A 228,077-nucleotide genomic window follows, 5' to 3' on the forward strand; every position below is an offset into this window, starting at 1 on the left:
CGCGATCGATCCGTGCTTCTCGAACCAGTGGACCGACCGGACCACGTCGTCGCCGGTCACCAGCGGCATCCGATCGGCGATCCGGCGCAGGCGATCCGCGCCCAGCCAGCGGCCGAGGAGATACAGGATGAAGGCGCCGGCGACCGATCCGAAGGTGGTCCACAGGATCGCCTCCGCGAGCGTGAACGACCCCCGCGACGCCGCCAGCCCGGCCATCGGGAGCACGACCTCGCTGGGGATCGGCGGGAAGAGGTTGTCCATCCCGACGGCGATCGCAGCGCCGGCCGGCCCGATCGTGTCCATCAGCGACACGGTCCAGTCGGCGAGCGTGGTCAGCCACGACCCGCCCTCATCGGCGGTGGCAGCCGACGCGTGCGCGGAGGCGGTGCGGGTCATGACGGTCATCGGGTGCCTTCGCGCTCGGTGATCGGATGCCCGGCCGGGCCCCGCGGACAGCCTAGGGCCGCGACGTCGGAGATTGCTGGACGCGTAGACTCTCCCCTCGTGAGTGAACGCGTTCTCGTCCAGCAGCTGCAGGCCCGCCCCGACGGCCCCGTTTCGGTGTCCGGATGGGTCGAGACCGTCCGCGATCAGAAGAAGGTGCAGTTCGTCATCCTCCGCGATGAGACCGGTGCCGTGCAGCTGGTCAACCCCGCCACCCGACCGGCGGAAGACGGCAGCGAGCAGGATGCCGCGGCCCTCGCCCTCACCGACCTGATCTCGAACCTCTCGACCGGCACCTTCCTCACGGTCACGGGCGCGCTCAAGCACGACGAGCGCGTCAAGCTCGGCGGCGTCGAGATCAAGATCGGCGCCCTCGACATCGCTGCCGCGGCCCTCCCCGAGACGCCCATCGCCGCCGACTCCGGTCTCGACAAGCGCATGGACTGGCGATTCCTCGACCTGCGCCAGCGCCGCAACAACCTGATCTTCCGCGTGCAGACGACGCTCGAGCACGCCATGCGCACGTACTGGATCGAGCGCGACTACATCGAGATCCACTCCCCCAAGCTCATGGCCTCGGCATCCGAGTCGGCCGCAGAGCTGTTCGAGGTGCCCTACTTCGAGGACAAGACCGCGTATCTCGCTCAGAGCCCGCAGTTCTTCAAGCAGATGGCGCAGTCCGCGGGCTTCGGGAAGATCTTCGAGATCGGCGACGTCTTCCGCGCCGACCCGTCCTTCACCTCGCGGCACGCGACCGAGTTCACCTCGATCGACGCCGAGATCAGCTGGATCGACTCGCACGAGGACGTCGCCGCGATGCAGGAGGAGCTCCTGCAGTTCGCGTTCCAGGCCGTCAAGGACAAGCACGGCGACGAGATCGCCGAGCTGTTCGGCGTCGAGGTCCAGGTTCCCCAGACCCCGTTCCCGCGGATCCCCCTCGCCGAGGCCCGCGAGATCGTCGCGGCACGCGGATACGACATCCCGCGCACCGATGGCGACCTCGACCCCGAGGGCGAGCGCCAGATCTCGGCGCACGTGCTCGAGACGTACGGACACCAGTTCGTCTTCATCACCGACTATCACCCCGAGATCCGCGCCTTCTACCACATGCGCGACGAGGAGACCGGGCTGACGAAGTCGTACGACCTGCTCTTCAACGGCGTCGAGATCACCACCGGGGCGCAGCGCGAGCACCGCGTCGACGTCCTGATCGAGCAGGCCAAGGAGAAGGGGCTCGATCCCGAGCACCTCGACTTCTACCTCGACTTCTTCCGGTACGGCGCCCCGCCGCACGGCGGATTCGGGATGGGCCTCGCGCGCGTGCTGATGCTGCTGCTCGGCGAGTCGTCCATCCGCGAGGTCACCTACCTCTTCCGCGGCCCCACGCGTCTGGCCCCGTAACACACCACCCCGCACACCCGGCAAGCCTTCAGGCGCCGCCGGCCGACGCCCGTATCGTGGCTTCTCCGCTGACGAGAGGAGCAAGACGTATGTGGGACGGCTGGATGGAGTTCGGCATCGCCGTGCTGGTGGGACTCGCGGTCGCGGCGGTGATCGCGGTGGTCGCTCACGTCGCGCTGCGCATCGCCGCACGACGGCAGCGCTGGCCCGAGGTGCTCGGCCGCCGCTCGCGCACGCCGTTCCGTTCGCTGCTCGTCGCCATCGTGCTGTGGGCGGCCGTGCAGACCGCGTTCCCCGATGAGCTGTGGCGGTCGGTGCTCGGGCAGATCCTGACGATCGCCATCATCGCCGCGAGCGCCTGGCTGCTCGCATCCCTCGTGCTCGTCGTCACCGACGTCGCGCTCGGCCGCTACCGCATCGACGTGCCCGACAATCGCGTCGCCCGCCGCATCCGTACGCAGATGCTGATCGTGCGCCGCCTCGCTGTCGCGATCATCATCGTGATCGGCATCGGGGCGGTGCTGCTCACGTTCGACTCCGTGCGCGCGGTCGGGGCGAGCGTCCTGGCCTCAGCCGGTATCGCGTCGGTGGTCGCGGGCCTTGCCGCGCAGTCCGTGCTCGCGAACGTCTTCGCGGGCCTTCAGATCGTCTTCAGCGATGCTCTGCGGGTCGACGACGTCGTGGTGGCCGACGGCGAGTGGGGCCGCGTCGGCGAGATCACCCTCAGCTACGTCGTCCTCGACCTCTGGGACGACCGTCGTCTCGTCCTCCCGTGCACCTACTTCACGACGACGCCGTTCGAGAACTGGACCCGGCGCGGCTCAGAGCTGCTGGGCGCCGTCGAGATGGACCTCGACTGGAACGTCTCCCCCGCCGCGATGCGCACCCACCTGCACGACGTGCTCGAGAAGACCGACCTCTGGGATCGCCGGACCTCGGTGCTGCAGGTGACCGATGCCGTCGCCGGTTACGTGCGGGTGCGCATCCTCGTCACCGCGAAGGACGCCCCGACCCTCTTCGACCTGCGCTGCCTCGTGCGCGAGGCGATGGTCACGTGGGTGCAGCGCACGATGCCGCAGGCCGTTCCGGTGCAGCGGATCGTGATGTCGGATGCCGCGACCCCGGGCCACGGCAGCGACCACCACATCACGCACGACCCCACACCGACCAACGACGGGCTCTTCACCGGCAGCGCCGAGGCCGAGCGCCGGGCGAGCACGTTCACCAATGCGATCCCGGTGGTCGTGACGGACGACCTCGCCGAGCGCGATCGGCGCGACTGACGCGTGCGCCACCGCGCGCGGCCGAGGCTCGGCTCAGACCTCGAAGTCGACCGAGATGCGGCTCGCGACGACGCCGCGGACGAACGCCGCGACCTCCTGGTGAGCCGGGTGCACCTGGTACTCCTCGAGACCGGCGACATCGTCGAAGTCGGCGACGAGGGCGACGTCGCCGTTCACATCGGCGTAAGCGCTGTTCGGGCCGATGCTCAGGGAGCGGATCGAGGGGACGACACCGACGAGCCCTCGGATGCGGCGTGCCACCTCGGCGGCGTGCTCGGCTCGGGTCTCGGCGTCTTCGGCGGCGAGCTTCCAGGCGACGACGTGGCGGATGGTCATGCGGACTCCTCGGTCGGGGTCGGGGTTTCGTCGGTCAGCGCGGCGCGCAGCCGGTCGGCGGAAACACGCCAGTGCGCGTGGAGGCGGTCGTCGATCAACACGACGGGGATCTTCTCCCACCACTGCTCGAAGAGCGCCGGGTCGTCGAAGATCGACCTCTCGACGACCTCGACCTCAGCGTCGCCGGGCAGGTCGGCCACGACCGTGTCGACGATCTCGCGGGCGACGTCGCAGAGGTGGCAGCCGGGCTTGGAGATGAGCGTCAGCGTGGACATCGGTGGCGCGGCGCTCTCAGCGCTCGAGCTCGAAACCGCGCGACGCCCATTCGCCGGTGCCTCCGGTGACGTTCGTCGCATCGTAGCCGCGCGCCTCGAGGGCGGCGACGACCTGCGCCGATCGTCCGCCGGCCTGGCAGATGACGTCGAAGGCGCCGTCGGGCAGCTCGCCGATGCGGTCGCCGAGCTGCGACATCGGGATGCTGATCGCGCCGGGAACACGTCCCGCGGCGAACTCGTGATCCTCGCGCACGTCGATGAGGGGGATGTCGCGGCCCGCGCGGAGCTCGTCGATGGTGATGGATTTCATGCTCGTTCCTCCACGTTCAGCCTAGGCCGCGGCGCGGCGGGGCGGCCGCATCCGGAAAGCACGAAGCGCCCCTCGGCCGGAGCCGAACGGGGCGCTCAGTGACGTCGCCGCGACTTACTTCTTGTTGCGGCGCTGGTGGCGAGTCTTGCGAAGCAGCTTGCGGTGCTTCTTCTTCGCCATGCGCTTGCGGCGCTTCTTGATGACAGAACCCACGGAAAACCTCACTATGTCAGGGTCTGGACGCATCTCGTCTGCGTCCGGGAACAGGCACCTCGCGAAAAATGCCTCGGATCAGTCTAGCCGACGTCGGCGATCGGCCGTTGCACGACGTCGCGCACCGCCGACTCGGGGACGCGATAGCTGCGGCCGAAGCGCACGGCGGGCAGCTCGCCGGAATGCACGAGGCGATACACCGTCATCTTCGACACCCGCATGATCTCGGCCACCTCCGCGACAGTGAGGAAGCGCACATCGGGCAGCTCGGCCATCGTCATCCCTTTCCCCGGATGCGAACACTCTAGGGGTCGGGCGCGACGCGTGTAAACCGGAGTGACGCCTGTTGCTCCGCCGAAGCGAGGGCTCTGGGCTCAGCGTCCGGACCGCTTGCCGAACACGCTCGTGACGGCGTGCTTCGCGGATGCCGCAGCCCGGCCGACCAGCTCGGCCGCAGCGACCGCCTGCTCGGGCAGCGCGGCGACGGGCTCGGCGTCGTAGGCCTCGGACGAGAGGAAGGGGACGAGCCAGTCGTCGACGACATCGAGCGGCTCGGGAGACAGGCTGTAGTAGCGGTGCTGCCCCTCCTCCCGCACGGTGACGAGCTCGGCCCCGCGCAGCACCTTCAGGTGCTTCGAGATCGTCGGCTGGCTCACGCCGAGCTCGCTCACGATCTGCGAGACGCTCGTCCCGGACGAGCGCGGATCGGAGTCCCGATCGAGCAAGAGCCTCAGGATGTCCCGACGGGTACCGTCGGCGATCACGTCGAAGATGTCCGCCATGCCATCAGGTTAGTCGGCGCGCACGCCCGAGTACCATGACATCGGCACCGACCTACCGCGGCGCCGGGAGCAACAGCTGCGATCGTGGGGAGGAACACGCATGGCGGACAGGTCCGTCGGCGCGGTCATCCTCAGCCGCCTCCGCGGCTTCGGGCGCAGCGCGTGGGATGCCGGTCGTGATCTCGCGACCGCCTCCCCGTCACGGTTCGCGGTTCTGATCTTCTCGACGCTGATCCTCGTCTTCACGACGCTGTTCTCCCTGCCGGCGGCATCCGCATCGGGCCGGGCCACGCCGTTCGCCGACGCGCTGTTCACCGCGGTGTCGACGATCTGCGTCGCGGGGCTCGCGACCGTCGACATGGCCACGCACTGGTCGCCGTTCGGCCACGTCCTCATCTACATCGGCGTCAACGTCGGCGCGCTCGGCGTGCTGACCCTCGCGTCGATCCTGGGACTCGTGATCTCCAAGCGCCTCGGCCTGCGCGCGAAGCTCATCGCCGCCGGCGACAGCAATCCGATGCGCGCACACGGCGGTCCCGTCAACGAAGGTCAAGCCGTCCGCCTCGGCGAGGTCGGCTTGCTGCTGCGCACCGTCGCGCTGTCGACGCTCGTCATCGAGGCGGGCCTGGCGATCCTGCTGTACCCCTCGCTGCTTTTCGGCGGCGTCGACCCGCTCACCGCACTGTGGGAGGCGCCGTACTACGCGGCGATGGCCTTCACCAACACCGGCTTCTCGCCGAACGCGGAGGGTCTGCAGCCGTTCGCGCAGGACTACGTCATGCTCACGGTGCTCATGGCCGGGGTGTTCCTGGGCTCCATCGGCTTCCCCGTGATCTTCACGCTCTGGCGCCACCAGTGGCACGTGCGCGCGTGGTCGCTGCACGCCAAGCTCACAATCATCACGACGATCATCCTGTTCTTCACGGGCGCCGGAGTCTTCCTGCTCCTCGAGTACGACAACCCGGCGACCTTCGGGTCGATGGAGGCGTGGGACACCACGTTCCAGGCCTTCTTCATCTCGGCGATGACCCGGTCGGGGGGCTTCTCCATCATCGACATCGGCGAGATGCACGGCTCGTCGCTCATCGTCGGATCGATGCTCATGTTCGTCGGCGGCGGCTCGGCCTCGACCGCCGGCGGCATCAAGGTCACGACCCTCGCCGTGCTCGCCCTCGCCGTGTGGTCCGAGGCGAAGGGACGCCCGTCGGTGCAGGTGTTCCGCCGCCGCATCCCCAGCGACGTCCAGCGCGTCGCCCTCTCGGTCGTCGCGTGGAGCGCCACGATCGTCGCGATCGGCACCGTCACGATCGCCCAGATCACGAAAGCTCCCGTCGACGAAGTGCTGTTCGACGTGATCTCCGGCTTCGCGACCGTCGGGCTGTCGACAGGCTTGACGGCCGAACTGCCCGACCCGGCGGTGTACGTCATGGCCCTCGTCATGTTCATGGGACGCGTTGGTACAGTGACTCTCGCTGCAGCGGTGGCCGCGGCATCCCGTTCGCAGTTGTACGCCCTGCCCGTCGAAAGGCCGATCGTTGGTTGAGCAGATACGAAGCGACGCTCCCGTCCTGGTCATCGGGCTGGGCCGTTTCGGCGCCGCCTGCGCGGGCGAGCTCGACCGCCTCGACCGCGAGGTGCTCGCGATCGACGACAACCTCGAGCTCGTCCAGAAGTGGTCGGAGCGCGTCACGCACGCCGTGCAGACCGACGCCCGCAACCTCGACGCGCTCAAGCAGATCGGGGCGCAGGACTTCCAGGTCGCCGTCGTGGCGGTCGGCTCGTCGATCGAGGCGTCCGTGCTCATCACCGCGAACCTCGTCGATCTGAAGGTGCCGCAGATCTGGGCGAAGGCCGTGTCGCAGTCGCACGGCAAGATCCTCGCCCGCGTCGGCGCCAACCACGTCGTGTATCCCGAGCGCGAGGCCGGCGAGCGCGTCGCGCACCTCGTCAGCGGGCGCATGCTCGACTTCATCCGCTTCGACGACGACTTCGTGCTGGCGAAGATGTACCCGCCGAAGTTCATCCGCGGCGTCGGCCTCAACGAGTCCGGCGTGCGAACGAAGTACCGCGTCACGGTCGTCGGCGTGAAGAGCCCCGGCAAGCCGTTCCGCTACGCCGAGGCGAACACGGTCGTCACCAATCACGACCTCATCATCGTCTCGGGCACGAACTCCGACATCGAGCGCTTCGCCTCGCTCGACCGCTGACCCGGCACCCCCGCGTCGAGGTCCCCATTCGGCCGGTTATGCGGGCCGCATACCCGGCCCAAGTGAGACCTCGGATGGCGCTCCGGGGGGCCGGGGGTCGGGGTCAGGCTCCGGCGGCGAGCTCGCGGGCGCGTGCGAGCGCGGCGTCGGTCGCGCGAGCGAAGACGTCGTCGAGGCGGGCCTCCTGCAGCACGGCGATCGCCCGCTCGGTGGTGCCCTTCGGGCTCGTGACGCGCCGCCGCAGCTCGGCCGGGTCCTCCCCCGAGGCGTCGAGCAGGGCGGCCGCACCGATGAACGTCTGCTCGGCCATCACCCGCGCCTCCGCCTCGGCGAAGCCCTTGCCCACCGCAGCCCGCGTGAGTTCCTCGATCAGCAGGAAGACGTAGGCGGGGCCCGAGCCTGAGATCGTCGACAGGGCGTCGATCTGCTCCTCCGGCACCTCGACGACGACGCCGCACGTCTCGAAGAGCGCGCGCACGGTCGCCCGGTGCGCATCGGATGCCGCGGGGCCGGCGGCCAGTCCCGTGACGGCCTTCCCGACGACGGCGGGGGTGTTGGGCATCGATCGGATGACCGCGACGTCCGACCCCAGGATGCCGGCGAACGTGTCGATCGTGACGCCCGCGGCGAGGCTCACCACCACCGCCCCCGGGCGCAGCACCGGCGCGATCTCGCGCAGCAGGTCGGGCACCATCGCGGGCTTGACGCCGATCAGGACCACATCGGCCGCGGCCGCGGCATCCGTGTTGCCCGTGGGTGTGTTTGCGAGCGCGACGCTCGTCACTCCCGGCAGGTCGGCGAGGGCGGCAGCCTTCTCGGCGGTGCGGTTGGTGACGGTCACTCCTCCGGCGGCGGCGCCGGAGGCCACCAGGCCCGAGAGCACCGCACCCCCCATCGAACCGGCTCCGAGGATGGCGATCGGGGGCAGGGCGACGACGTCGGGCATGCGGCCATCTTAAGTCCGGCCGTTTCCCAGCGGAGGGAACGGGCGCGAGGTAGAGTCGAAGCGTCCGCGGGCGCGGAGGCGCTCGCCGCGCAGAGCAGAGCGAAGGATCCCGCCATGCCCCTCTTCGACGGCATCACGCCACGCACCATCGAGACGTCGCGCCTGGCGGTGAACATCCTCGAACGCGCCGCAGACGACCCCGAGACCCCGGCCGACCGCACGCTCGTGCTGCTTCACACGGCTCCCGGGTCGAGCCTGTTCTGGCAGGAGATCATCGAAGACCTGCCGAGCGACGTTCGCCCGATCGCCATCGACCTCCGCGGCTTCGGTGACACCGAACGGCTCCCGGTCGACGCGACGCGCGGCGTCCGCGACTTCTCCGACGATGTGCGGGCGACGCTCGAGGCTCTGGGCCTCGACGCCGTGCACCTCGTGGGCTGGGGCCTGGGAGCCGCGGTCGCGATGCAGTACGCCCTCGATCACCGGGTGCTCTCGCTCAGCCTGCTCTCACCCGTCTCGCCCTACGGCTTCGGCGGCACGCGGCTCGACGGCACGCGCCTGACCGACGACGACGCCGGGTGCGGTGCAGGCACGATCAGCCCGACACTCGTCGACCGTCTCACCGCTCGCGACGCCGGCGACGACGAGGGCACCGCCCGTTCGTTCTTCCGCACGTCGTTCGTCTCGCCCGACTACGAGTCCGACAACGAAGACACGTGGGTCGAGGCGATGCTCACGACGTCGACGGCCGAGGGGAACTACCCCGGCGACAGCGTCCCGAGCCAGAACTGGCCGGGCTTCGCCGCAGGTGGGCTCGGCACGCAGAACGCCCTCGCACCGGGGCACTTCGACGTCTCGGCGATCGTCGACCTCGCGGCGGGCTACGACGCGCCTCCGATCCTGTGGGTGCGCGGCGGTGCGGACGTCATCGTCGCGGACGGCTCGTTCGCCGACAGCGGTCACCTCGGTGAGATCGGCGCGATCCCGGGTTGGCCGGGTGTGGAAGCCGCGCCGGCTCAGCAGATGGTCGCGCAGACGCGCGCCGTCTTCGAGCGGTACCGCGAGGCGGGCGGTCAGGTGACCGAGGTCGTCATCGAAGGCGTCGGGCACGCCGTGCACCTCGAACGCCCGGGCAAGGTCCGCACCGCGATCCTCTCGACGATGGGCTACCTCGGCACGCCCATCTCACCGGCTCCCCCGACCGAGGCGATCATCCTCAGCTCCTGGGACTGACCGGCCCTGGCGCCGTCGCAGTCGCAGCCGACCTCACCGCTGCTGCGCGAAGAACGTGCGCAGCAGCGCCGACGAGTCCGCGGACCGCACCCCGGCGACGACCTCCGCGCGCACGGGAAGCCGGCGGTCGCGCACGAGGTCGTACTGCGAACCGGCGGCTCCGGCTTTGTCGTCCCACGCGCCGAAGACGAGTCGCGAGACGTGCGCCTGCAGCATCGCGCCCGCACACATGACGCAGGGCTCGAGCGTCACGGTGAGGGTGCAGCCGGCCAGGTTCCACGACCCGGTCGCGGCCGCCGCGGCGCGCAGCGCGACCACCTCGGCGTGAGCCGTCGGGTCGCCGGTCGCCTCGCGGAGGTTCCGTCCCTCGCCGATCACCGCGCCCGCGGCATCGGTCACGACCGCACCCACGGGGATGTCGCCGGCTGCGGCAGCCGCTTCCGCGAGCTGGAGGGCCAGCGTCATGCTGCGGATGTCGTCAGCGGATGCCGTCAGGGTCACGGCACCAGCGTAGAGCCGAGGAGATGCGGACCGTCCGCGTAGGATCATCACATGCGTGTTCACGTCGCCGACCACCCCCTCATCACCCACAAGCTCTCGGTCCTGCGCGACAAGAACACCACCTCGCCGGTGTTCCGCCAGCTCACCGAAGAGCTCGTCACCCTGCTCGCGTACGAGGCCACCCGGAACGTCCGCACCGAGCAGGTCGAGATCGAGACCCCGGTCACCCGGACGACGGGCCTCGCGATCGCCAAGCCGCGTCCCCTCGTCGTGCCGATCCTGCGCGCCGGGCTGGGCATGCTCGAGGGCATGACCAAGCTCCTCCCGACCGCCGAGGTGGGCTTCCTCGGGATGGCGCGCAACGAGGTGACGTTCGAGCCCACCACGTACGCCGAGCGCCTGCCCGACGACCTCAGCGACCGCCAGTGCTTCGTGCTCGACCCGATGCTCGCCACGGGCGGGTCGCTCGGCGCCGCGATCGACTTCATCTTCAAGCGCGGTGCGCAGGACGTCACCGCGATCTGCATCCTCGGCGCTCCCGAGGGGCTCGCCGCCATCGAGAAGCAGGTCGGCGACCGCGACGTGACCCTCGTCCTGGGCTCGCTCGACGAGCGTCTCGACGAGCGCGGCTACATCGTGCCCGGGCTCGGCGACGCCGGCGACCGCCTCTACGGCACCGTCGACTGACCCGCGAGCCGCGCGCTTCAGACCGCCCCGACGAGGCGAGCGAACGCGCTCATCCGCGCGACCCCCTCGGGCGTGCGCGGCAGATCGTCGAGGATGCCGGTGCCGTAGACGATGTACGCCGTGTGCTGCGCTCGTGAGACGGCGACGTTGAGGCGATTCTGCAGCAGCAGGAACTCCAGCCCTCGCGGTGCGTCGCGTCCCGAGGATGCCGCGAGCGACACGATCGCCACGGCGGCCTCCTGGCCCTGGAAGCGGTCGACCGTTCCCACCGGTACCTCGGTGTAGCCCGCTGCGGCGAGCGCTTCTTCTACGAGCACCTGCTGGGCGTTGTAGGGGGTGACCACAATGATGTCGCGCTGGTCGAGCGGACGCGGCGCGGCCGTCGGATCGGGCAGCCACGTGCGGCCGAGGAGATCGGCGACCAGGCGCACGACGGCCTCCGCCTCCTCGGGCGAGGCGGTCGCATTGCGCCGATGCGCGACCGGTACGGGCACGACGCCCGGGGCTACGCCCTCGAGCACCCGGTCCGCGGTCGAGACGTGCGCGGCGAGACGTCCGTCATAGGCCAGCACCGAGACCGGCTCGGCGACCTCCGGCCGCATGCGCCGGGTCTCGGCCAGGAAGAACCCGCGGTCGGCGGGAATGACGTGAGCGCCGTCCATGATCCAGCCGAGAGCGGATGTGTCGACCGGCTCGGGGTGTGTGCCCTGGCTGACCTGCGGCAGCTGCTGCGGGTCGCCCAGCAGGAGGAGCCGTGATGCCGCGACGGACACCGCGATCGTCGAGGCGAGCGAGAACTGACCGGCCTCGTCGATCACGAGCAGGTCGAGGCTGCCGCGCGGGATGCGGCCCGCGTGAGTGAGATCCCACGCGGTGCCGCCGATGACGTAGCCGTCGGGACGGGTCGCGGTGAATTCGGCGACCCCGTTCTTCGGGATGACGGTGAAGGCCTCGTCACCGCTCGGCTCGCCCTTCACCGCCTTGGCGATCTTCTCGCGGGGCACGCCCGCCGCCGCGATGCGATCGAGCATGTTCTCGACGACGGCGTGCGACTGCGCGACGACACCGACGCGGAATCCGCGCTCGCTGACCAGACGCGCCACGACGTGCGACCCCACATAGGTCTTGCCCGTTCCGGGAGGGCCCTGGACGGCGAGATAGCTGCGGTCGAGGTCGAGGATGGCGCGCGAGATGTCCGCGACGGGGTCGGACCCGTCGCCCGGTAAACCGCCGGAGAACGTTCGCGGCGGGCGGCGCAGCAGCAGGTCGGTTGCGGGATCGGCGGGAAGCTCGGGCGCGGTATGGATCACCCCGTCTGCCCACGCGTCGATCGCCGCCTGCTGGCTGCCCGCGGGCGGCGGCGCCGCGGGGGTCAGCGCGATCGGCAGCTCGGACCACATGTAGGCCCCCGCGGCGAGCTCCTCGACGATCGCGCCGTCATCGAGCACCTCGACGACCCGAACGCGCCGGTCGGCGTGGATGAAGCGCGGCCGCGGTTCGGTCGGGAACGGCGCGGGCGACTCGTAGATCGCGAAGGGCGACGAATCGACGCTCAGCCGCGTGCCCGGCGCGACCTCGCCGCGAAGCTCGAGGATGCGCCGGTCGGTCCGGGCACCCTCGGGGCGATGCCAGTCCTCGAGCACCCGGCTGCGCTCCGACGCGACGGCGACGACGTCACGGGTGTCTTCCCACATCGAGAGCGGTTCGCGCAGACGGAGGAAGTGCGTGGCCCAGAACGACTTCGCCTCGCGCGGGTAGTAGTCGATCGCCGCTGCCCCGAGCCGGAGCGCAACGACTGCCGGAGCCTCCGCACCGGCGGGGTCGTCGGTGGCAGCGGCATCCGCGAGCCGTGAGAGCGCCGTCGCCCGCGGCGACGGCTCGTAAGCGCGCTCTTCGGGCTCGACGTCGGCCGACGGGCGGAGCTGCGCCTCGCGCGCCCGGTCGACGAGCCAGTCGCGCAGCCGCCGCGTCGACACGCAGTCGTAGCGGTTGTAGTCGGCGAGGTCGGCGAGGATCGCGGCGGCGCCGTCTGCGTCACCCGCCTCGGCGAGCGCACGCGCCTCGACGTACCGGACGATCGAGTCGTCGCCCTTCTGGACGTCGCTCGTGCGGACCTCGGCGCCCATGTAGAGCGGCTCGAGCTTCTTGATCGAGTACGAGCGCGAGCCCACCCGAAGCGCCCGGCGGACGATCGGGTACAGGTCGACGAAGACACCGTCGCGCAGGAGTCGGTCGACCTCCGCTTCGCCGACGCCGTAGCGCGCGGCCATCGCGAGGAGATGCGTCGGCTCGTACGGCGCGTAGTGATAGATGTGCATCGCGGGGTGGGCGGCCCGCTGCACGGCGACGAACTCGAGGAAGGTCTGGAACGCCGCCTTCTCCTCGTCGAACGTGTGGGCCCACAGCGCGGAGTACTGCTCGCGCAGGTCGACCCACCCGAACAGGTAGTCGATGCCCCAGTGGCGACCCGCGCCCTCGGTGTAGAGCGGGTCTCCCTCGAAATCGAAGAACAGGTCGCCGAGGTCTGGCCGGGGAAGCGCGCCGAGTGCCCGCGGGAAGACGACCTCATAGGTCGGCAGGGGCGCAGCGCTCGGGCCGTCCTCGGTATCACCCTGGAGCGTGGCCGTGACGCCGCCCGCGGGACTCTCGAGCTGCAGCCGCGCCTGGGTGCGGAGCCCCGTGAACGTGTCCCACGACATCCGGCCCGGCGCCTCGCGCGCTGCCGCGAGCTCGTCGATCGTGGTGACGCCGGAGGCCCGCAGCCGCTCGCGCTGGATCGGCCGCATCCCGGCGACGAGCAGCAGGTCGCGCGCAGCGACGACCTCGAGGTCGCACGTCGCGCAGCGTCCGCAGGCCGCGATCCGCAGATCTCCGCGGTCGTCGCCCCACGCGATGGCCTCCCCCGCCGCACCTGCGGCGACATCACGATCGGCGATGAGGGAGCGCAGGCGCTCGCGGCGCAGGGCGAACACGGGCGCGATGTCGGCCCGGGCATGCCGCGACACCGTGCCGTCGCCGAGCAGCAGCTCGACGTGATCGGCCACGCGCGCACCCTCGCGATCGAGCTGGACGGCATACGCTTCGAGCTGCATCAGCGCGGTGACCCGGGCGTGACGGGCGAGCTTGGTGTCCTGCACGACCCACCGGTCGTCCTCGTCGCGCAGCAAAAAGTCGGCGAACCCGACGAAGTCGGTATCGGCGAACGCGGCCTGGTAGATCACCCGCGCATCCGATGCGAGAGCCTCGCGCGTGAGCGCGACCGCCCGCGCCAGGCCCGCGGCATCCGATGACCGCGTCTCGGGGATCTCGGTGACACGATCACCGAACTCGGCGCGGTACGCCGCGAGCTGACGTTCTTCGTGCCGGTCGCCCAGACGGCCGGCCCGTTCGAGCGTCGGGTCGTCGGGCTCGTCGACGGCGGCGACGCGTCCGAGCTTGGCGTCGATCGCGCGCAGCCACGCGAACTCGCACTCGGCCGCGGCCTTGAGGTCGCTCGCGCTCCAGACGATCCGGCCTTCGTCCTCGATGTATCGCATGATCCCCTTCCGTTCAATGACCCTAACCGCGGGGTGCGACACCGCCGACGCCGGTGCCAGACTGAGGAGGGTGAACGAGTCGCTCCCCTTCGCCAGCGCGTACGCCCACGGCTTCGCGCGGATCGCCGCCTGCACCATTCCGGTGTCCATCGCCGATCCCGCCGCCAACGCCGAAGCCGTCATCGCCGAGGCGCACGCGTGCGACGCCGACTCCGTCGCGGTCGCGGTGTTCCCCGAGCTGTGTCTCACCGGCTACGCGATCGACGACCTCGTCCTGCAGGACGCGGTCCTGGATGCCGTCGACGCGGCGATCGAGCGCATCGTCGCGGCATCCGTCGATCTCATGCCGGTGCTGGTGGTCGGTGCCCCGCTCCGCCACCGCAGCCGCCTGTACAACTGCGCCGTCGTCATCCATCGCGGCGAGATCCTCGGTGTCGCCCCCAAGGCCCACCTGCCCACCTACCGCGAGTTCTACGAGCGCCGCTGGTACGCCGCCGGCGAGGAGTGGGACGGCGAGGGCATCCGCATCGGCTCGCACGAGACCGTGTTCGGAACGAACCTCCTCTTCGACGTCCGCGACGTCCCCGGCCTCGTCCTGCACGCCGAGGTGTGCGAGGACATGTGGGTTCCGGTGCCGCCCTCGTCGCGCGCGGCTCTCGCAGGGGCGACGGTGCTCGTCAACCTGTCGGGCTCCCCCATCACGATCGGCCGGGCCGACGACCGCCGCACGCTCGTGCAGTCGCAGTCGCTGCGATGCCTCGCCGTCTACGCCTACGCGGCGGCAGGTCTCGGCGAATCGACCAACGACGTCTCGTGGGACGGGCAGACCATGATCTACGAGGGCGGCTCGCTCCTCGCCGAGACCGAGCGCTTCCCCGACGGGCCGCGCCGCAGCGTGGCCGACGTCGACCTCGACCGGGTGCGCCAGGACCGGTACCGCCAGGGCACGTTCGACGACAACCGCCGCACGACGGCGACCGACTTCCTCACCGTCGAGACGTTCCTGCACCCGCCCGCCGAGGACATCGGGCTGCGGCGCACGCTCGACCGCTTCCCGTTCGTGCCGGACGACCCGGCGCGCCTCGACCAGGACTGCTACGAGGCGTTCAACATCCAGGTCTCCGGCCTCGAGCAGCGGATGCGGGCCATCGGCGGGCCCCGCCCCGTGATCGGCGTGTCCGGCGGGCTCGACTCCACTCATGCCCTGCTCGTCGTCGCCCGCGCGATGGACCGCATGGGCCGGCCGCGCAGCGACATCCTCGCCTACACGATGCCCGGCTTCGCGACGAGCGACCACACGAAGTCCAATGCCGTCGCGCTCGCCGAGGCGATCGGCGCGACGATCGAGACGATCGACATCCGCCCCGCCGCGAACGAGCTCCTGCGCGGTATCGGACACCCCTACGCCTCCGGCGAGCCCGTGTACGACGTGACGTTCGAGAACGTCCAGGCCGGTGTGCGGACCGACTTCCTGTTCCGGCTCGCCAACCGCCTGAACGGCATCGTCATCGGCACCTCCGACCTCTCCGAGCTCGCGCTCGGCTGGGCCACCTACGGCGTCGGCGACCACATGAGCCACTACGCCGTGAACGTCGGTGTGCCCAAGACGCTCATGCAGCACCTCATCCGCTGGGTTATCGCGCACCGGGAGGGGACGGGAACCGACCTGACCGACGAGGCCGTGGCGGTACTGCAGTCGGTTCTCGACACCGAGATCAGCCCCGAGCTCGTGCCCGCGGGCGAAGACGGCAAGGTGCAGTCCACGGAGTCGACGATCGGCCCCTACGCCCTCCACGACTTCGCGCTGCACCATGTCCTGCGCTACGGGTTCCGCCCGTCGAAGATCGCCTTCCTCGCCCAGCACGCCTGGTCGGATGCCGACGCCGGCGACTGGCCGGTCGGCTTCCCGCGCGACAGCCGCTACGCGTACGACCTCGCCGAGATCACGCACTGGCTGCAGGTGTTCATCAAGCGGTTCTTCGGCTTCGCGCAGTTCAAGCGCAGCGCGATCCCCAACGGCCCCAAGGTGGCCGCGGCGGGGTCGCTGTCGCCCCGGGGCGATTGGCGTGCACCGTCGGACGGCAACCCCGAGGCGTGGCTCGCGGAGCTCCGGCGGGCGCTGCCCGACCTCGTCGACTGACGCGTCGGCGACCGGGACGGCCCGGTCAGGCGGTCGGCAGAGTGCCGTAGGCCAGGGTGATGAGCCACCCGTCGCGCGAGATGTCGACGAGGGTGTACTTCATGTTGCGGTCGGGAATCCAGCCGCGGTGGCGGCCCGGGTCGAGCCGGACCTGTTCCGGTGCGACACGGACACCGCGGCCGTCGGCCTCCAGCACCGCCTGCACGTGAACCCAGTGGTCGACGAGGTCGAGGGTGTCGGCCCCGGCGAAGAGCCGGGAGTGCTTGCGCATCCGGGCGAGGTCGGCGGGTTCGGGATGCGCGTCGCGGATGTCGATGCCGACCGGCAGCCCCGGATCGCTGACCGCGACGACCGTCGCCGCACGGAAGCTCGCCGTCGTGATCGCCAGCGGCACCTCGACGCCGTCGCGCGATGCGATGAGGCGCGTGTGATAGCCGAAGCCGCGAGGAGCCTCACGTTCGATGCGGACATCCTTCTCGTCGCAGCCGAGAGCCTGAGCGACGAGCTCACGCGCGATCATCCGCCGCCGGTGGTGCACCGTGATGGCGGGATCCCACCCGAGCCGTGCGGTGATCCCCGCGGGCGTATCGAGAAGTACCGTCTTCATTCCGTCGCTCCCGCCTCTGGATGGTCTGACCTCAGGTCGAGTCTAGCGACCGCACGTGCTCGCACCAGGGCGGGCGACCGGGTCAATCCGGTTCCCGGGCCGCCCGCGCGATCCGCCGACGCGACCTCGCTTAGGCTGGCGGGATGAGCCTCGACAACGGCGACGACAAGCGGCCGTCCTCCGCCCGCATCGCGATCTGGGTCGTGGTGGGCGGCATCGGCGCCTACCTGCTGATCTCCGGCATCCTCGGCATCCTCGCCCGGGGCGGTGCGTGACCGTGCGACGGCTCTTGGTCGTCGCGCACCGCGATGAGCTGATCGGCTTCCCCGCCGACATCCCGGGGTTCGACATCCTGCTCACGGGCCCCGGCAAGCTGCTCGCCGCACATGAGCTGACCCGCGCGCTCGACCGCACCACGTACGACGAGATCGTGGTCGTCGGGACCGCGGGAGCGGTGGCCGGCGCTCTCGGCCCCGGCATCTACGAGGTCGGCGACGCCGTCCAGCACGACGTGTTCGACCTGGCGGGGGTTCGTGGCCGGCATCTGTCGATGCCCGAGCGCGTCGAAGCCGGCGGTGCCGGGGTGCGCATCGCGACGGGCGACGTCTTCGTCGACGACGCCGAGGCGGTCGCCCTGATCCAGTCGCTGGGCGCGCAACTGGTCGACATGGAGACCTACGTCTACATCTGGGTCGCCCAGCGCTTCGGCATCCCCATCCGGGTGCTCAAAGCGGTGTCGGACGACGCCCAGGACGGCGCGACAACCGGGTGGGACGACGCCGTCGCGGCGTGCAGTCGCGCCCTGTACGAGCGGATCCGGGCCGACTACGGCGTCTGATCACTGCTGCGCGCGAACAGCCGACGCAGCAGCAGGAACACGACGAGGGCGACGACCGCGACGAGCCCGAGCTTGACCGCGAACACGGCCAGGCGCAGCACGATGTCGACGATCACCCACGCCACGAAGATCGCGGCGATCACTCCGACGACGGTCCAGAAAGTCCTCACGGCGCCAGCCTAGTCGCGCTCACTGAGCGCCTCCTGTCGAATGATGCTCGGGCCCTCACGCGTCGCCTCGACGACGATCTGCGCGGCGAGCTGCTCCTTCATGCCCTCGACGTGACTGATGACGCCGACGGTGCGGCCGCCCGCGCGCAGCTCGTCGAGGGTGCGCATCGCGAGCTCGAGGGTCTCGGGATCGAGCGACCCGAATCCCTCGTCGACGAAGAGCGTGTCGAGGCGGATGCCGCCGGCACGACCCGTGACGACCTCGGCGAGACCGAGCGCGAGGGCGAGGGAGGCGAGGAAGGTCTCTCCTCCCGACAGCGACTGCGGCGAGCGGAGGCGGCCGGTGTGCGCGTCGAGCACCTCGAGCCCGAGGCCGGAGGCTGCACCACGAGCCTGCAGCGCATCGCTGTGGTGGAGGGTGTACCGGCCCGACGACATGTCGCGCAGCCGCAGGTTGGCGGCGGCGACGATCTCTTCGAGTTCGGCGGCGAGCACGAAGGTCTCGAGATCCATCTTGCGGGTGTTGGGCGCACGGCCGGCGACGGTGTCGGCGAGCCGGGTCACGGTCGCCGTCCGCTCGGCGAGACCGGACACCGCGACGAACGCGTCGTCGATGCGCCGGAGGAGATCGCTCATCGTCTCGGCGGCGTTGATGGCGTCGCGGTGCGCGGCGATCGCCTCGCTGCGGGCGCGGTCTCCGGCGGCGACCGCTTCGGCCGCAGCGTCGAGATCGGGCCGCTCGTCGGGCAGCCCCGCGGCGGCGAGCTCGAGCTCGAGCAGGCGGGCGCGCGTGGCCGCGACGTCGGCGGCGTGCTCGGCGACGCGCCGCGTGAGGGAGGTCCGCTCGGATTCGGGGAGCAGCGCCTCGCGCACCTCGCCGACGTCGGCGAACACCGATGCCTCGATGCGCTGCGCGCGGTCGTTCGCGGCACCGGCCGCGGTCGCCTCGCTGTGGGCGAGCGCCCGCCGGCCCTCGATCACCGCTCGCGCGAGGTCGCGCCGCTCGGTCGCCGCCGCGATGCGCTCGGCGACCGTCGCGAACGGCCCCCGCGCGTCGGCCACGTCGCGCTCCAGGCGGGCGAGGGTCGTGGTGGCCACAGCCGAGCGCTCGCGCGCATCGGCCAGCACGGCCGACAGGCGCGAGCGCTCCTCGGCCGCCTCGGCGTCGAGACGGTCGAGCACGTCGCGCTTCTCGGTGAGGTCGGCGACACGCTCTGCGGCGCGTTCGGCGGATGTCAGCTCGTCCCGGGCCCGAGCGAGCATGCCTGCGAGCTCATCGCTCCCGCGACCGCCCGCACGTGCCGTCGCAGCGGCGTGGTCCGCGCGCAGCAGCGCGGCGCGCTCTCCCGCGCCGCGCGCCTCGGCCGCGGCGGCATCGCGCGCCGACTCCGCGTCGGCCAGATCGTCGTCCGTCACACCGTCGGGCGCCGGGGGCGCGGGATGCGGGTGCTCGAGCGCCCCGCAGACCGGGCAGGCCGCGCCGTCGGACAGCTCGGCGGCGAGTTCTCCCGCCCGACCGGCCACTCGTCGCCGCAGCAGGTCGGTGACGGCGGCAGCCGCCGCCTCCGCGACATCACTCGTGCGCAGATAGGCTTCCTCGGCCTCGCGGAGCTCACCCGCGAGACGTTCCGCCTCACCGGCCGCCTCGGCCTGAGCAGCGAGTTCGTCGACCCGGACACGCTGCTCGTCGCCGCGCGTCGCCGCGAGGGTCGCCGCCGCGAGCTCGGTCGAGAGCCGTTCGCGCTCCGCGGGCAGGAGCGCGTGCTGTGCGTCGAGCAGCGTCGCCTGCTCCTCGAGGAGGGCGATCTCGCCCGCGGTCGCGTCTCGATCCTCGAGGGCGTGCGTCAGCTCGTGCTCGCGCTCGAGCGCGTCCGTCCAGCGGGCGATGTCGCCTGTGAGGGCCTCGACGAGAGCGGCGATGTCGTCGTCGACGCGTCCGCCCGCCTCCGTCCAGCGCCTCTCGGCGCGCTCCACCGCGATGCGGGCCTCCCCCGCCGCTTCGTCGGACCGGTCGGCCTGCTCGAGCGTCGCGCGGAGCGCTTCGGCGGCACGCGCACGCTCGAGTCGGCGTTCACCCGCAGCCACCTCGTCGGCGACCGCGTCGAGGTCGGCCAGGCGCCGGCGCGCTGCGGCGAGATCGTCGAGCACCCGCACCCGCTCGACGAGCTCGGCATAGGTCGCCGCGAGAGCGGTCTGCCGCGACTCCGCCTGCTGGCGGAGCTCGTCGGCCTGTTCCACGCGGTAATCGGCACGACGGCGTGCTCGTTCGACGACATCGCGTCGGCCGGCGAGGTCGAGCGGCGCCGCCTCGTCCGTCGCCCCGTCATCGCCGATGGCGCCGCTCTGCTGCGTCATGGCCGCTTCGGCGAGCTCGAGAAGCGTACGCACCTGATCACCCGCGGCGTCGAGCTCGCGCTGCGCGGAGCGCCGACGCTCCTCGAGATCGTCCTTGTACTGCTCGAAGCGCTTTGTGCCGAACAGCGTGCGCAGCAGCTGCTGCCGCTCATCGTTTCGAGCGAGGAGGAATCGTGAGAACTTGTTCTGCGCCAGCAGGATCACCTGCTGGAACTGCTGCGCGTTCAGGCCCAGCACCTCGTCGAGCAGCAGCGCGACCTCGCGGGGTTTCGCAGCCCGGCCCACCCACTCGCCATCGACGTCCTGCTCGAGCTCGGCGCGCGCGATCTCGGTCGTGAGCTTGTCGCCGCGCTTCGCGGGCCGCTCGTACTCCGGCGCTCGGGTCACGCGCCAGCGCTGCCCGCCGACGGTGAACTCCAGCCGCACCTCGGTGGGGTCGCCCAGGAAGCTGTGGTCGCTGCGGAGGCGCCGTTCGCCGTTGTCGTAACGCGGCACCGAGCCGTAGAGCGCGAAGCTCACCCCGTCGAGGATGCTCGACTTGCCCGCGCCGGTGCGACCCGAGATGAGGAAGACGCCGTCGCGATCGAAGGCGTCGAAGTCGACGGTCTGCTTCTCGCGGAACGGACCGAAGCCGGTCAGCTCCAGGCGATGCAGCTTCACGCCATCGCCTCCACGCGGATCCGCTCGTCGAGGACGTCGGCCAGCAGCTCGCGCTCGCTCTCGTCGGCACCGGCCCCCTCGCGGACGTGCACGAGGAACGCTTCGACGAGCTCGGCGTCGCTGCGCGCGGCGCGCACGCGGTCGACGTAGGTGCGCGCGTCGCTCGGCGCGGCATCCGCCGGTACGTGCACGACCTTCGCGCAGAACGGGAAGCGTTCTTGCAGACGGCGCATCGGATCGCGCTCGGGCAGGGTGTCGGTGTACTCGACGCAGACCCACGCATCAGCGTGCTGCTCGTGAGCGGGATCGGCCAGAACGTCGGCGAGGGGGCCGCGCAGGGTGACGACCCGACGCGGAACCGGCAGCTCGAGCCACCGGGCGTCGACGAAGCCGTCGGCGTCGAGCTCGACGAGCCACGAGCCCCGGGGCTTGTCGCCCTCGCCGAAGCTGTAGTGCAGCGGCGCGCCCGCGTAGCGCACGGCGGGGGCCAGCTGCTGGCGACCGTGGATGTGCCCCAGAGCCATGTAGTCGACACCCGCGAATGCCGCCAGCGGCACGACGTCGAGGCCGCCCTGCTGGATGTCCCGCTCGAGGTGCGGCGTCGGTTCGACACCCGCGGCGAAGCAGTGGGCGATCGCGACCGACCGCCCGCCGCGCACCGCCAGGTCGTCGCGCACGAGGCCCATCGCGCGATCGATCACGGCTGCCTGTGACCGGGCCTCGGGCCACAGGTGTCGCAGCAGCGCCGGCTCGAGATAGGGGATGCCGTAGAAGTGCACCGGCCCGTCGGCATCCGCGATCGTGATCGGAGTGCCCACCGCGGCCGGGTCGGTGAGGACGTGGATGCCCTCGCGCAGCAGCCCCGCCTGGAACCCGAGGCGGGCGGCGGAATCGTGGTTGCCGCTCGTGACGATGACGCGAGCACCGGCGTCGGCGATGCCGCGGAGGGTGTCGGAGAGGAGGGCGTAGCACCCCGCCGCCGGTGCGGCCGAGTCGAAGACATCGCCGGCCACGACGACGACGTCGACCTCGTGCTCGCGGACCTGCGCGGTGAGCTCCTCGAGCACGCCCCGCAGCGCGTCGAGCGTCGAATGACCGTGGAAGGTCCGCCCGATGTGCCAGTCGGAGGTGTGGAGGATCCGCATGCCGACCAGGGTAGGAGGAGGGTCGGACATCGCGGCGATGCCCCGCGGGGAAGCCGCCAGACTCAGGCCCGCGCCGCCCGCCGTCGGGACGCGAGGTCGGCGACGCCCAGCACGAGGGCGAGCGCGAGGAACAGGCCGACCGAGACCATCCCGAGGGCGTAGGCATCGTGATAGACGTCGATCCGCGGCGTCGATCCACCACCGAGGCGGTACACCGTCGAGTAGAACAGCGACAGTGCGACGGCCGTTCCGACGGCGGTGCCGATGCGCTGCACGAGCTGACCCACGGAGCCGGCCAGACCGCCTTGCTTCACCGGGATGTCGGCGAGGGTGAGGGTCTGGTTCGGCGAGATGACGAGACCGCCGCCGAAGCCGCCGACCGTCAGCACGCCCGCCATCGCGAACTCGACGATCCCGGCCGGCACGAAGTATGCGACGAGAGCGAGCGCGACGACCGCCGCGAGCATGATGACCAGTCCCCCGACCACCAGGGGGCGACCGACGCGCGTCACGATGCGACCGCCGACGTACGAGGCGCCCGCACTGGCGATGGCGAAGCCGATCGACACCATCCCCGCGAACACCGGTTCGAGGCCCACTCCGAGCTGCAGGAAGAGTGTCGTGAGCAGGAACATGGCGGGGAGCGCCATGAAGTACACCGCCTGGATGAGCGTGCCGTTTCGATACGACGAGATGGCGAAGAGCTCGAGCGGGATCAGCGGATGCTTGCCGGATGCCGCGTAGCGTCGCTCCCACCACACGAACATCGCGGCGAAGACCCCGAAGGCCACGAGCGACCACCACCGCTGCGGATCGTCGCCCTGCGCGCCCGTCGTGAGGAGGAACGGGGCCATGAAGGCGATCACGACGAGCGCGAACAGCAGCAGGCCCACCGGGTCGAGCTGCAGGCGGGCCGGCCGCGACTCGCGGGTCCTCGGGAGCAGCCAGATCACACCGGCGAGAACGGCGATCGTCAGCGGGACGTTCATCCAGAAGATGTAGCGCCAGCCGTCCTCGGCCCCGCCCAGCGCGATCATGAGACCACCGAGCGTCGGGCCGAACGCCGTCGAGATGCCGATCGTGGCGCCGAACAGCCCGAAGGCCTTCCCGCGCTCGGCCCCCTGGAACATCTCCTGGGCGAGACCGATGACCTGGGGCATCTGGATGCCGGCCGCCACGCCCTGCACGAGCCGGGCGGCCAGGAGCACCCCCGTATCCGGCGCGAGCGCGCAGACGACGCTCGTGGCGGCGAAGAGCGAGAGCCCGATGACGAACAGCGCCCGTCGCGAGCGCTGATCGCCGATGCGTCCGGCCGGCACGAGGGTCAGCCCGAACGTGAGCACGTAGCCCGACACGATGAGCTGCAGCTCCGTCGAGCCCGCGCCGAAAGCCTTCTCGATCGAGGGCAGCGCGACGTTGACCTTCGTCAGGTCCAGGATCGTCAGCGCCGCAACGGCGACGCAGACCCAGAAGGCCCGCCACCGCTGGTGCACCGACAGCGGGATGCTCGCCGTGTCACTCATCGTGGGTCAGGCTATGCCCGTCGAGAGATGCCGTGCGCGGCCTTGCACTGTCGGCCCGGGCCCCGTAGAGGCCGGGCTCCCGGAGAGGCCCGGGCGCCACCACGACGAATGCCCCGGGACCGTGCCCCGGGGCATTCGCGATGTCATTCGTCAGTCGGCGGCGAGGTCGTCGACGATTCGCGCGATCTCGTCGTCGCCGACGTTCAGGCCGACCTCCGAGACGCGCTGACGCACGTACTTCTCGACCGTCGCGCGGTTCTCGCCCGGGAGATCCGCGCGCAGCTGCGCGACGAGCCCGTCGAGGCGCTCCTGCTCGGTCGTGTCGTGCATCGACAGCGCCGGACCGTCCTGCACGCCCGGAGGCGAGACCGGGGTGTCCTCCTTCGGAGGCGTCACGTCGCCGCCGGTTCCCGCAGATGTCGCCCGCGTGCCGCCGCGACCGGTCTCGGGAGCGTCCTGCGTCGCGGAGTCCGAGACGCTCGAGTCGATCTCGTCGGCCTGACCGCTCATCGCTGCTCCTCCTCGTCTGCCTGCTCGTCGGTGACGAGGTCGGGGTCCAGGCCCTGCTGGATCTCGGCGCTCTCGACGAAACCGTCCGGGCTGTCGCCGTCGGGCATCGGGAGGTCGGCGGGGCTGTCCGCGTCGCGGACGGCGTCGTCTTCGGCTTCGCTCGCGGCGAGCGAGGTGGCCCCGGCGCCGTCGGGGTCGACGACGCCCTCGGGAAGATCGCGGTTCATGACTGTCTCCTTCGATCGATCGCCCCAGTCTGGCCCTGGCATCCTCTCGCGAGCACCGTCTTGACAGGCGCGCGCCGAGGGACGTATCCCGCCGCCTCGGAACGACGCGGCGGTCAGCTGCGCGGCGTCAGAATGTCCGCGCGCTCGGGGTGCGCCTCGAACCAGTCGGCGACGTACCAGCAGACCGGGCTGATCGTCCGGTCGCCGAGAGTCTCGATGTCGGCCACGGCGCGCTCGACGACCTCCGCCGCATAGCCGTGCCCGCGGAAGGTGGGGATCGTGTAGGCGCGAGTGAGCGCCACGGTGCGCCCGTCGTCGCGGTAGTCGAGCACGCTGACGAGGTCGTCTCCCCGGTGCAGCGCGTAGCGCGAGGCGTCCTTCTCATTCGTGAATGTCAGATCGCTCATGGGCCCACGCTACGCCCGGCCGGCGGCAGCGAGGCCAGCCAGGCGTCGATCTCCGAGCGATCGCGCAGCCGCACGATCCGCTCCCCCGCGGCGATGCGCCCGAGCATGCGCTCGCGCGTGACGGGATGGTTGGTCCACGCGAACCGGATGATGTTCCGCTCCGGGTGCCATCTCAGGAGATTTCGTGCGCGCTCGCGGTTGCCGTGCCACAGCTCCTCGCGCCGCACCACTCGGCGCAGCGTCCGCCCGACGACCTGACGCATCACACGTCGGCGCGGCAGGTCGAGCCACACGACCGTGTCGGCGCCGTCCGGTGAGCCCGGATCGAGCATGTCGCCCAGACGCGACGTCCAGTTGCCGTCCGCGACCCACCCGTCCGGATGCTGCCGCACGAACGCCCGGACCCGGGCGCGGGCCTCGTCGAGGTCGCGCATCCGCCAGTCGGCGTCCCAGAAGACGGCGTCGAGCTCGAGCCGCGGCAGCCCCGTCCGCGCCGAGACACGGTCCGCGAGCACGCTCTTCCCCGAGCCGGAGGTGCCGACGATCCGGATCCGCGTAGCCACGATCGTGCACCGTAGCGAGGATTGAGCAATCTGTCACATTCCGTCATCGAAGGACGCGAGGCACTGGTGTGTTTGACACATCCGGACACGGATCGTCATAATCAACCCCATGACTGACATCGCACGCACTCTGTCCGCCCGGGAGGCGAACGGAACTGCCGACATCATGATGATGTCGCAGCGTGCTGTCATGTGTTGCCGAATGTGCCGCTGACAGGTGAACCCCGCCTGATCCTCCGCCGCTTCTGAACGCGGCCGCGGATCCCCGAGTTCCGATGGCCCGGCCCACAACGCCGACATCCGGATGCTCGCTCACCGGCCCCCTCTGGGCCTCACGCAACGCACACCCGAACCCGCCGCAGGCTCTGACAGCCCGGGTTCACGTTCCGAGGACGAACCTCCCATGTCGAACACCGCTCTTCTCGCCCCTGCCGCCCCCGCTCGTCACCTCCGCGCCGTCGAGACGCCTCCCCCGGCACCCGCCGCCGCGGCCTCGACCGCGCCGCGCGGCTTCGCCCTGTACGTCGGCATCGACGAGGCCAAGGCCGCCGCCGACGGCGTCTCGCTCTCGACGCTCGTCGAGGCCCTGCGCCGCACGCTGGGCGAGCACGCCCCCCACGCCGAGACCTACGCGACCGTCGCCCTGGCACCGGTCGGCGCCGGAGGACGCGACGTCGACGTCGTCCGCCTCGCGCTGCACGAGCCCAGCGCGGTCGCCCGCACGAAGCAGGACGTCCCGGCGGAGGACCACGTCCCCGGCGGCGTGACCGTCGACATCTCGCGCAAGCGCGTCTTCATCGACGGCGAGTCCGCCGCCTTCACCTTCAAGGAGTTCGAGCTGCTGCAGTACCTCGTGCTGCGCGAGGGACGCACGATCGAGCGCTCCGAGCTCGTCGAGTCACTGTGGAACAACGGGTCCGACGAGGAGGCGCCGGGAGAGCGCACGATCGACGTCCACGTCCGCCGTCTGCGCGCGAAGCTCGGGCGCTACGAAGACATCGTGCGCACCGTCCGCGGCGTCGGCTACCGGTTCGACCGCCACGCCGACGTGGTCATCCGCTACGGCCACGGCACGCCGTCGCCCGACCGCTTCTGACGCGCCCCACCCGAGCGGGGTGCCGATCGACGCCGCTCACGGCGGGATGTCGGAGGTTCCGACGTAGGGTGTCGGCATGAGCGCGGTGACGACGGGACGGATGCCTGGTCGCCGCCCGGCGATCCGCGGTCTCGATGCCGCGCCGCCGTCGTCGCCCCCTGTCGAGACCGAGTACCGGCCGGCTGCGCCGATCGACGTCGCCCGCGCCGTGCGCCACCAGCAGCACGGGGCCCACGATCCCACGATGACCACGTCGGGCGAGGTGATCTGGCGCGTCAGCCGCACGCCGCGCGGGGTCGCGACGCTCGCTCTGCGGGTGGGGCGCTCGCTCGTGAGAGCGGCCGCGTGGGGCCCCGGCGCGGAGTGGGCGATCGAGCAGCTGCCTCGGCTGTGCGGCGGTGACGACGATCCTGAGGGCTTCGACGGGACGCGGCATCCGCTCATCGCCGACATCCACCACCGGCATCCCGACATCCGCCTCGGCGCGACCGACCTCGTCTTCGACGACCTCGCGAGCGCCGTCTTCGAGCAGAAGGTGACGGGGCTTCAGGCGTTCGGTGCCTGGCGTGCGATCGTCACCTGGTACGGCGAGCGCGCCCCCGGTCCCACGCCGCGCCCGATGTTCGCTCCTCCCGCGGACTGGCACCTGATCCCGAGCTGGGCGTGGCATCGCGCCGGCCTCGAGCCACCGCAGTCGCGCACCGTCGTGCGCGCGGCCCAGCGGCGCGCCTCGATCGAGCGTGCGGTCGCCGGGGCCCACGGCGGCGACGAGCACGAACGCATCCTGACCTCCCTGCCGGGGATCGGACCGTGGACGTCGGCGGAGACCCGCATCCGCGCCTTCGGCGACCCCGACGCCGTGAGCGTGGGCGACTACCACCTGTGCCACACCGTGGGCTACGCCCTGACGGGCCACCGCGTCGACGACGACGGGATGCTCGAACTGCTCGAGCCGTGGCGGGGCCACCGGCAGCGCGTCATCCGGCTCATCTACGCCGGCGGCGTGTTCGAACCGCGCCGCGGCCCGCGCCTGCATCCCGAAGACCATCGCGACCGCTGAGGCAGCCGCGTCGTAAGCTCGGGGCATGGCGAATCGGGGATGGCAGCGCGGACACACCTACTGGGCACTCGGCGCCGCCCTCGTCTTCGTGCTGGGCATCGTGTTCGGCCTCGTGATGAACAACGTGTGGCTGGGTCTCGTGCTCGCCGCGGCGATCTCGGTGGGATGGCTCATCGCCTACGAGTCGCGCCGGGGACGCAACGAGGGCGTCTACGATCGCGACGACGACGGCGCGCAGCTCTGACCCGCCGCCTGAGCCACCTCACCTGACACTTCGCGCCCCATCCATGCACCGGATGCGGCCGCAACTGCCAGGTGAAACCCACGCCAGGTGAAATCCACTCGGTGCGCCGAGGTCAGCGGAAGTAGACCGCGAGCGGGTACTCGCCGTCGTCGCGGACCGCGATCGGCGTCTGGAACACGCTCTCGAGCACATCGGGGCGCATGATCTCGCGCGGTGTCCCCGTGCACGCCACCGTTCCCCCGGTGAGGGCGACGATGCGGTCGGCATAGGCGGCGGCGAAGTTGATGTCGTGGATGACGACGACCACGGTCTTGCCCAGTTCATCCGCCGCCCGTCGCAGCTGCCGCATCATCCCGACGGCGTGGCGCATGTCGAGGTTGTTGAGCGGCTCGTCGAGCAGGATGCAGTCGGTGTCCTGAGCGAGCACCATCGCGACGTAGGCGCGCTGGCGCTGCCCGCCGGAGAGCTGATCGAGGTAGCGGTGGGAGAGATCCTCCAGATCGAGGAAGCGCAGCGCCTCGTCGACGTGGCGCCGATCGTCGGGGGTGAGGCGTCCTCCGGAGTGGGGGAAGCGCCCGAAGCCGACGAGATCGCGCACCGTGAGCCGCGTGACGAAGTGGTTCTCCTGCCGCAGGATCGACACGACGCGCGCCAGCTCGCGGCTCGGGGTGCGCGCGACATCGAGACCGCCGACGGTGACCGTGCCCGTTGTCGGCTCGGTCAGGCGCCCGACGATCGTGAGCAGCGTGGACTTGCCGGCACCGTTGGGCCCGACGAGGGCGGTCACCCCGCCGGCCGGGATCCGGAGGTCGATGGGGCCCAGCACGCGCAGGCCGCCGTAGGACTTCGAGACGTCGGTGAGGGTGATCACAGCGCGCCCTTTCGCAGAAGGTAGACGATGAAGAAGAGCCCGCCGACGAACTCGATGATCACGGTGAGCATGCCCGCCGCGTAGAACACGTGCCGCAGCACGAAGTAGCCGCCGAGGAGCGTCGTCATCCCCAGCAGAGCCGCGAACGGGAGGACGACGGCGTGCCGGGACGATCCGGCGAGCTGATACGCGAGTGTCGCGACGATGAACCCGAAGAAGGTCATCGGCCCGACGAGCGTCGTGGAGACCGAGATGAGCACCGCCACGAGGATCAGCAGGACGGTGACCTCGCGTTTGTAGGCGAGTCCGAGATTGGTGGCGACGTCGCGACCGAGGGTCAGCACGTCGAGACGGCGGCGGCGGCGCCACACCACGACGAGGACGACACCGACGATCGCCGCAGCCCACGGCAGGTACTCGGGGTTCGAGTTGCTCAGGTTGCCGAACAGCCGTGCCGAGAGCAGATCGAAGTCGCTCGGCGTCAGCAGCCGCTGCATCACCGTGGAGAGTGAGCCGAACCCGACCCCGAGCACGATGCCGATGAGCAGCATGATGTGCAGGTTTCCCCGCCTGCCGGCGAAGAGCCATCCGTACAGGAGGGTCGTGAAAGCCACCATCAGCACGCTCTGGAGAGCCACCTTGGCGAGTCCGTCGGTCGCCGCGAGCGCAGCTCCCCCGAAGAAGAACACCAGGCCCGTCTGCATCACGACGTAGAGCGCGTCGAACCCCATGATCGAGGGCGTGAGGATGCGGTTGCCCGTCGCCGTGTGGAACAGCACCGTCGCGACCGCCTGGCAGCAGGCCACGATCGCGACCGTCGTAACCGTCGTGACCCGCAGATCCACGGCGAGCCAGTAGCCGCGTTGCGCCGGATCGAGGGGGATGTTCCAGGTCAGCAGCAGGACGGCGGCCGCGACGACCGCGACGGCGAGGACGACGAACCGCAGCCACACCCGTGGTCGCCGCGTCGCAGCATCCGCGGACGACGCGCGCACGGTGCCGCGCACGGCCTCAGCCATCGTTCCCGCGCTGCCGGAGGAGCAGCATGACGAACACGGCCGCGCCCAGGACGCCGAGAATCATCGAGACCGGCACCTCGAACGGCATCCGGATGACGCGGCCGACGATGTCGCAGACGACGATGACAGCCACTCCGCCCAGACACACCCAGGGAAGGTTCGCGCGGAGGTTGTCCCCCCGCCACATCGACACGAGGTTGGGCACGATGAGCCCGAGGAACGGCAGGAAGCCCACGACGACGGTCGTGACCCCGGTCGCGACGGCGACGAGGGCCGTGCCGAGGAGGAGCACCCGGTCGTAGTCGACGCCGAGCGTCGTCGCGACATCCTTTCCGAGGCTCGCCGCCGTCAGCCGGTCGGCGAAGAGCGCGACGAGCACGACGACGACGCCGACGACCCACAGCACCTCGTAGCGGCCACGGACCACGGCGGTGAAGCTTCCCATGAACCAGGTGCCCAGCATCTGCAGGGCGTTGGCGCTGACGGCGAGGTAGGTCGTGAAGGACGAGACGACGGCGCCGAGCATGATGCCGATGAGGGGCACGATCAGCGACGAGCGCAGCTGGATGCGGCGCAGGATCGCGAGGAAGACCAGCGTTCCGGCGAACGCCGCGATGCTCGCGACGACCATCCGCACGATCAGCGGCGCGTCGGGCACCAGGAGCACTGTCGCGAGGAGGCCGAGCGCGGCCCACTCCGTGGTCCCGGTGGTGGTCGGCTCGACGAAGCGGTTCTGGGTCAGCAGCTGCATGACGAGGCCGGAGACCGCCATCGCGCAGCCGGCGAGGACCAGGGCGAGCGTGCGCGGGATCCGCGTGATCCACAGCATCTCGGAGCCGACGCCGTCGGAGGTGAGGTCGTAGACGCCCACGAAGAGCGAGAGCACGACGAGACCGGCCACGACGATGATCGCGGCCGGGAGGGCGAGACGCCCGCGCATGCGGGCGGGGACGGTGAGCGCAGTCATGACGGGTTACGGGAGCCCCGCCCGGCGGTACCGGACGGGGCTCCCCGAGACGACGATCAGGCCGCCGCGGCGAACGCCGTCGCGATGTCGGCGTAGAGCTTGGTGTAAGCCTGGATGCCCTCGTCGAGGTAGAAGCTCGGCGCGAGGTACACGATCTGCCCCTTCTGCACGGCGGGAACGTTCTGCAGGGCCTCGGATCCCTCGATGAGCTCCTTCGCCGAGACGTAGCCGTCCTCGCCGAACATGGCGTCGCGATCGAGCACGATCAGCCACTCCGGGTTCGCCGCCGCGATCGCCTCGACGCTGATGTCGTCGCCGTGCGAGGCGTTCTCCGCCCCGCGATCGATGCCGGGCACGAGACCGAGCGTGGGGAAGACGGCGCCGACGCCGCGCCCCTCCCCCGGCGCCGCGAACGAGATCTTGCCGCCCGAGGTGAGCAGGCCCACGACCGTGTCGGTGCCGTTGTAGGCCGCCTTCGCGTCTGCGACGGCGGAATCGAGGTCGTCGGCGAGCTTCTTCGCGTCATCCTCGCGGTCGAAGACCTGGCCGAGGATCTCGACCTGGCGCTTCAGTTCGGCGACCTGCTCCTCGCCCTCGCGCGCACTGGTCTCGATCGTCGCGGGCTGGATCGCCGTCAGGTCGTCGTAGATGTCGCGGAAGCGGTAGCCGCCGACGATGAGGTCGGGCTGCGCCGAGATGATGGCCTCGAGGTCGGGCTCGCGGTGCAGCCCGACGTCGAGCACGTCATCGCCGCCGGACAGGTTGGGCCACAGGTCGTACATCAGCGGCTTCGGTGCCGCCACGAGCTCGATATCCCAGTCGCTCAGCGTCTGGAACGTCGTGTTGTCGAGCGCCACGACGCGTTCGGGGGCGACAGGAACCTCGATCTCGCCGTGGTTGTCGATCACCGTCACGGTCGCGGCCGAGGTCGCGTCGCCGCCGGGCTCGGCGTCCGGACTGGCCGACGACGCGCACCCGGCGAGGCCGAGGGCTGCGACGAGCGCGATCGAGACGAGTGCGGGACGGCGGAATGCATGGCTCACGTGACGTATCTCCTGGTGCGGTGCGTATCGGATGCTGGTCGACGGGCGACCGGATGCCGGGATCGAGACCCCGACGGCTGTGTAGGTTAGCCTAACCTTCATGTCCGCATCGACCGCAACCCCCTCGTTCCGGATCGCTCGCCGAGCGCTCGACCTGCGCTTCCGCTTCGTCCGCCTGGCAGCCCGACAATGGCTCACTCCGGCCTATGTCCGCGTGCGGCTCGAGGGCGCCGACCTGCGGGACTTCGATTCCCCGGGCTGCGACGACCACGTCCGCGTGTTCTTCCCCGAGGTGGCCCCCGAGAGCATCGACGAGATGCGGGCGGCACCGAGCCGCGAGTACACCCCGCTCGCCTGGGACGCCGACGAGGGCTGGCTCGATCTCGAGTTCGCCCTGCACGGCGACGGCGTGGCTGCGGACTGGGCGGCGACGGCGGAGATCGGGTCGACGATCGGCATCGGCGGACCGCGCGGATCCGCGGTGCTCACGGGGCGCCCCGACGGCTGGTTCCTGGCCGGAGACGAGACCGCCGTGCCCGCGATCCGGCGATTCGCCCATCACATGGATGCCGCCGCCGTCGGGCGCGTGCTCATCGAAGTGCCCGACGGTGATCACGAGCTGCCCATCTCCACGCCCCCGGGCGTCGTCGTCGAGCAGGTGCACCGCGGATCGGCATCCGCCGGCGCTGCGCTCGCCGCTCGTCTCGCCGCGCTCGGCGACGGGGACCGACCGGCCGGCGCCGTGTTCGGTTTCGTGGCCGCCGAGCAGTCGATCGTGCGACCGGCTCGAGCGCTGCTCCTCGACCGCTGGCGCCTCGACCCCGAGCGGATCACCGTCAAGGGCTACTGGAAGCGTGGCGAGCCCGAGTATCACGCACCCCACTGAGCCCGCGGAGTCGCTTCACCTGGCACTTCCCGCCCACTCACCACGCGGGATGGGGCCAGAGCTGACAGGCGAAGACCGCCCCGCGCCGCGCCGCTCCGCTAGCATCGCGGGATGGAGGCCGTCTCGACAGCACCGCTGCCGAACGCTTCGCTGCCCCAGGCGATGCGACGTTTCGTCGCGCACGCCTTCCGTCTGCGCGGGCGCGCGAGCCGCAGCGAGTACTGGTGGTGGATGGCGGTCGGGTTCGCCGCCGCCGTGATCTTGCTTCTCGTGATCCCCCGGATGCTGTCGGGGCGCTGGCCGCAGCTCGATCTCGGCCTCCACCCCTTCGGCTGGTGGGGATGGCGCGGGCTCGAGCTCTTCGGACCGATCGCTCCGACCGATCCGCTCTCCGCTCTTCTGGGCGTCTACCTCTGGGCTTCGGCCGTGTGGGTCGCCCTGACGGTCGTCCCCGGTTTCACCGTGGCGGTGCGGCGGCTGCACGACTCCAACCTCTCGGGGTGGTGGGTGCTGCTGAACCTGCTGCCGGTGGGCGGCTTCATCCTGCTCCTGCTTGCCCTGCGACGGTCGCGCCCCGAGGGCGCTCGTTTCGACGGGGATGCCGCCCTGTTCGAGCGCGCCGCCGGCGGAGTGCGGACCGAGGTGGTGTGATGCCCTTCCTCTCCGTGCTCCCGATGCTGCTGTCGATCGTCGGCGCCCTGTCGCTCGGTGATTCGAGCGGGCTCGCAGCGGCGACCGCGGTGGCGCTGCTCGCGATCGCGATCGCGGTCGTCTCGGTTTCGGCGACCGCCGCCACGACGGGGCCCGCGGGCTCGCGACGACCACACCCCCGGCGGTCGATCTCGCCCTCGACGCTGCTGGCGCAGAGCGACCCGGACGCACCCGGGAGACGCCGCCCCCGCGCCCCGGGGCTCGCGGCCTCAGCCGCGTAGCCACGTCCGGAACGGCTTTACACCCGCGCGCACCCGCGCCCGAGGCCTCGCGCATCGCGCCGTCCGGCGTCCCCTCGCGGCTGATCCCCCGTGTGTTCAGCTTCGTCGATCGGACTCCTCATGGACCTGTATTCCTTCCCGCCCCTCGCCGCCGCGCTCGACGCCGTGGCCTCGACCCTCGCCGCGCTGACCGCGGCGCTCGAACCCGCGCTCGGCGGCCTCTCCGCCGCGGCATCCGTCATCCTCATCACCGTCGTCGTGCGCACCGCACTCATCCCCGCGGGCGTCGCCCAGGCGCGCGCAGACCGCGCTCGTGCGCGCCTGGCGCCCCGGCTGCGCGAGCTCCAGCAGCGATACCGCACCGATCGCGAGAGACTGCAGCGCGAGACGCTCAAGCTGTACCGCGACGAGAACGTCTCGCCGACGGCGGGCTGTCTGCCGCTGCTCGTGCAGGCCCCCGTCGTGGGACTGCTGTACGGCGTGTTCATCCACCCCACGATCGCGGGGCACGCCAACGGGCTGCTCGCCGAGACGCTCTTCGGGGTCCCCCTCGGGTCGAGCCTCGCGGGCACCGTCGCCTCGGGGGCGCTGCCGCTCACCACCGGCCTCGTGTTCGGCGTCGTCATCGCCTCGATCGCGCTCGTCGGCGAGCTGACGCGGCGCGCCTTCCGGGTGACGGATGCTCCGGCCGCCCTGTCGGGAGTGCTCGGGGTCGCGCAGTTCGCGACCGCCGTCATCGCGGTGTTCGTTCCCCTTGCGGCGGGCCTGTACCTGGTCGTGACGGTCGCCTGGACGCTGGTGCAGCGCCTCATCCTGCGCCGCATCCTTCCGCCCATCGCGGCGTGAACCCGCTCACGTGACAGGAGTGGCCCCCTCCCGCGCGGGGAAGCGGCCACTCCTGTCAAGCGAGGGCCGCGAAACGCGACCCGACGGCGCTCAGGCGCGCGCGGGCAGGTTCTCCTCGAGGAACGCGAAGACCGTCTCGTACCAGACGCGCGCGTTCTGCGGCGAGAGGATCCAGTGGTTCTCGTCGGGGTAGTACAGGAACCGGTGCGGGCTCGTGCCGTCTTCGGCGGCGTGATGCTCGTTGAGGTCGGCCCACAGCCGGAGCCCTTCGCCGATCGGCACGCGGTAGTCGCGGTCGCCGTGGATCACGAGCATCGGCGTCCGGATGTCGGCGACGAAACGATGCGGCGAGTTGGCGATCGCGCCCTCGGGGCTGAAGATGCTCTGCCAGTACGGCGCGAAGTCGGTCGTGCCGGCGAACTGGTCGAACGCCCACAGGCTCGCGTGGGTCACGATCGCGTCGAAGCGGTCGGTGTGCCCCGCGACCCAGTTCGCCATGTAGCCGCCGAACGATCCCCCCATGGCGGCCGTTCGCGTCTCATCGATGTCGTCTCGCGCGACGACCGCGTCGGTGATCGACATGAGGTCGGTGAAGGGCGCAGCACCCCAGGCATCCCAACCCCGGGCGATGAAGTCGAGCCCGTACCCGGTGGACAGGGCAGGGTCGGGCAGCAGCACCGCATAGCCTCGCGCGGCGGCCAGCAGCGGGCTCCAGCGCCAGCTCCACGCGTTCCAGCTGTTGAGCGGTCCGCCGTGGATCCACAGCAGAAGCGGCGCCGGGGCCGCGGCATCCGCTCCCTCGGGCAGCACGAGCCAGCCGCGCACGCGGGCTCCGTCGTCGGCGGTCGTCTCGACCTCGACCATCGAGGCGGTCGTCGCGGGCGACGGGGCCGGGCTCGCAAGGGGTGTCACGGCGCCATCGGCTGCGATACGGACGGGATGCGGCGGTGTCATCCAGTTCGAGCGGAGCGCGATGACGTCCGCGGTGCCCGAGACCGGCTCGACGTGGGTGTAGGCGAACTCGTCGCGCGTCGTCTGCGAGACGGCGCCGCCGTCGAGCGGCACGGAGAAGATCGGACCGCGGCCGTCATGGTCGGCGGTCACGACGAGCGCCGCGTCGTCGTCGGAGAACCGGATGCTGCTCGGCCAGCGGTCCCAGTCCGAGGCCAGGCGCTGCGCGTCGGCGCCGTCCAGCGCACTCGCCCACAGCTCCTGGTCGGCCGGTCCGGCGGGCGTCGGCTTATCGGAGCGGACGTAGACCAGGCGGGCGCCGTCGCGGCTGATCGCGGGCATCTCGACGTCGACATCGGCCTCGTCACGGACGACGCGAAGCTCGCCCGTCTCGGTGTCGATCGCGACGAGACGGTAGCGGGCGTCGCGTCCCTGCGGCTCGGGCACCGAGGCGATGAGGGTAGCGCCGTCGGGCGTCAGCGCCATTCCCGCCGTGCCCGCTACGCGGCCGCGGAGCAGGATGCGCGGTCGCGGCAGGCCCGCGGGGTACGGCTCATCGGCGGCCTCCGGTGCTGCCGTCGCGCCGACGACCTCGTCGACGGCCTGGTCGGCGGTCGCGATGACGGCGGGCGCGTCGGCCAGGTCGTTCAGGTCGAGGGCGAACAGCGCGGGCTCGTGGGGGCCGAGGTCGTGATCCCAGTACCGCACGGGGTACGTGTCGTGGATGATCGCGGAGACCTTGAGCTTCTTCCGCTCCGCCCGCAGCTTCGCGTCGGCCTCGATCGTGGCGGCGTCGGGAAGCAGCGACGACGCGATGACGATGCGGTCGGAGTCCGCCGCCGTCACGACCGCGGAGACCCCGCCGGCCAGCCGGGTCACCGGACGCGCCTCGCCACCGGCGGCCGGGAGCAGCCAGAGCTGAGCGGGGGCGCCGTCCGCAGCGTCGTTGTCGGGACGTGCCGAGACGAACAGCAGGTCGCCGGAGGAGGTGAACACGGCCCCGGACTCGCCGGTGGTCGAGCGGGTCAGCCGGCGCGGCACGCCGGTGCCGTCAGCGGGCACCGACCACAGCGAGCGCTCGTAGCCGGTGCGATCCTTCGTCAGGGTCGCGACCGTCAGCACGACGTGCGAGCCGTCGGGCGAGGTCGCCGCCGCGTCGATGCGGGGAAGGGCGTAGTAGTCGTCGAGAGAGTCGAACGGCGTCGTCATGCCTCCACGCTATCCGGCGCGGACTACATCTCCTCGTGCGTGTCGGGGTCGCCGTCCCAGAGCCGGCCGCGTTCGAGGGCGCTGATCGCCGTGATCTCGTCGCCGGTCAGCAGGAAGTCGAAGACGTCGGCGTTCTCGCGCTGGCGTACCGGGTCGGCCGACTTCGGGATCGGGGTCGACGACAGCTGCGTGTGCCAGCGCAGCACGACCTGGGTGCCCGTGACGCCGTGGGATGCCGCGATGTCGGCGATGACCTGCTCGTTCAGCAGCTCGCTGCGCCGTGCCAGGGGGCTCCAGCTCTCGGTGCGGATGCCGTTGGCGGCATGGAACGCGCGCAGTCCCGCCTGCGGGAAGTAGGGATGCATCTCGACCTGGTTGACCGCTGGGGCCACTCCGGTCTCCTCGATGAGGCGCGCGAGCATCGGCTCGGTGAAGTTCGACACCCCGACCGACCCGACCTGCCCCTCGTCGCGCAGCGCCAGCATTGCCCGGTAGGTCTCGAGCCACTTCCCCTGGCTGGGGTTCGGCCAGTGAATGAGGTAGAGGTCGATCTTCTCGACGCCCAGCCGGCCGAGCGACCCCTCGGCGCTGCGGATCGTCTCGTCGAAGCCGTGGTCGCGTCCCGGCACCTTCGTCGTGATGATCAGCTCGTCGCGGATGCCGCTGCGGCGCACGGCCTCGCCGACCTCCGACTCGTTCTGATAGTTCACCGCCGTGTCGAGCAGGCGGTAGCCGGAGTCGATCGCGGCGGCGATGGCGTCGACGCCCTCCGGGCCGCGCAGGTTGTAGGTGCCGAGCCCGAGCTCGGGAAAGTCGGAGCCGTCGTTGAGCGAGACCGTGGGAATCGTGACCATGCCGCACACGCTACGCCGTCACCGCGGTCTGCGGCGCGGGCTTGCGCAGACCGATCGCGCCGCTCAGCGCGCCAGGAACTCCTCGATCACGGTGAGCACTCCCGCCTCGGTGTGCGAGGGGGCGCTGTAGCGCGCGACCGCCGCGATCTCGGGGTGGGCCTCGGCCATCGCGTACGAATAGCGGGCCTGCTGGAGCAGCTCGAGGTCGTTGAGGTAGTCGCCGAACGCCATCGTGTGCTCGGGCCCGATCCCGAGCGTCTCCTGCAACCGCGACAGCGCCCGTCCCTTGTTGACCCCGGGGTTCATGATGTCGACCCAGTGCTGCCCCGACACCACGACCTGGTGGCTCTCGCGGAGGTCGAACAGCTCCGGTGCGACCGAGTCCTCGGCGAGCGCGAAGTCGTAGACGGCGAGCTTGAGGATCTCATCGTCGACCGACGTCAGGTCGTCGACGATCGCGAGCTCGGCGTAGTACGTGTCGGCCTCGGCGAGGAAGGCGGCGTCCGCGCGCTCGATGTACGCCGACCGTTTGCCGCAGACGACGAGGCCGACATCGAGGTGGTCGAGACCGCGGATGCGACGGACGACGGATGCCGCGAACTCCGCGTCGACGGCATCCGAGCTGACCTCCGCGCCGTCGCGCACGACGTACGCGCCGTTCTCGGCGATGTAGTCCAGCTCGACCGGCGCACCGGCGAACTGCCGCCGCAGCGTCGCGAGCTGCCGCCCGCTCGCGGGAGCGAAGACGATGCCCCGGTCGCGGAGCCGCGGCAGCAGCCGCCACAGCCCGTCCGGGATGCGGCCGTCCGCGTCGAGGAGCGTGCCGTCCATGTCGACGGCGATCAGGCGGATGTCGGGAGAGGTCACTCCCCCATCCTCTCCGACGCGACCAGCCGGTGCGGCCGCGCCCTCCCGGGGGATAACCCGAACGCGGGTCTCCGGACCGCTCGCCTGCGCGGCACCGGGCCGCGGTCCTAGCGTGGAGCCATGACCACAGCCGTCGCCAGCACCACCCCTCCATCCCGCGCCCTGACGTGGGCGCGCCCGCTCGGCGCGCTCGCCCAGCTCGCCGCCCTCGGCTTCGCGGGCACCGCCGCATTCACCGTCATCCTGACGCTCATGGCGGTCGGCATCGGCCTCACTCCGGCGCTCGGCCTCGGCCTGCCGATCCTCGTCGGCTTCGTCTACGCGCTCTGGCTGACCGGCTGGCTCGAGTACGCGCGTGTCGACGGCCTCTACGGATGGGGGCTGCCCCCGCTGTCGGCGCGCAGCAGCGGACGGCCCGGGTTCGGCGGCTGGCTGCGCACGGTCTGGCTGCAGTTCACCGACGGCCGGATGTGGCGCGGGGTCGCTCACGCGGCGATCTCGACCGTGCTGGGTCTCATCGTGCTGAGCCTGGCGAGCCTGCTCGCGTCGGGCGTCGCCCTTCTCTTCGCGCCGCTGTACGCCACCAGCGACGTCACGATCGGGTCGACCTGGATCACCGTGCCGCTCGAGGGCGCCGTCGTGGCCGGCGTGCTGATGGTGATCGTGCCGGCAGCCGTGCTCGTGGGCATCGCTCTCCTGCACCGCATCCTCGCCACATCGATCCTCGTCCCCTCTCGCGAGGCCCAGCTCGTCGAAGCAGCACGCACTGCGGGCGTCCAGCGCGAGGGTGCGGTCCGTGCCGGAGAGCTCGAGCGCACCCGCATCGAGCGCGACCTGCACGACGGCGTCCAGCCCCGTCTGGTCTCGGTCGGCATGACGCTGGGACTGGCTCAGCAGAAGATCGACGACGATCCGGCTGCCGCGAAGGAGCTGCTCGCCGAGGCGCACACGTCGACGAAGGCGGCCATCACCGAGCTGCGTCAGCTCGCCCGCGGCATCCATGCCTCGGTGCTCGACGACCGGGGGCTCGACGCGGCGCTGTCGGCGCTCGCCGCCCGCTCGCACGTCCCCGTCAGCCTCGATGTGCGAGTCGATCAGCGCTGCAGCCGTACCGCCGAGGCGGCCGTGTACTTCGCCATCGCGGAATCGCTCACCAACGCCGCCAAGCACTCGCGGGCCGGGGAATGCCGCGTGGTGGTCCGCCATCGCGACGACCACACGCTCTGGGCGCGCGTCGAGGACAACGGCGTCGGAGGCGCCCGGGTCATCCCCGGAGGCGGGCTCGACGGAATCATCAACCGCATCACGGCGGCGGGCGGCACGACGCGTCTCGACAGTCCGGCCGGCGGACCGACCGCTCTGGAGGTGAGCGTCCCGTGCGCATCCTGATCTGCGAGGACTCCACGCTGCTGCGCGAGGGGCTGGTGCGGCTGCTGGCCGACGCGGGCCACGAGGTCGCCGCCGCCCTCCCCGACGCCGACGGCATCTCGGCCGCCGTGACCGAGACCAGTCCCGACCTCTGCATCCTCGACGTCCGGCTGCCGCCCACGTTCACCGACGAGGGCATCCGCGCGGCCCTCGCGCTGCGCGCCGAGAACCCGCGGCTGCCGATCCTCGTGCTGAGCCAGTACGTCGAGGAGCGCTACGCGAGCGAGCTCATCACCTCGCAGGGAGCAGCCCTGGGCTACCTCCTGAAGGACCGTGTGGCCGACGTCGGCGAGTTCCTCGCGACGATCGAGCGCATCGGGTCGGGAGCCACGGTGCTCGACCCCGAGGTGGTCGCGCAGCTTCTGACGCGCCGTTCACGCGACGAGCGGATGTCGCGGCTCACCGAACGCGAGCGGACGGTGCTCGCCCTCATCGCCGAAGGCCGCAGCAACCAGGCCATCGCCGGGGCGATGTTCCTGAGCGAGGCGAGCGTCGAGAAGTACATCACCTCCCTTTTCCAGAAGCTCGATCTCGAGCAGGACGAGCACGGCAACCGTCGCGTGCTCGCCGCGCTCGTCCACCTCGAACACGGCGGCTCGCAGCCGCAGAACGGAACAGTCCGATGAGCTCGACCCTGACCCCGCCTCCCGCCACTCCGCCGCAACCTCCGGTCGAGCCGCCGGTCACGGGCGACATGCCGCCGGCCGGGCCGGCACCGTCCCGGGGACCGTCGTCATCCGCCCGGGTGATCGCGGGACTCACGATCGCCGCGGGAGCAGCCCTCGTCCTGTTCACCGCGGGCACGGGTGTCGTGTCGACCATCGTCAGCGGTGGTGCGGCGACCTCGACGATCTCCGCACCGACCGCGGGCGTGAACCTGCTCGAGATGGATGCCGCAGCAGCCGATGTCGAGGTCTCCTTCGGCGACGTCGACGAAGCGACGCTCACCGTGACCGGCACGGGAGGCGCCGAGGCGTGGGAGCTCGCCCGCGAGGGCGACCGCCTCGTGGTCGACTCCGACCGCGACTGGTGGAGCGGATGGCGCCTGTGGGGCGGATCGTCGCGGGCGACCCTCGTCCTGCCCGCAAGCCTCGCCGGGCTCGACGCCCAGCTGAGCGTCGGGGCGGGAGCGCTGCGTGCAGACGGCGAGTTCGGCGCGCTCGCGCTGCGAGCCGACGCCGGATCGGTCGATGCGGCCGGCTCCGCGACGAGTCTCGACGCGCGGGTGTCCGCCGGACGCGTGTCGGTCGACCTCGACGGTGTCCGCGAGGCGACCGTCGACGTCAGCGCCGGCCGGCTGTCGGGAACGCTGTCGGGCACCGCGCCGACGTCGGTGACGATCACCGCCGAGGCCGGCGGCGCCGACCTGACCCTCCCCCGCGGCGGCTACGCCGTCAGCGCGACGCAGGAGGCGGGCTCGGTCGTCAACGGCCTCACCGAGGACCCGTCATCGCGCAACCGCGTCGAGGTCCGGGTGTCGGCGGGCTCGGTCGTCCTGCGCGAGGGACGCTGAGGTCCGACGGGCGATTCTGAACGATCCCTATGCACCGCTGATGAGAACCGCTCACCCGTTGCATCCCGTTATCTGGCCGTTATAAATTCGAGGCACGCAGTTCCCCCGACTGCGCGGTGTGATCTCTGGTGCAAGGGATGACAGGGCCGGTCGACGATTCTGAGTCGGCCGGCCCTTCTCACGTCCGGCGGGCGATCGCGGCAGTCGTAGGCTGGCCGAGTGCGTGCGTTCACCGGTCATCTCCCCGGCTCGCCCGCCTACCGCCGGCTCATCGCCGGGCTGTTCTTCGCAGGCGTGGCGACCTTCGCCCAGCTGTACTCGCCGCAGGCCGTGCTCCCCTTCATCGGCTCGGAGTTCGGGGTCGAGCCGGCGACGGCAGCCCTCGCGGTCTCGGTCTCGACGCTCGGTCTCGCCGTCAGCGTCATCCCCTGGTCGGTCGTGGCCGACCGCATCGGCCGCGTGCCCGCGATGGCGATCGGGGTCATCGCCGCGACGGTGCTCGGCCTGCTCGCCCCCCTCGCCCCCACCCTGCCGCTACTGCTCGGCGCCCGGCTGCTCGAAGGCGCGGCGCTCGGCGCCGTGCCCGCCATCGCGCTGGCGTACCTGTCGGAAGAGGTCGACGCGGCCCACACCGCGACGGCGGCGGGCAGCTACATCGCCGGCACCACGATCGGCGGGCTGCTCGGGCGGCTCGTCGCAGGGCCATTCGGCGACGTCGGCCTGTGGCGCGGCGGGGTCTTCGCGGTCGCAGCGGTGTGCGCCGCGTCGGCGGCGCTCTTCCTCTGGCTGACGCCGCCGGCACAGGGCTTCGCGCCGCAGCGGCGGACCGGCGCCTCGGGCCCGGCGCTGGTCGCCCGGCTCGTGACGAACCTGCGCGACCGCCGCCAGTTGGCCCTCTACGCGCAGGGGTTCCTGCTCATGGGCGGCTTCGTCGCGGTGTACAACTACCTCGGGTTCCACCTGGTGGCACCGCCGTACTCGCTGCCGCTGTGGGTCGTGAGCTTCCTCTTCCTCGCCTACCTCGCCGGGACCGTCGCCTCGCCGTGGGCCGGATCGCTCGCGGGGCGGCACGGCCGGCTGCCGGTGCTGTTGGCCGCACTGGCGGTCATGGCGATCGGCATCATCGTGACGGCCGTGCCCCACGTGATCGCGGTGCTCGTGGGGCTGCTGGTCCTGACCGCCGGCTTCTTCGGCGCTCACGCGATCGCCTCGGGCTGGGCTCCCGCTGCGGCCGCATCGCAGACGAGAGCTCAGGCCGCATCGCTGTACTACCTCGGCTACTACGGCGGCTCGAGCCTGTTCGGCTGGCTCCTGGGATACGCCTTCCACGATCTCGGGTGGCCCGGCGTCGCCGGATGCACCCTCGCGATGGTCGCGGTCGCCGGTCTGCTCGCGGTGCTCGGGCTCAGGGCGCCGCGTCGGGCTGCCTGACCGCGCCTGCGACCGGGACCACCGTCGCGTCCGCGGGATCGGGCGGCGGCGCGTCGGCGTACGCCCGACTCAGGCGCCGGTACTGCGGTGAGGCGAACGCGAGGATGACGATGAGGAGCATCAGGGCGCTCGCAGCGACGAAGGCCAGGGCGATGCCGCGAGCCTCACCGCCACCGAGCAGCCAGCCGAAGCTGCGTTGTCCGGCGTCGCTGCGCATGAAGGGGATGAGGCCGAACTGCGCGAGCGGTCCGATCAGGTACGCCGAGATCGGAGACGCCGCCGACTCGACCGACGCCGCGAACCCGAAGACGCGGCCCTGGGTGTGGAACGGCACGACGCGCTGGATGACGGTCTGCTCGGCGGCCTCGGCGACGGGCATGAGCATCATGAAGACGAAGATCCCGAGGGCGTACAGCCACCACCACTCGCGGATCGCGAACGTCATGCCGAGCACGGCGACGCCGACGTTGACGAGAAGCAGCGTGCGCACGGGATTGCGTCCGAGGCCGCGAGCGGCCACGAGCGCGCCGCCGAGGATGAATCCGGTGCCGGTGACCGCGAGCACGATGCCCCACGCCTCGACCGTGAAAAGCGTCAGCCCGTACGGATCCATGAGCGCCATGAACACCCCGCCGACGAGGTTGTTGAGGGTCGTGAACAGGATCAGAGCCAGCAGCCCGGGCACCGACCGGATCGCCGGGAGGACACCGCGGAACGTGAAGGCCGGCGTCACGGCCTCGTTCGCCGCGGTGACGCCGCGCTCGGGGATCGAGACGAAGGTCAGGTGGGCGAGGGCGGACGCGGTCGCGACGACCGCGATCACGACGGTCCAGCCCATTCCGAGGAGGCCGATCGAGAGACCCGAGAAGACGCTCGTGACGATGAACGCCACGCCCTGCACCGTTCCGACCAGGCCATTCGCCCGGTCGCGGCGGTCGCTCGGCACGAGCAGGGTGACGGTGGTCGACAGCGCGATGTTGCGCAGGTTCTCGACCACTCCCCCCACGAGGATCGACCCCGCGAAGACCCAGAACCACGGCCCGCCCCAATCGACGAGCACCGACTCCGGGAACAGCAGGTAGATCGCGCCGGCGCCGAGATAGGTCGACAGGGTGATGAGGCTCGAGAGCACCATCACCGCCTTCTTCTTCATGTGGTCGACGAGGGCCCCGAAGACCACCCCGAACACGGCGACGAGCAGCATGTACGACCCACCGATGATGCTGGTCGCCAGCACGTTCTGCGTCGCGAGGTACGCCCAGAACGTCAAGGCGAACCAGAGGAAGCTCGAGGTCACGTTCGCGAGCAGGGTGTTGCCGAGCACCTGGTGGAACGCGCGCATGCGCGAGGTCTCCACGGCGCTGAGCGGGGCGGTCATGGGACGAACAGTAGACCCGGTCGCCGACACGGAGAAGAGCGGATCCCGGGTCGCCCGTCAGGCTCGCAGCGCGGGGTCGGCGAGCGACCACTTCTGGGCGGTCTGCATCATCCAGAACACCAGGAACAGCGCCAGGGCGACGAGCTCTCCCGCCAGCACGACGGGAAGGTCGAACAGCACCGCCGACACGACAGTGGTGGCGAGGTCGAGCAGGAGCGCGATCGCCACGACGACGTAGCCGATCCGCATCCGCTTCGCAGGTGGATGCGCGTCGGAGGGCCGAAGCGCCTCGGCCAGCGCGACGAGGGCGATGATGATGAAGAATCCGAACGCCGCGACGGCGTGACCGTAGCGGACGAGCAGCTGCGGCACGAGCGCCCACACGAGGGCGACGCCCGCCAGCACCGCCGCCGCGAGGGCGAGGGTCGGCCCCGCGTCGCGGAGGGCGACGTAGCCGCGTCGCCCCAGCACGAGGCCGATCGCGAGCACGACGGCGCCGATCACGAGATAGGTCGCCAGAGCGTTGTCGAGGTCATCCGTGAACCCGGCGGGGACGCACGGGGCGGCGCAGTCGACGACGATGCCGAGCACCTCGCCGGCCGAGATCGGCGTGGGGATGATGGCGATGAGCGGAGCGAGGAGCGCCGCGACATCCAGCAGCACCCGCTGCGGCCCCCGCCCGGAGAGGGCGAGCAGACAGGCCGCTGCCGCGACCAGGGCGGCGGAGAAGACGGTGCGGGCGGAGCTGTAGAAGTAGTGGCTGACGCTGGGGAGCACTCCCACGTCGGGGATCGCGAAGAGCACCGCGAGCGTGATGGCCACCGGCGCGCCCGCGAGGGTCAGGCGCAGGTAGCGATACGTGCGCTGCGAGGTCGAGACGGCCGGCACGACGCCAGGCTAACGGCGGCGTCGGACGTCCGCCGCATCCGCCCCGGTGACCGGAGCGGATGCGGCGGCGCGGCGCGTCAGGAGACGGCGGCGATCTCGTTGGGAACGTGCGGCAGCTTCACGGTCTGCGCGATCTCGCCCGTCGTGAGGTCGACGGCGACGAGTTCGCTGTCCGCCGGGTCGGTGACGTAGGCGATGTCGCCCGCGACCTTGACGGCCGGGTGCGGAGCCTGCCACTCGGCCGGACCCTCCCACGGGTCGACCACGGGCAGGGACTTCGTGATGCCCCCCGTGGCGGGATCGATCCAGTGCAGCGATCCGTCGGTGCCGATCAGCACGGCCTCGCCGGCCGGCCCGCGCGCGATGCCGCGGAAGGTGTACTCGACGCCGGCGGGCAGCGCGACCTTGGTCAGCGACTTCGCCTCGGTGTCGACGAGGGCGATGTTGCGCAGCAGGTAGCCCTCGGCGTCGGGGTCGTCCTTGTAGTCCATGACGACGAGCGGGCTGTCCTCGGCGACGAAGGCGTTGCCGATGCGGCCGTAGGAGTCGGGCGAGGTGACCTTGGTGATCTCGCCGCCGTCGTAGATGATCGCGCCGTTCTCGCAGCCGAACACGACGCGCTCGCCTTCGGCGGTGCCCTCACCGTGGACGCCCGGGCAGTCGGCGTTGGACGCGACCTCGGCGCCGTCCGCATCGAGCACGCGGATGCCGGTGCGCCCGGCCTCTCCGCCGACGGTGGTCAGCAGTGTGCCGTCCTCGAGCTCGACCGAGACGCCGTGGTGCGCTTCGACGCCGGGGATCACCTCGGCGTCGGGCAGCTTGCCGTCGAGCTGTGCGAGGTCGGCGGTGTCGAAGATCGTCGTGTCGCTCGTCGCGTCGTCGTAGAGCACGGTCTTGCCGCCGTGGACGACGACGTGTCCGGCGGCGGCCGCCGGGACGACGAGGTCGGTGAGCTCAGGCTGCTGAACGTCGAGCAGCTGGAAGCCCTCCGACGTGGTGACCATGACGTGACGGCCGTCACCGGCCGAGTTGAGCCGGATGAAGTCCTCGGAGTCGAAGTCTCCGATCACCTCGAGCTCCTCGCCGCCGAGGACGAGCACGCCGCCCTCGTAGCCGAGCGCGACGCGCGGACCGGCGGGCGCGGACGCCTCGGCCGACGCGTCGCCCGACGGGCTGGACGTCGCGGCGGGCGAGGACGAGCATCCCGCCAGCACCAGGGCTGCGGCGCCGGCGAGGGCGCCGAACTGCAGGGTTCTCTTCATGGGGTGGGTTTCCTTTCCAGGGAAATGCCTCATCGGGTGAGGCCGTCGGTGATGCGCTGGAGGTTCTGGCGCATCATGTCGAGGTAGGTGTCTCCGGGTTGCCCCTCCGGGGCGAGCGACTCGGTCAGCAGCGGCACGACGGACACGTCGCGCCCCGCCTCGTCGGCGAGGACGCGCATGAGCCGGTCCGGCTGCGACGAGTCGGCGAAGATGGTGCGGACGCCGGCCGTATCGATCGCATCGACGAGCTCCCGCAGGTCGGAGGCGCTGGGGGCCGCGAGGGTCGTCCCGCCCGGGACGGCCGCGCCGAGGATACGCACGTCGTAACGGCGCGCGAGGTAGCCGAACACGTGATGGTTGGTGACGAGGGCCCGGTGCTCGGCGGGGATGGCCTCCAGGCCGGCGGCCATCTCGGCGTCGACCGTCTCCAGTTCCGCGGCGTATTCGTCGGCGGCATCCGTCACGTTCCGTCCGCCGTCACCGGCGAGGTCGGCGAGGACCGGGGCGAGTGCGTCGACGACACGGGCGGTCTGGGTCGGATCGGTCCAGAAGTGCGGGTCGACGGCGTCGGAGTCGAGGTACCCGAGGGTCTCGACGTGGTCACCCGCGACGAACTGAGCCACGCCGTCGGCGGCAGATGCGTCGACGTGGTGCTGCACGCCCTCTTCGAGCCCGAGACCGTTCGAGACGACGAGGTCTGCGCTGCGCATCGCCGCCGCGTCCTGGGCCGAGAGCTCGAACGAGTGCGGATCGGCGTCTCGCGGCATGAAGGTGACGACGTCGAGTTCGTCGCCGGCGAGATTCTGCACGATGTCGCCCAGGATGTTGGTCGTCACGACGACGGTCGGGCGGTCGCTTCCGCCCGCCGAGCAGCCGGCGAGCGAGACCGCTCCGGCGAGGAAGAGGCCGAGAGCCAGCGCGACCCGCTTCATCGGCCCGTCTCCGCGAAGAGAGCGGGCGCATGCTCGGTCGGGAAACTCCGGGCCACCCGGCCGCCGTCAGCGGGATCGAGCTCGAACAGCGTTCGCTCCGCCGGCCCGTTGAGGTAGGTGCGACGCTGATCCGCGACGAGGTCGACGCCTGCCATGAGCGCGGGGTCGGCGACGGACGCCGCCACCAGCGGTTCCGTGCGCGAGAGCTGCCCTCCCGTGGCACCGGAGATGACGATCACCGAGCCGTCGGCGGCGAGTGCGACCACGGTGTCGTCGACGTCGTCGACCGCCGTCACGCGGACGATGGGCTCGCCGGCGTCGTGTGCCGTCCACGACCGCTCGCGGGTGTCGAGCAGCCAGAACGCCGACGACTCGGTTCGACCGGCCACGGTGGGCCGGCCCTCGCGGTTGGCGAACGACAGGGCGCGGCTCGGCCCGCCCTCGGGATACGGGACGCGCTCGAGAGTCGTTCCCGCGGCATCCGAGACGGCGAGCACGGCACCGTCGGCGCAGCCGACGACGACGCCCACATTGGTCGTGATGGACCCGGCCGGCTCGGTGCAGGGCGTGGTGTCAAGTTCCGTCCCCGAGGCGTCGACACGGCGGATCTCGCCCGCGCGCGCATCGGCGATAAGCGCTCCCCCGGGGATCGGCGCGACGAGGGAGCCGGGGGCATCGAGGTCGAGGCGGAAGCTCTCGACGATGTCGCCCTTCTTCAGCGCGTCGAAGTCGAGCAGCACGGCCTCGCCGCTGCGGTCGTCGCCGTGGTCGCCGCCGTCGAAGTAGACGCCGACCCCGAGGTCGCTCGTCACGGTTCGCGGTGCGCCGGAGCCCTCGAGCTCGCCGAGGATGCGGGACGGAGCCTCGTAGTAGTGGAAGTGGTCGATGTGGTTCCAGGTCCACACGCCGCTGTCGATGATCGACACCTCGCCCTCACGGCCCGCGAAGAGGAAGCGTCCCTCGCTGTCGAGGGTGTCGGCGGGAGCGATCTCGCCGAGGAGCTCGGACTGCTCGTCGATCAGGTCGAGGTGGTGCACGGCACCGTCGGTTCCGATGCTGGTGAGGTGCAGCGCGGGCTCGGCGAGCTCGCGCGCTCCGGCGATGGCGCCGTGCCCGTCGCCGAGTGCTGTGGCATCGGCGTCGGGAGTCTCGGCGGCCGAGTCCGAGGGAGTGGCCTGGCAGCCGGCGAGGAGGGCTGCACCGGCCGTGAGAGCGATGAGCGAGAGAGGTGCACGAGTTCTCATGCGGTCCTTTCCGGGGTGTTCGGGATGACGGATACCGGCGCGCGGCGTCCGTCCGGGCGGGTCGGAATGCGGATGAGGGCGCGGATGCCGGTCGAGATGGCCCCCGAGCAGATCGCGGTGAAGGCGACGGTGGCCCCGGCGGCGGTGGCGGCGTGCCACGAGACGAGGAGGCCGACGGCGACGGACAGGGTGCCGATGACAGCGGCGAGCATCATCGTGGGGACGATGCGCCGGGTCCACTGGCCGGCCGCGACGGCGGGCCCGAGGAGCATGCCCACCACCAGGAGAGAGCCGACCGCCTGGTAGGCCGAGACCACTGCGAGCGTGACGAGCCCGACGAGGACGATGTGGGCGGCACGGGGCCGGAGACCGAGCAGCTGCGCCTGACGCGGGTCGACGGTCAGCGCGACGAATGACCGGTGCCCGAGCGCCGCGACGGCGACGGTGACGGCGAGGGCGGCCGCGAGGGCGACGAGATCAGCCGACCCGATGGCGAGGATGTCGCCGAAGAGGATCGCGGAGGCATCGGTTGCGAAGCTGCGCGAGGCCGAGATGACGATGATTCCGAGCGAGAGGCTCGCGACGAACAACAGGCCGATGCTCGTGCCGGCGGAAAGACGGCCGCGCCGCTGCAACGCGCCGACACCCAGCGACATCGCCGCTGCGCTGACGGCGGCGCCGGCCATCGGCGGGAAGCCCGTGAGGGTGGCGACGGCCACCCCGGGGAGCATGCCGTGCGCCATCGCCTCGCCGAGGAACGCCATTCCGCGCAGCACGACCCACGTACCGACGATGCCGCAGACGACCGCGACGAGCGTGCCGCCGAGCAGCGCGCGCTGGACGAACGTGACGGCGAAGGGGTCGAAGAGGAGGGACACGGTCGACGACCTTACATGAACGTGAGAACCGTTTTCATTTGCAATACTGAGTCGATGCCCAGCTTCAGCCCCGCTCCCGTCGCCCGCGGCCCGGTCGTCGCCCTGCGTGAGGTGACCGTCGCCTTCGACGGACACCTCGCCCTCCGCGGGGTGGATCTCGATCTGATGGGCGGTGAGCTCCTCGCGATCGTGGGGGCCAACGGCTCGGGGAAGTCGACGCTCATCGCCATCGCGGCCGGACTCCTCGCCCCCACCTCGGGAACGGTGCGCCGGGACCCCGGCATCCGCGTCGGTCTCGTGCCGCAGACCTCGAACGACGGCGCCCGCCTGCCGCTGACCGTGGCCGACCTGGTCGCGATGGGGCGCTGGCGCGAGCGCGGACCGTTCCTGCCACTGCGCCGCCACGACCGCGCACGCGTCGCCGAGGCGATCGAGACCGTCGGGCTCACCCCGCTGGCCCGGCGGCCGCTCGGACTGCTCTCGGGCGGCCAGCGCCAGCGCGCGCACATCGCGCAGGCTCTCGCCCAGGACGCCGACCTGCTGCTGCTCGACGAACCGATGAGCGGACTGGATGCGGCATCCCGCGACGCCGTGGCATCCGCTCTGGCCGCCGTGGCGCGCACGGGCACGGCCGTCGTCGCCGTCACGCACGATCTGGCCGAGCTCGGCGAGGTCGACGCCGTCTGCCGGCTCGTCGACGGGCGCGTGGTCGAGAGTTCTCCCGCCGCGCCGCGTGGACGCGGACACGGCGGCGCGGCTACCGTGAGAGCGTGACCGCTGCTCCCATCGATGCCACCACCACCGCCGCCTGGAACGACCTCGAGTCGCTGAAGAACGGCTTCACCCCCGACCTCCGCGGCTGGTTCGACAGCGACCCCGGACGCGTCGAGCGTCTGAGCCTGCCGCTGGCCGACCTGCACGTCGACCTGTCGAAGAACCTCGTCACCGACGAGATCGTCGCCGCCCTCGTGCGCCTGGCCGAGCAGACCGGCGTCGCCGAGCGCTACGCCGCCATGGTCTCGGGCGAGCACATCAACACCAGCGAAGACCGCGCCGTGCTCCACACGGCGCTGCGACGACCCGCGGACGCCTCACCAGAGCTCGTCGTCGACGGGCAGGACATCGACGCCGACGTGCAGGCCGTGCTCGAGAAGATGTCGGCGTTCGCCGATCGGGTTCGCTCCGGCGAATGGACCGGCATCACCGGCAAGAAGGTGACCCACGTCGTCAACATCGGCATCGGCGGCTCCGACCTCGGGCCGGTCATGATCTCCGAGGCCCTCCGCCCCTATGCCACGGCCGGTATCCAGGCACGGTTCGTGTCGAACATCGACCCGTTCGACATCGCGAACAAGACCGCCGACCTCGACCCCGAGACGACGCTGTTCATCGTCGCGTCGAAGACCTTCACGACCCTCGAGACCCTCACCAACGCGCGCCTCGCCCGCGACTGGCTGTGGGCCGGGCTGCAGGAGGCCGGTGCGATCGACGACAGCGAGGCGCAGAAGACGGATGCCGTCGCGCACCACTTCGTCGCCGTCTCGACCGCGCTCGAGAAGGTCGAGGCCTTCGGCATCGACCCGGCCAACGCGTTCGGATTCTGGGACTGGGTCGGCGGCCGCTACTCCGTCGACTCGGCGATCGGCCTGTCGCTCGTGATCGAGCTCGGCCCCGACGCGTTCCGCGAGCTGCTCGCCGGCTTCCACGCGGTCGACGAGCACGTCGCATCCACCCCGCTCGAGAAGAACGTGCCCGTTCTCATGGGCCTGCTCAACGTCTGGTACACCAACTTCCTCGGCGCCCAGACGCACGCCGTGCTGCCCTACGCACAGCAGCTGCACCGCTTCGCGGCCTACCTGCAGCAGCTCACGATGGAGTCGAACGGCAAGTCGGTCCGCTGGGACGGCACCCCCGTCACCTCCGACACCGGCGAGGTCTTCTGGGGCGAGCCCGGCACCAACGGCCAGCACGCGTTCTACCAGCTCATCCACCAGGGCACGCGGCTGATCCCCGCCGACTTCATCGCCTTCGTCAACCCGGCCCATCCGCTCACCGACGGCGGGCGCGACGTGCACGGACTGTTCCTGGCGAACTTCCTGGCCCAGACGAAGGCGCTCGCCTTCGGCAAGACCGCCGAGGAGGTCGAGGCCGAGGGCACGACCGGAGCGCTCGTCGCCGCACGCACGTTCGCGGGCAACCGTCCGACGACGTCGATCTTCGCGCCCGCGCTGACGCCCAAGGTGCTCGGCGAGCTCATCGCGCTCTATGAGCACATCACGTTCACGCAGGGCACGATCTGGGGCATCAACTCGTTCGACCAGTGGGGCGTCGAGCTCGGCAAGCAGCTCGCCCTGCAGATCGCGCCCGCGATCGAGGGCGACGCCGACGCGGTCGCCGCGCAGGATGCCTCGACCCAGGCTCTCCTCGCCTACTACCGCACCCACCGCCACTCCTGACGCCCCCTTTCTCTCTACCCGTCGACTCGCCAGAGAACGCGGATGCCGGCGCGCCGGCATCCGCAGTTCTCGGCGAGTCGACGGGTAACGGGGCGGGGTCAGGAGGGGGTCGTCAGGGTGTGCATGCGCTCGCCGGCGGCGTTGAAGATGCTGATGACCTCGGCGGGGCGCGTCCCGACCGCGCTGATGGAATGCGGGGTGCGGGTATCGAACTCCGCCGCCTCGCCCCGCGAGAGGATGAGCTCCTGGTCGTCGAGCACGAGCCGGATGCGTCCGCTCAGCACGTAGAACCACTCGAAGCCGTCGTGGACCCGCGGCGACGGAGCCTCAGCTGACGGCGGAAACGTCACCTTGTAGGTCTGCACGGGCGAGGTCTCGCGCGTCAGCGGCGCGACGACATGGCCGTGCCGCATGGTCGCGGGCCGACGCACCCGGGGATCGGGATGCTCGGCGGGCACGAGGTCGTCGATGCGGATGCCGAGCTGCCGCGTGAGCGGGACGAGAAGCTCGAGGTTCGCCTGACGCTTGCCCGATTCGAGCCGCGAGAGCGTGCTCGTCGACATGCCCGCCCGCTCCGCGAGCTCGTCGAGGGTGAGCCCGCGTTCCTGCCTGGCCGCACGCAGGCGCGGGCCGATCTGATCCAATCCGGTCATGGGTCGAGTTTGCCATTTCTGCAAACGGGTTTGCCAGCGCGCATTCGAAACCGGATGCTGTGGACATGCAGAACCTCGATCAGGACGTCGTCATCGTCGGTGCCGGACCCGCCGGCCTCAGCGCCGCGCAGATGCTCGGGCGGGCTCGCCGCCGCACCCTCGTGCTCGACTCGGACTCCCCGCGCAATCGTTTCGCGGAGCACATGCACGCCGTCGTCGGCTTCGACGGCACCTCGCCCTCCGAGCTCCGCCGGCGCGGTCGAGAAGAGGCGGAGCGCTACGGCGTCGTCTTCCGTTCGGCACGCGTCGAACGGGTCAACGAGATCGACGGCGGCCTCGAGGTCGTCCTCGCCGGAAGCACCGAGCGGATCACGACGCGATTGCTTCTCGTCGCGACCGGCGTCTCCGACCGCATGCCCGACGTGCCCGGGCTCGCCGAGCGCTGGGGGCGGACCGTGCTGCACTGCCCCTACTGCCACGGCTGGGAGGTGCGCGATCGCCGGATCGGCGTGCTCGCGACGTCGCCCATGAGCCTGCACCAGATCGAGCTCGTACGGCAGTGGAGCCCCGACGTCGTGGCGTTCACAGCGGCAGCGGGTGACCTCGGCGACGACGTCCGGGAGCGGCTCCGTGCCCGCGGCATCCGCACCGTCGCGTCGCCCGTGGTCGCCGTCACCGGCCCGGCGGAAGCGGCGGACGACGCGGACGACGCGGCGATCGGCGATGTCGTGACCGCCGACGGGCAGCGCGTGGCGATCGACGCCATCTTCACCGGCGGACACCTCGAGCCTCACGACGGCTTCCTCGCGGGGCTCGACCTCGCCCGCGCCGACGGACCGGTCGGGTCGTTCATCGCCGTCGATGCGGCGGGGGCGACGAGCCACCCCCTCGTGTGGGCCGCCGGCAACGTCGTCGCACCGATGGCGAACGTGCCCCTGTCGATGGGCGCCGGGTCGATGGCCGGCGCAGCGGTCAACGCCGCTCTCGTCGCCCTCGACGCCGCGGCAGCTGTGGAGCGCCGCCGCGGTCATGCCGCCGACTGGGAGGCGCGATACGCCGAGACGGACCGGGTCTGGTCGGGCCGCGTGAACGAGACGACCTCGACGGTGATCGCCGAGCTCGAGGCGGCGGGCTCGCTCGCTCCGACCACCGCTCTCGACCTGGGGTGCGGCGAGGGCGGTGACGCGCTGTGGCTCGCCTCGCGCGGGTGGTCGGTGACGGGGGTCGACCTCTCGCCGACGGCGGTCGCGCGCGCCCGGGCCGCCGCCCGGAACGCTCAGCTCGACGCGACCTTCGTCGCGGGCGAGATCGACGCGGCGGAGCTCGGGGAGTTCGACCTCGTGACGACGAGCTTCCTGCACTCGTGGGACCCGGAGTTCTCCCGCATCCCGCTCCTGCGCGCCGCCCTCCGCCACGTCGCCCCGGGCGGGCGCCTGCTCGTCGTGTCGCACGCCGGCGGACCGCCGCGCGGGCCCGAGGACGGCGAACCGCACGAGCATCCTCCGTTCGCGACGCCCGCCGAGGAGCGCGCCGCGCTCGAGCTCGACCCCGCCGAGTGGATCGTCGAGCGCGAGGAGGTCGTCGAGCGCCGGCAGATCCACGAGCGCCGAGCCCCCGTCGCGTCCGCCCCCGTCGCGTCCGCCCCCGTCGCGTCCGCCCCCGTCGCGTCCGCCCCCGCGGCGTCCTCGCCCGTCGCATCGCGTCCCCCGCATCTGCTCGACGGCGTCCTCCTCCTCCGCCGCCTCCCCTGACCCCGCAGCACAAAACGTCGACTCGCCAGAATCTGCGGATGCCGGAGGCCCGGCATCCGCGATTCGTGGCGAGTCGACGTGTGGGGAGGGAGGGAGCGGGGGCTACTTCTCCAGGATCAGGAGAGGGGCGCCGGCGGTCGTGGAGCCGAGGCCCACGGGGTCGACCGTTGCGAAGGCGTCGCCGTTGAGGACGATCACCGGCGTGATCAGCGGGTAGCCCGCCTTCTCGATCACGGCACGGTCGAACGTCACGAGGGGCGTGCCCTGCTCGACGCGGTCGCCGGCCTTGACGTGGACGTCGAAGCCCTCGCCTTTCAGGTTGACGGTGTCGATGCCGACGTGGATGAGCAGTTCGGCCCCGTTGTCGAGCTGGAGGCCGAACGCATGACCGGTCGGCTGAGCGGCCGCGACGGTTCCGGCACCGGGCGAGACGACGGTGTTCCCCGTCGGCTCGATCGCGACACCCGGACCCATGACGCCGCCGCCGAAGACCGGGTCGGGCACCTCGGAGAGGGCGACGACCGTGCCGTCGAGAGGCGACGCGATCTCGAAGGCCGCCGACACCTCGTCGGTGGCGCCGGGCTTGTCGAGGGTCGCGGTGGCGGTTCCCGGAGCGGTCTGCGCGGGGGTCGCCGTCGACGAGCCCGAGCCCGAGGCCGCAGCCGCAGCCGGCGCTGCCGCAGCACCGGCAGCCGTCGCGCCGGCCTTCGCCTCGGCCTTGTCGCGCTGCGCCTCGAACTCGGCGCGCTGCTCGGGCGTGCGGTAGTCGCTGATGATGACGAGGGCCATCGCGACGACGAACGCCGCGAGCACGGCGATGCCGTAGAGGACGACCGAGTCGAAGGCGGGGATCGTCAGGAGCGACGTGAACACGAACGCCTGCGTCTTGACGCCACCTCCGATGCCGATGATGAGACCACCGACGAGGCATCCGACCAGCATCCGGGGGTAGATGCGCTTGAAGCGCAGGTGGATGCCGTAGAGCGAGGGTTCCGAGATGCCGCCGAGCAGACCGGCCGCGAGGGCTCCCGTCGCCGTCTGCCGCATCTGCTTGTCACGGGCACGCCACGAGATCCACAGCACGCCGGCGGTCGCGCCGAAGCAGGCGAAGTTCCATGCACCCATGGGGCCCTGGATGAAGTCGTAGCCGAGGTTCTGGATGTTCAGCAGCATGATCGCGTTGATCGGCCAGTGCAGGCCGAGCGGAACCATGAAGGGGTATGCGAGCGGGATGACGACCGCGAAGATGAACGGCGAGAAGTCGTTGATCGAGCTCAGCAGGTTCGCGAGACCGGCACCCGCGTACACACCGATGGGTCCGATGAGGAACGCCGTGAGCGGGATCATGATCAGCATCGCCAGGAAGGGGACGAAGATCAGCTGGATGTTTTCGGGGATGACCTTGCGCAGCCCCTTCCAGAGCAGCCCGAGCGCACCCGCCATGAGCAGCGGCGGGAACACCTGCGAGCTGTAGTCGAAGATCGTCAGCGGCAGACCGAAGACCGAGACGGTCGTGATGTCCGAACCGAGGAAGTTGATCTGCTGCGCGCCCTCCTGGGTCGCGAGGCCCGAGAACTGCGGCAGCATCACGACGGCCATGATCGCGAAGCCGACCCACGGGTCGGCCCCGACCTTCTTGGCCGCGTTGTAGGCGACCATGAGCGGCAGGAAGATGAAGACGCACTGCCACATCAGGTTGACGAACTGCCACGAGGGGTCGAGGACGACGCCCGGGGCGTTCCAGGCCGGGATGACCCCGAGCGTCGCCATCAGCGCCATGAAGGTGATGAACAGCGATGCGCCCAGCAGTGCGCCGAGGATCGGGCGGAACGAGTCCGACAGGAACTCGAACAGGGAGTCGAGCCAGGCGACCTTGCCGCGGGGGCCCTTCGCGCGCTCGCGCGCCTTGACCGAGTCGATGTCGTCCTCGTCGACGGCGCCACCACCGGCACCCGACATCGAGGGGAGCGCGTTGATGTCGTTGTAGACGTTCTGGACGGCTCCGCCGATGACGACCTGGTACCGGTTCCCGGCCTGCGGAACGGCGCCCATGACGCCGGGGATGGCCTCGACCGTCGACTGATCGACGTTCGACGAATCACGCAGTTGGAAACGCAGGCGCGTGGCGCAGTGCGTCAGACTCTCGATGTTTCCCGGACCGCCGACGGCGTCGACGATCGATTCAGCGGGGCTTGTCGCCATGGCTTCTCTCCTGTTCTCCGACGGGTGGCCGGAGTTCTTCGCCCGGAACTTTACCCTGAGAATTCGCCGGGAACGAGGGGTTGACCTGTCATGGCCTGACCACACTCGTTTCCGCTCCCCCGGAGGAAGATCTCCGCGCGCGACGGGCGCGGAATCCCTGCACGACCGCGTCGGCGATCACGAAGGCCGCGAGCGGCAGTCCGACGAGGGGAAGGAAGTACCCGATGCCGATCGCGACGGCCACCACGAGCGCGACACCCCATACCGGCGCGTTCGGAAGGGCCTCGCCGGGGACCGTGCCCATCCGGCGAGCGGGGTCGCGGGTGGGCCGACGCTTCCACCACATCAGGTATCCGAACACGACCATCGTCGCGATCCCTGCGGCGACCACGAAGAGGATGAGCTGGTTCACGATCCCGAACATCGACCCCATGTGGAGGTCGACCGCCCACCGCGCGAGCTTCGCCATGAACGGGTAGTCCGCGAAGTCGACCCGGTCCACGACCGCGAGCGTGTCGCCGTCGATCGCGACACCGTCGACCTCCGTCGGGAAGCTGCGCTGGATCTCTTGGACGACCCACGCCTGCCCCGCAGCCGAGGGCGGCCGGATCTCGATGAGGCCGACGTTCACGTTCTCGGTGCGCGCGACCGCGAGCACGTCGTCGAACGTGTCGGGCGACACCGCGGCGGTCGGCGCCGCGACGACCCCGTGGTCCGCGTGCGCGTCCGCGGCGGCGGAGCCGTCGTCGCCGATCGCCGTCGACAACGTCGGGTTCTGCCACGAGAGCGCGGCCCGGAGTGTCGATACGTTCGCGCCACCGTAGGTCGACCACGTGATACCCGAGGCCGAGAGGAAGAGCGCCCCGACGACGAGCCACACCCCGACCGACGCATGCCATCCGAAGAGGCGCCGATACCCGGTGGCACCGCGCTTCGGGCGGAGCAGCTCCTTCTTCACGCGCACCCTGCGCAGCCGCACGACCCAGAGCGCGAGTCCCGCGACGACGACGATGCCGAGCCACGACGCGGCGAACTCGCTGTAGAGGCGGCCCGGCTCGCCGAGGTGGAGGTTGCGGTGCAGGTCGCTGACCCATGCGCGCAGCGGCAGCGCACCGCTCGTGCCGTAGACCGTCAGGTCGCCACGGATATCCCCCGTGCCCGGGTCAACGAAGACGGCGCGCGTCTCGCTCGGCCCGAGCCCGTCCTGGGCGAACATGACGCGCGTGGTGTCGCCCGCCGCGGGCGCGGGCCGGACGGCCGCCAGCGAGGCGGCGTCGCCGATGTACCCCTCCGCGATGCGCACCTGGTCGCCGATCGAGAGCGTCGTCTCGGTGACCGGCGCGCTGAGCTCGTGGGCGTAGACGACGCGCTCGAGCTGCGGCGTCACGACGTAGATCGCCCCGCTGACCGCGGCGATCAGGATGAAGGGGCCGACCAGGATGCCGGCGAAGAAGTGGATGCGCAGCAGCAGCGGCATCACCCACGCGCGCGGTCGCCGCGGCGGGGCGTGTTCGCGGGACGGGGTGGCGGACGCGCCGCCGGGGTCGGGGGCGCCGCCGGTGGGCGTGCGCGACTCGGTGGTGGACATGAGACTCCTCGGTCGTCGGTGTGCCGGCACGCGAAGCAAGGTGAGCGCGCACGGCGGATCGCCCCGACGGGCGCCGGGGCGTCAGAGAGCGAGGAGAACGGGAGGGCCGCGCCGCGCGGGCGCCGCGACGAGGGCGCACCGGCGGGGCATGCGGACGCTCGACACGATCGGGCGCACCCGCAGCGGGTTCGGGGCCGGCGGAACAGCATCCCGCGCCGCCGAGCGCAGACGCACGGCGATGCGCCGGGCGAGCCCGAGGAGCGCGGAGAGCAGTCGCTCGCCGCGGTGCAGGAGAAGTGTGGTCGCGACGGCGGCCAGGACGTGGGCGCCGATCATCGCGGCATCCGGTGCCACCGCGGCGAGCGCGCCGGGCGCGGACAGGGATGCCGGGAGCGACATATGTCCCGCATGCAGGCTCATCGGCGTCGTCTGGCTCGCTCCGGCCGTCGAAACCCCCGCTGATCCTGCCAGTGGCACGACACCGAGCGCGAACATGACGTGGAAGAGCACCTGAGCCGCGGTGACCGCCGCTCCGAGCCGCACCGCGGAGAGCCGACGCCCGACGACGACGAGGCTCACCACCAGCGACAGTGCCCACGGCAGGGCGGCTCCCAGCGCCGAAGGCGGCTCACCTCCCGCCGCCACATGCGACAGCAGAGCGACGAACGTGGCCAGCGTCGCGGCCGCGCCGGCTCTCAGCGCGCGCTGGTGGCGAGGGGAGGTCACGTCGCGGTGCTCGGTCGGCCGGTCGGTCGCGGGGTCGTCAGACCCCGACGCGGGAGAAGGCGTCGAGGCTGATGCCCTGATCGAGCACGGTCTTCGACCACTCGCGGGCCGAGTGCAGGGAATGGTCTCGGTAGTTGCCGCACTCGAGGGCGGAGACGCCCGGGATATCGGCCTCGACCGCTTCGTCGGCGATGAAGCGCAGGCTCCCGGTCAGGGCGGCGACGACGTCGGCGACCTCGGGCTCGCCCCACATCAGCAGGTGGAAGCCGGTGCGGCATCCGAAGGGCGAGATGTCGATGACGCCGTCGATGCGGTCGCGGAGAAGGCCCGCGAGCATGTGCTCGATGGTGTGGATGCCGGCGGTCGGGATCTCGCCCGCGTTGGGCTGCACGAATCGCACGTCGAAGTTCGTGATGGTGCCGCCGCCGGGGCCGTGCTCGACGCCGATCCGCCGCACGTACGGGGCGAGCACGGCGGTGTGGTCCAACGTGAAGCTCTCGATCTCGGCCATGATTTCCTCCCTCGGCACGGACGATCGGACGGCCGAAACGGCCCGTCGTTCCGGCCAGATTAACCCGCCGGGCCACCGGGTCGGCCCGCCTCCGCTCTCAGGTTACGTCCAGGGGCTGTCCGGGACTCGTCCAGACTCACCCCGCAGACTCGGGGAGTTTTGTGCGTCCGCCCGAGACGCCCGCCGCCTGCCGCGGTGCCCGCAAACATCGAAGGACCGCCCCTGTTCGCATGACTTCTTCGTCAAGCCAGCCCACCCGCCGCGACCTGCGGCGTTCCACCACCTCCGCCTCCAGCTCGGCATCCCGCCGCTTCGTCCGCCCCGCTGCCCTCACTCTCGGGCTGGCCCTGGGCCTGACCGCGGTGGTGGGAACGACGGCCTCTGCCGCACTGCCCACGGCATCGGGTCCCGCTCCGGTCATGCAGCGCGCCGCGCTCGTCACCGCCGCGGCCACCTCGACCTCGAAGCCGCTGAGCGCGATCGAGCAGGCCACGAGCGACGCCGTCGCCGCGGCCGAGGCATCCGTCGTGGACGCCGCCACGGTGACCGGCGATGTGTCGGCGGCGGCGCTCCCCATCGAGGGCGACACGACGATCGACACGTCGCAGCTGCGCGAGCGCATCGCGGGCCTGAAGGACACCGACGTCATCCCGACGCTGCTCCTGCCCGACCTGACCGACAAGCTGACCGACGCGACCGACGACGTGCAGGCCGAGACGGCCGACCTCCGCGGACGCCTCGAGGCCGCTCAGGCACAGAAGGCCGCCGAAGAGGAGGCCGCGCGGATCGCCGCCGAAGAGGCTGCGGCCGCCGAGGCAGCCGCGAAGGCGAAGGCCGAGGAGGAAGCCGCTGCGGCCGCTGCCGCGCAGCGTTCGAACAGCTCGCGCTCGTCGTCCTCGTCGTCGTCCGCCCCCGCCGCTTCGGCCGTCGCCTCGACCGGAGACAACTCCCCCGGCGCCGCGCAGCAGGCCGCGAGCAACATGCTCGGCGAGTTCGGCTGGGGCCAGGACCAGTTCTCGTGCCTCGTCTCGCTGTGGAACAAGGAGTCGGGCTGGAACTACCAGGCCTACAACAGCGGCAGCGGTGCATACGGCATCCCGCAGGCGCTTCCCGGCAGCAAGATGGCTTCGGCCGGTGGCGACTGGCAGACCAGCGCCGTCACCCAGGTTCGCTGGGGCCTCGGCTACATCTCCGGCCGCTACGGCTCGCCCTGCGGCGCATGGGGCCACTCGCAGTCGACCGGCTGGTACTGATCTCTGCCAGTTCACGAAAGCGCACGTTCGCACGGTCCGCTCACGCGGATACCGTGCGGACGTGCGCTTTCGCCGTGTGCGGGCTCGGGATGCCGGGTCAGTCCTCGTCGACCGGGTCTTCGGCCGTGGGCTCGAGTGTCGGGGCTTCCTCGATCGGGTCGATGGGCATCTCACCCGGTGCGACGAAGGGCACGTTCCCATTGAGGCTCATAGTGGTTCCTCCCTGTAGTTCGTGAACCGCTCACGATACGGCGACGCCTCACCGCCGTCAGCCCCGTTGCCTCGCCGCGACGCCGGGTGTACTCGCCCCGTGTCGGTGGTCGGGGGTACCGTCGGTCGCGACGAGGAGGTCACTATGAACACGCTCGGCAACATCACCTTCTACGCAGACAACCCACGCGCGCTCTCGCATTTCTGGGCCGATGTCTTCGGCTATCCGCGCCTCGACTGGCCCGACGACATGCGCCGACAACAGCTCGATGCCGGCCTGACCGATGACGACCTCGACCGCCGAGGGCTCGCGGAAGATCCCAAGGGCCGCGGGCCTCGCCTGTACTTCCACCACGCTGACGGCGCGAAGCGGGGGCGCAACCGCCTGCATATCGACGTGTCGGTCGCACCGGCCGACGGTGATCGCCGCGCAACGGCCGAGGCCCTGGATGCCGAGAAGGATCGCCTGGTCGCGCTGGGGGCGAGTGTCGTCCGGCTGGTGGAACAGCAGTGGGGTGCGTGGCCCGAGCGGTATTGGCAGATGCGAGACCCCGAGGGCAACGAGTTCTGCCTCCAGTGATCGTCCGGCATAGGGTCGGAGACATGGCCCCCCGCATCCTCGCCGTCGTGAACGGCCGCATCGTCCCCGTGTCCGCACCCGCCATCGAGGGCGGGACGGTGATCGTCACCGATGGCGTGATCACCGCCGTGGGCGGCGCCGAGACGCCCGTTCCCGAGGGCGCGGAGGTCGTGGATGCCGCGGGACGCTGGGTCCTGCCCGGGTTCGTCGAGGCCCACGGCCACCTCGGCGTCCACGAGGACGGCGAGGGATGGTCGGGCAACGACACCAACGAGATGACCGACCCCAACGGCGCCCGCTTCCGCGCGCTCGACGGCATCGACATCGACGAGGTCGGGTTCCGCGACGCACTGCGCGGCGGTGTCACCTCCGTCGTCATCAAGCCGGGTTCGGGCAACCCGATCGGCGGGCGCACCGTCGCCATCAAGACCTGGGGCGGACGCACCGTCGACGAGCAGGTGATCGCCGAGAACGTGTCGGTGAAGTCGGCCCTCGGCGAGAACCCCAAGCGCGTGTACGGCGACAAGAAGCAGACCCCCTCCACCCGGCTGGGCGTCGCCTCCGTCCTGCGAGACGCCTTCGTCGGCGCGCAGAACTACGTCGCCAAGCGGGATGCCGCGGCAGCCAAGGGCGAGCCGTTCGAGCGCGATCTCGGCAAGGAGACGCTCGCCGAGGTGCTCGACGGCACGCTGCTGTGGGACCAGCACAGCCACCGGCACGACGACATCGTCACCGCGATCCGTCTGGCCGAGGAGTTCGGTTACCGGCTCGTCGTGAACCACGGCACCGAGGGGCACAAGATCGCCGACGTCCTGGCCGAGAAGGGCATCCCCGTCATCTTCGGACCCATGCTCACCTCGCGCTCGAAGGTCGAGCTGCGCGACCGGGCGATCGGTGCTCTCGCCCTCATCGCGGCGGCGGGCGTCACGGTCGCGATCACGACCGATCACCCCGTGGTGCCGATCGACCAGATCCGGCTGCAGGCGATCCTCGCGGTGCGCGAGGGACTCCCGGCGGATGTCGCGCTGCAGGCGCTGACCACCAACCCCGCCAGCATCCTGCGCCTCGACGACCGCGTCGGCGCCCTCGAGGCCGGCCGCGACGGCGACCTCGTCCTGTGGTCGGGCGACCCGCTCGCCGTGGAGTCGCGCGTCGAGCACGTGGTCATCGGCGGAACCACGGTGCTCGAGACGACCGACGACGGCGACGTGCACATCGTCGAGCGGTGGGAGCGGTTCGGCCGGTCGAGCTGGCTCCGCTGAGCCGGATCCGGAACCGGTCCCGGATCCTGAGCCGGTTCCGGGGGCGAACGCAAGCGGTACACGCACCCGCCTGATCGGGTGTGCACTGAGGGGATGTCGAACCTGCCCCTCTGGCTGCTCCTCCTGGTGTTCGCCGCTGCCGCCGCCGTCGTGTGGGTCGCCGGCATCCAGCTCTCGAAGTCGACCGACGTCCTCGACGCGCGCTGGCACATCGGCAGCGCGTTCGGCGGACTGATCGTGCTCGCCGTGGCGACCAACCTCCCCGAGATCGCCATCACGGTCAGCGCCGCCGTCTCGGGCAATCTCGAGGTCGCCGTGGGCAACATCCTCGGCGGCATCGCCCTGCAGACCGTGGTGCTGTTGATCCTCGACCTGTTCGGCAAGCGCGGGCACGGGGTCAGACCGCTGACCTATCGCGCAGCATCCCTCGTCCTCGTGCTCGAGGCCGTGATCGTGGTCGCCGTGCTCGCCGTCGTCATGGCGGGGAGCCAGCTACCCGGTGATCTCGTCGTGGCCCGCCTCACCCCCGACGTCGTGCTCATCGCGGCGCTGTGGCTCGCGGGGCTCTTCCTCGTGCAGCGCGCCGGGAAGCACCTTCCCTGGCATGAGAACGGCACATCGCCCGGTGCGAGCGAGCACCGGCCGGGGCACCGGCGCGCGAAGCCGCAGCATCCGCATCACGCGATGCGCACCCGCGCGGTCGTCGCGATCTTCGCCGTCTCGGCGCTCGCGACGCTCGGAGCCGGTGTCGTGCTCGAACGGGTCGGCGACGCCATCGCCGACGAGATCGGCCTGTCGGGGGTCCTGTTCGGAGCGACCGTCCTCGCACTGGCGACCGCGCTGCCGGAGATCTCCACGGGGCTGCAGGCCATCCGCCAGGGCGATGACAATCTCGCGATGAGCGACATCTTCGGCGGCAATGCGTTCCTGCCCGTGCTGTTCCTCGTGGCCACCCTGATCTCGGGGCGGGCCTTGCTGCCGCAGGCGAATGGAGCTGACATCTACCTCACCGCGCTGGCCGCGCTGCTGACGCTCGTCTACGTCGTCGGACTCATCTTCCGGCCCGCGAAGCGCGTGGCCGGGATGGGCGTCGATTCACTGGTCGTGCTCGTCCTCTACGCTGCCGGGGTGGCAGGGCTCTTCGCCGTCGCAGGGTGAGCCCGCAGCCGCAGGGTGAGCCCGCAGCCGCAGGGTGAGCCCGCAGCCTCGGGGTGTGCGGGTCAGACCTCGTCCGAGCGTGGCGACCGCACCGACCATCCGACCCGCCGCAGGGCATCGGCCAGTCGTGCGGCCTCGGTCGCCGCGACATCCCATGACACGTCCGAGCACACGTCGACCGCCAGCGGGGGCGGGTCGGCGAACCTGGGGATCTGCACCTCGGCCCACACATCCCGCCCCAATCCCACGCGCGGGAACGCGGTGCCTGCGTTCTCGATGACGCCATCCGACACGAAGGCGATCGTCTCGAGAGCGTCCGGCTTCGCGATCGGCAGATCGACGACGAGCGTGACCACGAAGGGTCCGCTGGCGGTGTCTCGGCCGTGGGCGTGCACGCGCTCATCCTGACAGACCCACGGCACTGCGAAGGCCGAAAACCGGATGCCGCCGAGGTGGCGCCTCGGCGTTTCCGATGATTACGAAGAGATAACGGAAAACCCTTGCTCGTCGTTACCTCGTCGTTATAGAGTGCTCGCACGGTAGCTGTTTTGCTGTGGCAGCCACCGGCATGTGATTGCAGGAAACTCTTGGTGCAAAGGGACGAGGGCCCGACCGAATGCCTCTTCGGTCGGGCCCTCAACTGCGTCCGTGGGTCGCGCGCCGGCCGCGGATGACGAGCGCTCAGGCGCCGCCGCCACCACCTCCGCCGCCTCCCCCGCCGGCCGATCCGCCGCCGCTGGAGCCACCCGACGTCGACGACGACGAGGACGCGGCCGACGAGAGCGTGCCGATGCCCGCGGAGAAGGACGAGGCGTCGAAGGCACCCGAGCCGGAGTACCAGATCGGCGCACTCACACCCGCTGCGGCGTAGGCCGCCGTCAGGTGCTCGGCCCACTCCTTCTCGCGGCCGAACAGCACGGCGTACGGCAGCAGACGCTCGTAGATCCGCAGGACCTCGCGGGGGTCGTCCGTCGCGACCGGTTCACGCTCGGCGCCAGACGGCGACTGCAGCATCCGGATGCGGTCGGCCTCGGCCCACCGGATGAAGAGGTCGAGCCCGAGCAGGTGATCACGAACCTCCGCGCCCGCGGCCGACAACGGATCGCCGGCGACCGCGAACACGACCACGATGAACGACGCCCCCGCCAGCACGATGCCGATGATGGGCAGCGCCGGGTGGACGTATGCGTTCAGCGCGAGCGCCCCGAACAGGATCACCAGTCCCGCCGCGATCGCCCAGGCGGCGACGGGCCAGCCGCGCACTCCCCTCGGCACCGGCTTGTACATGTCGCGCCCGCGGAGGCTGTCCTTCGCCATCTTCAGCGCCCGCTGGGACTCGGACGACAGCCGCGTGTCGGAGGTCCCGAAACGGTAGACCTCACCGCGTCGGTGATTCGGGAACATGCCGCGCAGGAGTCTGCGCCCGTTCTCGTCGGCGGCCCGGGGATCGACGAGCTCCGCCTGCAGCTTCGCGCGCCCCCAGCGGCGGTGGCCGTCGTTGACGATGCGGATGGAACCGAGGAGCGCGAGCTCAAGGATCTCGGCCGGAATCGCCTTCGAGGTCTTCTGCAGCAGCACCGCCGCATCGAGTGCGTCGATGCGGCGCGGCGGTGCATACTCCGCGATGACCGTCGGACGCCCCGGATCGTCGCGGAGGTACCGGCGGCGGTTCCGCAGCGCCCAGCCGGTGGCACCGGTGAGGAGCACCGCTGCCCCGGACTGAAGCCACCCCAGAGGCGAAGCCAGGAACCCGGTGTCGTATACCTCGAACGCGCCCTCGTCGAACCCGACGGCGAAGCTGAGCGTCTCGTGCGGTGCGAGGTCGGTCGCCGAGGCGGTGATCGCGGTTCCGTCCGGTGAGGCGGTGATCTCGGGACACGGAGTCGTGCTGTCCTGCTCGCCGATGTAGCAGGCCTGACGCCCCGCGAGCGAGGCCGCGAGGACGGGATCGATGTGCAGCGTCGCGGTCACCTCACGGAACGGCTGATTCCAGTCGATGCCGTTGACGTCCCAGTAGAACTCCAGCCCGGTGTCGGCGAAGTCCCACACGACGTTTTCGAGGTCGTAGGTGAAGACGAAGGTGTTCCGCCCGTGCAGGTACCCGGGCTCGCGCGTCAGGATGCCGAGCGTGCCGTCCTCGCTGTCGGTGTCGACGGGACGGGCCTGCCCGTTCTCGTCGGTGACGGAGATGAGCTGCGGATGCAGCGGCTGACCGTTGTACGTCTCGGGCAGAAGACGGCGCATGCCGCGGTTCTGATCCGACTCGGGGAACTCGGCGACGAAGGTCTCGACGACCCGCATCCGCGCCGTGCCGTCCTCGTCGCGGGTGAGGGTGTAATCGACGGAAAGCGAATCGAAGACGAACGCGTCGACATCGGCGGATTCGTCTTCGGATGCCGCGGCGGGGGCCGTCAGTCCGAAAAGGCCTGTGATCAGCATGAGGACCACGACCGCGAGTGCCGCCCGGGTGCGACGCATCATGCCGACCAGCTTAGGCGGGCAGTAAAGTTGTCGCCATGAGCGATCGTCGTCGTGCCGTGGCAGCGTGGGAGAGCCTGTTCCGCGCGCAGCACGAGATCTTCGACGACATCAGCAACGACTTCGCCGGCGATGAGCTCACGCAAGCCGAGTACGACGTCCTTCTCACGGTCGTGCGCGGCACCGGTCATCGGGCGCGGCTGCGCGATGTCACGGCCAACATGCTCATCAGCCAGCCGAGCGTGTCGCGCCTGGTCGACCGGATGGTCTCGCGCGGCCTCATCACCAAGTGCGGTGACCCCACCGACGGTCGCGGCGCGATGCTCACCGCGACCCCGGAGGGCGTCTCAGCCTTCCGCCGGCTCGCTGCGGCCCACGGTCGCTCCATCGCCGAGCGGATGTCGATGCTGTCGACCGAGGAGCTGGAGCAGCTCGAGCAGCTGACGACGAAGCTGCGCCGCCTGCCCTGACGCCCGCGCGGAGCGGTCGGGCGGCGTCGCGCGGTGTCGTGGGGCGTCGCGCGGTGTCGTGGGGCGTCGTGCGGTGTCGATTCCTCCCCAGGCGGGACGGTGACCCGATATTCTTTAACCGAACATAGATCCGACTCACATGTCGTACCTTGCTGGCATCATGGGAACATGAAAGCGAATGGCGTGGGTGGCGAAGTGGGACGCGAGGCCCCCACACCGTCGCAGGCGATCGCTCTCTCGCGGTACGCGGAGGCGCTCGACCTCTCTCACGCCGCTGACATCGCCCGCACTCGGGCGCTGGCCGATCTGGGCCACGCCGCCCTGCACAACGCGCGCCGCGACGGCGCGCGCGGCTTGGCGTCGGATATGGAGCTGCGGTCGGTGGCAGCCGAAGCGGCCGGGATGGCCCGGCTGACCGACCGCCGGCTGCAGGGTGAGATCGACCACGCGATGACGGTCATCGACGACTACCCCACTGTGTTCGACGCGTGGGTGCAGCGGCGGATCGAACGCGGACACGTGGATCTGGTGGTGCGCGTCGGCGCGGGGGTGCCGGCTGCGATGCGGGATTCGTTCGCGGAGGCCGCGATCGGGGTGTGTGAGCGGGATGTGCCCTCCCGCGTGCGGGGTGCGCTGGAGACCCTGGCGGCCCGGTTGCATACGCAGACGTTCACAGAGCGGCACACGACCGCGGTCGCGGAACGGTGCGTGCGCGTGTTCCACGGAACCGACGGAATGTCGAACCTCGTCGCCACCCTTCCGACCGTCATCGCCGCCGGGATACTCGACCGGCTCACGCAGATGGGACAGTCGGTGAAGGACGCCCGGGTCGCCGGCACTGGCGATGCCGGGGCGGGCGGGGCGGATGCCGCTGGCCGGGGCGCCGGCGCGGATGCCGGGGAGAGTTCGGCGGCGGATGCCGCAGAAGCGGGCGAGCCCGCCGATACCCGGACGATGGACCAGCTGCGCGCGGACATCCTGGGCGACCTCGTTCTCGGCGGCGCGCCCGTGGTCGACCCGACCTACGGGACCGACCGGGCCGGTGGGCTGGGGGCGATCCGGGCACGCGTGCAAGTCGCCGTCGCCGCGGAGACGCTGATGGGCAAGGACGAGAACCCCGCCGAAGCCGTCGGGGCCGGGCTCGTCGATGCCGACACCGTCCGACGACTCGCCGGGCAGGTCAGCGAATGGGACCGGCTCTTCATCGACCCGGTCATCCGCACACCGGTCGAGATCGACACCTATCGGCCCACCGCATCGATGAAGAAACTCCTGATGGTGCGGGACCAGCACTGCCGGTTCCCCGGATGCCGGCGCGCCGCGATCCGGTGCGAGATCGACCACACGATCGATTACGCCCTCGGCGGCCACACCCACATCTTCAACCTCGCCCACCTCTGCCAAAGACACCACTCGATGAAGCAGTTCACCAAGTGGGAGGTCAGACAGATCGGAGGCGGGGTTCTCGAATGGACCTCGCCCCTCGGCAGGACCTACCGCGAAGACGTCCCCATGCCGGCCGTCTGCTTCACCATCGACACCGCGAGCCCGCCACGGGATGCCGGAAGCGGCGGGCCACGACGGACGAACCTCCACCGTTCTGAGTTCGGGGCGTGTGCCCGCGCACGTTCCGAGGCCGGGCACGACGGACTCGCGCGCCGTTGGTCACCGGTGACGCATCGGCTCAGCCGCGACGCATCGGCTCAGCCGCGACGCATCGGCGCATCCGCGCATCCGCGCATCCGCGACGCATTCGGCACCGCCCCGCACGCGAAGGGCGGCCGCCGCCCCCGAGGGAGCTGCGGCCGCCCGTCGTGCGAACGCGGATCTGCGCGATCAGTTCTCGATCGGCACCACCGGCGCGGCTGCGTCGGTCGTGACCTCGACCTTGCGCGGCTTGGCCTTCTCGCTGACCGGGATGGTCACGGTCAGGACGCCGTTGTTGTAGGTCGCGGCGATGCCTTCCGTGTCGACGCCCTGGCCGAGGTTCAGCTGGCGCAGGAAGCTCGCGGCTTCACGCTCGCGCGTGATCCACTTCACTCCGTCGCCGCTGGTGAGCGTGCGCTCGGCGCGGATCGTCAGCAGCTGGCCGTCCACGTCGATGTCGACCGAGCCCGGGTCGATGCCCGGCAGGTCGGCGGTCATCACGTAGTGGTCGCCGTCACGGTAGAGGTCCATCGGCATGCGACGGGGGCCGCGGCGCGTGTCGAAGAGGCTCGAGGCGATGCGGTCGAGGTCGCGGAACGGGTCGTAAGTAGCCATCGATCTTTCCCTTCTCTGATGCTTCATGTTGAGATCTGAAAGTTGAGCCCTGTCGGCTCAACTGCATTCAGATTAGCACTCTCCCCCATCGAGTGCCAAGGGTTCTCGCACGGCGAACAGCGCCCCGGAGACGGGGCGCGGAAGGGCCTCTCAGCACTCGACGACGTTGACGGCGAGCCCTCCCTCGCTCGTCTCCTTGTACTTGTGCGACATGTCGATCCCCGTCTGCCGCATCGTCTCGACGACGGCATCCAGCGAGACGTAGTGCTGCCCGTCGCCCCGCAGCGCGAGGCGCGCAGCGGTGACCGCCGTCGACGCGGCGATCGCGTTGCGTTCGATGCACGGGATCTGCACGAGACCGCCGACCGGGTCGCACGTGAGCCCGAGGTGGTGCTCCATCGCGATCTCCGCCGCGTTCTCGATCTGCGCGTTGCTGCCACCCATGACCGCCGTCAGGCCCCCGGCCGCCATCGCGCACGCGGACCCGACCTCGGCCTGACACCCGCCCTCCGCACCCGAGATCGAGGCGTTGGCCTTGAAGAGCGAGCCGAGCGCCGTCGCGGTCAACAGGAACCGCCGAATCCCGCGCCGACGGTCGAGATCCTCCGAGGCCAGGCGCGACTCCGCCGCGAACCGCCACCAGTACATCGCCACCGCAGGAACAATCCCCGCGGCCCCGTTGGTGGGCGCGGTGACGACGCGTCCGCCCGACGCGTTCTCCTCGTTGACGGCGAGCGCGAACGCACCCAGCCACTCCCCCGGGAGCTCCCGTCCACCCGCGGCTTCGGCCGCCTCGAGCTGCGCGCGCATCGCACCCGCGCGCCGCCGCACGCGCAGCATCCCGGGCAACGTGCCCTCGGCACGCAAGCCCGCATCGACGCACCCCGACATCGCATCCCAGATCGCGTCGAGCCCCGCGGCGACCTCAGCCTCGGGCCGAAGCGCCTCCTCGTTGCGGCGCGCGAGCCCGGCGATGCTCACCCCGTCGCGCTCGCACAGCTCGAGCAGCTCGGCCGCCGTGCTGAACCGGTACGGCCACGCGACATCGCTGCTCGGTCCGCCTCCCGCTCCCCGCGGAGCGGCGTCTGCCCCCGCCCGGCGGATGAAGCCACCCCCGACCGAGAGATACGTGTCCGACGCGACGAGATGGCCGGCGGCATCCCACGCGCTCAGCGTCATCGCGTTCGGATGCTCCGGCAGTCGCGTCCGCGGCTCGAAGGTCACATCGCCTCGCGAGAACGGCACCGGATGCCGGCCTGCGAGCAGCAGAGGTGAGCCGTCCGTCCAGCTCGTCCACGCCGCGCGGACCGCATCGGGATCGACCGTCTCGGGCGCGTGGCCCTGCAACCCCGCGACCACCGCGTCGGGAGTGCCGTGCCCGATGCCGGTCGCTCCGAGCGACCCGTACAGCACGCAACCGACGCGCACGACCTCGGGCAGCCTGCCGGCGGCCTCGAGCCCGACGGCGAAAGCTCGGGCGGCGCGCAACGGGCCGACCGTGTGGGAGCTCGAGGGTCCTACACCGATGGAGAACAGCTCGAACGCCGAGACGTAAGCGCTCACACCTCCAGGCTACGCCAGCATCTGCCGTACGCACCGGGCGACGTCAAGGGCCTGTCGACGGATACGCCACGCGCCTATCGTCGCGACCGATGACCACCCCATCCCACCCCCGTCTGGCATCGCTCAAGGCAGCCGCGCGCACCGCGGGTGGCGAGGCCTTCGCGGTCTCGCGCCTTCTGCTCGCCGGCAAGGCGGCCCTCGCCGCCGCGATCGCCTGGTACCTCGCGCCGTATGTGCCGTTCGCGCACGACGAGTACTCCTACTACGCACCGCTCGGCGTGCTCGTGAGCATGTATCCGACGATCGCCGACTCCGCCAAGGCGGGCCTGCAAGCGCTGGGAGGCCTGGCCATCGGCATCGCGATCGGCCTCGCGGGACTGTGGATCGTCTCCGGACCCAGCCCGCGGATCGTCGGCGTGGCGATCGTCGTCGCCGCGGGCGTCGCCGTCGGCGGCATCCGAGCTCTCGGCACCGGCCGAGACTGGATCGCCATCGCGGCGCTGTTCGTTCTGCTGCTGGGCGCGAACGACGCCGGCGGCTTCTCGGTGTCGTACCTCGTGACGATGGCGTTCGGCGTGCTCATCGGGGTGGCCGTCAACCTCGCGCTCGTCCCGCCCCTGTACCTCCGGCGGGCCTCCACCCGCCTGTCGCAGCTGCGCGACGCGGTCTCGGACCGGCTCGAGATGCTGGCGACCTCGGTCGCCGCCGGCGAACCCGCCGATTCGGCGGGCCAGCGCTACCTCGGAGAGATCCTCGACGCCGTCTCGGCCGACGTGCGCGAGGCCGCCCGCAGCCGCAAAGCCCATCCGCTCGCTCGGCGCCGCCGCGGCATCGAGGCCGAGAACGACCGTCGCTTGAGAGCGCTCGAGAACACTGTGCGCCAGACGATCGAGCTCGGCGACGGCATCGACGGCCTCCCCCTCACCCCCGACGCCGCGCCGCTGCGCGCCGAGCTCGCCGAGGCCGTACGGGCCACAGCGCGAGCCGTCGCACGACCTCTGGGCGACCCGGCGACGGCAGCCACGGTCGAGGATGCCGAGAAGGCGCTCGCCCGCGTCGTCGCAACGGTGCCCGCGGACGGCGATGGTCGCATCTCGCCGTGGACTCGCACCGCCGTCGATCTCAGCCGGATCATCGAGGCATCCCGCCCGTTCTCGTGAACCGGTGAATCAGCGAGCGGCGATGCCCAGCACCCGCTCGAGGTACGGACCCGAGAACTTACCGGTCGGGTCGACACGCGCCACGAGCTCGCGGAAATCAGCGAGACGCGGGAGCGAATCGCCGATGGGCATCGAGAAGACCTTGCCCCAGTGCGGCCGGGGGTCGAACGGAGCGAGCACGCGCTCCACATTCGTGATCGCCTCGCGGACCGCATCCGGTTCGTTCTTCCACGTGAAGTGGATGCACACACTGTCGCGCCCGAACCCGGGAGAGAGCCAGAGGTCATCGGAGGCGACGGTGCGCAGCTCGGTCACGAGAAGGGCGGGCTCGACCCGGTCGGCGATCGAGCGGACGGCCGCGATCGCCTCGACGGCCACCGCACGGTCGACCCAGTACTCGGTCTGGATCTCGTCGCCGTTGGACGGGGTCGCGTCGATGCGGAAGTGCGGCAGGCGCTCGCACCAATCCCCGGGGATGCCGCCCTGCTCGGTCGTGTTGTCGACTCCGTCGGCCGCGGGCGAGTCCGCCTTGACCCTGACGCGCCGAGCGCTCAGCACGCGTTCCGGCATGTCGGGGGCCGACGCGGCGTCGAGGCGCTCCTTGATCCACACCTCGCCGACATCCGGCGTGTTCCAGCGGGTGAAGACGCTGACGCTGTAGCCCGACGCCGTCACCTCGTCGAAGCGCTTCAAGAGATCGTCCCAGGTGAGCCCGGCATAGGTGTCCTGGCGCACCTGGTAGGTCGGCTCGATCGCGAGCGTCAGCCGGACGACCGGCCCGAGTGCGCCGAGGTGGACGACGCTGCCGGCGAAGTCGGCGTCACCGGCCGAGACCGTGCGCAGCTCGCCGTCCGGAGTGATGAACTCCAGCGCCCGCACCGCCGTCGCGAGCGACCCGTTGCCGTCGCCCGACCCGTGCGTCGACGTCGCCGTCGCACCACCGACGGAGATGTGCGGCAGTGAACCCATGTTGTGCAGCGCCCAGCCGTGATCGGCGAGGTGCCGAGCGACGACGGCATAGCGCGTTCCGGCTCCCACCGTCACGGTCCGCGCATCCTCATCGACGATGATGTCGGCGTCGAGCCCGGTGAGATCGAGCAGGACGCCGGCCGTGTCGGCGAGGTCGTTGAACGAATGCCGTGTGCCCAGCGACCGGATGCGGTCGTGCGCGGCGACCATGCGTCGAGCCTCGTCGATCGTCGTCGGTGCGAGTACAGCTTCGGCGGTGAAGGTGTGTGTTCCGGCCCAGTTCCGTTCGGTCACGCCCCCACGCTACGCGATGACCGCTGAGAATGTGCAGCACCACAACAAAGTCGTCGGCGTGGAACGGAAAACAAAGAAGCCCCCGCAGAGCGGAGGCTTCTCGTTCACTGTCTCAACACAGTGTGCGCCCGAAGGGACTCGAACCCCTAACCTTCTGATCCGTAGTCAGATGCTCTATCCATTGAGCTACGGGCGCAGTGCCTGGGAATCTCTCCCGGGCCGTCGTCAAGCATAGCCCGCTCTCGCGCAAAGAGCGAATCGAGCGCGGAACGGCTAGTCGATCACCGGCGCAGCCGCGGAATCCACGGCCTCATCGCGCTCGACCGCCTGCCGCTGGACATTGCGACGCTGCGAGCGGAGACGCGGGAGGTCGACCATCCGCAGGGCCTGCATGCGCGCCGTGCGCATGCGCTCGTAGTCGGGTTCGAGATCGGGCCGCGCCGCCTCGATGCGAAGCGTGCGGTCGATGTTCCCGGCGACCTCGGCCCACGCGGCCTCCCGCGCATCAGCGATGAGCTTGCGCAGCTCCGCCTCGTCGGCCGCGCGCTCGCGCAGCTCTTTGGCGATGCGCAGCGACTGCTTGCGACGTCGACGCAGATTCGACACGTCCCGGCTGCGGTAGTCGTGCGTCCCGCCCGAGTCGCTGTAGCGGCCGCTCGCGGCCTTGCGTTCGCGATGGGTGCGCTCGGCGTCGGCCTCGGCCTCCTCCGCGAGAGAGATGAGCGCGTCGCGCGCGTCGTCCAGGAAGCGGTCGGCCTCGAAATCGCGCCCGTCGGCGAGGATGTCGACGAGGATGGCGTTCTTGAGCGCGAGGCGGGTCGCCGCGGAGGCGATGTACAGCCCTTCGGCGACGATCTCCGAGCTCTTGGTACGCGCTTGACGGGTGGCCAACGCTGCCCCTCCTCACCTCACCCCAATCCTACGGGGCGCGCGCCTCAGCCGAGCTTGGCGATGATCGCCGCGATCCTCCTCGCGCGGGTCTCCGGCGCCTTCGCGGACTCGACGTTCCCGACATGCGCCTTCCGCGCGCTCGGCGGCAGTCGGTCGAACGCTTCCCCCGCGCCGGCGTCCGTCAGCGCGGCGGCGAGATCGGTCGGCACCTCGACCTCCCGCGGCGCATCGTCGAGTTCGATGTCGACGACGATCGCATCGCCTCCCGCGAGGCCGCTCTCGCGCCGCCGCTCCGCCGAGAAAGGGATGAGCGCGAGCCCCCGCATCGACCCCACCGTGCTGCGGAAGGCGAAGCCGTTGACGGCGACCGAGACGGCGGGGCGACGACCGCCACCCAGCGCATCCAGGATCGAGAACGGCACCTCGATGCCGGTGTTGTTTCCGAACTGGGACAGCGTCGTCTCGAATCGCACGCTTCTCATTACCACCGCGGCGCCCGAATACACAAGCAGGGTGAGCCGTGAACTCGCTGACCATAGCCTCGCTTCACGGCCTGGGCCTGACTCCCCATCGATATCGACGAACACACAAGATCGGACGCTCCGGGCCCGCCCAGTGGCAAACCGATCTGCCCCTGTCACCGAACAACCGCAGCACCGCGACATCCGTCGCCCAATGGGAGGGAACCCTCATGCGTACATCACCGAACCGCCTCGTGGCGATCATCTTCGGCGCCGTCTACATCCTCGTCGGCCTCCTCGGCTTCACCGTGACCGCGGGCGTCGACTTCATCGCCACCGAGGGTGGCCTGCTGCTCGGCATCTTCGAGGTCAACCCGCTGCACAACATCGCGCACCTCCTGATCGGTGCCGCGCTGCTCATCGGCGGCCTTTCCGGCGTCCGCGCCGCGAAGGGCGTCAACATCACCGTCGGCGCGGCCTACCTGCTGCTCGGCATCGTCGGCTTCTTCATTCAGGACAGCGCCGCGAACGTGCTCGCCCTGAACACCGCCGACCACTTCCTCCACCTCGCCAGCGCCCTCGTGCTGCTCGGCGTCGGCCTCGGCACCGACCGCGCGGTCGACACCCGCCGCACCGCCGTCGCCTGATGAACACCGCCGCGCTCACCCGCTCCTGGCCCACGCTCGCCGCGTGGGGGGCTGGTCTGCTCCAGCTCGGCGTGGGCGCGGGCATGATCACCCAGGGCACCGGCGCCGCCGATCGCGGCGTCGGTGTCGTGGCGGTAGCGGTCGGGGCGGCCGCCCTCGGTTGGGGCGTCGCCGCCCTGACCCGCGGCCGCCTCGTCGCTCCCCGTGTCGCGATGGCCATCGCCGTCGCCGGCACGATCGCATCGGGGCTCGCTCTCGCAGCGGACCCGATGCGGATCAGCGTTCACGCCGTCGGCGTGACCGTTCTCCTCCACGTCGCCTACGGCGTGGCCGCAGCGGCTGTCGTCCGCCGGGCGCGCACAGCGCCCGCGGGCTCCTCCCCCGCCGAAGCCCGCTCCACCCCGCGGACGAGCGTCATCGGGCTCGTCGCCGGTTGCGTCATCGTGGCCGGACTCGTCACGCCGGCGCTCGGGGCCACAGAGGCGGGTCGCAACGCTCCGAGCCACTCCGACCACCCGCTGTTCTCCACCGAGCACAGCCACTGAGCCGCCGAGCGCGGCCGCGAGATCAGATCGCGCTGATGCGCCAGGACGCCTCGACCGTGGCGGCCGGCTCGATGAGGATGAGCCCGGCGACGTAGTCGTACCGCGCGGCGTTGAAGGCATCCGGGGCGCACGTCATCGGCTCGACCGCCAGACCCGCGCGGTGCCCCGGCTGAGCCGGTCCCCCGGGCAGATCGGCCGTGTGCACCTGGACCCACGGGCACGCGGCATCCCACGAGATCGCGACTCCCGTTCCCGACGGGTCGGTCACCCGCACCGCGGCGATGCCGTCCTCGGCGCGCGAGAGCGCCGTGAACGCGTGATCGATCTCGACGGGGCCCAGCGTCCGCGGCTCGCGGAAGTCGAACTCCGCGACGTCCGCGACGTCGGCCAGCCCGACGGGCGAGAGCCGGTCGGGGGTGACCTCGAGCACGCGAGCTGCCGGCAGTTCGAGCGTCCACTCGTCCAGCGGCGCCGATCCGGCGACGAGATACGGGTGCGGGCCCGTGCCGAAAGGCGCGGCATCCGCGCTCTCGTTCGTCGCCCGCACCGTCTGCGTCAGGCCGTCGGCGCCGAGGCGGTAGGTCGTCTCGATGCGGACGGTCCAGGGGTAGGCGGTCTGCGCGACGATCGTGGCGCCGAGCGTCACGTGATCGGCGGCGACGACGACGGGCTCGAAGTCGAGCCAGGCCACCAGCCCGTGCAGCGCGTGGTGGCGCTCCGGCTCGGTGAGAGCGAGACGATAGCGGGTGCCCGCCACCTCGTACTCACCGTCGACGACGCGGTTCGGCCACGGGGCGAGGGTCGCACCCCGGTAGCCCGGGCGCACTTCGTCTTCGCCGTACGGGACGACGAGGTCGCGCCCGGCGACGCGGAAGGAGCGCAGCGACGCCCCCACGCTCGCCACGATCGCCTCAGCGTCGCCGAATCGCAGCACGTACGACGTTCCGGATGCCGCCACGGGCGTCCCCTCTCGGTTCTGGTTCTCGGAGATCACAGTCCGCGGGCCAGGCGGTAGTAGGCCTGGTTCCAGCGGAGCTCCTTCTGGAATCCTCGCACCGTCGTGTCCTCGTCGATGACCACGAGCTCCGTGCCGGCGATCTCGGCGAAGTCCCGGAACACCTCGATGCCGACGGCCGTCGTCATGACGGTGTGGTGTGCGGCACCGGCGGCGAGCCAGCACGCGGCCGACGTGGCGAAGTCGGGTGCCGGCTTCCAGATCGCCCGGCCCACCGGCAGCTTCGGCAGGTCGGGAGCCTCGACGTTCTCGACCACGTTCGCCGTCAGGCGGAAGCGGTCGCGCATGTCGCTCATCGCCACGACGAGGGCGGGACCCGGGTCGGCGGTGAAGACCAGGCGCACGGGGTCGTCCTTACCGCCGATGCCGAGGGGGTGGATCTCCAGGCGCGGCTTCACGGTCGTCAGCGACGGCGAGACCTCGAGCATGTGTGCGCCGAGGATGCGCTCCGAGCCGGGAACGAGGTCGTAGGTGTAGTCCTCCATGAGGCTCGCCCCGCCGGGCAGACCCGCACCCATCACGTTGGCGACGCGCACGAGGATCGCGGTCTTCCAGTCGCCCTCGGCGCCGAAGCCGTAGCCCTCGGCCATGAGGCGCTGCACGGCGAGGCCCGGCAGCTGCGTGAGCTCGCCGAGGTCTTCGAACGAGGTCGTGAAGGCTCCGAAACCGCCGGCCTCGAGGAACGAGCGCAGCCCGATCTCGATCGCCGCGCCGTCGCGCAGCGACTGATGGCGCTCAGCCCCGGGGAGAAGCTCCTCGGCGACGTCGTACTGCGCGAGGTACACCTCGACGAGCGCGTCGATGTCGGCGTCGGAGGCCGCGGCGACGGCATCCGCCAGCTCGTTCACGCCCCACGTGTTCACCTGGACGCCGAACTGCAGCTCTGCCTCGGTCTTGTCGCCCTCGGTCACCGCGACGTAGCGCATGTTGTCGCCGAAGCGCGCGAGCTTGAGCGTGCGGGCGGCCTGCCACCCGGCCGCGGCGCGCTGCCAGTCCTCGATCTGACGCGTGACCTCGGGGTTCGAGACGTGCCCGACGACGGTCTTGCGCGAGACGCCGAGGCGGGTCTGGATGTAGCCGAACTCGCGGTCGCCGTGGGCGGCCTGATTGAGGTTCATGAAGTCGAAGTCGATGTCGGCCCACGGCAGCTCGACGTTGGCCTGCGTGTGCAGGTGCAGCAGCGGCTTGCGGAGCGCGTCGAGGCCCGTGATCCACATCTTCGCCGGACTGAAGGTGTGCATCCACGCGATGACGCCGATCACCGAGTCGTCGGCGTTCGCGTCGAGGGCGAGTCGGCGGATCGACTCGGAGTCCTTGAGCACCGGCTTCCATTCGACGCGGACCGGCAGTCCGGCGAGGCCGGCGACGACCTGTTGCGACTGCTCGGCGACCTGGCGCAGGGTCTCCTCGCCGTAGAGGTTCTGGCTGCCCGTCACGAACCAGACGGTGTACTGCTCGAGAGAGGTGGAGAGGGTCATTGTTCTTCTTCCGGTGAGGTCGGACGGGTCAGGACAAGGCGGCGACGGCGGCGCGCTCGACGGCGAGCCCCGCGTCGTAACGATCGAGGTAGGCGGCGAAGCCGGCGGCATCCGCTGCGTCGGGCTCGGCGACGTCGACCGACGCCGACGCGAAGACGCGCTCGCGGAGGTAGGCGTCGAGATCGAGGCCGTCGCCGTGGCGCAGATAGTCGGCGAGCACGGCGATGCCCCAGGCCCCGCCCTCCGAGGCGGTGTCACCGACGGCGACCGGGGCTCCGAGAGCCGCTGCGAGGAACCGCTGGGCGACCCCGGCGGTGCGGAACATGCCGCCATGGGCGAACATCCGGTCGAGCTGCACCCCCTCGCGGTCGAGAACGCGCATGCCGAGCGCGAGCGTGCCGAACACGCCGTAGAGCTGCGCCCGGATCGCGTTGGCGAGCGTGAACCGACTGTCGGGGGTGCGCACGAACAGCGGACGACCCTCCTCAGTGCCGGCGATGGGCTCGCCCGCGAGGTGGTTGTAGGCCAGCAGGCCGCCGGCGTCGGGGTCGCCCGTGAGCGCTTCGCGGAACAGGGTGTCGTACACCGCGTCGGCGTCGAGCGCCGATCCCGACGCCGCAGCGAACCGCTCGAACATGCCCACCCAGGCCGCGAGCTCGCTGGCCCCGTTGTTGCAGTGGACCATCGCGACGAGGTCGCCCGCGGGGGTCGTGACGACGTCGATCTCGTGGTGCATGCTCTGCAGCGGGCGCTCGAGCACGACCATCGCGAAGATGCTCGTGCCGGCACTGACGTTGCCGGTGCGGGGCGCGACGGCCTCGGTGGCGACCATGCCGGTGCCCGCATCGCCCTCGGGCGGGCAGAACGGGATGCCGGGGCGCAGCGCTCCCGACGGGTCCAGCAGCGCGGCACCGGCGACGGTGAGGGAGCCTGCGGCTTGACCTGCGACACGGACCTCCGGCAGCAGGGCGCGGAGATCCGCCGGGAGTCGCCCGGCGGTGTGCGCGTCGAAGAGGTCGACGCGGCGCTGGTCGTAGTCACGGGTGACCGGGTCGATCGGGAACATCCCCGACGCGTCGCCGACCCCGAGGACCTTCTCACCGGTCAGGCTCGCGTGCACGTACCCGGCGAGGGTCGTCATGTGACGGATGTCGGCGACGTGCGCCTCGCCGTCGAGCACGGCCTGATGCAGATGGGCGATCGACCACCGCAGCGGGATGTTGATGCCGAGCAGCTCGGTGAGCTCGGCCGCGGCCGCGCCCGTGCTCGTGTTCCGCCACGTGCGGAACGGCACGAGCAGCTCGTCGTGGGCGTCGAACGCGAGATAGCCGTGCATCATCGCCGAGACGCCGATCGCGCCGAAGGTCTCGGGCACGACGCCGTACTGGGACTCGATCGCGGCGGCGAGGTCGGCGTAGGCCGCCTGCACGCCGGACCAGACGTCGTCGAGGGCATACGTCCAGCGGCGCTCCTCGAAACGGTTCTCCCACGCGTGCGACCCGGTCGCGAGGACCCGGGTCGGGTCCGACCCGACGAGGCATGCCTTGATGCGGGTCGAGCCGAATTCGATGCCCAGGCTCGTGCGACCGGCGAGGATGTCGTCGCGCTCGGCGGATCGGTCGCGCGTGGCGGTGTGGGTCACGGATGCCTCCATTGGTCGTGCCGCGGTGTGAACATGTTACCGGTAACAACCTCACGACGCGAGCCTGAACGGCAGGCTCATCGACCTCAGACCGGGCGAGTCGAGTCGCGCACCACGAGCCGGGGCGGTTCCGGACCGGTGGCAGAGTCCGCGCCCAGCAGGATCCGGACGCACCGCTGCGCCTCGCCCGCGATATCGAGACGGACCGTAGTGAGGGCGGGCCGGTAGAAGGCCGCATCCGGGTGGTCGTCGAAGCCGACCACGCTGACGTCCGCGGGAACGTCCACACCCCGTGAAGCGAGTCCGGAGACCAGGCCGAGCGCCATCTGATCGTTCGCGACGACGATCGCGGTCGGCCCGCCCGCCTCGCCGACCGCGGCGGCGATCTCGGGGGCCAGCGCCGCCCCCGATGCCGCGGACCAGTCGCCGCGCCAGCGACCGGCGAGCTGCAGTCCCCGTCGCGCGAGCGCAGACTCGGCACCGGTGTCGCGAGCGACGGCCTCGAGCCAGGCGGCCGGGCCCGACAGCTGAGCGATGCGGCGGTGCCCGGCGTCCAGCAGATGATCGACGGCGAGCGCCGCTCCCTCGGCGCCGCGGTCGCCGTCAGCCGGCGTGCCGGCTCCCCCGACCCGCGAGTGCAGCGGCACCACCGGGACCCCGGGGGATGCCGCCGCCAGCGCTTCGAGCGCCGCCGTATGGGGCGCCACGACGACGATCCCGTCCACCCCCTGGGCGAGAAGATGGTCGGCGGCGGCCGTGACGCTGGCGGCATCCGCGCCGTCGGCGTAGGCCGTGGCGATCCACCGGCCGGCCGACCGCGCCGCGCGTTCGAGAGCCCCGATGCCCGCGGCGGGCCCGTACAGATCGGTGTCGGAGGCGACCACCCCGATCGTCCGCGTCGTCGCGGTGCCGAGCGCACGCGCCGCATTGTTGACGCGATAGCCGAGCTCGGCCATCGCCGCGACCACGCGTTCCCGCGTCTCGGGCCGGATGTGAGGGTGGTCGTTGATGACGCGCGAGACCGTCTGCGTCGACACGCCCGCGGCGGCCGCGACATCCCGCACGCCCACTCGCGCCCGCCCGGGCATCGCTTCGCTCACTGCGCCAGGCTAGCGGGCACGCCGAAGGGCGGCACCGGCCGAGGCCGCGTGCCGCCCTTCGAGAACTCTCGGTCGGATGCGATCCGGGATCAGCGGTCGCCGAGGATGCCGCCCACGAGGTCGTCGACGTCGGAGGTCACGTCCGAGGTGATGCCGCCGACGAGGTTGTCGACGGTGCTGCCGATTCCGCTCGTGACGTCGCCCGTGCTGACCTCGCCCGTGCCGACGTCGCCCGTGCCGACGTCACCCGTGCCGACGTCCGTGCCGTTGCCGAGGTCGGTGTCGGTCTGGTTGCCGTTGCCGACCTCGTTGCCGTTGCCGGTCTCGTTGCCGTTACCGGTCTCGTTGCCCGAGACGATGGGGGCGTCGACCGGGGCGTCCACGGCAGTGTCGTTGCCCGAGGCGATCGGGGTGTCGTTGCCCGACAGCAGCGCGCCGTTGCCCACATCGCTGATCAGCGGTCCGTTGATGAGGCCGCCCTCGAGCCCGAGGTTGCCGACGTTGGCGTTCTCGCCCACGCCGTTGCCGTTGGCCTCGAGGACGCCGTCGATCCACGTCGACAGCGCGTCGAACGACGATGCGACGTCCGTGGTGGTGGTCGTGTCGGTGGTGGACGAGTCGACTGCGGTGGTGTCGTCAGCCGACGCGGGCAGGGCGAATCCGGCGGTGGCGATCGCGGCGGCACCCAGGCCCGCCGTGCCGAAGATTGCTGCTCGCTTCAGGTTCGTACGCATGTCTCTTCCTTCCGTCACGTGCGCTGGATTGCGGCACGTGGGGCTATCCGGGACGACCCCCGGATGCGGATTGGAGACCTCGAGCGAAAACCGTGCATCCGCCCCCGTTCGGGCCGCCTGCGATCCGCGCCCTCATGCGGATCGCGGCGGTTTCCTGGCAGTCGCCTGAGAGCGCGGCATCCGGCCCGCGTAGGCTCTGCGTCATGCGTGCAGAGCTCGCCGATCGCCGTGACACGACCTGGGAGGATCTCGGACCGAGATTCCGGGTGTTCGTCTACCCCGGCGACGCGAAAGACACGCGGATCATCGACATCGTCGACGTCTCGATCGACACCGTCTTCCGCGAGATGCGCATCTTCTCCGACGACGACCGCCACCTCTGGTCGGTCGCTCTGGTCCGCGGGGAGGGAGCGCAACGGGGTCTGGTCTGGCTGTCGGGGTACGACTACGACGACACCCCGACCGACGGCGTCGAATGGCAACGTCGTCGCGAGATGCAGGATCGCTGCCTGATGGCGCGTTCCCGTCGCGGCGAGCCGCTCGTGCTCCCCGACGGACGGCGCGTCATCCGCATGTTCTCGGGATGGGCCTCGAGCCCGCTGTGGGAGAGCTTCACGGACGAGTACGTCGTCGACCCGCGCAGTCTCGGGATGAGCGATGACCTGACCCGGGATCTCCTCGCCTGGGACGGCGCGATCCAGGACGCGGGACCCGACGGCCCGGTCCCCGCCGACTCGTTCGAGACCGGCCTGGCGATCTGGCGCCGCCTGCGCGACGAGCTCGCCCCCATCGCGGAGGTCCGCCCCGATTTCTGGGCTACCGGGCAAGTGCTCGGCTGAGCTCAGGCTTTGACCGGCCGCCCGCGCTTGGGCTTCTCCGTCGACAGCTCGATCGCCATCGCGCGGCCGGGATGCTGCGCGAGGCGCTGCTCGGTGTGATCGAGCCAGCGCACCTCGGCCTCGGCCGCGAAGATCATCGAGTCGACCACGAGCGACCAGGCGAGCTCCTCGGGACCGTCGGGGTTCGCTCCGGCGTACTCGCCGCTGCGGAGCTCCTGCAGTTGCGCGAGCGAGGCGCGCCGCTGCGCCTGGATGACCTCGTTCACATCGATCCCCGGCAGGGTCGCGGCCACCGCGAGCTTGATCGCGAGCTCATCCCGTGTGCCCGCCGGCCGTTCGACGGGCGAGCCCAACCATGACGCGACCTCGGCGCGCCCGGCATCCGTGATCTGCCAGTAGACGTGGCCCTGCCCGTCGACCGACCCCTTCTCGACGAGACCGTCCCGCTCGAGCCGGTCGAGGGTGTTGTAGATCTGGCCCACGTTCAGGGGCCACGTCGACCCGGTCCGACGGTCGAACTCCGCCCGCAGCTGATAGCCATAGCAGGGGCCCTGATCGAGGATCGCCAGAAGGCTGAGTCGAACCGACACGGTCGTCCTTTCGCATACCGGGTATGTAGTTTGCGAGTATATGCATACCGGGTATCGAGGGGACTACCGCCGCGGGCCCATCACGATCACGCTGCTGAGGATGCCGAGTCCGACACCCACCGCGGTGTCGACGACGCGCTCGACCGCCAGCTCTGGGCCGCCGGCTCCCGCCGCGCTCAGGATGAGGAGCACCAGCGGGGTGATGAAGACGAGCGCGAGCGCGTAGTGGCGGACGACGACGAGCTCGATGATGAACTGCAGCGCCCCGAGCACGAGACCGAGCACGACGCCGCCGAGCGGCACGACGCTGATGGCGAGGAACACGGCCGCCCCCGCCGCGGTGCCGAGCGCGCGGTGGATGCCGCGCGACAGCGCGACGCGGCGACTCGCGCTGACTCCGAGGACGGCGATCCCCGCCCCGACGATCCAGTAGGCGCGCTCGGGATCGACGAGCAGCGCGATCGCCGTGCCGACGACCGCGACCGTCGCCGTTCGCACGACGAGGGTCCGCGTCGTCGCCTCGCCCCCGGCCGCGGGGAAGAGCGAGCGCATCGACCGAGGCTTCGCGCCGCGGTGCGAGCGCCGCACGAGAGGTGCCGCCGTGACCAGCCATGCGAACAGCAGCGACGCCGCGAGGACACCGAGATACAGCGCCGGGTTCACCGCGTGCGACGACTGCGGCGCCGTGACGTGCGCCGACAGGCCGTAGATGAGCACGGCGAACAGCGGGCCCGGCGGACCGACCGAGCGGCCGAAGACCAGAACGGATGCCGCGACGGCGACCACGATGAGGCCGATGGCCACCGCGACAGCGCCGACGGCCGCCGCCGCGACCCCGAGCGCCGCACACGACCACAGCACCGCCGCGACGATGGGGACGAAGCGCAGGCGCTCGCGCGGTGAGAGACGGCCACCGTACAGCGTCGCGAACGCTCCGGTCGCGGCGAGCAGCGCGATGTTCTCGAGCCCCAGCGCGGAGAGGACGACCACGGGCAGCGCCATCGCGAGCGCAGCCTGCAGCCCGAGGTGCCATCGCGGTCCCGGCGACGGCCCGAATCGCGTCAGGCTGCGCCCCAGCTCCCCCGCCTCACGCCGCCACCGGCCGGAACTGTCGGGGGGCGGTTCGAGCGAAAGCGGCATTACTCCATTGTCCCGCGAGAACGCCGACGTCTGCGCGCCGGCACGTACTCTGGAGGCGGAGAACGACATGAGCGACGATTCCCCCGCATCCTCGACGCCCCAGACGCCGGTGCCCGGCCCTCGTGAACGCGCGGCCTACATCGAGACGGCGATTCAGCAGGCCATCCGCCGCGGCGACTTCGACGATCTGCCGGGAGCGGGCAAGCCCATCGCCGATCTCGGCCCGAACCACGATCCCGACTGGTGGATCAAGCGGAAGATCCGCGAGGAGCAGCTCACCGGGCTCGGCCCGCCGGCGCTGACCCTGCGGATCGAGCACGCCGAGTTCGACGCCCGTGTCGACGCTCTCAACCGCGAGGACGATGTGCGCGAGTACGTCGCCGACTTCAACCGGCGCGTCGTCGAGGCCCGCCGGCAGCTGCAGGGCGGGCCGCCCGTGGTCACACCGACGCACGACGTCGAGGCCGAGGTCGCCGCCTGGCGTCAGCGTCGCGCGGATGCCGCGGCGGCGGCATCCGCAGCCCCGCCGGCCGAACCGCGACGCCGCCGGCGGCTGTTCCGACGCTGAGCGGCCCGCCGGCGAGACGAGGTCAGCGCAGCGCCTGCTCCACGTCGGCCAGCAGATCGTCCACTGACTCGATGCCCACGGAGAGCCGCACCACCTCGACCGGCACGGCGGCCTCCGTGCCGCGGACCGAAGCGTGCGTCATCGCATCGGGATAGTTCACCAGCGACTCCACGCCGCCGAGCGATTCGGCGAGCTGGAACAGGCGCGTCGACTCGGCGAAGCGACGCGCCGCCTCGCCGGACTCGAGCGCGAGCGAGAGCATGCCCCCGAAGCGGGTCATCTGCGACGCGGCCAGCTCGTGCCCGGGGTGCGAGGCGAGCCCGGGGTAGAACACGCGGGCGACGCGATCGTGTCGCTCCAGGAACGCGGCGATGGCCCCGGCGTTCTCGCTGTGGCGCTGCATGCGGACATCGAGCGTCTTGATCCCGCGCGTCGTGAGCCAGGCATCCATCGGTCCCGACACCGCTCCCGCGGCGTACTGCAGGAAACCGATCTTCTCGGCGAGCGCATCGTCGTCGAGCACGAGTGCGCCGCCGACGACATCCGAGTGCCCGCCGAGGTACTTCGTCGTGGAGTGCACGACGACATCGGCGCCGAGCTCGAGGGGCCGCTGGAGCGCCGGGGTCGCGAAGGTGTTGTCGACGACGACGAGCGAGCCGGCCTCGTGTCCGATGGCCGCCAGGCCCGCGATGTCGGTGATGCGCAGCAACGGGTTCGACGGTGTCTCCACCCACAGCACGCGCGGCGCGCGCTCGGCGACCGCAGCCCGCACGGCGGCGAGGTCGCTCATGTCGACGACCCGCAGCTTCACACCCCACGGAGCCAGGACACGGGCGATGAGACGGTGCGTTCCCCCGTAGACGTCGTTGCCGAGAAGCACCTCGTCACCGGGCGTCAGCGCGGCGCGCAGCAGCACGTCCTCGGCGGCCAGCCCCGAGGCGAACGAGAAGCCGTGCGCCCCGCCCTCGAGCGCGGCGAGCTGCACCTGGAGCGCCGTGCGGGTCGGGTTTCCCGAGCGACCGTACTCGTAGCCGCCGCGGAGGCCGCCGATGCCGTCCTGCGCGAACGTCGTCGAGAAGTGGACCGGCGGGATGACCGCTCCGGTGGTGGGGTCGAACTCCTGGCCGGCGTGAACGGCGAGGCTCGCGAGGCCGCGGGCGGAATCGTGCGTGCTCATGCGTCGCTCCTGGTGTCGTGGGTCGTGCGGTGATCGGGGATGCCGTGGTCGGGTTCGACGACGAGGTCGGCGAACCCGTGGGCACGCATCCAGTCGTCGTCGTAGATCTTCGAGAGGTACCCGCGGCCGTGGTCGGGCAGCAGCACGACGACGACGTCGTCGGGCCCGAGCTCGCGTGCCGTCCGAAGCGCGGCCACCACGGCCATGCCCGACGAACCGCCGACGAGCAGGCCTTCCTCGCGCGCGAGGCGGCGGGTCATCGCGAACGACTCGCGGTCGCCCACCCGCTCGTAGCGGTCGACGACGGACGGATCGAAGGTCTCGGGCCAGAAGTCCTCGCCGACGCCCTCGACGAGGTACCGGCCGATGTCGCCGCTGTAGATGGACCCCTCGGGGTCGGCGCCGACGATCGTCACGGCCCCGCCGGAGACCTCGCGCAGGTACCGTCCCGTGCCCGTGATCGTGCCGCCGGTGCCGACACCGGCGACGAAGTGCGTCACGCTCCCCGCGGTGTCGCGCCAGATCTCGGGTCCGGTCGTCTCGTAGTGGGCGCGCGGCCCGGCGGCGTTGGCGAACTGGTTGGGTTTGAAGGCGCCGGGGATCTCCCGCGCGAGCCGGTCCGAGACGCTGTAATACGAATCCGGATGCTCCGGCGGCACGCTCGTGGGGGTCATCACGACCTCGGCGCCGTACGCCTTCAGGACGGCGACCTTCTCGCCCGCGAACTTGTCGGGAACGACGAAGACCATCCGGTAGCCGCGCTGCTGCGCGACGAGGGCGAGGCCGACACCGGTGTTGCCGCTCGTGGGCTCGACGATCGTTCCGCCCGGCCGGAGCAGCCCGTCGCGCTCGGCGGCCTCGATGATCCTCGCAGCGATGCGATCCTTGGCCGAGCTGCCCGGGTTGAAGTACTCGATCTTGGCGAGCACGGTCGCCCGCGTCGAGGACGCGACGTGGTTCAGGCGAACCAGCGGGGTGTTGCCGACGAGTTCGGCGATGTTCTCTGCGTAGCGCACGAGGGTGTCCTCACGGTGTCCGCGCGCTCAGAGGCGCGGGTGCTGTCGGGGTCGTCTGAGGTGAGCGCGGCGGCGCTCAGCGACAACAACGACAGGTCTGCACGCGTCCACCCTAAGCCAGGGCCCGGCCGCTGTCGAGCGGATTCGCCCCCCCGGGTCAGCGCGACGACAGACCGCGGCGTTCGAGGGAGCGACGCATCGTGTGGCGCCCGTGCAGGCTCGCGGCACCCCGCACCCGGGCGATCGCGGCGCGCAGCCAGCCCCGCGGCTCGCCCTGCGTGCGGTAGTACGCCGTGACCGCCTCCTCGTACGCGGCGATCTCGGCGTCGTCGGGCAGGCGATAGGTCTCGCGGTGGCGGACGACCCGCTGCGGCAGCCGTGGCTTCACCCCCGCCCGGTCGTCCGGGTCGGGGCGGCCGAGCACGACGCCGAACGCCGGAAAGGCTCCCGCGGGGAGTTCGAGCAGATCGGCGATCTGCTCGGGATGGTTCCGGACCGCCCCGACGTAGACCGCGCCCAGGCCCAGCGACTCGGCGGCGATCACGGCGTTCTGGGCGGCGAGCGCCGCATCGATGAAGCCGACGATCGTGCTCTCCATGTACTCGACGGCATCCGACGGCTCCCCCGCGCGATGCGCGAGCTCGCGCGCACGAGCCCAGTCGGCGACGAAGACGAGGAAGACGCCGCCCCGGCGGATGAAGTCCTGGTCGCCCGCGAGTCGGGCGAGCGCGTCGCGCCGGTCGGGGTCGCGCACCTCGATCACCGACCACGCCTGCAGGTTCGAGCTCGTCGAGGCCGACTGTGCAGCCGCGATGATCGCGGTCAGCGTCGCGTCGTCGATCTCGCCGGGTGCGAATCGCCGCACGGAGCGATGGCGGTAGAGGAGGTCCAGCACATCGTTGCGCGGGAGGCCCTCGGGCGCGGCAGAGCCGTACCGCCCAGACCAGCCGTCGCGTGATTCCGTCGTCACGCGGGGAACGTTACACGGCGTCATCGATCGTCTCCGACGTTCACGGAACATGTGATGGGTCGTCGTGGTTACTAACGTCGTGATCATGTCGCAGCCGAACATCGACCCGTCCGCGGAGCACCCCTCCCGTCATCTGGGCGGCTCGCTGTCCGCCGATGAGTTCAAGACGCTCTTCCGCGGGCACCCCGGCGGGGTCGCCGTCATCACCGCCGACGCGGGTGACGGCCCGGTCGCGCTCACGGCGACCTCCGTCTCGTCGGTGAGCGCCGACCCGCCGCTCCTGGTGTTCTCGGTGTCGGCTCAGTCGTCCGCGTCGGCCGTCCTGTCCACTGCCGAGACCGTCGTGGTGCACCTGCTCGACGCCGACGATCTGCCGCTGGCGAAGCTCGGCGCCACGAGCGGCATCGATCGCTTCGCCGACACCTCGGCCTGGTCGCGGCTGACGACGGGAGAACCCGTGTACCGCGGCGTGCGGGCGTGGGTCCGCTGCGCGGTCGTGTCGCGGATGGATGCCGGCGGCTCCATCGTCATCGCCGGCCACGCCCTCCAGTCGCACGTCGAGCGCGACGTCGAGCCCGGCGGTCACGGCGATGCGCTGGTCTACCACAACCGCACCTGGCACCGCCTCAGCGAAGATTCCGCCATCCGCGGCTGATCCCCTCAGACGACGCCGATCGCCGCCGCCGGGCTCGCCCCCGTCGCGACGGGCCGGCCGGGGTCACGAGACCACTGGCTCCACGACCCCGCGAACACGCGCGCCCGGCCGTATCCGGCCACCGCGAAGGCCAGGGCGGTGTGCGCCGAGGCGATACCCGAGCTGCAGGTGATGACGACATCCGTGTCGGCGCCGATCCCCACTGCCGCGAGCGACGTGCGGACCTCGTCCGGACCGCGCAGGAGACCGTCCGGCGCGATGTGGGCCACCGTCGGAAGATTCAGGGCCCCGGGGATGTGGCCGCTGACGGGGTCGGCCCCTGCCACCTGACCCCGGTAGTGCTGGGGCGCGCGCACGTCGAGCAGCACTCCGCGCGCGGGAGCGACGGCCGCCTCGTCGATGGTGGCGAGACCGCCGCTGCCCTCGGCGAGCGACACATCGCCCGCCGCGGCGGCGCGGTCACTGTGCTCCAGGCGACGCCCCGACGCGACCCAGGCGCGGAAGCCGCCGTCGAGCACCCGGACGTCGAGGCCGTGACGGCGCAGCAGCCACCACGCACGCGCGGCGGCGACACCGTCGTTGTCGTCGTAAGCGACGAGCCGGTCTCCGGCCCTCACACCCCAGCGACGGGCCGCGGCCTCGAGGTCGGCGCGGTCGGGCAGCGGATGCCGTCCCTGCTCCGGAACCCCGGGGCGCGCGAGCTCACGTTCCAGATCGACGTAGACGGCGCCGGGCAGATGACCCAGCAGATAGTCGGGGCGTCCTTCGGCCCGGTCCAGGCGCCACCGGACATCCAGCAGACGCACGGGAGCGTCCGCAGCGAGTTCGGCGGCGAGGTCGTCGACGCTCACCAGGGGGGACATGCCCCCATGCTCCCCAGCCCGCGTTCCCCGTGCGCTCGCGATCGAAACAGTCGGAAACGGGAGAACACAGAGCGACACACGCCGACCCACGGGCGCCTCCGCGTGACCTCGCATGACGGCGGGGAAGCGCCGCCGCGTCCGCCGCCCGTACTCTTCCCCCCATGCCCGGTCTCGAGAACCACCCCGAATCCCTCGCCTTCGCGACGCGTCAGCTGCACGCGGGCGCCCGCGGCTTCGACGCATACGGCTCGCGCGCGACCCCGATCTACCTGACCGCCGGCTTCGAGTTCGACGACATCGCCGACGGCGAGGGCCGCTTCGCCGACCCCACGACGGGTTTCAGCTACACGCGCGTCGGCAATCCGACCGCCGCGGCGGCTGAGCGTCGCATCGCCGACCTCGAGGGCGGCGTCGGCGCCCTGCTCGTCGGCAGCGGCCAGGCCGCGACGACGACGGCGCTGCTGACGATCCTCGAGTCCGGAGACCACATCGTCGCGGCCTCCGCGATCTACGAGGGCACGCGCGAACTGCTGCGCTCCGAATTCGGCCGCCTCGGCATCACGACCGACTTCGTCGACGATCCGCGCGACCCCGCCGCCTGGGAGGCGGCGATCGGCCCGCGCACGCGCGCGCTCCTCGCCGAGACCATCGCGAATCCGCGCGGCGGCGTGCTCGACATCCCCACCGTCGCCGAGGTCGCACACCGGCACGGCATCCCGCTCGTCGTCGACTCGACCCTCGCGACCCCGTACCTGCTGCGCCCGCTCGAACTCGGCGCCGACATCGTCATCCACTCCGCGTCGAAGTTCCTGTCGGGCCACGGAACGGGCCTGGGCGGCGTCATCATCGACGGCGGACGCTTCGCCTGGGACGCCGTCCCGGGCCGGTTCCGCCAGATCGCGGCCGAGACCGGGCCCGACGGGCGCACGTTCGTCGAACGCTCCGGCGAGCGCGCCTTCCTCGACACCGCACGCCGCGTCGCGATGCGCTTCGGCCCCTCCCCCTCACCTCTGAACGCCTTCCTGCTGCTGCAGGGCATCGAGACCCTGTCGCTGCGGGTCGAGCGCCAGTCGCAGACCGCGGCGGCTCTCGCGGCCTGGCTCGAGACGCGTCCCGAGGTCGCCGGCGTCGACTACAGCGGACTCCCCTCGCATCCCGACCATGATCTCGCCGTGCGCCTCCTTCCGGCGGGACAGGGCGCGCTGTTCTCCTTCACCCTCGCGGGCGGGCGGCCGGCCGCGGAGGCGTTCACGCGCAGCGTGCGGCTGTTCACCCCGATGACCCACCTCGGCGATGTGCGCTCGCTCGTGCTGCATCCGGCGACCACCACCCACGCGAGTCGCGACGATGCCGACCTCGAGCGCATCGGCGTCGGTCCGGGGCTGCTGCGCATCTCGGTCGGGCTGGAGGATGCCGGCGACCTCATCGCCGACCTCGCGCGCGGACTCGACGCCGCCCGCGCGGCGACCGGCGTCGTGCCGGAAGACCTGCCGGAAGACCTGCCGGAAACGGTGTCGGCATGACGCGCGCACAGCACTTCGGCTGGTTCCTCTCGCGCGGGTTCGGGCCCCACGGCTGGGCGCGGCCGTACCAGCGGTGGAACTGGCCGTGGCAGAAGCCCGACCTCTACCAGCACTCGGCCCGCGAGCTCGAGCAGGCGGGCTTCGACTTCGTCCTCATCGAAGACGCGCTCTCGGTCGGCATCACGCCCGAGACGCTGAACCTGCGGGTGCGCAAGGCGTACGGCGGTCCCAAGCACGACCCGTGGACGCTCGCGCCGTACCTGTTCGCCGCGACGCAGCACCTCGGCGTGATCCCCACGGTCAACCCCGCCGCGTGGCCGCCGTACCTCGCCGCCCGTCAGTTCGCGTCGCTGCAGCACCTGAGCGGCAGCCGGCTGGGGCTGAACGTCGTCACCGACGTCGGATCGGCGCATCATTTCGGCACCGAGCGCCTCGGGCACGACGCCGCATACGACCGCGCCCAGGAGTGGCTCGATGCGCTGCGCCTGCTGTGGCACAGCTGGGACGACGACGCGCTGATCGCCGACCCCGACACGCAGATCTACGCCGACGGCTCGAAGATCCGCGCCGTCCAGCACCGCGGCGAGTACTTCTCGTTCGACGGTCCCCTCAACGCCGAGCCCCTGCCCGCGGGCGACCCGATCGTCGCCTCCCCCGGTGGCTCGCCGCGCGGCATCGGCTTCGCCGGCACGAACTCCGAGATCCAGCTCGCCCTGTCGAACCTCGATCCCGCGAGCATCCGGGCCTACCGCGCCCGGGTGCGCGAGGCGGCGATCGCCGCCGGGCGCGATGCCGACGCGATCAAGACTCTCTTCGTCGTCAAGCCCATCGTCGCGAGCTCGGTCGACGAGGCAGACCGCATCGTCGAGGCGTCGCGTCATCCCGACGAGGCGGCCCTCCGCGAGGTCGCAGAAGCGTGGTCGAGCGACCTCGAGACCGACCTGACGTCGCTGGACCTCGACCGCCCGCTCGATCCTGCGATCTTCGGCGATCACGTCTCGAAGGGCACCATCCGGGGCCTGCTCGGGCGCTACTCCGACTTCTCGGAAGCACCGCTTCGCGACATCCTCACCGGCAAGGCGCGGCTCGGACGCGTGACCGACGGTGCGGGAGGGACGGTGGGAACCGCGGAGGAGATCGCCGACGTCATCCAGGCGCTGGGCGACGATGCCGACAACGACGGCCTGATCTTCTCGGGCGACTTCCACCCCGTGACCCTCCACCGCGCACTCGACGAGCTCGTGCCGGTGCTGCGGCGCCGCGGCATCCTGCGCACCGAGCACACCGGTCGGGGCCTGCGCGCCGACCTCGACGCGTTCTGACCCCGACCGGCGCGCTCAGACGTGCGGGTGGGTGCGTTCGAGCTTGGCGCCCTCGACGTCGACATCCGGCAGGATGCGGTCGAGCCACCGGGGCAGCCACCACGCGCCGCGCCCGATGAGGTGCATGAGTGCCGGCATGAGCAGCATCCGCACCACGAGCGCGTCGACGAGGATGCCGAAGGCGAGGCCGAAGCCCATCGAGCGGATGATCGTCGCCTCGGCGAAGATGAAGCCGCCGAACACCGACACCATGATGAGCGCAGCCGCGATGACGACCGACCGCCCGGCACGGAAGCCCTGCATGACCGCGAGGCGCGCCTCGGAGCCGTGCACGAAGGCTTCGCGCATCCCCGACGCGAGGAACAGCTGGTAGTCCATCGCGAGTCCGAAGAGGATGCCCACGAGGATCACCGGGAGGAAGTTCAGGATCGGGCCGGTGGTGTGCAGGCCGATGAACTCGGCGCCCCACCCCCATTGGAAGACCGCGACGACGGCGCCGTAGGTGGCGAACAGCGACAGGATGAATCCTCCCGTCGCGATGAGGGGCACCACGAGCGAGCGGAAGACGACGATCATGATCACGAGCGAGAGCCCCACGACGACCGCGAGGTAGATCGGCAGGATGCCGACGAGGCCCTCGGAGATGTCGATGTTGATGGCGGCCTGCCCGGCGACGCCGAGCGCGTACTCGCCGTCGACGGGAGGCAGCGAGCGCAGGTCGCGCACCAGGTCCTCGGTCGCGACGCTGCTCGGCCCCTCGGTCGGGATCACCTGGAACGCGGCGATCGAACCGCTGTCGGAGACGGCGATCGGAGCCACGGCGCTCACGTGCTCGCGCCCGGCGATCGCTTCGGCCACCGCGACCTGCGCGCGCAGACGCCCGGCATCGTCGAGGCCCTCCGGCAGGCTCGCGGTCACGAGCAGCGGCGAGTTCGCGCCGGGACCGAACGCGTCCTCGGTGAGCTCGAACGCACGCTGGCCGTACGACCCCTCCGGCTCGGATGCGCCGTCGGGAAGTCCCACCCGCATCGACAGCGCCGGAACCGCGAGGGCGAGCAGGAGCCCGACCGAAACGACGGCGGTGGTGATCGCGCGCCAGGTCGGCATCGCGCGCGTCGGGGTCGTCACGGCGTCGGGGGCTCCGACGCGGGCGCGGGCACGGCGACCGAGCACGCGCATCCCCAGCAGACCGAGGAGCGCCGGCAGCAGCGTGATGGCGATCAGCACCGCGATGGCCACGCAGACGGCTCCCGCGGTTCCCATGAGGCCGAGGAACGGGATGCCGGTGATGTTGAGGGCGAGCAGGGCGACGACGACCGTCGACCCGGCGAACACGACGGCGTTGCCGGCGGTGCCGCCGGCGAGGCCGATGGACTCGTGGAGGTCGATCCCGCGCAGCAGCTGCTTGCGGTGGCGGTTGAGCACGAACAGGGCGTAGTCGATGCCGACCGCGAGCCCGAGCATCACACCGAGCACGGGCGTCACCGACGCCATCTGCACGACCCCCGACAGCGCGAGCACCCCGAGAACGCCCACACCCACGCCCACGATCGCGGTGACGAGCGGGAGGGCGGCGGCGATGAGGCTGCCGAGCATGACGAGGAGCACCACGGCGGCGACCGCGACGCCGACGGCCTCGCCGACGCCGAGGATCTTCGGCACGCCCTGCGAGATCTCGGTCGAGAAGCCCACCTCGACGCCATCGATCGGCTCGGCGGTGAAGTGCTCGACGACGGCGTCCTTCGCTTCCTGCGGCAGCTCGAGGCGCGGCAGGGTGAAGGCGACGTTCACGGTCGCGGTCGAGCCGTCCGGCGAGACCAGCGCGATGCCGTCGGCGAGGTCGAGCAGGCGCCCGCCGAGCTCGGCGGTCTCGGCCTGCGCCTCGAGCTCGGTCCGGCCGGCGTCGAGGGTCGCCTGCTGCTGCTCCAGCTCGGCGCGCCCGGCGTCGAGCTGGGCCTGCTGGGCATCGAGCGCCGCGAGCTGCTGGGCGGGGGCGCCGGCAGCCTCGAGCTGAGCCCGCGCGGCGTCGAGCTGGGCCTGGCCCGCCTCGAGCTGCGCCGTGCCCTGGTCGAGCTGCGCCTGTCCGGCGTCGAGCTGGTCGCGCGCGGACGAGAGCTGAGTCTGGCCGTCGGCCAGCTGCTGGGCCTGCGCGGCTCGCTGCGCCTCGGCCTCGAACGGGTCGTTGACCGTCGCGACGTCGGGCAGATCGGTGGCGGAGGCGACGAGATCGGAGATCGCCGCCCGCTGGTCGTCGGTGAGAGCGCCGTCCTCGGCGTGGAACACGACGGTGCCTGCCGCGCCGGCGAAGTCGGGCAGCTCGTCGGCGAGCTGGTCGGTGACCTTCGATGACGCGGTCCCCGGGATGTCGAAGCTCGATGACAGCCCGCCGAAGCCGAGCGCGAAGGCGCCGCCGGCGATTCCCAGCACGGCGACCCAGGCGACGACGACGAGCCAAGCGCGACGCGCGGCCCCCTTGCTCAGGCGGTACAGCAGCTCGGCCATCGGCGACTCCTTCGGGATGCGGACGCCTTGACGAGACGCGACGTCTCGTCAACCCTAACCCGGGACCAGGACGTGCACGATCGCCCGGATGCTGTCGGGCGTCGGGGCGGCGCCCAGGAGCGCCTGCATCATCATCCAGCCCGCGACCGCATCGCCGATCTCGACCGCTGCGAGAGCAGGATCGCCGTGTGCGACCACGCGCGCCCGGATGCCGCCGTCGGCGCTCAGCCGGTCGCGCATGAGCTCACCGATCGCGGCATGCTCGGTCGCGGCGGCGACGAGCGACCGCAGCAGCAGACGTCCCTGCGGAGCGTCGAGGACGGTCCACACCCGCGACATCCACTCGGTCAGGTCGCGGCGGAGGTCCCCCGTGTCTCGCACCGCGAGCTGATGCCGGAAGATCATCCCCTCGAGCAGCGCTTCGGTGAGGATCGCGGCGCGAGACGGCCACCACCGATAGATCGTCTGCTTGCCGACGGCGGCGTGCCGGGCGATCGCCTCGATCGTGAGGTTCTCGTAGCCGCTCTGCGCGATGAGCTCGGCCGCGGCCGTCAGTACCGCCAGCCGAGCCTGTTCGCTGCGCCGCGGACCGGCCCGGTGCTCGTCCATCCCTCCACCGTAACGAGCCGGACGCTACGGTGGAGCCCATGCTCGCCGTGCTCGTCCTGGCCGACCACGACCTGGTCCGCCGCGGCGTCGCCGACCTGATCGACGCGGCGACGGGACTGCAGGTCGTCGCCGAGGCGGCCACCGCCCGTCAGGCGGCGGCGCGCGCAGAGGTGACACGGCCGGACGTCGCGATCATCGGATACCGGCTCGCCGACGGCGACGGCCCACGGGTGTGCCGCGGCCTGCGCGCGCTGGACCCTCACCTGCAGTGCATCGTCCTCAGCGCCGCGGACGACGACACAGCCCGCGCCGCGAGCGCCGCCGCGGGCGCCGCGGCCTTCCTTCTCGAAGACGTCGCGGCGGGCGAGCTCGTCGAGGCCGTGCGCCGGGTCGGGTCGGGGCACCCGCTGAGCGCGACCCTGCGACCCGCCTCACCCCCGACGTCGCCGCCGGAGGCCCTCCCCCGCCGGCAGCGGGAGGTGCTCGCCCTGGTCGCGCGGGGGCTGTCGAACCGCGCCATCGCGATCGAGCTCGGTGTCGCCGAGAAGACGGTGAAGAACCACCTGACGGGGATCATGCGCACGCTCGGCGTCACGAGCCGTACGCAGGCCGCGCTGCGCGCGGCGCAACCCGAGCACGAATGAGCGAAGGCGCGGACCCCGGTGGGATCCGCGCCTTCGGCGGGGCGACTCGGTGTCAGACGAGCCACCGGAAGCGCTGCACGAGCGGCAGCTTCTTCCACATGGCGCCGAGGCCCCACGTGTCGCCGGCGTGGAGCACGGCGATCACGATCAGCGCGAGCGCGTAGACGATGTGGTAGTCGACGAGGGGGTTGGTGGATGCCGCGCCCCAGGCGAACGGCCACTCGGCCAGGTACATCAGCAGCATGACGAGGCTCCCGGCGACCGCGGCGACGCGGAGACCAATGCCCGACATGACGGCGACTCCGATGGCCAGCATGCCCGCCATGAACAGGACGTCGGCGAGCGGGCTCGCCATGCTCTGGAACCAGGGCTGGAGCGGTCCGGTCACGGCGGGGCTGTTGAGGAAGCCCTGCGCCGGGGTGCCGCCGTTGATCCACGCCCGCTCGAACGGCGTCGAGAAACCGAGGCCGAGCAGCTTGTCGAGGAACGCCCAGAGGAAGATGAAGCCGGTCGCATAGCGCAGCGCAGCGAGGGTGCGGCGTCCGGTGAGCGAGGTCACGATCTCGTCCTGGCGGGCGATCGCCTGAGTGCGGGTCCGAGCCTCCGTGCGCGGGATGGCTGCGTGGACCGCGTGCGTGGTCATTTCTGTCTCCTTCGTCGTATGTGGTCTGACCACATAACTATCTCGCGTTCCCGGCGTCATGAACAGGGACCAAAGTCCCGATCCGCCTGCAGGGTCGCCCGCGCGTATCACCGCGTCGGACCGGGGACAATCCCCGCGCCCGGAGCGCACGCCGCTGCATAGGGTCGCGCCAGGAGGAGATATGAGCGACATCGAGGAACTCGCACGACGCGCACAGGAGACGGGCACCGTGATCGCCGTCGCGGAATCACTCACCTCGGGCAACCTCGCCGCGACGATCGGCGCCGCGGAGGGCGCGGGCGACTGGTTCGCCGGCGGGGTCGTGGCTTACCGGCTCGAGACGAAGCACCGGGTCCTGGACCTGGCCGAGGGCATCGATCCCTGCTCGCCGGAGTGCGCCGAGCAGCTGGCCCGGGCGGTGCGCGACCTCACGGGAGCCGACCTCGCGGTATCGGCGACCGGCGTCGGGGGCCCCGAGCCCCACGACGGGCACGAGCCGGGCACCGTCTACCTCGGGTGGAGCGACGGCGACGACACCGGGCACGTGCTGCTCGAACTCGACGGCGAGCCCGAGCAGGTCATCGACGGCAGCGTCAACGCGGCCCTCGGACTGCTCATCGATCGGATGCGACGCTGAGCGCGCTCGCCGATCAGGCCGTCGACAGCGGCGGCCGGTGCGCGATGGGGATCGGCTTGGTCGCAAGCGGCGACCCGGTGCGGCGCGACGCCGCGTGCCGCTCGGAGATGGCGAACGCCGCCTCGCCGATCGCGGCGAACGTCTCGGTTCCCGCGGTGCCGCACAGCCACACCACCTCGTACACGCCGTCGCGGCGTCGCTCGACGTAGGCGACGACGGCGGCGGCATCGGAGGACGGGCGAGCGGGATCGCATACCCGCCAGGCATCCTCAGCGATCTCGTCCCAGCGCAGTCCCGTGTGTTGCATGATCCGAGCCTGCGTCACGGCCCCGGCGGAACCCCAGGGCCTTGACAGCGCGATCCGCGGATGCGTCAGCCGGCCGCGGCGCGACGGATCCGTTCGAGCGTGCGCAGCGTCGCCGACGTGCGGGCCTGATCCTCGTCGGGTGCCGCCGCACCACCGACGAGCTCCACGAAGCGCGCGACCTCCCCGTCGAGGGTGTCGACCGCGGCGTCCGAGGTCCATTCCGACGACGCACCGGACGCGTCGATGCGCGTGATCCGACGCGGGCTGGCCAGATGATCGATCAGGAGCGTCGCGCTCTCGCCCTGGATCTCGCTCGGCCTGGCCGCCGTCGTGATCTTCGAGTAGCCGACATCGACGATCAGCCCGGGGTACTCCAGCACCGCGAGGCCCGCCCCGTCGGCACCGGTGGCGATGGTCACCGCCGACGCGGACACCCTCACGGGCTCGCCGAACAGGAGGACGGCGGCGTGCACACCGTAGACGCCGAGGTCTGCGAGCGCGCCGCCGCCCATCGCGGGATCGAAGATGTTGGGGGTCTCACCGGCGAGCACGGCGTCGTAACGCGAGGAGCGCTTGGCGTAGTGGAACGAGGCTCGGCGGAGGCTGCCGAGCGACGGGACGCGGTCGCGGACGGCGACGATGCCCGGGTCGTAGGCCGTGCGCATCGCCTCGATCAGCACCACCCCCGCCCGCCGGGAGCGGCCGACGAGATCGTCCCATTCGGCGGCGGAGCCGACCGCCGGCTTCTCGACGAGCACGTGCTTGCCCGCCGCGATCGCCGCCGCGACCTGTGGGCCGTGCGCGGAGTTCGGCGAGCCGATGTAGACCGCATCGACGCCGGGATCGGCGAGAGCGGCCTCTACGCTGCCGAACGCTCCCTCGACGCCGAGACGATCGGCATACGCGCGCGCCCTCGCGTCATCGCGCGATGACACAGCCACCACCTCGATACCGGGCGTGCGGGATGCCGCACCGATGAAGGCGTCGGTGATGACGCTCGTGCCGACGGTCGCGATCCGGATCATGCCCTCCAGCCTAGGAGGAGGTGACCGGGGCTTCGGGCTGCGTCAGTGGCGCCGGGTCGAGCGCAGCGTCTGCACCGCCTCGTCGAATCGCAGCGTCTGACGGAGTTCGACGGCGGCGGAGTACCAGGGGCCGCCGAGCGCCACGAACACGGCGCCCACGACGTCGATGTACCCGAGGATGACCTCGCCCTCGCGCACCTCGTAGCGATCGACGTCGACGAGCTCCCACCGCACGTCCGCCTCGGCGCTGGGGGCCTCGGGCCGCCGGGTGGGCAACTGACGCAGAGCGCCCGACGTGGCCAGCCTCACCGCGCTGGGCTTGCGGGCGATCGGTGACATATCCAAGACCATGACCACTCCCGTCGCTCTGCATCGAGTGTCCCGCCCCGGACCCACTGCACCTACCGGCTTGACAGAAGTTCACACGGGGTTTACACGGCGTCAACACGACCTACCTAGTTCGCCTAACTAACCGGAATTAGTTAGGCCGAACCGCGCCACTACCCTCGCGTGCGTGGGAACACTCGTTTACGGAAGCCAGGGGCGGACGTTCGACGTCGAGGACCGTCTGCTCGCTCACCTGCGGGTGGTCTTCATGAACAAGCTGCGTCGCAACGAGCCGTTCATGTTCCACCGCTCGACCGACAGCGGGCTGTTCAGCGTCTGGGTGCACCCGGCCGTTCCGATGGTGTTCCTCTTCAGCGGCAGCCGGCCGCCGACGATCAATCGGCACTGGGTCGAGGCCCTCATGCTCGAGGCCGGCGGAACGAACGGCCTGCGGGTGATCCCGGAGCCGGCGACCGCCGACGCCTGACGACGTCGCCTGCCTCAGCGGCACTCCTCATCGACCGCGTCCGCGATCGCGTCGAGAAGCGTCGCCAGCTTCGCCGCGGTGTCCTCGTCGAGCCCGCGCGCGATGTCGCGCACGCGGAGCGTGAGCGGGTCGACGCCTTCGACGTCGGCGTTGCGGTCCGTCGGAACGACGTACTTGCTCCGGCCGTCGTCGGGATTGCGCTGGAAGGCGACCAGTCCCCCGTCGTGCAGGCGCTTGAGCATCGTGGTGGCCGTCGGCGTCGAGATGCCGAGCGTCGCGGCGATGTCGGTCGGTGTGACGCGCTTGCCAGCATCCGCGCTGTCGTACACGACGCGCATCGCCGCACGCGCGGTCTCGCTCGGACCGCAGTCGCTCTGGCGTCGCCGCGCCAGGCTGGCCTCGGCCAGTCGCAGCCGTTCGACCGCGCGTGCGACGGATTCGGGCTCGGACGCACCGGACACCATGGAACCTCCCGCAGACGTCGATGATGCCTCCACTGTAGAAGCGCCGAGAATCGGCGATCTGCGGCTTGACTCCGCCGCCCGGGGCCCGTAATGCCCCCTCAGAGACGCGGCGAGAGGTCGGGACGCGTCCGCACCCCGAACTCGTGGCGCAGCGCGCTCAGGGCCGCCCACCAGCCGCCCAGCCCGTGAACGCCCGGTCCGGGGCTGGTCGACGAGGAGCACAGGTAGACGCCGTCCATAGGGGTTCGCCACGGGTCTCGCGCGAGCACGGGACGCGCGATCAGCTGATCGAGCGAGGGCACCCCGGCGGAGATGTCGCCGTCGGGATAGTTCAGATTGCGAGCGGCGACCTGCCGCGCCGTCTCGGAGTGAGTGGCGAGGATCGTCTCCCGAAAGCCCGGCGCGAAGCGCTCGATCTGCCGGACGATCGCCTCGGTGCGGTCGACCTCGCTGCCGGCGGGGACATGCGTGTACGCCCACAGCGTGTGGTGTCCCGCCGGGGCACGGGTCTCGTCGAACAGCGACGGCTGGGCGACCAGGACGTAGGGCGCGTCGGGCAGACGCCCCTCCCGAACCGCGTTCTCGGACGCGGCGATCTCCGCCCGCGTGCCGCCGATGTGCACGGTGCCGCTGCGCGCGATCGCCGGATCGCGCCAGGGCACGGGCGTCGACAGAGCGAAGTCGACCTTCGCGACGGCGTCGCCGTAGCGGAAGCGCTCGAGTCGGCGGCGGTACCGGGCCGGCATCCGCTCCCCCGCCATCCCGATGAGGGCACGCGGAGTGACGTCGAGCAGGACGGCGCGGGCGGTGGGGAGCTCGTCGAGGGAGCGGATGCGGCGCCCCGCGAACAGCTCGCCCCCGTGGGCGCGGATGTCGTCAACCATCGCCTGGACGATGGCGCCGCTGCCGCCGATGGGGATCGGCCACCCGCGCGCATGACCGTAGGTGGCGAGGGTCAGCCCGCCACCGGCGGCTGCGAGACTCGGAAGGCCCAGGATGGTGTGAGCCGCGACACCGGACACCAGAGCCGGGGCGGCCTGCTCGCGGAACCGCAGGTTCCACGCGGCGCTCCCCTGCTCGAGTGTGCGCAGTCCGAACCAGGCCGCGGCGATCGGATCGCCGGGGACGCGCAGCAGCGAGCCACCGGTGAGGTCCGCGATGCCGCGCACGCGCTCGACGAGCGGCGCCATCAGCCGGGTGTACGCGCGGCCGTCGGCTCCGAGCCCCTCGGCCGTGCGATCGAGATCGCGGTAAGCCAGCGCTGCGCCACCGTCGAGAGGGTGCGCATACGACACCTCGGGCACGACGAACTCGACGCGGCGGCGCAGTCCGAACTCGCGGAAGAAGGCGGATTCGAAAGCGAGCGGGTGCACCGCCGAACAGAGGTCGTGCCGGTAGCCCGGAAGCGTGATCTCGCCCGTCGCCGCCCCACCGCCGAAGTGGTCCTCCGCTTCGAACACCGCGACCGAGAGCCCGGAGCGCGCCAGGGTGACGGCCGCCGCCAGCCCGTTCGGCCCGGAGCCGACGACGACGGCGTCGTACTCCGCCGTCACCGTCCCGCGCCGCCCTCCGCGAGGTGCGCGAGCCTCCGCAGGGTCTCGGCGTTGCGGACGTGCAGCGGCAGGTCGAGCAGTGGTTGCGGGATGAACGATCCCGGCCCTTCCGCGGCCACCTCCTGAATGCGCACGACGCAATCGTCGCCGCGGGGCTTGACGTCGATGGTGATGTGGGCCTCGCCGATCGGCCAGCCGCGCGCTTGCATCACCATGCGGTGCGGCGGATCGAATTCGATCACCGATGTGCTGTCGTCGATGACGAAGGGCCAGACCCCGAACGAATGGTGCAGGCGCGACCCCGTCTGAGGCCAAGCCGGACTGACGTCGCGCATGCGCGAAGCACCGACGACCCAAGCCGGGAAGAGCCAGCCGTCGTTCAGGACCGCGAAGACGTCCTCGGGGGCGCAGTGCATGAGTCGGACGTTACGCGACATGGCCGTCTCCTCTCCGGGGCGGAGTCACGGCTGCAGCACCACCTTGATGCAGCCGTCCTCCTTCTTCTGAAAAGTCTCGTAGAGGCCCGGCGCGTCGGTCAGCGGCGCGCGGTGGGTGGTCAGATCCATGACGCCGAGCGGGTCGGCGGGGTCTTCGACGAGAGGCAGCAGATCATCGATCCACCGCTTGACGTTGCATTGCCCCATCCGCAGGCTCAGCTGCTTGTCGAACATCGTCTTCATCGGCATCATGTCGGCCTCGCCGGCGTACACGCCGCTGATCGACACGGTGCCGCCGCGGCGGACGACGTCGATCGACGAGTGCAGTGCGGCCAGCCGGTCGAGCCCGCCGGTCTCCATGACCTTCTGGGCCAGGGCGTCGGGCAGCAGTCCCACCGCCTTGTGCACCGTCGAGACGGCGGGGTTGCCGTGGGCCTCCATGCCGACGGCATCCACGACCGCATCCACGCCGCGCCCGTCGGTGAGGTCGCGGAGCTCCTCGACGACCGAATCGGCGAGGTCGAAGACGTCGGCACCGTGCCGCTCGGCCATCGCTCGGCGCTCGGCGACCGGATCGACCGCGAGCACGCGATAGCCGCGATGCACGCCGACGCGCGCGACGAACTGCCCGACGGGGCCGAGGCCCATGACCGCGAGAGTGCCGCCCTCGGGAACGTCGGCGTACGCCACGCCCTGCCACGCCGTCGGCAGGATGTCGCTGAGGAAGAGGTAGCGGTCGTCGGGAAGGTCGGAGCCGACGCGGATGTGGTTGTAGTCCGCGAGCGGAACCCGCAGGTACTCGGCCTGCCCTCCCGGGACCTGTCCGTACAGCTTCGTGTAGCCGAACAGCGAGGCGCCGCTGCCGTATTCGGTGACCTGGGTCGTCTCGCACTGCGACTGGAGGCCACGACGGCACATGAAGCAGTGCCCGCACGAGATGTTGAACGGCACGACGATGCGGTCGCCGACGGCGAGGTTCGTCACGGCAGACCCGACCTCGACGACGACACCCATCGGTTCGTGGCCGAGTACGTCACCGCTGTCGATGAACGGCCCGAAGATCTCGTAGAGGTGCAGGTCGGACCCGCAGATGGCCGTCGAGGTGATCCGCACGATCGCGTCGGTGGGCTCGAGGATCTCGGGGTCGGGCACGGTCTCGACGGAGACCTTCCGGCGTCCCTGCCAGGTGAGAGCCTTCATCGTGTCTCCTCCGGGTCGTCGCCGTCGGCTTCGGGCGTGCCGGGGCCGGGCCCGGGCCGCACGGCGGCGGTGTCGGCGATGTCGATGCGCGTGACGCCGTCGTGCTCGCTCGTCTCGATCCGCGGCGCGGCGTCGGCCTCGGTCGATCCGCCGGCTCGCAGCAGTTCCTCGCGGCGGGCGTCTTCGTCGGTCAGGGATTCGGATGCGTCGGACATGGGGCGACCGTAAGCACGTCCGCCCGGCCGGAGCGAGGGGATGGCGAGGGCCGGACAAGCGTGGTAGCCAGAGACGACAAGCCCATCCCGGAAGGAGACCGCCGATGTCACGAGACGACGCGAAGCCCAGTCAGGCCGAAGGTGCCGACCCCGAACACCCCGACACGGGCGAAGCCCCGGAAGAGGCGACGGGACACCCCTCGCAGGCCGAGGGCGAAGACAGCTGACACCACGACGGAGGGGCCGGCGTCGCACCTGATGCGAGCCGGCCCCTCCGTCGTCGTGCGCTCGAAGCGTCGTTCGAGATCAGGCGCTGCGTTCCGCGACATCGTCGAGAGCGGACGCGAGGAGGTCCACGACCTCGGCCGCGATGGCGGCACGCTCCGCGTCGAGCTCGTCGATGACGGTCACGATCGCCTGGTGATGGGCGGCGAAGGCGGCATCCACTCGCTCGACCGCCTCCGGGGTCGGAACGAGGTAGTGCGCGCGTCGGTCGGTGGGGTGCTGAACGCGCTCGACCAGCCCCTTCGAGGCCAGACGCTCGACGACGTTGGTCACGGTGGCGCTCGAGGTAGCGAGCATGACGATGAGGTCCTTCGGGCCCAGATCGCGGCCGTCGCGGTGGCCCTGGACGAGGTATCGCAAGGCGGTCAGGTCGATCGCCGACAGCTCGGATGCCCGGACGGCGAGCCCGGCCTGCACCTGCTCGGCGCGTCGCAGGCGCAGCACGGCGTCGCTCAGGCGACGGCCGACCTCTTCGCGAGGTTGGTCCGCGTAGAGATGGAGTCCTTCGTGCAGGACGACGTTTCGAGGCATCGGGTTGCCACCTCCTCCGACAGCATCCTAGAACACTAGCCCGGCTTGACAGATTCTGTCTTTCACAGATGGTGAGATACATAGGATCTAAGAATTGACAGGAAGTGTCTTGTCTGGCTAGATACTTAATGAGGGAACCAACACTTCCCTCGCTCATCGACGATCTCAGGAGGACAGCATGGGACAGCTCCACTACGGAAACTCCGACACCCGAATCGAGATCCCGGACCGCCTGCTCGCGCACCTGAAGGTCGTCATCGCGACGAAGCTCCGGCGCAACGAGAGCTTCATGATGTCGTGGACGTCCGACGAGGGCCGTTCATCGATCTGGCTGCAGCCGTCCATCCCCCTGCGCTTCGTCTTCGAGAGCGCGGACATGGAGATCCTGAACCCCGCTGCCGTCCGCGACCTCGCCAATGCCGCGACCTCGTCGGCCGGCCTGATGGTCGCCCTCGACCAGGAGATCCCCGAGGCCCCGCAGCGCGAGCTGCGCCCGGTCACCGCCGGGGTGCCGCGACTGAAGGTCCCGGCGTAACCCGGACCGAACACTTCACGCCGTCGTCGGTCGTTCCTATAATCGGAACGTCCGGCGGCGGCGTTGCCGTCGGTGCTCGAAAAATGGGCACGAAGCGGCACCCGCGCGTGAGACACATACGGCCTCGATCACCGTTCCGTCTCGAAAGGCATCGCCATGCCCTCCGTCTCCGCGCACGTCTCCGCTGCCCTCTCCCGACACGTCTCGCACGTCTTCGGGGTGATGGGAAACGGCAACGCCCACCTGCTCGACGCACTGGAGCGCTCGCCCGGGGTCGCCTTCACCGCCCTCCGGCATGAGGCGGGCGGCGTGGTCGCCGCCGACGCCCACTACCGCGCCGGCGGAGGTCTCGCGGCCGCCACCGCGACGTACGGCGCGGGGTTCACGAACACGCTGACACCACTGGCCGAAGCGGCCCAGGCCCGCACCCCGCTGGTCCTGGTCGTCGGCGATGCACCCACGTCGGGACCGCGCCCGTGGGACGTCGACCAGATCGCCCTCGCGTCGGCCGTCGGAGTCCGCACCTACACGGTGGGACGGACGGATGCCGCCGCCACCACCGTCATCGCGATCGAGCACGCCCTGGCCTACTCCTCCCCCGTCGTCCTCGCGATCCCCTACGACGTCGCGAAGGCCGACGCCGGCCCCCTCACCGAGACGCCCGAGCCGCGACGCGCCCCCGAGCTCGCTCCCGCCACGCCGTTCGCGACCGGAACCGTCAGTCAGATCGCGCGCGCGCTCGCCAGCGCGCAGCGCCCCCTCCTCCTCGCCGGCCGAGGCGCCTGGCTCGCCGGAGCGGGGCCCGCGCTCGGCGCTCTCGCCGACGCCACCTCAGCGGTGACCGCGACCACCGCGCTCGGGCGCGGGCTCTTCCCGCGGGAGGAGTTCGACCTCGGGGTCACCGGCGGTTTCGGCGCCGAGAATGCGATGTCGCTCATCCGCGAAGCGGATGTCGTGGTCGTCGTCGGCGCGTCGCTGAACCAGTTCACGATGCGATTCGGAGCCCTGTTCGCCCCCGGGACGACGGTCGCGCAGATCGACACGGCCCCCACGGCGACGCATCCGCACGTCGGGCTCTATCTGCGCGCCGACGCGGCGCTCGCCACCCGGGCGATCACCGACGAGCTCACCGCGATCGGTGCTGCGGCCAGCGGATGGCGCGAGTCGGTCGACATCGTCGCCCTGCGCGACCACCACCCCGGCGATGCACTCGCCCCCGACGGGCGCCTCGATCCGCGATCGGCCGCGCGGCGGATCGGGGAGCTGCTGCCCGCGGACCGCGTCGTCGTATCGGACGGCGGCCACTTCATCGGCTGGGCCAACATGTACTGGCCCGTGTCGTCGCCCGACCGGATGATGATGGTCGGCACCGCTTACCAGTCGATCGGTCTCGGCTTCCCCTCCGTGCCCGGTGCGGCACGCGCCCGCCCCGACACGACGATCGTGCTGACGACGGGCGACGGCGGCGGCCTCATGGCCGTCAGCGACCTGGAATCCGCCGTGCGGATGGCGGGAGGCCACGGCCTCGCGGTCGTCTGGAACGATCGCGCGTACGGCGCCGAGGTCCACCTCTACGGCGCACAGGGCCTCGCGCCCGCACCCATGCTCATTCCCGAGGTCGACTTCGCCGCGCTGTGCCACGCTGTGGGCGGCGAGGGCGTCGTCGTGCGAACACTCGACGACCTCGAGGCCCTCGCCCGGTGGCGCGACCGGCCCGCAGACGAGCGTCCGTTCCTCCTGCTCGACCTGCGGGTGTCGGCGCAGATCCGCGCCCCGTACCAGGAGGAGATCCTGCGTGTGAACTCCTAGCGCGGCCTCCTAGCGCGGCAGGAGGGCTCCCGCGAAGAAGGCCGCGAGCTCGTCCGTCGCCGTCAGGGGCAGCACGGCAGCGACGTACTGATCGGGGCGGACGACCACGACGACGCCGTCGCGGGAGAGGCCCCGCTCCTCGAAGATGTCGGAATCATGCCACGCGCTCGGTGCCGCGGCGTACACCTTCTCCCAGTCCGTCAGACCGAGCGGACCGGTACGGGGGCGGAAGATGTCAGGCACGAGCGGCAGCTCGATGTCGTCGTACCGCTGCTGGTACACGACCTTGACGTCGAACACCGCGTCCACGTCCGCGCCCGCCGGGGTGTGCACGGACACCGGCGACGCGGGCGACGCGAGCCACCGCGCGAAGTCGCCGAGGGCGGACGGGGCGCCCGGCAGCGGGGCATCGGCGAACGCGTAGACACGCCACCGCCCGTCCGCCCGGGCATGGTGACCGAGGTGCACGGCGTTGCCGTCGGCGACGCGAGCGACTTCGACGGACGCGAATCGCATGCCGATCGGAAAGCCGGAAGCGAGGTCCTGGTGCGTGGCGTCGGCGACGATCGCCGACGGGGCGTACCGGGTGCGGAAGCCGGAGGGGAACTCCGCCGTCGCCAGGTAATGGGTCGCGAGATCCTGCGGATCGGTGATCTCCTCGGGCTTGCGCGCCATGAGGGCCGACCACTCCCGGTCGAAGTCGATCAGCTGCTGCGCGACGGGCCGGCGCTCGGCTCCGTAGGTCGACAGCAGCGAGGGCGCCGCCAGACCCGTCAGGACGTGACCGAGCTTCCACCCGAGATTGAACCCGTCCTGCATCGAGACGTTCATCCCCTGCCCGGCTTTCGCGCTGTGGGTATGGCAGGCGTCGCCGGTGAGGAACACGCGCGGCGCACGCGGGGCGCCCGCCGGGACATCGTCGAAGCCGTCGGTGACGCGGTGCCCGACCTCGTAGACGCTGTGCCAGGCGACTTCCTTCACATCGATCGAGTAGGGATGCAGGATCGCGTTGGCACGCCGGATGATCTCATCGATCGGCGTCTGCCGCACGCGGTGATCGTCGTCGGGGGCGACCTCGCCGAGATCGATGTACATGCGGCTGAGGTAGCCGCCCTCGCGCGGGATGTGCAGGATGTTGCCCGCCGCCGAGTTGATCGCGCACTTGATGCGCCAGTCGGGGAAGTCGGTGTTGACCAGCACGTCCATGACACCCCAGGCGTGCGCCGAGGCCGCCCCGACGTGGACCCGGCCGATCGCGTCGCGCACGCGGCTGCGCGCGCCGTCGCACCCCGCGACGTACTTGGCGCGAATCGTGCGCTCCTCCCCCGCCCGAGCGCCCGCGATGTGACGCACGCGCACCTCGACGGGGAAGTCCCCCTCGTCACCGACGGTCAGCCCGAGGAACTCGATGCCGTAGTCGGGGACGACGCGCCCCGGCCCGTGCGCCGCGGCCTCGGCGAAGTAGTCGAGCACGCGCGCCTGGTTGACGATCAGGTGCGGGAACTCGCTCATCCGCAGCGCGTAGTCCTCCGTGCGCATGGTGCGCACGATGCGCGCCGGATCGTCGGGGTCGGGCGCCCAGAAGTTCATCCAGCCGATGTTGTAGGCCTCGGCGATGATCCGCTCGGCGAACCCGAACGCCTGGAAGGTCTCGACGCTGCGCGGCTGGATGCCGTCGGCCTGACCCAGTTCGAGTCGCCCCTCGCGGCGTTCGATCAGCCGCACGTCGACATCGGGGAACTGCGACAGCTGCGCGGCCAGCAGCATCCCCGCAGGCCCTGAGCCGACGATGAGGACGTCGGTCTGGTCGGGCAGCTCGGCGGGGCGATGCAGCCCGCGACCGGCCGCGGGCTGCACACGCGGATCTCCCGAGACGTAGCCGTGATGATGGAACTGCATCGTGTCCTCCTGGCCGCCGCGTTCAGCGCCGGCCGGTGCCGACGATCGGGCTCACCGACTGCTCGGCCTCGTGGTCGGGGTCGAGCGGGATTCCGCTGCGGTCGCGCAGCAGCAGCGTCGCGACGAGCCCGAGCACCGTCATCCCGGCCAGGTACCAGGTCACCGACATGGTCGATCCCGTCGCCTGCACGAGCGCGGTGGCGATCGTCGGAGCGAACGCCCCGCCGAGGATGGCGCCGATGGCGTACGAGATCGAGACGCCCGAGAACCGGATGGATGCGGGGAAGAGCTCGGCGTACAGGGCGGCCTGCGGGCCGTAAGTGAGGCCCAGGCCGATCGTCAGGATCGCCAGCCCGGCGAAGAGGAGGCCGATGCTTCCGGTGTTCACGAGAGGGAAGAGGGCGAACACGCCCGCGAGCTGGAGGATCCAGCCGGCGATGTAGGTCGTGCGACGCCCGATGCGGTCGGAGAGGAATCCGGCGATGAGCGTGGTGACGAGCCAGGTGACGGCCGAGCCGGCGACGGCCCACAGGACCGGTTCGCGGTCGAAGCCGAGCGGCCCATCGGGGTTGGTGGCGTAGTTCTGGATGTAGCCGCCCGTGGTCATGTAGCCCACGGCGTTGTTCCCCGCGAAGACGAAGGCGGCGATGATGACCAGGGCGGCGTGCTTGCGGAAGAGCTGCACGATCGGCATGTGCGCCTTCTCGCGCCGCTCGGCGAGCTCGGTGAACACGGGGCTCTCCTCGACGCGGCGACGCACGTACCAGCCGACGAGGATGAGCACGACGCTCAGGAGGAACGGGACTCGCCAGCCCCAGGCCAGGAACGCCTCGCCGGGGGCGATCATCGCCATGAGCGCCATGACGCCCGACGCGAGGAGAAGCCCGAGCGGCACGCCGATCTGCGGCGATGCGCCGAACGCGCCACGGCGCGTCTTCGGCGCGTGCTCGACGGCCATGAGCACGGCGCCACCCCATTCGCCGCCGGCCGAGATGCCCTGGACGATGCGCAGCAGCACGAGGATGACCGGCGCTGCGAGACCGATGGTCTCGTAGGTCGGCAGGAGGCCGATCAGTGCCGTCGCGACGCCCATGAGGATGAGCGTCCACATCAGCACGAGCTTGCGTCCCAGCCGGTCGCCGAGGTGGCCGGCGAGGAAGGCGCCGAGCGGCCGGAAGAGGAAGCTCACCCCGACGGTGGCGAAACCGATCAACGCGCTGTTGGCACCCAGCGGAGCGAAGAAGAGCTGACCGAAGACCAGCCCGACCGCCGTGGCGTAGATGAAGAAGTCGTACCACTCCACCGTCGTCCCGACGACGGTGGCGAAGACCACGCGGCGGCGGTCGGCGGCGGTGGCGATGGTCCCGGTCGGGGTGAAGCCGCTGCGAGCGGCCGGACCGGGGGTGGATGTGGGGGTGCTCATCTTCGTGCTCCCGAGGTGTCGACGACGTTGTCTGCAGACGTTGTTCTGCTGGCGATGATCATATACGATTTCGAATATGAGACAAGAGCGAGGAAGCTCCGGTCGACCGGGCAAGATCATCGCGGTCCACCTGAGCTATGCATCCCGGGCGGCCCAGCGCGGGCGCACGCCCGCCGCCCCCTCGTACTTCCTGAAGGCGTCGAGCTCGATCGCCGGGACCGGCGGCACGGTCGAACGCCCGCCGGGCACCGAGCTGCTCGCGTTCGAGGGCGAGATCGCGCTCGTCATCGGACGAGAAGCGCGCCATGTCACCCTCGCCGAGGCCTGGGACCACGTCGCCGCCGTCACCGCGGCCAACGACCTCGGCGTCTACGACCTGCGCTCCGCCGACAAGGGGTCGAACCTGCGCTCGAAAAGCCGCGACGGCTTCACTCCCCTCGGCCCCGACCTCATCGACGCCCGCACCGTCGACCCCCACCGGCTCCGCGTGCGCACCTGGGTCAACGGCGACCTCGTCCAGGACGACACGACCGCCGGCCTGCTGTTCCCCCTGGCGCAGATCGTCGCCGACCTCTCGCAGCACGTGACCCTCGAGACCGGCGATGTCATCCTGACCGGCACGCCGGCCGGATCGTCGGTCATCGTTCCGGGAGACGTCGTCGAGGTCGAGGTCGACGCGCTCGACACCGGCGCCACGTCCGGACGTCTCGTGACGACGGTCGGCGCCGACACGAGCCCTGCCCTCGACCCCGCGCTCGGCTCCCTTCCCGCGATCGACGACGTCCAGCGCGAGGAGGCATGGGGATCCGCCGCCGCGGCCGGGCTGCCGGACGAGCCGGCATCCGGCCTCACCGCCGACCTCCGCGTCAAGCTCGAGCGCGTGCCCGTCGCGGCGCTGTCGCAGCAGCTGCGCAAGCGCGGGCTCGACGACGTGACGATCGACGGCGTGCGGCCGATGCACCCCGGCAGCAAGCTCGTCGGAACCGCCGCCACGCTGCGGTTCGTGCCGTTCCGCCCCGACCTCTTCGCTCAGCACGGCGGCGGGTTCAACGCGCAGAAGCAGGCGTTCGACACGGTCTCGCCCGGCGAGGTCATCGTCATCGAAGCGCGCGGCGAGACCGGATCGGGCACCCTCGGCGACATCCTGGCCCTCCGCGCCCGGACCCGGGGAGCGGCCGGCGTCGTGACCGACGGCGGCGTGCGCGACTACGCCGCCGTCGCCGAGATCGGGCTCCCCGTCTACACCGCAGGCGCCCATCCGGCCGTCCTCGGACGCAAGCACGTCCCGTGGGAGGCGGGCGGGACCATCGCCTGCGGCGGCGCTACCGTCCAGCCCGGAGACATCATCGTCGGCGACGCCGACGGCGTCATCGTCATCCCGCCGGCACTCGTGGCGGAGGTCGTCGATGCGGCCCTCGCGCAGGAGGACGAGGACGCCTGGATCGCCGCGCGCGTCGCGGAGGGCGCTTCGGTCGACGGCCTGTTCCCGATGAACGCGGCCTGGCGCGCCCGGTACGACGGCGAGCGCGGCGCATGATGTCGCCGACGCCTCCCCTGCCCGAGACGCAGAGCAAGTCGCAGCGCGCGTATCACTGGATCCGCGAGCGCATCGCCGAGCAGGAGTTCACCCCCGGATACCGGCTCGTGCTCGGGACGATCGCCGGCGAGCTCGACATGAGCGTCGTGCCGGTGCGCGAGGCGATCCGCCAGCTCGAGGCCGAGGGCCTCGTGACCTTCGAGCGCAACATCGGCGCCCGCGTGGCGATGGTCGACGACTCGCAGTACCGCTTCAGCATGCAGGCGCTGTCGATCCTCGAGGGCGCCGCGACCGCGCTCGCCGCGCGTGCGCTGAGCGTCGACGACATCCGACGCGCGCGCGAGATCAACGCGCTGATGACCGAGTCGCTCGATCACTTCGACCCCCGCTCGTTCACCCGGTTGAACCAGGAGTTCCACGCGACGCTGTTCGAGCAGTGCGCGAACCCGCGGATGCTCGAGCTCGTGCAGGCCGAATGGGCGCGACTCGGCCACCTGCGCGACTCGACCTTCAGCTTCGTCCCGGGCCGCGCCCAGGAGTCGGTGCGGGAGCACGAGCACATCCTCGCGCTGATCGAGCGAGGGGCGCCCCTCACCGAGATCGAGCACGCCGCGCGGCGCCACCGCTCGGCCACGCTCGACGCCTACATGACGCACGAGCACCCCGACCAGGCGCTCGGCCTGCCCAACTTCTGACCGCCCCCTGTTGCAAGGACGCACGAGATGACCGACACGACGCTCACCGCCCCTCACACACCCGCGGACCTCCCCGGCGCCATCCGGCACTACATCGACGGGTCGCTCGTCGACTCGCTCGACGGCGCGACGTTCGACGTGCTCGACCCCGTCACCGGACGCGTGTATCTGCAGGCCGCGGCCGGCAAGAAGGCCGACGTCGACGCGGCCGTCGCCGCTGCCCGCCGAGCCTTCGCCGACGGGCCGTGGCCGCGGATGCTGCCGCGCGAGCGCTCCCGCGTGCTTCACCGCATCGCCGACCTCGTCGAGTCGCGCGACGCCCGCCTCGCCGAGCTCGAGTCGTTCGACTCCGGTCTCCCCATCACCCAGGCGCTCGGGCAGGCCCGGCGCGCGGCGGAGAACTTCCGGTTCTTCGCCGACCTGATCGTCGCGCAGGCCGACGATACGTACAAAGTGCCCGGCCGTCAGATCAACTACGTCAACCGCAAGCCCATCGGAGTCGCGGGGCTCATCACGCCGTGGAACACCCCGTTCATGCTCGAGTCGTGGAAGCTCGCCCCGGCCCTCGCCACCGGCAACACCGTCGTGCTGAAGCCCGCCGAGTTCACTCCCCTGTCCGCGTCGCTGTGGGCGGGCATCTTCGAAGAGGCGGGACTGCCGCCGGGGGTGTTCAACCTCGTCAACGGCCTCGGCGAGGACGCGGGCGACGCGCTCGTGAAGCACCCCGACGTGCCCCTCATCTCGTTCACGGGTGAGAGCTCGACGGGGCAGCTGATCTTCGCCAACGCCGCACCGCACCTCAAGGGGCTCTCGATGGAGCTGGGCGGTAAGAGCCCGGCGATCGTCTTCGCCGACGCCGACCTCGACGCCGCGATCGACGCCACGATCTTCGGAGTGTTCTCGCTCAACGGCGAGCGCTGCACGGCAGGCAGCCGCATCCTGGTCGAGCGCTCGGTGTACGACGAGTTCGTCGAGCGATATGCCGCGCAGGCCGAGCGGGTGCGCGTCGGCTACCCCCACGACCCGGCCACCGAGGTCGGCGCGCTCGTGCACCCCGAGCACTTCGAGAAGGTCATGTCGTACGTCGAGCTCGGCAAGAGCGAGGGCCGGCTCGTCGCCGGCGGCGGTCGCCCCGAGGGGTTCGAGACAGGCACCTTCGTCGCCCCGACCGTCTTCGCCGACGTCCCCCCGACCGCGCGGATCTTCCAGGAGGAGATCTTCGGCCCGGTCGTCGCGATCACCCCCTTCGACACGGATGCCGAGGCCCTGGACCTCGCCAACGACACGAAGTACGGGCTCGCCGCCTACGTCTGGACCAACGACCTGAAGCGGGCGCACAACTTCTCGCAGGCCGTGGAGGCGGGAATGGTGTGGCTCAACTCCAACAACGTGCGCGACCTCCGCACCCCGTTCGGCGGTGTCAAGGCGTCCGGCCTCGGCCACGAGGGCGGCTACCGGTCGATCGACTTCTACACGCACCAGCAGGCGGTGCACATCACCCTCGGCGCGGTCCACAACCCGACCTTCGGCAAGAGCTGAATCGCCGCCCGGCACCCCGACCGCACCCCGACTGCACCCCGACAACGAGAGCAAGGACGCTGTCATGACCCACCGCGACCAGATGACCCGGACCTCCTCGGGCTACTTCGTCAGCCAAGAGGCGCCGATCACCTGCGACGACCCGATCCCGACGCCGACCGCGCCGGCTCCCGACATCCTCCGCTGCGCGTACATGGAGCTGGTCGTCACCGACCTCGCCGCCTCGCACGAGTTCTACGTCGACGTGCTCGGGCTCTACGTCACCGAGGAGGACGACGAGGCGATCTACCTCCGTTCGACCGAGGAGTTCATCCACCACAACCTGGTCCTGCGCCAGGGGCCGGTCGCCGCCGTCGCGGCGTTCTCGTACCGCGTCCGGTCGGCCGACGACCTCGACCGCGCCGTGGAGTTCTACACCGAGCTCGGGTGCCGGGTCGAGCGGCGCCCGGAGGGCTTCGTGCGAGGCATCGGCGACTCGGTTCGCGTCGAGGATCCCCTCGGCTTCCCCTACGAGTTCTTCTTCCAGACCGAGCACGTCGAGCGCCTCTCATGGCGCTACGACCTGCACACGCCCGGCGAGCTCGTGCGCCTGGATCACTTCAACCAGGTGACCCCGGACGTCCCGCGCGCCGTGCAGTTCATGCAGTCGCTCGGGTTCCGGGTGACCGAGGACATCCAGGATGACGCCGGCACGGTGTACGCGGCGTGGATGCGGCGGAAGCCGACCGTCCACGACACCGCGATGACCGGCGGCGACGGCCCCCGCATGCACCACGTCGCCTTCGCGACGCACGAGAAGCACAACATCCTCGCGATCTGCGACAAGCTCGGCGCCCTGCGCCGCTCCGACGCGATCGAGCGGGGGCCGGGGCGCCACGGCGTCTCGAACGCGTTCTACCTCTACCTGCGCGACCCCGACGGACACCGGGTCGAGATCTACACGCAGGACTACTACACCGGCGACCCCGACAACCCCGTCGTCACGTGGGACGTCCACGACAACCAGCGCCGCGACTGGTGGGGCAACCCCGTCGTCCCCTCCTGGTACACCGAGGCCTCGCTCGTCCTCGACCTCGACGGGAATCCCCAGCCGCTCCGCGCCCGCACCGACGACTCCGAGATGGCCGTCACGATCGGCGCGGACGGGTTCTCGTACACCCGCCCGGGCGATGACGGGCTGCCCGAGTACAAGCAGGGCGAGTACAAGCTCGGCAACCAGCTCTGATCTCCAACCAGCTCTGAGAGGACGCTCATGCTCTCCCCCGACGACATCGCCGCCATCGCGGACGAACTGGCCGAGGCCGATCGCACGCACGGCGTCATCCCGCGGATCACGGCCCGCTATCCCGGCGCCACCGTCGAGGACTCGTATGCCATCCAGGGCGTCTGGCGCGATCGGATGATCGCGTCGGGCCGCCGGCTCGTGGGGCGCAAGATCGGCCTGACATCCAAGGCGATGCAGCAGGCGACCGGGATCACCGAGCCCGACTACGGCGTCATGTTCGACGACACGGTCTTCGCCTCCGGCGCTGAGATCGCGACCGAGCGGTTCTCGAATGTGCGCGTCGAGGTCGAGCTCGCGTTCGCGCTCGCCCGTCCGCTCGCCGGACCGGACTGCACGCTCGACGACGCGCTCGACGCGATCGACTACGCCGTCCCGGCGCTCGAGATCCTCAACTCGCACATCGAGCTCGAGGGGCGCACGATCGTCGACACGATCGCCGACAACGCCGCCTACGGTGCGATGGTGCTCGGCACCGAGCGGCGACGCCCCGATGAGATCGACCTGCGGTGGGTGCCGGCGCTGCTCTCGCGCAACGGCGAGATCGAGGAGACGGGGGTGGCGGCCGGTGTTCTCGGGCACCCCGCCACGGGCGTCGCCTGGCTCGCCAACAAGGTGTCGCAGCACGGGGCGCGTCTGGAAGCGGGCGAGCTGATCCTCGCCGGGTCGTTCACCCGGCCGATGTGGGTGTCGCGCGGCGACGCGGTCCGCTGCGACTATGGCCCGATGGGAGTGATCGCATGCCGTTTCGTCTGACACCGACCTTCCGCGACGCCCTCGCGCGCGCCGACCGCCCGCTCGCGGGCATGTGGGTCTGCTCCGGGTCGCCGCTGGTCGCCGAGATCTGCGCCGGTGCGGGACTCGACTGGCTCCTCATCGATATGGAGCACTCGCCCAACGGGATCGAATCGGTCCTCGCGCAGCTGCAGGCTGCCGCAGCGGCGCCGGTGACGACGATGGTGCGGGTCCCGACCGCCGATCCGGTCGTCATCAAGCAGGTGCTCGACCTCGGAGCGCAGAACCTGCTCGTGCCGATGGTGTCGTCGGCCGCCGAAGCAGAAGCGGTCGTGCGCGCGGTGCACTATCCGCCGCGCGGCATCCGCGGCGTTGGTTCCGCCCTCGCCCGTTCGGCCCGCTGGAACCGCGTCGACGACTACCTGGCCGACGCCGAGCAGCACGTGTCGCTCGTCGTGCAGATCGAGACCGCCGCGGGCGTCGACGCCGCCGCGGCCATCGCTGCGGTCGACGGTGTCGACGGCGTGTTCGTCGGCCCGAGCGATCTCGCCGCGTCGATGGGGCTGCTCGGACAGCAGACGCACCCCGACGTCGTGGCCGCCGTCCGTCGCGTCTTCACCGAGGCCCGCTCCGCGGGCGCACCGGTGGGCGTGAACGCCTTCGACCCCGCGCTCGCCCGCGACTACGCCGACGCCGGAGCGGACTTCCTGCTCGTCGGAGCCGACGTGGCACTCCTGGCCCGCGGCTCGGAAGCGCTCGCGACGGCGTGGGTGCCCGAGGCCGACCGCACGACCCGCTCCGGATACTGACGCGGGATCACCCCGGAACGGCCCGCGCGATGTGCAGGGCGAGGTAGGCGACCTCCTCGTCGGAGATCTCGATGTCGTGCTGCGTCCGCACGAGGGCACGCACCCGTTCGGCCGTCGCCGTGGCGCGCGGATGCCGCCGGCTCATGCTCTCGAAGAGGAAGCCGTCGTCGCTGTCGAGCATGCGCCCGGAGAACACCCGCTCGGCGAAGAACTGCAGGTGCACGAGGAAGCGCGACGAGTGCAGGTCGTCGCCGAACGCGATCCCCGTGGTGTTCGAGACGATCGTCGTCGCCGCGGAGATGAGCCGTACGACGTGCATCGTGTCGGCACCGGCCCGCCCGTTGGCGGCGTTGGCGAGATGGAACGCGATGTTCGCGGCCTCCTCGTCCGGCACATCCACGCGCATCCGTGCTCGCAGCAGCTCCACGCCCCGCGCGCCCACGGCGTACTCGTCGGGGTACACGGTGCGCAGTTCCCAGGCGAGCCGGTTCACCACGACGAGGCCGCGACGATGCCGCTCGACGGCGAAGTGGAGATGGTCGGTGAGCGTGAGGTAGATATGCGGGTCCAGATCGAGCCCCGAGGCCACGGCATCTCGCACGATCTCCCGGGTCAGTTCGACGAACTCACCCGGGATCTGCGCGAGCAGCTCGACGAGGTTCCGCTGATCCGCATCGTCGAGCGCGACGAACACCCGGTCGGTCGCCCCTTCGTCGACGACGTCGCCGGGCTTGGCTCCGAATCCGATGCCCTTGCCCAGCAGCACCCGCTCGACCCCGCGCTCGTCGTCGACGAGCACGACGCTCGAGTTGAGCACCTTCTTGATGGTCTGCATGCCCGTCCTCATCGACCCGGCCTCACGCTCATGGAGCAGGAGGGTCACCCGAGATCTGCGCCGTTCGTGGCGATAACCCGCTGGTACCACCAGAACGAATCCTTGCGTCGACGCTCACCGCTGCCCCGACCGAGGTCGTCGAGGTCGACGTGAATGAAACCGTATCGCTTCGAGATCTGCGACGACGACGCGCTGATGATGTCGATCGGTGCCCAGCTGGTGTAGCCCATCAGCTCTACGCCCTCGTCGACCGCCCGGATCATCTCGCGGAAGTGCGCCCGGAAGTAGTCGATGCGGTAGGGGTCGTGGATGCGGCCGTCGGGGGTGAGCTCATCGCGCATGCCCAGCCCGTTCTCGACGATGAACAGAGGCTTGCCGTAGCGGTCGTAGAGATCGATCAGTGAGATCCGCAGCCCGACCGGGTCGATCTGCCAGCCCCACTCACTGGACTCGAGGTAGGGGTTCTTGACACCGAGCACCGTGTTGCCGGGCGTCCGCTCGGCATCCGGGTCGACGGATTCGGCGAGGGTCATGTAGTACGAGAGCGAGATGAAGTCGACGGGGTGCTCGCTCAGCAGCTCGGCATCCCCCTCGGCGAACGGGACCTCGACGCCCTGTCGCGCGAGGGCGTTGAGGGCCAGGCGGGGGTAGGCGCCGCCGGCCTGGACGTCGGTGCAGAGGTAGAGCAGCCGGTCCTTCGCCTGGGTCGCGGCGATGTCATCGGGGTGACAGGTCAGCGGGTAGGTCTTCAGCATCGTCAGCATGCAGCCCATCTGCGACTCGGGCCACATCTCGTGCAGCATCCGCGTCACCGAGGCCGAGGCCACGAACTGGTGGTGGAGGGCGGTGTAGCAGGCCTGCAGGATGCTGCCCTCGACGGTCTCCTCGATGATGCCGCCCGAGGTGAGCGGATGCCGCACGATGCCGTCGATCTCGTTGAACGACAGCCACAGCTTCACGAGGTGCCCGAAGCGCTCGAAGCACGTGCGGGCGAACCGCTCGAACAGGGCGATCGTGCCGCGGTCGACCCAGCAGTTGTTCTTCAGGGCGAGGGCGAGAGGGGGGTCGTAGTGCGAGAGCGTGACGAGCGGTTCGATGCCGAGACGCCGCATCTCGGTGAACAGCCCCTCGTAGAACGCGATGCCCTCCTCGTTGGGCTCGGTCTCCTCGCCCGTCGGGTACAGCCGCGTCCACGCGATCGACACGCGCAGCACCGTGAAGCCCATCTCGGCGAACAGCGCGAGATCCTCGGGATACCGGTGGTAGAAGTCGATGCCGCGGCGCTTGGGGTAATACGTCTCGTCGTCATCGGCCATGGCGGCCGTGATGCTCTCGACCGTGTGCGCGTGATGGATCGCGTATTCGCGCGGGTCGACGTTCGGACGGTACTTCGCGATGTCCGAGACGGCCGGACCTCGGCCGCCCTCGCGCCACGCGCCCTCGGCTTGATTGGCGGCGAGCGCGCCGCCCCACAGGAACGAATCAGACAGTGCCATGAGCGGCCTCCTTGGTGCGTGCGGTGAAGATTCCCGTGCCCGCCTCGACGGGCCCAGTGAGGGCTTCGACGACGTCGAACGCGTCGCCGTTGAGGACGACGACGGGGGTGATCGTGTCGAATCCGGCGAGGTGGATCGCCTCGAGGTCGGCCTCGAGAACGAGCTGCCCGCGTTCGACGCGATCGCCCTGCGCGACGTGGGCGACGAAGGGCGCACCGTCGAGCTTGACGGTGTCGAGCCCCACGTGGACGAGGATCTCGACGCCGTCGTCACCGGTGATGCCGAAGGCGTGCTTCGACGGCAGCAGGCTCGACACGACGCCCGACAGCGGTGCGTACACGGCGCCGGTGCTGGGGCGGATCGCGACGCCGTCGCCGAGGATGCCGCCGCCGAACACCGGATCGTCGACGCGGTCGAGGGGGACGACCTCGCCGGCGACGGGAGCGACGAGCCGGCCGTCGGCGACGGGCTCGGCCGCGATGTCGCCCGCCGTGCCGGCCTGGGCGTCGAGCGCGCGGATCGTGCCCGAGTCGGAGTCCTTCCAGATGACGAGCGAGACGACGAAAGCGGTCGCGAAGGCGACGAGCGCCCCGATGACGGCATGGATGAGGTTCCACGGGTTGAGCACGTCGATGAACATCGAGATGCTCGCAGCCCCCGGGCTGACGAGGGCGAAGGCGCCGACGGCGGCGATGCCGAGGTAGACGCCGCCGGTCAGTGAGCCGGCGATCACCGCGAACAGCGCGCGGCAGTTCTGGAGCGTCACACCGTAGAGCGCGGGCTCGGTGATGCCGAAGAACGCGGAGATGCCCGACGAGATCGCCGTGCCACGCAGCGTCTTGTTGCGGGTGCGGATGGCGACGGCCAGGCTCGAGCCCGACTCGGCGATGTTGTGGGCGAGCGAGGCCACGAGGTAGAAGGGGTCACGCCCCTGCTGTGCGACGGTGGCGATCGTGGGCGGGATGAACGCCTTGTGCATGCCCACCGAGATGATGAAGGGGAGCACGGCGGCCAGCAGCGCGATCGCGACCCAGCCGAGCGTGCCGTACAGCCACAGCATCCCGCCGGTCAGCAGCGACCCGAGCCCGTATCCGAGGGGCCCGAGGGCGAAGATCATGATCGGCGAGACCACGATGAAGCACAGCAACGGCACGAAGAACGTGCGGATGGGCCCGGGGGTGATCTTCGTCGCGAGCTTCTCGACGGGCCACAGCAGCAGCACCGTGAGGATCGGCGGGAACACCTGCGCGTTGTAGGCGATCGCCGGGATCGGCAGACCGAACAGCGCGACACCGCCCTCCTGAGTCAACAGGCCCGAGAACGTCGGGAACACCAGGAGCCCGACGATGCCGAGGGCCAGCGGGATGTTGACGCCGAGCTTCTTCGCGGCGGTGTAGGTCACCAGCAGCGGCAGGAAGAAGAACACCGCATCGGGGATCGCGGAGAGCACCTGGTAGCTGGGATCGGTGGTCTGCATCCACCCGAGCGCCGAAGCGAGGATCAGGAACGACTTGAAGATGCCCGCGCCGGCGATCGCCGGGATGATCGGGGTGAACACCGCCACGACGAAGTCCATGATCGCCGAGCCCGCGCGCTTCCAGGTGAGCTTCTGCCGGGGCGTGCCCGCGGCGCGAGCCGCCGCACGTCCGCCGCGCAGCTTCTCGATCTCGGCGAAGTAGTCGCCCACCTTCGACCCGACGATGATCTGGGTCTGCGGACCGCGCACGACGCCGATGACGCCGGGCACCGCCTTGAGAGCCGCCTCGTCGGCGCGGGCGTCGTCGACGAGATTGAAGCGGAGTCGCGTCGAGCAGTGCTGCAGGGCGGCGATGTTCTCGGGTCCGCCGACGTGCTCGAGGATCGCGCCGGCGGCGTCCTTCGTGGTGGTCATCTTCGTTTTCCTCCTGTGGAATCCCGGACCGTGCCGCCGGAGCGGCTCCGCTCCGGACCCGGCCGGAGGCAATAAAAAAGGACCCGACCGCCGTGCGATGCACGTACGTTCGGATCCTGCCTGCATGACCAGTCACATGTCCGAGAAGATCGTCGCACGTTCGGCTGCGGGGTGCAAACGGACGCAACGGGCACGGTCGCGGATGCGACGATGGGAGAATGACGCAGACGCATCTCATCACGGGCGCGGGCTCGGGCATCGGACTCGCGATCGCGCGCCGGCTCGCCGACCGCGGTGACCGGCTCGTGCTCCTGGGCCGCAGCGACGCCCGCGCCGCCGAGCTCGCGGGCCTCTTCCCGAACACCGTCGGCGTCGCTGCAGATCTGCGCGAGCCCGCAGAGCTCGCCGGCGCGCTCGCGGATCGCCTGCCGGAGGCGATCGACACCGTCATCCACGGGGCGGGCGTCGTCGAGCTGGGCCCGGTATCCGACCTGTCCGTCGCCGCGTGGACCGATCAGCTGACCGTCAACCTGATCGCCGTCGCGGAGCTCACCCGCCTCGCGCTGCCCGCGGTGCGGACCGCGCGCGGTCAGATCCTCTTCGTCAACTCCGGCGCCGGCCTCACCGCGCACCCCTCCTGGAGCGCGTACGCCGCGTCGAAGCACGGCCTCAAGGCCCTCGCCGACGCCCTCCGCGGCGAGGAATCCGCCAACGGCGTCCGCGTGACGACGGTCTACCCGGGCCGGACGGCCACACCGATGCAGGCGGAGGTCCACCGCCAGGAGGGGCGCGACTACGACCCCGCGGCCTTCATCGACCCGGAGTCGGTCGCGACGACCGCGCTCGCGGCGCTCGACCTTCCGCGCGACGCCCTCGTCCCCGACGTATCCGTGCGCCCCGGCCCGCGGTGACGACGACGTGGCCGGTTCCGACCTCCCTCCCGGGCGACACCTCGCACTGACCTGGGGCATCGCCGTCCCCTACGGCGGCATGACGACCGCCCTGCTCGACCGCAGCCGCCTCTTCGCCGACGCGGGGACACCGGTCGACGTCCTCACCCTCGACGACCGCGCTCTCCCGCTGCCGCCGATCCCGGGAGTCGGCGCCGGCACCTCGGTGACCATCCGCAACCTCTACGACTGGCCGCGCTCGAACGAGGTCCCCGCCCGCTCGGGGCTGCCCGACGCTCCGGCTCCCCTCGACCCCGAGGACGACGGCGTCATCTCCGACGCGGCCGGCGGCGTGGTCCTCCGCCGGCTCCGGCTCGGCGCGAACGGCAAGCCGGTCGACATCGACCACCTCCGGCTCGACGGCACGATCGCGCTCTCGGAGCGGCGCGTGGGAACCCGCGGCCGCATCCTCCTGGCGCGCGACGCCGACGGCCGGCCGATCCGGGCCTGGCGCCGGCGCTACGACTTCTACGCCGACTGGCTCGACCACCTCGTGGGAGACGACGAGGCGTTCCTGATCGTCGACAGCAAGACCGTCGCCCCCTTCGCCGCGGGCTACCGCCGTCGTCGTGTGACCACCGTCCACGTCGTGCACGGCTCGCACCGCGGCCCGACGCCCGGCTCGGTCCGGGCGTCGCGGCAGGCCGTGTTCTCCCGGCTCGCCGACTTCGACGCCGTCGCCTTCGCGACCGAGGCCCAGGCCGCCGACGTCCGCGACATCGTGGGCCCCCGCCCGTTCCTCGCGAGCATCGCCCACCCGGTCTCCGCCGTCGACGCATCCGCTCTGCCGCCGGAGTCCGACCGCACCGGAGCCGTCGTCATCGCGCGCCTGGAGCCCATCAAGCGCGTGGAGGATGCGGTCGCCGCGATGCGCCTCGTCCACGGCCACGACGGCGACAGCGACGGCCCCGAGGTCCGGCTCGACGTCTACGGCACGGGATCTCGTGCCGACGAGCTCGCCGCCCTGGCCGTGGACGACGACGCGATCCGGTTCCACGGCCACACCGACGACCCGACCACGGCGATGGCCGCCGCGAGCGTCCTTCTGCTCACGAGCAGATCCGAGGCGTTCGGGCTCGTCCTGCTCGAAGCGATGGCCGCGGGCTGCCTCCCCATCGCGTACGACATCGCCTACGGACCGGCCGAGCTCATCCGCGACGGCGAGAACGGCTGGCTCGTCCCCGACGGCGACGTCGAGGCGCTCGCCCGTGCCGTGCGTGCCGCGGCAGAAGCCAACCCCGCCCGGCGAGCCGCGATGCGGCGGAACGCACGCGCGACGGCATCCGCCTACAGCGACGCCCGTATCCGGCACCGCTGGGCGAGCGTCCTGCGGACGGCGCGCCGCCGGCGGCGCATCCTCATCGGGCAGCGCCGCTTGTCGGCCGCCGCGCGCCGCCTGGCCGGGGGCCTGCGACGCCGCCTGCGACCGAAGCACGGTTGACCCCCGCTGTTAGCTCGCGCTCCACCAGCTCGTCAAGGGCCACTCGCAACGGCGAACGGGTGATGCACCCTGTCGTGGCACGAGGGAGGCGAGGGCCGCGATGGGACTGCTGCGATACGGATCGGACCTGATCGCCATCCCCATGCCCGACGACGTGCTCGCGCACCTTCAGCTCGTGATCGCGGCGAAGCTCGGCGCAGGTGAGGGGTTCACGGTGAGCTGGAGGCACGGCGACGGACAGGGGCGGAGCACGCTGTGGCTCGAGCGCTCGATCCCCCTGCGTTTCGACTTCGCGTCGTCGCGCCCGGTCAGCACGGATCCGCGGCGCGTGCGGGCCATGCTCACCGAGGCCGCCGCTGTCACCGGCCTCTCGCTCGGCACCCTTCCTGTCGAGGCGTCATGACCAGGGTGCTCACGTCGCAGGCCGAGACCCGCTGGCTCGTGGGGACGTCCGAGTACGCCGGAGTCACCGGGTACACCGGCGGGATCGGCCGCCACTACGCCGCTCTCCTTCCGGCCCTCGCCCGCCAGGGGGTCGCCGTCGACCTCGCGATCGAGACGGGCGCGGAGCTCGTGTCCGACGACCCGGGCCCCGGCGTCCGGCTGGTCGACGGCGGCGTCCGACGCGCATACCGCGCCCACCGTCATGACGTCGTCTTCGCCCCCGAATGGGGCGGACTGGCCGCGGCGCTTCCCCGCACGGCACCGCTGCTGACGAACCTCGCGACCGGCATCCGGCTCGCCGACCAGGTCTCCGGGTTCGCGGCGGCCGACCTGCCCATCGGGCAGCGGATCGTGCGCGCACGGCAGGCTGCCGCCGAGCGACGTCAGCTGTACCGGTCGACCGGCCTCATCGCCATCTCCCGCGCGATGCTCGACCGCACGAGCGACCTCTACCCCGGTCTGCCCCCGGCCCGCATCGTGCGCAACTGCATCGACGTCGATGCCGTCGCCGCGGCGGCAGCGCGCGCCGAGGTGCCGACGGGCTGGCCCCAGGACGACGCACCGATCGTCCTCTTCCTCGGCCGGTCCGAGCGCCGCAAGGGAGTCGAAGACGCATTCGCGGCCTTCGGACGGGTGCACCAGGATGTCCCGCGTGCGTGGCTCGTGCTCGCCGGCGCCGGCGGCGACGCCCGCTACGAGCCGACGCGTTCCGCGCTCCTCGAGATGCTGCCTCCGTCGGCGCGCGACCGGGTGATCTGGCTCGGGCACGTGCCGGGCGACGAGATCTACAGAGCCATCGCCCGCGCGGACGTCGTCATCTGCCCCTCGCGCTGGGAGGGGTTCGGCAACGTCGCCCTGGAGGTCAAGACGATCGGCACTCCCCTGGTGGTCACCTCCGGGAGCGGATTCGACGAGTTCTGCACCGACGGGCAGGACTGCCAGTCGGTACCGCCCGCCGACCCGGAACGTCTCGCCGCAGCCATCACCGTCGCGGTGCGGCATCCGGCGTGGGCTCGGACGCTCGCCGAGCACGCCCGCGCACAGGTGGCGGACTTCGCCCCCGATCCCGTCGCCCGCGACCTGCTCGCCGCCGCAACCGAGCTCCTCGCCGGTGCGGTCAGGCCGAGGCTCGACGCCAGCCGTCGTCCTCTCTGACGACGGCCCCGGCTCGCTCGAAGGCCTCGAGCCACCCCGTCATGGGCCACTCGCCCCACTTCCGCGCGAATCGGCGGCCGTTGCGCAAGATGTCGTCGAGGTGCTGCCAGGGCGGTGACGAGGTCTCGTGATGCTGGTGATAGGCATCGGCGCCGCCCACCCAGATCATCGGGACCGACGCCCGGCGAAGTGAGAACGCGAAGTCGGTGTCTTCGCCCCCGTATCCCTCGTACTGCTCGTCGAAGCCGCCGATGGCCCGCCACACGGCCGGCGTGGTCGCGAACGACAGCGACCAGAACAGCGGATACTCCTCCGCCGCGGCGCGCTGCAGGACACCCGGGGGCGGGGCCGGGCGCGCCGCGTGGGGTGCGGTGGCCGCGCGGAGGGATGCCGCATCGAGCGCGGCCCCCGCGGGGAGGTACGTCACCGGTCCGCACAGGACCGCATCGGGGTGCTGCGCCGTCGCGTCGCGGTACCGTTCGACGAGATCGCGACCCGGGATGCAGTCGGCGTCGAGGAAGACGAGCAAGCGTGCCCCCAGCGCCTCCGCCGCACGCGCGCCCGCGTTTCGGGCCGCTGCGAGCCGCAGACCGGCGGGCCCCGGCGGAACATGCACGACGGACTCGGCGTCGAGCGCGGGAGCGTCGTCGTCGCCGATCCAGACGACCACCCGCGGGGTGCCGGCCGTCGCGCGCAGCTGGTTGCGCAGGTGGGCCAGGCGCGGCGCCGAGCACAGCGTCACGATCGCGATGTCGCTCATGCTCGTCCTCCCGGGACCGCCTCGGCACGGATGACGGCCGCTGCCCGCTGGGCGGCGCCATCGGTGCGCCATGCCTCCCACCCGTCACCGCCGCGCGCCGATGCGCGTGCGAGCAGCTCGGGCCAGCGCTCGGGCTCCGGCCAGGCTGTCAGGGCGACGGCGAGCCCGGATCGCCCCAGTGCCGACGCCGTCGCACGCTGCTCGGCGAAGGGACGCTCTTGCGGGATGACGACGGCCGGTGCACCGGCGGCGGCGAGATCGGCGACGGCGTTCTGGCCGCACCACGACACGACGACGGATGCCGTCGTGACCGCGTCCCAGGGATCGGCGGTCCACGCTCCGGAACCGGCGCCGAGCACGCGCCAGGGACGTCTCGACGCGCGCTCGGCGGCGGCGATGTCGGCGGCGGAGACGTCGGCCCCGCCGCCACCGCCGAGGAGGACGACCTCGTCACCGCGCGGCTGCGCGGGCCGGTCACGGCCAGCGAACCGCGAGATCCCGCCGACGAATGCGACGCGATCGCCGAGGGCGGTCAGGTGCTCCGGCGCGTAGATCTCCTCCGGCCACGGCGCGATGATCCGCCGCGCGGCCAGGAAGGCCAGCCGGTGGGGCTCGTCGACGCGGTCACCGGGCTGCGTGATGATCACCACGGGCACACCGAGGAGCCGGAGGAAGAGCGTGACCTCGGCCGAGACGTCGACGACGAACGCCTCGATGTCGCCGGCCGCGACCGCCGCCGCGATGACCGCGAGCCGGGAGCGGTGGCCGGCGTGGCGCAGCGGGGCCCAGTGCAGCATCCCGCCGGCCGTCGGGTCGTCGGCGGGGATGGCGGGCGCGGGCTGATCGTCGCGCGCGAGCTCGACCCAGGAGACGTTCGCGGGCAGATCGGCGGGAACGGGCAGCGAGCTGAAGCAGACGACGTCGGCATCGAGGTGGGGGGCGATCGCCCGCATCCGGGTCAGGTGCCCCTGGCCGTGGTGATGCACGTACCAGCCGATGCGCCCGGTCATGCCGGCAGCTCGGCGGGGGCGGCCTCCGTGCTCAGCGACGCGAAGATCTCCTCGAGAGCCGTCGTGCGCGCATCGAGCGAGAAGCGTTCGACCGCGCGGGCGCGGATCGCGCGGCGGAAGCGCGGATCGCGAGCCTGCTCCCACATCTCCTCGACCGCATCCGCCATCGCGACGACGTCCCCCGCGGTCACGAGCCGCATCCCGATGCTGGCCGCGGCGATCTCGGGCACCCCGCCCACGGCGAAGCCGACCACGGAGGTCCCGCACATGAGGGCCTCGGGCCCGACAAGTCCGAACGGCTCCGCCCACGCCGGAGTGGCCAGCGCGACCGCCGATCGGCCGACGAGGTCGGCGAGCTCGAGGGGCGTGAGCTCACCGACGACGGTCACGCCGTCACCGAGCAGCGGGCCGAGCACCTCGTCGGCGTACGCGCGATCGCCGACGCGACCCGCTATCGTGAGGCGTCGCCCCAGCGCCCGCGCGACGGCCACCGCCAGGTGCGGAGCCTTCTCGGGGACGATGCGGCCGAACCAGACGAGGTCGTCGCCGCCCGGGCCGCCGGTCCAGACGCGCGGGTCCACGCCGTTGGCCAGCAGGGTCGAGGCGACCCCCGCGTGCTGCCATTCGCGGCGGGTGTGCTCGCTGACCGAGAGGAACGCGCTGCCGCGGCCCGCGGCGGCGCGGTGCGCGCGCACGAAGTCGTCGTCCACGGGCGTGTGCAGGGTCGTGACCATCGGCACGCCCAGCTGCGGCGCGAGCTGCAGCGGGAGGGCGTGCAGGCAATGGTTCGAGATCACGTCGAAGTCGGCGGCCCGCGCGCCGATGGTCTCGAGCGCGCGCCGGAGCATCGGCACGCTGAGCGTCTCGTACGCGGGCGGGTACGTCTTGTCCGTGCGCACCGCGTCGGCATCCCAGCCCAGTTCGGGCATCTCCCAGACGCTGCCGGGCTCGACGTGGTCCGACCCGGTCACCGCGACGACGGTCACCTCGTGGCCTCGCGCGCGCAGAGCCTCGATCTCCGACCACACGGCGGCTTCGAGCCCGCCGGCGTGAGGCCTGCGGATCGGGAACCGAAGCGGCGCGATCACCGCGATGCGCAGCGAACGCCCCGTCACGAGACACGCTCGCTGCGGAGCCGGCGGTACAGCGCGGCGTGCGCCGCCGCCGTCGCGGCATCCTGCTCCCGGCGACGGGCGCGGCGCCGCTCCATCAGCTCGGCTCGCGCGATCGACCCGGGCCGTGCCGCGTCGTCGCACGACAGCAGTGAGCGCAGTGCCGCTGTGAGCGTCTCGACGTCGCCCGGGCGGAAGCTCGCTGTCGAGGCGTCGTCGTGCTGATCGGCGAAGTGGCCGACGTCGGGGACGGCGACGGGCACCCCCAGGTCCCAGCACAGCTCGAGCCACCCCGAGTGGCTGCCGAACCGGTAGGGCAGCACGCACACGTCGAGCCCGCCCAGCGCGGTGTTCAGCGCGGCGTCGGGCAACCGGCCCTGCTCGACGAGGACCGCATACGGGTGTCCGGCCACGGCCGCACGGACCTCGTCGCGGGCGCCCTGATCGCGGACCGACCGGTGCATCCGGATCTCGGCGACGGCGTGATGGCCTTCGTCGCGGAGCCGCTCGACCGCGGCGATGAGCGTCCGCGCGCTCGTGGGCCCGTCGGTGCCGGGGCGCAGGTCCTTCAGGTGCATCCCGATCCGGAGGTCCTCGCTCACCGCCACGATGGACGGGCTCTCGCCCTCGTGCAGGATCGCGGGGTGCGGCAGCACGGCCGCATCCCGTCCCCAGCGCTCGCGTACCTCGGCGGCTGCTCCCGGGGTCAGAGTCACGAGAGCATCGGCCCGCGGTACGAGCTCGTCGAGCTGCGCGGCATAGGGGCTCTGGTCGGTCAGCTGCGGATGCGTCAGGTCGTGCACGGTGAACACGACGGCCCATCCCGCCGCGTGTGCTGCCTCGACGCACGCCGTCAGGTGACCGGCGGGGAAAGACTCGGTGCCGAAATGGACGTGCAGGATATCGGCGTCGTCGGCGTTGCGGCGGATCCAGTCGGGGTCGAGCGCCACGGGAGGCCACCAGACGCCCTCGGCCGCGCCCGGCACCGGCGGGTCGGGCAGAACCTCGATGCCCGCGGCATCCGTCACACGCCGCACGTACGGATGCCCCGCAGGCACTGCCACGACGCGCACGTCGGGTGCACCGGACATCTCGTCCCGGGGCACGCTCGCGGTCACGATGGTCACGAATCTCCTTGCTGGAGCCGCCGAGAAGGGGCGACCCGAGTCGGACGCTAGCCGAGCGGACACGCCGGCGCCTCGCACTTGCGCGAACCACAGGCGACCGGTAACGATGACCGGATGCCCGCCGACCCCCCTCCCCTGTGCCTGGTCTGGGGCCCCGCCGGACACGGCGTGACCGACTACGGTGCCGACATCGCCCGGGCCGCCCACCGGCTCGACCCGGCCCTCCGCACCGTCGAGGTGACCGACCTCGGTGCCGCGCTGGCGGCGATCGCCCCCGGCGAGCGCGTGCACCTGCACGCGACGGACCGCCTGCTCGGAACGAGCCTCGAAGCCGCCGCAGACGCGGTCGAGACGCTCGCCGGCGCCTGCCGGCTGACGCTCACGCTGCACGACCTGCCGCAGCCCTCCGACGGCACGAAGTACGACCGCCGGGTCGCCGCGTATCGCCGCTTCTTCGCCGCAGCCGACGCCGCGGCCGTCAACAGCGATCACGAACGGCTGCTGGTGTCCGAGCACCTGGGCGACGACCTGCGCCCCCGGGTGATCCCGCTGGGAACCCGCGTCGCCGCCGCCCCCGAGACCGGCGAACCCACCACCTCGGCAGATCTCGTCGTGCTCATCGCCGGCTTCGTCTACCCCGGAAAGGGGCACGAGCCCGCCGTGCGCGCCGCGACCGCCGCCGTGGACGCCTTGCGGGCGTCGGGACGGCCGGTCGGCGAAGCGGTCGTCCGCGCGCTGGGCGCCGCGTCGCCGGGCCATGACGGCGATGTCGCCGCACTCGAACGCCTGGCGGCCGATCTCGGCGGTCGCTTCGAGATCACCGGGTTCCTCGGCGACGAGGAGTTCGCCCGGCGGCTGCGCGAACCCGGCATCCCGGTCGCCGCCCACGAGCACGTGTCGGCGTCGCGGTCGATGCTCGACTGGATCGAGGCGGGCCGCCGCCCGCTGGTCGTCCGCTCGCGCTATAGCGACGAGATGGACCGTCTGCGACCCGGCACCGCGACCCTGTTCGACCCGTCGGAGCTGACCGGCATGCTCGCCGCCGCCTGGGAAGATCCGGCCTCGACGCGCCTCGTGCCGGGGCACCCGCTGCATCCGGATCTCGCCGACGCGGCCGGGTCGTACCTCGCGTGGTGGCGCGGGATGCCGCGATGACGGCAGACAGCCCCGCCGGCATGCCGCTCCCGGCGAACCGGTGGGATCTCCTCGACGGGCGGTGGCCCGAACAACCGCCGCACGTGTCGGTCATCGTCGCCCACTACCGCCAGCCCGAACAGCTCGCGCGCACGCTCGCCGCGCTGCGGTCGCAGGATCACCCGGCCGAGCTGCTGCAGATCATCGTCGCCGACGACGGCTCGCCCGAGCCGCCCTCCGTTCCGGACGGGGTCGAGCTCGTCCACCACGAGGACCGGGGGTTCCGGCTCGCGGCCGTCCGCAATCTCGGAGCGGCTGCGGCACGCGGCGACGTGCTCGTGTTCCTCGACGCCGATACGGCACCCGAACCCGCCTTCATCCGTGAGCTGACCCGGCTGCCCGCACTCGCGCCGGACTGCGTCACGGTCGGGCGCCGCCGGCACGCCGACCTGCGCGACGTCGACGCCACCCGGCTCGCCGAGGAGGCGGCGCGCAGGGCTCTGCCCGAGCCGGACTGGCTCGCGGCGGAGTATCGCCGGACCGCGAACCTCCTCCACGCCGACGACCGCAGCTACCGGTACGTCATCGGGGCCGTCATCGCGTGCTCGCGGATGCTGTTCGATGCGACGGGCGGATTCGACGAGTCGTTCACGGCGTACGGCGGGGAGGACTGGGAGTGGACCTATCGCGCGTGGCTGCGCGGCGCGCTGCTCGCCCACGTGCCCGCGGCCGTCGCCTGGCACGACGGCCCGGATGCCGCCGGACGCGACGAAGGCGCTGTCGCACGCCGCAATGCCGAGGCCATCCGGCTGAGCGACCTCATCCCCGTCGCCGGATCCGCGGGCCGTGCCCTGCGGCCCACGCACCCCGACATCGCGATCATCGCGCCGCCGCACGCGAGCGCCGGGCAGCGGTTCCTCGCCCTCGACAGCACCCTCGCGGCGCTCGGCCCCGCCTCGAACCGCGCCGCAGTCCTCGCCGAGGACTCCGAGCGCGATGCCGCCTTCGACCGGGTCCGGGTCGTCGTCGAGCTGCTGCGCCCGGTTCGCGTCGACGCCGACGCCGACGTCCTCGCCGCGTCGCTGGCGCGGATGGGCGACGAGGCGCTCGGCGAGGTGACGCTGCGCTCCCCCGACGGCGAGCCACTGGTGCGGATGACGTCGACGCGCGCCCGCACCCGGAGCGAGCGCTGGCACCGCGACGATCTCTTCCCGACGGCGTCGGTGACGACAGCGGCGATCCGCGTCGTCACCGACGAGCCGGACCTCGCCGCCTACCTCGGCGGCTGGGGATGACCGGCGCTCACTCCGCTGGGTAGCGGGCCGCGCGCAGCACGTGGGCGAGGTGCGCCGCGTTGCGGGCGAGTGTCGCCGTCGTCGAGGCGACCGGGTCGGGGGTCTTCTCGAGATCCTTGAAATCGACCGTCTGCATCGCCTCGCCGTTCCAGTACGTACCGCCCTGGGCGGGAATCGTGAACCCGACATCGTTCAGCCCCTGGAACAGGTCTGCGGTGGCCTTGTGCGCGCCGTCCTCGTTGCCGACCACGGCCACCACGGCGACGCGGTCGAAGAGGATCGGCCGATCGGCATCGTCCGTCTCGGAGAGTTCGGCGTCCAGGCGCTCGAGGACGCGCTGCGCGAGACTCGAGGCGTGCCCCATCCAGATGGGCGTCCCGACGACCAGGATGTCTGCGGCGAGGATCTGCTCACGAACGGAGGGCCACTCGTCGCCCTCCCCCATGTCGGTCTCGACGCCGGGCGCGATGTTCAGGTCGGCGATACGCACCTGCGTACCCGCGGCACCATGCTCGGCGAGGGCGTCGAGCACCTGCTGCAGCATGAGCTGCGTGCTCGACTCAGCGGGTGCGGGCTTCAGGGTGCAGTTGAGGGCGACGACGCGAAGCGGGGCGTCGGAAGCGGGCGAGTCTGTCGTCATGGCGAGTCCTTTCGTCTGCCGCCATCGTCGGCGACGATCCGTGACGGACGACAGGCCGTTGACAGGACCGCGTCAGGCCGGAACGGCGGCATCCCACCACCGCAGCACGCGCAGGGCGATCATCGTCAGCCAGGGCGACGGCTCACCCCGGGCGACATCGATGTCGAACCAGACGCGTCCCGCCAGTGGCGTCCCCTGATGCCATGTGCCGTCGGCGGAGCGAGCATTCCGGACCATGTCGACGGCCTGCGCCAGCCGCGGGTCGGGCGCGACGCCCTCGAGGAGCGCGGCGGCGCGGAAGTGGTCGAGGGCTGCGAGGGCGCTGTAGCGGTGGCGGTTGGGATAGACGAACTCCGTCACGAAGTCGCCCACGGGCTCGCCGGTCGAGGCGCGGAAGGCCAGCCGCCGCGACAGCAGGTACTCCTCACCGCGGTGGCGGCTCTCACGGAGGGCCGTGTCGCCGGTGATCTGCTCCCACGCGAGCATGCCGCGCAGGGCGTTGAGCGTCGAGTGGAACGACCCACGGGTCGACCGCCCCTCCTCCGCCTCGCAGTTCCACCCGCCGTCGGCCAGCTGATGCTCGCGGAACCACCGCGCCAGGCCGCTCACGTCGACGCCGAGCCAGGCGCCCGTCGCGAGCGTGTACGAGTTGATGCACACGTCGATCTCGCCGTCCCAGTACGGCAGGTCGTCGTACTCCCACCGGCTGTTGCGCCGCAACCGTTCCGCGGTGTCGCCGAGGACGGCGGCATCCAGACCCCACTCGCGCAGATCCTTCAGGGTCCAGGTGGTCGCCGTCCAGGGCTGACCCGGCGCGCGGGCCTCCGGGCTGTCGAAGAACCCCGCGGGGAAGTAGGCTCCGCCCTCCCACTGGCCGTCGTCGCCCTGCTCCCGCAGGAGGCGCGCCCCGTTGCCCTCGGCCGCGACGCGGGCGCGCGTGGCCTGCCACACCGACGGCGGAGCGCCGGCGAGGTCGCGCTCCACCTGCCAGCGCAGCGACGGGTCGGTGTCCAGAAGCCACGCCAGCGTGCCGTCCGTGTCGGTCATGCGGTCATTGTCGCGCGGGTCAGCCCTCCTGCGCGAGCACGGCGACCCCGCGGGGAGCGATCGTCACGGCATCCGCGGAACCGCGCTCGGCGGCGCCCGCGAGCAGGTCACCCGCTGCGGCCACGACCACCTCGTCGTCGGTGCGGTTCGCGAGGAACACGTAACGTCCGCCCTCGTGGCGACGGACGATCACGTCGACGTCGCCGTCGGCCGCGAGGGCGTCTGCCGCGAGCGCCGGGATGTCGCCGGCCAGGCGCCGCATGACGTCCGCCGCACCGGGCCGACCGATCGCAGCCGACACGTACGTCGCGCTGCCGCCGCTGTCGTGGGCGCTGCGGCGCCGAGTGATGGCCGGGGCGCCGTCGAGATCGCCGCCCGCGTAAAAGTCGAGCATCTCGACATCCGGTTCGACGCGAGCGATGCGCTCGCTCCAGTCGCGGACGACCGTGCCGGATGCGAGGGATTCCGTCTCCCCCGGCAGCATCGGCACGAACTCCTCGATCGTGATGCCGAGCAGCTCACGCAGCGCACCCGGGTAACCGCCGAGCCACACCCGATCGTTCTCGTCGACCACGCCCGAGAAGTAGGTCGTCACGAGGTGACCACCGCCGCCGACGAAGGCGGTCAGGCGCTCGCGCAGCGCCGCCGGGACGACGTGGAGCATCGGCGCGACGACGACCTCGTAGTCGGCGAGGTCGGCGGCGACGGGCACGACGTCGACGCGGACGCCGAGGTCGAGGAGCGCCCGGTACCACAGCAGTGTCTCGTCGTCATAGGCGGGCGACTCGGCGGGGTGCGAGTCGCGGCCGCTGACCCACCACGACTCGTAGTCGAACACCAGCGCCACACGAGCCCGCTCGCGCCGACTGCCGGTCACGGGTGCGAGGTCGCGCAGCTGCGAACCGAGGTCGACGACATCACGGAACACCCGACTGTCGGCGCCGGCGTGCGGGACCATGCCGGAGTGGTAGCGCTCGCCCCCGGCACGGGACTGCCGCCACTGGAAGTAGCAGACCGCGTCGGCCCCGTGCCCGACATGGGTGAGGGCGTCGCGGACGAGCTCGCCGGGGCGCTTGGGTGGGTTGACCGCACGCCAGTTCACCGCGCTCGGCGCGTGCTCCATGAGGAACCACGGCCGGCCGCCGGCGATGTTGCCGGTGAGGTTCGACCAGAACGACAGGTCGTCGCGCCCGAGCTCGCCCGGGCGCAGGTAGTGGTCGTTCGAGACGAAGTCGACGTCGCCGACCCACGAGGGGTAGTCGATGTCGCGGACGTTCTGGGCGACCATGAAGTTTGTCGTGCGCGGGATGCCGGGGGTCACTTCGGCGAGCACCGCGTTCTCGGCACGGAGGTGGTCGCGAACGGCATCCGACGAGAAGCGCTCGAAGTCGAGCTGCTGTCCGGGGTTGCGCTGCGTCGGCGCGGCGCGCGGAGGCAGGATCTCGTCCCATTCCTCGTAGTGCTGCGACCAGAACGCCGTGCCCCAGGCCTCGTTGAGCGCGTCGAGGGTCGTGTAGCGCTCCTGCAGCCACACCCGGAAGGCCCGGGCGGCGTCATCCGAGAAGTCGTACAGGTTGTGGCAGCCGAGCTCGTTCGAGATGTGCCAGGCGACGAGGGCGGGGTGGTGGGCGTAGCGCTCGGCCAGGGCGCGGGTCAGCCGCAGCGCGTGCTCGCGGAAGACCGGCGACGTCGGCCGCCAGTGCTGGCGCGACCCCGGCCAGAGGGTCGTTCCGTCGATCGTCTGCGGCAGGATCTCGGGATGCCGCTTCGCGAGCCACGGCGGCGGCGACGCGGTCGCCGTGGCGAGGTCGACGTCGATGCCGTTGGCGTGGAGCAGATCGATGACCTCGTCGAGCCATCCGAAATCCCATTCGCCGGGACGCGGCTCGAGCAGCGCCCACGAGAAGATCCCGAGCGAGACGATGTTGACCCCGGCCTCGCGCATGAGCCGGACGTCCTCGTCCCACACCTCGCGCGGCCACTGCTCCGGGTTGTAGTCGGCGCCGTAGCGCATCCGTCCCGGGCCGAGCGCCCCGTCCTTCACCCAGCGGTAGGTCGTGTCATCCGTTGCCATGCGATCAGCCTAGACCGAAACACGTGCAGATGCACGGGATTGAGGTGTTCTACGCTCGGGTCATGCCATCCGATGCCGCTCACCCCCGCGGGCCGTACGCGAAGAGCGCGGCCCGGCGTGCGGAGATCGTGGCGTCGGCGACCGTCGTGTTCGGCACCCACGGCTACCGCGGCGGGTCGCTCCGCCAGATCGCCAAGCAGCTCGATCTGAGTCTCACCACCGTGATGCACCACTTCCCCACGAAGGTTTCGCTGCTGGCGGCCGTCCTCGAGCAGGAGGATGCCGCCGACACCGACTTCCCCGCGCGCGCGGCCCGCGACGGGTTCATCCCGAGCGTGCTCGCCATCGTCGAGCGCAACCTCGCGCGGCGCGAGCTCGTCCGCATGTTCTCGATCGTGTCGGCCGAGGCGACGCACCCCGAGCACGAGGCGCACGCCTGGCTGCTCGAGCGCTACCGAGCGGTCACCGAGACCTACGCCGCGGCCATCGCCGACGACCGCACCCGCGGCCGACTCGAGGCGGACGACGACCCGCGAGCCCTCGCCGACCTCGTGATCAGCGGCTGGGAGGGCATCCAGATCCGCTGGCTGACCGACGACACCGATCCCGTCGCCGCGATGCGCCTGCTGCTCACCGGCCTGCTGCGCCCTCGCCGCTGAGCACGCCGCGCCTGAGCGCGCCGCGCTCGAGCCGATACATTCGTCGGACTGCCGGGGCCGGTGTGGTCTCGGACCCCCGCTACTGGCGACACCAGCACCACCGGTCCGACGGCTGTATCGGCTCCGACGGCAGAATCGCCGCCGCTGGGCGCGGCGATCAGGCGCGGTCGGCGATGACCTGTCCGTAGCCCTCGACGAATGTCGGGAACGTGAAGTCGATCATCGCGGCGAGGCGTGAGCCGTCGAGAACCTTGCCGCGGTCGGCGTCGGGCATGACCTCCGCGCGCGGCGGTGCGGCGACCCCGAGGCGATCCGCGATGAACTCGACCACCTCGCCGAGGGCGGCGGGTCGCCGGTCGACGCCGTGCAGGAGCGCGGGCGGCGCGTCCGCGTCGAGCAGCTGCGCGATCGCGCGGACGAGGTCGACCTCGTGGATGCGGTTGGTGCGGCGGTCGTAGTCGACCGGCTCGCCCGCGAGAACCTGCCGGATCAGCCGCTCGCGCCCGGGCCCGTAGATCCCCGCGGGCCGCACGACGATCGCATCGAACAGTTCGCGAGCCGCACGCTCGCCGTCGACGAGCTGTTCGCCCCGCATACTCGTGGGCCGGGGCTCGTCATCCTCGTCGAGAGCGCGCTCCGGACCCCACCCCTCGAAGACCCGCGTCGACGACACGAAGACGGTGCGCTCGGGCTGCTTCGGGAGGGCCTGCGCGATCCTCTGAAGCGCGGCGCGGTAGAAGCCGGGGTCATCCCCCGGCGGAAGCGTGATGACCATCGCGTCGACCGCGGGCAACGTCGTGTCGAGGGGCGCTGCCAGATCGGCGACGATCGGCGTGAACGCGGGCCGGATGCCGCCGGCGCTCCGCCGGATCGCGACGACCTCCTGTCCGGCCTCGACCAGGCTCTCGCCGAGGCGAGTGGCGACCTTGCCGGATCCGACCAGGAGCGTGCGTCGAGCAGTCATGCCCCTATCCTCCCAGGGCGCGCCGGGGCCGGGGCCGCCGCATCCAGACGCAGCCGGAACGAAAAAGCCCCGGCGGACCGGGGCTTTCGTCGTGGCGGAGACGGAGGGATTTGAACCCTCGGTCCCCTTACGGGGACTCCACCTTAGCAGGGTGGTGCACTAGGCCTGACTATGCGACGTCTCCACGGCATCCGACGCGAGACGGCGCGGATGCACCCGGCAATCATAGCCCGGACTTCCCCAGGCTCCGAATCGAAGGCCGTGAAGGCGCCCCGTCTCAGCGCGCACTGACGGTGCAGGTCACCTGCGCCGCCGTCTGGCCCGTGACCGAATCCGGCAGCACGACCGGCGCGCCCGCTTCGGGCGCCTCCGTCGCGGGCGCATCCGGCGTCGCCGCCGGGTCGGCGGGCGCTGCGGAGTCGGTCGGAGCAGGCGCGGGAGGAGCCGCCTCGCCGACGACCTCGGTGCCGTAGCCGTCGCTCGTCGATCCGCTCAGCTGCACGGGCTGGTTCGCGGCGAGCGCGTCGAACAGCACCTTGGCGGCGCTCTCGACGGGCCGGACGCGCAGCCCGCCGTCGACGTACGCGGTGGGGTACTGCACGAAGACGATGTCCTCGTAAGGCACGCTGCGCATGGCGAGGGCGATCTGCACCATCCGCTGCGGGCTCGACAGCGACGAGCTCAGCTTGATCTGTCCGCTGGCGACCTGGTCGACTGCGGTGGTGGCGAGGTTGAGCAGCGCCGTCGGGTTGCCGAGCACGCCGTCGGACTGCAGCTTGCGCACCATCGAGCTCATGAACTGCTGCTGGTTCGAGATCCGCCCGAGGTCGGACCCGTCGCCGATCGCGTACCGCGTGCGCAGGAATTGCAGAGCCTCGGTGCCTTGCAGAGTGTGATTGCCCTTCGCGAGGCTCAGGCCCGTGTGGGAGTCGTTGATGTCATCCGACACGCAGACGTCGACGCCGCCGATCGCGTCGGACATGTTGATGACGCCGGTCCATCGGGTCGCGGCGGCGAACTGGATGTCGATGCCCGTCAGCTCTTCGATCGTGCTGACCGAGCACGCGAGGCCGCCGTACATGTACGAGACGTTGAGCATCTGAGCGCTCATCGCGGAGTACTGGGTGCCGTCCTCGCCGGTGCAGGCGGGGATCGGGACGATCATGTCGCGCGGGAACGAGATGACGGTCACGCGTCGCGGCTCGTCGCTGATGTGCACGAGCATCGTCACATCGTTGCGCTCACCGTCAGTGTCCTTCGCCTGACAGGCACCCGATAGTTCAGCGTTCGCTCCCTCGCACGAGTCGGTGCCGACCACGAGCATGTTCACGCCGCCCTCGATCTCGCCGATCGTCGGGGGGAGCTGCGAGTCGTCGTCGCCGATCGAGACGCCCGCGTCGGCCACGACCTGGGTGGCGTTCCACACGTAGAAACCGCCGATGGCGACACCGCTCACGACGACGACGGCGACCATGACGCCGAGCACCGCCAGGATCTGCGTCAGCGGGTTCGGCGACCGCAGCTGGCCGTGCCGGGCGACGGGACGACGACGGCGCCGCGACGCCTTCGCATCGGAACGTGCGCTCACGGGTGTCCTCTCGACGAGCCGGCGAGGAGTGCGTTCGGGTGCACGCTCTTCGCGTCGCGCAGGCACTCCCGGGTGACCGACTCATCATAGGGACGGATGTCTGGAAACTCTGTGAGCGCCGCGGACATGCGAGGCGGCGACGCCCCCCATTCAGCCGCCACCGCCCCGACATGCTCGTTTCACTCACCTGCACGCTAACGAGCCGCGAACGGCGAACCGGCCGGAATGGAACGAGACTGGTAAGCACTCCCAGGGGCGAGCAGCGGCCGAAGATCAGGCAGGTTCGAGCAGGCCGCGCTCAGCCACCAGGTCTGTGGCGAGCACCTTGTACCCCTGCGATTCGAAGAACACGGTCACCCGGTCGTCCTCCACCGCCATGACCGTCCCCTCACCCCACTCGTGGTGGCGGACGATGTCGTCGACGTGGAAGGGCCCGTCGGTGTGGTCACCCTGTCTCCCCGGCCCTTCGTCGCGAGCCGAGCGGTCGTTCGCGGATGCCGCGCACGTGTCGCAGTTCTCGCACGGCTCGACGTAGTCCTGCCCGAAGTACCCGAGCAGCGTCGCCCGCCGGCACCGACGGGTCTCGGCGTAGCTGCGGAGCATCTCGATGCGGGAGGCGTCGATGCGCTCGCGCTCCGCCGACCTCTCCAGCGCAGCGTCGACCGCATGCTCGACGGTCATCCCCCGCCGCAGTGCCACACCGGCGCGACTCGCGCGCACGGCACCCGCATCCACGAGCACGGTGAGCAGGGCGGTGACGCGACGGGCCGACAGCCCGCCGGCCGCGGCGATCTCGGCACGCGACCGCGTCGCGCCGGCGATGGCGTCGACGAGTCGCTTGAGCTCGCCGCGCTTCGGGGCCGACGCCGCGAAGAAACGTCGCAGCGACAGATCTTCGGGCCGGTAGTGCAGCGTCGCCGTCGCGGGCTCGCCGTCGCGGCCGGCGCGACCGAGCTCCTGATAGTAGGCGTCGATGGAGTCGGGGATGTCGGCGTGGACGACGAAGCGCACGTCGGCCTTGTCGATCCCCATTCCGAAGGCCGAGGTGGCGACCACGACCTCGACCTCGCCGTCGTGGAATGCCTCGTGCACCCCGTTGCGCTCCTTCGCCGACAGACCGGCGTGGTACGCGACGGCGTTGACGCCGCGTTCCTGCAGCGCCTCCGCGTACTCCTCGGCGCCCCTCCGGGTAGCGGTGTACAGCAGCCCGGGCCTCGGCAGCTCCACCACCTCGTCGATCACGGCCTCGCGCTTGCCCGACTTCTCGGCGTGACGGCGGACGTTCAGCTCGATGTTCGGCCGGTCGACATCGCCCACGAGGATCGCCGGGTCGTCCATCCCGAGCCGCTCGATGATCTCGGTGCGGACGGGGCTCGTGGCCGTCGCGGTCATCGCGAGGATCGGCGGACGCCCCAGACGCTCGGAGACCTCGCCCAACATGAGGTAGTCGGGGCGGAAGTCGTGCCCCCAGGCTGCGATGCAGTGCGCCTCGTCCACGACCAGCAGCGACACCCCCGCCTCGGCGAGCTCGGCGACGACGTCGTCCTTCGCGAGCTGTTCGGGCGCGAGCAGGACGTACGAGGCCTCTCCCGAACGGATCGCGTCCCAGGCCTCGCGCTGAGCGCGCACGCCCCGGCTCGAGTTCAGGGCGACGCCGTCGGGCGCATCGGGCGCCTCCTCGATGCGCGCGAGCTGATCCTCCTGCAGCGCGATGAGGGGCGAGACGATCGCGGTCAGTCCGGGCCGGAGGGCCGCGGCGACCTGGTAGACGGCCGACTTCCCGGCCCCGGTCGCCCAGACGACCAGCACGTCTCGCCCGGCGACGGCCGCCTCGATGGCGTCGAGCTGCTGCGGGCGCAGCTCCTCGATGCCGAAGGACTCTCGGGCGACACGGGCGATCTCGTCGGGCTGCACCGGCTCAGTCCACCGCGCCCGCCGCGACCGTGCACGCCGCTTGCGCCGGCGCCCCCGGTGTGGAAGGCGCGTCGTCAGCGAGCTGCAGCCCGCGACGCTGGACGCGGTCGTACGACGGCTGGCGCAACGCACGCGCGCCGGGCAGCACCCGTCGTCCGGCGTCGAATCGGGGCTGACCATCCGGCCATGCGGCACGGCGCAGCCGCACGAGCGCGAACGGGCGCCAGGGGCCGAACGGCGAGGCGAACGACAGCACGAGACGCCAGTCCGCGGCATCCGGTCCGCCGTCCACGGTCGTCGCCGAGAGCAGCACCGGGCCCCGGCGTCCGCGGTAGGGCAGCAGGATGCCGAAACGCGCGCGCTCGGGCCGGCGCAGGGGCAGCAGCGCGTAGCGCAGCGGCACGCCCCGCCCGGTCGAGGCGAACTCGATGTCGGCCGCGCCGTCCCCCGGAGACTCGGGGTCACCGGGGATGCGGAGCGCGAGCCCGAAGATGTCGGGCAGAGCGTCCGGGAGTCCGAGTGATCGCGACAGGCGAGCGACCACGGGCGTCTCACCGGCGACCGGCGGATCGTCTATCCACGAGACCCCGGACCGACGATCCGGGCCGACCCAGCGGATCGTGCCGCTGAGCATCGTCCCGCGGACGTGGATCGGGCGCGGCCGGCGCAGAACCAGCAGAGCGCCGAAGAATCCGCGGAGCAGCGTCCCGGCCACGCGGGCGAAAGGCGCACGAGGAAGAGCTCTCATCGCGCCAGCGAAGCGGGTTCCCTGCTGCTTGCGCACAGGGGTTGCGCTGAGATCTCGATGCGCTATCGCCGCAGTGAGACCGCTCCCACTACACTCGGTGGCGCCCTTCCGGACGCCATGTGAACAGCCCGATGCTCCCCCACCCGACGCCGCGACGCGACATCCAGGGCCTTCGGGCTCTCGCCGTCCTCGCGGTCATCGGCGCGCACGCCGTCGGCTGGCCACGCGGCGGGTTCGTCGGGGTCGACGTGTTCTTCGTCGTCTCCGGCTTCCTCATCACCGGGGCTCTGCTGCGCGAGGTGCAGCTCACGGGCGGCATCCGCCTCGCCGCCTTCGCCGGTCGGCGCGCCCGCCGCATCCTGCCTCTCGCGGTCGTCGTGCTCCTCGCCACGGCGGCGAGCGCCTTCGTCGTCTTCAATCGTCCCCGCGCCGAGCAGACGCTCGTCGACGCGCTGTGGTCGGCGGGCTTCGCCGCCAACTGGCGATTCACCGCGGTCGGCACCGACTACTTCCACGCCGACGACGCCGTCTCACCGCTCCAGCACTTCTGGTCGCTCGCGGTCGAGGAGCAGTTCTACCTCGCGTGGCCGCTGCTGCTCCTGCTGGCGGTCTCGCTTCTGCCCGCCGCCCGTCGACGCGGCGCCGCGGCGGCCGCGGCCGCGGCGACGCTCGCGGCAGCCGTCGTCGCCACCTCGTTCGCGTGGGCGATGCTGCAGAGCGCGGATGCCGCCGTCGCGGCCTACTTCTCCACCTTCACCCGCGCGTGGGAGCTGGCGATCGGGTCGCTCATCGCCGCGATGGTGCCGCTGCTGCGCCGCATCCCGCCCGTCATCGGCGGACTCGCGTCGTGGGTCGGTGTCGGAAGCCTCGTCGTGGCGTTCGCCGTCATCGATCCCGCGGCGGGCGGGTTCCCGGCTCCGTGGGCCGCCCTGCCCGTGGTCGCCACGGCACTCGTGCTCGCGGGCGGCGTGCCCGGCGACCCGCGGCATCGGCACCTCTTCCCGCTGACGAACCCGGTGAGCGTCTTCGCGGGCGACGTGTCGTACTCGCTGTACCTCTGGCACTTCCCGGTCATCGTGTTCGCCGCCGTTCTGCTGCCCGCCCGGGAGGCCACGACGGTGCTCGTGCTCGCGATCACGGCCGTCCTCGCCGTGGCCTCGTACCACCTCGTCGAGCGGCCCTTCCGATTCGCGCCGTACGGACGGCCGGTCGGCGGCGAAACGACGGAGACGGCGCGCGAGGATGCCGCCGCCGCGCCGGTGTCCGCTGCGGAGCGCGCTGCGACGCCGGTTCGGGATGCCGCGCCGGCCCCGGCGCCGCGCGCGCTCAGCACCCGCCCCGCGGGCTGGACTCCCGGGACGCGCTACTACCCGGGTATGCCCCGTCCTGACTCAGCGGACCTTGCTCCTCACGATGTGCCCGCACCGATAGCCGCACCGGCGCTCGCACACGCGACAGGGACAGCGACAGCGACAGCGACAGCGACAGCGAAACCTACGTCCGACGCATCTGCGCCCTGGGCCGCGTGGCGCGCCCGCTTCGGCCCGCCGGCGCTGCTCGCGGCATCCGGGCTCGGCATCGCCGCGCTGGCCGTCGTGCTCGTCGTCCAGAACGTGTTCGGCGGCCTCACGGCATCGCTCGTCGCCTTCCCGCCCGCGGGTGCCGCCGACGCCGCGAGCGACGCGGCCGACGCAGACCCCGGCGACCCGATCGCCGCCCTGCAGGCCGAGCTCGCCGCGGCCGCGACCGCGACGGAATGGCCCGAGCTGCATCCCTCGCTCGACGAGGTCATGACCCGGTCGTCGGCGAGCAACCCGGCGCGCGACTGCTTCTCACCCGATGCCTCCCCGACCGCCACGGGCTGCTCCACGGGCAGCTCCGACGCCCCCGTCCACATCTATCTCGTCGGCGATTCGACCGCGATGGCCTACGCTCCGGCGTTCCGCAAGCTCGCCGACGACAGTGACGGCGGCATCCGCGTGACGACGGTCGGCCTCTACGGATGCCGTTTCACCGACGTCGCCGTGCAGAACGACGGCGCCGGCGTGATGGCGGCATGCCCGCAGCGGAAGGCCGATGTCCGCGCCATGATCCTCGCCGACGCGCCGACCCTCGTCGTGATGTCGAACGCCTACACGCTCGGGCACACCCCCGACGGGGCCGACCTGTCGGCCGATGCACTGCTCGCCGCTCAGGAGGCCGAAGCCGACAGCTATGGGATGCCGGGTCGCATCGTCCACCTGGCGCCGCCGCCGGAGGGCGCCGATCTCGGACGCTGCTACTCTCCCGCCGCCTCGCCGTACGGCTGCGCCGCGGGCGTCTCGAGCACGTGGGGTCAGATGGAGTCGGCAGCCGAGCAGGTGGCGGCAGCGTCCGGGAATCACGCGGTGAGCTCGCTGCCGTTCGCCTGCTGGGAGCTCGTGTGCCCCGCCTTCGCGGGCGACATCCCCACGCGCTACGACCGCACGCACCTGACCGTCGCCTACGCCGAGCACATCGTGCCCGCGCTGCGCGCCGAACTCGCCGCCCGCGGGCTGCTCTAGCCCGCGGAGCGCAAAGCCGGGCAGGCGAAAGCGGTTATGGCGGAGGGTGTGGGATTCGAACCCACGGGACATTGCTGCCCACCAGTTTTCAAGACTGGATCCTTCGGCCGCTCGGACAACCCTCCCAGCGGCGCGAACCGCTGAGCTTCGATCCTAGCCGCCCGCGACGCCGGTCAGAGCGAGCGGAGGATGGCCGCGACGCCGCCCTCCTGAACCGACACGGTCGTCTCGGATGCCTCGGCCAGCAGCTCGGTCGCGCCCTGCGCCATCGCGATCGCGCGCCCGCCGCGCTCGCGCGCCCAGCGGAACATCCCGATGTCGTTGCGGCCGTCCCCCATGACGAGGACGTCGGCCGGCTCGATGTCGAGCCAGGTGCGGACCCGCTCCAGCGCCGTGGACTTGTCGACACCCTGCGGCGCGATGTCGAGCCACGCCGACCATCCCACCGCATACGACACCTTGTTCAGGCCGATGCGGTCGACGAGCTCGACGAAGTCGGAGTCGGTCTCGTCGGGAGAGACCACGACGACGCGGCAGACCTCCTGCTGCGACAGCTCCGCGAAGGCGACCTTGTCGGCGTCGTGGAGGTTCCAGTCGTGGAGCTCCTCGGTGTAGAGGCGGCGCCCGTCGGGCAGCTCGACCATGTAGCGGGCGTGCGGCAGGTGCTGACGCAGCAGGCCGAGCACCTCGCTCGGGTCGAACGTCTCGATGAAGAAGCGCTCGTACGCGAGCACGTCGGCGAAGTCGTCGTCGATCCGCTTGAGGATGACGGCGCCGTTCGAGCACACGACGTAGTCGGGGTTCAGCGCGAGCGAGCCGAGGATGCCGTGCGTTCCCTCCCACGAGCGTCCGGTCGCGAGCATCACCTCGTGACCGGCCGCGTGCGCGTCGGCCACCGCCTCCACCACGCCGGGACTGAGCGTCTCGTCCTCGAGCAGCACGGTGCCGTCGATGTCGAGCACGATCATCAGGCGCGAGGCGCCGGCGACCGCCGGCATGACCTCGGCGACGTCCTCGACGATCTCGGCCGCATCGCGCGGCGCGACGACCTCGATGCCGCCCTCGTCGGGAAGCGCGTCGGGGGCCTGCGTCATCCCGCCGTCGGCGCCGGTCATGCGATCGGCTCCGCGACCTCGAGGCCGCCGAGGTAGGGCCGCAGCACCTCGGGGATCACGACCGAGCCGTCCTCTCGCTGGTGGGTCTCAAGGAGCGCGACGATCCACCGGGTCGTGGCGAGCGTGCCGTTGAGGGTCGCCACCGGCTCGGTCTTGCCGCCGTCGGGACGGTGACGGATGTCGAGGCGACGCGCCTGATACGTCGTGCAGTTCGAGGTCGAGGTGAGCTCGCGGTACGCCCCCTGCGTGGGCACCCACGCCTCGATGTCGTACTTGCGCGCGGCGCTCGAGCCGAGGTCGCCGGCCGCGACGTCGATGACGCGGTACGACAGGCCGAGGTCCTGCAGCATCCGCTCCTGCATCTCGACGAGCCGCAGGTGCTCGGCCGCCGCGTCGCCCGGCGTCGTGTAGACGAACATCTCCAGCTTGTTGAACTGGTGCACCCGGATGATGCCGCGCGTGTCCTTGCCGTACGAGCCGGCCTCGCGCCGGTAGCAGGTCGACCATCCGGCGTAGCGCTTCGCGCCGCGCTCGAGGTCGAGGATCTCGTCCATGTGGTACCCGGCGAGCGGGACCTCGCTCGTGCCGACGAGGTAGGCGTCGTCCTCCTCGAGGTGGTAGACCTCCGCCGCATGCTCGCCGAGGAACCCGGTGCCCCGCATGACCTCGGGGCGCACGAGCGTCGGCGGGATCAGCGGCGTGAACCCGGCGGCGAGCGCACGGTCGAGACCCAGCATCATGAGGGCGATCTCGAGACGCGCGCCGATACCGCTGAGGAAGTAGAACCGGCTGCCGGCGACCTTCGTGCCGCGTTCCATATCGATCGCACCGAGCTTCTCGCCGAGGGCGAGGTGGTCGAGCGGCTCGAAGTCGAACGACGGCGGCTCGCCGTGCGTGCGGAGCGTGACGAAGTCGGCCTCGCCGCCGGCGGGCACGTCGTCGATGACGATGTTCTCGATGCGGGCGAGCGCGGCGTCGGCGGCCTCCTCGGCGGCGGTGACGGCCTGCTGGGCCTGCTTGACCCGTTCGCTGAGCTGCTTGGCCTCGGCGACGAGCGCGGCCTTCTCGTCCTTCGGCGCCTGCGCGACCTTCTTGCCGTGGGCGTTCTGCTCGGCACGGAGCCGCTCGAACGTCGTGATGGCCTCGCGGCGCTCGCGATCGGCGGCGATGGCGTCATCCACGCTCTCCGACGAGTTCCCGCGCTTCACCTGCGAGAGTTTCACCAGGTCGGGCTGTTCACGGAGCAATGCGAGGTCGATCACGCGTCAAGTCTAGGGTCGCCCGCATCCGCGCAGCCGGATCAGCGCACCCCGTACCGCCGCGGCCGTCCGGCGCAAGGGGCAACCCGCCACGGGCGGCCACCCCTAGGGTGTAGCCATGGCGACCGACTCCGACGACACCTCCCCGCGGGAGCGCTCCGACGATCCCACCTCACAGACCCCCGACCCCGAACAGGCGGCGGCTCCCGACGACGTCATCCGTGAGCCCGAGGACGTCGCGCCCGACACGACCGACGGAGAGACCGGCGAGGCACGCCGCGTGGGCCCCGAGGGCGAGACGGAGCCGATGTCGGGCGGCTCGGAGAAGCCCAATCCCAAGGCGGCCCTCGTCTACAACCCCATCAAGGTCGACGGCGACGCCCTGCGCGAGCAGGTGCTCCGCGCCGCCGAGGCCGCCGGGTGGGAGGAGCCGCTCTTCTACGAGACGACGGTCGACGACCTCGGCGACGACGTCACGCGTCAGGCGCTCGAGTCCGGCGTCAACGTCGTGCTCGTGGCGGGCGGCGACGGTACGGTCCGTGCCGTGTCGGGAGAGATGAGCGGCAGCGGCATCCCGCTCGCGATCGTCCCGAGCGGCACGGGCAACCTGCTCGCGCGCAACCTCGGTCTGCCCCTCACCGAGCCCGAGACCATGATCGAGGCGGCCTTCAGCGGCGACCGGACCGCGATCGACGTCGGCTGGGCGCGGATCACCCGCGAGAGCGGCGAGGTCGAGAAGCACGCGTTCGTCGTCATGGGCGGCATGGGGCTCGACGCGGCCATGATCGCCAACACCAACCCGCAGCTGAAGAAGTCGGTCGGCTGGGTCGCATACGTCGACGGCGCGACGCGGTCGCTCGTCAACGCCAAGCCGTTCCGCGTCGTCTATCAGCTCGACGGACACCGCATGCACGCGGCTCGTGTGCAGAGCGTGCTCTTCGCGAACTGCGGGTCGCTGCAGGCCGGCATCGCCCTCATCCCCGAGGCCTCGATCACCGACGGCCAGCTCGATGTCGTGATCATGCAGCCGAAGGGCTTCTGGGGCTGGCTGCTCGTGTGGCGCCGCGTCGCGTGGGACAACAGCTTCCTGCGGAAGTTCCGCGCCGGTCGTCGCGTGCTCGCGCTGCGGACGAAGGACAACGCGGTCGTCTACTCGCGCGGCCGCGGCGTGGCGCTCGCCCCGCAGGAGCCGCACCCGGTGCAGCTCGACGGCGACGAGTTCGGCGAGGCGAAGCACGTGCAGACCCGCATCGACCCGCGGGGCCTCATCGTCGCCGTGCCCGCCGGTCACACGCTGCCCGGCGACTGAGCCCCCGTCCGCCCCTGTCAACCGCTCGCCGTCGCCCGGGTCGCCCGACAGGATGACGGGATGAGCTCGCCTTCGATCGTCTGGTTCCGCGACGACCTGCGCCTGGCCGACCACCCCGCGCTCCGCGCTGCGATCGACCGTGGCGAGCCCGTCGTCGGGCTGTACGTGCTCGACGAGGAGTCCGAGGGCATCCGACCGCTCGGCGGCGCAGCACGGTGGTGGCTGCACCACTCGCTCGCATCGCTCGCCGATGATCTGCGCGCTCGCGGGTCGCATCTCGTGCTGCGCCGCGGGGCCGCGGCATCCGTCGTCCGGTCACTCGTCGACGACATCGGAGCAGGCGCCGTCTACTGGAACCGCCGCTACGGCGGACCCGAGCGCGCGATCGACACCGAGCTGAAGGACGGCCTCCGCTCGGACAGCGTCGAGGTCGAGTCGTTCGCCGCCAACGTGCTGTTCGAGCCCTGGACGGTCAAGACCGGCAGCGGCACCCCGTTCTCGGTCTTCACCCCGTTCTGGAACGCGGCACGCAACCTGCCCGCCCCGCGCGAGCCGCTCCCCCGGCCCCGCGAGATCCCCGGCCTGCGGTCGGCGCCCGCGGGCGACGACCTCGACGATTGGAAGCTGCTGCCCACCCGGCCCGACTGGGCGGGCGGTCTGCGCGAGCGCTGGCAGCCCGGCGAGGCCGCGGCGCGCGCACGCCTCCGTGAGTTCCTCGACCACGATCTCGGCTCGTACGACGCCGCCCGCGACGAGCCGAGCGCGGGCGCGACCTCGCTGCTCTCGCCGCGCCTGCGCTGGGGCGAGCTGAGCCCGCACACCGTCTGGCACGCCGGGGTGGAGACCGGGGGCGGGACAGGCGCCCATGCGACCTCCGCCTCGCGTTTCCTCTCCGAGCTCGGCTGGCGCGAGTTCGCCTGGCACACGCTGTACCACTTCCCCGACCTGGCGACGAAGAACTGGCGGAAGGGCTTCGACGCCTTCCCCTGGCCGGCCCTCGACCCGGCGCACCTGACGGCGTGGGAGAAGGGCGAGACCGGCGTGCCGATGGTGGATGCCGGGATGCGCGAGCTCTGGCACACCGGCTACATGCACAACCGGGTGCGGATGGTCACGGCATCCTTCCTCACGAAGAACCTGCTCATCGACTGGCGACTCGGCGAGCAGTGGTTCTGGGACACCCTCGTCGACGCCGACGGCGCCAGCAACGCCTTCAACTGGCAATGGGTCGCGGGATCAGGGGCCGACGCGTCGCCCTATTTCCGTATCTTCAACCCCGAGCGGCAGGCCGAGAAGTTCGACCCGAAAGGGCTGTACATCGGGCAATGGGCGCCCGACAGCGCAGGCCGCGAGCCGATCGTCGACCTCGCCGCGACCCGGAAGGCGGCGTTGCAGGCGTACGAGGCGGTGAAGCGGGCGCGGTGACGTGGGCTCGGGAATGCCGGCGGAGGCCGCACGGTTGACAGAGGGGATATGACTGATGCATCCCGCCCCGCCCTGTCCGTGCTCGACCTCGTGCCCGTGCGCACGGGACAGACCAGCGCGCAGGCGATCGCGGCGTCGCTGACCGTCGCGCAGCGGGCGGACGAGCTCGGCTACCGCCGCTACTGGTTCGCCGAGCACCACAACATGCCGGCCGTCGCCTCGACGACCCCGCCGGTGCTCATCGCCGCCGCGGCAGCACGCACCTCCCGCATCCGGGTGGGCTCCGGCGGCGTCATGCTCCCCAACCACTCGCCCCTCGTCGTCGCCGAGCAGTTCGCGGCGCTCGAGGCGATCGCTCCCGGACGCGTCGACCTCGGGATCGGCCGCGCGCCGGGCAGCGATCCTGTCATCACCCAGCTGCTGCGTCAGTCGGGCACGACGAGCGACGTCGACCGGTTCCCTGACAACGTCCGCGACATCCTGGCCCTCGTGACCGGCGACGGCGCGACGGTGCGGTTCACGTCGGGCGGGACGTACGACGTCCACGCGACGCCCACCGCCACGACGACCCCCGACGTCTGGCTGCTCGGATCGAGCGACTACTCCGCGCAGCTCGCCGCCGCCCTCGGCCTGCCGTACGTGTTCGCGAACCATTTCTCGGGCGAGGGCCTCGACCGTGCCCTCGGGCTCTACCGCGACCAGTTCCGGCCGTCCGAGACCCTCGACGCACCGCGGACGTTCCTCACGGCGAATGCCGTCGTCGCCGACAGCGAGGCCGAGGCCGAAGCCCTCATGCTCCCGCAGGCCCGCATGATGGCACGCCTGCGCGGGAACCGACCGCTCATCGCGCTCGAGACCGTCGAGGAGGCCGCGGCCGCCGAGGCCTCGGACCACCTCGCCGCGCCCCTGCTCGACGCGCTCCGCTCGCGCTGGTTCGTCGGCACCGGCCCCGAGGCCCAGGCCGCCCTCGCCGCGTTCGCCGCGCAGCACGGCGTCGACGAGGTCATGGTCTCGCCGGTGTCGGCCGCGCACGACGGCGAGCAGCCGGATGCCGCTCCCGCCCGCATCCGCACCCTGGAGCTCCTGGCCGCCTGACCCCGCCCGGTCCCGGCGCCGCCCCGGCCGCCCCCGGCCGGTCGACGCGCCACGAACTGCGGGTCCGGCCTCCTCGGCATCCTCACACCGTCGACTCGCCGCAAACGGCGGATTCGGGGGGCCCGACATCCGCGTTGTGTGGCGACTCGACGGAACGGGAGGGGCGAGGGAAGCCGGGCGGGTCAGGCCTCGGGCTCGCCGGAGATCAGGGCCCGCAGCCAGTCGCGCGCCTCGACGAAGACGTCGTCGGAGTACCGCTCGGGATAGCGGACGATGGCGCGGTCGGCGCGCGGGTATGACCCGAGGAACAGCACCTTCGGGCTGAAGCGCCGCACGCCCATGAGGGCATCCGCCATGCGCTCGTCGGCGACGTGGCCGTCGGCATCGATGACGAACCGGTATCGTCCGAGGGCATCGCCGATCGGCCGCGACTCGATCAGCGACAGGTTGATGCCCCGGGTCGAGAACTGCTCGAGCAGCTCGAGCAGTGCACCGGGGTGGTCGTCGGGCAGCTCCGCGATGAGCGAGGTCTTGTCGGCGCCCGTCGGCGACGGCGGCGCGACGGTGCGACTCACGAGGACGAATCGAGTGACCGCGTGCTCGTTGTCGCCGATGTCGGATGCCAGCAGCTCGAGGTCGTGGTGCTCGAGGATGCCGGGCGGGGCGATCGCCGCGTCGGCGTCGCTGACTCCGTCGATGAGGCCGACCGCTGCGGCGACGTTGCTCGCGGCGGGCAGGTGCGCATGCTCCGGCAGCGTCTTCAGCAGCCACTGCAGGCACTGCGCATAGGCGACCGGATGCGCGGCGATGAGCGACACGTCCTCGATGCGCGTGCCGGGCCGCGCCACGAGCACGAAGTTCACGGGCACGAGGTACTCGCCGACGATCCGCAGACCCGGCATCGTGGCCAGCGCATCCTGAGCCGTCGAGACACCGCCGTCGACGGAGTTCTCGATCGCGATCATCGCGGCATCCGAGCGTCCGTCCACGACATCCGCGAGCGCTTCGCCGACGTTGCGCACCGACCGCCAGATCTGGTCGCGCGCCTCGGGCACCTGGGCGAGGGCGGCCTCGGTGAAGGTCCCCGCCGGCCCGAGATAGCTGTAGGTGCGGCGGGCGGGTTGATCATCGTGCTCGGGCGTCACGCAACGAGCCTAGACCGGCGCACCCGCGGCACGCGCACGCTGGTCACGAGCACGCCGAGCACGAGCACCGCTCCGCCGACGATCTCGGCGGGGGCGGGGATCTGTCCGAGCAGCGCCGCGGCCGCCGCCATCGCCACGACGGGCGCCAGCAGCACCCACGGCACGACAGCCGCGGAGGGGTTGCGTGCCAGCAGTCCGTTGAAGATCGCGTAGCCGACGAGGGTGCACAGGCCCGCGGTGTAGACGGTCGAGACCAGGGCCCGGATGCCAAACCCGGCGAGCCCCGCGCCGATCGCTCCGGGCCCCTCGAAGGTCATCGCCAGCACGAGCGCGGGCACCGGCACGACGAGGGCAGACCACACGGTGAGCGAGAGGGCCCCGAGCGGCCCGCGTCCGGTGACGACGCCCGCGCGACGGGCGATCACGTTGCCGACGGCCCACGACAGCGCGGCGCCGAGCGCGAGGACGACGGCGAGCGCGGGAGCGTCTCCCCCGCGCCCGACAGCGACGGCGGCGAGCCCGGCGACCCCGAGGGCGACCCCGAATATCTGCCCCGGTGTGGGGCGTTCCCGCAGCGCCCCGGCCGCGATGACGACGGTAAAGACCGCCTGCGCCTGCATCAGCAGGGCGGCGAGCCCCGGTTGCAGTCCGAGCCCGAGAGACAGGTACAGCAGCGCGAACTGGCCGAGGCTCATGAACAGCCCGACCCCGATCACCGATCCCCAGCGAGCGCGGGGCCGCGGAACCACGAGCGCGAAGACGGCGACGGCGGCGAATCGGATGGCCACGAAGAGCAGGGGCGGGATGCCGGCCATCCCCCAGTCGATGACGAGGAAGTTGAATCCCCAGAGCGTCGCCACCGTAGCCGCCAGGATCATGTCGCGTCGAGTCACGAGGCTCAGTCCACCGCTCGGGACGATCAACGACAAGCGATGCTTTCTCCACCTGAATCGGTAGCATTTCTTCATGATTGATCTGGATGCCGTGCACTCGCTGCGGACCGTCGCGCGGGAGGGCAGCGTCGCGGGCGCGGCATCCGCTCTGGGATTCACACCCTCGGCGGTGTCGCAGCAGATCAAGCGCCTCGAGCGCGAGACCGGTGTCGCACTGCTCGAACGCGTCGGCCGCGGCGTCGCCCTGACGGCTGCCGGGACACAGCTCGTGGTCGGGTCGACCCCGATCCTCGCCGACCTCGAGCGACTGCGCGCCGACCTGCACGCCGGCGTCGGTGCGGACGACGACGGCCGAGTCACCGGCGAGCTGCGCCTCGCCGCCTTCTCGACCGTCGTGCGCGGGCTGCTCGCTCCTGTGCTCGTGGAGCTGGCGGACGCCCACCCCGAGCTGCGTCTTCCCGTGCGCGAGAGCGAGCCGTGGGAGACGGTGGCACTCGTCGCCTCGGGCCAGCGCGACCTCGGCATCGTCCACCAGTGGGGCGGCGTCGCGCTGGCGATTCCCGAGAATCTCGTCGTCACTCCGCTGTTCACGGATGTCGCCGACGTCATCCTTCGACGCGACCATCCGCTCGCCGATCGCGACGTGCTGCATCCGGCCGACCTCGCGCGCGAGCAGTGGGTCGCCACATTCGACACGACCATCTGCCGCCAGTGGCTGCGCCGGCTGTTCGACGGCATCGGCGGCGCACCCCGCGTGCTGTACGAGTCAATGGAGTTCGAGAATCACATCGCGCTCGCTCGCACCGGAGCCGTCGTCGCGCTCGTGCCGCGCCTGGGACGCGGCGACCTCGGGCCCGACCTCGTCGCGGTGCCGACCGCGGCTCCCGCGTCGACGCGCGACATCGCCGCGGTCCACCGGCGCTCGCAGGCCGACTCCCCCGCGCTGCGTGCAGTCCTCGCTGCGCTGCTCGCCACCGCGAACGCGCAGGATCGGCCGTGAGTGCCGTGTCAATCCGTCACCGCCGCGGCCAGAAGCGGGCAGACTAAGCACCATGAGCCGTGCAGGAGCGCCCGCAGAAGCATCCGACCTCATCGACATCGATGAGCTGATCGCCGCCTACTACGACCGGAAGCCGGATGCCGCGGTCCCCGGGCAGCGCGTCGCGTTCGGCACGAGCGGCCACCGCGGTTCGTCGCTGTCGACGAGCTTCAACGAGGATCACATCCTCGCCACGACGCAGGCGATCGTCGACTACCGGCGGGCTCAGGGCATCGAAGGCCCCCTCTTCCTCGGTCGCGACACGCACGGACTGTCGCTTCCCGCCGAGCGCAGCGCCATCGAGGTGCTCGTCGCGAACGGCGTCGACGTGCGCGTCGACTCCCGCGACTCGTGGGTGCCGACGCCCGCGCTCAGCCACGCGATCCTGACCTACAACCGAGGTCGCGCGCTCGACGATGCGGGTCGCGCCGACGGCATCGTCGTAACGCCCTCGCACAACCCGCCGCGTGACGGCGGCTTCAAGTACAACCCGCCGCACGGGGGACCTGCCGACACCGACGCGACCTCGTGGATCGCCGACCGCGCGAACGAGCTCATCGCCGCAGGCCTGGTGGGCGTGCACCGCACCCGTCACGCCGACATCGACCTCGACGCGCTCGGCCAGTACGACTTCCGCGACGCCTATGTGCGCGACCTCGCCACGATCATCGACGTCGACGCGATCAAGGCATCGGGCGTGCGCATCGGGGCCGACCCGCTGGGCGGCGCCTCGGTGGAGTACTGGGCGCTCATCGCCGAGGTCTACGGCCTCGACCTGACGGTCGTGAACCCCGAGGTCGACCCGACCTGGAAGTTCATGACGCTCGACTGGGACGAGAAGATCCGCATGGATCCGTCGTCGCCCTCGGCGATGGCCGCGCTCGTGGCGCGCCGCGAGGAGTACGACATCCTCACCGGCAACGACGCCGACGCCGACCGCCACGGCATCGTGACGCCCGACGCGGGCCTGATGAACCCCAACCACTACCTCGCCGTCGCGATCGACTACCTCTTCGCGAACCGCCCCGGCTGGCCGGCGGATGCCGCGGTCGGCAAGACCCTCGTCTCGTCGATGATCATCGACCGCGTCGCCGCGTCGCTCGGACGCGAGCTGCTCGAGGTTCCCGTGGGCTTCAAGTGGTTCGTTCCGGGCCTGCTCGACGGCTCCGTCGCCTTCGGCGGCGAGGAGTCGGCGGGGGCCTCGTTCCTGCGCAAGGACGGCAGCGTGTGGACCACCGACAAGGACGGCATCCTGCTGTGCCTGCTCGCCGCCGAGATCCTCGCCGTCACCGGCAAGACCCCCTCGCAGCGCTATGCCGAGCTCGAGGCCGAGTTCGGGTCGTCGGCCTACCAGCGGGTGGATGCCGCGGCCACGCCCGAGCAGAAGGCCGCCCTCGGCAAGCTGTCGGGCGACGCCGTGTCGGCCACCGAGCTGGCGGGCGAGCCCATCACGGCGAAGCTCTCGCACGCGCCCGGCAACGGTGCAGCGATCGGCGGCCTCAAGGTGCAGACCGAGCACGCGTGGTTCGCCGCGCGCCCCTCGGGCACCGAGGACGTCTACAAGCTCTACGCCGAGAGCCTGCGCGGACCCGAGCACCTCGCCGAGGTGCAGGCCGAGGCCCGCGCCGTGGTCTCGGCCGCGCTCGGCGCCTGACCCGCATCCCCGCATCACACCCAATGCACGGCCGAGCGCCGTGTGCACGACCTTCGAGCGCGGGCAGGCCGTACGCTCGCGGCGAAGTCGTTCACTCGGGCGAGTGCGGTGGTCAGGTCTGACGGCGCCGGGATGCCGAACGCGGCGGCGCCGAGCGCAGGTGCGTCGTCACGCTGCCGAGGATGCGCGCGAGGTCCGCGGCATCCGCGTCGGACAGCGGCGCGAACAGCAGCCGGTGCACCGTCTCGATGTGGCCGGGGAACACGGCGGCGAGCACCTCGCGCCCCGCACCCGTCAGGGCGACCACCGTGCTGCGCTCGTCCTCGACGGACGGTGACCGCGTGACGTATCCGCGCTGCTCGAGCAGCGTGGCCTGGTAGGTCAGCCCGCTGCGGCTGTACACGACGCCGTCGGCGAGGTCTGTCATGCGCAGAGTGCCACCCGGGGCGTCGTTCAGCCGCGCCAGCAGCTGGAACTGGACGTAACTCAGGCCGCCGGCATCCTTCAGCTGCGTCTCGACGGCGGGGCGAAGCAGGCTGCCCACCTCGGTGAAGGCGAGGTAGGCCTCCAGCTGCGTCGACGTCAGGGAGCGTGGCGCGTTCGTCATGGGCTCGATCCTACCTGTTGCTTCACATTCGAAGTAGTGTTACGTTCCTCGCATCGCTTCGAATTCGAAGCACTTGACCGCGAAGGATCAGATCATGAATGCAGTGCAGTTCTCTCAGACCGGTGGCCCCGAGGTCCTCGAGATCGTCGACATCGACCGCCCCGAGCCGGCGGCGGGCCAGGTGCGCATCCGCGTCGCCGCGTCGGCGTACAACGCGGCGGACGGCGGGATGCGCGCGGGCTTCCTCCCCATCCCGATCGAGCTGCCCCACGTGCCCGGGTACGACATCTCCGGGCACGTCGACGCGGTCGGCCCGGGCGTGACCGGCCTCGCGGTGGGCGATGCGGTGATCGCGTTCCTCCCGATGGAGCACGACGGCGGCGCGGCGGAGTTCGTGCTGGCCCCCGCCGACGCCGTGGCCGCCGCGCCGACGAGCATTCCCCTCGCCGATGCGGCCGCGCTGCCCTCCGTCGCGCTGACCGCGTGGCAGGCCCTCTTCGACGACGGTCGCCTCGAGTCGGGCCGGCGGGTGCTGATCGTCGGCGCCGGCGGTGTCGTCGGAAAGTACGCCGTCCAGCTCGCCAAGCGCGCCGGCATCCACGTCATCGCCACCGCGAGCCCCCGCAGCATCGACGCCGTCCGCGCGGCCGGAGCCGACCAGATCATCGACCACACCGCGACCGACGTGCTGGGCGCCGTCGACGGACCGGTCGACGTGCTGCTGAACCTCGCCCCGATCGAGCCCGAGCTGTTCGAGACCTACGTCGGGGCCGTCGCCGACGGCGGGGCGGTCGTCAGCACGACGGCGTTCATGTCCACCCCGGGCGACGAGGCGCGCGGCGTCCGCGCCGCGACGGTGTTCGTCCGCCGCGATCGCGACCGTCTCGCCGAGCTGGTTCGCCTCGTCGACGAGGGCGCGCTCACCGTCGAGGTCACGCGGCGCATCCCGCTCGCCGAGCTGCCCGCGCTGCACGCCGAGGCGGCCGAGAGGGGCATCGCGGGCAAGGTCATCGTCCTCCCCTGAGCCAGACCCAGCTCCCGCCCCGCGTCACACCCAATGCACGGCCGAGCGCCGAGTGCACGGCCTTCGAGCGCGAGCAGGCCGTGCGCTCGCGGCGAAGCCGTACGCTCGGGGCCGTGCGCTCGCGCGAGTCAGCGCGCGAGCAGCTCGGCCAGGCGCGGCAGCTGCGACTCGTCTTCCAGGGCGGAGCCGACCGCGACGACACGCACCCCGGCATCGAGGAAGTCGGCGGCGTTGGCGGCGTCCATGCCGCCGGTCGCGACGAACCTCACGCCGGGGAACGGACCGCGGATGTGCCGGAACCAGTCCGCGCCGAGCCACTGCGCGGGAAAGGCCTTCAGCCACGTCAGCCCGAGGGCGACCGCCTGCTGCACCTCGCTCGGCGTGGCGACGCCGGGCAGGATCGGGATGCCGCGCTCCTGGGCGGCCCGGACGACGTCGGGGTCGAGGCCCGGCGACACGACGTACGCCGCGCCGGCGTCGGCGGCGACGGCGACCTGCGCCGGCGTCAGGATCGTGCCGGCGCCCACGGCCTTGCCCCGCTCGGCGCCGAGACGCGCGACCTCGCGCAGCGCCCGCTCGTCCTCCGCGGTCTGCAGCGGAACCTCGACGGAGTCGATGCCGAGGTCCCAGGCGGTCGTCGCGAGGCGCACCGAGCGCTCGAGTCCCATGCCCCGGAGGATCGCCATCAGCGGTGCGCCCGCGAAGACGGCATCGAGAGCGGCGGCCTGGTCGGTGGTCGCGTGGTCGACGGACGACGTGGTCATGGGGAGGTCCTTTCGAAGGGGATGTCGGCGACGGGTGACCCCGCCGCGTCGTCGGGGAAGTCCCCGGTGGTGGCCATCGTGAGCGCCGCACGCGCATGGCCGGATCGCAGACGCGCGGCGGAGCCGGCACCCGCCAGCAGTGCGGCGAGGTAGCCGCCGGCGAAGGCGTCGCCGGCCCCCACGGGCTCGACGACGTCGACGACGAGAGCGGGCTCGAAGACCACGCCGTCGTGCGCGAACAGCGTGGCACCGACGGCACCGTCCTTGACGATGAGCTGCGGGGCGTCCGGCAGCAGGGCACGCACCGCATCCGCATCCGCGGCGCCCCAGAGCGTCTCGGCCTCATCGCGGCCGACGAACACGATGTCGGCTGACCGCGCCAGCTCGAGCAGCGGGCCGGCAGCCGCCGCGGCGCCCCACAGCGGGGCCCGGTGATTGACGTCGACGCTCACGGGGACGCCCGCCCCGCGCGCGCGATCGACGATCCGACGCAGGAACGCCGGGGCCGTGCCGCCGAGCGCGGCCGTGATGCCCGAGACGTGCAGCAGCGCGACGCCGTCCCACGACAGAGCGTCGGCGTCGGCCTCCGAGAGGTGGGCGGCCGCCGACCCCGCCCGGTAGTACGCGACGCCGTGACCGGGGTCCTTCAGGTAGAGGCCGGTCGGGTGATCGGCGTCGATGACGACCCGCGAGACGTCGACTCCGCGCGCACCGACCCGCGACACGACGCGCCGGCCGAGGGCGTCGTCGCCGACGCGGGAGAACCACGCGGCGGGCTGACCGAGCGCGGCCGCGTGCGCGGCGACGTTCGACTCCGCTCCCCCGGCGTCGATGCGGAACACCTCGGCGTGCTCGAGGCGCTCCGCCGCCGCGGGCGCGACCATCGCCATGGTCTCGCCCGCCGTCAGCAGCGCCCCATGCGGCACCCCACGCACGGGCCTGCTCACTTCAGGGTCGTGACGGGTGCGGCATCCATGTCGTCGAATGCCTGGTTCTCGCCCGCCATCGCCCAGATGAACGAGTACGCCGCGGTGCCCACTCCGGAGTGCAACGACCAGCTCGGCGAGATGATCGCCTGCCGGTCGGCGACGACGAGGTGCCGGGTCTCCTCGCGCTCACCGAGCAGGTGGATGACGCGGGCGTCCTCGGGCACGTCGAAGTACAGGTAGCACTCGGTGCGACGGTCGTGGGTGTGGGCGGGCATCGTGTTCCACATCGAGCCCTCGTGCAGCGTCGTCACGCCCATGACGATCTGACAGCTCTTCACGCCGTTCTCGTGGATGTACTGATTGAGCGTGCGGCGGTTGCTCGTCACCTGGTCGCCGAGCTCGCGCACCGTCCCCTCGCCCGGTGACACGAGGGCTGCCGGGTAGGCGGTGTGCGCGGGCGCCGAGAACAGGTAGAACTGCGCCCCGGTCGAGGCGCCGCCCTCCTCGCGCTCGCCCGCGTCGGCGAACACGACGTCGCGGATGCCGCGGCCGAGGTACAGGCACGCCCCCGTCACGAGCGTGTGGACCTCGCCGTCGGCGGTCACGGTACCGGTGCCACCGACGTTGATGATGCCCACCTCGCGGTGCTCGAGGAAGTAGTCGCTGCGGATCTCCGGGTAGCCCGGAAGCACCAGCTCGCGGCCGGCCGGCACGGCGCCGCCGAGGACGATGCGGTCGTGGTGGGTATAGACGACCGTGATCTCACCGGGCACGAACACCTCGGGCACGAGGTACTGTTCGCGCAGGTCGGCGGTGCTCATGCCGGGGATCTGTGCGGGGTTGGTCGCGTAACGCTGCTGCATGGGGTTCCCTTCTGGGGCGGAGTCGGCGGGATGCCGGTGGTGGAGCGGTGGCGGCCGGAGATCGGCTCAGCGGACGAGCCAGCCTCCGTCGACGGGCACGATCGCGCCGGTGACGTAGGCCGCGGCATCCGAGGCGAGGAAGACGAACGCGCCCTGCAGGTCGCCGGGCGTACCCCAGCGGCCCGCGGGGATGCGGGCGAGGATCGATGCCTCGCGGTCCGCGTCGGCCCGGATCGGCGCGGTGTTGTCGGTCGCCATGTACCCGGGCGCGACCGCGTTGACGGTCACGCCCGACGCGGCCCACTCGTTCGCGAGCGCCTTGGTCAGTCCCGCGACGGCGTGCTTCGAGGCGGCGTAGCCGGGCACGAGGATGCCGCCCTGGAACGACAGCATCGAGGCGACGTTGATGATGCGTCCCGACCCCTGCGTGATCATGCGGCGTCCGGCGGCCTGCGACAGGTGGAAGACGGCGTCGAGGTTGACGGCGAGGACGTCGTCCCAGTCGGTGGCCGGGTGCTCGGCGGCGGCGGCGCGGCGGATGATGCCGGCGTTGTTGACGAGGATGTCGATGCCGCCGAGCTCGGCGACCGTCTCGGCGACCGCGTCGGCGAGCTGCTCGGGCGTCGCGGTGCCGAGGTCGAGGCGGATGCGGTGGGCGCGGCGTCCGGTGGCGGCGATCGCCTCCGCCGTCTCGGCGGCGTCACCACGGTCGAGCAGCGCGACGTCCGCGCCGGCCTCGGCGAGCGCGACGGCGGCGCCCTGGCCGAGGCCGCGGGTGGAACCGGTGACGAGGGCGACGCGGCCGTCCAGCCGGAAGGAGTCGAGGATCATGCGGGGCCTCCGATGAAGGTGGTGGTCAGTTCGCCGAGGCGCTCGATGCGCACGGTGACCGCGTCGCCGGGACGCAGCGGGCGATGGGCGGCCTGCGCGTCGGGCAGCTTCTGCGGGGTGCCGGTCGAGATGACGTCGCCGGGTTCGAGCGTCATGACGCTGCTGAGATACGACACGACGCGCGCGACCGAGAAGATCGTGGTGGCGGTGGACTGCGAGACGGTCACGATGCCGTCGCGGACGACCTCGACGAGCATGTCCTGCGGGTCGCCCGCCTCGTCAGACGTGACGAGCCACGGCCCGAGCGGCGCGAAGCCGTCGAAGCACTTCCCCATTGCCCACTGGCTCTGCCGCCGCTGCCATGAGCGGTCGGAGACGTCGTTGAGGATCGTGTAGCCGGCGACATGCGCGAGGGCGGCAGCCTCGTCGACATCCCTGGCCCGCCGCCCGATGACCACGGCGACCTCGCCTTCGTAGTCGACGTCGTCCGCGACCGCAGGCACGATCACGGGGTCTGTCGGCCCGCCGAGGGTGTTGGGGGTCTTCACGAAGACGTCGGGGAACGCGGGATCATCGGCGGTCGGGTCGACGCCGTCGGGCACGTGCCCGCGGTAGTTGTAACCGAGGCAGAGGATCTTTCCCGGACGCACGGGCGCCTCCAGTCGCACCGACGACAGCGCGGGATCGGCGAGATCCGCACGCGCCGCCGCGCGGTCGAGCGCGTCGCGGTCGGCGGCGAGCAGGTCGGTCAGCGTGGCCGGGCCGAGGTCGACGACGCGGTCGACACCGTCCACCGCGACGACGGCGCCCGACCGGACGGCGCCCTCGGTATCGACCGCGCGGGCCGCGCGGTAACGGACGAGCCTCACCAGTACGGCTTCCAGTCGGGGCGCGCCGCGCGCACGAGGGCCTCGAGGTAGAAGTAGTCGCCCCACAGGGTGCCCTCGTCGACGCCGACCGACTTCGGCAGGTCGTAGACGCTGTGCAGGAGCACCGCATCGGCGGCCTGGGGGCTTTCGGGCGTGTAATTCTCGATGAGCGACGCGAGGATCTCATGGGCCGCCGTCCGGTAGCGCGCGGCGGCATCCGGGTCGGCATCCGGGTCGTCCTCGAGCACGCCGGCGAGCTCGAACAGCCCCGACACCGCGATCGCCGCGGACGAGCTGTCGCGGGGCGCATCCGCACCGTCGGTGTAGACCATGTCCCAGAAGGGGACCCGGTCGCTCGGGAGGTGCGAGAGGAAGCGTTCGGCGCAGCGACGCGACGCGTCGAGCAGGGCGGGGTCGCCGGTCGCACGGTGGTTCATCGCGAAGCCGTAGATGCCCCACGCCTGACCGCGCGCCCAGCACGAGTCGTCGAACGCGCCCTGCTCGGTCGCGCCGCGCAGAGGCTCGCCGGTCTCGGGGTCCCAGTAGAACGTGTGGAAGGTGGTGTCGTCGTCGCGCAGGATGTGGGTGCGCAGCTGCGTCGTGTGGCGCCGCACGGCATCGGCGAAGCGCTCCTCGCCGGTCTGCTCGCCCGCCCACGAGAGCAGCGGCATGTTCATGAGGCTGTCGACGATCGTGCGCCCGCGCTGCGCGGGGTCGGAGAGGTCGCCCCACGCCTGGATGATGCCCGCGGGTTCGAGGAACCGGCGCATCAGGTGATCGGCGGCCGCCAGGGCGGTTTCACGGGCGGCTTCGTCGCCAAGGAGCCGGTAGGGCGCGACGGAGGCGAGGCTGTAGAGAAACCCCAGGTCGTGGGTGTCGAGGTCGTCCTCGTCGCGGAGGCGCCGCGCGAAGTCCGCCGCGTGCGCGAGCCCGGCATCGCGGAAGAAGGTGTCGCCGGTGATCTCCCACGCGATCCACATCATCCCCGGCCAGAAGCTCGTCGTCCACCCGCGGTTGGCCCCCGCGGGGAACCCGCCTGCCGCAGGGCGGATCGGGTAGCGGTCGTCGCGCGTCGTGTCGTCGGGGTACGTCTGACCGAAGGTCTCGATGTTGCGACGCAGCGTGCTCAGGGTATCGGCGATCGCCGCTTCGAGTGCGGCGGGCGCCGTGCCCGCGGGCGCGCCGAGATCGGTTCCGGGGAGGGATGTCATGTCGAGGGGTTCCTTCGGGATTCAGACGGTCTGGGGTTCGGGGTCGCCGAGCACCGGACGGAGGATGTAGCGGGCGTTGGCCCAGGCGAGATAGAGGGCCGGTGCCGAGGTGAGGCCGATCGCGACGGCCGGCATCGCGACGAACAGTCCGGCCTGCAGCGCAAGGACCGCGAGCGACACGAGACTCAGCCACCAGCGACGCACGCTCAGGAAGACCGCCGCCCGTGCGATCGAGCGCACGGAGGCGTCGGGTTCCTCGGCGAGCGCCGCGAACGCGACGAGCGCCGTGACGAGCAGGAGAACAGTGAGCACCCCGAGCGCCGGGACGACGGCGACGCCCGCCTGCAGCGGCGCGAAGAAGCGGACGTCGACGAGCACGACGACGAGGGCGGCCACGACGACCGTTCCCAGCGCGACGGCCTTGCGCCACGAGCGCTTCCAGCTGCGGATGAACGTCCGCACGACCTGGTTCTCGCCCTCGCCGTGGGCGCGGAAAGTCGCGAACGCCGCCGTGATGCCCGGTGCGCACAGCGGCGCGACCAGGGCGAGCATCGGCCACGACAGCGCGGGGTCGGTGATGACCAGCAGCACCACGAGCGGCAGGCACGACGCGAGCAGCAGCAGGTTGGTCATGAGCCCGAGGTAGACGACACCGAAGACGGTCGCGTACGTGTCGTGCGAGATGCGCTTCACGGCGTCAGCCCTTCATCCCGCTCGTCGCGATGCCCTCGACGAAGTACTTCTGCCCGAGCAGGAAGATGATCGCGATCGGCACCACCGAGATGACCAGCCCCGCGAACAGCAGGGCGTAGTTGGTGTCGTACAGGTTGCTCACGAAGCTCTTCAGCCCGAGCTGGATGGTCCACAGGTCGGGGTTGCGCAGGTAGATGAGCGGACCGAGGTAGTCGTTCCAGGTGTTCACGAACGTCAGGAGCGTGAGGCTCGCGAGCGCCGGCACCGACAGGGGCAGCATGATGCGGCGCCAGATGCCGTACTCGCTCAGGCCGTCGAGGCGCGCGGCTTCGGACAGCTCCTCGGGGATGGTCTCGTAGAACTGCTTCATGAGGAACACCCCGAAGGCGCCGAATGCCTGGATGAGGATGATGGCCCACAGCGTGTTCGACACCTTGACGTTCGACAGCAGGATGAACTGCGGGATCATGTACGACTGCCACGGCACCGCGATCGTGCCGATGTAGGCCAGGAACAGCACGTCGCGTCCAGGGAAGCGGATGCGGGCGAAGCCGTAGGCCGCGAACGAGCCGGTCAGCACCTGCAGGAAGGTGACGACGACGGCGAGCACGAGCGTGTTGCGGATCCAGGTCAGCATCCCCGACTGGTTCCAGATGTCAACGTAGTTCTGCCAGACGAACACCTCGGGGATCCACTGGATCGGCACCGAGAAGACCTCGTTGGCCGTCTTGAGCGAGCTCATGATCATCCAGAAGAACGGCAGCAGCAGCGCCGCCGCGGCGATGATCAGCGCGATGTAGCCGGCGATGCGACCGATGCGGCGCAACGGCGACACGGTGTCGGGGCGGTGGCCCTCGGGCAGGCCGTCGGCGGCGATCTTGCGGAGCGCACGGCGGTCGTCCTGGGGTACGAGAAGATTCGTCATCAGACGTTCCTCCGCTTGTTCCAGATGAACTGGAGGATGGTCACGAGGATGCAGAGGAAGAAGAGCGCCACAGCGGCCGCGGAGGCGTAGCCGAACTGGTTCTCCTCGAACCCCTTGCGGTAGATGAACTGCGAGATCACGAGCGTCGACTGACCCGGCCCGCCCTCGGTCATGACGAGGATCAGGTCGAAGATCTTGAACGAGTTGATCGTGAGCATCACGGTGACGAAGAACATCGTCGGCCGCAGGCACGGGAGCGTGACGTTGACGAAGCGCTCCCACGCGTTCGCGCCGTCCATGCGAGCAGCCTCGTAGAGCTCGCGCGGCACGGTCTGCAGGCCCGCGAGGAACAGGATCATGTAGTAGCCCATGTCGCGCCAGGTGCTGACGATGACGACGGCGGGCATCGCCCACTCCGACGAGGTGAGCCACCCGGGCGGGTTGGCGATGCCGATCGCGCGGAGGATCTCGTTGATCGGTCCGTACTCGGGGCTGAAGAGCAGGTTCCACACCACGGCGATCGCGACGATCGAGGTGATGTAGGGGAAGAACGCGGCGGTGCGGAAGAACGCCACTCCCCGCAGCTTGTTGTTCAGCAGCAGCGCGAGACCGAGCGACGCGATGATCGTCAGCGGGATGTGCAGGGCCGCGTAGTAGAGGGTGTTGACGAACGAGATGCGGAAGCTCCCGTCGCCGAGCAGCCGCTCGAAATTGTCGAGTCCCACCCAGTTCGCCGTGCCGAAGATGTTCCAGTTCGTCAGCGACATGTAGAAGAGCGTGACGACCGGCACGAGCGTCAGCAGGGCGAATCCGACGAAGTTCGGCAGGATGAAGCTCCAGCCCAGCAGCGTGTTGCGCAGGGTCAGCTTCGATCTCCTGCGGCGCTGCGCCGGCTCGGGGCGGCGCGCCTTCGGGGAGGCGGCGGTGGTGGTCATGGTGTCTCCTGGGGAGGACGGCGGGGGATGCGGCCGGCGCGGGGATGCCGCGCCGGCCGCGGGGCGCCGTCGGTGGGGCGACGGCGCACGGGATCAGTCGAGACCGACCTCGTTGGCGACACGGTCCTCGGCCTCGCTGATGGCCTGCTCGACCGGGGTCGAGCCCGACAGGATCGCGCTGTGCATGTCGTTGAGGATGTTCTGGATCGCCGCCGTCTTGTTCGACGTCGGGTTCTCGGGGTGGACGTCACCCGTCGACCACGCGAACGTCGACAACTCGTCCGTCGGTGCGCCGTCGACGGCGAAGTACGCCTCGGTCACGGCGTCGTTCGACGCGGCCGGCGTGATGCCGATCTTCGCCAGCTCCTCGGCGGCTTCCAGGCTTGCGGCGTAGGCCAGGAAGTCCTTCGCGGCCTGCACCTTGGCGCCGTCGATGTTGGCGTTGATCGAGAAGCCGGTCGGGTCGCCGAATGTCACGGGCGTGTTGTCCATGCCCGTGGTCGACGCGTCGAGCTGCGGGATCGGCGCGATGCCCCACTCGAAGTCGTTGGCCTCACCCGAGGCCTGTTGCGAGATCAGGGTCGCGACGTACCAGGTGCCCATCGGGAGCATCGCGGCCTTCTGCGTGCCGAACTCGCCCTGATAGGTGAGCTGGTTGGCCGTCGAGGTGTTGAAGTCGACCTGCGCACCGGCGTCCTGCAGGGCGAGGACGCGGTCGTAGTAGTCGGCGAAGTAGCCGTAGTCGCCCGAGAGCACGTCGGTGTCCTCCTGCGCCGAGGCGAAGCCCTGCACGGTCGACTGCCAGCGGTGCTGGTAGGCGCCCTTCGCGACGCCCGCGGTGGTGATCGCCTCGGCGGCCGCGTCGTAGTCCTCCCACGTCCACGAGCCGTCGGGATACTCCTGCCCCGCTGCGTCGAAGAGCGCCTTGTTGTAGAACAGCACCCAGCGGTCCTGGCGGTAGGGCACGCCGTAGGCGGTGCCGTCGACCTCGTACGACGAGGCGCCGCCGACGCCGTCGGGCAGCTCGACGTCGGAGACGTCCATGAGCTGGCCGCCCTCCTGGAAGGTCGTGACGAACTTCACCTCTTTCTGGGTGATGATGTCGGGTCCGACGCCGGCCGCCAGGTCGGCGGTGACCAGCGTGTTGTATTCGGCCGCGTCGTACTGCTTGAGCTCGATCGTGACGTCCGGGTTCTTCTCGTGGAAGGCGTCGGCGAGCACCTGGAACTCGGGAGTGGTGTCGAGGCTCCACCCCGACAGGGTCAGGGTGACGGGGCCGTCGGCGGTCTGGGCGGGCTCGGATCCCCCGCCGCAGGCGGCGAGCGACAGGGTGGCGACGACCGCCATTCCCGCCGCGGCTGCGAACTTGCGCTTCATGCGTGCTGCTCCTTTGCGATTGCGTGCGAGATCCCACGTCGGACCTCGTGGTGCCGAAGCGCCGGGGCAGGCGGTTCGGAGTCGATGAGACGGCTGACGGTGCGGGCCCCATCGGGCCAGGTGACCGTGACCGTGGCGCCGTCGATGTCGACGGCTGCGTGCGGTGCGCTGTGCTCTCCCCCGGCGAGGTCGAGCAGGGCGACGACGGGCTCGCCGACGCGCACCTCGTGCTCGATGACGGGTACGAGGGTGCGGACGCCGAGCGGATCCGCGTCGGCGCGCGACACCAGCCCCGCGACGCCGGCCGGGAGGAGTGCCCGGATGCCGCTGCTGCGGCCCCGCGACGACACCCAGGCTCCGGTGTCGTCGGTACCACCGACGACCTCGTCTCCCGAGAGCGGCCAGCCCCCGAGGCGCAGGCGCAGCGTTGCGGCATCCTGCCCCGGCGCGAGCGCATCGACGACGACGATGCGGACCTCCGACGATGCGCGGACGATCGAGGTGGTCGCGATGGTGCCGACGGATAGGGTCTCTCCGGCCAATCCCGATCCATGACGGTGCGCGGTGGGGGCCGGGTCGACGAGATGCGCGTCCCACGTCGATGCGGCGATGCCGACGTGCCCCTCCGCGCCGCCCGGGACGCGTACGTCTCGCAGGGTCATCGCCGTGCGATGCGTCGCACGCCCGTAGCGATCGACGAGGGCGACCGACTGCTCGAGGGGTTCGAGCCAGCCGCGCTCGTCGGCGATCGGCGAGGTGGCTGTGGAGTAGCCCAGGCGCGCGTAGAGCGGCGAGTCGGTCGTGCGGGCCCCCGGGAGCGCGTGGTCGGTGCCGTGGTTGACGACGCGCACGATGCCGTCGGCGGTGGTGCCCGACACGATCCAGCCGGGCGAGACGATCGCGCGCAGCACGTCGCCCTGCTCGATCGGCAACGGCTCGGCCGGAGCGGTCCAGACCGGGTGGTCGGCGGGCAGCAGGAGCCCGAGGAACCCCTTGACCGCCCAGTAGGGAGAGCCCGGGCCCGAGTACGACTGCGCGAGCTCACGCCACGCGCCGTGCCAGCCCATCGTGAGGATGCCGTCGGCGTCGGGTGCGCCGCGTTCGGCGAAATGCGTCACGATCCGATCGGCCGCGTGGCGCAGGCGTCCCGGGCTGTGCGAGGGAACGTCCGCGATGACGCCGGCCCAGAACGGGGCGGCCGCAGCGAATCGGTAGATGAGGCTGCGGCCCTGGATGAGGGGCGAGCCGTCACCGCCGACCAGAGCGAGTGCGTCGTGGAGGAACGCGTCGAGGCGGGCGACGTCGGCGTCATTCCGGTCGCCGGCGAGGTCGGCGGCGCCCGTCATCCGCGCCCACAGGATCGGATAGACGTGCAACGCCCAGCCGACGTAATGGTCGTACGAGCGCTCGTCGCCGTCGGAGAGCCAGCCGCCCTCGCGCACGAACGAGTCGTGACGGGCGAGGTCGGCGGCGATGTCGTCGGCCGACCACGGCCCGCCGACCGACCGCAGGAACGTCTGCACGACGATGCGGAACCAGACCCAGTTGGTCTGCGGGTAGGTGTCGTCTCCGACGACGGGAGCGAGGTAGTCGACGACGCGCTGCTGCGTGAGGGCGTCGAGGCGGTCCCAGATCCAGGGACGGGTGAGGTCGAGGACGAGGGCGATGGATGCCGCCTCGACCTTGGCCTGCGCGTGCTCCTCCATCCGGACCCACCGGTCGGGCGCCTCGGGATCGACGCCCGAGACGATGCCGCGCGAGTAGTGCGCGATGATCTGGTCGACTCCCTCACCCCGTGCCCCCGCGATGCGGAAGCCGGCGAGGAGGAAGGTGCGTGCGAAACCCTCGAGCCCGTCGACGGCGTGTCCGTAGCCGCCTTCGGCACCCGGGAAGTGGATGCGGCCGGCACCGGGCGTCGCGTGACGGCGGGCGGCGTCGAGCAGAGCATCGGCTCGGGCGACCCAGGCGTCTCGGACCGTCTCGCCGTGGGGCGGGTTCGGGTGCTCGGAAGTCACCGGTTCTCCTTCGAAGGGCTTCTCGGTCGTCATCGTTGATCGCGACCGATTCGGAGATTAGCAACCCGTTTCGATCATTGCAAGATTCTCTTCGTTTCCTTATGATCGTTTCTGATCACTTTGTGCAAAGGAGCCCCGTGCAGTGGAACATCGTTGGGTTCGCCGGTCCCCTCGCCGCCACGTGCGGCGGCACCCCGGCGCGCCTCCGGCCGCCCGCCGAAGCGCTTCCCGTGCCCGCGGCGGAGCGCTGGGCTGCGCGGGTCTCGCCTGACGTCGGTCGCCGCCTCGTCGACCGCGCGCGTGCCGACCTCGACGCGCCGTGGCCGCAGCCCCGCGCAAGTGCCGCCGCGCGCGTGCATCGAGATGGCGACCGAGACGGATACGAGCAACAGGTCTTCGCTCGCCAGCGACGACTGAGCCGGGCCGTGGTCGCGGCGCTGTCGGACGACGATCCGAGATATCTCGACGAAGTCGCCGACGGCGTCTGGCTGCTCTGCGAGCAGTCGACGTGGTGCTGGCCCGCCCACGATGACACCTATGCGCGGCGTGGGTCGGTTCTCGCGACCGTCACCGATCCCTTCCTCGATCTCGGCGCGGGAGAGGTGGTCGGACAGCTCGCGTGGACCGATCACGTGCTCGGGCGCCGGCTCGACGAGCGATACCCCGGGCTGCGGCAGCGCATCCGGCACGAGGCCCGCACGCGCGTCATCGAGCCGTTCCTCTCGCGACGCGACTGGCACTGGCTCGGACTCGACGGGCACGTCCACAACTGGAATCCCTGGATTCACGGGAACGTACTGGTCGCCGGGCTCGTCCTGTGCGAGGAGGGCGTTGAACGCGATCAGCTCGTCGCCCTGGTGGCACAGGGCCTGGACCGCTACGTCGCCGCGCTGCCGGCAGACGGCGCGATCGACGAGGGATACGCGTACTGGTGGAACGGTGCGTGCCGGGCGCTCGAGGCTCTCGACCTGCTCGCCTACGCCACCGATGGGGCGTGGGATCCGGTGCCCGAGGTGGAGTCCCTGCGCGAGACGGTCGCGTTCCCCCATCGCTCGCACCTCGGCGGCCCGTGGTACGTCAACCTCGCCGACGGCCCGGCCCGTCCCCCGGCCGATCAGCCCTGGCACGCCCTGCACCGGGCGGCTCGCGCCGTCGGAGACGACGAGGCCCGCCGCCACGCCGTCGCGCAGCACCGCAACGATCTCCCCGCCACCGAGGAAGCCGGGCTCGGTCGCCTGCTGCGCGCCCTGACGGACGACGCGTGGCTGACCGAGACGCGCGGTTCCAGCCCCCTGCCCGCCGAGGTCTGGCTGCCGTCCACCCAGGTCTGGCTCGCCCGTGGCCACGCGGGCAGCGCCGCCGGACTCACCATCGTGATGAAGGGCGGCCACAACGACGAGAACCACAACCACAACGACGTCGGCTCGATCATCGTCGCCTCCGACGGCGTCCCCGTGATCGTCGATGCCGGCCGCCCGACCTACACGGCGCAGACCTTCGGCCCGGACCGATACGACATCTGGACGATGCAGAGCGACTGGCACAGCGTGCCCCGCATCTCGGGCGCGGCACAGCCGCACGGCACAGCCTTCGCGGCATCCGATCCGGTTCTCGTCCGAACGGATGATATGACCGCGCTGGATCTCGAGATCGGCGGCGCCTACCCCGCCGGCTCGGTACGCTCATGGCGACGCCGGGCTGCGCACCACCGCTCGGGACACGTCACGATCGACGACAGCTGGGAAGCCGCCGGACCGGATACGCAGGTGCGCCTGCTCCTCGCGGGCTCGGTGACGACCGGCGACGGATGGGCTCGCGTGAGACCACTCGACGGCGCAACCCCGGTGCGGATCACGTGGGCCGCCGGCGCACAGCACACCCTCGTCGTTCGCGAGCTCGACGATCCGATGCTGACCGACGTCTGGGGCGACCGCCTCAGCCGGCTCGCCGTCGACGTCGACGGTCGTACCGAGCTGCGTGTCACGGTAGAACAGGAACGGAACGAGGACGAGCGACCATGACCGACCCCACACCGGCGCTGCTGGCCGCCGAACGCCGCGCGCACATCCTGGCGACGATGGAGCGCGAGGGCGCCGTCCGCATCTCGCAGCTGACCGAGGAGCTCGGCGCCGCCACCGTGACCCTGCGACGCGATCTGGCGCAGATGGAGCAGGAGGGACTGCTTCAGCGCGTGCACGGCGGCGCCATCCCCGCGACCGGGCAGCACGCCCATTCACCGGCGGGCTCGTCGGGCGCGGAGACTTCGACGGGGTCGATCGCGGTGCTCGTGCCCTCGCTGAACTTCTACTGGCCCGGGGTCGTGCGGGGCATGGAGGCCGCCGCACGTCGTCACGGTTTGAAAGTCCACCTGCGGGGAGCCTCGTACGAGCTGCAGGATGAGCGCCCCGTCCTCGAGCGTCTGGTCGCGAGCGGCGACATCCGCGGCCTGATCGTCGCGCCGAACACCGACACCCCGCATTCGCAGGATGTCGTGCAGTGGCTCGCCGAGTGCGGCACCCCGAGCGTCCTGGTCGAGCGCGACGCCATCGTCCAGCCCGCCGGCGTTCCGGTCGAGGCCGTGACGACCGACCACGCCCTCGGCGCCGTTCTCGCGGCGCGCCACCTCGCGGCGCTCGGGCACCGCAAGGTCGGGCTGGTGCTCTCTCGCAATTCCCCCACCTCTCGCAAGATCGCCGCCGGATGGCAGGCCGCGTGCGAAGAGCTCGGGCTCACACCCGCCCAGCACATCGAGACGACGCTTCCCGACCGCGCGAGCGCGGAGTTCTCCGCTGCGGTCGACACGACGCTGGATCGCGCGCTCGGGAGCGGGGTGACCGCCCTGCTGGTGCATTCGGACCCCGAGGCGATGGCGTTCGTCGATCTGGCGCTCAACCGCGGAATCTCGGTGCCCGAAGACCTGTCGATCATCGCCTACGACGACGAGGTCGCCGAACTCTTCACGCCCGCCCTGACCGCCGTCGCCCCACCGCGCGTCAGTGTCGGCGAGACGGCGGTGGAGCTGCTGGTCTCCCGGATGGCCGACCCCGGTCGCCCCACCCGTCGGGTGATGCTCAACCCGACTCTCGTCGTGCGCGAGTCGACCGTCGCCCCGCGCGCGAAGGACCCGGCGTGATCGACCGCCACGACTACTCGCCGTGGGACTTCTGGTCCACGGCATCCGAGGAGAGCCGGCGGCGTCAGCGCGAGCATCAGGCAGCGCTGGCGGACGATCACGCGGACTGGTCGTTCGGCGACGAGTGCTTCATCTCGGAACTCGCGGCGCTCGACACCGAGAGCCTCGCCCTGGGCGACCGCTCGTACATCGCGGCGGGGGCGTACCTGACCGGCACCCTGCGCATCGGCGCGGACTGCTCCCTGAACCCCTCGACCGTCGTCCGCGGCGACGTCGTCTTCGGCGACGGCGTGCGGATGGGCGCGCACAGCTCCGTGCTCGGCTTCAACCACTCGATGGAGCCCGGGACGCCCGTCTTCCGGCAACCGCTCACCAGCCGCGGCATCCGCATCGGCGACGACGTCTGGATCGGCTCGCACGTCGTCGTCCTCGACGGGGTCACCGTGGGCGCGTCGGCTGTGCTCGCCGCGGGAGCCGTCGTCACGAAGGACGTGCCCGCGGGCGCGATCGTCGGTGGCAACCCCGCTCGGCTGCTGCGCTGGCGGGTGCCGCCCGTCGACTCGCCTCCCGAGTCGAACCGGCTGCACGCCCGCGTGTCCGCATTCGCCGAAACGGCCCGCTCCGATGCGACCGCCCTGCTCGCCCGCTGTTTCGACCCTGCGTCCGGGCTGTACGCCGATCGGGTAGGCGCTCCCCCGACAGTGCGCGCGCAGGGCGACGCCGTCGAGATCGCCGACCTGCTGCTGGGGTCGACGCCGCCGGGCAGCGATCCGTCCGAGCTGATCGATCGGCTGCGCGGCTGGCAGGACTCGGCGACGGGCGCCGTTCCCCCGCTCGGCTCGGTCGACATCGCCGGCTGGAACGACGGCGACACGGCCTATCACGTGCTCTCCGTCGGGTACGCGCTCGACCTGTTGGGGTCCGAGTTCGCCCACCCTGTCGGGCTCGTCACCCGAGCGACGGCCGAGTCCCTGATCGCCGGACTCGACGCGCTCCCTTGGGACACCGATCCCTGGAACGCCGGACACCAGGTCGATGCAATCGGCACCGCCCTGCTGTGGGCCCGGCGCCGGGGCGACCGGATCGCGCCGGGCGTGGCCGAGTCCCTCTTCGGATGGCTCGTGACGCAGGCGGATGCCGCGAGCGGCATGTGGGGCCGGCCTTCCGCCGACCGCGGCCTGCTGCTCGTCGTCAACGGCTTCTACCGGGCGACGCGCGGAACCTTCGCGCAATACGGCATCCCGGTTCCCCATCCCGAAGCCGTCATCGACACGGTGCTGCGACACGCCCGCGACGAGCGGTGGTTCGCCCCGTCACGACTCGACGCCTGCAATGTGCTGGACGTCGCGCATCCGCTCTGGCTCACGCGGGCAGCCGGCTACCGCCGGGCCGAGGTCGAGGACCTCGCGACGCGTCTGCTCGACCAGGTGCTCGGAGGCTGGCAGCCGGGAGCGGGAATGAGCTTCCGGCTCACCGAGACGGAGCCGGGGCTGCAGGGCACCGAGATGTGGCTCGCCATCGCCTGGTACCTCGCCGACCTGCTCGGAGTCTCGGACGCTCTCGGTTATCGCCCGCGCGGCGTCCACCGCCCCGAGCCCGCGGCACCCTCGCATCTCTCACTCAATGCACGGCCAAGCGCCGAGTGAACGACCTTCCTGCGTGAGCAAGCCGTGCGCTCGCGGCGGAGCCGTTCACTCGGGCGAGTCAACGGGCGAGCGCTGCGCCCGCCGCGCGGAGCCAGCGGGCGGGTTCGGCCAGCGAGGCTTCGGCCGATCCTGCGAGGTCGGTCAGCGAGACGGATGACGCGAACGCCGCGGTGTCGGCGTCAGCGGCGATCCGCCCGGCGACGAGGGCGGCCGGCACCCCGGCCCCTGCGGCGAGCTCGGCGACGAACGCGGGTACCTTGCCGGCCGCGGACTGCCCGTCGAACGACCCTTCGCCCGTGATAACGAGGTCGGCGCGGGCGATGGCGTCGGCGAGGTCGATGAGCGCCGCGACCTCACGAGCGCCGGGGCTCAGGCGCGCGCCCCACGCGAGCAACCCGAACCCGGTGCCGCCGGCGGCTCCGGCCCCCGGCGTGGCAGCGAGCGACGCCCCATCCGGCACGAGGTCGGCGAGCCGGCTCAGCGCCGCGTCGGCAGCGGCGACCTGAGCCGCGTCGAGCCCCTTCTGCGGTCCGAACACGGCGGCCGCACCCTGCGCACCGAGCAGCGGGTTCGACACGTCGCTCAGCACGTCGACGCCGCCCGCGGGAAGCGGCCGGAGCCCCGACAGGTCGGCGTGCGCGATGTCGGCGAGGCCTCGCGCGCCGGCGACGACGTCACGTCCGACGGCATCCGTGAACCGGGCGCCGAGGGCGCGCAGCATCCCGGCCCCGCCGTCGGTCGACGAGCTCGATCCGATGCCGAGCACGAGGCGGTCGACGCCGGCGTCGAGCGCGGCGACGATCGCCTCGCCGAATCCGGTGGTGTCGGCGTCGAGGCCGCGTCGCTCCTCGCCCAGCAATTCGATGCCTGACGTCGACGCGAGCTCGACGACACCGACCGAGCCGCGATCCGACGCCACCGGCCGGTCGCCGGGGGTCGGGGGAAGCAGCAGCCAGGACGTGTCGACGGGAGTCCCCGCGGGGCCCGTAACGGTGACGGGCATGCGCCGCGCCCCGGGGATCGCGGCGGCGAACGCGTCGAGCGTGCCCTCGCCGCCGTCGGCCATCGGGCGCAGTTCGACAACGGCACCGGCATCGGCCGAGACCCACCCCGCGGCGAGCTCACGGGCCGCCGCAGCGGCGGCGATGGATCCCTTGAAGCTGTCGATCGCGACGACGACGCGCGTCACGTCACGAGCTCCGCGGGGGCGTGCTCTCGCGCACGAGCACCTCGAGCGGCAGCGCGGGCGCGTCCTCGTCGGCCTCGGCGTCGACGGCTGCGCGGAGCGCGGTGTACCCGACGTCGGGGAGAGGCACGCGGACGGTCGTCAGAGGCGGCGTGACGTCGCGCCCCGTCGGGATGTCGTCGAAGCCGGCGAGCGCGATGTCGGCGCCCGGCTCGCGTCCCGCCGCACGCACCGCGGTGAGGGCTCCGATGGCCACGACGTCGCTGATGCCGAACACGACCGTTCCCGGCTCGACGCCGTCGGCGAGCGCGGCCGACATCGCCTCGGCTCCCGACTCGCGGCTGAAGCCGCCGCGGTACACCCGGGGCTCCGCTCCCCCGCCGCACGTGAAGCCGTCGGCGAAGCCGGCGAGGCGGTCGTCGCTCGTCACGACGCCCTCGGCGGCGGCGAGCACGATGGCCGAGCGGTAGCCGCGCGCGGCCAGCGCGGCGCCGAGCTCGCGCGCACCGCCGCGGTTGTCGATCGCGACGCTGCGGATGCCGGGGGCACCGGGACCCAGCGCGACGACCGTGCCGCCGCTCGCGGCGATGAGGTCGAGCTCGGTTCTCAGCTCGTCCGACATCTCGCGCGAGGTGCGCGAGGCGGCGAGGATGATGCCGCGGGGACGCTGACCGCGCAGGGCGCGCACGAGCCGCAGCTCGCGCGCCGGATCGCGCTCGGTGATGGCGACGGTGACGACGAGGCCGGCTTCATCGGCGCCTCGCGCGACGCCCGCCGCGAGCTGTCCGAAGTACGGGTCGGCGATGTCGGCCACGAGCAGCGCGACGATCGCCGACGTGCCGCGAGCGGTCGCCTGGGCCGACAGGTTGGCCGTGTAGCCGAGCCGGGCCGCGGCCTGCTCGACGCGTTCGCGGTACGCATCGGCGACCTTGCGGGTCGAGCCGTTCAGCGCTCGCGAGGCGGTCGCGAGCGACACCCCGGCTTCTCTCGCCACATCGTGCAGCGTGGCCGAGCCACGCGGCGACATCCCCGTCTGTCCCACGAGCCGAGTCTATGCGGTGGGGGTCCGCGCGCCCGAGAGGTGCGGCGTCACGGCCCCACCGAAGGCCTCGGCGGTGCGGCGCACGACCTCGGCGGGATCCGCGGCCCAGATGTCGGCGTTGAAGATCTCGACCTCGATGTCGCGGTCGTATCCCGTCGCCTCGACGGCCCGGGTCAGCGATGCGAAGTCGATGACCCCGTCGCCCGGGTAGTGGCGGCTGAGCAGGACATCCTCGGGCAGCGGCGTTCGCCAGTCGCACACCTGGTACGTCGCGATGCGCCCCTCGCGCCCGGCCCGCTCGATGGCGGGCAGGACGTCGGGGTCCCAGAAGATGTGGAACGTGTCGACGGTGGCGCCGACGACCTCGGGCTCGAAATCGGCAGCGATGTCGAGCGCCTGGCCGAGCGTGGAGACGACGCAGCGGTCGGAGGCGAACATCGGATGCAGCGGCTCGATCGCCAGCGTCACCCCCGCCGCTTTCGCGTGGGGGGCGAGCTCGCCGATCGCATCGCGTACCCGCTCCCGGGCGCCGACGATGTCGCGCGACCCCTCGGGAAGGCCGCCCGCGACCAGCACGAGGATCGCCGTCGAGCCGGGGGCACCGGCGACGGCGAGCGCGGCGGCCTCGTCGATCGCGACCCGGTTGTCGTCGATCGAGGAGCGCCGGGCGGGACCCTCCGGCATCGTGAAGAAGCCCGCCCGGCAGTGTGTGGTGAACCGCAGGCCCGAGTCCGTCAGCATGGCGGCGGCCGTGGTCAGACCGACCTCCTGCACGGGCTCGCGCCACAGGCCGATCGCCTCGATCCCGGCATCCGCGGTGACCCGCAGCGCGGTCGCGAGGTCGGCGTACTTGATCGTGGCCTGGTTGATCGACAGGCGCGGGTCGACGACGCTCATGCCCGGACTCCGTTCAGACGCAGCATCGCGTGCCAGCGGTCCGCGGCCAGTTCCGGCTGTTCGAGAGCTTGCGACGCGTTCGCGAGCTCGACGATCCGCGAGAGGTGCGGCAGGCTGCGCGCCGAGTGCAGTCCGCCGACCATCTGGAACGCAGCCTGATGGCCGTTGAGCCACGACAGGAAGGCCACGCCGGTCTTGTAGTAGAACGTCGGGGCCGCGAAGACCTGCCGGCTGAGCTCTTCCGTCGGCCCCAGGATCGCGAGGTAGCGGTCGGCGTCGCCCGCGTCCAGCGCCTGAATGGCGGCGGAGGCGACCGGAGTGATCGCCGCGAAGGCGCCGAGCAGCGCGTCGGAATGCTGCCGCGCCGAGGCGGGGTCGCGCTCGGGCTGGGTCGCCCGGGGCACGTCTGCGCCGCCGATGAGGCCGACGTAGTTGAAGTCGTCGCCGGTGAACATCCGCACGCCCTCGGGCAGCCGCTCGCGCACCGACACCTCGGACGCGGCGTCGAGCAGGCTCATCTTCACGCCCGCGACCCTGTCGGCGTTCTCTTCGATGACCTCGACGAGGACGTCGGATGCCGCGCGCCAATCGGGCGAGCCGAAGTAGCCCGCGAGGATCGGGTCGAAGGCGGTGCCGAGCCAGTGCAGGACCACCGGACCGGATGCCGCGGCCAGCACCTCGCGGTACACCCGGCGGTAGTCGTCGGCGGAAGATGCCGCGCGGGCGAGGTGCCGCGACGCCATGAGCACCGGACCCGCACCCTGCTCCTCGGTGAACGCGAGCTGGCTCTTGTAGGCGTCGATGACCTGATCGAGCGAGATGTGCTCATCGTCGACGTGATCGGTGTTGACGCCGACGACGACCGAGCCGCCCTCCTCGCGCGCGACCTCGGCCGATCGGGCGATGAGCTCGCGCGTCGCGGCGGCGTCGAGCCCCATGTTCCGCTGCGCGGTGTCCATCGCGTCGGCCACGCCGAGACCCCAGGAGTAGACGGCGCGGCGGAAGCCGAGCGTGGCGTCCCAGTCGATCTGAGCCGGCTGGCCCGGGGTGTTGTCGGCCGAGACGACGGGAACCACGTGGGCCGCCGCGTACGCGACCCGGCTGCGCAGCGGCGTCTCCGGCCGGGCGAACCCGGGCGCATCGTTCAGCGGAACGGAGGTGACGGCGCCGTCGGCGCCGAGGAGGGTGAGGTCGGTCATCGTGCGGCGCTCAGATGCTCAGAGCCGGAAGCTCGACCTTGCGGCCCTCGCGGCTCGACTGCAGGCCGGCTTCGGCGAGCTGCACTCCGCGGGCACCGGCGAGGAGGTCGAACTCGTAGGGAGTCTCGGTCGCGTACGAGGTGAGGAACTCCTCCCACTGCTGACGGAAGCCGTTGAGGAAGACGTCATTGGTGGGCACGTTCTGCCAGTCGGCGTCGTAATCGTGCGTGTCTTCGAGGTCGGGGTTCCACACGGGCTTCGGGGTCGCGTTGCGCGGCTGGATCTTCGCGCCGAACAGACCCACGACGGCGGAGCCGTGCGTCCCGTCGACGTGGAACTCGACGAGCTCGTCGCGGTTGACGCGCACCGTCCACGACGAGTTGATCTGCGCGACGATGCCGCCCTCGAGCTCGAAGACGCCGTAGGCGGCATCCTCCGCCGTGGCGGTGTAGTGCTCGCCGTTCTCGTCCCAGCGGTCGGCGATGTGCACGGCCGCCTGGGCGTAGACGGTCTTGACGTCGCCGAAGAGGTTCTCGAGCACGTAGTTCCAGTGCGGGAACATGTCGACGATGATGCCGCCGCCGTCTTCGGCACGGTAGTTCCAGCTCGGGCGCTGCGCGGGCTGCCAGTCGCCCTCGAACACCCAGTAGCCGAACTCGCCGCGCACCGAGAGGATGCGGCCGAAGAAGCCCGAGTCGATGAGGCGCTTCAGCTTCTGCAGGCCCGGGAGGTAGAGCTTGTCGTGCACGACACCGGTCTTCACCCCCGCCTCGGCGGCGAGCTTCGCGAGCTCGAGCGCCTCGTCGACCGACTCGGCGGTGGGCTTCTCGGTGTAGATCGTCTTGCCGGCGGCGATCGCCTTGCGCAGCGCCGACGCGCGGGCCTTCGTGACGAGGAAGTCGGCGTAGATCTCCCAGCGCGGATCGGCGAGGGCGGCGTCGAGGTCGGTCGTGTAGTCCTCGATGCCGTGCTTGGCGGCGAGGTCGGCGAGCTTCGCCTCGCTGCGTCCGACGAGGAGCGGCTTGACGGTGACCTTGGTCCCGTCCGGAAGCTCGATGCCGCCCTGGTCGCGGATCGCGAGGATCGAGCGGACGAGGTGCTGACGGTAGCCCATCCGGCCCGAGACGCCGTTCATGATGATGCCGATCTCGCGGACCTGCGGGGCGGTCGCCGTCTCCGGCGCGGGGCTGAGGGTGGTCGTCTCTGACACGGGCGTTCCTTTGCTTCGTCCGCTCACCGGTGAGGTGGTAAGCGCTTTCCCATACTGTAGAGGGCGGCCGTCCGCGGGCGCAAGCCTGCGCGCGCGGACGCTGCGTCGGGTCAGCCGAGCCGGATGGCCGCCCACGAGATCGGGGGCAGGGACAGCGAGAGGATGCCGTCCTCGACCGCGATTCCCGGCACCGGCACCACGCCGACCCGGTCGGGGTCGTCGAGGGTGTTCGCGGCATAACGGTCGTCGTCGTGCAGCAGGTGCGATTCGACGATCGACACCGCTGCATCCCGCGCGGCCCCGAGTGCCGACACGTCGATGCGCAGGTCCTCCGCGTCGACCGTCGATCGGTTCACGACGAACAGCGACGTGCCGCCCTCATCCACGGTGGCCACCGCGTTGACGTTCGAAACGGTGCCGAAGCGCTCGCTCTCGAACGAACCCGACGTGACGGGCACCGACACCGCTCGCTCCCCCGCAAGACGCGAGGTGAGCGAGAACGGATAGAACGTCGTCTGGCGCCATGCCGGACCCCCGGGCTCGGTCATGACCGGGGCGATGACGTTCACGAGCTGCGCGAGCGAGGCCGATCGCACGCGGTCGCTGTGCTGGAGCAGCGTGATGAGCAGGTCGCCGAACACGACCGCATCCAGCGCGTGGTACTGGTCTTCCAGCAAGCGCGGCGCGACGGGCCAGCCGGGCTCGCGCGGCTTGTCGTCCTGACCTCCCTCGTCGTTGTGGAGGTACCAGACGTTCCACTCGTCGAAGGAGATCATGATGCGCTTGTCGCTCTTCTTCGTCGCCGCGACCGCGTCGGCGATGGCGACCACCGACTCGATGAAGCGCGACATGTCGACGCCCGACGCGAGGAACTCCTGCGCGTCGCCGAAGCGCTCCTGGTAGTAGGAGTGGCACGAGATGAAATCGACGTCGTCGAACGTGTGCTCGAGCACCGTGCGCTCCCACGACCCGAACGTCGGCATGCCGCTGCCCGACGAGCCGCAGACCACGAGCTCGACGTCGGGATCGAGCATCCGCATCGCCTTGGCCGTGCGCGAGGCGAGCTTGCCGTAGTCGTCGGCGTTGCGATGACCCAGCTGCCAGGGGCCGTCCATCTCGTTGCCGAGACACCACATCCGCACGCCGAACGGGTCGCGCCGCCCGTTCGCGACGCGCTGTCGGGTCCACGCGGTGTCGGCGTCGGCGTTGACGTACTCGAGCAGGTCGATCGCCTCCTGCGTGCCCCGCGTTCCGAGGTTGACGGCGAGCATGAGATCGCTGCCCACGAGCTCGAGCCAGCGCGCGAACTCGTGCAGGCCCACCTCGTTGGTCTCCGTGGAGTGCCACGCGAGGTCGAGACGTCGCGGCCGCTCCTCGCGCGGCCCGACACCGTCCTCCCACCGGTATCCCGAGACGAAGTTGCCGCCGGGATAGCGGATGGTCGACACCCCGAGCTCGCGGACGAGCTCGACGACATCCGACCGGAAACCGTCGGCATCCGCGGACGGATGACCCGGTTCGTGGATGCCGTCGTAGATGTGGCGGCCGAGATGCTCGACGAAGCCGCCGAAGATGCGGCGATCGATGCGGGAGATCTCGAAACGGGGGTCGATGGCGGCGTTCGTCGGCGTCATGTCATTCCTTGGGTCAGCGGGGATGCCGCGCTTCCGCGCGCGGCATCCCCGACGTGGCGGTCTTCCTCAGCCGAGCACGACCTCGGCTTCGGAGAAGAACTGGTCAACAGCCTGGTCCACCGACGTGGTTCCGAGCCCGAGCGACTTGCCGAGCTCCCAGAACGTCTGCTCGAGCGAGCCGTATCCGGCGACGGGCACGGGCGGGGCATCCCCGATGCGATCGGCGGCCGACTCGATGTAGTCGGCGACCTGCTTGTCGGCGCCCTCGAGCGTCGCGCCCGCGAGCTTCGAGCTCGATGCCGGGAAGCCGAGCGTCGTGCCGAAGATCTGACCAGCCGCCTCGGAGTTCACGACGAAGTCGAGGAACAGTGCGGCTGCCTGCGGGTGCTCGGTCTTGGCAGAGATCGCGACCTGCAGGCCGGCCTGGCGATAGAGGTCCTTCGAGCCCTCCTTCGCCGTCGGCGGCGCGACGATCGAGATCGACGAGGCGCCCGAGTCGGCGAGATAGCCGCCGAGGAAGTTGCTCCAGCTCATCTCGCTGGCGGTCAGCGCGGCCCCGAAGCCCGACTTGGGCGAGAGCTCCTCGAGTCGCTGCTGCGGCACCGCGACACCGTCGCGCAGGCCCGCGCCGCTCTCCCAGAACTCGCGCAGCTGGTCCTTCGTGAACCCGAGCTCCCCGTCGTCGGTGTACAGGTTGCCGCCGTCTGCCCGGAGCACCAGCTCGAACGCCTGGATGCGCTGGGTGTAGTCCGTGCCGCCGTAGACGGCGCCGCCGGTCTTCTCGGTGACCTCGGCCATCCACTCGTCGAACTCGGCGAAATCGGTGCCGCCTTCGGGCGCCGCGACCCCGGCCTGCGCGACGAGGTCGTCGTTGACGAAGTTCGCCCACAGGCTGTATCCGGTCGGCAGCGAGTACTGCGTGCCGCCCAGCGCTCCGGTGCCGAGCAGCCCCTCGTCGAACGTGGACATGTCGATCTGGTCGGCGACCTGCGCGAGATCGAGCAGGTTGCCCGACTCGCCGTACTGGCGCAGGTAGCTGTCGGAGAACTGGAAGACATCGGGCAGCCCCCCGCCCGCGGCCTCGGTCTGCCGCTTCTCCCAGTAGCTCGGGAAGTCGGTGAAGCTGACGTTGACGGTGATGTTCGGGTATTCCTCGTTGAACGCCGCGATCAGCTCGTCATAGCGCTTCGCCCGATCGTCGTTGCCCCAGAACGCGTAAGTCAGCGTGACCTTCTCGTCGGGGTCGAATGCGGCTGCGGGCGGCGTCTGCGCACCGCCGCATCCGGTCAGTGCCAGCGCACCGGCGGCGACGATGCCGACGGTTGCGAGCAGGCGGGTGGCCTTCATGGGAGTCCTTTCATCGGGAGCGGGCCCGGGGGGACGGGTCTCAGGTGCGGCGGGGCCGGGCGGGGATCGCCACGACCGCGAGCGCGGCGCAGCCGATGCCGGCGACGAACAGGGGCGGCAGCGCCCAGGTGACCACGACGACGAAGGCGGCCGTGGCGAGGAGGTACAGGGTCCCGACGAGGTCGCCGCGGGCGGCATCCGGGATCGATCGGATCGCGCCCCGCCAGCCGAGTGCGGGGCTCCAGGCCCCGGCGGCGAGGAGCAGCGCGACGGCGAGCGCCGCGAGTCCCGCCCAGCCGACCGCCTCGACGACGGCACCGCCCGGGAGGAAGCCCGATCGGGCCAGGTCGATGTCGAGCAGCAGGATGAGCGCCGCGACGACGGTCACGAGCCCGGCGACCGCGCCCGGCAACAGACCGGCACGCACGTCCGCCCAGAACAGGGCGAGCCTCGAGTCGTCAGCGGCGACATAGCGTCGCAGGTGCCGCACTCCGGCCGCGAGCGCGATCGGAAGGGTGACGACGGCGAGCGAGACGACGCCGATGAGGAGCCCGATCAGCAGCACCTCGCCGAGCAGGGCGAACGCCCCGGCAGCACCCGGATGCCGCAGCTGCGGGCGCGCGTCGAGAGTCGGACCGCTGCCGGAGCGGTCGGCCCTCACCGCTGCGCGCTGTTCGCGCCGCGTGCGCGGACGCTCGTCGGTCGACATCGCTAGCCCTTCAGACCCTGCGTGGCCACGCCGTCGACCAGGAACTTCTGGAAGACGATGAAGAACAGCAGGATCGGCACCAGCGCGATGAACGAAGCCGTCACCGTCGCCCCGTAGTCGCTCGACGAGGTCTGGTCGTTGTAGAGGCGGAGCGCGATCGGCAGCGGGTAGTTCTCGGGGCTCGTGAGGTACAGCAGCGGCCCGAGGAAGTCGTTCCACGCCCAGATGAAGCTGAAGATCGCGCACGTGATGAGCGCCGGCTTGATGAGCGGGAGGATGATCGACCAGAAGATGCGGAGGTGCCCCGCGCCGTCGATCTTCGCGGCCTCGTCCATGTCGCGCGGCATCTGCCGGATGAACTGCACCAGGAGGAAGACGAAGAACGCCTCGGTCGCGAGGAACTTCGGCAGCAGCAGCGGCCAGTAGGTGTCGACCATCCCGAGATTGTTGAAGATGATGTACTGCGGGATGATCACGACGTGGAACGGCAGAAGCAGCGTGCCGATCATGGCGGCGAACAGGATGCCGAGGCCCTTGAACTGCAGGCGGGCGAAGGCGTAGGCCGCGAGCGCCGACGAGAGCACCGTTCCGATGACCGAGACGCCGGCGATCAGCAGCGAGTTGGCGAAGAACCGCCACATCGGGACGCCGGCGATGCCCTCGGCGACCTTGATGTAGTTGTCGATCGTCGGCGCGTTCGGCAGCAGGCCCATGTTCTGGCCGAATTCGCTGTTGGGCTTGAAGGTCGACAGCAGCAGCCAGACCAGCGGGTAGAGCACGACCGCGGTGATGACGATGAGGACGGCGAACCAGACGATCGTCTGCCAGGTCTTGCGCTTCACGCGGCGCCGGGCGGGCGGCATCGGCGTGGTCTGCTGCTCGGCGAAGATGGCCTCGCTCGTGAGCGGTGAGGTGGGTGACGTGGTCATCGGTTGTCTCCCGAGTAGTGCACCCACGACTTCTGGGTGCGGAAGAGGATGAGGGCGATGATGGCGACGACGACGAGCAGGACCCACGCGATCGCAGCGGCGTAGCCCATGCGGCCGTCGGCGAAACCGGTCTTGTAGAGGTAGACCGTGATGAAGTTCGTCATCCCGGCGGGGCCGCCGGTGCCGTTGGAGATGATGTAGGCCGACCCGAAGACCTGGAACGCTCCGATGAGGCCGAGCAGCAGGTTGAAGAAGATGACGGGCGAGAGCATCGGCACCGTCACGGCGCGGAAGCGGCGCAGGGCGTTGGCGCCGTCCATCTCGGCCGCCTCGTACAGCTCCTTCGGGATCTGCTTGAGGCCGGCGAGGAAGATGACCATCGTGGCGCCGAACTGCCAGACGGCGAGGAGGATCATCATGGGCAGGATGAGGCCGGGGTTTCCGATCCAGCCGCCGAGGTCGATGCCGAAGACGTTCAGGCCGTTGTCGACGGGACCGTTCGTGGCGAACATGGCGCGCCACACGATCGCGACCGAGACCGAGGCGCCGATGAGCGAGGGAGCGTAGAAGGCCGAGCGGAAGAAGGCGGCACCCTTGTCGCGGTAGTTCAGCAGCAGGGCGATCAGCAGCGCCGCGATGAGCGAGATCGGCGTGCCGACCAGCACGTAGATCAAGGTGATCTGCGCCGACTGCATGAAGCTCGGGTCGTTGGTGAAGAGCCGGATGTAGTTGTCGAGGCCGATCCACTTGGGCGGCGCGAAGATGTTGTAGCTCGTGAACGACAGGTACAGCGAGTACGCCATCGGCACGAGCGTGAGCCCGAAGAACCCGACGAGCCACGGCAGGAGGAAGCCGTACCCCGCGATGGTCTCGCGGGCCGCGCGCTTGCGGGCGCCGGGGCGATCGAGGTGTTCGGGGCGCTGCTTCCGGACGAGGCCGCGGCGCGGCGACTCCTTGGTGACGATCACCCGTGTGGCGGTAGTGGTCACGATGCTCCTGAGGATGCGGGGAGGATGCGGGCCCGCGGGCCGGCGCTGCGCGCCGGCCCGCGGCAACGGGTCATCCGTTGAGGGTGATGTCCATCTGCGAGAAGAAGCGGTCGACGGCGTCGTCGACGGTGATGGTGCCGAAGGCCAGCTCGGTGCCGAGCTTGCGGAACTCCTCCTCGATCGTGCCGTAGCCGACGATCGGCACCGGCGGGGCGTCGCCCAGGCGGTCGGCGATCGATTCCTCGTACTCCTTGACCTGCTGGCTCAGCGGGTCGAGGTCGGCCGCGTCGAGCGCGGTCTGCGAGGCGGGGAGCCCGCGATTCGTGCCGAAGATCTCACCCGACTGGGGCGAGTTGACGAGGAAGTTCACGAGCGTCGCCGCGGCGGCGGGGTGCTCGGTCTTCGCCGAGATCGTGTGGAGCATCGAGGGCTTGAGGTACAGGTCCTTCGCACCCTCCTTCGTGACCGGCGGGGCGACGAGGCCGAGCTCGGTGTAGCCCTCGCCGAGGTTGCCGAGGTACCCGCCGCCGAAGTTGTCCCACGTCAGCTCGCTCGCCGTCAGCGCGGCGTCGAAGCCCGAGAGCGGCAGGGCCTCTTCGAGGCGCTGCTGCCCGATGACAGCACCGCTCTCGCGGAGCTCGGCGCCGTCCTCCCAGAACTCGGTGAGTCGCTCTTTGTCGAAGCCGGGCTCGCCGTCCTCGTCGAACAGCTGCGAGCCCTCGGAGCGCAGCTGCAGCTCGAAGTTCTGGATGCGGCCGGTGTAGTCCGTGCCGCCCCAGTACGCACCGCCCGACGCGTCGGTGACGCTCGCGATCCACTCGGAGTAGTCGTCCCACGACCCGCCGGCGAAGTCCGCCACGCCCGCCTGCTCGAGCAGCTTCGGGTTGGTGAACATGCCCCAGGCGTTCGTCGAGGTCGCGATGCCGTAGGTCGTGTCGCCGACGACGCCGATGTCGAGGATGTTCTGCGGGAGCGCGTCGGTCTCGATGATGTCGCCGAGATAGGGCTCGAGGTCGAGCAGGAGGTTGTTCTCGGAGTACTGGCGCAGGTACGAGTAGTCGAACTGCATGACATCCGGAAGCCCACCGCCCGCGGCCTCGGTCTGACGCTTCTCCCAGAACTCCGGGAAGGTCAGGAAGGTCGCGTTGACCGTGATGTTCGGGTATTCCTCGTTGAACGCCTCGATGGCCTCGTTGTAGAGCTGCGCGCGAACGTCGTTGCCCCAGAACGCCAGGTTCAGGGTGACTTTCTCGTCGGGGTCGAAAGTCGCGTCGGCGGCCGGCGTGGCGCCGCCGGCGCAGCCCGCCAGGGTGAGCGCTGCGCCCGTCGCGATGGCGACCGTTGCCAGTGCCCGCTTTCTGCTGAACATCATTGTCCTCTCTGCCGAACGTCGTCGTCTCGGTGCGCGCGAACGTCCATTGTCCGTGTGTGCAGGTGCGCGCCGCCCCGCGTTCGGGAAAGCGCTTGCCGGCAACGGTACTACGCGATGAAACGTTTCGCAAGAAACTCGGGGGAACCGATTCCGACCCGTGATCCCGCGACTGTTACCGGTCTCAGTGCGACGACTCAGCCTCGCACACCAGGCGGCCCGCGTCGACACGCAGCCGCACCCGGTAGACGGCGCACCGGCGGGCTTCGACGTCGGCCGCCGCAGCCCCGTCGCCACCGGCATCCGGAGTGGTGGCCGGCTGCGCGAAGAAGTAGTACCAGAGCGTGTCACCGTCGCGGACCGGGGCGCCGTGGTGCCCGAAGCCCCGGCCGGGCACCGCGCCGGCACCGAGCACGACGTCGTCGGGGCCGCCCTGTCGCACCCAGTGGACGGTGTCGTCCGAGACGAAGACGCCCATCCCCCGCCACTCGTCGACGATCATCCACCATCTCCCGTCGAGCTCGAAGGCGCTGGGGCCCTCGTGCGGACGTCCGTCGATCGCGATGCCGCCGTCGCTCCACGACTCGAGATCGTCCGACACGGCGACGCGGGTGATCGACTCGGAAGCCTCGTCCTTGTACCAGAGCCGCCATCTCGCGTCGGGGCCCCGGGCGACGCCGGCGTCGATGACGCGGTCGCTCGCGAGATCGAGTGGTCCGAGCCGGTGCCACGACACCAGGTCGGACGAGCGGTACGCGACGATCGTGCGGGCGTGCCCCGGCCAGCGGTCGGGCACGCCGTCGATCTCGGTGAGGTACATCCGCCATCCGGTGCCGTCGAAGACGACCTCGGGAGCCCAGTGCGTGCGGTCGACGTCTGCCGGGGGCGGCCCGGCGGTCAGTCCGAGCCCGCCGCCATCCGGTTCGAGCGTGCCCGCGTAGTGCCAATCGACCCCGTCGCGCGATCGAGCGACGCCGATGCGCGAGCCGTGCACCCACGAGACGCCCGGCCCGGGGTCGGGATGCGTCGCCCGTCGCTGCGTGTAGAACATCCACCATCCGCCGCCCGGCTCGATGACGACGACCGGATCGGTCGCCCCGTCGTACACGGGGTCGCGGTAGATCTCCCTGAGCATGAGTTCTCCTGTCGTGAACCCGTCGACTCGCCACGAACTGCGGATGCGGGGGCGCCGGCATCCGCATGTCCTGGCGAGTCGACGGAGCGGTGGGGGTCAGGACTGGGTCGCGTGGAGGTGGGCGTAGCGGCCTGCGGCGGCCAGCAGGTCGTCATGCGAGCCCTGCTCGACGATGCGCCCGCGCTCGAGGACGACGATGCGGTCGGCCTGACGGATCGTCGAGAGACGGTGAGCGACGACGAGGGTCGTGCGGCCGGTCATGAGCCGCGCGAGGGCTTCTTTCACGAGCTCCTCCGACTCGGGATCCAGCGCCGAGGTCGCCTCATCCAGCAGCAGGATGCGGGGGTCGCGGACGAGCGCACGCGCGATCGCGAGCCGCTGCCGCTGCCCGCCCGACAGGCGCGCTCCCCGCTCGCCGACCACGGTGTCCCAGCCGTCCGGCTGGTCGCTGACGAACTCCCACGCGTTGGCGTCGCGCAGCGCCCGCTCGATGCGCTCGTCGCTGACGTCCGGCAGCCCGTAGGCGACGTTCTCGCGGATCGTGCCCTCGAAGAGCACCGACTCCTGCGGCACGACCGACACGGCGCGGCGCACCGAGCGCAGGTCGAGTTCCTGCACATCGGACCCGTCGATCGTCAGGCGCCCGCTCGTCGCACGCACGAACCCGAGCACGAGGTTGAGCAGCGTGGACTTCCCCGACCCCGACGAGCCGACGAATGCGTAGGTGCGGCCCGCGGGGATGTGCAGGTCGATCTCGTGCAGCGCGTCGTCGCTCGCCCCCGCGTAGCGGTGGCCGGCTCGCTCGAGGCGGATGTCGCCGACGACACGATCCACGCGGCGCTTGCCCTCGTTCTGCTCGAGGTCGGGCTCCTGCAGCACCTCGGCGATCGAGCGCACCGATTCGAGTCCGCGCGCCCCGACCGGGATGAGCATGAGCAGCTGCGTGAGCCCCTGCGTGAGCAGCGTGAAGTATGTCGAGAGCAGCACGACCTCTCCGGGAGAGATCGGCAGGATGCCGGTGAGCGAGAACACCGCGGCGAGCACGAGGCATCCGACGCCGAGCAGCTGCATCGCCACCCACGAGATCGAGGCGACGTGGCCGTTCAGCATGTCGAGGTGCAGCCCCGCGCGCCTCACCCCCTCGGCGCCGCGCGAGACGCGGGTGACGGCCGTCTCCTCGAGGCCGTGCGCACGCGTGACCGGGATGAGCGAGGCCATCTCGCCCACCCGTGCCGAGAACACCTCGACCTCGCGCCGGAAGACGGCGTTGCGCTCGCGCGACCGGTTTCGCATGCCGTACCGGATGCCGATCGCGATCGGCACCGCGAGGGCGTAGACCGGCAGGAACTGGGGCACCGCGATCGCGGTCATCGTGAGGGCGCCGATCATGACCATCGTCGCCGAGAGCAGCGGGTGCGTGACCTGCTGCAGCATGAGCTCGACGTTCTCGACATCGCGCACGACCTTGGTCTGCACGATCGACGAGCTGACGCGGGAGTGATATCCGATCGACAGGCTCTGCAGCCGCGCGGCGAGCGCGTTGCGCAGGTCGGCGCCGGTGTCGCGCACGACGGTCATGAAGCTGCGCGTGTAGAGGATGTGGTTCGGGTAGTTCTGCAGCAGCAGGGCCGCGGCGAGCAGGAACCACCCGATGACCGCGCTGACCTCTCCCCCGCTCGCGACGATGTCAATGATCGCCGCCGTGATGACCGGCAGGAACCACATCGGGATCTCTTTCAACGCGAAGGCGCCGATCGCGACGCCCATGCGCCCAGGACGCCGCGCGAGCAGCCGCAGGACGGATCGTGCCGGACGAGCGCCGTCGATCAGGTCCGCGGGACGGGAAAGCGGTTTCCGAGTCACGCGTCCATGCTAGGCGCAGGTCGCGCTGCCGCAAACCCCTCGGCGCGGATCAGCCGGCCGCCTGCGCGATCCGGTCGACGAACAGCTGCGTCGCCTGCGGCACGTAGTCCGCGCTCGTCTCGGGATCCCAGCCCACGAGGGCGAGCACGTTCTGCCCGGTGCGCACCGTCGCGCCGACGAGGGCGAAGGGCGACCCGCCGACGTCTCCGGTCACCCGCCACCCCTGCACGTCGTCCGCCCCCGTCACGGCGAGCTCGAACGGCTCGACCGAGGTCGTCACCGGAACGCCCTGCATGGCGAAGAGCTCCTGACCGTCTGCGCAGCGCGCGATCGCGTCGTCGGCCTGGGCCACGAGCGCCTCGGCAGCCGCCTCGTCGGCCGCTGACGCCACGACCGCCGTCATCGACCGATCGTTGCTCGTGCCCCATTCGACGGCATCGCCCGCCGATTCCCACCCGGCACCGAAGGGAGCGAGACACGCGGCATCCGAGACCGTCAGCCCGGGGTAGATCGACTCGAGCATCGCGGCGATCGTGTCGTACTGGGCCGGGCGGAACTGGATGCCGCTGAACAGGTCGGCGAGCTCGGCCCGGTCGAGGGAACCGGATGCCGCAGCGGGCGCCGACGTCGACGGTGACGGTGAGGCCGCGGTGGTCTCGGGCGCGGCGCTCGAGGCCGCTCCGCTCTGATCCCCCGCCGGCGAGCAGCCCGTCAGCGCGGCGAGTCCGAGGGCCGCGACGACGAGGCCGGCGTGCAGCCGCGTGCGCGGAAGACGGGATGCGGGTGATGCCATGGCGGTTCTCCTCGGATCGGTGTGCCTCGACGCTAACGCGCGCCACGCCCGCCCGTCGCGGACAGCACTCCCCATCGACGCCCCGCGCGCCCTACCGTAGGGTGTCGCGCCACCGCATCCTCCGTGAGACCCCTGCGTTATCCGGGATGCGCACGGGAAAGCGCTTGCTGTCATGATGGGAGCGACGTCAGGAGAAACGGATGCCACGCACCACCACCATCGCCCTCGTCGGCGTCCACGGCTACGGAACCGTGCACCTCGACAACCTCCGCCGCCTGGGCGATCGCGTGCGGCTCGTCGCGGCAGCCGACCCCCGCCCGCCGGCACCGGGCGCCCTGCCCGAGCACACGCGCGTCTTCCCCGACCTGCCGGCCCTGCTCGCCGCGACCGACGACATCGACGTCGTCATCGTGGCGACCCCGCTCCACACCCACCTCGAGCTCGCGCGCACGGTCGTGGGCCGCGGCATCGACCTCTACCTCGAGAAGCCGCCGGTGCTGGCGCTCGCCGACCTCCGCGTGCTCCAGGAGGCCGCCGCAACCTCGGGCGCGCGGGTGCAGGTGGGCTTCCAGAGCCTCGGATCGCGTGCGCTTCGAGCCTTCGCCGAGGACCGCTTCGACCTCGGGCCCATCCGGGCGATCGGGGCGGTCGGACTCTGGGCACGCGACCGCGCGTACTGGGAGCGCAGCCGGTGGGCCGGGCGCCGCGAGCTCGACGGCGTCGCCGTCGTCGACGGGGTCACGACCAACCCGCTCGCCCACGCGACCGCCACCGCCCTCGCGATCGCCGGAACGACAGCTGTCGCCGACATCACACAGGTCACCGCAGACCTCTACCGTGCCAATGCCATCGAGGGCGATGACACGAGCCTGCTGCGCGTGTCGACGACCCGCGGCATCCGTGTCACCGCCGGGCTCACGCTGTGCGCGGACGAGCAGGTCGACCCCTATGTCGAGGTGCACGGGCGCCGCCGCTCCGCACGCTTCTTCTACACGGAGGACGTCGTCGAGATCGATGGCCGCAGTGAGCGCTTCGAGCGCGACGACCTGTTCGAGAACCTCCTCGACCACCGCGACGAAGGCGTCACCCTGCTGTCGCCCCTGGCGGCGTCCGGCGCGTTCGTCGCGGTCATCGACGCCGTCGGGCGCACCGCACCGCACGAGATCGACCCCGCGTTCGTCAGCCCGCGCGGCGAGGGCCCGGCCCGGCGGCTCGTCGTCGACGGCATCGAGGACGCGGTCGTCCGCGCCGTCGACGCCGAGGCGACCTTCGCCGAGTTGCACCTCCCCTGGGCGCGGCGCACGGTTCACGAGGTCGTGCTGACGCTGCCCAGCACCGGATCGCCGCTGGCCGAGCTTGTCGACGGCGCAGGTACCGCACGCTCGTCGAGCCCGCGACCCTACCTGCATCCGATCCGCACCCCGGGTGGCGTGGTCGTCACCGATCACCACCCCGCCGATCACGACTGGCACCTCGGCGTCAGCGTCGCGCTGCAGGATGTCGACGGCACCAACTTCTGGGGCGGCCGCACCTACACGCCGGGTGAGGACTACATCTGGCGAGACGACCACGGCCGCATCGAGATCGTTCGCGTCGAGCACCTCGCCGACGGCGCGGTTCTCGACATGCGCTGGATCGGCCCGGACGGCGGAGTCGTGGTGCGCGAGCGTCGCGAGCTGCGGGTGATGCACCGAGACGACCGATCCGCCGTGATCGCGCTGTCGTTCGAGCTGGCGCCGGCGGGCGATCGCACCGTGATGCTCGGCGGACCCGGGAGCAACGGGCGCATCGGAGGCGGCTACGGCGGGCTCGCCTGGCGGCTTCCCGCCTGTGCCGACATCGACGTGCGCACACCGTCGGCTCGCGGCGAGGAAGCAGTGCACGGGACGGTCGCGCCGTGGCTCGCGTGGTCGGCGGCCTTCGCCGATCCGACCGATGGCCGGCCGGCAGAGGCGACCGTCGCGCTGGCCCCCGCCGACGACGCCTCGGCCGCCGATCCGTGGTTCGTCCGGGTGGCGGGGTACCCCGGCATCGGCGCGGCCCTCGCCTGGGACCGCGCGGTCGCGGCATCCCCCGACGCCCCGGTCCGTCGGGCGTACCGGCTGCTCGTGGCCGACGGCCGCCTGACCGACGCGGAGGTCGGAGCGCTCCTGGCCTGAGCCGGAGCGCTCGGCGCCCGAGCCGGCGCCAGCGCCGGCGCCGGTCGCCGCCTACTTGATGCCGGTCGTGGCGATGCCGCGGATGAGGAAGCGCTGACCGAAGAGGAAGGCCAGGAAGACCGGTACGAGCGAGACCACCGACATCGCGAACATGCCGCCGAAGTTCGAGGCCCCCTGCGCCGACATGAACTGGCGGAGCGCGAGCGGCACGGTGAAGAGGTCGGGGTTGTTCAGGTAGATCAGCGCCCCGAAGAAGTCGTTCCACACCCAGACGAAGGTGAAGATCGCGGTCGTCGCGAGGGCCGGAGTCATCATCGGCAGCAGGATCTGCAGGAAGATGCGGGCGTGCCCGGCGCCGTCGATGCGCGCCGCCTCGTCGAGCTCGCGCGGGATGCCGCGGATGAACTGCACCATCAAGAAGATGAAGAACGCGTCGGTCGCGAGCGCTTTCGGCAGGATGAGCGGCCAGAAGGTGTTCACGAGTCCGAGCTGACTGAACATGATGTACTGCGGCACGATGACGATGTGCACGGGCAGCATGATCGTCACGAGCATGATCGCGAAGAGCGTGCGCTTGAAGTGGAAGTTCAGGCGAGCGAAGGCGTAGGCGGCCATCGTGCACGACACGAGATTGCCGATGATCGACCCCGCGACGACGACGAGCGAGTTCCACAGGTAGGTGCCGAACGAGGGCGAGAGGGCGTTCCACCCCTCGATGTAGTTGTCGACCTCGAAGGACAGCGGCCATAGGCCCGGCAGCCGGAAGATCTCGTCGTTGGGCCGCAGCGAGCTGACGATCATCCACAGCAGCGGGTAGAGCATCAGCAGCGAGGTCGCGATGAGGAAGACGTGCCGTGCGAGTGCGCCCGCCCGGCTCCGCCGACCGAGGCCCAGCTCCTCGCGCCGCCGCGCCCGCTGGCGCTCGCGGGCGTCCTTGCGGTCGGCGGTCGTGATCAGTTCAGTCGTCATAGAACACCCACAGCTTGGAGAGAGCGAAGTTCACGGCGGTGAAGCCCGCGATGATGGCCACCAGCAGCCAGGCCATGGCCGAGGCGTAGCCCATGTCGAACGCCGTGAACCCCTTCTGGTAGAGGTACAGCGTGTAGAAGAGCGTCGAGTCGGACGGTCCGCCCGATCCGTTCGAGATGATGAACGCCTGGGTGAAGGCCTGGAACGCTCCGATCATCGACAGGACGAGGTTGAAGAAGACGATCGGACTGAGCAGCGGCAGCGTGATCGAGAAGAACTGGCGGACGGATCCCGCGCCGTCCATCGCGGCGGCCTCGTAGTACATCACCGGGATCTGTCTCAGACCGGCGAGGAAGATGACCATCGGCGCACCGAAGCCCCACACGCTCAAGAGGATGATCGTCGACAGCGCCGTGTCGGGGTTCGAGATCCACCCGGGACCCTCGATGCCGAAGATCGCGAGGAACTGGTTGACGAGCCCGTCGACGCCGAAGATCTGCTTCCACAGGATCGCTACCGCGACCGAGGAGCCGAGCAGGGAGGGCAGGTAGAACATCGAGCGGTAGAACGCCAGCCCCCGCAGCCCCTTGTCGAGCAGCAGAGCGATGCCGAGTGCCGCGCCCATGGCGAGCGGGACGCCGACGAGGACGTACACGAACGTGACGCCGAGGGATGCCGCGAGGCGCGGGTCCTGAGCCATCCGGACGTAGTTGTCGATGCCGATGAACTCGGGGGCGTTGAAAAGGTCGTACTTCGTGAACGACAGGTACAGGGATGCCGCGATCGGCAACACGGTGACGAGTACGAGCCCGAGCAACCAGGGAGCGAGGAAGACCATCGCCGCCTTCGTGTCGCGCGGTTTCTCCCGCGCAGCCCGCCCGGCGGGACGCCGCAGCCGGGACAGCTCGCCGATGGCGCTCATCCGGTCCTCCTCGACACATCCATCGCTTCGTCGTCGAGCGATGCAGAGCGCTCAGAAAGCGCTTTCTGTGAAGATACACTATCGACGTGGACGCACAAGCGTTCCCCCCGATCGGAGCCACGATGACGTCGCCGGACACCTCGCCCACGCTCGCCCGCGACGCCGGTGCGGTCGATGCTCCCCACCCCTCCGGTCCCCTGGCCGGCTATGCCGACTGGCCCGCGTACCTCGAGCGCACGACACCGCATCGGCCGGGCGACGAGCGCGGCGACGCGCTCGCCCGCGCCCTCGGCGTGCGGAGGCCGTCCGCCGCCGACATCCGTGTCGAACACACCTGGTCGAACGACGGCGTCGACGGCTCGGAGCTGAGCTGGCAGCTGCCGTACGGACCGCGGACGCGGGCGTGGCTGCTGCGCCCGGCCGGCATCCGCTCAGCCCTGCCGGGCCTGCTCGCACTGCACTGCCACGGCGGAGTCCGCTCGGTCGGCGCGGAGCATCTCGTCGAGACCGACCGCCACCCTCACCCGACCGCCGCCCGACTGCGACGCGACGTCTACGACGGTCGAGCCCCCGCGAACGACCTCGCGCGCGACGGATTCGCGGTGCTCGCGCACGACACGTTCTCGTGGGGCAGCCGCGCGTTCGACCTGACCCGACCGACGCCGCGCCTGGCCGAGCACATCGCGGCCCGCGAGGCGCTCTGGCGCGAACGCGGCGAGGACCCCAGCGCCGCAGACCGGTTCGACGCGATCTCGACGCTGCACGAGGACTCGCTCGCCAAGGCCGCCGGAATGCTCGGGTCGAGCCTCGCCGGGGCCGTCGCGAGCGACGACCTCGCGGCCCTCGACGTCCTCGCCGAGCTGCCGGGGGTCGACCCTGCTCGGCTCGGCACCTTCGGACTGTCGGGCGGCGGCGGACGGGCGGTGCTCGCGGCAGCGTTGGATCGACGCATCTCGGCGACCGTCGTCACCTGCATGATGGCGACGTTCGCCTCACTCGTCCCCGCCGAGATCGACACCCATTCGTGGTTGCTGCACAGTCCCGGCATCCGGTCGGCGGGAGACTGGCCCGAGCTCGCTCGACCGGGGCGCGGACAGTCGGTGCTCGTGCAGTACGGCCGATACGATCCCCTCTTCCCCGCAGCCGGGATGCAGGCGGCCGACGCGGCTCTGGCCGGCTCGGCGGGCTACGCCGGGTCGTTCCACGACGCGGGGCACGTCTCTTCGGCGGCGATGCAGGACGAGGCGCGTGCTTTCCTGGCCGATCGACTCCGCGCCTGACGTCGCTCGAGTGCGTCGTTGACTTTGCCGACGGCGGGCGTTAACGTCCGTCAGTAAGCGTTTTCTCACGGTCGAGAAGCGCTATCGAGAAAACGCTTCCGCAGCGGCCGACGTCGAAGCAGACGACGACACCGCGACGCACCCGCCCGAGAGGACCTCCCATGAACAACCGACGACTCCTCGCCCTCGCCGCCGCCGGCGTCGCGATCGCCGTCTCGCTGTCCGGATGCGCCGCAGGCGCCGGCGGTGGCGACGACGAGAAGATCACCCTGCGCTTCGCCTGGTGGGGCAGCGACGAGCTCAACGCCATCAAGGACGAGCAGATCGCCCTCTTCGAGAAGGCCCACCCGAACATCACCGTCGCGGGCGAGCCCAGCGAGTACAACGGCTACTACGACAAGCTCGCCACCCAGGTCGCCGGCGGCGGCGCCCCGGACGCCCTGCAGATCACGTACGACGCCCTCCCCCTGTACGTGGCCAAGAACGCGATCGCCGACATCTCCAGCGACGTCGACCAGGACTCCTTCACGCCCGGCTCCCTCGATGCGGGCATCATCGACGGCAAGCTCTACGCCCTGCCGACGGGTGTCGGCTCACGCGGCATCATCGTCAACCCCGCCGTGTTCGAGGCCGCAGGCGTGCCACTGCCCGACGACACGACCTGGACCTGGGACGACTACATCGACATCGCCACCCAGATCTCCGAGAAGAGCGGCGACGGCGTCTACGGGTCGGCTCAGATCGCCAACGACCAGTCGCTCATGGCCTTCGCACGCCAGAACGGCGAAGACCTCTACACCGCCGACGGCGAGTTCGGCGTGAGCGAGAAGACCGCGAACGAGTTCTTCACCTTCGCGAAGGAACTGCAAGCCAGCGGAGGATCGCCCGACGCCTCGACCGCGGCCGAGGACGCGTCAGCTTCCCTCGAGCAGAGCCTGATGGGGCAGGGGAAGATCGGCATGGCGTTCGCCCCGCTCAACTTCACGGGCATCTACGCCACGGCATCCGGTCAGGACCTCCAGATCCTCAATGTGCCCGGCGACAGCGCCGGCAAGGTCGGTCTCGTCATCCAGCCGACCGTGCAGTACGCCGTGTCGTCGAAGTCGAAGCACCCGCGCGAAGCCGCGATGCTCATCGACTTCCTCCTCAACAGCGACGAGGCCGGGCCCCTCAACAAGCTGACCCTCGGCATTCCCGCGACGCCCGGGGTGCTCGAGGCGATCACGCCCGAGTTCACGGACTCCGAGAAGGCTCAGGTCGCCTTCATCGATCGGCTGTCTGCCGCGGGTGGTGCACCCCAGAACCCGCTGGCGCTTCCCACGTCGCAGCTCGGACCGATCATCACCAAGCTGCTCGACGACGTCACGTTCGACAAGGCGACGCCGGCCGACGCCGCGTCCGAGCTCGTATCGCAGGTGCAGACCGCGCTCGACGCGAGCTGACGAGCGACACTCCGGCAGGGCCGGATGCGGGAACCTCAGCCCCCGCATCCGGCCCTGTCTCGCATGAGGCGCCGCCCCGCCGGAGCGCGCAGCCTCGCGCACGTCAGGCTGCGTCGCTAGCGTCATCCGCGTCGTCGCGTCAGGATGCGTCGAGCCAGCGGCGCTCGAACTCTTCCGCGCTGATCGGCGTGACGGCATCGTCGTCGTCGAGTTCCCGGGTCGTGGACGGTTGGTCCGACAGCATCCCCTGATCGTCGACATCGACGGCGCCGAAGCCGTACCGCCGCGGGCCCGCCGGTCGATCATCGATCTGCCGCACGACCCGCCAGAGGCCATCCGGTCCGGCCTCGAGCTGTTGATACTGCGCGAAACCAGCGAGGTCGGCATCGACGACGAGATAGCGGGCCATACCTCCATCATCACCGGAGGCGACGGGGGTGCGGGGGTCGGCGGGGCGGGGTGCGCGCGTCTCGGTCCGGAGTCCGCGGAGCCACGCAGGCTGTGGACAGTCGCGGCGCAATGTCGGAGGCCAGTGACAATATTAGAACATGCATTCGAATGGTGGGCTCGGCGGCCGGGCAGGCGGCGGAATGGGCAGCGACGGTGACGTCGACGCCCTCGCGGCGCTCGTCGCGGATGCCGAGGGTGTTTCGGATGCCGCGCGAGCGGTGCAGATTCGTGAGGTTCGAGTGCTCGCCGCGGCCGGGGCTCTCGCCGAGAAACAGGCTGCGGGGGCGTCGGAACGTGTGGAGGCGCGCGAGATGGCGCTGCGCGGGATCGCCGCGGAACTCGCCGGAGTGTTCGTCGCGACCGACCGCACCCTGCAACGCCGGATCGACGAAGCACGCGACCTCGTCGACAACTACCCGTTGACGATGGCGGCGTGGGAGACCGGACGCATCGTCCGAGGACACGTCCGGGTGATCCAAGAGATCGGGTGCATCGTGCCCGCGGACGACCGCGAGGACTTCGAGCGAGTCGCGATCGAGCGATGCGAGGGCCAGACGCCCAACCGGGTGCGGGCGGCGTTGCAGATGCTCGCGGAACGCATGCACCCGCGGACCTTCACCGAACGCCACGAGGAGGCCGCGGCGGGGCGGTGCGTGCAGGTGCGGACCGGGGCCGACGGCATGTCGGATCTCATCGCGACGCTGCCCACCGTGATCGCCGACGGGATCGTGGACCGACTGACCCGGCAGGCGCGCGAGATCATCAACGCGCGGGCGAAAGCCGACGCCTCGGGCGCCGCGGACGCCGCCTCCGCGAGCACTGACGCCCTGTTCGCCGCGGACTCGACCGGCACCGACGACCTGATCGACCACGCGGATACCGACGGGTCGTCGTTCATCGGCGACACGCGCACGATCGACCAGATTCGCGCCGACGTATTCAGCGATCTCCTCCTCGCGGGAACACCTGGGCTCGACCCCACGGCAACCGGTGACGGGGACGGGGCGCTCGGAGCGATCCGCGCGCACGTGCAGGTCGTCGTGTCGGCACTCACACTGATGGGACAGGACGAAGGGCCGGCCGACCTGGCGGGCCGCTCCCCCATCGACGCCGCTACCGCACGCGAACTCGCCGGCAAGGCGGCCTCGTGGGACCGACTGCTCACCCATCCCGTCACCGGGACCGTGCTCGAATGCGACACGTACCGGCCGACCGCAGCGATGGTGCGGCTGCTACGGGCGAGGGACCGGCACTGCCGGTTCCCCGGATGTAGGCAAGCCGCCATCCGCTGCGAACTCGACCACACCATCGCCGCCTCCCACGGCGGCCCCACCCACGTGCGCAACCTCGCCAACCTCTGTAAGAGACACCACGACGTCAAACACCACACCCGATGGCGAGTCCGACAACTCGCGGGCGGGCGCCTGATATGGACCTCACCCACCGGACGGGTCTACCGCGAAGACGCTCCGCCACCACTCGTCGCATTCACCACCGCCGAGCCGCCCGGCAGCCCGGCTCCACCGGCTGCGCTACGAGGGTGCTGGGACGGACCGCCGCCATTCTGACGCGCCATCGTCACGCACCACTCTCATGTGCGGCCCCATTGCGTCGCACACGCGACCCCGGTGCGCCGGCCCCGCACGCCAAGGCCACCAGCGCGTGCGCGGCGCGATCCCGTCCGGACTCTGGCCGTGCCGGGCTTCGCCGGCGCGAGCGCGGGCGCACGCGTCAGGCAGCGGCGATGTGGATGGTGCTGAACGAGTCCGCGGGCAGAACGACGTCGAACGCTGCGCCGTCGAGGGCGATCGTCACCGGCATCTCGTCCGCGAGGTCGTTCTGCATGGCGACGACGATCGAGCCGTCGGGGTTCTCGAAAGCGAGCTGGTTCTCGTGACCCGTCCAGCTGAAGGCGTCGATCCGGGTCGCGCCGGCCTGCACATGGTGCGCGAGGTGCTTCATGACGAAGAACTCGTGGGTGTAGCGGTATCCATTGGTCTCGGGGTCGACGACGACGAGAGAGTTCTGCGCCCAGCCCCACCGGCTGACGCCGCCCTCGTCGAGAGCGAGGTTCCAATAGGTGTACGCGTTGGCGCCGGCCTCGAAGAAGCGCTTCATGAGAGACCAGGTGTACCGCGCGAATCGCCAGTCGTTCCGGCCATCACCGCACTCCTGCTCGGTCTGGTACAACGACAGGTGCGGTGCGATCCGGTGCGCATCGGCGATCGCCCCCTTGCCCGCCCACTGGAATCCCGCGCCCGAAACGAAGGGTCCGGCATCCGGATCCGCGAGGACGGTCGCGAGATGCTCCGGCGCGGGGCGCTCCTGCGTGCCGAAGAACACGTCGACGCCCAGCTCTCGCATCCGCGGCCCGAGGACGGCGATGAACCGGGCCAGCCCTTCGGGCGTCCACGTGCAGCTCGGGAACACCTGCGGCGAGTTGAACTCGTTCTGCGGCATGACCATCGAGATGTCGATGCCCTCCGCGCGATACGCCTCGACGAACCGCGCGAAGTACTCGGCGTAAGCGGCGAGGTACCGCGGCTCCTGGATCATCATGTCCGTGCCCTCGGCACCGACCTGATCGGGCCGGAGCCCGTTGTCGATGTCGTTCCCGCGCCATGGCAGGGCTGCAGCGTAATGACCGTTCGTCTTCATCCACGACGGCGGGCTCCACGGCGATGCCCAGAGCTTCAGGTCCGGGCGCCGACGCAGGGCCTCGTGGATGTACGGGATGAGCGACGCGCGGTCGTGCTCGATCGAGAAGTGCTCGAGCCCGAAGTCTCCTGCGACCTCGTCGTAGGAGTACCAATCGGTCGAGAAGTCGTTCGCGCCCACCGGCATCCGGCACACCGAGAAGCCCGTACCGCGGCCCGGCGCGAACAGCTCGTCGAAGATCTCGGCACGGTCGGCATCGCTCAGGCGGGACAGCGCCCGCCAGCCGAGCTCGTTGAAGCAGACGCCGAGCCCCTCGACGGTCTGGTGCCTGCGGTCCGTGCGCAGCAGCACGTTGGGCATGCCCGTCGCGGGCGCGAACCGCGGCGCGGGCATCTCGATCCACGCCCGCTCGCGATCGGTGCTCACCCAGCTGATACGACGATTCGGGACGACATCGGTGTCGGACATGCGGGCCTTTCGGATGTGCGGCGAACGGACCGCATCACGACGACGCGACGCTGCGTTCTCCCGTCATCATCGCAGAGCCGAACCACCAGCCGAACCACCGGCCGCCTCCGCTCGACGCGTCACGAGAACGGTCGCGCGACAGGCCGGGCGAGGCCGGCCACGGTGACGACGGGCCAGCGCGGATCGACCGTCAGCACCTCGACACCGGCATCGGTGACGACCACGGTGTCCTCGACCTTCGCGCCGGGCGCGCTCGGATTCCAGGCGAACGCGTGCGGCGATCGTACGAGGTCGCGCGTCTGGGACGTCGCCCGCGGATCGCGCCCCGCATAGCCGGTCGGTCCGCCCTGATGGTGACGTTCCCACTCATCCGGCGCGAAGCCGGCGTCGGCGTAGCCGCGACATCCCGCGGCGAAAACATCGTCGAGCCGCGCACCCGGCCGGGTCGCCGCGAAGAACGCCGCCTCGACCTCCAGGATGCGGTCGTCGTCGACCCCGGCTGCCCCGACCCAACGAGTCGCGTTGGCGATCAGCCCGTGCCTCCGACCGCACACGACGAGCATCGCGCGCGCACCGAGCGGAGACTCCGTGGGCAGCGGATGCCGGTGGCCCAGCCGCCCCTCCCCCGCCACCAGCACCACGAGCGGATCGATCCCGCGCGCGACGAGACCCGCCGCGAGGGCGGAGGCGGCAGTGCGCTCCGACGTCGCCTCGCCGAGCCCCGCGGCGACATCCGTCATCACCTCGGCCACCGCACGGCCGAGGCCCCGATATCGATCGACTTCCTCCGGCACCAGCGCGGCGCGCACCGCCCGCAGCTGCGGACCGAGCTCGGACTCCGCCACCACGCGCCCGTTCCCGGCACCGGCGCGCGCCGCGACCGACTCGTACCACGGGACGCGAACGACGCGCTCGGCGTCGTCCGGTGCGAGCTCCTCCGCGATCAGCCGGTCGGCCTCGTTCGCCGAGACGAAGAGCGTGTCGCCGCCCTCAGCGACGCGGACGGCCAGGACGGGCGGACCCGCGAGCGAGACGTGCGTGCGAACGCCGCCCAGGTACCACGAGAGCGCCTCGTGAGACGTGAGCACGAGTGCTGCCGCGCCGGCATCCTCACGGACGGATGCGAGGCGGCGGCGCTTGACGTCGCGCTCCGTCGTCGGCACCACGCCGTTCGCCGACGCGGTGTCCGCGGCTCCCGCGGTCGTGATCGCAGACATCGTCGTCTCCTGTCATAAAACGTTTCCTCGCATAGTATGGCCGGACCGAGAGGGCGGGGGCACGATGGCCGGAGCGAAACAGACCACGATCACCGACGTCGCCGCGCATGCCGGCGTCTCACTCGCCACCGTCTCGCGCGTCATGAACGGCAACGCCACCGTCGATCCGGCTCTCGCCGAACGCGTGCGCGCTTCGGCCGCCCAGCTCGGCTACTCGGCCAACCCGCTCGCACGAAGCCTCGTGCTCGGGCGCACCCAGACCATCTCGGTCGTCGTCCCCGACCTCGCGAACCCCACGTTCCAGGGGATGCTGCGCGGACTCAGCCGGGCAGCGGTCGCCGACGGCTATCACGTGCTCATCGCCGATTCCGACGAACACGTCGACGAGGAGCGTCTGCTCGCGCTCGAGTCGCGGCGACGCTCGGACGGGCTGATCCTGTGCGCGCCCCGCATGAGCGACGAGCAGCTCGCCGAGGTCGTCGCCGACGTCGCGCCCGTCGTCCTGGTCAACCGCACCGGCGACGCCCCGAGCGTCGCCGCGGACTACCGCACGCCGCTGCGGGGCATCATCGACCACCTCTACGCGCAGGGCCACCGCCGCTTCGCGTATCTCGCCGGCGCGGCACGCAGCGCCTCGAGCGGGCAGCGGCTCTCCGCGCTCGAAGACGCGCGGCGCGAACTGCCGGACTGCTCGATCGCCGAGATCCCCGCCGGGGTCGATTTCGCGAGCGGCGCGGGAGCTCTCGACGACGTCCTGACATCCGGCGCGACGGCGGTGCTGGCCTTCAACGACCTGTCGGCGATGGGCCTGCTGAGCGCGGCGACCGAGCGCGGCATCCCGGTGCCGGGCCGGCTCTCGATCGCGGGGTTCGATGACATCCCCTTCGCCCGCTACACCTCCCCCGCGCTCACGACCGCCGCCGTGCCGATGGGCGAGCTCGGCGCGCGAGCGTGGTCGGCGCTGCACGACCTTCTGGACGGGCGTACGCCCGAGCCCGCCGTGACAGTGTCGCCCGAGGTCATCGTGCGAGGCAGCACCGGGGCACCCGCGGCCTGAGAATTGTCCCCTCGCGCCCGCGCCGCGGCTTGTGCTACGCTGAGAAAACGTTTACTGAGAGCGCTTTCCCGCCGGAGGCCCCTCAGCTCTTGGCACGAAGGAGAGCCATGACCCGCACGCGCTACGCCCTGGTCGGCGCGGGACACCGCGCCCAGATGTACGTCGACGCCATCACCGGGACGCACGCCGATCGGGCGGAGCTCGTCGCGATCTGCGAGCCCAACCCGGTACGGGCCGAGCACTACCGCGATCAGCTGATCGAGCGCGGCCTGCCCGCCCCGACCCTGTGGACACCGGACGAGCTCGAACGGATGATCCAGGAGTCCGAGGCCGAGCGCGTCATCATCACGGCGCGCGACGACCTGCACGCGTCGCTCATCGTGCGCTCGCTCGATGCCGGTGCCGACGTGGTCGTCGAGAAGCCCCTGACGATCGATGCGCCGAGCGCCGCCGCGATCGAGGATGCCGTCGAGCGCACGGGACGCTCTGTCGTGCTGACGTTCAACTACCGCTACTCGCCCCGCAACAGCGCACTGCGGCAGGTGATCCAGGACGGCCGGATCGGTCGGGTCACGTCGATCGACTTCTCGTGGATGCTCGACACGAAGCACGGCGCCGACTACTTCCGCCGCTGGCACCGTGAGAAGGCGCACTCGGGCGGTCTGCTCGTGCACAAGGCGAGTCACCACTTCGACCTCGTCAACTGGTGGATCCGCGACGAGCCCCGCCGCGTCTTCGCCTCCGGTGGCCTTCGCTTCTACGGGGCCGAGAACGCGCGGACCCGCGAGCTCGGCGAGCGCCCCCTCCGCGGCACGCACGACGGCACTCACGACCCGTTCGAGCTCGACCTGCGCGACGACGATCGCCTGCGCGCGCTGTATCTCGAGGCCGAGAGCCACGACGGCTATCTGCGCGATCGCGACGTGTTCGGCGAGGGCATCACGATCGAGGACAACCTCGCTCTCGTCGTCGACTACGCCGGCGGCGCGACGATGTCGTACTCGCTCAACGCCCACGCCCCGTGGGAGGGATACCGCGTCGCCGTGAACGGCACCGAGGGTCGCGCCGAGCTCGAGGTCGTCGAGCGCGGCGCCGTCCTCGAAGACGAAGGGCTGCACCCCGTGCTCGATCCCTCGGCCGTCGAGGCGGGCGGGCCCGTCTCGCTGCGCCCGCAGGGCGAACGTCTGATCGTCCAGCGCCACTGGGAGGACGCCGTCGAGATCCCGATCGAGTCGGGCGAGGGCGGCCACGGCGGCGGCGACGAGCTGCTGCTCGCCGATGTCTTCGTCGGGCCCGGCGACGACCCGCTGGCTCGACCCGCCGGCTGGGCGGACGGCGTGCAGTCGATCGCGGTGGGCATCGCGGGCAACCTGTCGCTGGCGTCGGGTCTTCCCGTGCGCACATCCGAGCTCGGCATCCGACTGCTCGACGGCCGGCGATGAGCCGGGTCGTCGTCACCGGAGGCGCGGGCCGCCTCGGCCGGAGCCTCGTCGGCGGGCTCGTCGCGGCCGGCCACCGCGTCGTGTCCTTCGACCGCGCGGTGTCGGACGCCCCCGAGCTGCAGGGGGCCGATCAGCTCGCGATCGACCTGCTCGACGCCGAGGCGACCGTCACCGCGCTCCGCGCACAGCGGGCGACCGCGGTCATCCACCTCGCCGCGATCGCGGTCCCCTTCAGCGCTCCCGAAGACGTCATCATGCGCACGAATGCCGCGTTGGCCGTCTCGGTGCTGGGCGGGGCGGTCGCCGCCGGGGTATCCCGGATCGTGGCCGCGTCCAGCCCCACCGTGCTGGGCTATGGAGCACCCCGCGGCTGGGTGCCCGACCGCTTCCCGCTCGACGAAGACACTCCGCCACGACCGTGGAACAGCTACGCCCTCTCGAAACTCGTCATCGAGCAGACGGTGCGGATGCTGCACCGGCAGACCGGCGACGCCGTGCGCTTCGCCGCGTTCCGCCCCTGCTACGTCATCGCCCCCGAGGAATGGCGCGGGGCGCCGACGCAGCAGGGCCATACCGTCCGCGAGCGACTCGACGACCCCGGCCTCGCCGCGCCGGCGCTGTTCAACTACGTCGACGCGCGTGACGTCGCCTCGTTCGCCGATGCGCTCCTGGCCGCCCTGCCGACGATCCCGAACGCCGAGACGTTCTTCGTCGGGGCGGACGACGCCCTCGCGCGCCGCCCGCTCGCCGAGCTCATCCCCCGCTTCCACCCCGGCACGGAGGAGGTCGCCGCCGTCCTCACCGGCACGACCCCCGCCTTCTCCAACGAGAAGGCACGGCGCCTGCTCGACTGGGCGCCGCGTCATTCCTGGCGCGATGCCCTGACCGAAGAACACTCCCTCTCCGACGCCCGAAAGGACGTGCCGGCATGAACTTCGACGGCATCCTCTTCTTCCCCGTCACCCCGTTCGACTCCTCCGGCTCGGTCGACCACGAACTGCTCGCATCGCACGTCGGCCGAGGCGTCGAACAGGGCGCCGGCGGCGTCTTCCCGGCCTGCGGGACGGGCGAGTTCCACGCGCTCTCGACCGCCGAGGCGGCTGCCGTCGTCCGGACCGCGGTCGCGAGCGTCGCGGGAGCCGTCCCCGTCGTCGCCGGCACCGGCGGCCCACTCGGCCACGCCCTCGAGACCGCCCGCGCTGCCGCGGATGCCGGGGCCGACGCCCTGCTCGCCCTGCCGCCGTACCTCGTCGGCGGACCGCAGGCGGGACTCGTGGCCTACGTCGAGGCGATCGCCGCGGCATCCGACCTGCCCGTGATCGTCTACCACCGCGCCAACGCGCAGTTCACGCCCGAGTCGATGCGCCGTCTCGCCGACAACCCGCGGATCGTGGGATTCAAGGACGGCACCGGTGACATCGGCGCGACACAGCTCATCGTCCGCGCGATCGCCGACGCGGGCCGCGACGACTTCGCGTTCTTCAATGGTCTCCTCACCGCCGAGCTCACCCAGGCCGCGTACCGCGGCATCGGCGTGCCGCTGTACTCGTCCGCCGCCTTCGCGATGATCCCCGAGGTCGCCAACGCCTACTACCGGGCCTACGTCGAGCACGACGAGGAGCGCCGCCTGGCACTGCTCGACGCGTTCTACACCCCGCTGGTCACCCTCCGCGACGAGACGCCCGGGTTCGGCGTCTCGCTCATCAAGGCGGGCCTGCGCCTGAGCGGGCAGGCCGTCGGCGGCGTGCGTGCCCCGCTCGTCGACCCCACCGCCGATCAGGAACGCCGCCTCGCGGCGATCCTCGATGCCGGGCGCGCTCTGCTGTGACGACGATCGCCGCGCTCGACGCGCGCCTGATCCGGGTCCCGCTCACCCGCCCGTGGGCCGCCGACGTCACCTCGGTCGGCGTCATTGCGACGCACCTGCGCCGCAGCGACGGTGCCGAGGGCTGGGGCTTCGCCTGGACTCCCCAGATCGGAGCCGAGGCCGTGCTCGCCCTCCTGCGCCACGACATCGCGCCCGCCGCGGTGGGGCGTTCCGCCGCCCCGGGCGACGCCTGGCAGGGCTTGTGGGAGCACGTGCACGAGGCGGGCGGCGGCGGTGTCACGACGATCGCGCTCGCGGGCCTCGACCTGGCGCTGTGGGATGCCGCGGCGCGCGCAGCGGGTTCATCGGTCTCGACCCTGATCGGACGACGGCGCGAGAGCGTCCGCGTGTACGGCAGCGGCGTGAACCTCCACTACTCGATGGACGAGCTCGTCGCGCAGGCCGAGCGATGGGTCGATCGCGGGTTCAGTGCGGTGAAGGTCAAGGTCGGCAAGGCGGACGTCGCCGAGGACCTCGACCGGCTTCGCGCCGTGCGCGCGGTCCTGGGGCCCGACCGCGGCCTGATGATCGACGCCAATCAGCGCTGGGACCTCGACCGCGCCACGCGCTCGCTCGACGTCCTCGCCGAGGTCCGACCCGGCTGGATCGAGGAGCCCCTGCGCGCCGACGACATCGACGGACACGCCGAGCTCGCACGGCGCCTCGGCGGCGGGCCGCGCATTCCGATCGCCGTGGGCGAGAACCTGCACACCGCGTACCGCTTCGCCGAGATGCTGCGCCGCGGCGCCGCGCAGATCGTGCAGCCCAACATCATCCGCGTCGGCGGGATCACGCCGCTGCAGCGCATCGCCACCGTGGCCGAGGACGCCGGGGCCGAGCTGCATCCGCACCTGCTGCCGGAGCTGTCGGGCCAGATCGCGCTGACCCTGCCCGGCGGCGCCGCCGAGCCCTGGGTCGAAGACGTCGAGGATGCCGGCTTTGCCGAGCTCGGCGCCCTCCGCGATCCGTCTCCCGTCGTGATCCGCGACGGACGGCTGCGCGAGACCGATCACGTCGGCCTGGGCCTGCGCTTCACCGGCTGACACGTCAGCACCGGCCGGCTCCTCCCCACTCACCCTTCACCCACGCTCGATCACAGACCACCGCGAGGACCAGCGATGACCACCACCCCCGATCGCATCGACGAACTGGCCGCCGCGGCAGCCGCGGCAGCCCCCATCTGGCGCGACGCGGATGCGGCGACCCGCGCCGGCTGGCTGCGCGCCCTCGCCGACGCCCTCGACGCCGCCGCGGACGAGCTCGTCGAGATCGCCGACCGCGAGACACGGCTCGGCACGACGCGCCTGCGCGGCGAGGTCGGCCGCACGACGGGACAGCTGCGGCTGTTCGCCGACGTCGTGACCGAGGGCTCGTTCCGCGAGATCACGATCGACGACGCCGACCCGGCTGCGACGCCGCCGCGCCCCGAGCTGCGCCGTCTGCTCGTGGGGCTCGGGCCGGTCGCGGTGTTCTCGGCGTCCAACTTCCCCTTCGCGTTCTCGGTCTGCGGCGGCGACACCGCGTCGGCCCTCGCTGCCGGCAACCCGGTGATCGTCAAGGCGCACTCCGGGCACCCGGAGCTCTCGCGCCGCACGGCCGAGATCGCAGTCGAGGCCCTCCGCGGCGCCGGAGCGCCGGAGGGGTCGTTCACGCTCGTCGAGGGGCGCGAGGCCGGCAACGCGCTCGTGCAGCAGCCCCTCGTCCGCGCGGCAGGGTTCACCGGCTCGGTGTCGGGCGGGCGCGCCCTGTTCGACCTCGCGTCGGGGCGGCCCGATCCGATCCCGTTCTACGGCGAGCTGGGCAGCGTGAACCCCGTGGTCGTCACACCCGCCGCGGCCGCGGCCCGGGGCGATGAGCTCGCCCGCGGTCTCGTGGCCTCGTTCACGCTCGGCGCCGGCCAGTTCTGCACGAAGCCCGGCGTCGTGTTCGTTCCCGGCGGCAGCGGATTCGTCGACGCCGTCGCCGCTGCCGCGGTGGGCGCGACCGGCGGCCCGCTGCTGACCGATCGCATCACCGACGCCTTCCCGGCCGGGATCTCGGTGCTCGAGGCCGACGCATCCGTGGGGTTGGTGGCGGAGGGCGCCGCGGGCGACGGTGCACGCCCCGTCGTCCTCGCGTCCGATGCGGCGGCGGTCGCGGCTCGCCCGGAGGTCCTGCTGGAGGAGTGCTTCGGTCCCGTCACCCTGCTCGTCGAGTACGCCGGCGAGGCAGACCTGCTGGCAGCCCTCGCCGCCGTGCCGGGAAGCCTCACCGCCACCCTGCACTCGGAGCCGGGCGACGACGTCGCCGCAACCCTCGCACTGCTGCAGGAGCGGGCCGGTCGTGTGCTGTTCGCCGGCTGGCCGACCGGCGTTGCAGTGACCTGGTCGCAGCACCACGGCGGCCCGTGGCCCGCGACCACCTCGCTGCACACCTCCGTCGGGGCCACCGCCATCCGCCGCTTCCTGCGCCCGCTCGTCTTCCAGGATGCGCCGCCCGCCCTGTTGCCGCGCGAGCTGAGCGACGCGGCGCTGAGCAGCATCCCGCACCGGCGCAACGGCGTGCTCGTGCTGCCGCAGGCGAGCGGGCCGCTCGCAGACGGAAAACGCTTCCCGTAGGCTGGCGCGATGACCTCGAGCTTCACCGCCGCGTTCGACTGGGCCCGCCGGCACGTGGGAGACGGCCGTCTGCCATCCGCCGTCGTCGGCATCGCGGACGCACGCGGCATCCTCGCCCTCGACGCCGTCGCCGCCGATGTCGACGACCGGTACGCGCTCTTCTCGATCACGAAGCCACTGCTGGGCATCTCCGCCGCGCGCGCCATCGAGCGCGGCGAGCTGACCCTGCAGACACCGCTGACGCGCGCGCTCCCGGAGTTCGGCCGCGACCGGGACGACATCGTGCGGCTCTCGCACCTCGTGAGCCACACGAGCGGCATCAGCGAACCGCCGCTCGACACCCGGGTGCCGCTGCGCACCGAGCTCCTCACGCGCGGCCGCGACTTCGCCGCCGGGACCGTCTCGCGATACTCCACGCTCGCCTTCGAGGGCGTCGCGGCGCTCGTCGAGAGCGCGAGCGGCCACGCATGGCACGACGACGTCGCCGGCTGGGCGTCGAGCATCGGCGCCGACGGCCTGTCGGTCGACCTCGACGGCACGACGCCGATCGCGGATGCCGCCGCCGCGGGCGCCGATATGGCGGCCTTCGCCGCGCAGCGCAATCCCGGCGCGGGCCTCGCCGGCCGGGCGCGCGACCTGCTCGCCCTCGGGACCGAGCTCCTGCGGATCCACGACGGTGCCCGCGACGGCATCCTCGCGCCCGCGACGCTCGCGATGATGCGGCGCCCCCTGACCGGCGACATCCCGCGGCTCGAGCCCTATCCCGCCGAGCGCGGCCAGGACTGGGGTCTCGCCTGGAACCTGCGCACCCGGGCCCCCGGGCTGATCGACCGCGACACGTACGGCCACGGCGGCTGGGCGGGGACGGAGTTCTGGGTCCACCCGGGCGCCGGCATCGCGTGGGTGCTGCTGACCAACCGCGCCCTGCGTCCGGGCGTCGACGTCGACGAGCTCGACAACGCGGTCGTCGGGGCGCGGTGAGCGAGCCCGTGACCGAGCCGCTGACCGTCCAGCACGTCGCCTGGCCCCACCCCGAGCGGCCCGCGCCGCTGCCCGCTCCTCACGAGCGCGCCCGCGGCATCTCGGTCACCGATCGCGCCCTTTACCGTCACGGCGAGGGCTGGGTGCCGGTGTCAGGCGAAGTGCACTACAGCAGGCTGCCGCGGCACCGCTGGCCCGAGCGGATGCGACAGCTGCGCGCCGCCGGCGTCTCGGTCGCCTCGACCTACGCCTTCTGGAACCACCACGTCTCCGAGCGCGGGCGCCCCCGCTTCGACGGGCACCTCGACCTCGGCGCGTTCGTCGACGACGCCGCCGCGGCCGGACTCGACGTCATGCTCCGGATCGGCCCCTGGGCGCACGGCGAGTCGCGCAACGGCGGCTTCCCCGACTGGGTGCAGGAGCTGCCGGTCGCCCACCGGAGCGACGACCCCGCCTATCTCGAACTCGTGCGCGAGTGGTTCGGTCAGCTCGCGACTGCCCTCGACGGCCGCGCACGGCCGGGCGGACCGGTCATCGGCATCCAGCTCGAGAACGAGCTCTACGACCGCCCCGAGCATCTCGTCACGCTCAAGCGACTCGCCCGCGAGGCGGGTATGTCGGCGCCCCTGTGGACCGCGACGGCATGGGGTGGGGCGATGCTCCCCGACGGCGAGGTGATGCCGGTGTTCGGCGGCTATGCCGACGGCTTCTGGGTCGACCCCGCAGCCCCGTGGGATCCGACCTTCCGCGCGCACTACTTCCCGTCGCACGACTGGGACGACCCGGGCGTGGGCGCTGACGTGCGCGCCAGCCAGGGCTTCGCCGCGGCGAGCGCGACGGCCGATCTGCACGGCTTCCCGCCGGCCACATGCGAGCTCGGCGGGGGCATGGCCACGGCGTACCACCGGCGCCCGGTCCTGGCCGGGCGCGACGTCGCCGCTCTCGCCCACGTGAAGATCGGCAACGGCTCCGCGTGGCAGGGGTACTACATGTTCGTCGGCGGTCGTAACCCCGGCCCCGACCTGCAGGAGACGATCGACACCGGATATCCGAACGACATGCCCGAGTTCGGATATGACTTCCACGCTCCCATCGGGCAGTCGGGCGACCTGGCCGAATCGGCGCCGCTGCTGCGCGCGCAGCACGCCTTCCTCTCCGCGTTCGGCGCCCGCCTGTCGGCCATGTCGTCGTCCCTCCCCGATGTCCGCGCCACGTCGCTCGACGACCGCACCACCCTCCGATGGGCCCTCCGCTCGACGGCCGACGAGGGCATCGTCGTGATCTCGCACCACCAGCCGTTCGAGCAGGTCGCGGACGTGGCCGACGTGCAGCTGCGCGTGGTCCGTGGCGAGACCGAGACGCTCTTCCCCTCCCGGCCGATCACGGTGCCCGCCGGCACGCTCGCGCGATGGCCGGTCGGGCTCGCCATCGGGCGGACGCGCGTCGCCTGGGCGACGGCATCCCTCCTCACGGTCGTCGCCGGCACGGCGCGACCGACCCTCGTGCTCGTCGAAGATCGCGGCATCCCCGTCGAGATCGCGGTCGGCGACGAGGCGCCGCGGGCCGTCACGCCGGGCTTCCGCCCCCTCGGCTTCGACGACCTCGACGTCGTGGTGCTGCCCGCCGCCGATGCCGACCGCGTCTGGGTGCGGCCGGGTCCCCGCCCCGAGCTGTGGCTGACCGACGGCGAACTGACGTGGGGCGTCGACGGCGCCCTCGTGCGCGGGGCCGGAGAGGCTCACCGTTACGACCCGGATACGGGCGAATGGCGGGCTGCGGCAGTCGTGACGGACGCGCCGGACCCCGCCCGCGCAGCCGCGCCCGCGCCCGACGGCGAACGCGTGTCGGTCGAACAGGAGCGCGCGCCGCAGGCACCGCCCGCGGACTACGGCTTCGGCGGGCCGCGCCACCGCGCACCGTCGGACGAGACCTTCAGCGAGCGCGCCGCCCGATACCGCCTGCGCCTGCCCGCAACGTCGTTCGACCCCGAGGCCGACGCCCTGCTCGACCTCGACTGGGCGGGCGACGTCGGACGCGTCGTCGTCGACGGCCGCGTCGTCGACGATCGCTTCTGGGACGGCATGCGCTGGTCGCTCTCGCTGCGGGATGTCGGCGCCACCGAGACCAGCGAGATCGCCGTCGAGGTGCTGGCGTTGTCACCCGCCTCGACGATCGCCCTCCCCAGCGGCGCGGAGTCACAGCGAGCCGACGCTGCGGCTCCGAGCCTCCGCGCCGCGGTGCGCCGTCGCGGCCCCTGGCAGCGCCTCGCCTGAGCGGCCCGCGCCGGTGGCGAAACTCGGAGAATGGCGCGAAAACCGGATGCCGCGCGGGCTGAAGCTCCGAGAAGCGTGAGATTCTCCGAAAGTCGCGACGACCGGATCGGGCCCGTCGCCGCCACGGTCCGTAATCGCGACGACGACGGGGAAAGCCCGTCGAGACGGAATGCGCTTTCCGCGTCACCGTAGCGCGGATGTCACGCGCCTCACAACCCGCGACAGCCGGGTCGGGCATCTGAGCCGCACGTGACCATTGCGTCTTGATGACCGCCGTGTTTAGATCGTTTCACGCAAGGCGGAATGCGCTTTCCAATGACGGAGGCGCGCTCGTCTCGCGCCGTGGTCGAGTCCGTACGCCCCCGGATGCCGTTCATCCTCCCGCTCCGGCGGAGAGGCTGCGCGGCGTGCCCTTCTCGCCGATGCTGTCCAGGAGGAACCGTGGCTCCGAGCCGTCCCCCCGTCCCCGTCCACCACCGACCGGTCCGCGCCGGCGCCGCGGTCGCCGCTGCAGCCCTCGTGGTCACTCTCCTCGGCGCGGCGCCCGCCGTCGCCGACGACACCGCCCTCCACCCCCTCGATCCCGGCGAGAGCGTCACGTTCGACTTCGGCCCGGGGGCCATCGCGCCGGGTGCCATCGGAGTGACGGCCGAGACCGCCTTCGACACGGCCGCGGGTTACGGCTTCTCGACGACTCCCACCGCCGATCCGGCGAACGTCGACCGCGGCGGCGACGACCCGTTGCGCTCCGACTTCGTCGCCGCTCACGGCGGCACGTTCGAGATCGAACTCGGCGCCGGCGACTATTCGGTCGCCCTCGTCGCGGGTGACACCGCCGCAGCGACCGATATCTCGCTGACCGTCGAGGGCATCGTGAAGGTGCAGCCCACGGCGAAGCCGGCCGGCGAGTACCTGGAGATGTCGTTCCCGATCGCCCTCGTCGACGGCAGGCTCACCGTGCAGGTCGGCGGCACCGCGGCATCCCTCGCGGGTCTCACCGTCACCCGGCTGGCGGAACGTCCCGCCGGCGCGATCCCGACGACCTACCTGACCGGCGACTCGACGGTGCAGACCTACGACGCCACCGCCTACGCACCGCAGGCCGGGTGGGGTCAGATGCTCGACCGCTTCCTCGCCGACGACGTCGCTGTGACCAACCGGGCCATCGGCGGACGCTCGTCGAAGAACTTCATCACGCAGGGGCGTCTCGACGAGGTCCTCCTCGGCATCCGTCCGGGCGACTACCTGTTCGTGCAGTTCGGCCACAACGACGCGACGCAAGGCGTCGACGACCGCTACGCGTCGCCCGCCGACTACAAGGAGTACCTTCGCGTCTACGTCGAGGGGGCGCGCCAGCGCGGAGCCACTCCGGTTCTCGTGACGCCGGTCGCACGCCGTGACTTCGACCCCGCGACGGGGCTGTTCCGCGTGAGCTTCCCCGCGTACGTCGAGAAGATGATCGAGCTGGCCGACGAGGAGGATGTCGCTCTGGTCGACCTGTCGGCGTCGAGCCGGGCCTACCTCGACCAGATCGGACCGGATGCCGCGAAGGCGGTGTTCCTGCACGTCGACCCCGGTGTCTTCCCCAACCGCCCCGCAGGCACCGTCGACGACACCCACTTCCAGGAGTACGGAGCCATCCAGATGGCTCGTCTCGTCGCGCAGGGCATCGCGGCGCTCGACGACCCGCTCGCCGCGAAGGTCGTCGACGTCGAGCAGCCCGGTGAGCTACCCGCCGCCCCGCAGAACCTCGTCGCGGGAGGCATCAGCAACGCCGGGGCGACGCTGCGCTGGGATGCCGTGCCCACCGCCGACATCTACAAGGTGTTCCGCCAGCGAGCCGCAGACCCCGCCGACACCTGGACGCTCGTCGGGACCGTCACGCAGCCGACCACCATCGTCCAGGGCCTCGAGGAGGGCGCGACGTTCCGCTACCGCGTCGTGGCCGTCAACGGACGCGGCGAGTCCGAGCCGTCGGCATCCGTGGAGTTCACGACCAAGCAGGCGCAGTACCGGTTCGACTTCCAGCTGCCCGGCAACCCGCTCGCCGCGGGGTACACCGAGGTCACCCCGGCGATGGGCTACACCGCCGAGCGCGGCTACGGCTTCACCAACGTCCTGCCGGCCAACGCCGGTCGCGACCGCGGCGCAGCCGACGGCGCCGACGACCTCTCGCGCGATTTCGTGCTGCCGGGCGACAGCTCGACCTTCGCCCTCGACGTGCCGAACGGCACCTATTCGGTCAAGACCTACTCCGGTGACTGGATCGGCTCGTCGCGGACGAGCTTCCGGGTCGAGGGCAAGGACGCCGGGTCGGGCAACGCGGGACGCGCGTCGGTCGCGGCGGTCCTGCGCGGCCCCTTCCTGGTCACCGACGGACAGCTGAGCATCGAGGCCTACGGCGCGGCCGCCGGCACCCGGCTGAACGGACTGGAGATCACGCCGATCCTGCTCGGCCCCGTGGGCTTGCGCGTGACGGGAGTCGATGCCGATCCCGCGGCCCCGCGGATCGACCTCACGTGGGATGCCGAGCCCGGAATGCGCTGGAACATCTACCGCGCCTCCGAGTTCGAGGGCGCGCCGGTGCTCGTCGGCACGGCGGATGAGCCGAGCTACACCGACCGCACCGCCCGCCTGGGTCTCGACTACAGCTACCACGTGACCGCCGTCGACCAGACGGGTCTCGAGTCGGTGCCTTCCGCCACGGTCGGCACGAGCCTCGTCGATCCCGAGGCGGCACCGCCGTCGGCACCGATCGCGCTCACCGCCGAGCGCGTCGACAAACGCGAGATCGAGCTGTCGTGGTCGGCACCGGATGGCGCCGTCTCGGCGCTCGTGTTCCGGTCGCAGACCGCCGGCGAGCGGGGCGACCTCGTGGGCATCGTCGACGTCTCGCGGTTCGTCGACACCGACGTGCTGACGACCGTGCCCTACTTCTACACCGTGGTGGGCCTCGGCGCGGGCGGTCCGGGTGCCGCATCCGAACAGCTCGAGACGCCCGCCCCGACCGTGCTGCAGCGTCAGGCCGAGTACCTCGGCCGCGGCGTCGCAGCTGTCGCGACCGACGACGGGGTGCTCGTGTCGTGGCGGCTGCTCGGAACCGATCCGGCGGACGCCGTGTTCCACGTGTACCGCGACGGCGAGCGCATCACCGACGAGCCGATCACCGCGACGACGAACCTCGTCGACACGACCGGCTCGACGGAATCGACCTACTTCGTCACGAGACTGAGCGCCGACGGAGCGACCGAGACCACCGAATCGGAGCCGGTCTCCGTGCAGACCGCGGCGTACCGGTCGGTCCCCCTGCAACGTCCTGCCGACGCCTATACCCGCGACGGCCAGCCCTACTCCTACTCGGCGAACGACACGACCGTCGGCGACGTGGACGGCGACGGCGAGTACGAGCTCATCGTCAAGTGGTACCCCTCGAACGCGAAGGACAACTCGCAGTCGGGCTATACCGGAAACGTCTACGTCGACGCCTACCGGATGAACGGGGAGCGCCTGTGGCGCATCGACCTCGGCGTGAACATCCGAGCCGGCGCGCACTACACCGACCTCATGGTGTACGACTTCGACGGCGACGGGCGGGCGGAGCTCATCACCCGTACCGCCGACGGCACGATCGACGGAGCCGGAACACCCATCGGCACCGCCGGGGCCGATCATCGCAACAGCTCGGGCTACGTGCTGCAGGGCCCCGAGTTCCTGACCGTCTTCGACGGATTCACGGGCGCCGCCGTCGACACGATCGACTACGTGCCGCAGCGCGGCGACGTCGGATCGTGGGGCGACACCTACGGCAACCGTGTCGACCGGTTCCTCGCGTCGGTCGCCTACCTCGACGGCGAGCGACCGAGCGCGATCTTCAGCCGCGGGTACTACACCCGCGCGGTGATCGGGGCGTTCGACTTCGACGGCGAGCACCTGACGACGCGCTGGGTGCTCGACTCGAACGACGAGGGCGCGGAGTCGATCTACGGCCAGGGCTACCACTCGATGTCCGTCGCCGACGTCGACGGCGACAGCAAGGACGAGATCGTCTTCGGATCGGCCACGATCGACGATGACGGCGACGTGCTCTACTCCACGGGGCTCGGACACGGCGACGCGCTGCACGTCTCGGATCTCGACCCCTCCCGGCCGGGGCTCGAGGTGTTCGCCGCGCACGAGAACATGGCCGCGTCGGGCAACCGCGGTGCGACCTTCCGAGATGCCCGCACCGGCGAGATCCTGTGGGACATCCCCGCAACCGTCGACACCGGCCGCGCGGCATCCGGTGACATCGATCCGCGGCATCCGGGGGCGGAGAGCTGGGCCGTGGGCGGCGACGCGGCCTGGAACTCGCGTACGGGCCACCTCATGACGGCGGCCGGCGAGCGCATCGGCGAGACGATCCCCGCGGCGAACTTCCTCGCCTGGTTCGACGGCGACCCGCTGCGCGAGATCGTCGACCACACGTGGGACGCCGCGACATCGCAGGGCACCCCCACGGTGTCGAAGTGGGACTTCGAGAACGAGACCGCGAACGTCATCCTCAGCGACACCGGCGCCCGGTCGAACAACGGCACGAAGGGCACGCCGAACCTGCAGGCCGATCTGTTCGGCGACTGGCGCGAAGAGATCGTCTGGCGCTCGGCCGATTCGTCGGAGCTGCGCATCTACTCGACCACGGACGAGACCGAGCTGCGCATCCCGACCCTCATGCACGACATGCAGTACCGTGTCGCCGTGGCCTGGCAGAACACCGGGTACAACCAGCCGCCGCACCCGAGCTTCTTCATCGGAGACGGGATGGCTCCCGCGCCGATGCCCTCGATCGCGGTGACCGGCGACCCCTCGGGGGCGACGGACGAGACGGCCCCGGTCATCTCGGGGCTGCCCGAGGACGGCGCGCTGCTGCCCGACACCGGCGAGCTGCAGCTGACGGTCGCAGCCGACGACCCGGAGAGCGGTGTCCGCACCCTCGATGTCGCGCTCGACGGCACGCCGGTCGCCCCCGACGCCGCGATACCGCTCGCGGGGATGTCGGGGGAACGCGTCCTCACGGTGCGCGCGGTCAACCACGACGGTCTCGTGGCGACCGCCGAGGTGCGGCTCGTCGTGTTCAGCGACGACGGTGCCTCGGCGCCGCCCGCCCGAGCATCGCTTCACACCGACAGCGGCTGGAGAGACGGCCGGCACGACGGATCGTTCACCGTGACGATGAACCTCTGGTGGGGAACGAACGGCGGCGCGTACCGCCTCTACGAGAACGGCGAGCTCATCGCCACGCGCCTGCTCGCCCCGAACACGCCCATGGCGCAGGTCGCGTCGGTCGCGGTCGCGGGCCGGTCGAACGGCACATACGTCTACACCGGAGAGCTGGTCAACGCCGCCGGCGTCACGGCCACGACGCCCACGACCGTCGTGGTGACGGATGCCGCGCCGGCTCGTCCCGTCGTCTCGCACGACAACGGCGACGGCGACGGCGCGTTCACCCTGACCACGAACCTGTGGTGGGGCACGAACGGGTCGGAGTACACGCTGTTCGAGAACGGCGTGGAGATCGACCGGCAGCAGCTGACGGTCGCCTCCCCCGCAGCGCAGCGCGCCGTGACCTCGATCGCCGGTCGCAGCCCCGGCACCTACGAGTACGTCGCCGAGTTCGCCAACGACGCCGGGGCCACCCGCTCCGCGCCGATCACCGTCGTCGTGCGCTGACCGCCGTCCGACACAGCACGAAGGCCGTGCCGATCGTTTCATCGATCGGCACGGCCTTCGTCGTCGGGGGCTCCGCCGTCAGGGGCTCCGTCGTCAGGGGCTCCGTCGTCAGGCGTCCCGGGCTCCGACGCGGCGTCGGCGCACGACGACCGCTCCGGCGCCGAGCACGAGCAGCGCGAGCGCGCCGAACAGCGTCGCGGCGATGCCGTCGGCATCCCCGCCCGTGCGTGCGAGGTCACCCGCACCGGTCGAGCCGGCCGTACCGTTCGCGCCCGCGCCCGTCGACGCACCGCCCGAACCAGAGCCCGAGCCCGGCGTTCCCGCGCCGCCATCGGCGCCACCGTCGGTGCCGCCGCCCGTTCCCGGGTCGACGACCGCGGCGGTCGGGACGATCGCCGCGGAGCGAGCACTGCCACCGATGAAGCCGGCCGCTGCCGCGGTCACCTCGACCGAGATCTCCCGGCCTTCGTCAGCAGCGGTCAGCGCGTAGCTGTCGGCCGTGGCGCCGTCGATCGCGGCCCCGTCCCGCAGCCAGACGAACGCGGGCGTCGCGTCCGCCGGGTCGGTGACCGCCACCGCGCGAACGGTCGAGCCGACGCGCGGCTCCCCCGACACGACGGGCGTCTCGACGCCGACCGCCCGGCTGACCGTGACCGTGTACGTCTGCGAGGCGCCATCGGGAGCCGTGACCGTCACGGTCCCGACGCTGGTGATCACGTCATCCGCCGCGGCCGCGGCATCCGCCGCCATCCGCTGCGCGTCACCGGCCTGGTCGTCGCCGGGCTGCGTCACGACGACGGTGGCGTCGTCGTCGACCGCGAGCGCGTGGAGCGTGGGCCACGCCGACCCCGTCGTCGTGACGGTGTACTCCAGCGTGTCCGGCGCGAACCCGTCAACGGGCTCATCGCCGACGGTGAGCCGCGCCAGATCGGCGACGCCTGCCGGGGCGGCTGCGGCCGCGAAGATCTCGACCTCCGAGACGATCATGTGCGTGTCGGGGCGCGCGTTCATCACGACCCGGACCTCGTCGGCGGCGCCGGAGACCGGCACCTCGACGCGCGGCGCGCCCGTCGCGGGCTCCGGCACGGTGACGAGCTCGCCCTCGACCCACTCGCCGCCGCTCTCGCGGTGGTCGACGCGCATGGTCGCGGGCCAGCTCAGCGAGCTGCCGTCACGGTAGAACTGCACGGCGACGCGCGTGAGGGTCTCGCGCTCGGCTAGGACGTAGCTCAGCGTGTCCTGCGGGTTCTTCGCACCAGAGCGCCAGTTCGACCATCCCTTGTCGGTCGTGCTGCCGTTGATGGTGTTGCCCACCGCGTACTGCGTGCTCTCGGTGAAGCTCGCACTCGGAGTGCTCTCGGGAGCGACGTTGCGTTCCGACGCCGCCGTGACGATCACGGTCAGCCGAGCATCGAGCTTCTCGCCGCTCGGACCGGTCGCGACGCCGGGCACCGAGACCGTGCCGGGGTTCGCGAACGCGCCATCGGCGATGCCGTCCCACATCCATTCGACCGGAACGGAGAAGCCTGCGCCCGAGGGACGCAGCTCGGCCTGCACCGTGGTGTCGGCCTGGCTCGTGACGGCGGCGAGGGCGCTTCCGGCGGGTACGGTCACCGATGCCGGCCGCGTCGCGGTGTACGCGCCGATCTCGACCGTGGCGGTCGCTTCGAACGAGCCGCCGAACAGCTCGGTGCCCGTGCCGCGAACCTCGACCGAACCGGTGCGCGAGAAGTCGACCCCGTCGAGCTGCCAGGTCACCGGCGCCGTCCGAACGGTCCCTCCCGTGTAGCGCACATCGACGGCCGCGGGCAGCGTCGGGACGACACCGACCGCGGTCGCGACCGTGACGGGCTCGGTGCCCGCGACGGTCGTGCTCGCGATGCGCCACTGCTGGTTCCCGCCGCCGTTCGAGGTCCACAGTCCCACCGACGCGCCGGGGGTCGTGCTGCCGCCGCCCACGTCGAGGACGCGCTCAGCAGCGACGTTCAGCACCGAGTAGTACGCGCCGTCCGTCGTGGAGGCCATCCACTGCAGTGCGGGATCGGTCGCCGCTGCCGCTGGATCCGCGTCCACGAGCGCCGTGGCCGTGCCGCTCGATGCGAGGAACTGGCCCGACCCGTTCTGCAGCGTGAAGCGGTGGCGGTTGGTGCCCGCCCCCGCGATCGTGCGGACCGTCCACGCCTGTCCGCGGGCGGCGTCGGGGGTGGTGGCGAGAGAGCGGACCGCGAGGGTCGAGCTGCCGTCGAGGGCGAGCCCGCTCTGAAGGCCCGTGAGCTGCACCGTCTCGCCGTCGCGGAAGGCGGCGGCATCCGGTGAGACGCCCGAGACGCCGTCGATCACGAAAGTCACGACCGACTTGGCGGGAACCGTGAGGGTGGCGGTCCGGGATGCCGCGTCCACGGCGACCGGCTGCCCCTGCTGGAGCGCGTTGACGGTGGGCTCCGCCGCGGTCGACTGGGTCGTGACGACGGGGGTCACGGTCGCCCCGGGGGCCACGGTGCCGAAGTCGCTCAGGTCGATCTCGACGATGCGATCGGCTGCCTCGGCGTTGACGTGCACGATCGTGGCACCCTCGCCGTCGGCGTCGATCGCCGCGGTCGACTCCGCGTTGTCGGTCGCGATCAACCGGTCGCCGGGGGTGATGTAGTGCGTGAAGTTGCGGACGGTGTTGAACTTCTCGTTCGTCAGCACCTGGCACGAGGGGTCGGCGTCGCCGTCGCGGAGGCGGCGCTCGGAGTTCCCGTCGGCGTTGCAGTCGAAGTCGATGAAGACGCTGCCCCAGTTGAGCTTCTCGACCTTCTCCATGTTGTAGAGGTCCTCGACCGGCTGCCAAAACACCCACGCGTCCGGCTCGAGCTCACGCAGGTCGCCGACGATGTGCTGGGCCATGCCCAGGCCGTTCTCGATGTCGTCGGTGACGAAGCCCCTGCTGCGGTCGGTCCAGTTGCCCTCGACCTCGCTCATCCACAGCGGCTTGTCGGCGGCCTTCGCGATGTCGCGCACGACCTGGCGCCCGCCGGTGCCGTACGTGTGCACGTTGAGCTGGTCGACGAGGTCCTTCGCCTCCGCAGACCACGTGTTCCAGTTGGTGGCGAAAATGCCGGGGTTGGTCTCGTCCATCGCGGAGATGACGGCATCCGTGCTCGTCCCCGGCTGCGCGAGGCGCTCGGCGAGGGCGGCGATCATCGCATCCTGCGCCTCGGGCCCGATGTGCGCGCCCTCCTGGCGTCCGCCGGTGGGCCAGGTCGCGCCGTCGGGGATCTGCGTGGACCAGTAGTTCGTGTTGGGCTCGTTGAACGGGTCGATCGTGTCGAACGAGATGCCGTGAACCCGCTCGAGCTCGTCGACGACGTTCACCAGGTAGCCGGCGAACTTGTCCATGTCGGCCGGGGCGAGTTGCTCGCTCGTGGCGTTGTTGATCCCGCCCGAGACGTAGCCGCTCTGCGTGAGGAAGTAGGGCGGCGAGTTGCTGAACGCCTCCCAGTGCGTGACCTTGTCTTTGAGTGCGTCGAGCCACCAGCGCTGCGCGGAGTCCTGCGAGAAGTCGTAGGCATCGGGATCGTCGGGGTCCCAGGCATCCCGGTAGCGGTCTCGGTCGGCGAAGGTCGAGGTGATCGCGCCTTCGTCGTCCGTGGCCTGCAGGTCGGGGTTCCAGAAGCCGGGAAGCGCGCCGCCGGGCCGCAGGTACGGCGGGACGTCGGTGGCGTTGCCGCCGCCGATGTTGTAGCGCGCGATGTTGAGGTTGAGGCCCTCGTCGCCGAACACGGCGTCGAAGAGCTTCTGCCGAACGTCGGCGGGGTAGTTCCCGGTCGCGTTGGCGAACCAGACCAGGCTGGTGCCCCATCCCTCGAACGGCTTCTCCGAGGCGGTGGCGGGATTCGGGGCGATCCGCACGGCGGCGGGCTCGGCCGCCTGCGCCGGCGGGGGCGCCGCAGCGGCAGCGGCGGTGAGGCCACCGGCCGCGAGCGCCACGGCACAGGTCATCGACAACAGTCGAGCTGACTTCATCGTCATTCCTATCCGGTCGCTCCGATGCGACCTCAGGCGGGGGTGATGTTGACGTCAACATGTTGACGTCAACACCGAGCCTAAGGGACTGCTGTGCGCGGGTGCAATGGCGCGTTCCTCACGACGAAACTCGGACGATCACGCGAAAGTCGGACCAAATGTCGCGAACGGCCCGAGGAACGCGCGATTCTCCGAGCCCGCGAGCCGGGCAGTCCGGCCCGGGCTAAACGCGGGGCCCTGAGCTCGCGCGCACGACGAGCTCGGTCGGCACGAGCGTGCGCTCGGCCGGCGCCTCTCCCCCGTCGATCTCGGTGAGCAGCGAGCGCACGGCGGCCGCGCCGATGCGGTCGAAGTGCTGGCGCACGGTCGTCAGCGGCGGCCAGAAGTTCGCCGACTCGGGGGCGTCGTCGTAACCGACCACGCTGACACTCGCAGGCACGGGCCGATCGGCCTCGTGCAGCGCCCGGAGCAGCCCGAGAGCCATGCGATCATTGGCGGCGAACACCGCAGTGACGGCGTCGTCGGCGGCGAGCGACCGCCCGATCTCGTACCCCGACTCGGCGGTCCAATCCCCTACGTGCGCCTCGGGCACCCGGGCTCCGCGCGCGACGAGCGTGTCGTGCCAGGCGACCCGCCGGCGCTCCGCGGCGAACGACTCCCTCGGCCCGGAGATGTGGTTGACCGTCTGGTGCCCGAGGTCGAGCAGATGCTCCGTCGCGAGACGCGCACCCAGCGCCTGGTCGTTGTCGACCACGGGATACGGATAATCGGCACTCGAGTCGACCACCACGACGGGGAGGCCCGTGGGCAGCGCGAGCTCGCGCTCGCCCAGCCGGTGCGTCTCGATCAGGATGATGACGCCGTCGACGGCGTGCTCGGCCAAGCGCACGAATGCGCCCGACACATCGGACTGCGTGGCCGACTGCACGGTGATGACAGTGAGCGAGTACCCCGCCTCCGCGGCGACGGATGCCACGGCATCGAGCGTGCGCGTGTTGCCGTAGCTCGCGAGCGAGAACATGATCACGCCGATGCTGCGGAAGCGCCCCGAGCGCAGGGCGCGGGCCGCACTGTTGGGCCGGTACCCCAGCCGCGCCATCGCATCCTGGACGCGAGCCCGGGTCTCGGGGTCGACGTTCTCGCGACCGTTCGCGACGCGCGACACCGTCTGCCCCGACACGCCGGCCATCGCGGCCACGTCGGCCATCGACACCTCGCGGCGCCGTGGCCGCACGTCCGGGCCTGCGGCTGCTCGTGCTTCACCCATGCCCGGATCCTCCTCGATGTTGACGTTGACATGCTAGCGTGCCCGAGTTATGTTTACGTCAACATCCGCGCTCAATCGGCGAGCGCCTGCATCACAGAAGAGGCACGGACGATGACGACCACTACGGCACCCCCTCCCGCCGTGCGCACCGCGCGGAAGCGGCGGCGCGTCAGCGTCGAACAACGCGGATGGCTCTTCGTCGGCCCCTTCGCCGTGGTGTTCGCCCTCGTCTTCCTCGCGCCCCTCGCCTACGCGCTCTACCTCAGCTTCTTCCGCGAGCAGATCGTGGGCGGCAACGCGTTCGTCGGGTTCGAGAACTACCTCACGGCCTTCGCCGACCCGAAGCTGTGGGACGGCTTCCTTCGCGTGCTGCTGTTCCTGCTCATCCAGGTGCCGATCATGCTCGTGCTCGCGCTGGCCGCCGCCCTCGCGATCGACAGCGCGCGCCTGCACGCATCGGGTTTCTACCGGATCATCATCTTCCTGCCCTATGCCGTCCCCGCCGTCGTCGCGGTCCTCATGTGGGGCTACATCTACGGCGACCAGTTCGGTCTCGCCGGCAACATCAACGACCTCCTCGGCGCACAGGTCCTGCGACCCTTCCTGCCCGAGTGGATGATGGTCTCGATCGGCAACATCGTCACGTGGCAGTTCGTCGGCTACAACATGCTGATCTTCTACTCGTCGCTCAAGACGATTCCCGGCGAGCTGTACGAGGCGGCATCCCTCGACGGCGCCGGTGCCTGGCGCACGATCCTCTCGATCAAGATCCCGGCACTGCGCGGCTCGATCGTCATCGCCACGATCTTCTCGATCATCGGCAGCTTCCAGCTCTTCAACGAGCCGAACATCCTCAAGCCCCTGGCCCCGAACACGATCACGACGTTCTTCACACCGAACATGTACGCGTACAACCTCTCGTTCGCCGGCCAGCAATACAACTACGCCGCCACCGTCGCGATCATCATGGGCGTCATCACGGCGGTCATCGCCTACGTCGTCCAGTTGCGCGGATCCCGTCAGGAGATGCGATGACCGCTCCCGCCCTCGCCCGCAGCACGCCGTTCGCCCGGCGGAAGTCCGTCGTGCTCACCGTCGTGATGAGCCTGTTCATCCTCTACACGCTGCTGCCGCTGTTCTGGCTGGTCATCAACGCGACCAAGACCCAGGGCGACCTGTTCACGACCTTCGGCCTCTGGTTCGGCGACAGCTTCAACCTGTGGAACAACATCGTCGACACGTTCACCTACCGCGACGGCATCTTCCTGCGGTGGCTCGGCAACACGCTCCTCTACGTGGTCGTCGGCGCAGGCGGTGCGACGGTTCTCGCGACGATGGCCGGCTACGGCCTGGCGAAGTACAACTTCCGCGGCCGCAAGGCGGTCTTCGCCGTCGTCATCGGCGCCGTAGCCGTTCCCGGCACCGCCCTCGCGGTCCCCACGTTCCTCATGTTCAGCCAGCTGGGCCTGACCAACACCCCGTGGGCGATCATCATCCCCTCGCTCATCAGCCCCTTCGGCCTGTACCTGATGTGGGTGTTCGCGAGCGACGCCGTCCCCACCGAGCTGCTCGAAGCGGCCCGCATGGACGGCGCCAGCGAGATGCGCACGTTCTTCACCATCTCGACGAAGCTGCTCATGCCCGGCATCGTCACGGTCCTGCTGTTCGCGGTCGTCGCGACCTGGAACAACTACTTCCTCCCGCTCATCATGCTCAGCGACCCCGCCTGGTACCCGCTCACCGTCGGGCTCAACCAGTGGAACGCCCAGGCCACGGGAGCCGCGGCCCAGCCGATCTACAACCTCGTGATCACCGGATCGCTGCTGTCGATCATCCCCATCGTCGTCGCCTTCCTCCTGCTGCAGCGCTTCTGGCAGTCCGGCCTGAGCGCCGGCAGCGTCAAGCAGTGAGCGCACCCCCAGACCCCGTATTCCGCACCACCTGAATCAACAACGACCCGAATCCACAACAACGAAGTGAAGGAACTCCCATGACACCCATGCGCAAGGGATCGGCGCTGCGTCGCGCCGCATCCGTCGTGGCCCTGACCGCAGCCGCCGGCCTCGTGCTGGCCGCCTGCTCGTCCTCCGGCCCCGCCGCGGGCAGCGGCAACCCCGACGACCTCGACGCGGCCCTGCAGGCCGGCGGCGAGATCACCTACTGGTCGTGGACCCCGTCCGCCGAGGCGCAGGCCGAGGCGTTCATGAAGAAGTACCCCGAGGTCAAGGTCAACGTCGTCAACGCGGGCACCAACACCGAGGAGTACACCAAGCTCCAGAACGCGATCAAGGCCGGCTCGGGCGCCCCCGACGTCGTGCAGATCGAGTACTACGCCTTCCCGCAGTTCGCCCTCACCGACGGGCTGCTCGACCTCGCGCCCTACGGCTTCGGCGATCTCGAGAGCGACTACACCGCCTCGACGTGGAACTCCGTCGACTTCGACGGCAAGATCTACGGCCTGCCGCAGGACTCCGGCCCCATGGCGCTGTTCTACAACAAGGCGGTCTTCGACCAGTACGGCCTGACGGTCCCGACGACGTGGGACGAGTACATCGCCACCGCGCGTCAGCTCACCGCCGCCGACCCGACGAAGAAGATCACGAACGACACCGGTGACGCCGGCTTCGCCACCAGCATGATCTGGCAGGCGGGCGGGCAGCCCTTCTCGGCCGACGGCACCGACGTGACGATCAACGTCGCCGACGAGGGCTCGAAGAAGTGGGCCGACACCTGGAACACGCTCGTCGAGGACGACCTGATCGCCAGCACCCCGAGCTGGAGCGACGAGTGGTTCAAGGGCCTCGGCGACGGCTCGATCGCGACGCTCGTCATCGGGGCCTGGATGCCGGGCAACCTCGAGTCGTCGGTCGCCGACGCCTCCGGCGACTGGCGCGTGGCCCCCATGCCGACCTACGACGGCACCCCGGTCTCGGCCGAGAACGGCGGCGGCGGCCAGGCGGTCACGAAGCAGAGCGAGAACCCGGCCCTCGCCGCCGCGTTCCTCAAGTGGCTGAACAACGACGAGGAGAGCCTGACGATCTTCGCCGAGAGCGGCGGCTTCCCCTCGACGACGGCGCAGCTCGAGTCGGACGAGTTCCTGAACAAGGCGCCCGAGTACTTCGGCGGCCAGAAGATCAACGAGGTGCTCGTGCAGGCGGCCAAGGACGTGCGTCCGGGCTGGCAGTACCTGCCCTTCCAGGTGTACGCGAACAGCATCTTCAGCGACACCGTCGGGCAGTCCTACGCCTCAAAGTCCGACCTGAACGAGGGCCTCGCCACGTGGCAGGACCAGCTCGTGCAGTACGGCAACGACCAGGGCTTCACCGTCAACAAGTGACGCCCGACGAGGGGCGGGTCGCATCGAGCTTCGGTCCGGCCCGCCCCTCGCCATGTCCCCCCAGGAGAAGAGCAATGACCTCCCCCACCCGCATCTCGCTCGACACGTCCGCCCCGGGCCCTGTCGTACCCCGGCGACTCTTCGGCACCTTCGTCGAGCACATGGGACGCTGCGTGTACGACGGCATCTTCGAGCCGGGTCACGCCACGGCCGACGACGCCGGCTTCCGCGGCGACGTCCTCGAGCTCGTGCGCGAGCTGGGCGCGACGGTCGTGCGCTACCCCGGGGGCAACTTCGTCTCGGGCTACCGGTGGGAGGACGGCGTCGGCCCGCGCGACCAGCGCCCCGTGCGCCTGGATGCCGCGTGGCACAGCACCGAGCCCAATCAGGTCGGGCTGCACGAGTTCGCCGCGTGGGCCGAGCAGGCCGGGCTCGAGCTCATGGAGGCCGTGAACCTCGGCACGCGCGGCGTCGCCGAGGCCGCCGATCTGCTCGAGTACGCCAACCACCCGGGCGGCACCGCGCTGTCGGAGCGCCGCCGCGAGAACGGGCGCGCCGAGCCCTTCGGCATCCGGCTCTGGTGCCTGGGCAACGAGATGGACGGCCCCTGGCAGATCGGCCACAAGACCGCCGACGAGTACGGCCGCCTCGCTGCCGAGAGCGCCCGGCTCATGCGGTTCATCGATCCCGACGTCGAGCTCGTCGCCGCGGGCAGCTCGAACCACGAGATGCCGACCTTCGGCGAGTGGGAGCGCACCGTGCTCCGCCACACCGCGGGACTCGTCGACCACATCTCCGTGCACGCCTACTACGAAGAGTCCCCGGGCGACCCCGCGAGCTTCCTCGCTTCCGGCGCCGCCCTCGACGCCTACATCGGCGAGGTCGCCGACATCATCGACGAGGTGCGCGCCGAGCGCGGCATCACGACCCCCATCGGCATCAGCGTCGACGAGTGGAACGTCTGGAACCAGACCCGGTGGAACGAAGTGGACAAGCCCGAGGTGTTCACCGGCGACTGGCCCGTCGCTCCGCGCCTCATCGAGGACGACTACACCGTGACGGATGCCGTCGTCGTCGGGTCCCTCCTCATCACGATGCTCCGCCGCGCCGACCGCGTCTCGATGGCGAACCTCGCGCAGCTCGTCAACGTCATCGCGCCGATCCGCACCGAGCCGGGCGGCGCCGCCTGGCGGCAGACCACCTTCTTCCCGTTCCAGCTGACCGCGGCCGCGGCATCCGGCCATGTCGTGGTCCCGGTCATCGACACCGGCGTCATCCCGACCGCGCGCTACGGCGACGTGGACGCCGTCGACGCGGTCGCGACGATCGCGGGCGACGAGCTGTCGATCTTCCTCGTGCATCGGGGTCTCGACGCCGAGACGCCGGTCACGATCGACCTCGACCGCTCGGCCGCGCGCGCCGAGGCGCTCGTGCTGACCGTCCCCGCGGGCGGCGACCGGCACACCGTCAACAGCGCATCGTCGCAGCCCGTCGCCCCGGCATCCCTCGCCGTCGAGGTCAGCGACAGCGCTGTGACCCTGACCCTTCCCCCGCTCTCCTGGGCGCGCGTGAGCGTGCGCCTGAACCCCGGAACGAATCGAGTGACCGCGTGACGACCTTCAGCATCGGCGAGACCGACTTCCTCCTCGACGGGCGCCCGCACCGCGTCATCGCGGGAGCCCTGCACTACTTCCGCATCCACCCCGACCACTGGGCCGACCGCATCCGCAAGGCACGGCTCATGGGGCTCAACACGATCGAGACCTACGTCGCCTGGAACGCCCACGAGCCGGTGCGCGGCGAATGGGATGCCACGGGCTGGAACGACCTGGGGCGCTTCCTCGACCTCATCGCGGCGGAGGGCATGCACGCGATCGTGCGCCCCGGCCCGTACATCTGCGCCGAGTGGCACAACGGCGGACTTCCCGTGTGGCTGACGAGCACGCCCGGTATCGGCCTGCGCCGCTCCGAGCCGCAGTACGTCGAGGCGGTCAGCACCTACCTGCGGCGCGTCTACGAGATCGTGGCGCCCCGCCAGATAGACCGCGGCGGCAACGTCGTGCTCGTGCAGATCGAGAACGAGTACGGCGCCTACGGCTCCGACCACGACTACCTCCGCACGCTCACCGAGCTCACCCGAGCCTGCGACATCACGGTGCCGCTGACCACGGTCGACCAGCCCGAGCCGCACATGCTCGCCGCCGGCACGCTCCCCGACCTGCACACGACCGGATCGTTCGGCTCGCGCGCCACCGAGCGCCTCGCGACGCTGCGGGAGCACCAGCCGACCGGGCCCCTGATGTGCTCGGAGTTCTGGGACGGCTGGTTCGACTGGTGGGGCGGGGTGCACCACACCACGGATGCCGCCGCCTCGGCAGCCGAGCTCGACGCCCTGCTCGCCGCGGGAGCCTCGGTGAACATCTACATGCTCCACGGCGGCACGAACTTCGGCACCACGAACGGCGCCAACGACAAGGGCCGCTACGCCCCCATCGTCACCTCGTACGACTACGACGCACCGCTCGACGAATCGGGCCACCCGACCGAGAAGTACCACGCGTTCCGCGAGGTCATCGCCCGCTACGCCCCGGTGCCCGACGAGGTGCCGCCCGCGCGGCCCGCGGCCCCCGTGCTGTCGGTTCCGCTGCGGGCGACGGGCGACTGGCTCCCCGCGGCGGGTTCCGGCGCGGGCGCAGCGGTCACTCCCCCGACGTTCGAGGAACTCGGACAACTCGGCCCTCTCGTGCGCTACGACATCGCGCTGCCCGCCGAGGCGTTCGGAGATTCAGACAGCGCCGTGCTCGCCGTCGCCGAGGTCCGCGACCTCGCCTGGATCGCCGTCGACGGCGCACCCGTCGGCCGCCTGCAGCGCGCGCTGCACGAACGCTCGCTGCCGATCCCGCGCGGGTCGCGGCTGACCGTGCTCGTCGAGGATCAGGGGCGCGTCAACTACGACGTCCGTCTCGGCGAGAACAAGGGCCTCGTCGGCCCCGTCGCCCTCGGCGGACGCGAGCTGACCGGCTGGTCGGCGCAGCCCGTCGGCCTCGCGGCCGTCGCCGCCGGCATCCCCGCCGCTTCCGAGCAGACGACGGCGGGACGCACCGGTCTCGCGGGCACGTTCGACCTCGACGAGCCCGCCGACCTCTTCCTCGACACGGATGCCTGGAGCAAGGGCTTCGCATTCGTCAACGGCTTCTTCCTCGGGCGGTACTGGCGCAACGGCCCGCAGCGCACCCTGTACGTGCCCGCTCCCGCGACGCGTGCCGGGGCGAACGAGATCGTCGTCGTCGAGCTCGAGCACGTCATCGATCCCGTCGCCGCGTTCGTCGCCGCGCCCGACCTCGGCCACCGCGAGGAGTGAGCGCGAGGAAGCCCCGCCGCGATCGGGCAGGATGGATGTCATGAGCTGGATGGTCACCGGTGGTGCTGGATACATCGGCGCGCATGTCGTGCGCGCCCTCGCCGCGGCGGGTCTCGACCCCGTCGTCCTCGACGACCTGTCGAGCGGTCACGCCGGGTTCGTCCCCGAGGGCGTGCCGTTCGTCCGCGGCTCGATCCTCGACCGCCCGCTCGTCGAGGGCGCCCTGCGCGAGCACGGCGTCGAGGGCGTCATCCACGTCGCCGGCTACAAGTACGCCGGCGTCTCGGTGACGCGCCCGCTGCACACCTACGCGCAGAACGTCGAGGGCACGCGGATCGTGCTCGAGGCGATGGAGACCGCGGGCGTCGACAAGATCGTGTTCTCCTCCAGCGCCGCCGTCTACGGCACTCCCGACGTTCCGCTCGTCACGGAGGACCTGCCCAAGCGCCCCGCATCGCCCTACGGCGAGTCGAAGCTCATCGGCGAGTGGCTGCTGCGCGATCAGGCGGTCGCGACGGCGGGCTCCCCCGCACCCCTGCGCCACACCTCGCTGCGCTACTTCAACGTCGTGGGTTCGGGCGACCCGTCCGTGTACGACACGAGCCCGCACAACCTCTTCCCCATCGTCTTCGAGAAGCTGATCGCCGGCGAGACCCCGCAGATCAACGGCGACGACTACGACACTGAAGACGGCACGAACGTGCGCGACTACGTCCACGTCGCCGACATCGCCGCCGCCCACGTCGTCGCGGCCCAGCGCCTCGCGGCCGGAGAGAACGTCG

The 228,077-nt window shown here is 71.2% G+C and carries 205 protein-coding genes and 3 tRNA genes (2 of these 208 only partly in view); 84 read left to right on the forward strand and 124 right to left on the reverse strand.

The window, feature by feature from the left end:
• On the reverse strand, positions 1 to 405 hold the 5' portion of the coding sequence (locus tag MTS1_RS05635) for a DedA family protein (protein WP_023952214.1). Its footprint begins 318 nt before the window's first position; only the first 405 of its 723 coding nucleotides appear in the window; it begins with the start codon at positions 403 to 405; its stop codon lies beyond the left edge, outside the window.
• Between the two features lie 99 nt (positions 406 to 504).
• Between MTS1_RS05635 and aspS the strand changes: the two genes are divergently transcribed.
• Complete coding sequence (gene aspS, locus MTS1_RS05640) at positions 505 to 1,845, forward strand: aspartate--tRNA(Asn) ligase (protein WP_023952216.1); 1,341 nt, start codon at positions 505 to 507, stop codon at positions 1,843 to 1,845.
• Positions 1,846 to 1,934: 89 nt separating this feature from the next.
• Positions 1,935 to 3,128: a mechanosensitive ion channel family protein gene (locus tag MTS1_RS05645; RefSeq protein ID WP_023952219.1), complete on the forward strand. Its 1,194-nt coding sequence runs from the start codon at positions 1,935 to 1,937 to the stop codon at positions 3,126 to 3,128.
• Positions 3,129 to 3,161: 33 nt separating this feature from the next.
• On the opposite strand, the gene MTS1_RS05650 is transcribed toward MTS1_RS05645, so the two are convergent.
• From MTS1_RS05650 to MTS1_RS05670, 6 genes are all read right to left on the reverse strand, one after another.
• The gene (locus tag MTS1_RS05650; RefSeq protein ID WP_023952221.1) at positions 3,162 to 3,464 is read right to left on the reverse strand and encodes a Dabb family protein; all 303 of its coding nucleotides are present in this window, start codon (positions 3,462 to 3,464) and stop codon (positions 3,162 to 3,164) included.
• Positions 3,461 to 3,739, reverse strand: a complete 279-nt coding sequence (locus MTS1_RS05655) for a glutaredoxin family protein (protein ID WP_023952223.1) — start codon at positions 3,737 to 3,739, stop codon at positions 3,461 to 3,463. Before MTS1_RS05655 ends, MTS1_RS05650 begins: the two co-directional genes overlap by 4 nt.
• A gap of 16 nt (positions 3,740 to 3,755) precedes the next feature.
• Positions 3,756 to 4,049 carry a rhodanese-like domain-containing protein gene (locus tag MTS1_RS05660; RefSeq protein ID WP_023952225.1) on the reverse strand — a complete coding sequence of 98 codons (294 nt, stop codon included), beginning with the start codon at positions 4,047 to 4,049 and terminating at the stop codon, positions 3,756 to 3,758.
• Between the two features lie 114 nt (positions 4,050 to 4,163).
• Positions 4,164 to 4,262, reverse strand: coding sequence for a 30S ribosomal protein bS22 (locus MTS1_RS16250; protein WP_003792170.1), 99 nt, complete (start codon positions 4,260 to 4,262; stop codon positions 4,164 to 4,166).
• An 83-nt stretch (positions 4,263 to 4,345) separates the two neighbouring features.
• Positions 4,346 to 4,537: a helix-turn-helix domain-containing protein gene (locus MTS1_RS05665; RefSeq protein WP_023952227.1), complete on the reverse strand. Its 192-nt coding sequence runs from the start codon at positions 4,535 to 4,537 to the stop codon at positions 4,346 to 4,348.
• 99 nt (positions 4,538 to 4,636) lie between these two features.
• A complete protein-coding gene (locus MTS1_RS05670; RefSeq protein ID WP_023952229.1) occupies positions 4,637 to 5,044 on the reverse strand; it encodes a helix-turn-helix transcriptional regulator in 408 nt (135 codons plus the stop codon).
• Positions 5,045 to 5,144: 100 nt separating this feature from the next.
• Between MTS1_RS05670 and MTS1_RS05675 the strand changes: the two genes are divergently transcribed.
• On the forward strand, positions 5,145 to 6,587 hold the full coding sequence (locus MTS1_RS05675) for a TrkH family potassium uptake protein (protein ID WP_023952230.1): 1,443 nt from the start codon (positions 5,145 to 5,147) through the stop codon (positions 6,585 to 6,587).
• On the forward strand, positions 6,580 to 7,251 hold the full coding sequence (locus tag MTS1_RS05680; protein ID WP_023952231.1) for a TrkA family potassium uptake protein: 672 nt from the start codon (positions 6,580 to 6,582) through the stop codon (positions 7,249 to 7,251). Before MTS1_RS05675 ends, MTS1_RS05680 begins: the two co-directional genes overlap by 8 nt.
• A 103-nt stretch (positions 7,252 to 7,354) precedes the next feature.
• Here MTS1_RS05680 and proC read toward each other — a convergent pair whose 3' ends face one another.
• The gene (proC, locus tag MTS1_RS05685; protein ID WP_023952232.1) at positions 7,355 to 8,197 is read right to left on the reverse strand and encodes a pyrroline-5-carboxylate reductase; all 843 of its coding nucleotides are present in this window, start codon (positions 8,195 to 8,197) and stop codon (positions 7,355 to 7,357) included.
• A 114-nt stretch (positions 8,198 to 8,311) separates the two neighbouring features.
• On the opposite strand from proC, the gene MTS1_RS05690 reads away from it, so the two are divergent.
• Positions 8,312 to 9,430, forward strand: coding sequence for an alpha/beta fold hydrolase (locus MTS1_RS05690; RefSeq protein WP_023952233.1), 1,119 nt, complete (start codon positions 8,312 to 8,314; stop codon positions 9,428 to 9,430).
• A 33-nt stretch (positions 9,431 to 9,463) separates the two neighbouring features.
• Here the strand turns inward: MTS1_RS05690 and MTS1_RS05695 are convergent, their stop codons facing one another.
• Positions 9,464 to 9,895, reverse strand: a complete 432-nt coding sequence (locus tag MTS1_RS05695) for a nucleoside deaminase (RefSeq protein WP_036305091.1) — start codon at positions 9,893 to 9,895, stop codon at positions 9,464 to 9,466.
• Between the two features lie 87 nt (positions 9,896 to 9,982).
• Here MTS1_RS05695 and upp point away from each other — a divergent pair, with 87 nt between their 5' ends.
• A complete protein-coding gene (gene upp / locus MTS1_RS05700; protein ID WP_023952235.1) occupies positions 9,983 to 10,618 on the forward strand; it encodes a uracil phosphoribosyltransferase in 636 nt (211 codons plus the stop codon).
• Positions 10,619 to 10,635: 17 nt separating this feature from the next.
• Here the strand turns inward: upp and MTS1_RS05705 are convergent, their stop codons facing one another.
• On the reverse strand, positions 10,636 to 14,154 hold the full coding sequence (locus MTS1_RS05705) for a bifunctional RecB family nuclease/DEAD/DEAH box helicase (protein WP_036304659.1): 3,519 nt from the start codon (positions 14,152 to 14,154) through the stop codon (positions 10,636 to 10,638).
• 70 nt (positions 14,155 to 14,224) lie between these two features.
• Here MTS1_RS05705 and MTS1_RS05710 point away from each other — a divergent pair, with 70 nt between their 5' ends.
• Positions 14,225 to 16,294, forward strand: coding sequence for an NAD(+) synthase (locus MTS1_RS05710; RefSeq protein ID WP_023952239.1), 2,070 nt, complete (start codon positions 14,225 to 14,227; stop codon positions 16,292 to 16,294).
• A gap of 25 nt (positions 16,295 to 16,319) precedes the next feature.
• Here MTS1_RS05710 and MTS1_RS05715 read toward each other — a convergent pair whose 3' ends face one another.
• Positions 16,320 to 16,901: a hypothetical protein gene (locus MTS1_RS05715; RefSeq protein ID WP_023952241.1), complete on the reverse strand. Its 582-nt coding sequence runs from the start codon at positions 16,899 to 16,901 to the stop codon at positions 16,320 to 16,322.
• Between the two features lie 143 nt (positions 16,902 to 17,044).
• Between MTS1_RS05715 and MTS1_RS16875 the strand changes: the two genes are divergently transcribed.
• Together MTS1_RS16875 and MTS1_RS05720 are read left to right on the forward strand one after the other, a co-directional pair.
• Positions 17,045 to 17,176 carry a hypothetical protein gene (locus tag MTS1_RS16875; protein WP_023952243.1) on the forward strand — a complete coding sequence of 44 codons (132 nt, stop codon included), beginning with the start codon at positions 17,045 to 17,047 and terminating at the stop codon, positions 17,174 to 17,176.
• Positions 17,173 to 17,739, forward strand: a complete 567-nt coding sequence (locus tag MTS1_RS05720) for a nucleoside phosphorylase (protein WP_023952245.1) — start codon at positions 17,173 to 17,175, stop codon at positions 17,737 to 17,739. The genes MTS1_RS16875 and MTS1_RS05720 overlap by 4 nt, the downstream gene beginning before the upstream one ends.
• Here MTS1_RS05720 and MTS1_RS05725 read toward each other — a convergent pair.
• The 8 genes from MTS1_RS05725 to MTS1_RS05760 all read right to left on the reverse strand — a co-directional run bounded on the left by MTS1_RS05725 (position 17,727) and on the right by MTS1_RS05760 (position 25,299).
• The gene (locus MTS1_RS05725; RefSeq protein ID WP_023952247.1) at positions 17,727 to 17,909 is read right to left on the reverse strand and encodes a hypothetical protein; all 183 of its coding nucleotides are present in this window, start codon (positions 17,907 to 17,909) and stop codon (positions 17,727 to 17,729) included. The two genes, MTS1_RS05720 and MTS1_RS05725, sit on opposite strands and share 13 nt — an antisense overlap.
• A 9-nt stretch (positions 17,910 to 17,918) precedes the next feature.
• On the reverse strand, positions 17,919 to 20,924 hold the full coding sequence (locus tag MTS1_RS05730; RefSeq protein WP_023952249.1) for an AAA family ATPase: 3,006 nt from the start codon (positions 20,922 to 20,924) through the stop codon (positions 17,919 to 17,921).
• Positions 20,921 to 22,069 (reverse strand): exonuclease SbcCD subunit D C-terminal domain-containing protein, encoded by a 1,149-nt coding sequence (locus MTS1_RS05735; protein ID WP_023952251.1) that lies wholly within the window; start codon positions 22,067 to 22,069, stop codon positions 20,921 to 20,923. The genes MTS1_RS05730 and MTS1_RS05735 overlap by 4 nt, the downstream gene beginning before the upstream one ends.
• 62 nt (positions 22,070 to 22,131) lie before the next feature.
• Complete coding sequence (locus tag MTS1_RS05740) at positions 22,132 to 23,592, reverse strand: MFS transporter (protein WP_023952253.1); 1,461 nt, start codon at positions 23,590 to 23,592, stop codon at positions 22,132 to 22,134.
• A gap of 150 nt (positions 23,593 to 23,742) precedes the next feature.
• Entirely contained in the window at positions 23,743 to 24,102 is a 360-nt protein-coding gene (locus MTS1_RS16785) for a hypothetical protein (protein ID WP_023952255.1), read from the reverse strand.
• Entirely contained in the window at positions 24,099 to 24,329 is a 231-nt protein-coding gene (locus MTS1_RS05750; protein WP_023952257.1) for a hypothetical protein, read from the reverse strand. The genes MTS1_RS16785 and MTS1_RS05750 overlap by 4 nt, the downstream gene beginning before the upstream one ends.
• Before the next feature lie 113 nt (positions 24,330 to 24,442).
• The gene (locus tag MTS1_RS05755) at positions 24,443 to 24,736 is read right to left on the reverse strand and encodes a GNAT family N-acetyltransferase (protein WP_023952259.1); all 294 of its coding nucleotides are present in this window, start codon (positions 24,734 to 24,736) and stop codon (positions 24,443 to 24,445) included.
• Positions 24,733 to 25,299, reverse strand: a complete 567-nt coding sequence (locus MTS1_RS05760; RefSeq protein WP_023952261.1) for a putative adenylate kinase — start codon at positions 25,297 to 25,299, stop codon at positions 24,733 to 24,735. Before MTS1_RS05760 ends, MTS1_RS05755 begins: the two co-directional genes overlap by 4 nt.
• A 403-nt stretch (positions 25,300 to 25,702) precedes the next feature.
• Here MTS1_RS05760 and MTS1_RS05770 point away from each other — a divergent pair, with 403 nt between their 5' ends.
• The 3 genes from MTS1_RS05770 to MTS1_RS05780 all read left to right on the forward strand — a co-directional run bounded on the left by MTS1_RS05770 (position 25,703) and on the right by MTS1_RS05780 (position 27,699).
• The gene (locus MTS1_RS05770; protein ID WP_023952263.1) at positions 25,703 to 26,395 is read left to right on the forward strand and encodes a winged helix-turn-helix domain-containing protein; all 693 of its coding nucleotides are present in this window, start codon (positions 25,703 to 25,705) and stop codon (positions 26,393 to 26,395) included.
• 100 nt (positions 26,396 to 26,495) lie between these two features.
• A complete protein-coding gene (locus MTS1_RS05775) occupies positions 26,496 to 27,455 on the forward strand; it encodes a DNA-3-methyladenine glycosylase (protein WP_052007781.1) in 960 nt (319 codons plus the stop codon).
• Between the two features lie 25 nt (positions 27,456 to 27,480).
• Complete coding sequence (locus tag MTS1_RS05780) at positions 27,481 to 27,699, forward strand: hypothetical protein (protein WP_023952268.1); 219 nt, start codon at positions 27,481 to 27,483, stop codon at positions 27,697 to 27,699.
• A 112-nt stretch (positions 27,700 to 27,811) separates the two neighbouring features.
• On the opposite strand, the gene MTS1_RS05785 is transcribed toward MTS1_RS05780, so the two are convergent.
• The 4 genes from MTS1_RS05785 to MTS1_RS05800 are packed head-to-tail and all read right to left on the reverse strand — an operon-like array spanning position 27,812 to position 31,599.
• Positions 27,812 to 28,570 (reverse strand): ABC transporter ATP-binding protein, encoded by a 759-nt coding sequence (locus tag MTS1_RS05785; protein ID WP_023952270.1) that lies wholly within the window; start codon positions 28,568 to 28,570, stop codon positions 27,812 to 27,814.
• A complete protein-coding gene (locus tag MTS1_RS05790) occupies positions 28,567 to 29,589 on the reverse strand; it encodes an iron chelate uptake ABC transporter family permease subunit (RefSeq protein ID WP_023952272.1) in 1,023 nt (340 codons plus the stop codon). The genes MTS1_RS05785 and MTS1_RS05790 overlap by 4 nt, the downstream gene beginning before the upstream one ends.
• Positions 29,582 to 30,556 carry an ABC transporter permease gene (locus MTS1_RS05795; RefSeq protein ID WP_023952273.1) on the reverse strand — a complete coding sequence of 325 codons (975 nt, stop codon included), beginning with the start codon at positions 30,554 to 30,556 and terminating at the stop codon, positions 29,582 to 29,584. The genes MTS1_RS05790 and MTS1_RS05795 overlap by 8 nt, the downstream gene beginning before the upstream one ends.
• Before the next feature lie 56 nt (positions 30,557 to 30,612).
• Complete coding sequence (locus MTS1_RS05800; protein WP_023952274.1) at positions 30,613 to 31,599, reverse strand: siderophore ABC transporter substrate-binding protein; 987 nt, start codon at positions 31,597 to 31,599, stop codon at positions 30,613 to 30,615.
• A gap of 100 nt (positions 31,600 to 31,699) precedes the next feature.
• Between MTS1_RS05800 and MTS1_RS05805 the strand changes: the two genes are divergently transcribed.
• The 4 genes from MTS1_RS05805 (at position 31,700) to MTS1_RS05820 (ending at position 34,263) form a co-directional block, all read left to right on the forward strand.
• Positions 31,700 to 32,485: a siderophore-interacting protein gene (locus MTS1_RS05805; protein ID WP_023952275.1), complete on the forward strand. Its 786-nt coding sequence runs from the start codon at positions 31,700 to 31,702 to the stop codon at positions 32,483 to 32,485.
• A 111-nt stretch (positions 32,486 to 32,596) separates the two neighbouring features.
• On the forward strand, positions 32,597 to 33,136 hold the full coding sequence (locus MTS1_RS16005) for a DUF805 domain-containing protein (RefSeq protein WP_023952276.1): 540 nt from the start codon (positions 32,597 to 32,599) through the stop codon (positions 33,134 to 33,136).
• Positions 33,136 to 33,417, forward strand: a complete 282-nt coding sequence (locus MTS1_RS05815; protein WP_023952277.1) for a DUF6412 domain-containing protein — start codon at positions 33,136 to 33,138, stop codon at positions 33,415 to 33,417. Before MTS1_RS16005 ends, MTS1_RS05815 begins: the two co-directional genes overlap by 1 nt.
• 120 nt (positions 33,418 to 33,537) lie before the next feature.
• Positions 33,538 to 34,263 (forward strand): membrane protein insertase YidC, encoded by a 726-nt coding sequence (locus tag MTS1_RS05820; RefSeq protein WP_023952279.1) that lies wholly within the window; start codon positions 33,538 to 33,540, stop codon positions 34,261 to 34,263.
• A 90-nt stretch (positions 34,264 to 34,353) separates the two neighbouring features.
• Here MTS1_RS05820 and MTS1_RS05825 read toward each other — a convergent pair whose 3' ends face one another.
• The 3 genes from MTS1_RS05825 to MTS1_RS05835 all read right to left on the reverse strand — a co-directional run bounded on the left by MTS1_RS05825 (position 34,354) and on the right by MTS1_RS05835 (position 38,144).
• On the reverse strand, positions 34,354 to 36,423 hold the full coding sequence (locus tag MTS1_RS05825) for an alpha/beta fold hydrolase (RefSeq protein WP_023952281.1): 2,070 nt from the start codon (positions 36,421 to 36,423) through the stop codon (positions 34,354 to 34,356).
• Positions 36,424 to 36,446: 23 nt separating this feature from the next.
• Positions 36,447 to 37,277 (reverse strand): aldo/keto reductase, encoded by an 831-nt coding sequence (locus tag MTS1_RS05830; protein WP_036304662.1) that lies wholly within the window; start codon positions 37,275 to 37,277, stop codon positions 36,447 to 36,449.
• Positions 37,278 to 37,340: 63 nt separating this feature from the next.
• The gene (locus MTS1_RS05835) at positions 37,341 to 38,144 is read right to left on the reverse strand and encodes a Cof-type HAD-IIB family hydrolase (RefSeq protein ID WP_023952285.1); all 804 of its coding nucleotides are present in this window, start codon (positions 38,142 to 38,144) and stop codon (positions 37,341 to 37,343) included.
• A 120-nt stretch (positions 38,145 to 38,264) separates the two neighbouring features.
• Here MTS1_RS05835 and MTS1_RS05840 point away from each other — a divergent pair, with 120 nt between their 5' ends.
• The 4 genes from MTS1_RS05840 to MTS1_RS05855 all read left to right on the forward strand — a co-directional run bounded on the left by MTS1_RS05840 (position 38,265) and on the right by MTS1_RS05855 (position 42,516).
• The gene (locus MTS1_RS05840) at positions 38,265 to 39,533 is read left to right on the forward strand and encodes a sensor histidine kinase (RefSeq protein WP_023952287.1); all 1,269 of its coding nucleotides are present in this window, start codon (positions 38,265 to 38,267) and stop codon (positions 39,531 to 39,533) included.
• Positions 39,521 to 40,198: a response regulator transcription factor gene (locus MTS1_RS05845; RefSeq protein ID WP_023952288.1), complete on the forward strand. Its 678-nt coding sequence runs from the start codon at positions 39,521 to 39,523 to the stop codon at positions 40,196 to 40,198. The genes MTS1_RS05840 and MTS1_RS05845 overlap by 13 nt, the downstream gene beginning before the upstream one ends.
• Positions 40,195 to 41,085: a hypothetical protein gene (locus MTS1_RS05850; RefSeq protein ID WP_023952289.1), complete on the forward strand. Its 891-nt coding sequence runs from the start codon at positions 40,195 to 40,197 to the stop codon at positions 41,083 to 41,085. The genes MTS1_RS05845 and MTS1_RS05850 overlap by 4 nt, the downstream gene beginning before the upstream one ends.
• 219 nt (positions 41,086 to 41,304) lie before the next feature.
• Positions 41,305 to 42,516, forward strand: a complete 1,212-nt coding sequence (locus MTS1_RS05855; RefSeq protein ID WP_023952290.1) for an MFS transporter — start codon at positions 41,305 to 41,307, stop codon at positions 42,514 to 42,516.
• Here MTS1_RS05855 and MTS1_RS05860 read toward each other — a convergent pair.
• From MTS1_RS05860 to aztB, 6 genes are all read right to left on the reverse strand, one after another.
• On the reverse strand, positions 42,491 to 43,894 hold the full coding sequence (locus MTS1_RS05860) for an MFS transporter (protein ID WP_081731742.1): 1,404 nt from the start codon (positions 43,892 to 43,894) through the stop codon (positions 42,491 to 42,493). The genes MTS1_RS05855 and MTS1_RS05860 overlap by 26 nt on opposite strands.
• A 57-nt stretch (positions 43,895 to 43,951) precedes the next feature.
• Complete coding sequence (locus tag MTS1_RS16685) at positions 43,952 to 44,782, reverse strand: hypothetical protein (protein WP_023952292.1); 831 nt, start codon at positions 44,780 to 44,782, stop codon at positions 43,952 to 43,954.
• A 77-nt stretch (positions 44,783 to 44,859) separates the two neighbouring features.
• The gene (aztD, locus tag MTS1_RS05870) at positions 44,860 to 46,044 is read right to left on the reverse strand and encodes a zinc metallochaperone AztD (protein WP_023952293.1); all 1,185 of its coding nucleotides are present in this window, start codon (positions 46,042 to 46,044) and stop codon (positions 44,860 to 44,862) included.
• A gap of 29 nt (positions 46,045 to 46,073) precedes the next feature.
• On the reverse strand, positions 46,074 to 46,976 hold the full coding sequence (locus MTS1_RS05875; RefSeq protein WP_023952295.1) for a metal ABC transporter substrate-binding protein: 903 nt from the start codon (positions 46,974 to 46,976) through the stop codon (positions 46,074 to 46,076).
• A complete protein-coding gene (locus tag MTS1_RS05880) occupies positions 46,973 to 48,220 on the reverse strand; it encodes a hypothetical protein (protein ID WP_023952297.1) in 1,248 nt (415 codons plus the stop codon). The genes MTS1_RS05875 and MTS1_RS05880 overlap by 4 nt, the downstream gene beginning before the upstream one ends.
• On the reverse strand, positions 48,217 to 49,098 hold the full coding sequence (gene aztB / locus MTS1_RS05885) for a zinc ABC transporter permease AztB (RefSeq protein ID WP_023952299.1): 882 nt from the start codon (positions 49,096 to 49,098) through the stop codon (positions 48,217 to 48,219). Before aztB ends, MTS1_RS05880 begins: the two co-directional genes overlap by 4 nt.
• Before the next feature lie 54 nt (positions 49,099 to 49,152).
• Between aztB and aztA the strand changes: the two genes are divergently transcribed.
• Both aztA and pgi read left to right on the forward strand, forming a co-directional pair.
• Entirely contained in the window at positions 49,153 to 49,872 is a 720-nt protein-coding gene (gene aztA / locus MTS1_RS05890; protein ID WP_023952301.1) for a zinc ABC transporter ATP-binding protein AztA, read from the forward strand.
• On the forward strand, positions 49,869 to 51,554 hold the full coding sequence (gene pgi, locus MTS1_RS05895; RefSeq protein WP_023952303.1) for a glucose-6-phosphate isomerase: 1,686 nt from the start codon (positions 49,869 to 49,871) through the stop codon (positions 51,552 to 51,554). Before aztA ends, pgi begins: the two co-directional genes overlap by 4 nt.
• A 98-nt stretch (positions 51,555 to 51,652) precedes the next feature.
• Here the strand turns inward: pgi and MTS1_RS05900 are convergent, their stop codons facing one another.
• On the reverse strand, positions 51,653 to 52,207 hold the full coding sequence (locus MTS1_RS05900; protein WP_023952305.1) for a helix-turn-helix domain-containing protein: 555 nt from the start codon (positions 52,205 to 52,207) through the stop codon (positions 51,653 to 51,655).
• 65 nt (positions 52,208 to 52,272) lie between these two features.
• On the opposite strand from MTS1_RS05900, the gene MTS1_RS05905 reads away from it, so the two are divergent.
• Complete coding sequence (locus tag MTS1_RS05905; RefSeq protein ID WP_036305102.1) at positions 52,273 to 53,958, forward strand: FAD-dependent oxidoreductase; 1,686 nt, start codon at positions 52,273 to 52,275, stop codon at positions 53,956 to 53,958.
• Between the two features lie 102 nt (positions 53,959 to 54,060).
• On the opposite strand, the gene MTS1_RS05910 is transcribed toward MTS1_RS05905, so the two are convergent.
• From MTS1_RS05910 to MTS1_RS05925, 4 genes are all read right to left on the reverse strand, one after another.
• Positions 54,061 to 56,160 (reverse strand): glucose PTS transporter subunit IIA, encoded by a 2,100-nt coding sequence (locus MTS1_RS05910; RefSeq protein WP_023952306.1) that lies wholly within the window; start codon positions 56,158 to 56,160, stop codon positions 54,061 to 54,063.
• 88 nt (positions 56,161 to 56,248) lie between these two features.
• Positions 56,249 to 57,748: a PepSY domain-containing protein gene (locus tag MTS1_RS05915; protein ID WP_023952308.1), complete on the reverse strand. Its 1,500-nt coding sequence runs from the start codon at positions 57,746 to 57,748 to the stop codon at positions 56,249 to 56,251.
• An 81-nt stretch (positions 57,749 to 57,829) separates the two neighbouring features.
• The gene (locus MTS1_RS05920) at positions 57,830 to 58,474 is read right to left on the reverse strand and encodes a hypothetical protein (RefSeq protein ID WP_023952310.1); all 645 of its coding nucleotides are present in this window, start codon (positions 58,472 to 58,474) and stop codon (positions 57,830 to 57,832) included.
• A gap of 37 nt (positions 58,475 to 58,511) precedes the next feature.
• The gene (locus MTS1_RS05925) at positions 58,512 to 58,985 is read right to left on the reverse strand and encodes an S-ribosylhomocysteine lyase (protein ID WP_023952312.1); all 474 of its coding nucleotides are present in this window, start codon (positions 58,983 to 58,985) and stop codon (positions 58,512 to 58,514) included.
• A 230-nt stretch (positions 58,986 to 59,215) separates the two neighbouring features.
• Here MTS1_RS05925 and MTS1_RS05930 point away from each other — a divergent pair, with 230 nt between their 5' ends.
• From MTS1_RS05930 to MTS1_RS05945, 4 genes are all read left to right on the forward strand, one after another.
• Positions 59,216 to 60,238 (forward strand): lytic transglycosylase domain-containing protein, encoded by a 1,023-nt coding sequence (locus MTS1_RS05930; protein WP_023952314.1) that lies wholly within the window; start codon positions 59,216 to 59,218, stop codon positions 60,236 to 60,238.
• A gap of 355 nt (positions 60,239 to 60,593) precedes the next feature.
• A complete protein-coding gene (locus tag MTS1_RS05935; protein ID WP_023952316.1) occupies positions 60,594 to 61,028 on the forward strand; it encodes a VOC family protein in 435 nt (144 codons plus the stop codon).
• A gap of 23 nt (positions 61,029 to 61,051) precedes the next feature.
• On the forward strand, positions 61,052 to 62,290 hold the full coding sequence (locus MTS1_RS05940) for an amidohydrolase (RefSeq protein WP_036304663.1): 1,239 nt from the start codon (positions 61,052 to 61,054) through the stop codon (positions 62,288 to 62,290).
• A 93-nt stretch (positions 62,291 to 62,383) separates the two neighbouring features.
• On the forward strand, positions 62,384 to 63,448 hold the full coding sequence (locus MTS1_RS05945; protein ID WP_023952318.1) for a sodium:calcium antiporter: 1,065 nt from the start codon (positions 62,384 to 62,386) through the stop codon (positions 63,446 to 63,448).
• A gap of 62 nt (positions 63,449 to 63,510) precedes the next feature.
• Here the strand turns inward: MTS1_RS05945 and MTS1_RS05950 are convergent, their stop codons facing one another.
• Together MTS1_RS05950 and MTS1_RS05955 are read right to left on the reverse strand one after the other, a co-directional pair.
• The gene (locus MTS1_RS05950) at positions 63,511 to 63,843 is read right to left on the reverse strand and encodes a hypothetical protein (protein ID WP_023952319.1); all 333 of its coding nucleotides are present in this window, start codon (positions 63,841 to 63,843) and stop codon (positions 63,511 to 63,513) included.
• A gap of 286 nt (positions 63,844 to 64,129) precedes the next feature.
• Entirely contained in the window at positions 64,130 to 65,929 is a 1,800-nt protein-coding gene (locus MTS1_RS05955; RefSeq protein WP_023952320.1) for a DUF2207 domain-containing protein, read from the reverse strand.
• A 35-nt stretch (positions 65,930 to 65,964) separates the two neighbouring features.
• On the opposite strand from MTS1_RS05955, the gene MTS1_RS05960 reads away from it, so the two are divergent.
• Positions 65,965 to 66,396, forward strand: a complete 432-nt coding sequence (locus MTS1_RS05960) for a MarR family winged helix-turn-helix transcriptional regulator (RefSeq protein ID WP_023952321.1) — start codon at positions 65,965 to 65,967, stop codon at positions 66,394 to 66,396.
• Positions 66,397 to 66,531: 135 nt separating this feature from the next.
• Here MTS1_RS05960 and MTS1_RS16910 read toward each other — a convergent pair whose 3' ends face one another.
• From MTS1_RS16910 to MTS1_RS05970, 3 genes are all read right to left on the reverse strand, one after another.
• Positions 66,532 to 67,767: a hypothetical protein gene (locus tag MTS1_RS16910; protein WP_158497459.1), complete on the reverse strand. Its 1,236-nt coding sequence runs from the start codon at positions 67,765 to 67,767 to the stop codon at positions 66,532 to 66,534.
• A gap of 465 nt (positions 67,768 to 68,232) precedes the next feature.
• Positions 68,233 to 68,658, reverse strand: coding sequence for an Hsp20/alpha crystallin family protein (locus tag MTS1_RS16260; RefSeq protein ID WP_071918483.1), 426 nt, complete (start codon positions 68,656 to 68,658; stop codon positions 68,233 to 68,235).
• Between the two features lie 150 nt (positions 68,659 to 68,808).
• The gene (locus tag MTS1_RS05970) at positions 68,809 to 70,221 is read right to left on the reverse strand and encodes an L-serine ammonia-lyase (protein WP_023952324.1); all 1,413 of its coding nucleotides are present in this window, start codon (positions 70,219 to 70,221) and stop codon (positions 68,809 to 68,811) included.
• Positions 70,222 to 70,310: 89 nt separating this feature from the next.
• Here MTS1_RS05970 and MTS1_RS05975 point away from each other — a divergent pair, with 89 nt between their 5' ends.
• A complete protein-coding gene (locus MTS1_RS05975; RefSeq protein WP_023952326.1) occupies positions 70,311 to 71,381 on the forward strand; it encodes an FUSC family protein in 1,071 nt (356 codons plus the stop codon).
• Between the two features lie 9 nt (positions 71,382 to 71,390).
• On the opposite strand, the gene MTS1_RS05980 is transcribed toward MTS1_RS05975, so the two are convergent.
• The 4 genes from MTS1_RS05980 to MTS1_RS05995 all read right to left on the reverse strand — a co-directional run bounded on the left by MTS1_RS05980 (position 71,391) and on the right by MTS1_RS05995 (position 74,122).
• Positions 71,391 to 72,644, reverse strand: coding sequence for an FAD-binding protein (locus MTS1_RS05980; protein ID WP_036304664.1), 1,254 nt, complete (start codon positions 72,642 to 72,644; stop codon positions 71,391 to 71,393).
• 123 nt (positions 72,645 to 72,767) lie between these two features.
• Positions 72,768 to 72,840, reverse strand: a tRNA-Arg gene (locus MTS1_RS05985).
• 77 nt (positions 72,841 to 72,917) lie between these two features.
• Entirely contained in the window at positions 72,918 to 73,535 is a 618-nt protein-coding gene (locus MTS1_RS05990; RefSeq protein ID WP_023952332.1) for a hypothetical protein, read from the reverse strand.
• Positions 73,536 to 73,579: 44 nt separating this feature from the next.
• The gene (locus MTS1_RS05995) at positions 73,580 to 74,122 is read right to left on the reverse strand and encodes a YdeI/OmpD-associated family protein (protein WP_233494898.1); all 543 of its coding nucleotides are present in this window, start codon (positions 74,120 to 74,122) and stop codon (positions 73,580 to 73,582) included.
• 104 nt (positions 74,123 to 74,226) lie between these two features.
• Between MTS1_RS05995 and MTS1_RS06000 the strand changes: the two genes are divergently transcribed.
• Both MTS1_RS06000 and MTS1_RS06005 read left to right on the forward strand, forming a co-directional pair.
• Positions 74,227 to 74,643 (forward strand): DUF4383 domain-containing protein, encoded by a 417-nt coding sequence (locus MTS1_RS06000; RefSeq protein WP_036304665.1) that lies wholly within the window; start codon positions 74,227 to 74,229, stop codon positions 74,641 to 74,643.
• Positions 74,643 to 75,188: a hypothetical protein gene (locus MTS1_RS06005; protein ID WP_023952338.1), complete on the forward strand. Its 546-nt coding sequence runs from the start codon at positions 74,643 to 74,645 to the stop codon at positions 75,186 to 75,188. The genes MTS1_RS06000 and MTS1_RS06005 overlap by 1 nt, the downstream gene beginning before the upstream one ends.
• A 22-nt stretch (positions 75,189 to 75,210) precedes the next feature.
• Here the strand turns inward: MTS1_RS06005 and MTS1_RS06010 are convergent, their stop codons facing one another.
• From MTS1_RS06010 to MTS1_RS06030, 5 genes are all read right to left on the reverse strand, one after another.
• The gene (locus MTS1_RS06010) at positions 75,211 to 76,146 is read right to left on the reverse strand and encodes an aldose 1-epimerase family protein (RefSeq protein ID WP_233494899.1); all 936 of its coding nucleotides are present in this window, start codon (positions 76,144 to 76,146) and stop codon (positions 75,211 to 75,213) included.
• Positions 76,147 to 76,178: 32 nt separating this feature from the next.
• A complete protein-coding gene (araA, locus tag MTS1_RS06015) occupies positions 76,179 to 77,681 on the reverse strand; it encodes an L-arabinose isomerase (protein ID WP_023952342.1) in 1,503 nt (500 codons plus the stop codon).
• Between the two features lie 28 nt (positions 77,682 to 77,709).
• Complete coding sequence (locus MTS1_RS06020) at positions 77,710 to 79,335, reverse strand: xylulokinase (RefSeq protein ID WP_052007604.1); 1,626 nt, start codon at positions 79,333 to 79,335, stop codon at positions 77,710 to 77,712.
• 74 nt (positions 79,336 to 79,409) lie between these two features.
• On the reverse strand, positions 79,410 to 80,423 hold the full coding sequence (locus MTS1_RS06025) for a LacI family DNA-binding transcriptional regulator (protein ID WP_036304666.1): 1,014 nt from the start codon (positions 80,421 to 80,423) through the stop codon (positions 79,410 to 79,412).
• 89 nt (positions 80,424 to 80,512) lie between these two features.
• Positions 80,513 to 81,157 carry a hypothetical protein gene (locus MTS1_RS06030; RefSeq protein ID WP_023952345.1) on the reverse strand — a complete coding sequence of 215 codons (645 nt, stop codon included), beginning with the start codon at positions 81,155 to 81,157 and terminating at the stop codon, positions 80,513 to 80,515.
• Between the two features lie 203 nt (positions 81,158 to 81,360).
• Here MTS1_RS06030 and MTS1_RS06035 point away from each other — a divergent pair, with 203 nt between their 5' ends.
• Positions 81,361 to 81,996 (forward strand): hypothetical protein, encoded by a 636-nt coding sequence (locus tag MTS1_RS06035; RefSeq protein WP_036304667.1) that lies wholly within the window; start codon positions 81,361 to 81,363, stop codon positions 81,994 to 81,996.
• A 2-nt stretch (positions 81,997 to 81,998) separates the two neighbouring features.
• Here MTS1_RS06035 and MTS1_RS06040 read toward each other — a convergent pair whose 3' ends face one another.
• Both MTS1_RS06040 and MTS1_RS06045 read right to left on the reverse strand, forming a co-directional pair.
• Positions 81,999 to 82,586 (reverse strand): PadR family transcriptional regulator, encoded by a 588-nt coding sequence (locus MTS1_RS06040; protein WP_023952347.1) that lies wholly within the window; start codon positions 82,584 to 82,586, stop codon positions 81,999 to 82,001.
• Positions 82,587 to 82,649: 63 nt separating this feature from the next.
• Positions 82,650 to 83,726, reverse strand: coding sequence for an FUSC family protein (locus MTS1_RS06045; RefSeq protein WP_023952348.1), 1,077 nt, complete (start codon positions 83,724 to 83,726; stop codon positions 82,650 to 82,652).
• Positions 83,727 to 83,793: 67 nt separating this feature from the next.
• Between MTS1_RS06045 and MTS1_RS06050 the strand changes: the two genes are divergently transcribed.
• A complete protein-coding gene (locus MTS1_RS06050) occupies positions 83,794 to 84,294 on the forward strand; it encodes a DUF1992 domain-containing protein (protein ID WP_052007607.1) in 501 nt (166 codons plus the stop codon).
• Positions 84,295 to 84,316: 22 nt separating this feature from the next.
• Here MTS1_RS06050 and MTS1_RS06055 read toward each other — a convergent pair whose 3' ends face one another.
• The 3 genes from MTS1_RS06055 to MTS1_RS06065 all read right to left on the reverse strand — a co-directional run bounded on the left by MTS1_RS06055 (position 84,317) and on the right by MTS1_RS06065 (position 87,457).
• Entirely contained in the window at positions 84,317 to 85,471 is a 1,155-nt protein-coding gene (locus MTS1_RS06055; RefSeq protein ID WP_023952352.1) for a cystathionine gamma-synthase, read from the reverse strand.
• The gene (locus MTS1_RS06060) at positions 85,468 to 86,487 is read right to left on the reverse strand and encodes a pyridoxal-phosphate dependent enzyme (RefSeq protein WP_023952354.1); all 1,020 of its coding nucleotides are present in this window, start codon (positions 86,485 to 86,487) and stop codon (positions 85,468 to 85,470) included. The genes MTS1_RS06055 and MTS1_RS06060 overlap by 4 nt, the downstream gene beginning before the upstream one ends.
• Before the next feature lie 157 nt (positions 86,488 to 86,644).
• On the reverse strand, positions 86,645 to 87,457 hold the full coding sequence (locus MTS1_RS06065; RefSeq protein ID WP_197690573.1) for an NADPH-dependent oxidoreductase: 813 nt from the start codon (positions 87,455 to 87,457) through the stop codon (positions 86,645 to 86,647).
• A gap of 85 nt (positions 87,458 to 87,542) precedes the next feature.
• Between MTS1_RS06065 and MTS1_RS06070 the strand changes: the two genes are divergently transcribed.
• Positions 87,543 to 88,112, forward strand: coding sequence for a flavin reductase family protein (locus MTS1_RS06070; RefSeq protein ID WP_036305111.1), 570 nt, complete (start codon positions 87,543 to 87,545; stop codon positions 88,110 to 88,112).
• 5 nt (positions 88,113 to 88,117) lie between these two features.
• On the opposite strand, the gene MTS1_RS06075 is transcribed toward MTS1_RS06070, so the two are convergent.
• A complete protein-coding gene (locus tag MTS1_RS06075) occupies positions 88,118 to 88,975 on the reverse strand; it encodes a sulfurtransferase (RefSeq protein WP_023952360.1) in 858 nt (285 codons plus the stop codon).
• 161 nt (positions 88,976 to 89,136) lie between these two features.
• Between MTS1_RS06075 and MTS1_RS06080 the strand changes: the two genes are divergently transcribed.
• A complete protein-coding gene (locus MTS1_RS06080) occupies positions 89,137 to 90,498 on the forward strand; it encodes an O-acetylhomoserine aminocarboxypropyltransferase/cysteine synthase family protein (protein ID WP_023952362.1) in 1,362 nt (453 codons plus the stop codon).
• Complete coding sequence (locus MTS1_RS06085; RefSeq protein WP_023952364.1) at positions 90,495 to 91,820, forward strand: NtaA/DmoA family FMN-dependent monooxygenase; 1,326 nt, start codon at positions 90,495 to 90,497, stop codon at positions 91,818 to 91,820. Before MTS1_RS06080 ends, MTS1_RS06085 begins: the two co-directional genes overlap by 4 nt.
• 15 nt (positions 91,821 to 91,835) lie before the next feature.
• Here MTS1_RS06085 and MTS1_RS06090 read toward each other — a convergent pair whose 3' ends face one another.
• Both MTS1_RS06090 and MTS1_RS06095 read right to left on the reverse strand, forming a co-directional pair.
• Positions 91,836 to 94,322: an MMPL family transporter gene (locus MTS1_RS06090; protein ID WP_023952366.1), complete on the reverse strand. Its 2,487-nt coding sequence runs from the start codon at positions 94,320 to 94,322 to the stop codon at positions 91,836 to 91,838.
• A gap of 54 nt (positions 94,323 to 94,376) precedes the next feature.
• A complete protein-coding gene (locus MTS1_RS06095; RefSeq protein WP_036304668.1) occupies positions 94,377 to 94,931 on the reverse strand; it encodes a TetR/AcrR family transcriptional regulator in 555 nt (184 codons plus the stop codon).
• A 38-nt stretch (positions 94,932 to 94,969) separates the two neighbouring features.
• Here MTS1_RS06095 and MTS1_RS06100 point away from each other — a divergent pair, with 38 nt between their 5' ends.
• Positions 94,970 to 95,575, forward strand: coding sequence for a response regulator transcription factor (locus MTS1_RS06100; RefSeq protein WP_036304669.1), 606 nt, complete (start codon positions 94,970 to 94,972; stop codon positions 95,573 to 95,575).
• Positions 95,576 to 95,627: 52 nt separating this feature from the next.
• On the opposite strand, the gene MTS1_RS06105 is transcribed toward MTS1_RS06100, so the two are convergent.
• Positions 95,628 to 96,218: a DoxX protein gene (locus MTS1_RS06105; RefSeq protein WP_023952370.1), complete on the reverse strand. Its 591-nt coding sequence runs from the start codon at positions 96,216 to 96,218 to the stop codon at positions 95,628 to 95,630.
• Positions 96,219 to 96,399: 181 nt separating this feature from the next.
• On the opposite strand from MTS1_RS06105, the gene MTS1_RS06110 reads away from it, so the two are divergent.
• A complete protein-coding gene (locus MTS1_RS06110) occupies positions 96,400 to 96,855 on the forward strand; it encodes a CinA family protein (protein WP_023952372.1) in 456 nt (151 codons plus the stop codon).
• 13 nt (positions 96,856 to 96,868) lie between these two features.
• Here MTS1_RS06110 and MTS1_RS06115 read toward each other — a convergent pair whose 3' ends face one another.
• The 3 genes from MTS1_RS06115 to MTS1_RS06125 form a co-directional block, all read right to left on the reverse strand.
• Positions 96,869 to 97,162 (reverse strand): dienelactone hydrolase, encoded by a 294-nt coding sequence (locus MTS1_RS06115; RefSeq protein WP_023952374.1) that lies wholly within the window; start codon positions 97,160 to 97,162, stop codon positions 96,869 to 96,871.
• A gap of 65 nt (positions 97,163 to 97,227) precedes the next feature.
• Positions 97,228 to 98,187, reverse strand: coding sequence for a Gfo/Idh/MocA family protein (locus tag MTS1_RS06120; RefSeq protein WP_023952376.1), 960 nt, complete (start codon positions 98,185 to 98,187; stop codon positions 97,228 to 97,230).
• Positions 98,188 to 98,229: 42 nt separating this feature from the next.
• A complete protein-coding gene (locus tag MTS1_RS06125; protein WP_052007611.1) occupies positions 98,230 to 98,526 on the reverse strand; it encodes a hypothetical protein in 297 nt (98 codons plus the stop codon).
• A gap of 175 nt (positions 98,527 to 98,701) precedes the next feature.
• Here MTS1_RS06125 and MTS1_RS06130 point away from each other — a divergent pair, with 175 nt between their 5' ends.
• The gene (locus MTS1_RS06130; RefSeq protein ID WP_023952380.1) at positions 98,702 to 99,001 is read left to right on the forward strand and encodes a hypothetical protein; all 300 of its coding nucleotides are present in this window, start codon (positions 98,702 to 98,704) and stop codon (positions 98,999 to 99,001) included.
• Positions 99,002 to 99,015: 14 nt separating this feature from the next.
• Here the strand turns inward: MTS1_RS06130 and MTS1_RS06135 are convergent, their stop codons facing one another.
• From MTS1_RS06135 to MTS1_RS06155, 5 genes are all read right to left on the reverse strand, one after another.
• A complete protein-coding gene (locus MTS1_RS06135) occupies positions 99,016 to 99,465 on the reverse strand; it encodes a MarR family winged helix-turn-helix transcriptional regulator (RefSeq protein WP_023952381.1) in 450 nt (149 codons plus the stop codon).
• 98 nt (positions 99,466 to 99,563) lie between these two features.
• Entirely contained in the window at positions 99,564 to 101,018 is a 1,455-nt protein-coding gene (locus MTS1_RS06140; protein ID WP_036304670.1) for an NAD(P)/FAD-dependent oxidoreductase, read from the reverse strand.
• Positions 101,015 to 101,455, reverse strand: a complete 441-nt coding sequence (locus tag MTS1_RS06145; RefSeq protein WP_023952383.1) for an SRPBCC family protein — start codon at positions 101,453 to 101,455, stop codon at positions 101,015 to 101,017. The genes MTS1_RS06140 and MTS1_RS06145 overlap by 4 nt, the downstream gene beginning before the upstream one ends.
• A 24-nt stretch (positions 101,456 to 101,479) precedes the next feature.
• Positions 101,480 to 102,655, reverse strand: a complete 1,176-nt coding sequence (locus tag MTS1_RS06150) for a zinc-dependent alcohol dehydrogenase (protein ID WP_023952384.1) — start codon at positions 102,653 to 102,655, stop codon at positions 101,480 to 101,482.
• Positions 102,652 to 102,870, reverse strand: a complete 219-nt coding sequence (locus MTS1_RS06155; protein ID WP_023952385.1) for a 5'-nucleotidase/2',3'-cyclic phosphodiesterase — start codon at positions 102,868 to 102,870, stop codon at positions 102,652 to 102,654. The genes MTS1_RS06150 and MTS1_RS06155 overlap by 4 nt, the downstream gene beginning before the upstream one ends.
• Before the next feature lie 104 nt (positions 102,871 to 102,974).
• On the opposite strand from MTS1_RS06155, the gene MTS1_RS16880 reads away from it, so the two are divergent.
• Entirely contained in the window at positions 102,975 to 103,097 is a 123-nt protein-coding gene (locus tag MTS1_RS16880; protein ID WP_023952386.1) for a hypothetical protein, read from the forward strand.
• Positions 103,098 to 103,176: 79 nt separating this feature from the next.
• Here the strand turns inward: MTS1_RS16880 and MTS1_RS06165 are convergent, their stop codons facing one another.
• Positions 103,177 to 103,686 carry a MarR family winged helix-turn-helix transcriptional regulator gene (locus MTS1_RS06165; RefSeq protein WP_023952387.1) on the reverse strand — a complete coding sequence of 170 codons (510 nt, stop codon included), beginning with the start codon at positions 103,684 to 103,686 and terminating at the stop codon, positions 103,177 to 103,179.
• 178 nt (positions 103,687 to 103,864) lie between these two features.
• On the opposite strand from MTS1_RS06165, the gene MTS1_RS06170 reads away from it, so the two are divergent.
• The gene (locus MTS1_RS06170; protein ID WP_023952389.1) at positions 103,865 to 104,221 is read left to right on the forward strand and encodes a hypothetical protein; all 357 of its coding nucleotides are present in this window, start codon (positions 103,865 to 103,867) and stop codon (positions 104,219 to 104,221) included.
• A gap of 156 nt (positions 104,222 to 104,377) precedes the next feature.
• Positions 104,378 to 106,030, forward strand: coding sequence for a thiamine pyrophosphate-binding protein (locus tag MTS1_RS06175; RefSeq protein WP_023952391.1), 1,653 nt, complete (start codon positions 104,378 to 104,380; stop codon positions 106,028 to 106,030).
• A gap of 9 nt (positions 106,031 to 106,039) precedes the next feature.
• On the opposite strand, the gene MTS1_RS06180 is transcribed toward MTS1_RS06175, so the two are convergent.
• On the reverse strand, positions 106,040 to 107,929 hold the full coding sequence (locus tag MTS1_RS06180; RefSeq protein ID WP_023952393.1) for an FAD-dependent monooxygenase: 1,890 nt from the start codon (positions 107,927 to 107,929) through the stop codon (positions 106,040 to 106,042).
• Between the two features lie 22 nt (positions 107,930 to 107,951).
• On the reverse strand, positions 107,952 to 109,352 hold the full coding sequence (locus MTS1_RS06185) for an MFS transporter (RefSeq protein ID WP_023952395.1): 1,401 nt from the start codon (positions 109,350 to 109,352) through the stop codon (positions 107,952 to 107,954).
• Positions 109,353 to 109,428: 76 nt separating this feature from the next.
• On the opposite strand from MTS1_RS06185, the gene MTS1_RS06190 reads away from it, so the two are divergent.
• The 6 genes from MTS1_RS06190 to MTS1_RS06215 all read left to right on the forward strand — a co-directional run bounded on the left by MTS1_RS06190 (position 109,429) and on the right by MTS1_RS06215 (position 115,949).
• Positions 109,429 to 110,889 (forward strand): fumarylacetoacetate hydrolase family protein, encoded by a 1,461-nt coding sequence (locus MTS1_RS06190; protein WP_023952397.1) that lies wholly within the window; start codon positions 109,429 to 109,431, stop codon positions 110,887 to 110,889.
• On the forward strand, positions 110,886 to 111,584 hold the full coding sequence (locus MTS1_RS06195; protein WP_052007613.1) for a GntR family transcriptional regulator: 699 nt from the start codon (positions 110,886 to 110,888) through the stop codon (positions 111,582 to 111,584). Before MTS1_RS06190 ends, MTS1_RS06195 begins: the two co-directional genes overlap by 4 nt.
• 27 nt (positions 111,585 to 111,611) lie before the next feature.
• The gene (hpaE, locus tag MTS1_RS06200; RefSeq protein WP_023952401.1) at positions 111,612 to 113,123 is read left to right on the forward strand and encodes a 5-carboxymethyl-2-hydroxymuconate semialdehyde dehydrogenase; all 1,512 of its coding nucleotides are present in this window, start codon (positions 111,612 to 111,614) and stop codon (positions 113,121 to 113,123) included.
• Between the two features lie 64 nt (positions 113,124 to 113,187).
• Complete coding sequence (gene hpaD, locus MTS1_RS06205; protein ID WP_023952403.1) at positions 113,188 to 114,348, forward strand: 3,4-dihydroxyphenylacetate 2,3-dioxygenase; 1,161 nt, start codon at positions 113,188 to 113,190, stop codon at positions 114,346 to 114,348.
• A 27-nt stretch (positions 114,349 to 114,375) separates the two neighbouring features.
• Positions 114,376 to 115,161 (forward strand): 2-keto-4-pentenoate hydratase, encoded by a 786-nt coding sequence (locus MTS1_RS06210; protein ID WP_023952405.1) that lies wholly within the window; start codon positions 114,376 to 114,378, stop codon positions 115,159 to 115,161.
• A complete protein-coding gene (locus MTS1_RS06215; RefSeq protein WP_023952407.1) occupies positions 115,146 to 115,949 on the forward strand; it encodes an HpcH/HpaI aldolase/citrate lyase family protein in 804 nt (267 codons plus the stop codon). Before MTS1_RS06210 ends, MTS1_RS06215 begins: the two co-directional genes overlap by 16 nt.
• Positions 115,950 to 115,956: 7 nt before the next feature.
• Here the strand turns inward: MTS1_RS06215 and MTS1_RS06220 are convergent, their stop codons facing one another.
• The 3 genes from MTS1_RS06220 to MTS1_RS06230 are packed head-to-tail and all read right to left on the reverse strand — an operon-like array spanning position 115,957 to position 120,171.
• Positions 115,957 to 116,784: a PRD domain-containing protein gene (locus MTS1_RS06220; protein ID WP_023952409.1), complete on the reverse strand. Its 828-nt coding sequence runs from the start codon at positions 116,782 to 116,784 to the stop codon at positions 115,957 to 115,959.
• Between the two features lie 44 nt (positions 116,785 to 116,828).
• Positions 116,829 to 118,280 (reverse strand): family 1 glycosylhydrolase, encoded by a 1,452-nt coding sequence (locus tag MTS1_RS06225; protein WP_023952411.1) that lies wholly within the window; start codon positions 118,278 to 118,280, stop codon positions 116,829 to 116,831.
• Positions 118,267 to 120,171: a glucose PTS transporter subunit IIA gene (locus MTS1_RS06230; RefSeq protein WP_023952413.1), complete on the reverse strand. Its 1,905-nt coding sequence runs from the start codon at positions 120,169 to 120,171 to the stop codon at positions 118,267 to 118,269. The genes MTS1_RS06225 and MTS1_RS06230 overlap by 14 nt, the downstream gene beginning before the upstream one ends.
• A gap of 218 nt (positions 120,172 to 120,389) precedes the next feature.
• Here MTS1_RS06230 and MTS1_RS06235 point away from each other — a divergent pair, with 218 nt between their 5' ends.
• The 4 genes from MTS1_RS06235 to MTS1_RS06250 all read left to right on the forward strand — a co-directional run bounded on the left by MTS1_RS06235 (position 120,390) and on the right by MTS1_RS06250 (position 124,161).
• Positions 120,390 to 121,082 (forward strand): SDR family oxidoreductase, encoded by a 693-nt coding sequence (locus MTS1_RS06235; protein WP_023952414.1) that lies wholly within the window; start codon positions 120,390 to 120,392, stop codon positions 121,080 to 121,082.
• 7 nt (positions 121,083 to 121,089) lie between these two features.
• A complete protein-coding gene (locus MTS1_RS16010; protein WP_023952415.1) occupies positions 121,090 to 122,562 on the forward strand; it encodes a glycosyltransferase in 1,473 nt (490 codons plus the stop codon).
• 100 nt (positions 122,563 to 122,662) lie between these two features.
• On the forward strand, positions 122,663 to 122,965 hold the full coding sequence (locus MTS1_RS06245; RefSeq protein ID WP_023952416.1) for a hypothetical protein: 303 nt from the start codon (positions 122,663 to 122,665) through the stop codon (positions 122,963 to 122,965).
• On the forward strand, positions 122,962 to 124,161 hold the full coding sequence (locus MTS1_RS06250) for a glycosyltransferase family 4 protein (RefSeq protein WP_036304673.1): 1,200 nt from the start codon (positions 122,962 to 122,964) through the stop codon (positions 124,159 to 124,161). Before MTS1_RS06245 ends, MTS1_RS06250 begins: the two co-directional genes overlap by 4 nt.
• On the opposite strand, the gene MTS1_RS06255 is transcribed toward MTS1_RS06250, so the two are convergent.
• The 4 genes from MTS1_RS06255 to MTS1_RS06270 are packed head-to-tail and all read right to left on the reverse strand — an operon-like array spanning position 124,124 to position 128,170.
• Entirely contained in the window at positions 124,124 to 124,921 is a 798-nt protein-coding gene (locus MTS1_RS06255; RefSeq protein WP_023952418.1) for a galactosyltransferase-related protein, read from the reverse strand. The genes MTS1_RS06250 and MTS1_RS06255 overlap by 38 nt on opposite strands.
• Positions 124,918 to 125,931, reverse strand: a complete 1,014-nt coding sequence (locus tag MTS1_RS06260; RefSeq protein ID WP_023952419.1) for a glycosyltransferase — start codon at positions 125,929 to 125,931, stop codon at positions 124,918 to 124,920. Before MTS1_RS06260 ends, MTS1_RS06255 begins: the two co-directional genes overlap by 4 nt.
• Positions 125,928 to 127,046, reverse strand: a complete 1,119-nt coding sequence (locus tag MTS1_RS06265; protein WP_023952420.1) for a glycosyltransferase — start codon at positions 127,044 to 127,046, stop codon at positions 125,928 to 125,930. Before MTS1_RS06265 ends, MTS1_RS06260 begins: the two co-directional genes overlap by 4 nt.
• Positions 127,043 to 128,170: a glycosyltransferase gene (locus MTS1_RS06270; protein ID WP_023952421.1), complete on the reverse strand. Its 1,128-nt coding sequence runs from the start codon at positions 128,168 to 128,170 to the stop codon at positions 127,043 to 127,045. The genes MTS1_RS06265 and MTS1_RS06270 overlap by 4 nt, the downstream gene beginning before the upstream one ends.
• Positions 128,171 to 128,284: 114 nt before the next feature.
• Between MTS1_RS06270 and MTS1_RS06275 the strand changes: the two genes are divergently transcribed.
• Positions 128,285 to 129,325 carry a hypothetical protein gene (locus tag MTS1_RS06275; RefSeq protein WP_023952422.1) on the forward strand — a complete coding sequence of 347 codons (1,041 nt, stop codon included), beginning with the start codon at positions 128,285 to 128,287 and terminating at the stop codon, positions 129,323 to 129,325.
• On the forward strand, positions 129,322 to 130,599 hold the full coding sequence (locus MTS1_RS06280) for a glycosyltransferase (protein WP_023952423.1): 1,278 nt from the start codon (positions 129,322 to 129,324) through the stop codon (positions 130,597 to 130,599). The genes MTS1_RS06275 and MTS1_RS06280 overlap by 4 nt, the downstream gene beginning before the upstream one ends.
• Positions 130,600 to 130,606: 7 nt before the next feature.
• On the opposite strand, the gene MTS1_RS06285 is transcribed toward MTS1_RS06280, so the two are convergent.
• From MTS1_RS06285 to MTS1_RS06295, 3 genes are all read right to left on the reverse strand, one after another.
• A complete protein-coding gene (locus MTS1_RS06285) occupies positions 130,607 to 131,239 on the reverse strand; it encodes a flavodoxin family protein (RefSeq protein ID WP_023952424.1) in 633 nt (210 codons plus the stop codon).
• 72 nt (positions 131,240 to 131,311) lie between these two features.
• On the reverse strand, positions 131,312 to 132,286 hold the full coding sequence (locus tag MTS1_RS06290; RefSeq protein WP_023952425.1) for a hypothetical protein: 975 nt from the start codon (positions 132,284 to 132,286) through the stop codon (positions 131,312 to 131,314).
• Between the two features lie 19 nt (positions 132,287 to 132,305).
• Positions 132,306 to 134,360 carry a beta-galactosidase gene (locus MTS1_RS06295; RefSeq protein ID WP_023952426.1) on the reverse strand — a complete coding sequence of 685 codons (2,055 nt, stop codon included), beginning with the start codon at positions 134,358 to 134,360 and terminating at the stop codon, positions 132,306 to 132,308.
• A 62-nt stretch (positions 134,361 to 134,422) separates the two neighbouring features.
• On the opposite strand from MTS1_RS06295, the gene MTS1_RS06300 reads away from it, so the two are divergent.
• A complete protein-coding gene (locus MTS1_RS06300) occupies positions 134,423 to 135,019 on the forward strand; it encodes a TetR/AcrR family transcriptional regulator (RefSeq protein ID WP_036305123.1) in 597 nt (198 codons plus the stop codon).
• 157 nt (positions 135,020 to 135,176) lie between these two features.
• On the opposite strand, the gene MTS1_RS06305 is transcribed toward MTS1_RS06300, so the two are convergent.
• The 5 genes from MTS1_RS06305 to MTS1_RS16795 all read right to left on the reverse strand — a co-directional run bounded on the left by MTS1_RS06305 (position 135,177) and on the right by MTS1_RS16795 (position 140,233).
• Positions 135,177 to 135,983, reverse strand: coding sequence for a sugar nucleotide-binding protein (locus MTS1_RS06305; RefSeq protein ID WP_023952428.1), 807 nt, complete (start codon positions 135,981 to 135,983; stop codon positions 135,177 to 135,179).
• Positions 135,984 to 136,075: 92 nt separating this feature from the next.
• Positions 136,076 to 136,167, reverse strand: a tRNA-Ser gene (locus MTS1_RS06310).
• A gap of 93 nt (positions 136,168 to 136,260) precedes the next feature.
• Entirely contained in the window at positions 136,261 to 137,571 is a 1,311-nt protein-coding gene (locus MTS1_RS06315) for an LCP family protein (protein ID WP_023952429.1), read from the reverse strand.
• A gap of 273 nt (positions 137,572 to 137,844) precedes the next feature.
• On the reverse strand, positions 137,845 to 139,485 hold the full coding sequence (locus MTS1_RS06320) for a RecQ family ATP-dependent DNA helicase (protein ID WP_023952431.1): 1,641 nt from the start codon (positions 139,483 to 139,485) through the stop codon (positions 137,845 to 137,847).
• A 4-nt stretch (positions 139,486 to 139,489) separates the two neighbouring features.
• Positions 139,490 to 140,233, reverse strand: coding sequence for a hypothetical protein (locus MTS1_RS16795; protein WP_233494900.1), 744 nt, complete (start codon positions 140,231 to 140,233; stop codon positions 139,490 to 139,492).
• 131 nt (positions 140,234 to 140,364) lie between these two features.
• Between MTS1_RS16795 and MTS1_RS06330 the strand changes: the two genes are divergently transcribed.
• The gene (locus tag MTS1_RS06330) at positions 140,365 to 142,776 is read left to right on the forward strand and encodes an acyltransferase family protein (RefSeq protein ID WP_023952433.1); all 2,412 of its coding nucleotides are present in this window, start codon (positions 140,365 to 140,367) and stop codon (positions 142,774 to 142,776) included.
• A gap of 37 nt (positions 142,777 to 142,813) precedes the next feature.
• On the opposite strand, the gene MTS1_RS06335 is transcribed toward MTS1_RS06330, so the two are convergent.
• The 3 genes from MTS1_RS06335 to serS form a co-directional block, all read right to left on the reverse strand.
• Positions 142,814 to 142,901 (reverse strand) — tRNA-Ser (locus tag MTS1_RS06335).
• A 48-nt stretch (positions 142,902 to 142,949) separates the two neighbouring features.
• Complete coding sequence (locus MTS1_RS06340) at positions 142,950 to 143,891, reverse strand: HAD family hydrolase (protein WP_023952434.1); 942 nt, start codon at positions 143,889 to 143,891, stop codon at positions 142,950 to 142,952.
• The gene (gene serS, locus MTS1_RS06345; RefSeq protein ID WP_023952435.1) at positions 143,888 to 145,153 is read right to left on the reverse strand and encodes a serine--tRNA ligase; all 1,266 of its coding nucleotides are present in this window, start codon (positions 145,151 to 145,153) and stop codon (positions 143,888 to 143,890) included. Before serS ends, MTS1_RS06340 begins: the two co-directional genes overlap by 4 nt.
• A gap of 115 nt (positions 145,154 to 145,268) precedes the next feature.
• On the opposite strand from serS, the gene MTS1_RS06350 reads away from it, so the two are divergent.
• Genes MTS1_RS06350 through MTS1_RS06360 form a run of 3 tightly spaced genes read left to right on the forward strand, consistent with a single transcriptional unit; the run spans position 145,269 to position 148,979 of the window.
• On the forward strand, positions 145,269 to 146,459 hold the full coding sequence (locus MTS1_RS06350) for a diacylglycerol kinase family protein (protein ID WP_023952436.1): 1,191 nt from the start codon (positions 145,269 to 145,271) through the stop codon (positions 146,457 to 146,459).
• Between the two features lie 60 nt (positions 146,460 to 146,519).
• On the forward strand, positions 146,520 to 147,884 hold the full coding sequence (locus MTS1_RS06355; protein ID WP_023952437.1) for a deoxyribodipyrimidine photo-lyase: 1,365 nt from the start codon (positions 146,520 to 146,522) through the stop codon (positions 147,882 to 147,884).
• A 48-nt stretch (positions 147,885 to 147,932) separates the two neighbouring features.
• Positions 147,933 to 148,979: an LLM class flavin-dependent oxidoreductase gene (locus MTS1_RS06360; RefSeq protein ID WP_023952438.1), complete on the forward strand. Its 1,047-nt coding sequence runs from the start codon at positions 147,933 to 147,935 to the stop codon at positions 148,977 to 148,979.
• 182 nt (positions 148,980 to 149,161) lie between these two features.
• Here MTS1_RS06360 and pheA read toward each other — a convergent pair whose 3' ends face one another.
• Positions 149,162 to 150,124: a prephenate dehydratase gene (gene pheA / locus MTS1_RS06365; protein WP_023952439.1), complete on the reverse strand. Its 963-nt coding sequence runs from the start codon at positions 150,122 to 150,124 to the stop codon at positions 149,162 to 149,164.
• The gene (locus tag MTS1_RS06370; protein ID WP_036305127.1) at positions 150,121 to 151,017 is read right to left on the reverse strand and encodes an EamA family transporter; all 897 of its coding nucleotides are present in this window, start codon (positions 151,015 to 151,017) and stop codon (positions 150,121 to 150,123) included. Before MTS1_RS06370 ends, pheA begins: the two co-directional genes overlap by 4 nt.
• A gap of 73 nt (positions 151,018 to 151,090) precedes the next feature.
• Between MTS1_RS06370 and MTS1_RS06375 the strand changes: the two genes are divergently transcribed.
• Together MTS1_RS06375 and pgm are read left to right on the forward strand one after the other, a co-directional pair.
• Positions 151,091 to 152,017: a LysR family transcriptional regulator gene (locus MTS1_RS06375; RefSeq protein ID WP_023952441.1), complete on the forward strand. Its 927-nt coding sequence runs from the start codon at positions 151,091 to 151,093 to the stop codon at positions 152,015 to 152,017.
• A 52-nt stretch (positions 152,018 to 152,069) separates the two neighbouring features.
• Complete coding sequence (gene pgm / locus MTS1_RS06380) at positions 152,070 to 153,710, forward strand: phosphoglucomutase (alpha-D-glucose-1,6-bisphosphate-dependent) (protein WP_023952442.1); 1,641 nt, start codon at positions 152,070 to 152,072, stop codon at positions 153,708 to 153,710.
• A 112-nt stretch (positions 153,711 to 153,822) separates the two neighbouring features.
• On the opposite strand, the gene MTS1_RS06385 is transcribed toward pgm, so the two are convergent.
• Positions 153,823 to 154,317: a MarR family winged helix-turn-helix transcriptional regulator gene (locus MTS1_RS06385; protein ID WP_023952443.1), complete on the reverse strand. Its 495-nt coding sequence runs from the start codon at positions 154,315 to 154,317 to the stop codon at positions 153,823 to 153,825.
• 94 nt (positions 154,318 to 154,411) lie between these two features.
• Between MTS1_RS06385 and MTS1_RS06390 the strand changes: the two genes are divergently transcribed.
• Positions 154,412 to 155,341 carry an NADP-dependent oxidoreductase gene (locus MTS1_RS06390; protein ID WP_023952444.1) on the forward strand — a complete coding sequence of 310 codons (930 nt, stop codon included), beginning with the start codon at positions 154,412 to 154,414 and terminating at the stop codon, positions 155,339 to 155,341.
• A gap of 128 nt (positions 155,342 to 155,469) precedes the next feature.
• On the opposite strand, the gene MTS1_RS06395 is transcribed toward MTS1_RS06390, so the two are convergent.
• The 11 genes from MTS1_RS06395 to MTS1_RS06445 form a co-directional block, all read right to left on the reverse strand.
• A complete protein-coding gene (locus MTS1_RS06395) occupies positions 155,470 to 156,105 on the reverse strand; it encodes a bifunctional 4-hydroxy-2-oxoglutarate aldolase/2-dehydro-3-deoxy-phosphogluconate aldolase (RefSeq protein ID WP_023952445.1) in 636 nt (211 codons plus the stop codon).
• Positions 156,102 to 157,052, reverse strand: coding sequence for a sugar kinase (locus MTS1_RS06400; protein WP_052007617.1), 951 nt, complete (start codon positions 157,050 to 157,052; stop codon positions 156,102 to 156,104). Before MTS1_RS06400 ends, MTS1_RS06395 begins: the two co-directional genes overlap by 4 nt.
• A complete protein-coding gene (gene kduI, locus MTS1_RS06405) occupies positions 157,049 to 157,897 on the reverse strand; it encodes a 5-dehydro-4-deoxy-D-glucuronate isomerase (protein WP_023952447.1) in 849 nt (282 codons plus the stop codon). Before kduI ends, MTS1_RS06400 begins: the two co-directional genes overlap by 4 nt.
• Positions 157,898 to 157,963: 66 nt before the next feature.
• Positions 157,964 to 158,728, reverse strand: a complete 765-nt coding sequence (gene kduD / locus MTS1_RS06410) for a 2-dehydro-3-deoxy-D-gluconate 5-dehydrogenase KduD (RefSeq protein ID WP_023952449.1) — start codon at positions 158,726 to 158,728, stop codon at positions 157,964 to 157,966.
• Positions 158,725 to 159,597, reverse strand: coding sequence for a fumarylacetoacetate hydrolase family protein (locus MTS1_RS06415; RefSeq protein WP_023952451.1), 873 nt, complete (start codon positions 159,595 to 159,597; stop codon positions 158,725 to 158,727). The genes kduD and MTS1_RS06415 overlap by 4 nt, the downstream gene beginning before the upstream one ends.
• Positions 159,594 to 160,808: a glycoside hydrolase family 88 protein gene (locus MTS1_RS06420; RefSeq protein WP_023952454.1), complete on the reverse strand. Its 1,215-nt coding sequence runs from the start codon at positions 160,806 to 160,808 to the stop codon at positions 159,594 to 159,596. The genes MTS1_RS06415 and MTS1_RS06420 overlap by 4 nt, the downstream gene beginning before the upstream one ends.
• Before the next feature lie 21 nt (positions 160,809 to 160,829).
• Entirely contained in the window at positions 160,830 to 161,501 is a 672-nt protein-coding gene (locus tag MTS1_RS06425) for a DUF624 domain-containing protein (RefSeq protein WP_023952456.1), read from the reverse strand.
• Between the two features lie 4 nt (positions 161,502 to 161,505).
• Positions 161,506 to 162,426, reverse strand: a complete 921-nt coding sequence (locus tag MTS1_RS06430) for a carbohydrate ABC transporter permease (protein WP_023952458.1) — start codon at positions 162,424 to 162,426, stop codon at positions 161,506 to 161,508.
• Positions 162,426 to 163,361, reverse strand: coding sequence for a carbohydrate ABC transporter permease (locus MTS1_RS06435; protein WP_023952460.1), 936 nt, complete (start codon positions 163,359 to 163,361; stop codon positions 162,426 to 162,428). The genes MTS1_RS06430 and MTS1_RS06435 overlap by 1 nt, the downstream gene beginning before the upstream one ends.
• 93 nt (positions 163,362 to 163,454) lie before the next feature.
• Complete coding sequence (locus MTS1_RS06440) at positions 163,455 to 164,738, reverse strand: ABC transporter substrate-binding protein (RefSeq protein ID WP_023952462.1); 1,284 nt, start codon at positions 164,736 to 164,738, stop codon at positions 163,455 to 163,457.
• Positions 164,735 to 166,753, reverse strand: a complete 2,019-nt coding sequence (locus tag MTS1_RS06445) for a DUF2264 domain-containing protein (protein WP_023952464.1) — start codon at positions 166,751 to 166,753, stop codon at positions 164,735 to 164,737. Before MTS1_RS06445 ends, MTS1_RS06440 begins: the two co-directional genes overlap by 4 nt.
• A gap of 137 nt (positions 166,754 to 166,890) precedes the next feature.
• On the opposite strand from MTS1_RS06445, the gene MTS1_RS06450 reads away from it, so the two are divergent.
• Genes MTS1_RS06450 through MTS1_RS06460 form a run of 3 tightly spaced genes read left to right on the forward strand, consistent with a single transcriptional unit; the run spans position 166,891 to position 171,532 of the window.
• Entirely contained in the window at positions 166,891 to 168,774 is a 1,884-nt protein-coding gene (locus tag MTS1_RS06450) for a heparinase II/III family protein (RefSeq protein ID WP_036304674.1), read from the forward strand.
• Positions 168,771 to 169,886 (forward strand): substrate-binding domain-containing protein, encoded by a 1,116-nt coding sequence (locus MTS1_RS06455; RefSeq protein ID WP_036304675.1) that lies wholly within the window; start codon positions 168,771 to 168,773, stop codon positions 169,884 to 169,886. Before MTS1_RS06450 ends, MTS1_RS06455 begins: the two co-directional genes overlap by 4 nt.
• Positions 169,883 to 171,532: a DapH/DapD/GlmU-related protein gene (locus MTS1_RS06460; RefSeq protein ID WP_023952469.1), complete on the forward strand. Its 1,650-nt coding sequence runs from the start codon at positions 169,883 to 169,885 to the stop codon at positions 171,530 to 171,532. Before MTS1_RS06455 ends, MTS1_RS06460 begins: the two co-directional genes overlap by 4 nt.
• 58 nt (positions 171,533 to 171,590) lie before the next feature.
• On the opposite strand, the gene MTS1_RS06465 is transcribed toward MTS1_RS06460, so the two are convergent.
• From MTS1_RS06465 to MTS1_RS06530, 14 genes are all read right to left on the reverse strand, one after another.
• On the reverse strand, positions 171,591 to 172,721 hold the full coding sequence (locus MTS1_RS06465; protein WP_023952470.1) for a glycerate kinase: 1,131 nt from the start codon (positions 172,719 to 172,721) through the stop codon (positions 171,591 to 171,593).
• Between the two features lies 1 nt (position 172,722).
• On the reverse strand, positions 172,723 to 173,760 hold the full coding sequence (locus MTS1_RS06470) for a LacI family DNA-binding transcriptional regulator (RefSeq protein WP_023952471.1): 1,038 nt from the start codon (positions 173,758 to 173,760) through the stop codon (positions 172,723 to 172,725).
• Between the two features lie 9 nt (positions 173,761 to 173,769).
• Entirely contained in the window at positions 173,770 to 174,657 is an 888-nt protein-coding gene (locus tag MTS1_RS06475; protein ID WP_023952472.1) for a sugar phosphate isomerase/epimerase, read from the reverse strand.
• Positions 174,654 to 175,856 (reverse strand): dihydrodipicolinate synthase family protein, encoded by a 1,203-nt coding sequence (locus MTS1_RS06480; protein ID WP_023952473.1) that lies wholly within the window; start codon positions 175,854 to 175,856, stop codon positions 174,654 to 174,656. The genes MTS1_RS06475 and MTS1_RS06480 overlap by 4 nt, the downstream gene beginning before the upstream one ends.
• A 10-nt stretch (positions 175,857 to 175,866) precedes the next feature.
• Complete coding sequence (locus tag MTS1_RS06485) at positions 175,867 to 176,991, reverse strand: Gfo/Idh/MocA family protein (protein ID WP_036305132.1); 1,125 nt, start codon at positions 176,989 to 176,991, stop codon at positions 175,867 to 175,869.
• A 185-nt stretch (positions 176,992 to 177,176) separates the two neighbouring features.
• Positions 177,177 to 178,700 carry an alpha-N-arabinofuranosidase gene (locus tag MTS1_RS06490; protein WP_023952475.1) on the reverse strand — a complete coding sequence of 508 codons (1,524 nt, stop codon included), beginning with the start codon at positions 178,698 to 178,700 and terminating at the stop codon, positions 177,177 to 177,179.
• A 66-nt stretch (positions 178,701 to 178,766) separates the two neighbouring features.
• On the reverse strand, positions 178,767 to 180,047 hold the full coding sequence (locus MTS1_RS06495) for an ABC transporter substrate-binding protein (protein ID WP_023952476.1): 1,281 nt from the start codon (positions 180,045 to 180,047) through the stop codon (positions 178,767 to 178,769).
• 40 nt (positions 180,048 to 180,087) lie between these two features.
• Complete coding sequence (locus MTS1_RS06500) at positions 180,088 to 180,756, reverse strand: hypothetical protein (protein WP_023952477.1); 669 nt, start codon at positions 180,754 to 180,756, stop codon at positions 180,088 to 180,090.
• 2 nt (positions 180,757 to 180,758) lie between these two features.
• Positions 180,759 to 181,685 carry a carbohydrate ABC transporter permease gene (locus MTS1_RS06505; protein WP_023952478.1) on the reverse strand — a complete coding sequence of 309 codons (927 nt, stop codon included), beginning with the start codon at positions 181,683 to 181,685 and terminating at the stop codon, positions 180,759 to 180,761.
• Complete coding sequence (locus MTS1_RS06510) at positions 181,682 to 182,674, reverse strand: carbohydrate ABC transporter permease (protein ID WP_036304677.1); 993 nt, start codon at positions 182,672 to 182,674, stop codon at positions 181,682 to 181,684. Before MTS1_RS06510 ends, MTS1_RS06505 begins: the two co-directional genes overlap by 4 nt.
• Positions 182,675 to 182,744: 70 nt before the next feature.
• Complete coding sequence (locus MTS1_RS06515) at positions 182,745 to 184,043, reverse strand: ABC transporter substrate-binding protein (protein WP_023952480.1); 1,299 nt, start codon at positions 184,041 to 184,043, stop codon at positions 182,745 to 182,747.
• 184 nt (positions 184,044 to 184,227) lie between these two features.
• Positions 184,228 to 185,178, reverse strand: coding sequence for a beta-xylosidase (locus MTS1_RS06520; protein WP_023952482.1), 951 nt, complete (start codon positions 185,176 to 185,178; stop codon positions 184,228 to 184,230).
• A gap of 96 nt (positions 185,179 to 185,274) precedes the next feature.
• Entirely contained in the window at positions 185,275 to 187,041 is a 1,767-nt protein-coding gene (locus tag MTS1_RS06525) for an ABC transporter ATP-binding protein (protein ID WP_036304678.1), read from the reverse strand.
• A gap of 49 nt (positions 187,042 to 187,090) precedes the next feature.
• Positions 187,091 to 187,834, reverse strand: a complete 744-nt coding sequence (locus MTS1_RS06530) for a hypothetical protein (RefSeq protein WP_023952485.1) — start codon at positions 187,832 to 187,834, stop codon at positions 187,091 to 187,093.
• A gap of 200 nt (positions 187,835 to 188,034) precedes the next feature.
• Between MTS1_RS06530 and MTS1_RS06535 the strand changes: the two genes are divergently transcribed.
• Positions 188,035 to 189,993, forward strand: a complete 1,959-nt coding sequence (locus MTS1_RS06535) for a DUF6807 family protein (RefSeq protein ID WP_023952487.1) — start codon at positions 188,035 to 188,037, stop codon at positions 189,991 to 189,993.
• A gap of 51 nt (positions 189,994 to 190,044) precedes the next feature.
• Here MTS1_RS06535 and MTS1_RS06540 read toward each other — a convergent pair whose 3' ends face one another.
• Both MTS1_RS06540 and MTS1_RS06545 read right to left on the reverse strand, forming a co-directional pair.
• Positions 190,045 to 190,962 (reverse strand): carbohydrate ABC transporter permease, encoded by a 918-nt coding sequence (locus MTS1_RS06540; RefSeq protein ID WP_023952489.1) that lies wholly within the window; start codon positions 190,960 to 190,962, stop codon positions 190,045 to 190,047.
• Positions 190,952 to 191,884, reverse strand: a complete 933-nt coding sequence (locus MTS1_RS06545; RefSeq protein WP_023952491.1) for a carbohydrate ABC transporter permease — start codon at positions 191,882 to 191,884, stop codon at positions 190,952 to 190,954. Before MTS1_RS06545 ends, MTS1_RS06540 begins: the two co-directional genes overlap by 11 nt.
• Before the next feature lie 86 nt (positions 191,885 to 191,970).
• Between MTS1_RS06545 and MTS1_RS06550 the strand changes: the two genes are divergently transcribed.
• On the forward strand, positions 191,971 to 193,164 hold the full coding sequence (locus MTS1_RS06550) for an acetylxylan esterase (protein ID WP_233494901.1): 1,194 nt from the start codon (positions 191,971 to 191,973) through the stop codon (positions 193,162 to 193,164).
• Between the two features lie 161 nt (positions 193,165 to 193,325).
• A complete protein-coding gene (locus MTS1_RS06555) occupies positions 193,326 to 194,606 on the forward strand; it encodes an ABC transporter substrate-binding protein (RefSeq protein ID WP_023952495.1) in 1,281 nt (426 codons plus the stop codon).
• Positions 194,607 to 194,745: 139 nt separating this feature from the next.
• Here the strand turns inward: MTS1_RS06555 and MTS1_RS06560 are convergent, their stop codons facing one another.
• Positions 194,746 to 195,015, reverse strand: a complete 270-nt coding sequence (locus MTS1_RS06560; RefSeq protein ID WP_023952497.1) for a hypothetical protein — start codon at positions 195,013 to 195,015, stop codon at positions 194,746 to 194,748.
• A gap of 139 nt (positions 195,016 to 195,154) precedes the next feature.
• Here MTS1_RS06560 and MTS1_RS06565 point away from each other — a divergent pair, with 139 nt between their 5' ends.
• Positions 195,155 to 196,624, forward strand: a complete 1,470-nt coding sequence (locus tag MTS1_RS06565; protein WP_233494902.1) for an HNH endonuclease signature motif containing protein — start codon at positions 195,155 to 195,157, stop codon at positions 196,622 to 196,624.
• Between the two features lie 163 nt (positions 196,625 to 196,787).
• On the opposite strand, the gene MTS1_RS06570 is transcribed toward MTS1_RS06565, so the two are convergent.
• Together MTS1_RS06570 and MTS1_RS06575 are read right to left on the reverse strand one after the other, a co-directional pair.
• Positions 196,788 to 198,182, reverse strand: coding sequence for a glycoside hydrolase family 30 beta sandwich domain-containing protein (locus tag MTS1_RS06570; protein ID WP_023952501.1), 1,395 nt, complete (start codon positions 198,180 to 198,182; stop codon positions 196,788 to 196,790).
• Between the two features lie 119 nt (positions 198,183 to 198,301).
• Complete coding sequence (locus MTS1_RS06575; protein ID WP_023952503.1) at positions 198,302 to 199,399, reverse strand: Xaa-Pro peptidase family protein; 1,098 nt, start codon at positions 199,397 to 199,399, stop codon at positions 198,302 to 198,304.
• 64 nt (positions 199,400 to 199,463) lie between these two features.
• Between MTS1_RS06575 and MTS1_RS06580 the strand changes: the two genes are divergently transcribed.
• From MTS1_RS06580 to MTS1_RS16915, 9 genes are all read left to right on the forward strand, one after another.
• Positions 199,464 to 200,456, forward strand: coding sequence for a LacI family DNA-binding transcriptional regulator (locus MTS1_RS06580; protein WP_023952505.1), 993 nt, complete (start codon positions 199,464 to 199,466; stop codon positions 200,454 to 200,456).
• A gap of 107 nt (positions 200,457 to 200,563) precedes the next feature.
• On the forward strand, positions 200,564 to 201,898 hold the full coding sequence (locus MTS1_RS06585; protein WP_023952507.1) for a Gfo/Idh/MocA family protein: 1,335 nt from the start codon (positions 200,564 to 200,566) through the stop codon (positions 201,896 to 201,898).
• On the forward strand, positions 201,895 to 202,830 hold the full coding sequence (locus MTS1_RS06590) for an NAD(P)-dependent oxidoreductase (RefSeq protein ID WP_036304679.1): 936 nt from the start codon (positions 201,895 to 201,897) through the stop codon (positions 202,828 to 202,830). The genes MTS1_RS06585 and MTS1_RS06590 overlap by 4 nt, the downstream gene beginning before the upstream one ends.
• Positions 202,827 to 203,726, forward strand: coding sequence for a 5-dehydro-4-deoxyglucarate dehydratase (locus MTS1_RS06595; RefSeq protein WP_023952509.1), 900 nt, complete (start codon positions 202,827 to 202,829; stop codon positions 203,724 to 203,726). Before MTS1_RS06590 ends, MTS1_RS06595 begins: the two co-directional genes overlap by 4 nt.
• Entirely contained in the window at positions 203,723 to 204,808 is a 1,086-nt protein-coding gene (locus MTS1_RS06600; RefSeq protein ID WP_023952510.1) for a mandelate racemase/muconate lactonizing enzyme family protein, read from the forward strand. Before MTS1_RS06595 ends, MTS1_RS06600 begins: the two co-directional genes overlap by 4 nt.
• Positions 204,809 to 204,883: 75 nt before the next feature.
• Positions 204,884 to 206,362 carry an aldehyde dehydrogenase (NADP(+)) gene (locus MTS1_RS06605; protein ID WP_023952512.1) on the forward strand — a complete coding sequence of 493 codons (1,479 nt, stop codon included), beginning with the start codon at positions 204,884 to 204,886 and terminating at the stop codon, positions 206,360 to 206,362.
• Positions 206,363 to 206,371: 9 nt separating this feature from the next.
• Positions 206,372 to 207,343: a serine hydrolase gene (locus tag MTS1_RS06610; protein WP_023952513.1), complete on the forward strand. Its 972-nt coding sequence runs from the start codon at positions 206,372 to 206,374 to the stop codon at positions 207,341 to 207,343.
• Positions 207,340 to 209,616, forward strand: coding sequence for a beta-galactosidase (locus MTS1_RS06615; RefSeq protein ID WP_036304680.1), 2,277 nt, complete (start codon positions 207,340 to 207,342; stop codon positions 209,614 to 209,616). Before MTS1_RS06610 ends, MTS1_RS06615 begins: the two co-directional genes overlap by 4 nt.
• Before the next feature lie 441 nt (positions 209,617 to 210,057).
• A complete protein-coding gene (locus MTS1_RS16915) occupies positions 210,058 to 215,322 on the forward strand; it encodes an SGNH/GDSL hydrolase family protein (protein WP_023952514.1) in 5,265 nt (1,754 codons plus the stop codon).
• Positions 215,323 to 215,430: 108 nt separating this feature from the next.
• Here MTS1_RS16915 and MTS1_RS16265 read toward each other — a convergent pair whose 3' ends face one another.
• Both MTS1_RS16265 and MTS1_RS06630 read right to left on the reverse strand, forming a co-directional pair.
• Positions 215,431 to 219,330 carry an RICIN domain-containing protein gene (locus MTS1_RS16265; RefSeq protein WP_023952515.1) on the reverse strand — a complete coding sequence of 1,300 codons (3,900 nt, stop codon included), beginning with the start codon at positions 219,328 to 219,330 and terminating at the stop codon, positions 215,431 to 215,433.
• 223 nt (positions 219,331 to 219,553) lie between these two features.
• Positions 219,554 to 220,597: a LacI family DNA-binding transcriptional regulator gene (locus MTS1_RS06630; RefSeq protein WP_036304681.1), complete on the reverse strand. Its 1,044-nt coding sequence runs from the start codon at positions 220,595 to 220,597 to the stop codon at positions 219,554 to 219,556.
• Between the two features lie 111 nt (positions 220,598 to 220,708).
• Between MTS1_RS06630 and MTS1_RS06635 the strand changes: the two genes are divergently transcribed.
• The 6 genes from MTS1_RS06635 to galE form a co-directional block, all read left to right on the forward strand.
• A complete protein-coding gene (locus tag MTS1_RS06635) occupies positions 220,709 to 221,632 on the forward strand; it encodes a carbohydrate ABC transporter permease (protein WP_023952517.1) in 924 nt (307 codons plus the stop codon).
• Entirely contained in the window at positions 221,629 to 222,507 is an 879-nt protein-coding gene (locus MTS1_RS06640; protein WP_023952518.1) for a carbohydrate ABC transporter permease, read from the forward strand. The genes MTS1_RS06635 and MTS1_RS06640 overlap by 4 nt, the downstream gene beginning before the upstream one ends.
• 89 nt (positions 222,508 to 222,596) lie before the next feature.
• Positions 222,597 to 223,934, forward strand: coding sequence for an extracellular solute-binding protein (locus MTS1_RS06645; protein WP_036304682.1), 1,338 nt, complete (start codon positions 222,597 to 222,599; stop codon positions 223,932 to 223,934).
• Between the two features lie 74 nt (positions 223,935 to 224,008).
• Positions 224,009 to 225,547 carry an alpha-N-arabinofuranosidase gene (locus MTS1_RS06650; RefSeq protein ID WP_023952522.1) on the forward strand — a complete coding sequence of 513 codons (1,539 nt, stop codon included), beginning with the start codon at positions 224,009 to 224,011 and terminating at the stop codon, positions 225,545 to 225,547.
• Positions 225,544 to 227,295 carry a beta-galactosidase family protein gene (locus tag MTS1_RS06655; RefSeq protein WP_023952524.1) on the forward strand — a complete coding sequence of 584 codons (1,752 nt, stop codon included), beginning with the start codon at positions 225,544 to 225,546 and terminating at the stop codon, positions 227,293 to 227,295. The genes MTS1_RS06650 and MTS1_RS06655 overlap by 4 nt, the downstream gene beginning before the upstream one ends.
• Before the next feature lie 40 nt (positions 227,296 to 227,335).
• On the forward strand, positions 227,336 to 228,077 hold the 5' portion of the coding sequence (galE, locus tag MTS1_RS06660) for a UDP-glucose 4-epimerase GalE (protein WP_023952526.1). It continues 239 nt past the right edge of the window; the window shows 742 of its 981 coding nt (coding positions 1-742); it begins with the start codon at positions 227,336 to 227,338; its stop codon lies beyond the right edge, outside the window.

It is taken from the genome of Microbacterium sp. TS-1 (assembly GCF_000509385.1).
GTDB lineage: Bacteria > Actinomycetota > Actinomycetes > Actinomycetales > Microbacteriaceae > Microbacterium > Microbacterium arborescens.

Excerpts from the sequence above, each read along its gene's own strand:
- MTS1_RS05645 (WP_023952219.1), top strand. The coding sequence starts at position 1,935 with ATGTGGGACGGCTGGATGGAGTTCGGCATCGCCGTGCTGGTGGGACTC.
- MTS1_RS05650 (WP_023952221.1), bottom strand. The coding sequence starts at position 3,464 with ATGACCATCCGCCACGTCGTCGCCTGGAAGCTCGCCGCCGAAGACGCC.
- MTS1_RS05655 (WP_023952223.1), bottom strand. The coding sequence starts at position 3,739 with ATGTCCACGCTGACGCTCATCTCCAAGCCCGGCTGCCACCTCTGCGAC.
- MTS1_RS05660 (WP_023952225.1), bottom strand. The coding sequence starts at position 4,049 with ATGAAATCCATCACCATCGACGAGCTCCGCGCGGGCCGCGACATCCCC.
- MTS1_RS05665 (WP_023952227.1), bottom strand. The coding sequence starts at position 4,537 with ATGGCCGAGCTGCCCGATGTGCGCTTCCTCACTGTCGCGGAGGTGGCC.
- MTS1_RS05670 (WP_023952229.1), bottom strand. The coding sequence starts at position 5,044 with ATGGCGGACATCTTCGACGTGATCGCCGACGGTACCCGTCGGGACATC.
- MTS1_RS05675 (WP_023952230.1), top strand. The coding sequence starts at position 5,145 with ATGGCGGACAGGTCCGTCGGCGCGGTCATCCTCAGCCGCCTCCGCGGC.
- proC (WP_023952232.1), bottom strand. The coding sequence starts at position 8,197 with ATGCCCGACGTCGTCGCCCTGCCCCCGATCGCCATCCTCGGAGCCGGT.
- MTS1_RS05690 (WP_023952233.1), top strand. The coding sequence starts at position 8,312 with ATGCCCCTCTTCGACGGCATCACGCCACGCACCATCGAGACGTCGCGC.
- MTS1_RS05695 (WP_036305091.1), bottom strand. The coding sequence starts at position 9,895 with ATGACGCTGGCCCTCCAGCTCGCGGAAGCGGCTGCCGCAGCCGGCGAC.
- upp (WP_023952235.1), top strand. The coding sequence starts at position 9,983 with ATGCGTGTTCACGTCGCCGACCACCCCCTCATCACCCACAAGCTCTCG.
- MTS1_RS05705 (WP_036304659.1), bottom strand. The coding sequence starts at position 14,154 with ATGCGATACATCGAGGACGAAGGCCGGATCGTCTGGAGCGCGAGCGAC.
- MTS1_RS05715 (WP_023952241.1), bottom strand. The coding sequence starts at position 16,901 with ATGAAGACGGTACTTCTCGATACGCCCGCGGGGATCACCGCACGGCTC.
- MTS1_RS16875 (WP_023952243.1), top strand. The coding sequence starts at position 17,045 with ATGAGCCTCGACAACGGCGACGACAAGCGGCCGTCCTCCGCCCGCATC.
- MTS1_RS05735 (WP_023952251.1), bottom strand. The coding sequence starts at position 22,069 with ATGCGGATCCTCCACACCTCCGACTGGCACATCGGGCGGACCTTCCAC.
- MTS1_RS05740 (WP_023952253.1), bottom strand. The coding sequence starts at position 23,592 with ATGAGTGACACGGCGAGCATCCCGCTGTCGGTGCACCAGCGGTGGCGG.
- MTS1_RS16785 (WP_023952255.1), bottom strand. The coding sequence starts at position 24,102 with ATGAGCGGTCAGGCCGACGAGATCGACTCGAGCGTCTCGGACTCCGCG.
- MTS1_RS05750 (WP_023952257.1), bottom strand. The coding sequence starts at position 24,329 with ATGAACCGCGATCTTCCCGAGGGCGTCGTCGACCCCGACGGCGCCGGG.
- MTS1_RS05755 (WP_023952259.1), bottom strand. The coding sequence starts at position 24,736 with ATGAGCGATCTGACATTCACGAATGAGAAGGACGCCTCGCGCTACGCG.
- MTS1_RS05770 (WP_023952263.1), top strand. The coding sequence starts at position 25,703 with ATGTCGAACACCGCTCTTCTCGCCCCTGCCGCCCCCGCTCGTCACCTC.
- MTS1_RS05775 (WP_052007781.1), top strand. The coding sequence starts at position 26,496 with ATGCCTGGTCGCCGCCCGGCGATCCGCGGTCTCGATGCCGCGCCGCCG.
- MTS1_RS05780 (WP_023952268.1), top strand. The coding sequence starts at position 27,481 with ATGGCGAATCGGGGATGGCAGCGCGGACACACCTACTGGGCACTCGGC.
- MTS1_RS05790 (WP_023952272.1), bottom strand. The coding sequence starts at position 29,589 with ATGGCTGAGGCCGTGCGCGGCACCGTGCGCGCGTCGTCCGCGGATGCT.
- MTS1_RS05795 (WP_023952273.1), bottom strand. The coding sequence starts at position 30,556 with ATGACTGCGCTCACCGTCCCCGCCCGCATGCGCGGGCGTCTCGCCCTC.
- MTS1_RS05805 (WP_023952275.1), top strand. The coding sequence starts at position 31,700 with ATGTCCGCATCGACCGCAACCCCCTCGTTCCGGATCGCTCGCCGAGCG.
- MTS1_RS16005 (WP_023952276.1), top strand. The coding sequence starts at position 32,597 with ATGGAGGCCGTCTCGACAGCACCGCTGCCGAACGCTTCGCTGCCCCAG.
- MTS1_RS05815 (WP_023952277.1), top strand. The coding sequence starts at position 33,136 with ATGCCCTTCCTCTCCGTGCTCCCGATGCTGCTGTCGATCGTCGGCGCC.
- MTS1_RS05820 (WP_023952279.1), top strand. The coding sequence starts at position 33,538 with ATGGACCTGTATTCCTTCCCGCCCCTCGCCGCCGCGCTCGACGCCGTG.
- MTS1_RS05825 (WP_023952281.1), bottom strand. The coding sequence starts at position 36,423 with ATGACGACGCCGTTCGACTCTCTCGACGACTACTACGCCCTTCCCCGC.
- MTS1_RS05830 (WP_036304662.1), bottom strand. The coding sequence starts at position 37,277 with ATGGTCACGATTCCCACGGTCTCGCTCAACGACGGCTCCGACTTTCCC.
- MTS1_RS05840 (WP_023952287.1), top strand. The coding sequence starts at position 38,265 with ATGACCACAGCCGTCGCCAGCACCACCCCTCCATCCCGCGCCCTGACG.
- MTS1_RS05850 (WP_023952289.1), top strand. The coding sequence starts at position 40,195 with ATGAGCTCGACCCTGACCCCGCCTCCCGCCACTCCGCCGCAACCTCCG.
- MTS1_RS05860 (WP_081731742.1), bottom strand. The coding sequence starts at position 43,894 with ATGACCGCCCCGCTCAGCGCCGTGGAGACCTCGCGCATGCGCGCGTTC.
- aztD (WP_023952293.1), bottom strand. The coding sequence starts at position 46,044 with ATGAAGAGAACCCTGCAGTTCGGCGCCCTCGCCGGCGCCGCAGCCCTG.
- MTS1_RS05875 (WP_023952295.1), bottom strand. The coding sequence starts at position 46,976 with ATGAAGCGGGTCGCGCTGGCTCTCGGCCTCTTCCTCGCCGGAGCGGTC.
- MTS1_RS05880 (WP_023952297.1), bottom strand. The coding sequence starts at position 48,220 with ATGAGAACTCGTGCACCTCTCTCGCTCATCGCTCTCACGGCCGGTGCA.
- aztA (WP_023952301.1), top strand. The coding sequence starts at position 49,153 with ATGCCCAGCTTCAGCCCCGCTCCCGTCGCCCGCGGCCCGGTCGTCGCC.
- MTS1_RS05900 (WP_023952305.1), bottom strand. The coding sequence starts at position 52,207 with ATGACCGGATTGGATCAGATCGGCCCGCGCCTGCGTGCGGCCAGGCAG.
- MTS1_RS05905 (WP_036305102.1), top strand. The coding sequence starts at position 52,273 with ATGCAGAACCTCGATCAGGACGTCGTCATCGTCGGTGCCGGACCCGCC.
- MTS1_RS05910 (WP_023952306.1), bottom strand. The coding sequence starts at position 56,160 with ATGGCGACAAGCCCCGCTGAATCGATCGTCGACGCCGTCGGCGGTCCG.
- MTS1_RS05915 (WP_023952308.1), bottom strand. The coding sequence starts at position 57,748 with ATGTCCACCACCGAGTCGCGCACGCCCACCGGCGGCGCCCCCGACCCC.
- MTS1_RS05925 (WP_023952312.1), bottom strand. The coding sequence starts at position 58,985 with ATGGCCGAGATCGAGAGCTTCACGTTGGACCACACCGCCGTGCTCGCC.
- MTS1_RS05930 (WP_023952314.1), top strand. The coding sequence starts at position 59,216 with ATGACTTCTTCGTCAAGCCAGCCCACCCGCCGCGACCTGCGGCGTTCC.
- MTS1_RS05935 (WP_023952316.1), top strand. The coding sequence starts at position 60,594 with ATGAACACGCTCGGCAACATCACCTTCTACGCAGACAACCCACGCGCG.
- MTS1_RS05940 (WP_036304663.1), top strand. The coding sequence starts at position 61,052 with ATGGCCCCCCGCATCCTCGCCGTCGTGAACGGCCGCATCGTCCCCGTG.
- MTS1_RS05945 (WP_023952318.1), top strand. The coding sequence starts at position 62,384 with ATGTCGAACCTGCCCCTCTGGCTGCTCCTCCTGGTGTTCGCCGCTGCC.
- MTS1_RS05955 (WP_023952320.1), bottom strand. The coding sequence starts at position 65,929 with ATGATGCGTCGCACCCGGGCGGCACTCGCGGTCGTGGTCCTCATGCTG.
- MTS1_RS05960 (WP_023952321.1), top strand. The coding sequence starts at position 65,965 with ATGAGCGATCGTCGTCGTGCCGTGGCAGCGTGGGAGAGCCTGTTCCGC.
- MTS1_RS16260 (WP_071918483.1), bottom strand. The coding sequence starts at position 68,658 with ATGGCTACTTACGACCCGTTCCGCGACCTCGACCGCATCGCCTCGAGC.
- MTS1_RS05975 (WP_023952326.1), top strand. The coding sequence starts at position 70,311 with ATGACCACCCCATCCCACCCCCGTCTGGCATCGCTCAAGGCAGCCGCG.
- MTS1_RS06000 (WP_036304665.1), top strand. The coding sequence starts at position 74,227 with ATGCGTACATCACCGAACCGCCTCGTGGCGATCATCTTCGGCGCCGTC.
- MTS1_RS06005 (WP_023952338.1), top strand. The coding sequence starts at position 74,643 with ATGAACACCGCCGCGCTCACCCGCTCCTGGCCCACGCTCGCCGCGTGG.
- araA (WP_023952342.1), bottom strand. The coding sequence starts at position 77,681 with ATGACCCTCTCCACCTCTCTCGAGCAGTACACCGTCTGGTTCGTGACG.
- MTS1_RS06020 (WP_052007604.1), bottom strand. The coding sequence starts at position 79,335 with ATGGAGGCATCCGTGACCCACACCGCCACGCGCGACCGATCCGCCGAG.
- MTS1_RS06030 (WP_023952345.1), bottom strand. The coding sequence starts at position 81,157 with ATGCGTACGAACCTGAAGCGAGCAGCAATCTTCGGCACGGCGGGCCTG.
- MTS1_RS06035 (WP_036304667.1), top strand. The coding sequence starts at position 81,361 with ATGCGTGCAGAGCTCGCCGATCGCCGTGACACGACCTGGGAGGATCTC.
- MTS1_RS06045 (WP_023952348.1), bottom strand. The coding sequence starts at position 83,726 with ATGCCGCTTTCGCTCGAACCGCCCCCCGACAGTTCCGGCCGGTGGCGG.
- MTS1_RS06050 (WP_052007607.1), top strand. The coding sequence starts at position 83,794 with ATGAGCGACGATTCCCCCGCATCCTCGACGCCCCAGACGCCGGTGCCC.
- MTS1_RS06055 (WP_023952352.1), bottom strand. The coding sequence starts at position 85,471 with ATGAGCACGCACGATTCCGCCCGCGGCCTCGCGAGCCTCGCCGTTCAC.
- MTS1_RS06070 (WP_036305111.1), top strand. The coding sequence starts at position 87,543 with ATGTCGCAGCCGAACATCGACCCGTCCGCGGAGCACCCCTCCCGTCAT.
- MTS1_RS06075 (WP_023952360.1), bottom strand. The coding sequence starts at position 88,975 with ATGTCCCCCCTGGTGAGCGTCGACGACCTCGCCGCCGAACTCGCTGCG.
- MTS1_RS06080 (WP_023952362.1), top strand. The coding sequence starts at position 89,137 with ATGCCCGGTCTCGAGAACCACCCCGAATCCCTCGCCTTCGCGACGCGT.
- MTS1_RS06085 (WP_023952364.1), top strand. The coding sequence starts at position 90,495 with ATGACGCGCGCACAGCACTTCGGCTGGTTCCTCTCGCGCGGGTTCGGG.
- MTS1_RS06090 (WP_023952366.1), bottom strand. The coding sequence starts at position 94,322 with ATGGCCGAGCTGCTGTACCGCCTGAGCAAGGGGGCCGCGCGTCGCGCT.
- MTS1_RS06095 (WP_036304668.1), bottom strand. The coding sequence starts at position 94,931 with ATGGACGAGCACCGGGCCGGTCCGCGGCGCAGCGAACAGGCTCGGCTG.
- MTS1_RS06100 (WP_036304669.1), top strand. The coding sequence starts at position 94,970 with ATGCTCGCCGTGCTCGTCCTGGCCGACCACGACCTGGTCCGCCGCGGC.
- MTS1_RS06105 (WP_023952370.1), bottom strand. The coding sequence starts at position 96,218 with ATGACCACGCACGCGGTCCACGCAGCCATCCCGCGCACGGAGGCTCGG.
- MTS1_RS06110 (WP_023952372.1), top strand. The coding sequence starts at position 96,400 with ATGAGCGACATCGAGGAACTCGCACGACGCGCACAGGAGACGGGCACC.
- MTS1_RS06115 (WP_023952374.1), bottom strand. The coding sequence starts at position 97,162 with ATGCAACACACGGGACTGCGCTGGGACGAGATCGCTGAGGATGCCTGG.
- MTS1_RS06120 (WP_023952376.1), bottom strand. The coding sequence starts at position 98,187 with ATGATCCGGATCGCGACCGTCGGCACGAGCGTCATCACCGACGCCTTC.
- MTS1_RS06125 (WP_052007611.1), bottom strand. The coding sequence starts at position 98,526 with ATGTCACCGATCGCCCGCAAGCCCAGCGCGGTGAGGCTGGCCACGTCG.
- MTS1_RS06135 (WP_023952381.1), bottom strand. The coding sequence starts at position 99,465 with ATGGTGTCCGGTGCGTCCGAGCCCGAATCCGTCGCACGCGCGGTCGAA.
- MTS1_RS06145 (WP_023952383.1), bottom strand. The coding sequence starts at position 101,455 with ATGTCGCGTAACGTCCGACTCATGCACTGCGCCCCCGAGGACGTCTTC.
- MTS1_RS06150 (WP_023952384.1), bottom strand. The coding sequence starts at position 102,655 with ATGAAGGCTCTCACCTGGCAGGGACGCCGGAAGGTCTCCGTCGAGACC.
- MTS1_RS06155 (WP_023952385.1), bottom strand. The coding sequence starts at position 102,870 with ATGTCCGACGCATCCGAATCCCTGACCGACGAAGACGCCCGCCGCGAG.
- MTS1_RS16880 (WP_023952386.1), top strand. The coding sequence starts at position 102,975 with ATGTCACGAGACGACGCGAAGCCCAGTCAGGCCGAAGGTGCCGACCCC.
- MTS1_RS06165 (WP_023952387.1), bottom strand. The coding sequence starts at position 103,686 with ATGCCTCGAAACGTCGTCCTGCACGAAGGACTCCATCTCTACGCGGAC.
- MTS1_RS06170 (WP_023952389.1), top strand. The coding sequence starts at position 103,865 with ATGGGACAGCTCCACTACGGAAACTCCGACACCCGAATCGAGATCCCG.
- MTS1_RS06175 (WP_023952391.1), top strand. The coding sequence starts at position 104,378 with ATGCCCTCCGTCTCCGCGCACGTCTCCGCTGCCCTCTCCCGACACGTC.
- MTS1_RS06180 (WP_023952393.1), bottom strand. The coding sequence starts at position 107,929 with ATGCAGTTCCATCATCACGGCTACGTCTCGGGAGATCCGCGTGTGCAG.
- MTS1_RS06185 (WP_023952395.1), bottom strand. The coding sequence starts at position 109,352 with ATGAGCACCCCCACATCCACCCCCGGTCCGGCCGCTCGCAGCGGCTTC.
- MTS1_RS06190 (WP_023952397.1), top strand. The coding sequence starts at position 109,429 with ATGAGACAAGAGCGAGGAAGCTCCGGTCGACCGGGCAAGATCATCGCG.
- MTS1_RS06195 (WP_052007613.1), top strand. The coding sequence starts at position 110,886 with ATGATGTCGCCGACGCCTCCCCTGCCCGAGACGCAGAGCAAGTCGCAG.
- hpaE (WP_023952401.1), top strand. The coding sequence starts at position 111,612 with ATGACCGACACGACGCTCACCGCCCCTCACACACCCGCGGACCTCCCC.
- hpaD (WP_023952403.1), top strand. The coding sequence starts at position 113,188 with ATGACCCACCGCGACCAGATGACCCGGACCTCCTCGGGCTACTTCGTC.
- MTS1_RS06210 (WP_023952405.1), top strand. The coding sequence starts at position 114,376 with ATGCTCTCCCCCGACGACATCGCCGCCATCGCGGACGAACTGGCCGAG.
- MTS1_RS06215 (WP_023952407.1), top strand. The coding sequence starts at position 115,146 with ATGCCGTTTCGTCTGACACCGACCTTCCGCGACGCCCTCGCGCGCGCC.
- MTS1_RS06220 (WP_023952409.1), bottom strand. The coding sequence starts at position 116,784 with ATGCAGACCATCAAGAAGGTGCTCAACTCGAGCGTCGTGCTCGTCGAC.
- MTS1_RS06225 (WP_023952411.1), bottom strand. The coding sequence starts at position 118,280 with ATGGCACTGTCTGATTCGTTCCTGTGGGGCGGCGCGCTCGCCGCCAAT.
- MTS1_RS06230 (WP_023952413.1), bottom strand. The coding sequence starts at position 120,171 with ATGACCACCACGAAGGACGCCGCCGGCGCGATCCTCGAGCACGTCGGC.
- MTS1_RS06235 (WP_023952414.1), top strand. The coding sequence starts at position 120,390 with ATGACGCAGACGCATCTCATCACGGGCGCGGGCTCGGGCATCGGACTC.
- MTS1_RS06245 (WP_023952416.1), top strand. The coding sequence starts at position 122,663 with ATGGGACTGCTGCGATACGGATCGGACCTGATCGCCATCCCCATGCCC.
- MTS1_RS06250 (WP_036304673.1), top strand. The coding sequence starts at position 122,962 with ATGACCAGGGTGCTCACGTCGCAGGCCGAGACCCGCTGGCTCGTGGGG.
- MTS1_RS06255 (WP_023952418.1), bottom strand. The coding sequence starts at position 124,921 with ATGAGCGACATCGCGATCGTGACGCTGTGCTCGGCGCCGCGCCTGGCC.
- MTS1_RS06260 (WP_023952419.1), bottom strand. The coding sequence starts at position 125,931 with ATGACCGGGCGCATCGGCTGGTACGTGCATCACCACGGCCAGGGGCAC.
- MTS1_RS06275 (WP_023952422.1), top strand. The coding sequence starts at position 128,285 with ATGCCCGCCGACCCCCCTCCCCTGTGCCTGGTCTGGGGCCCCGCCGGA.
- MTS1_RS06280 (WP_023952423.1), top strand. The coding sequence starts at position 129,322 with ATGACGGCAGACAGCCCCGCCGGCATGCCGCTCCCGGCGAACCGGTGG.
- MTS1_RS06285 (WP_023952424.1), bottom strand. The coding sequence starts at position 131,239 with ATGACGACAGACTCGCCCGCTTCCGACGCCCCGCTTCGCGTCGTCGCC.
- MTS1_RS06290 (WP_023952425.1), bottom strand. The coding sequence starts at position 132,286 with ATGACCGACACGGACGGCACGCTGGCGTGGCTTCTGGACACCGACCCG.
- MTS1_RS06295 (WP_023952426.1), bottom strand. The coding sequence starts at position 134,360 with ATGGCAACGGATGACACGACCTACCGCTGGGTGAAGGACGGGGCGCTC.
- MTS1_RS06300 (WP_036305123.1), top strand. The coding sequence starts at position 134,423 with ATGCCATCCGATGCCGCTCACCCCCGCGGGCCGTACGCGAAGAGCGCG.
- MTS1_RS06305 (WP_023952428.1), bottom strand. The coding sequence starts at position 135,983 with ATGACTGCTCGACGCACGCTCCTGGTCGGATCCGGCAAGGTCGCCACT.
- MTS1_RS16795 (WP_233494900.1), bottom strand. The coding sequence starts at position 140,233 with ATGAGAGCTCTTCCTCGTGCGCCTTTCGCCCGCGTGGCCGGGACGCTG.
- MTS1_RS06330 (WP_023952433.1), top strand. The coding sequence starts at position 140,365 with ATGCTCCCCCACCCGACGCCGCGACGCGACATCCAGGGCCTTCGGGCT.
- MTS1_RS06340 (WP_023952434.1), bottom strand. The coding sequence starts at position 143,891 with ATGACCGGCGCCGACGGCGGGATGACGCAGGCCCCCGACGCGCTTCCC.
- MTS1_RS06350 (WP_023952436.1), top strand. The coding sequence starts at position 145,269 with ATGGCGACCGACTCCGACGACACCTCCCCGCGGGAGCGCTCCGACGAT.
- MTS1_RS06355 (WP_023952437.1), top strand. The coding sequence starts at position 146,520 with ATGAGCTCGCCTTCGATCGTCTGGTTCCGCGACGACCTGCGCCTGGCC.
- MTS1_RS06360 (WP_023952438.1), top strand. The coding sequence starts at position 147,933 with ATGACTGATGCATCCCGCCCCGCCCTGTCCGTGCTCGACCTCGTGCCC.
- MTS1_RS06375 (WP_023952441.1), top strand. The coding sequence starts at position 151,091 with ATGATTGATCTGGATGCCGTGCACTCGCTGCGGACCGTCGCGCGGGAG.
- pgm (WP_023952442.1), top strand. The coding sequence starts at position 152,070 with ATGAGCCGTGCAGGAGCGCCCGCAGAAGCATCCGACCTCATCGACATC.
- MTS1_RS06385 (WP_023952443.1), bottom strand. The coding sequence starts at position 154,317 with ATGACGAACGCGCCACGCTCCCTGACGTCGACGCAGCTGGAGGCCTAC.
- MTS1_RS06390 (WP_023952444.1), top strand. The coding sequence starts at position 154,412 with ATGAATGCAGTGCAGTTCTCTCAGACCGGTGGCCCCGAGGTCCTCGAG.
- MTS1_RS06395 (WP_023952445.1), bottom strand. The coding sequence starts at position 156,105 with ATGACCACGTCGTCCGTCGACCACGCGACCACCGACCAGGCCGCCGCT.
- kduI (WP_023952447.1), bottom strand. The coding sequence starts at position 157,897 with ATGCAGCAGCGTTACGCGACCAACCCCGCACAGATCCCCGGCATGAGC.
- kduD (WP_023952449.1), bottom strand. The coding sequence starts at position 158,728 with ATGATCCTCGACTCCTTCCGGCTGGACGGCCGCGTCGCCCTCGTCACC.
- MTS1_RS06420 (WP_023952454.1), bottom strand. The coding sequence starts at position 160,808 with ATGACATCCCTCCCCGGAACCGATCTCGGCGCGCCCGCGGGCACGGCG.
- MTS1_RS06430 (WP_023952458.1), bottom strand. The coding sequence starts at position 162,426 with ATGACGAATCTTCTCGTACCCCAGGACGACCGCCGTGCGCTCCGCAAG.
- MTS1_RS06435 (WP_023952460.1), bottom strand. The coding sequence starts at position 163,361 with ATGACCACCACCGCCGCCTCCCCGAAGGCGCGCCGCCCCGAGCCGGCG.
- MTS1_RS06440 (WP_023952462.1), bottom strand. The coding sequence starts at position 164,738 with ATGAAGCGCAAGTTCGCAGCCGCGGCGGGAATGGCGGTCGTCGCCACC.
- MTS1_RS06455 (WP_036304675.1), top strand. The coding sequence starts at position 168,771 with ATGACCGACCCCACACCGGCGCTGCTGGCCGCCGAACGCCGCGCGCAC.
- MTS1_RS06475 (WP_023952472.1), bottom strand. The coding sequence starts at position 174,657 with ATGAGCGTCGTCGACCCGCGCCTGTCGATCAACCAGGCCACGATCAAG.
- MTS1_RS06480 (WP_023952473.1), bottom strand. The coding sequence starts at position 175,856 with ATGACCGACCTCACCCTCCTCGGCGCCGACGGCGCCGTCACCTCCGTT.
- MTS1_RS06485 (WP_036305132.1), bottom strand. The coding sequence starts at position 176,991 with ATGAACGGCGTCTCGGGCCGGATGGGCTACCGTCAGCACCTCGTCCGC.
- MTS1_RS06490 (WP_023952475.1), bottom strand. The coding sequence starts at position 178,700 with ATGACGCCGACGAACGCCGCCATCGACCCCCGTTTCGAGATCTCCCGC.
- MTS1_RS06495 (WP_023952476.1), bottom strand. The coding sequence starts at position 180,047 with ATGAAGGCCACCCGCCTGCTCGCAACCGTCGGCATCGTCGCCGCCGGT.
- MTS1_RS06500 (WP_023952477.1), bottom strand. The coding sequence starts at position 180,756 with ATGTCGACCGACGAGCGTCCGCGCACGCGGCGCGAACAGCGCGCAGCG.
- MTS1_RS06505 (WP_023952478.1), bottom strand. The coding sequence starts at position 181,685 with ATGACCACGTCACCCACCTCACCGCTCACGAGCGAGGCCATCTTCGCC.
- MTS1_RS06515 (WP_023952480.1), bottom strand. The coding sequence starts at position 184,043 with ATGTTCAGCAGAAAGCGGGCACTGGCAACGGTCGCCATCGCGACGGGC.
- MTS1_RS06520 (WP_023952482.1), bottom strand. The coding sequence starts at position 185,178 with ATGCTCAGGGAGATCTACCGCGACCCCGTGTACGACGGGGCGACCGAT.
- MTS1_RS06530 (WP_023952485.1), bottom strand. The coding sequence starts at position 187,834 with ATGGCATCACCCGCATCCCGTCTTCCGCGCACGCGGCTGCACGCCGGC.
- MTS1_RS06535 (WP_023952487.1), top strand. The coding sequence starts at position 188,035 with ATGCCACGCACCACCACCATCGCCCTCGTCGGCGTCCACGGCTACGGA.
- MTS1_RS06540 (WP_023952489.1), bottom strand. The coding sequence starts at position 190,962 with ATGACGACTGAACTGATCACGACCGCCGACCGCAAGGACGCCCGCGAG.
- MTS1_RS06545 (WP_023952491.1), bottom strand. The coding sequence starts at position 191,884 with ATGAGCGCCATCGGCGAGCTGTCCCGGCTGCGGCGTCCCGCCGGGCGG.
- MTS1_RS06555 (WP_023952495.1), top strand. The coding sequence starts at position 193,326 with ATGAACAACCGACGACTCCTCGCCCTCGCCGCCGCCGGCGTCGCGATC.
- MTS1_RS06560 (WP_023952497.1), bottom strand. The coding sequence starts at position 195,015 with ATGGCCCGCTATCTCGTCGTCGATGCCGACCTCGCTGGTTTCGCGCAG.
- MTS1_RS06565 (WP_233494902.1), top strand. The coding sequence starts at position 195,155 with ATGCATTCGAATGGTGGGCTCGGCGGCCGGGCAGGCGGCGGAATGGGC.
- MTS1_RS06570 (WP_023952501.1), bottom strand. The coding sequence starts at position 198,182 with ATGTCCGACACCGATGTCGTCCCGAATCGTCGTATCAGCTGGGTGAGC.
- MTS1_RS06575 (WP_023952503.1), bottom strand. The coding sequence starts at position 199,399 with ATGTCTGCGATCACGACCGCGGGAGCCGCGGACACCGCGTCGGCGAAC.
- MTS1_RS06580 (WP_023952505.1), top strand. The coding sequence starts at position 199,464 with ATGGCCGGAGCGAAACAGACCACGATCACCGACGTCGCCGCGCATGCC.
- MTS1_RS06585 (WP_023952507.1), top strand. The coding sequence starts at position 200,564 with ATGACCCGCACGCGCTACGCCCTGGTCGGCGCGGGACACCGCGCCCAG.
- MTS1_RS06590 (WP_036304679.1), top strand. The coding sequence starts at position 201,895 with ATGAGCCGGGTCGTCGTCACCGGAGGCGCGGGCCGCCTCGGCCGGAGC.
- MTS1_RS06595 (WP_023952509.1), top strand. The coding sequence starts at position 202,827 with ATGAACTTCGACGGCATCCTCTTCTTCCCCGTCACCCCGTTCGACTCC.
- MTS1_RS06605 (WP_023952512.1), top strand. The coding sequence starts at position 204,884 with ATGACCACCACCCCCGATCGCATCGACGAACTGGCCGCCGCGGCAGCC.
- MTS1_RS06610 (WP_023952513.1), top strand. The coding sequence starts at position 206,372 with ATGACCTCGAGCTTCACCGCCGCGTTCGACTGGGCCCGCCGGCACGTG.
- MTS1_RS16265 (WP_023952515.1), bottom strand. The coding sequence starts at position 219,330 with ATGAAGTCAGCTCGACTGTTGTCGATGACCTGTGCCGTGGCGCTCGCG.
- MTS1_RS06630 (WP_036304681.1), bottom strand. The coding sequence starts at position 220,597 with ATGGGTGAAGCACGAGCAGCCGCAGGCCCGGACGTGCGGCCACGGCGC.
- MTS1_RS06635 (WP_023952517.1), top strand. The coding sequence starts at position 220,709 with ATGACGACCACTACGGCACCCCCTCCCGCCGTGCGCACCGCGCGGAAG.
- MTS1_RS06640 (WP_023952518.1), top strand. The coding sequence starts at position 221,629 with ATGACCGCTCCCGCCCTCGCCCGCAGCACGCCGTTCGCCCGGCGGAAG.
- MTS1_RS06645 (WP_036304682.1), top strand. The coding sequence starts at position 222,597 with ATGCGCAAGGGATCGGCGCTGCGTCGCGCCGCATCCGTCGTGGCCCTG.
- MTS1_RS06650 (WP_023952522.1), top strand. The coding sequence starts at position 224,009 with ATGACCTCCCCCACCCGCATCTCGCTCGACACGTCCGCCCCGGGCCCT.